This is a genomic window from Paraburkholderia metrosideri (assembly GCF_904848625.1).
Classification (GTDB): Bacteria; Pseudomonadota; Gammaproteobacteria; order Burkholderiales; family Burkholderiaceae; genus Paraburkholderia; species Paraburkholderia metrosideri.
The window spans coordinates 1-230,686 of sequence record NZ_CAJHCP010000009.1 but is presented as its reverse complement, the minus strand read 5'-3'; the positions used below and the strand labels follow the sequence as shown (position 1 = coordinate 230,686).

The 230,686-nt window shown below is 59.8% G+C and carries 202 protein-coding genes, 1 tRNA gene, 5 pseudogenes and 1 riboswitch (1 of these 209 cut by a window edge); of the genes and pseudogenes, 83 read left to right on the top strand and 125 right to left on the bottom strand.

Annotated elements, in window-relative coordinates:
- Both LMG28727_RS21530 and LMG28727_RS21525 read right to left on the bottom strand, forming a co-directional pair.
- A protein-coding gene (locus tag LMG28727_RS21530) for a S9 family peptidase (protein ID WP_201644326.1) crosses the window boundary here: on the bottom strand, positions 1 to 876 show its start. It extends 1,029 nt beyond the left edge of the window; the window shows 876 of its 1,905 coding nt (coding positions 1-876); it begins with the start codon at positions 874 to 876; its stop codon lies beyond the left edge, outside the window.
- 59 nt (positions 877 to 935) lie between these two features.
- Complete coding sequence (locus LMG28727_RS21525) at positions 936 to 1,457, bottom strand: hypothetical protein (protein WP_201644325.1); 522 nt, start codon at positions 1,455 to 1,457, stop codon at positions 936 to 938.
- Positions 1,458 to 1,785: 328 nt separating this feature from the next.
- Here LMG28727_RS21525 and LMG28727_RS21520 point away from each other — a divergent pair, with 328 nt between their 5' ends.
- Together LMG28727_RS21520 and LMG28727_RS21515 are read left to right on the top strand one after the other, a co-directional pair.
- Positions 1,786 to 2,847 carry a catalase family peroxidase gene (locus LMG28727_RS21520; protein ID WP_201644324.1) on the top strand — a complete coding sequence of 354 codons (1,062 nt, stop codon included), beginning with the start codon at positions 1,786 to 1,788 and terminating at the stop codon, positions 2,845 to 2,847.
- Positions 2,844 to 3,395, top strand: coding sequence for a cytochrome b (locus tag LMG28727_RS21515; protein WP_201644323.1), 552 nt, complete (start codon positions 2,844 to 2,846; stop codon positions 3,393 to 3,395). The genes LMG28727_RS21520 and LMG28727_RS21515 overlap by 4 nt, the downstream gene beginning before the upstream one ends.
- Before the next feature lie 126 nt (positions 3,396 to 3,521).
- Here LMG28727_RS21515 and LMG28727_RS21510 read toward each other — a convergent pair whose 3' ends face one another.
- The 6 genes from LMG28727_RS21510 to LMG28727_RS21485 form a co-directional block, all read right to left on the bottom strand.
- Positions 3,522 to 4,820: an L-fuconate dehydratase gene (locus tag LMG28727_RS21510; RefSeq protein ID WP_201644322.1), complete on the bottom strand. Its 1,299-nt coding sequence runs from the start codon at positions 4,818 to 4,820 to the stop codon at positions 3,522 to 3,524.
- 197 nt (positions 4,821 to 5,017) lie between these two features.
- Positions 5,018 to 5,959 carry an ABC transporter substrate-binding protein gene (locus LMG28727_RS21505; RefSeq protein ID WP_201644321.1) on the bottom strand — a complete coding sequence of 314 codons (942 nt, stop codon included), beginning with the start codon at positions 5,957 to 5,959 and terminating at the stop codon, positions 5,018 to 5,020.
- A gap of 101 nt (positions 5,960 to 6,060) precedes the next feature.
- Complete coding sequence (locus LMG28727_RS21500; RefSeq protein WP_201644320.1) at positions 6,061 to 7,086, bottom strand: ABC transporter permease; 1,026 nt, start codon at positions 7,084 to 7,086, stop codon at positions 6,061 to 6,063.
- A 12-nt stretch (positions 7,087 to 7,098) separates the two neighbouring features.
- On the bottom strand, positions 7,099 to 8,613 hold the full coding sequence (locus LMG28727_RS21495) for a sugar ABC transporter ATP-binding protein (RefSeq protein ID WP_201644319.1): 1,515 nt from the start codon (positions 8,611 to 8,613) through the stop codon (positions 7,099 to 7,101).
- A 429-nt stretch (positions 8,614 to 9,042) separates the two neighbouring features.
- Positions 9,043 to 9,762 carry a Crp/Fnr family transcriptional regulator gene (locus LMG28727_RS21490; RefSeq protein ID WP_201644318.1) on the bottom strand — a complete coding sequence of 240 codons (720 nt, stop codon included), beginning with the start codon at positions 9,760 to 9,762 and terminating at the stop codon, positions 9,043 to 9,045.
- A 291-nt stretch (positions 9,763 to 10,053) separates the two neighbouring features.
- Positions 10,054 to 10,953, bottom strand: a complete 900-nt coding sequence (locus LMG28727_RS21485) for a sensor histidine kinase (protein WP_201644317.1) — start codon at positions 10,951 to 10,953, stop codon at positions 10,054 to 10,056.
- A gap of 587 nt (positions 10,954 to 11,540) precedes the next feature.
- Here LMG28727_RS21485 and LMG28727_RS21480 point away from each other — a divergent pair.
- From LMG28727_RS21480 to LMG28727_RS21470, 3 genes are all read left to right on the top strand, one after another.
- On the top strand, positions 11,541 to 12,362 hold the full coding sequence (locus LMG28727_RS21480; protein ID WP_201644466.1) for a PRC-barrel domain-containing protein: 822 nt from the start codon (positions 11,541 to 11,543) through the stop codon (positions 12,360 to 12,362).
- Positions 12,316 to 12,615 carry a hypothetical protein gene (locus tag LMG28727_RS21475; protein ID WP_201644477.1) on the top strand — a complete coding sequence of 100 codons (300 nt, stop codon included), beginning with the start codon at positions 12,316 to 12,318 and terminating at the stop codon, positions 12,613 to 12,615. Before LMG28727_RS21480 ends, LMG28727_RS21475 begins: the two co-directional genes overlap by 47 nt.
- Positions 12,616 to 12,874: 259 nt before the next feature.
- Positions 12,875 to 14,164, top strand: coding sequence for an NRAMP family divalent metal transporter (locus tag LMG28727_RS21470; RefSeq protein ID WP_201644316.1), 1,290 nt, complete (start codon positions 12,875 to 12,877; stop codon positions 14,162 to 14,164).
- Between the two features lie 18 nt (positions 14,165 to 14,182).
- Here the strand turns inward: LMG28727_RS21470 and LMG28727_RS21465 are convergent, their stop codons facing one another.
- Both LMG28727_RS21465 and LMG28727_RS21460 read right to left on the bottom strand, forming a co-directional pair.
- Positions 14,183 to 15,712 carry an amino acid permease gene (locus tag LMG28727_RS21465; protein ID WP_201644315.1) on the bottom strand — a complete coding sequence of 510 codons (1,530 nt, stop codon included), beginning with the start codon at positions 15,710 to 15,712 and terminating at the stop codon, positions 14,183 to 14,185.
- Positions 15,713 to 15,739: 27 nt separating this feature from the next.
- A complete protein-coding gene (locus LMG28727_RS21460) occupies positions 15,740 to 17,125 on the bottom strand; it encodes a glutamate decarboxylase (protein WP_201644314.1) in 1,386 nt (461 codons plus the stop codon).
- A 297-nt stretch (positions 17,126 to 17,422) separates the two neighbouring features.
- On the opposite strand from LMG28727_RS21460, the gene LMG28727_RS21455 reads away from it, so the two are divergent.
- The 3 genes from LMG28727_RS21455 to LMG28727_RS21445 all read left to right on the top strand — a co-directional run bounded on the left by LMG28727_RS21455 (position 17,423) and on the right by LMG28727_RS21445 (position 19,420).
- Positions 17,423 to 17,695: a hypothetical protein gene (locus LMG28727_RS21455; protein WP_201644313.1), complete on the top strand. Its 273-nt coding sequence runs from the start codon at positions 17,423 to 17,425 to the stop codon at positions 17,693 to 17,695.
- 59 nt (positions 17,696 to 17,754) lie between these two features.
- On the top strand, positions 17,755 to 18,279 hold the full coding sequence (locus LMG28727_RS21450; protein WP_201644312.1) for a universal stress protein: 525 nt from the start codon (positions 17,755 to 17,757) through the stop codon (positions 18,277 to 18,279).
- A gap of 127 nt (positions 18,280 to 18,406) precedes the next feature.
- Positions 18,407 to 19,420 carry a lysylphosphatidylglycerol synthase transmembrane domain-containing protein gene (locus LMG28727_RS21445; protein ID WP_236592179.1) on the top strand — a complete coding sequence of 338 codons (1,014 nt, stop codon included), beginning with the start codon at positions 18,407 to 18,409 and terminating at the stop codon, positions 19,418 to 19,420.
- Between the two features lie 85 nt (positions 19,421 to 19,505).
- On the opposite strand, the gene LMG28727_RS21440 is transcribed toward LMG28727_RS21445, so the two are convergent.
- Positions 19,506 to 20,105 (bottom strand): acetate uptake transporter, encoded by a 600-nt coding sequence (locus tag LMG28727_RS21440; RefSeq protein WP_201644310.1) that lies wholly within the window; start codon positions 20,103 to 20,105, stop codon positions 19,506 to 19,508.
- A 55-nt stretch (positions 20,106 to 20,160) separates the two neighbouring features.
- The gene (gene acs / locus LMG28727_RS21435; protein ID WP_201644309.1) at positions 20,161 to 22,134 is read right to left on the bottom strand and encodes an acetate--CoA ligase; all 1,974 of its coding nucleotides are present in this window, start codon (positions 22,132 to 22,134) and stop codon (positions 20,161 to 20,163) included.
- A gap of 495 nt (positions 22,135 to 22,629) precedes the next feature.
- Between acs and LMG28727_RS21430 the strand changes: the two genes are divergently transcribed.
- Positions 22,630 to 22,863, top strand: a complete 234-nt coding sequence (locus LMG28727_RS21430; protein ID WP_201644476.1) for a hypothetical protein — start codon at positions 22,630 to 22,632, stop codon at positions 22,861 to 22,863.
- Positions 22,864 to 23,230: 367 nt separating this feature from the next.
- Entirely contained in the window at positions 23,231 to 23,512 is a 282-nt protein-coding gene (locus LMG28727_RS34565; protein WP_201644308.1) for an FCD domain-containing protein, read from the top strand.
- Positions 23,513 to 23,904: 392 nt separating this feature from the next.
- Here the strand turns inward: LMG28727_RS34565 and LMG28727_RS21420 are convergent, their stop codons facing one another.
- From LMG28727_RS21420 to LMG28727_RS21410, 3 genes are all read right to left on the bottom strand, one after another.
- Complete coding sequence (locus tag LMG28727_RS21420; protein WP_201644307.1) at positions 23,905 to 29,841, bottom strand: DUF3320 domain-containing protein; 5,937 nt, start codon at positions 29,839 to 29,841, stop codon at positions 23,905 to 23,907.
- 667 nt (positions 29,842 to 30,508) lie between these two features.
- Positions 30,509 to 31,300, bottom strand: a complete 792-nt coding sequence (locus tag LMG28727_RS21415; protein ID WP_201644306.1) for an SDR family NAD(P)-dependent oxidoreductase — start codon at positions 31,298 to 31,300, stop codon at positions 30,509 to 30,511.
- Positions 31,301 to 31,375: 75 nt separating this feature from the next.
- Positions 31,376 to 32,140, bottom strand: coding sequence for an SDR family oxidoreductase (locus LMG28727_RS21410; protein ID WP_201644305.1), 765 nt, complete (start codon positions 32,138 to 32,140; stop codon positions 31,376 to 31,378).
- Between the two features lie 138 nt (positions 32,141 to 32,278).
- On the opposite strand from LMG28727_RS21410, the gene LMG28727_RS21405 reads away from it, so the two are divergent.
- Positions 32,279 to 33,223: a LysR family transcriptional regulator gene (locus LMG28727_RS21405; protein ID WP_201644304.1), complete on the top strand. Its 945-nt coding sequence runs from the start codon at positions 32,279 to 32,281 to the stop codon at positions 33,221 to 33,223.
- Positions 33,224 to 33,314: 91 nt separating this feature from the next.
- On the opposite strand, the pseudogene LMG28727_RS34665 reads toward LMG28727_RS21405, so the two are convergent.
- Positions 33,315 to 33,550, bottom strand: a pseudogene (locus LMG28727_RS34665) (LysR family transcriptional regulator); the annotation flags it as partial.
- A gap of 236 nt (positions 33,551 to 33,786) precedes the next feature.
- Between LMG28727_RS34665 and LMG28727_RS34240 the strand changes: the two are divergent.
- The 7 genes and pseudogenes from LMG28727_RS34240 to LMG28727_RS21370 form a co-directional block, all read left to right on the top strand.
- Positions 33,787 to 33,973, top strand: a pseudogene (locus tag LMG28727_RS34240) (MFS transporter); the annotation flags it as partial.
- Positions 33,974 to 34,324: 351 nt separating this feature from the next.
- Positions 34,325 to 35,221 carry an oxidoreductase gene (locus tag LMG28727_RS21395; protein ID WP_201644303.1) on the top strand — a complete coding sequence of 299 codons (897 nt, stop codon included), beginning with the start codon at positions 34,325 to 34,327 and terminating at the stop codon, positions 35,219 to 35,221.
- Between the two features lie 631 nt (positions 35,222 to 35,852).
- Positions 35,853 to 37,157: an MFS transporter gene (locus tag LMG28727_RS21390; protein ID WP_201644302.1), complete on the top strand. Its 1,305-nt coding sequence runs from the start codon at positions 35,853 to 35,855 to the stop codon at positions 37,155 to 37,157.
- Positions 37,158 to 37,308: 151 nt separating this feature from the next.
- A complete protein-coding gene (locus tag LMG28727_RS21385) occupies positions 37,309 to 38,523 on the top strand; it encodes a porin (RefSeq protein WP_201644301.1) in 1,215 nt (404 codons plus the stop codon).
- Between the two features lie 59 nt (positions 38,524 to 38,582).
- Positions 38,583 to 40,010, top strand: a complete 1,428-nt coding sequence (locus LMG28727_RS21380; protein WP_201644300.1) for a M20 family metallopeptidase — start codon at positions 38,583 to 38,585, stop codon at positions 40,008 to 40,010.
- Positions 40,011 to 40,040: 30 nt separating this feature from the next.
- Positions 40,041 to 40,241, top strand: a pseudogene (locus LMG28727_RS34805) (M81 family metallopeptidase); the annotation flags it as partial.
- Between the two features lie 150 nt (positions 40,242 to 40,391).
- Positions 40,392 to 41,351, top strand: a complete 960-nt coding sequence (locus LMG28727_RS21370; protein WP_201644299.1) for a LysR family transcriptional regulator — start codon at positions 40,392 to 40,394, stop codon at positions 41,349 to 41,351.
- 251 nt (positions 41,352 to 41,602) lie between these two features.
- On the opposite strand, the gene LMG28727_RS21365 is transcribed toward LMG28727_RS21370, so the two are convergent.
- The 5 genes from LMG28727_RS21365 to LMG28727_RS21345 form a co-directional block, all read right to left on the bottom strand.
- Complete coding sequence (locus LMG28727_RS21365) at positions 41,603 to 42,811, bottom strand: D-amino acid dehydrogenase (RefSeq protein ID WP_201644298.1); 1,209 nt, start codon at positions 42,809 to 42,811, stop codon at positions 41,603 to 41,605.
- Positions 42,812 to 42,989: 178 nt separating this feature from the next.
- Positions 42,990 to 43,082, bottom strand: a riboswitch (glycine riboswitch).
- 150 nt (positions 43,083 to 43,232) lie between these two features.
- On the bottom strand, positions 43,233 to 44,042 hold the full coding sequence (locus LMG28727_RS21360; RefSeq protein ID WP_201644297.1) for an SDR family oxidoreductase: 810 nt from the start codon (positions 44,040 to 44,042) through the stop codon (positions 43,233 to 43,235).
- Positions 44,043 to 44,067: 25 nt separating this feature from the next.
- Positions 44,068 to 44,868, bottom strand: a complete 801-nt coding sequence (locus LMG28727_RS21355; protein ID WP_201644296.1) for an ATP-binding cassette domain-containing protein — start codon at positions 44,866 to 44,868, stop codon at positions 44,068 to 44,070.
- Complete coding sequence (locus LMG28727_RS21350; protein WP_201644295.1) at positions 44,865 to 45,845, bottom strand: ABC transporter permease; 981 nt, start codon at positions 45,843 to 45,845, stop codon at positions 44,865 to 44,867. Before LMG28727_RS21350 ends, LMG28727_RS21355 begins: the two co-directional genes overlap by 4 nt.
- Positions 45,846 to 45,854: 9 nt before the next feature.
- On the bottom strand, positions 45,855 to 46,874 hold the full coding sequence (locus tag LMG28727_RS21345) for a sugar ABC transporter substrate-binding protein (protein ID WP_201644294.1): 1,020 nt from the start codon (positions 46,872 to 46,874) through the stop codon (positions 45,855 to 45,857).
- Positions 46,875 to 47,010: 136 nt separating this feature from the next.
- Here LMG28727_RS21345 and LMG28727_RS21340 point away from each other — a divergent pair, with 136 nt between their 5' ends.
- The gene (locus LMG28727_RS21340; RefSeq protein ID WP_201644293.1) at positions 47,011 to 48,069 is read left to right on the top strand and encodes a LacI family DNA-binding transcriptional regulator; all 1,059 of its coding nucleotides are present in this window, start codon (positions 47,011 to 47,013) and stop codon (positions 48,067 to 48,069) included.
- A gap of 1 nt (position 48,070) precedes the next feature.
- Here the strand turns inward: LMG28727_RS21340 and LMG28727_RS21335 are convergent, their stop codons facing one another.
- The 4 genes from LMG28727_RS21335 to LMG28727_RS21320 are packed head-to-tail and all read right to left on the bottom strand — an operon-like array spanning position 48,071 to position 51,631.
- On the bottom strand, positions 48,071 to 48,934 hold the full coding sequence (locus tag LMG28727_RS21335; protein WP_201644292.1) for a sugar phosphate isomerase/epimerase family protein: 864 nt from the start codon (positions 48,932 to 48,934) through the stop codon (positions 48,071 to 48,073).
- Complete coding sequence (locus tag LMG28727_RS21330; protein WP_201644291.1) at positions 48,934 to 50,178, bottom strand: NAD(P)/FAD-dependent oxidoreductase; 1,245 nt, start codon at positions 50,176 to 50,178, stop codon at positions 48,934 to 48,936. Before LMG28727_RS21330 ends, LMG28727_RS21335 begins: the two co-directional genes overlap by 1 nt.
- Complete coding sequence (locus tag LMG28727_RS21325) at positions 50,175 to 50,519, bottom strand: non-heme iron oxygenase ferredoxin subunit (RefSeq protein WP_201644290.1); 345 nt, start codon at positions 50,517 to 50,519, stop codon at positions 50,175 to 50,177. The genes LMG28727_RS21330 and LMG28727_RS21325 overlap by 4 nt, the downstream gene beginning before the upstream one ends.
- Before the next feature lie 41 nt (positions 50,520 to 50,560).
- Positions 50,561 to 51,631 carry a fatty acid desaturase family protein gene (locus LMG28727_RS21320; protein ID WP_201644289.1) on the bottom strand — a complete coding sequence of 357 codons (1,071 nt, stop codon included), beginning with the start codon at positions 51,629 to 51,631 and terminating at the stop codon, positions 50,561 to 50,563.
- 249 nt (positions 51,632 to 51,880) lie between these two features.
- Here LMG28727_RS21320 and LMG28727_RS21315 point away from each other — a divergent pair, with 249 nt between their 5' ends.
- Positions 51,881 to 52,264, top strand: a complete 384-nt coding sequence (locus LMG28727_RS21315) for a hypothetical protein (protein ID WP_201644288.1) — start codon at positions 51,881 to 51,883, stop codon at positions 52,262 to 52,264.
- A gap of 28 nt (positions 52,265 to 52,292) precedes the next feature.
- A complete protein-coding gene (locus LMG28727_RS21310; protein WP_201644287.1) occupies positions 52,293 to 52,709 on the top strand; it encodes a DUF1801 domain-containing protein in 417 nt (138 codons plus the stop codon).
- Between the two features lie 49 nt (positions 52,710 to 52,758).
- On the opposite strand, the gene LMG28727_RS21305 is transcribed toward LMG28727_RS21310, so the two are convergent.
- On the bottom strand, positions 52,759 to 53,139 hold the full coding sequence (locus LMG28727_RS21305; RefSeq protein WP_201644286.1) for a DUF1090 domain-containing protein: 381 nt from the start codon (positions 53,137 to 53,139) through the stop codon (positions 52,759 to 52,761).
- 125 nt (positions 53,140 to 53,264) lie between these two features.
- The gene (locus tag LMG28727_RS21300; RefSeq protein WP_201644285.1) at positions 53,265 to 54,047 is read right to left on the bottom strand and encodes an ABC transporter substrate-binding protein; all 783 of its coding nucleotides are present in this window, start codon (positions 54,045 to 54,047) and stop codon (positions 53,265 to 53,267) included.
- A gap of 352 nt (positions 54,048 to 54,399) precedes the next feature.
- On the opposite strand from LMG28727_RS21300, the gene LMG28727_RS21295 reads away from it, so the two are divergent.
- Positions 54,400 to 55,869, top strand: a complete 1,470-nt coding sequence (locus LMG28727_RS21295) for an MFS transporter (RefSeq protein ID WP_201644284.1) — start codon at positions 54,400 to 54,402, stop codon at positions 55,867 to 55,869.
- Positions 55,870 to 55,981: 112 nt separating this feature from the next.
- Here LMG28727_RS21295 and LMG28727_RS21290 read toward each other — a convergent pair whose 3' ends face one another.
- The 4 genes from LMG28727_RS21290 to LMG28727_RS21275 all read right to left on the bottom strand — a co-directional run bounded on the left by LMG28727_RS21290 (position 55,982) and on the right by LMG28727_RS21275 (position 60,356).
- Positions 55,982 to 57,265, bottom strand: coding sequence for an MFS transporter (locus LMG28727_RS21290; RefSeq protein ID WP_201644283.1), 1,284 nt, complete (start codon positions 57,263 to 57,265; stop codon positions 55,982 to 55,984).
- A 134-nt stretch (positions 57,266 to 57,399) separates the two neighbouring features.
- Positions 57,400 to 57,780 (bottom strand): BON domain-containing protein, encoded by a 381-nt coding sequence (locus tag LMG28727_RS21285; protein WP_201644282.1) that lies wholly within the window; start codon positions 57,778 to 57,780, stop codon positions 57,400 to 57,402.
- A gap of 45 nt (positions 57,781 to 57,825) precedes the next feature.
- On the bottom strand, positions 57,826 to 59,082 hold the full coding sequence (locus LMG28727_RS21280; RefSeq protein WP_201644281.1) for a porin: 1,257 nt from the start codon (positions 59,080 to 59,082) through the stop codon (positions 57,826 to 57,828).
- A gap of 86 nt (positions 59,083 to 59,168) precedes the next feature.
- A complete protein-coding gene (locus LMG28727_RS21275; protein ID WP_201644280.1) occupies positions 59,169 to 60,356 on the bottom strand; it encodes a M20 aminoacylase family protein in 1,188 nt (395 codons plus the stop codon).
- 116 nt (positions 60,357 to 60,472) lie between these two features.
- Here LMG28727_RS21275 and LMG28727_RS21270 point away from each other — a divergent pair, with 116 nt between their 5' ends.
- Positions 60,473 to 61,399: a LysR family transcriptional regulator gene (locus tag LMG28727_RS21270; protein WP_201644279.1), complete on the top strand. Its 927-nt coding sequence runs from the start codon at positions 60,473 to 60,475 to the stop codon at positions 61,397 to 61,399.
- Positions 61,400 to 61,422: 23 nt separating this feature from the next.
- Here the strand turns inward: LMG28727_RS21270 and LMG28727_RS21265 are convergent, their stop codons facing one another.
- Genes LMG28727_RS21265 through LMG28727_RS21255 form a run of 3 tightly spaced genes read right to left on the bottom strand, consistent with a single transcriptional unit; the run spans position 61,423 to position 65,685 of the window.
- A complete protein-coding gene (locus LMG28727_RS21265; protein WP_236592171.1) occupies positions 61,423 to 62,937 on the bottom strand; it encodes an efflux transporter outer membrane subunit in 1,515 nt (504 codons plus the stop codon).
- Positions 62,937 to 64,550 carry an MDR family MFS transporter gene (locus LMG28727_RS21260; RefSeq protein WP_236592169.1) on the bottom strand — a complete coding sequence of 538 codons (1,614 nt, stop codon included), beginning with the start codon at positions 64,548 to 64,550 and terminating at the stop codon, positions 62,937 to 62,939. Before LMG28727_RS21260 ends, LMG28727_RS21265 begins: the two co-directional genes overlap by 1 nt.
- The gene (locus tag LMG28727_RS21255) at positions 64,543 to 65,685 is read right to left on the bottom strand and encodes an HlyD family secretion protein (RefSeq protein ID WP_236592167.1); all 1,143 of its coding nucleotides are present in this window, start codon (positions 65,683 to 65,685) and stop codon (positions 64,543 to 64,545) included. Before LMG28727_RS21255 ends, LMG28727_RS21260 begins: the two co-directional genes overlap by 8 nt.
- Before the next feature lie 132 nt (positions 65,686 to 65,817).
- Here LMG28727_RS21255 and LMG28727_RS21250 point away from each other — a divergent pair, with 132 nt between their 5' ends.
- Positions 65,818 to 66,570: a CerR family C-terminal domain-containing protein gene (locus LMG28727_RS21250; RefSeq protein WP_201644278.1), complete on the top strand. Its 753-nt coding sequence runs from the start codon at positions 65,818 to 65,820 to the stop codon at positions 66,568 to 66,570.
- Between the two features lie 68 nt (positions 66,571 to 66,638).
- Here the strand turns inward: LMG28727_RS21250 and LMG28727_RS21245 are convergent, their stop codons facing one another.
- A complete protein-coding gene (locus tag LMG28727_RS21245; protein ID WP_201644277.1) occupies positions 66,639 to 67,538 on the bottom strand; it encodes a LysR family transcriptional regulator in 900 nt (299 codons plus the stop codon).
- A 116-nt stretch (positions 67,539 to 67,654) separates the two neighbouring features.
- Between LMG28727_RS21245 and LMG28727_RS21240 the strand changes: the two genes are divergently transcribed.
- Positions 67,655 to 68,494: an SDR family oxidoreductase gene (locus tag LMG28727_RS21240; protein ID WP_201644276.1), complete on the top strand. Its 840-nt coding sequence runs from the start codon at positions 67,655 to 67,657 to the stop codon at positions 68,492 to 68,494.
- A 159-nt stretch (positions 68,495 to 68,653) separates the two neighbouring features.
- Here LMG28727_RS21240 and LMG28727_RS21235 read toward each other — a convergent pair whose 3' ends face one another.
- Positions 68,654 to 69,583 (bottom strand): LysR family transcriptional regulator, encoded by a 930-nt coding sequence (locus LMG28727_RS21235; RefSeq protein WP_201644275.1) that lies wholly within the window; start codon positions 69,581 to 69,583, stop codon positions 68,654 to 68,656.
- A gap of 122 nt (positions 69,584 to 69,705) precedes the next feature.
- Here LMG28727_RS21235 and LMG28727_RS21230 point away from each other — a divergent pair, with 122 nt between their 5' ends.
- Positions 69,706 to 70,431 (top strand): SDR family oxidoreductase, encoded by a 726-nt coding sequence (locus LMG28727_RS21230; RefSeq protein ID WP_201644274.1) that lies wholly within the window; start codon positions 69,706 to 69,708, stop codon positions 70,429 to 70,431.
- 315 nt (positions 70,432 to 70,746) lie between these two features.
- Here the strand turns inward: LMG28727_RS21230 and LMG28727_RS21225 are convergent, their stop codons facing one another.
- The 4 genes from LMG28727_RS21225 to LMG28727_RS21210 all read right to left on the bottom strand — a co-directional run bounded on the left by LMG28727_RS21225 (position 70,747) and on the right by LMG28727_RS21210 (position 74,851).
- Positions 70,747 to 71,139 carry a hypothetical protein gene (locus tag LMG28727_RS21225; protein ID WP_201644273.1) on the bottom strand — a complete coding sequence of 131 codons (393 nt, stop codon included), beginning with the start codon at positions 71,137 to 71,139 and terminating at the stop codon, positions 70,747 to 70,749.
- Positions 71,140 to 71,683: 544 nt separating this feature from the next.
- Complete coding sequence (locus tag LMG28727_RS21220) at positions 71,684 to 72,058, bottom strand: hypothetical protein (protein ID WP_201644272.1); 375 nt, start codon at positions 72,056 to 72,058, stop codon at positions 71,684 to 71,686.
- Between the two features lie 123 nt (positions 72,059 to 72,181).
- Complete coding sequence (locus tag LMG28727_RS21215) at positions 72,182 to 73,201, bottom strand: D-cysteine desulfhydrase family protein (protein ID WP_201644271.1); 1,020 nt, start codon at positions 73,199 to 73,201, stop codon at positions 72,182 to 72,184.
- Between the two features lie 219 nt (positions 73,202 to 73,420).
- Positions 73,421 to 74,851, bottom strand: a complete 1,431-nt coding sequence (locus LMG28727_RS21210; RefSeq protein WP_201644270.1) for an MFS transporter — start codon at positions 74,849 to 74,851, stop codon at positions 73,421 to 73,423.
- A 260-nt stretch (positions 74,852 to 75,111) separates the two neighbouring features.
- Between LMG28727_RS21210 and LMG28727_RS21205 the strand changes: the two genes are divergently transcribed.
- Complete coding sequence (locus tag LMG28727_RS21205; RefSeq protein WP_201644269.1) at positions 75,112 to 76,530, top strand: inorganic phosphate transporter; 1,419 nt, start codon at positions 75,112 to 75,114, stop codon at positions 76,528 to 76,530.
- Positions 76,531 to 76,756: 226 nt separating this feature from the next.
- Here the strand turns inward: LMG28727_RS21205 and LMG28727_RS21200 are convergent, their stop codons facing one another.
- Together LMG28727_RS21200 and LMG28727_RS21195 are read right to left on the bottom strand one after the other, a co-directional pair.
- Entirely contained in the window at positions 76,757 to 78,079 is a 1,323-nt protein-coding gene (locus tag LMG28727_RS21200; protein ID WP_236592165.1) for an MFS transporter, read from the bottom strand.
- A gap of 592 nt (positions 78,080 to 78,671) precedes the next feature.
- Entirely contained in the window at positions 78,672 to 79,586 is a 915-nt protein-coding gene (locus LMG28727_RS21195; protein WP_201644268.1) for an AraC family transcriptional regulator, read from the bottom strand.
- A 101-nt stretch (positions 79,587 to 79,687) separates the two neighbouring features.
- Here LMG28727_RS21195 and LMG28727_RS21190 point away from each other — a divergent pair, with 101 nt between their 5' ends.
- The gene (locus LMG28727_RS21190; protein ID WP_201644267.1) at positions 79,688 to 80,437 is read left to right on the top strand and encodes an SDR family oxidoreductase; all 750 of its coding nucleotides are present in this window, start codon (positions 79,688 to 79,690) and stop codon (positions 80,435 to 80,437) included.
- A gap of 62 nt (positions 80,438 to 80,499) precedes the next feature.
- Entirely contained in the window at positions 80,500 to 81,258 is a 759-nt protein-coding gene (locus LMG28727_RS21185; protein ID WP_201644266.1) for an SDR family oxidoreductase, read from the top strand.
- A gap of 158 nt (positions 81,259 to 81,416) precedes the next feature.
- Here LMG28727_RS21185 and LMG28727_RS21180 read toward each other — a convergent pair whose 3' ends face one another.
- The gene (locus LMG28727_RS21180) at positions 81,417 to 81,683 is read right to left on the bottom strand and encodes a hypothetical protein (protein WP_201644265.1); all 267 of its coding nucleotides are present in this window, start codon (positions 81,681 to 81,683) and stop codon (positions 81,417 to 81,419) included.
- Between the two features lie 360 nt (positions 81,684 to 82,043).
- Between LMG28727_RS21180 and LMG28727_RS34560 the strand changes: the two genes are divergently transcribed.
- From LMG28727_RS34560 to LMG28727_RS21165, 3 genes are all read left to right on the top strand, one after another.
- Positions 82,044 to 82,169 carry a hypothetical protein gene (locus LMG28727_RS34560; protein WP_268960518.1) on the top strand — a complete coding sequence of 42 codons (126 nt, stop codon included), beginning with the start codon at positions 82,044 to 82,046 and terminating at the stop codon, positions 82,167 to 82,169.
- A 56-nt stretch (positions 82,170 to 82,225) separates the two neighbouring features.
- A complete protein-coding gene (locus tag LMG28727_RS21170) occupies positions 82,226 to 82,684 on the top strand; it encodes an SRPBCC family protein (protein WP_201644264.1) in 459 nt (152 codons plus the stop codon).
- Positions 82,685 to 82,880: 196 nt separating this feature from the next.
- Positions 82,881 to 83,039, top strand: coding sequence for a hypothetical protein (locus LMG28727_RS21165; RefSeq protein WP_201644263.1), 159 nt, complete (start codon positions 82,881 to 82,883; stop codon positions 83,037 to 83,039).
- A gap of 98 nt (positions 83,040 to 83,137) precedes the next feature.
- Here LMG28727_RS21165 and LMG28727_RS21160 read toward each other — a convergent pair whose 3' ends face one another.
- Together LMG28727_RS21160 and LMG28727_RS21155 are read right to left on the bottom strand one after the other, a co-directional pair.
- Positions 83,138 to 83,812 (bottom strand): hypothetical protein, encoded by a 675-nt coding sequence (locus tag LMG28727_RS21160; protein WP_201644461.1) that lies wholly within the window; start codon positions 83,810 to 83,812, stop codon positions 83,138 to 83,140.
- Entirely contained in the window at positions 83,809 to 85,215 is a 1,407-nt protein-coding gene (locus LMG28727_RS21155) for a selenium-binding protein SBP56-related protein (RefSeq protein ID WP_201644262.1), read from the bottom strand. Before LMG28727_RS21155 ends, LMG28727_RS21160 begins: the two co-directional genes overlap by 4 nt.
- 313 nt (positions 85,216 to 85,528) lie before the next feature.
- Between LMG28727_RS21155 and tauA the strand changes: the two genes are divergently transcribed.
- Genes tauA through LMG28727_RS21140 form a run of 3 tightly spaced genes read left to right on the top strand, consistent with a single transcriptional unit; the run spans position 85,529 to position 88,196 of the window.
- The gene (gene tauA, locus LMG28727_RS21150; RefSeq protein WP_201644261.1) at positions 85,529 to 86,554 is read left to right on the top strand and encodes a taurine ABC transporter substrate-binding protein; all 1,026 of its coding nucleotides are present in this window, start codon (positions 85,529 to 85,531) and stop codon (positions 86,552 to 86,554) included.
- A complete protein-coding gene (locus tag LMG28727_RS21145; RefSeq protein ID WP_201644260.1) occupies positions 86,551 to 87,345 on the top strand; it encodes a taurine ABC transporter ATP-binding protein in 795 nt (264 codons plus the stop codon). Before tauA ends, LMG28727_RS21145 begins: the two co-directional genes overlap by 4 nt.
- Positions 87,342 to 88,196 (top strand): ABC transporter permease subunit, encoded by an 855-nt coding sequence (locus LMG28727_RS21140; protein ID WP_201644259.1) that lies wholly within the window; start codon positions 87,342 to 87,344, stop codon positions 88,194 to 88,196. Before LMG28727_RS21145 ends, LMG28727_RS21140 begins: the two co-directional genes overlap by 4 nt.
- A 70-nt stretch (positions 88,197 to 88,266) precedes the next feature.
- On the opposite strand, the gene LMG28727_RS21135 is transcribed toward LMG28727_RS21140, so the two are convergent.
- A complete protein-coding gene (locus LMG28727_RS21135) occupies positions 88,267 to 90,552 on the bottom strand; it encodes an NADP-dependent malic enzyme (protein ID WP_201644258.1) in 2,286 nt (761 codons plus the stop codon).
- A 135-nt stretch (positions 90,553 to 90,687) separates the two neighbouring features.
- Between LMG28727_RS21135 and LMG28727_RS21130 the strand changes: the two genes are divergently transcribed.
- Positions 90,688 to 91,665 (top strand): LysR substrate-binding domain-containing protein, encoded by a 978-nt coding sequence (locus LMG28727_RS21130; protein ID WP_201644257.1) that lies wholly within the window; start codon positions 90,688 to 90,690, stop codon positions 91,663 to 91,665.
- Between the two features lie 319 nt (positions 91,666 to 91,984).
- Here the strand turns inward: LMG28727_RS21130 and LMG28727_RS21125 are convergent, their stop codons facing one another.
- Entirely contained in the window at positions 91,985 to 92,923 is a 939-nt protein-coding gene (locus tag LMG28727_RS21125) for a hypothetical protein (RefSeq protein ID WP_201644256.1), read from the bottom strand.
- A 124-nt stretch (positions 92,924 to 93,047) separates the two neighbouring features.
- On the opposite strand from LMG28727_RS21125, the gene LMG28727_RS21120 reads away from it, so the two are divergent.
- From LMG28727_RS21120 to LMG28727_RS21105, 4 genes are all read left to right on the top strand, one after another.
- Positions 93,048 to 93,893 (top strand): M15 family metallopeptidase, encoded by an 846-nt coding sequence (locus tag LMG28727_RS21120; protein WP_201644255.1) that lies wholly within the window; start codon positions 93,048 to 93,050, stop codon positions 93,891 to 93,893.
- 96 nt (positions 93,894 to 93,989) lie between these two features.
- Entirely contained in the window at positions 93,990 to 97,850 is a 3,861-nt protein-coding gene (gene tssM, locus LMG28727_RS21115; protein ID WP_201644254.1) for a type VI secretion system membrane subunit TssM, read from the top strand.
- On the top strand, positions 97,847 to 98,836 hold the full coding sequence (gene tagF / locus LMG28727_RS21110; protein ID WP_201644253.1) for a type VI secretion system-associated protein TagF: 990 nt from the start codon (positions 97,847 to 97,849) through the stop codon (positions 98,834 to 98,836). The genes tssM and tagF overlap by 4 nt, the downstream gene beginning before the upstream one ends.
- A 4-nt stretch (positions 98,837 to 98,840) precedes the next feature.
- Entirely contained in the window at positions 98,841 to 99,779 is a 939-nt protein-coding gene (locus LMG28727_RS21105; protein WP_201644252.1) for an OmpA family protein, read from the top strand.
- Between the two features lie 78 nt (positions 99,780 to 99,857).
- Here the strand turns inward: LMG28727_RS21105 and tssA are convergent, their stop codons facing one another.
- The 9 genes from tssA to LMG28727_RS21060 form a co-directional block, all read right to left on the bottom strand.
- The gene (tssA, locus tag LMG28727_RS21100; RefSeq protein WP_201644251.1) at positions 99,858 to 100,973 is read right to left on the bottom strand and encodes a type VI secretion system protein TssA; all 1,116 of its coding nucleotides are present in this window, start codon (positions 100,971 to 100,973) and stop codon (positions 99,858 to 99,860) included.
- Position 100,974: 1 nt separating this feature from the next.
- Positions 100,975 to 103,641 carry a type VI secretion system ATPase TssH gene (gene tssH, locus LMG28727_RS21095; protein ID WP_201644250.1) on the bottom strand — a complete coding sequence of 889 codons (2,667 nt, stop codon included), beginning with the start codon at positions 103,639 to 103,641 and terminating at the stop codon, positions 100,975 to 100,977.
- A 58-nt stretch (positions 103,642 to 103,699) separates the two neighbouring features.
- Entirely contained in the window at positions 103,700 to 104,785 is a 1,086-nt protein-coding gene (gene tssG / locus LMG28727_RS21090) for a type VI secretion system baseplate subunit TssG (protein WP_201644249.1), read from the bottom strand.
- Complete coding sequence (tssF, locus tag LMG28727_RS21085; protein ID WP_201644248.1) at positions 104,749 to 106,587, bottom strand: type VI secretion system baseplate subunit TssF; 1,839 nt, start codon at positions 106,585 to 106,587, stop codon at positions 104,749 to 104,751. The genes tssG and tssF overlap by 37 nt, the downstream gene beginning before the upstream one ends.
- Positions 106,588 to 106,647: 60 nt before the next feature.
- The gene (gene tssE / locus LMG28727_RS21080; protein ID WP_201644247.1) at positions 106,648 to 107,127 is read right to left on the bottom strand and encodes a type VI secretion system baseplate subunit TssE; all 480 of its coding nucleotides are present in this window, start codon (positions 107,125 to 107,127) and stop codon (positions 106,648 to 106,650) included.
- 69 nt (positions 107,128 to 107,196) lie between these two features.
- On the bottom strand, positions 107,197 to 107,700 hold the full coding sequence (locus LMG28727_RS21075; protein ID WP_074771760.1) for an Hcp family type VI secretion system effector: 504 nt from the start codon (positions 107,698 to 107,700) through the stop codon (positions 107,197 to 107,199).
- 73 nt (positions 107,701 to 107,773) lie between these two features.
- The gene (gene tssC / locus LMG28727_RS21070; protein ID WP_201644246.1) at positions 107,774 to 109,264 is read right to left on the bottom strand and encodes a type VI secretion system contractile sheath large subunit; all 1,491 of its coding nucleotides are present in this window, start codon (positions 109,262 to 109,264) and stop codon (positions 107,774 to 107,776) included.
- Positions 109,265 to 109,275: 11 nt separating this feature from the next.
- Positions 109,276 to 109,824, bottom strand: coding sequence for a type VI secretion system contractile sheath small subunit (gene tssB / locus LMG28727_RS21065; RefSeq protein ID WP_201644245.1), 549 nt, complete (start codon positions 109,822 to 109,824; stop codon positions 109,276 to 109,278).
- A gap of 34 nt (positions 109,825 to 109,858) precedes the next feature.
- On the bottom strand, positions 109,859 to 110,545 hold the full coding sequence (locus LMG28727_RS21060; RefSeq protein WP_201644244.1) for a tetratricopeptide repeat protein: 687 nt from the start codon (positions 110,543 to 110,545) through the stop codon (positions 109,859 to 109,861).
- A 338-nt stretch (positions 110,546 to 110,883) separates the two neighbouring features.
- On the opposite strand from LMG28727_RS21060, the gene tssJ reads away from it, so the two are divergent.
- The 3 genes from tssJ (at position 110,884) to icmH (ending at position 113,752) form a co-directional block, all read left to right on the top strand.
- Positions 110,884 to 111,522 (top strand): type VI secretion system lipoprotein TssJ, encoded by a 639-nt coding sequence (gene tssJ / locus LMG28727_RS21055; RefSeq protein WP_201644243.1) that lies wholly within the window; start codon positions 110,884 to 110,886, stop codon positions 111,520 to 111,522.
- Positions 111,523 to 111,629: 107 nt separating this feature from the next.
- The gene (gene tssK / locus LMG28727_RS21050) at positions 111,630 to 112,976 is read left to right on the top strand and encodes a type VI secretion system baseplate subunit TssK (protein ID WP_201644242.1); all 1,347 of its coding nucleotides are present in this window, start codon (positions 111,630 to 111,632) and stop codon (positions 112,974 to 112,976) included.
- Positions 112,973 to 113,752 (top strand): type IVB secretion system protein IcmH/DotU, encoded by a 780-nt coding sequence (gene icmH, locus LMG28727_RS21045; protein WP_201644241.1) that lies wholly within the window; start codon positions 112,973 to 112,975, stop codon positions 113,750 to 113,752. Before tssK ends, icmH begins: the two co-directional genes overlap by 4 nt.
- Positions 113,753 to 113,837: 85 nt before the next feature.
- Here icmH and LMG28727_RS21040 read toward each other — a convergent pair whose 3' ends face one another.
- Entirely contained in the window at positions 113,838 to 114,722 is an 885-nt protein-coding gene (locus tag LMG28727_RS21040) for a LysR family transcriptional regulator (protein WP_201644240.1), read from the bottom strand.
- Positions 114,723 to 114,800: 78 nt separating this feature from the next.
- Between LMG28727_RS21040 and LMG28727_RS21035 the strand changes: the two genes are divergently transcribed.
- The 3 genes from LMG28727_RS21035 (at position 114,801) to LMG28727_RS21025 (ending at position 118,471) form a co-directional block, all read left to right on the top strand.
- The gene (locus LMG28727_RS21035; RefSeq protein WP_201644239.1) at positions 114,801 to 116,102 is read left to right on the top strand and encodes an aspartate aminotransferase family protein; all 1,302 of its coding nucleotides are present in this window, start codon (positions 114,801 to 114,803) and stop codon (positions 116,100 to 116,102) included.
- Between the two features lie 474 nt (positions 116,103 to 116,576).
- On the top strand, positions 116,577 to 117,845 hold the full coding sequence (locus LMG28727_RS21030) for a M20 family metallopeptidase (protein ID WP_201644238.1): 1,269 nt from the start codon (positions 116,577 to 116,579) through the stop codon (positions 117,843 to 117,845).
- On the top strand, positions 117,842 to 118,471 hold the full coding sequence (locus tag LMG28727_RS21025; RefSeq protein ID WP_201644237.1) for a trimeric intracellular cation channel family protein: 630 nt from the start codon (positions 117,842 to 117,844) through the stop codon (positions 118,469 to 118,471). Before LMG28727_RS21030 ends, LMG28727_RS21025 begins: the two co-directional genes overlap by 4 nt.
- A gap of 63 nt (positions 118,472 to 118,534) precedes the next feature.
- Here the strand turns inward: LMG28727_RS21025 and LMG28727_RS21020 are convergent, their stop codons facing one another.
- Positions 118,535 to 118,744, bottom strand: a complete 210-nt coding sequence (locus tag LMG28727_RS21020) for a hypervirulence associated TUDOR domain-containing protein (RefSeq protein ID WP_201644236.1) — start codon at positions 118,742 to 118,744, stop codon at positions 118,535 to 118,537.
- A 349-nt stretch (positions 118,745 to 119,093) separates the two neighbouring features.
- Between LMG28727_RS21020 and LMG28727_RS21015 the strand changes: the two genes are divergently transcribed.
- On the top strand, positions 119,094 to 119,711 hold the full coding sequence (locus LMG28727_RS21015; RefSeq protein ID WP_201644235.1) for a flavin reductase family protein: 618 nt from the start codon (positions 119,094 to 119,096) through the stop codon (positions 119,709 to 119,711).
- Positions 119,712 to 119,791: 80 nt separating this feature from the next.
- Here the strand turns inward: LMG28727_RS21015 and LMG28727_RS21010 are convergent, their stop codons facing one another.
- A complete protein-coding gene (locus LMG28727_RS21010) occupies positions 119,792 to 120,430 on the bottom strand; it encodes a hypothetical protein (RefSeq protein ID WP_201644234.1) in 639 nt (212 codons plus the stop codon).
- A gap of 572 nt (positions 120,431 to 121,002) precedes the next feature.
- Here LMG28727_RS21010 and LMG28727_RS21005 point away from each other — a divergent pair.
- Positions 121,003 to 121,087: transfer RNA gene (locus tag LMG28727_RS21005), tRNA-Leu, on the top strand.
- A gap of 265 nt (positions 121,088 to 121,352) precedes the next feature.
- Here LMG28727_RS21005 and LMG28727_RS21000 read toward each other — a convergent pair.
- The 5 genes from LMG28727_RS21000 to cyoA form a co-directional block, all read right to left on the bottom strand.
- Entirely contained in the window at positions 121,353 to 122,228 is an 876-nt protein-coding gene (locus LMG28727_RS21000) for a VOC family protein (protein WP_201644233.1), read from the bottom strand.
- 197 nt (positions 122,229 to 122,425) lie between these two features.
- Positions 122,426 to 122,758 (bottom strand): cytochrome o ubiquinol oxidase subunit IV, encoded by a 333-nt coding sequence (gene cyoD / locus LMG28727_RS20995; RefSeq protein ID WP_201644232.1) that lies wholly within the window; start codon positions 122,756 to 122,758, stop codon positions 122,426 to 122,428.
- Positions 122,759 to 123,367, bottom strand: coding sequence for a cytochrome o ubiquinol oxidase subunit III (gene cyoC / locus LMG28727_RS20990; protein ID WP_201644460.1), 609 nt, complete (start codon positions 123,365 to 123,367; stop codon positions 122,759 to 122,761).
- On the bottom strand, positions 123,367 to 125,352 hold the full coding sequence (gene cyoB, locus LMG28727_RS20985; protein ID WP_201644231.1) for a cytochrome o ubiquinol oxidase subunit I: 1,986 nt from the start codon (positions 125,350 to 125,352) through the stop codon (positions 123,367 to 123,369). Before cyoB ends, cyoC begins: the two co-directional genes overlap by 1 nt.
- Positions 125,353 to 125,355: 3 nt before the next feature.
- On the bottom strand, positions 125,356 to 126,189 hold the full coding sequence (gene cyoA / locus LMG28727_RS20980) for a ubiquinol oxidase subunit II (RefSeq protein WP_201644459.1): 834 nt from the start codon (positions 126,187 to 126,189) through the stop codon (positions 125,356 to 125,358).
- A 503-nt stretch (positions 126,190 to 126,692) separates the two neighbouring features.
- On the opposite strand from cyoA, the gene LMG28727_RS20975 reads away from it, so the two are divergent.
- Complete coding sequence (locus LMG28727_RS20975) at positions 126,693 to 127,793, top strand: lactonase family protein (protein WP_201644230.1); 1,101 nt, start codon at positions 126,693 to 126,695, stop codon at positions 127,791 to 127,793.
- Between the two features lie 375 nt (positions 127,794 to 128,168).
- A complete protein-coding gene (locus LMG28727_RS20970) occupies positions 128,169 to 128,537 on the top strand; it encodes a hypothetical protein (RefSeq protein ID WP_201644229.1) in 369 nt (122 codons plus the stop codon).
- Between the two features lie 139 nt (positions 128,538 to 128,676).
- Here LMG28727_RS20970 and LMG28727_RS20965 read toward each other — a convergent pair whose 3' ends face one another.
- Entirely contained in the window at positions 128,677 to 129,024 is a 348-nt protein-coding gene (locus LMG28727_RS20965; RefSeq protein ID WP_201644228.1) for a DUF4148 domain-containing protein, read from the bottom strand.
- A gap of 199 nt (positions 129,025 to 129,223) precedes the next feature.
- On the opposite strand from LMG28727_RS20965, the gene LMG28727_RS20960 reads away from it, so the two are divergent.
- Positions 129,224 to 129,499: a GlsB/YeaQ/YmgE family stress response membrane protein gene (locus LMG28727_RS20960; RefSeq protein ID WP_201644227.1), complete on the top strand. Its 276-nt coding sequence runs from the start codon at positions 129,224 to 129,226 to the stop codon at positions 129,497 to 129,499.
- 107 nt (positions 129,500 to 129,606) lie between these two features.
- On the opposite strand, the gene LMG28727_RS20955 is transcribed toward LMG28727_RS20960, so the two are convergent.
- Positions 129,607 to 130,635, bottom strand: coding sequence for a helix-turn-helix transcriptional regulator (locus LMG28727_RS20955; RefSeq protein WP_201644226.1), 1,029 nt, complete (start codon positions 130,633 to 130,635; stop codon positions 129,607 to 129,609).
- Positions 130,636 to 130,870: 235 nt separating this feature from the next.
- Here LMG28727_RS20955 and LMG28727_RS20950 point away from each other — a divergent pair, with 235 nt between their 5' ends.
- Positions 130,871 to 133,123, top strand: coding sequence for a beta-glucosidase family protein (locus tag LMG28727_RS20950; protein WP_201644225.1), 2,253 nt, complete (start codon positions 130,871 to 130,873; stop codon positions 133,121 to 133,123).
- 159 nt (positions 133,124 to 133,282) lie between these two features.
- Here the strand turns inward: LMG28727_RS20950 and argE are convergent, their stop codons facing one another.
- From argE to LMG28727_RS20930, 4 genes are read right to left on the bottom strand one after another with little or no spacing between them, the layout of a single operon-like run.
- Positions 133,283 to 134,458: an acetylornithine deacetylase gene (argE, locus tag LMG28727_RS20945; protein ID WP_201644224.1), complete on the bottom strand. Its 1,176-nt coding sequence runs from the start codon at positions 134,456 to 134,458 to the stop codon at positions 133,283 to 133,285.
- Positions 134,451 to 135,128 carry a DUF1028 domain-containing protein gene (locus LMG28727_RS20940; protein ID WP_201644223.1) on the bottom strand — a complete coding sequence of 226 codons (678 nt, stop codon included), beginning with the start codon at positions 135,126 to 135,128 and terminating at the stop codon, positions 134,451 to 134,453. Before LMG28727_RS20940 ends, argE begins: the two co-directional genes overlap by 8 nt.
- Positions 135,129 to 135,138: 10 nt before the next feature.
- The gene (locus LMG28727_RS20935; RefSeq protein WP_201644222.1) at positions 135,139 to 135,570 is read right to left on the bottom strand and encodes a RidA family protein; all 432 of its coding nucleotides are present in this window, start codon (positions 135,568 to 135,570) and stop codon (positions 135,139 to 135,141) included.
- Positions 135,570 to 136,925: a flavin-containing monooxygenase gene (locus LMG28727_RS20930; RefSeq protein ID WP_201644221.1), complete on the bottom strand. Its 1,356-nt coding sequence runs from the start codon at positions 136,923 to 136,925 to the stop codon at positions 135,570 to 135,572. Before LMG28727_RS20930 ends, LMG28727_RS20935 begins: the two co-directional genes overlap by 1 nt.
- A gap of 256 nt (positions 136,926 to 137,181) precedes the next feature.
- On the opposite strand from LMG28727_RS20930, the gene LMG28727_RS20925 reads away from it, so the two are divergent.
- Positions 137,182 to 138,105, top strand: coding sequence for a LysR family transcriptional regulator (locus LMG28727_RS20925; RefSeq protein ID WP_201644220.1), 924 nt, complete (start codon positions 137,182 to 137,184; stop codon positions 138,103 to 138,105).
- A gap of 91 nt (positions 138,106 to 138,196) precedes the next feature.
- Here the strand turns inward: LMG28727_RS20925 and LMG28727_RS20920 are convergent, their stop codons facing one another.
- The 3 genes from LMG28727_RS20920 to LMG28727_RS20910 all read right to left on the bottom strand — a co-directional run bounded on the left by LMG28727_RS20920 (position 138,197) and on the right by LMG28727_RS20910 (position 141,277).
- Complete coding sequence (locus LMG28727_RS20920; protein ID WP_201644219.1) at positions 138,197 to 139,606, bottom strand: purine-cytosine permease family protein; 1,410 nt, start codon at positions 139,604 to 139,606, stop codon at positions 138,197 to 138,199.
- A 244-nt stretch (positions 139,607 to 139,850) separates the two neighbouring features.
- A complete protein-coding gene (locus LMG28727_RS20915; protein WP_201644218.1) occupies positions 139,851 to 140,654 on the bottom strand; it encodes a hypothetical protein in 804 nt (267 codons plus the stop codon).
- Between the two features lie 86 nt (positions 140,655 to 140,740).
- Complete coding sequence (locus tag LMG28727_RS20910; protein WP_201644217.1) at positions 140,741 to 141,277, bottom strand: hypothetical protein; 537 nt, start codon at positions 141,275 to 141,277, stop codon at positions 140,741 to 140,743.
- Between the two features lie 132 nt (positions 141,278 to 141,409).
- Between LMG28727_RS20910 and LMG28727_RS20905 the strand changes: the two genes are divergently transcribed.
- A complete protein-coding gene (locus LMG28727_RS20905; RefSeq protein WP_201644216.1) occupies positions 141,410 to 142,339 on the top strand; it encodes a LysR family transcriptional regulator in 930 nt (309 codons plus the stop codon).
- Between the two features lie 88 nt (positions 142,340 to 142,427).
- On the opposite strand, the gene bfr is transcribed toward LMG28727_RS20905, so the two are convergent.
- The gene (bfr, locus tag LMG28727_RS20900; protein ID WP_201644215.1) at positions 142,428 to 142,904 is read right to left on the bottom strand and encodes a bacterioferritin; all 477 of its coding nucleotides are present in this window, start codon (positions 142,902 to 142,904) and stop codon (positions 142,428 to 142,430) included.
- Between the two features lie 532 nt (positions 142,905 to 143,436).
- Here bfr and LMG28727_RS20895 point away from each other — a divergent pair.
- Complete coding sequence (locus LMG28727_RS20895) at positions 143,437 to 144,036, top strand: nitroreductase family protein (RefSeq protein ID WP_201644214.1); 600 nt, start codon at positions 143,437 to 143,439, stop codon at positions 144,034 to 144,036.
- Between the two features lie 134 nt (positions 144,037 to 144,170).
- On the opposite strand, the gene LMG28727_RS20890 is transcribed toward LMG28727_RS20895, so the two are convergent.
- Both LMG28727_RS20890 and LMG28727_RS20885 read right to left on the bottom strand, forming a co-directional pair.
- The gene (locus LMG28727_RS20890; protein ID WP_407945859.1) at positions 144,171 to 145,157 is read right to left on the bottom strand and encodes an aliphatic sulfonate ABC transporter substrate-binding protein; all 987 of its coding nucleotides are present in this window, start codon (positions 145,155 to 145,157) and stop codon (positions 144,171 to 144,173) included.
- 385 nt (positions 145,158 to 145,542) lie between these two features.
- A complete protein-coding gene (locus tag LMG28727_RS20885; RefSeq protein ID WP_201644213.1) occupies positions 145,543 to 146,304 on the bottom strand; it encodes an SDR family NAD(P)-dependent oxidoreductase in 762 nt (253 codons plus the stop codon).
- Between the two features lie 329 nt (positions 146,305 to 146,633).
- Here LMG28727_RS20885 and LMG28727_RS20880 point away from each other — a divergent pair, with 329 nt between their 5' ends.
- Genes LMG28727_RS20880 through LMG28727_RS20865 form a run of 4 tightly spaced genes read left to right on the top strand, consistent with a single transcriptional unit; the run spans position 146,634 to position 150,742 of the window.
- The gene (locus tag LMG28727_RS20880) at positions 146,634 to 147,710 is read left to right on the top strand and encodes an LLM class flavin-dependent oxidoreductase (protein ID WP_201644212.1); all 1,077 of its coding nucleotides are present in this window, start codon (positions 146,634 to 146,636) and stop codon (positions 147,708 to 147,710) included.
- A 19-nt stretch (positions 147,711 to 147,729) separates the two neighbouring features.
- Complete coding sequence (locus LMG28727_RS20875) at positions 147,730 to 148,542, top strand: class II aldolase/adducin family protein (RefSeq protein ID WP_201644211.1); 813 nt, start codon at positions 147,730 to 147,732, stop codon at positions 148,540 to 148,542.
- Positions 148,542 to 149,138: a cysteine dioxygenase family protein gene (locus LMG28727_RS20870; protein ID WP_201644210.1), complete on the top strand. Its 597-nt coding sequence runs from the start codon at positions 148,542 to 148,544 to the stop codon at positions 149,136 to 149,138. The genes LMG28727_RS20875 and LMG28727_RS20870 overlap by 1 nt, the downstream gene beginning before the upstream one ends.
- The gene (locus tag LMG28727_RS20865; RefSeq protein WP_201644209.1) at positions 149,135 to 150,742 is read left to right on the top strand and encodes a rhodanese-related sulfurtransferase; all 1,608 of its coding nucleotides are present in this window, start codon (positions 149,135 to 149,137) and stop codon (positions 150,740 to 150,742) included. Before LMG28727_RS20870 ends, LMG28727_RS20865 begins: the two co-directional genes overlap by 4 nt.
- Before the next feature lie 64 nt (positions 150,743 to 150,806).
- Here the strand turns inward: LMG28727_RS20865 and LMG28727_RS20860 are convergent, their stop codons facing one another.
- Positions 150,807 to 151,718: a LysR family transcriptional regulator gene (locus LMG28727_RS20860; RefSeq protein WP_201644208.1), complete on the bottom strand. Its 912-nt coding sequence runs from the start codon at positions 151,716 to 151,718 to the stop codon at positions 150,807 to 150,809.
- A 207-nt stretch (positions 151,719 to 151,925) separates the two neighbouring features.
- Here LMG28727_RS20860 and LMG28727_RS20855 point away from each other — a divergent pair, with 207 nt between their 5' ends.
- From LMG28727_RS20855 to LMG28727_RS20845, 3 genes are read left to right on the top strand one after another with little or no spacing between them, the layout of a single operon-like run.
- On the top strand, positions 151,926 to 152,858 hold the full coding sequence (locus LMG28727_RS20855) for an ABC transporter substrate-binding protein (protein WP_201644207.1): 933 nt from the start codon (positions 151,926 to 151,928) through the stop codon (positions 152,856 to 152,858).
- A 42-nt stretch (positions 152,859 to 152,900) separates the two neighbouring features.
- Complete coding sequence (locus LMG28727_RS20850; protein WP_201644206.1) at positions 152,901 to 154,151, top strand: acyl-CoA dehydrogenase family protein; 1,251 nt, start codon at positions 152,901 to 152,903, stop codon at positions 154,149 to 154,151.
- The gene (locus LMG28727_RS20845) at positions 154,148 to 155,290 is read left to right on the top strand and encodes an LLM class flavin-dependent oxidoreductase (protein WP_236592154.1); all 1,143 of its coding nucleotides are present in this window, start codon (positions 154,148 to 154,150) and stop codon (positions 155,288 to 155,290) included. The genes LMG28727_RS20850 and LMG28727_RS20845 overlap by 4 nt, the downstream gene beginning before the upstream one ends.
- Positions 155,291 to 155,394: 104 nt before the next feature.
- Here LMG28727_RS20845 and LMG28727_RS20840 read toward each other — a convergent pair whose 3' ends face one another.
- From LMG28727_RS20840 to LMG28727_RS20825, 4 genes are read right to left on the bottom strand one after another with little or no spacing between them, the layout of a single operon-like run.
- Positions 155,395 to 156,429, bottom strand: a complete 1,035-nt coding sequence (locus LMG28727_RS20840) for an ABC transporter substrate-binding protein (protein WP_201644205.1) — start codon at positions 156,427 to 156,429, stop codon at positions 155,395 to 155,397.
- A 57-nt stretch (positions 156,430 to 156,486) separates the two neighbouring features.
- The gene (locus LMG28727_RS20835; protein ID WP_236592152.1) at positions 156,487 to 157,326 is read right to left on the bottom strand and encodes an ABC transporter ATP-binding protein; all 840 of its coding nucleotides are present in this window, start codon (positions 157,324 to 157,326) and stop codon (positions 156,487 to 156,489) included.
- The gene (locus tag LMG28727_RS20830) at positions 157,320 to 158,354 is read right to left on the bottom strand and encodes an ABC transporter permease (RefSeq protein WP_201644204.1); all 1,035 of its coding nucleotides are present in this window, start codon (positions 158,352 to 158,354) and stop codon (positions 157,320 to 157,322) included. The genes LMG28727_RS20835 and LMG28727_RS20830 overlap by 7 nt, the downstream gene beginning before the upstream one ends.
- A gap of 24 nt (positions 158,355 to 158,378) precedes the next feature.
- Positions 158,379 to 159,374, bottom strand: a complete 996-nt coding sequence (locus LMG28727_RS20825; RefSeq protein ID WP_201644203.1) for an ABC transporter substrate-binding protein — start codon at positions 159,372 to 159,374, stop codon at positions 158,379 to 158,381.
- Positions 159,375 to 159,980: 606 nt separating this feature from the next.
- Between LMG28727_RS20825 and LMG28727_RS34800 the strand changes: the two are divergent.
- Together LMG28727_RS34800 and LMG28727_RS20820 are read left to right on the top strand one after the other, a co-directional pair.
- A pseudogene (locus LMG28727_RS34800) lies at positions 159,981 to 160,347 on the top strand (STM2901 family protein).
- Positions 160,347 to 160,703: a DUF1493 family protein gene (locus tag LMG28727_RS20820; RefSeq protein ID WP_201644202.1), complete on the top strand. Its 357-nt coding sequence runs from the start codon at positions 160,347 to 160,349 to the stop codon at positions 160,701 to 160,703. The pseudogene LMG28727_RS34800 and the gene LMG28727_RS20820 overlap by 1 nt, the downstream one beginning before the upstream one ends.
- A 130-nt stretch (positions 160,704 to 160,833) precedes the next feature.
- Here the strand turns inward: LMG28727_RS20820 and LMG28727_RS20815 are convergent, their stop codons facing one another.
- From LMG28727_RS20815 to LMG28727_RS20800, 4 genes are read right to left on the bottom strand one after another with little or no spacing between them, the layout of a single operon-like run.
- Positions 160,834 to 161,658: an amidohydrolase family protein gene (locus LMG28727_RS20815; RefSeq protein WP_201644201.1), complete on the bottom strand. Its 825-nt coding sequence runs from the start codon at positions 161,656 to 161,658 to the stop codon at positions 160,834 to 160,836.
- Positions 161,655 to 162,503 (bottom strand): sugar phosphate isomerase/epimerase family protein, encoded by an 849-nt coding sequence (locus LMG28727_RS20810; protein ID WP_201644200.1) that lies wholly within the window; start codon positions 162,501 to 162,503, stop codon positions 161,655 to 161,657. Before LMG28727_RS20810 ends, LMG28727_RS20815 begins: the two co-directional genes overlap by 4 nt.
- A complete protein-coding gene (locus LMG28727_RS20805) occupies positions 162,500 to 163,240 on the bottom strand; it encodes an SDR family NAD(P)-dependent oxidoreductase (RefSeq protein WP_201644199.1) in 741 nt (246 codons plus the stop codon). The genes LMG28727_RS20810 and LMG28727_RS20805 overlap by 4 nt, the downstream gene beginning before the upstream one ends.
- Before the next feature lie 15 nt (positions 163,241 to 163,255).
- Positions 163,256 to 164,587, bottom strand: a complete 1,332-nt coding sequence (locus LMG28727_RS20800) for an MFS transporter (RefSeq protein ID WP_201644198.1) — start codon at positions 164,585 to 164,587, stop codon at positions 163,256 to 163,258.
- A 218-nt stretch (positions 164,588 to 164,805) separates the two neighbouring features.
- Here LMG28727_RS20800 and LMG28727_RS20795 point away from each other — a divergent pair, with 218 nt between their 5' ends.
- The 3 genes from LMG28727_RS20795 to LMG28727_RS20785 all read left to right on the top strand — a co-directional run bounded on the left by LMG28727_RS20795 (position 164,806) and on the right by LMG28727_RS20785 (position 169,195).
- A complete protein-coding gene (locus LMG28727_RS20795) occupies positions 164,806 to 165,720 on the top strand; it encodes a LysR family transcriptional regulator (RefSeq protein WP_201644197.1) in 915 nt (304 codons plus the stop codon).
- A gap of 489 nt (positions 165,721 to 166,209) precedes the next feature.
- Complete coding sequence (locus LMG28727_RS20790) at positions 166,210 to 167,622, top strand: DUF2252 domain-containing protein (protein ID WP_201644456.1); 1,413 nt, start codon at positions 166,210 to 166,212, stop codon at positions 167,620 to 167,622.
- Between the two features lie 22 nt (positions 167,623 to 167,644).
- A complete protein-coding gene (locus LMG28727_RS20785; RefSeq protein ID WP_201644196.1) occupies positions 167,645 to 169,195 on the top strand; it encodes a phospholipase D family protein in 1,551 nt (516 codons plus the stop codon).
- A gap of 13 nt (positions 169,196 to 169,208) precedes the next feature.
- Here the strand turns inward: LMG28727_RS20785 and LMG28727_RS20780 are convergent, their stop codons facing one another.
- The 3 genes from LMG28727_RS20780 to LMG28727_RS20770 form a co-directional block, all read right to left on the bottom strand.
- A complete protein-coding gene (locus LMG28727_RS20780) occupies positions 169,209 to 170,348 on the bottom strand; it encodes an FUSC family protein (protein ID WP_201644195.1) in 1,140 nt (379 codons plus the stop codon).
- 142 nt (positions 170,349 to 170,490) lie between these two features.
- Positions 170,491 to 171,249 carry a hypothetical protein gene (locus tag LMG28727_RS20775; RefSeq protein ID WP_201644194.1) on the bottom strand — a complete coding sequence of 253 codons (759 nt, stop codon included), beginning with the start codon at positions 171,247 to 171,249 and terminating at the stop codon, positions 170,491 to 170,493.
- Between the two features lie 118 nt (positions 171,250 to 171,367).
- Complete coding sequence (locus LMG28727_RS20770) at positions 171,368 to 172,438, bottom strand: MBL fold metallo-hydrolase (protein WP_201644455.1); 1,071 nt, start codon at positions 172,436 to 172,438, stop codon at positions 171,368 to 171,370.
- Positions 172,439 to 172,751: 313 nt separating this feature from the next.
- Here LMG28727_RS20770 and LMG28727_RS20765 point away from each other — a divergent pair, with 313 nt between their 5' ends.
- From LMG28727_RS20765 to LMG28727_RS20750, 4 genes are all read left to right on the top strand, one after another.
- Positions 172,752 to 173,219, top strand: a complete 468-nt coding sequence (locus tag LMG28727_RS20765) for a FecR family protein (protein ID WP_201644193.1) — start codon at positions 172,752 to 172,754, stop codon at positions 173,217 to 173,219.
- On the top strand, positions 173,216 to 173,833 hold the full coding sequence (locus LMG28727_RS20760) for an OmpA family protein (RefSeq protein WP_201644192.1): 618 nt from the start codon (positions 173,216 to 173,218) through the stop codon (positions 173,831 to 173,833). The genes LMG28727_RS20765 and LMG28727_RS20760 overlap by 4 nt, the downstream gene beginning before the upstream one ends.
- A gap of 79 nt (positions 173,834 to 173,912) precedes the next feature.
- Positions 173,913 to 175,364, top strand: coding sequence for a CHASE2 domain-containing protein (locus LMG28727_RS20755; RefSeq protein WP_236592150.1), 1,452 nt, complete (start codon positions 173,913 to 173,915; stop codon positions 175,362 to 175,364).
- Positions 175,365 to 175,722: 358 nt separating this feature from the next.
- Positions 175,723 to 177,975 (top strand): multicopper oxidase family protein, encoded by a 2,253-nt coding sequence (locus LMG28727_RS20750; protein ID WP_201644190.1) that lies wholly within the window; start codon positions 175,723 to 175,725, stop codon positions 177,973 to 177,975.
- A 199-nt stretch (positions 177,976 to 178,174) separates the two neighbouring features.
- On the opposite strand, the gene LMG28727_RS20745 is transcribed toward LMG28727_RS20750, so the two are convergent.
- The 14 genes from LMG28727_RS20745 to LMG28727_RS20680 form a co-directional block, all read right to left on the bottom strand.
- The gene (locus LMG28727_RS20745; RefSeq protein WP_268960516.1) at positions 178,175 to 178,633 is read right to left on the bottom strand and encodes a Fur family transcriptional regulator; all 459 of its coding nucleotides are present in this window, start codon (positions 178,631 to 178,633) and stop codon (positions 178,175 to 178,177) included.
- A gap of 243 nt (positions 178,634 to 178,876) precedes the next feature.
- Positions 178,877 to 179,185, bottom strand: coding sequence for a hypothetical protein (locus LMG28727_RS20740; protein WP_201644188.1), 309 nt, complete (start codon positions 179,183 to 179,185; stop codon positions 178,877 to 178,879).
- 230 nt (positions 179,186 to 179,415) lie between these two features.
- Entirely contained in the window at positions 179,416 to 179,928 is a 513-nt protein-coding gene (locus LMG28727_RS20735) for a hypothetical protein (RefSeq protein ID WP_201644187.1), read from the bottom strand.
- A 157-nt stretch (positions 179,929 to 180,085) separates the two neighbouring features.
- Complete coding sequence (gene phaP, locus LMG28727_RS20730; RefSeq protein WP_201644186.1) at positions 180,086 to 180,577, bottom strand: TIGR01841 family phasin; 492 nt, start codon at positions 180,575 to 180,577, stop codon at positions 180,086 to 180,088.
- Positions 180,578 to 180,957: 380 nt separating this feature from the next.
- Complete coding sequence (gene ggt / locus LMG28727_RS20725) at positions 180,958 to 182,550, bottom strand: gamma-glutamyltransferase (RefSeq protein WP_201644185.1); 1,593 nt, start codon at positions 182,548 to 182,550, stop codon at positions 180,958 to 180,960.
- 137 nt (positions 182,551 to 182,687) lie between these two features.
- Positions 182,688 to 183,500, bottom strand: coding sequence for an amino acid ABC transporter ATP-binding protein (locus LMG28727_RS20720; RefSeq protein ID WP_328811069.1), 813 nt, complete (start codon positions 183,498 to 183,500; stop codon positions 182,688 to 182,690).
- A gap of 1 nt (position 183,501) precedes the next feature.
- Positions 183,502 to 184,233 carry an amino acid ABC transporter permease gene (locus LMG28727_RS20715; RefSeq protein WP_201644184.1) on the bottom strand — a complete coding sequence of 244 codons (732 nt, stop codon included), beginning with the start codon at positions 184,231 to 184,233 and terminating at the stop codon, positions 183,502 to 183,504.
- Between the two features lie 49 nt (positions 184,234 to 184,282).
- Positions 184,283 to 185,104 carry an ABC transporter substrate-binding protein gene (locus tag LMG28727_RS20710; protein WP_201644183.1) on the bottom strand — a complete coding sequence of 274 codons (822 nt, stop codon included), beginning with the start codon at positions 185,102 to 185,104 and terminating at the stop codon, positions 184,283 to 184,285.
- A gap of 88 nt (positions 185,105 to 185,192) precedes the next feature.
- Positions 185,193 to 185,978: a GntR family transcriptional regulator gene (locus LMG28727_RS20705; protein WP_236592148.1), complete on the bottom strand. Its 786-nt coding sequence runs from the start codon at positions 185,976 to 185,978 to the stop codon at positions 185,193 to 185,195.
- A gap of 288 nt (positions 185,979 to 186,266) precedes the next feature.
- Positions 186,267 to 187,034, bottom strand: coding sequence for a carbonic anhydrase family protein (locus LMG28727_RS20700; RefSeq protein ID WP_236592146.1), 768 nt, complete (start codon positions 187,032 to 187,034; stop codon positions 186,267 to 186,269).
- 205 nt (positions 187,035 to 187,239) lie between these two features.
- Positions 187,240 to 187,776, bottom strand: a complete 537-nt coding sequence (locus LMG28727_RS20695) for a chromate transporter (RefSeq protein WP_201644182.1) — start codon at positions 187,774 to 187,776, stop codon at positions 187,240 to 187,242.
- Positions 187,777 to 187,810: 34 nt separating this feature from the next.
- Positions 187,811 to 188,338, bottom strand: a complete 528-nt coding sequence (locus tag LMG28727_RS20690) for a chromate transporter (protein ID WP_236592222.1) — start codon at positions 188,336 to 188,338, stop codon at positions 187,811 to 187,813.
- A 472-nt stretch (positions 188,339 to 188,810) separates the two neighbouring features.
- Positions 188,811 to 189,173, bottom strand: a complete 363-nt coding sequence (locus LMG28727_RS20685) for a hypothetical protein (RefSeq protein WP_236592145.1) — start codon at positions 189,171 to 189,173, stop codon at positions 188,811 to 188,813.
- The gene (locus LMG28727_RS20680) at positions 189,157 to 189,549 is read right to left on the bottom strand and encodes a Rieske 2Fe-2S domain-containing protein (protein WP_201644180.1); all 393 of its coding nucleotides are present in this window, start codon (positions 189,547 to 189,549) and stop codon (positions 189,157 to 189,159) included. Before LMG28727_RS20680 ends, LMG28727_RS20685 begins: the two co-directional genes overlap by 17 nt.
- A 108-nt stretch (positions 189,550 to 189,657) precedes the next feature.
- On the opposite strand from LMG28727_RS20680, the gene LMG28727_RS20675 reads away from it, so the two are divergent.
- Positions 189,658 to 190,560: a LysR family transcriptional regulator gene (locus LMG28727_RS20675; RefSeq protein ID WP_201644179.1), complete on the top strand. Its 903-nt coding sequence runs from the start codon at positions 189,658 to 189,660 to the stop codon at positions 190,558 to 190,560.
- 203 nt (positions 190,561 to 190,763) lie between these two features.
- On the opposite strand, the gene LMG28727_RS20670 is transcribed toward LMG28727_RS20675, so the two are convergent.
- The 9 genes from LMG28727_RS20670 to LMG28727_RS20630 all read right to left on the bottom strand — a co-directional run bounded on the left by LMG28727_RS20670 (position 190,764) and on the right by LMG28727_RS20630 (position 199,399).
- Positions 190,764 to 191,489, bottom strand: a complete 726-nt coding sequence (locus LMG28727_RS20670; protein ID WP_201644178.1) for an autoinducer binding domain-containing protein — start codon at positions 191,487 to 191,489, stop codon at positions 190,764 to 190,766.
- A gap of 40 nt (positions 191,490 to 191,529) precedes the next feature.
- Complete coding sequence (locus LMG28727_RS20665; RefSeq protein WP_201644177.1) at positions 191,530 to 191,799, bottom strand: hypothetical protein; 270 nt, start codon at positions 191,797 to 191,799, stop codon at positions 191,530 to 191,532.
- A 44-nt stretch (positions 191,800 to 191,843) separates the two neighbouring features.
- A complete protein-coding gene (locus LMG28727_RS20660; protein ID WP_201644176.1) occupies positions 191,844 to 194,048 on the bottom strand; it encodes a diguanylate cyclase domain-containing protein in 2,205 nt (734 codons plus the stop codon).
- A 110-nt stretch (positions 194,049 to 194,158) separates the two neighbouring features.
- Positions 194,159 to 194,461, bottom strand: a complete 303-nt coding sequence (locus LMG28727_RS20655; RefSeq protein ID WP_201644173.1) for a YciI family protein — start codon at positions 194,459 to 194,461, stop codon at positions 194,159 to 194,161.
- Positions 194,462 to 194,463: 2 nt separating this feature from the next.
- Entirely contained in the window at positions 194,464 to 195,660 is a 1,197-nt protein-coding gene (locus LMG28727_RS20650; protein WP_201644171.1) for an MFS transporter, read from the bottom strand.
- Between the two features lie 83 nt (positions 195,661 to 195,743).
- Positions 195,744 to 196,157, bottom strand: coding sequence for a cupin domain-containing protein (locus LMG28727_RS20645; protein WP_201644169.1), 414 nt, complete (start codon positions 196,155 to 196,157; stop codon positions 195,744 to 195,746).
- Between the two features lie 207 nt (positions 196,158 to 196,364).
- Positions 196,365 to 197,513: a methionine aminotransferase gene (locus LMG28727_RS20640; RefSeq protein ID WP_201644167.1), complete on the bottom strand. Its 1,149-nt coding sequence runs from the start codon at positions 197,511 to 197,513 to the stop codon at positions 196,365 to 196,367.
- A gap of 23 nt (positions 197,514 to 197,536) precedes the next feature.
- Positions 197,537 to 198,355, bottom strand: a complete 819-nt coding sequence (locus tag LMG28727_RS20635) for a type 2 periplasmic-binding domain-containing protein (RefSeq protein ID WP_201644164.1) — start codon at positions 198,353 to 198,355, stop codon at positions 197,537 to 197,539.
- Positions 198,356 to 198,589: 234 nt separating this feature from the next.
- The gene (locus LMG28727_RS20630; RefSeq protein WP_201644162.1) at positions 198,590 to 199,399 is read right to left on the bottom strand and encodes a type 2 periplasmic-binding domain-containing protein; all 810 of its coding nucleotides are present in this window, start codon (positions 199,397 to 199,399) and stop codon (positions 198,590 to 198,592) included.
- Between the two features lie 255 nt (positions 199,400 to 199,654).
- On the opposite strand from LMG28727_RS20630, the pseudogene LMG28727_RS34925 reads away from it, so the two are divergent.
- Positions 199,655 to 200,085, top strand: a pseudogene (locus LMG28727_RS34925) (IS6 family transposase); the annotation flags it as partial.
- Position 200,086: 1 nt separating this feature from the next.
- On the opposite strand, the gene LMG28727_RS20620 reads toward LMG28727_RS34925, so the two are convergent.
- The 9 genes from LMG28727_RS20620 to LMG28727_RS20580 all read right to left on the bottom strand — a co-directional run bounded on the left by LMG28727_RS20620 (position 200,087) and on the right by LMG28727_RS20580 (position 209,990).
- Positions 200,087 to 201,493: a cytochrome c gene (locus LMG28727_RS20620; protein ID WP_201644160.1), complete on the bottom strand. Its 1,407-nt coding sequence runs from the start codon at positions 201,491 to 201,493 to the stop codon at positions 200,087 to 200,089.
- Positions 201,494 to 201,495: 2 nt separating this feature from the next.
- Positions 201,496 to 203,094: a GMC family oxidoreductase gene (locus LMG28727_RS20615; protein ID WP_201644158.1), complete on the bottom strand. Its 1,599-nt coding sequence runs from the start codon at positions 203,092 to 203,094 to the stop codon at positions 201,496 to 201,498.
- Positions 203,095 to 203,123: 29 nt separating this feature from the next.
- A complete protein-coding gene (locus LMG28727_RS20610) occupies positions 203,124 to 203,669 on the bottom strand; it encodes a sugar dehydrogenase complex small subunit (RefSeq protein WP_201644157.1) in 546 nt (181 codons plus the stop codon).
- A gap of 222 nt (positions 203,670 to 203,891) precedes the next feature.
- Positions 203,892 to 204,329 (bottom strand): PRC-barrel domain containing protein, encoded by a 438-nt coding sequence (locus tag LMG28727_RS20605; protein WP_201644156.1) that lies wholly within the window; start codon positions 204,327 to 204,329, stop codon positions 203,892 to 203,894.
- A 417-nt stretch (positions 204,330 to 204,746) separates the two neighbouring features.
- Entirely contained in the window at positions 204,747 to 205,541 is a 795-nt protein-coding gene (locus tag LMG28727_RS20600) for a hypothetical protein (protein WP_201644155.1), read from the bottom strand.
- A 108-nt stretch (positions 205,542 to 205,649) separates the two neighbouring features.
- Positions 205,650 to 207,098, bottom strand: coding sequence for an amino acid permease (locus tag LMG28727_RS20595; protein WP_201644154.1), 1,449 nt, complete (start codon positions 207,096 to 207,098; stop codon positions 205,650 to 205,652).
- A 113-nt stretch (positions 207,099 to 207,211) separates the two neighbouring features.
- Entirely contained in the window at positions 207,212 to 208,285 is a 1,074-nt protein-coding gene (locus tag LMG28727_RS20590; RefSeq protein WP_201644153.1) for a porin, read from the bottom strand.
- Between the two features lie 73 nt (positions 208,286 to 208,358).
- On the bottom strand, positions 208,359 to 208,751 hold the full coding sequence (locus tag LMG28727_RS20585; protein ID WP_201644152.1) for a RidA family protein: 393 nt from the start codon (positions 208,749 to 208,751) through the stop codon (positions 208,359 to 208,361).
- Positions 208,752 to 208,766: 15 nt separating this feature from the next.
- Complete coding sequence (locus LMG28727_RS20580) at positions 208,767 to 209,990, bottom strand: amino acid aminotransferase (protein ID WP_201644151.1); 1,224 nt, start codon at positions 209,988 to 209,990, stop codon at positions 208,767 to 208,769.
- A gap of 133 nt (positions 209,991 to 210,123) precedes the next feature.
- Between LMG28727_RS20580 and LMG28727_RS20575 the strand changes: the two genes are divergently transcribed.
- The gene (locus LMG28727_RS20575; protein ID WP_201644150.1) at positions 210,124 to 210,600 is read left to right on the top strand and encodes an Lrp/AsnC family transcriptional regulator; all 477 of its coding nucleotides are present in this window, start codon (positions 210,124 to 210,126) and stop codon (positions 210,598 to 210,600) included.
- Between the two features lie 21 nt (positions 210,601 to 210,621).
- Here the strand turns inward: LMG28727_RS20575 and LMG28727_RS20570 are convergent, their stop codons facing one another.
- Positions 210,622 to 211,374 carry a hypothetical protein gene (locus LMG28727_RS20570; protein WP_201644149.1) on the bottom strand — a complete coding sequence of 251 codons (753 nt, stop codon included), beginning with the start codon at positions 211,372 to 211,374 and terminating at the stop codon, positions 210,622 to 210,624.
- A 384-nt stretch (positions 211,375 to 211,758) separates the two neighbouring features.
- Here LMG28727_RS20570 and LMG28727_RS20565 point away from each other — a divergent pair, with 384 nt between their 5' ends.
- From LMG28727_RS20565 to LMG28727_RS20530, 8 genes are all read left to right on the top strand, one after another.
- Positions 211,759 to 213,351, top strand: a complete 1,593-nt coding sequence (locus LMG28727_RS20565) for a phospholipase D family protein (protein WP_201644451.1) — start codon at positions 211,759 to 211,761, stop codon at positions 213,349 to 213,351.
- A 474-nt stretch (positions 213,352 to 213,825) separates the two neighbouring features.
- Complete coding sequence (locus tag LMG28727_RS20560) at positions 213,826 to 214,329, top strand: Na+/H+ antiporter subunit E (protein WP_236592143.1); 504 nt, start codon at positions 213,826 to 213,828, stop codon at positions 214,327 to 214,329.
- Positions 214,322 to 214,582, top strand: coding sequence for a monovalent cation/H+ antiporter complex subunit F (locus LMG28727_RS20555; protein WP_074771899.1), 261 nt, complete (start codon positions 214,322 to 214,324; stop codon positions 214,580 to 214,582). Before LMG28727_RS20560 ends, LMG28727_RS20555 begins: the two co-directional genes overlap by 8 nt.
- A gap of 2 nt (positions 214,583 to 214,584) precedes the next feature.
- Positions 214,585 to 214,827: a hydrogenase subunit MbhD domain-containing protein gene (locus tag LMG28727_RS20550; protein ID WP_201644148.1), complete on the top strand. Its 243-nt coding sequence runs from the start codon at positions 214,585 to 214,587 to the stop codon at positions 214,825 to 214,827.
- A gap of 3 nt (positions 214,828 to 214,830) precedes the next feature.
- On the top strand, positions 214,831 to 215,175 hold the full coding sequence (gene mnhG / locus LMG28727_RS20545) for a monovalent cation/H(+) antiporter subunit G (RefSeq protein ID WP_201644147.1): 345 nt from the start codon (positions 214,831 to 214,833) through the stop codon (positions 215,173 to 215,175).
- The gene (locus tag LMG28727_RS20540; protein ID WP_201644146.1) at positions 215,172 to 215,867 is read left to right on the top strand and encodes a Na(+)/H(+) antiporter subunit B; all 696 of its coding nucleotides are present in this window, start codon (positions 215,172 to 215,174) and stop codon (positions 215,865 to 215,867) included. Before mnhG ends, LMG28727_RS20540 begins: the two co-directional genes overlap by 4 nt.
- A 16-nt stretch (positions 215,868 to 215,883) precedes the next feature.
- Positions 215,884 to 216,258, top strand: coding sequence for a sodium:proton antiporter (locus LMG28727_RS20535; RefSeq protein WP_201644145.1), 375 nt, complete (start codon positions 215,884 to 215,886; stop codon positions 216,256 to 216,258).
- Positions 216,252 to 219,344 (top strand): complex I subunit 5 family protein, encoded by a 3,093-nt coding sequence (locus LMG28727_RS20530; protein WP_201644144.1) that lies wholly within the window; start codon positions 216,252 to 216,254, stop codon positions 219,342 to 219,344. Before LMG28727_RS20535 ends, LMG28727_RS20530 begins: the two co-directional genes overlap by 7 nt.
- Positions 219,345 to 219,358: 14 nt before the next feature.
- On the opposite strand, the gene LMG28727_RS20525 is transcribed toward LMG28727_RS20530, so the two are convergent.
- The 4 genes from LMG28727_RS20525 to LMG28727_RS20510 all read right to left on the bottom strand — a co-directional run bounded on the left by LMG28727_RS20525 (position 219,359) and on the right by LMG28727_RS20510 (position 226,911).
- Positions 219,359 to 220,795 carry a basic amino acid/polyamine antiporter gene (locus LMG28727_RS20525; RefSeq protein WP_201644143.1) on the bottom strand — a complete coding sequence of 479 codons (1,437 nt, stop codon included), beginning with the start codon at positions 220,793 to 220,795 and terminating at the stop codon, positions 219,359 to 219,361.
- A gap of 398 nt (positions 220,796 to 221,193) precedes the next feature.
- Positions 221,194 to 222,735 (bottom strand): efflux transporter outer membrane subunit, encoded by a 1,542-nt coding sequence (locus tag LMG28727_RS20520; protein WP_236592136.1) that lies wholly within the window; start codon positions 222,733 to 222,735, stop codon positions 221,194 to 221,196.
- A complete protein-coding gene (locus tag LMG28727_RS20515; protein ID WP_201644142.1) occupies positions 222,722 to 225,793 on the bottom strand; it encodes an efflux RND transporter permease subunit in 3,072 nt (1,023 codons plus the stop codon). The genes LMG28727_RS20520 and LMG28727_RS20515 overlap by 14 nt, the downstream gene beginning before the upstream one ends.
- Complete coding sequence (locus LMG28727_RS20510; RefSeq protein ID WP_201644141.1) at positions 225,790 to 226,911, bottom strand: efflux RND transporter periplasmic adaptor subunit; 1,122 nt, start codon at positions 226,909 to 226,911, stop codon at positions 225,790 to 225,792. Before LMG28727_RS20510 ends, LMG28727_RS20515 begins: the two co-directional genes overlap by 4 nt.
- Positions 226,912 to 228,657: 1,746 nt before the next feature.
- Here LMG28727_RS20510 and LMG28727_RS20505 point away from each other — a divergent pair.
- Positions 228,658 to 230,625, top strand: coding sequence for an esterase/lipase family protein (locus tag LMG28727_RS20505; RefSeq protein ID WP_236592134.1), 1,968 nt, complete (start codon positions 228,658 to 228,660; stop codon positions 230,623 to 230,625).
- Positions 230,626 to 230,686: the final 61 nt, after the last annotated feature.

The following is a 230,686-nucleotide window of genomic DNA, read 5'->3' as shown; positions in this document are numbered from 1 at the left end:
GAAATGGCGATGCACGCGGTCATCGATATAAGTCGCGGCAGTCAGCACGCGCCGATGTTCCGAGTACGCAAGGCCGCCCACATCGACATGCGATGTCTCGAACAACAACGCGCCTTCTTGGCCGGTCTGCGGATCGAATTCGAACAGTGCGGCTTTGTCGCGGTTCCGGTTCGACAGAACGTATAGCCGCTTGTTGTCGAACGTGAAGAACATCGGCGAAACGGACTCGCGGAAATTGGTGGTCAGAATGGCGCGGAAAGGCTCGGTTTCCACGTCGCGATAGAGCAACGTCGTGTTCACCCCATCCGAAGCGACCGCGACGCGCAAGTGCCCTTCGTGGTCCGTCATCCAGCCCATCACATTGCCAGGATTCTCGGCGATTGGCGTCAGGTCGCCGGTCACGACATCGACACGAAACACGTCGAAGACCTGGGGATCGCGCCGGTTCATCTGGATCAGCACATGGCGGTCATCGTCCCTGAGGTCGTCGACAATGCTGGCCTTTACGCCGTCGAACGGCGTCAGGTCGCGCGGCTCGCCGCCTGCCAGCGGCACCGACAGCACATGGAAGTTCTCATCCCCGCCGAAGTCTTTGACAAACAGAATGTGGTCGTTGCCCTTCCATGCATGACCGGGTACATCGCGTTCTGTTTCATCGGTCAAAGGACGCGCCTCGCCGAGCGGCGTGCCGCTGGCGTCGATTCCCTGCACGAAGATGTTCTGGCGACCGGAGCGCCGTGCGAGAAACGACAGATGCCGTCCGTCGGGCGCGAGGGTGAACCCATGCTTGTCCGGCCGGCGAAAGAAGTCTCGCGCCGCGTACTGTTTGACTATGCCGCCGTTGCCGTTACCCTTTTGCTGACCGTCAGTCGCCATGCATGCCTCCGTAAAAACTGCATTTGAACACGGGAGGCGATTTCTTGGGGCGTGAGGGATCAGAAGCCGTGCCGGACGGAAACCGTCGCGCCCGTACTGTGTGAGTGGAGTACCGCAATACGCGCAGTCGCGGAAAAGACCCAGCTATCGATGGACACGGACAGCCTTCGCTGCGGTTGCGCCCCGAGCGTCAAGGTCGTGTTCGGCAGATCGATCATCGAGATCAGCGGTGCCGACGAAGGACCCATACGAAGATAACCCTGCGCCGTGTGCGCAGCAGCGTCATTTGATCCCACGGTGCTTCCGGACGGGAGCTGGAAGTCATGGGTCACCTGTGCGCTGTAGAAGCCACCGATCTGCGCATAGAGTGGGTCCGCGTGAACGTCGGGTTGATACTCCATTGAATAACGCTGCAAATAGCGCTGCGGGTCCGGGATGGGCGGAATCACCTCCATCGGAGCAGGCGCAATGTTCGCGACCGTCATCGTGTCAGACGAGTCGACCACCAAGCCGTCCGCGAATGCAGAGCCGCTCAGCATCAGGAATATTGCGCCGACAACCTTTTCGTTCAGGCACGTCATACACATGCCTCCAATGAAAAAATTGGAACGTCCCACTACTGACCGTCGCGTCCAGACCGAACGCGCCTGACCAAACCGCGTTGCCCGCCTCCCTGCCACTTACTCATTGTAGTCAGTCATTTGCGTCCTGCTACTTGAATGTGACGGGCGCCGCCCATGCGAAGATGCTGGACGCATAGTGCTCGCGGGCCGCACAAGCGAAGCGGGACGGTCGACTTCGCGCGTTGCGTCATCTCGTGGCAATCGAGCGCAGGGCGTCGATCAATGGCACTATTGTCGGCACCCTGCTAGATTTCTACTCAGCCGAATCATTGATCGGGAGAGATCGATGGCCGACAGACCGACTTCCAGTACGTCCACAGTCCGCTCGCTGGTCCTGATTGCAGTCGTCGTGGTCGCACTGGTCGCGGCCTTCGCCTATACGGCCGGATGGCTTTCGCCCGGGCGCTTGACGCCGACACGGATCGTCAATGGTCTGGCGCCGCCCGGAGGCGCCGTGCCTGGCTTCCGGCGCAACCACGCCAAGGGCATCTGCTTTACTGGGAGCTTCGAGTCGAATGGCGCGGCGGCGGCCTTAACCACGGCGCCGATGCTCGCCGCTGGCTCGTTCCCGGTCACAGGGCGCTTCAATCTCGCCACCGCAAGCCCCCGTGCGCCAGACGCCACGGTCCGGGTACGCGGCCTCAGTCTGCGGATCGTCGCGCCAGGCGGCAGCGAATGGCGCACGGCGATGATCGACGCGCCGTTCTTCGCGGTCTCCACGCCTCAGGCGTTTTACGGTCTGCTCCAGGCCTCGGCCAACAAGAGCGACCCGGACGCGATGAAAAATTTTGCCGCTGCGCATCCGGAGTTCGGTAATTTTGTCGCGTGGGCAGGCAGTGCGCCGTGGATGAGTTCGTATGCGCAGGAGCGCTTCAACAGCCTGAACAGCTTCATCTTCACCAATGCGGCAGGCGAGGACCAGGCGGTGCGCTGGTCCTTCGTGCCGGCCGCACAGCCCGAACCCGTTCCCGTCGATCAGTTGAAGGCGCGCGGCGCCGACTTCCTCGCCACCGAGATCACGCAGCGGGTGCAAAGCGCGCCGCAGAAATGGACCCTGGTCGTCACGGTCGCCAATCCCGGCGACCCGACCGCGGACCCCAGCAAAGCGTGGCCAGACGATCGGCGCAAGGTCGAAGCGGGCACGCTGGTGGTCAACACGATCGAACCCGAAGCGGATGGTCCGTGCCGCGATATCAACTTCGATCCGACCGTGCTGCCAACAGGCATGCGCGTATCGGACGATCCGTTTCCCGCTGCGCGCTCGGCCGCGTACGCCGTCTCGTTCAACCGGCGGACCGCCGAGGACAAGGACTATCCGCGCCACCCGGCGGGAGGAGCCACGCCATGACCACGCCGATCCACGACCGCTTCACTCCGCTCCAGCGCGCGCTGCACTGGCTCATGGCGATCTGCATTCTGGCGATGCTGTTCATCGGTGTGGGCATGGTGTCGACGATTCGCCCGGACTATCTGACGCCGGTGTCGATTCACAAGCCGTTGGGGATCGTGATCCTCGTGCTGGCGCTGATCCGTCTGGTGGTCAGATTGACGCGCGGCGCGCCGCCATTGCCGGCATCGATGCCCGCGCCGATGAAGCTCGCCGCCTACCTGTCGCATCTCGCGTTCTATGCGCTGATGATCGCGCTGCCGTTGCTCGGCTGGGGGATGCTGTCGGCGGCAGACTATCCGGTCGTGGTGTTCGGCGTGCGGCTGCCGGCTATCCTGCCGCATAGCAACGGTTTGCACACGCTGCTGTGGAACGCGCATCGCACCCTTGCGCTGTGCTTCTTCGCGCTGATCGTGCTGCATCTGGCGGCGGCGCTGCTGCACGCGCTGGTCAGGCGTGACGGCGTGTTTCAGGCAATGGCCCCGTGGCGGGGCAATGCGAAACCTTGAAGTGCGATCAACTTAGATCGCGATGGTCGCCCGTTATATGCACAGGCAACCATCGCTACAACGGACATGAACGCCCAGGTCAGATCTCAGTGACGGCCTCGACGCTGCCTCACTGAGTACCGCCCGTCACGAACGCCAGGCAGGTCCATCCGGAAAGTCATACTGATCGAGCGACGCCGCATGCATTTCAATGCTGTACCCGGGCCGGTCAGGCGGCATATAGCGACCGTTGCGAATCACGACTGGATCGACAAAATGCTCATGCAGATGATCCACATATTCCAACACCCGGTTCTCCAGCGACGCCGACACGCAGATATAGTCGAACAGCGAAATATGCTGCACGTACTCACATAAACCCACACCACCCGCATGCGGGCAAACCGGCACACCGAATTTAGCGGCCATCAGCAGAACGACGATCACTTCATTCAAACCGCCGAGTCGACAGCTATCTATCTGACAGAAGTCGATTGCATTTGCCTGCAGCAACTGCTTGAACATCACGCGATTCTGGCAATGCTCGCCCGTCGCCACGCCGATCGGTTTGAGCCGCTGACGAATCGCCGCGTGGCCGAGAATGTCGTCGGGGCTGGTCGGCTCCTCGATCCACCACGGGTCGAATTCCGCCAGACGCCGCATATTCGTGACCGCTTCGTCGACATCCCACACCTGATTGGCGTCCATCATCAGCTTCAGGTTTTCGCCGATTTCCTCACGCAAAATGCGGGCGCGGCGCATATCTTCGTCGATATTGCCGCCCACCTTCTGCTTGAAATGCGTCCAGCCCTGCGCGACACCTTCACGCGCGAGCCGGCGAATCTTGTCGTCGTCGTAACCCAGCCAGCCGGCTGACGTCGTGTACGCCGGATAACCTTGCGCGCGCATTTCCTTCTCGCGTTCGCCGCGCGTTTTTGCATGCCGATGCAGCAGTGCAATCGCTTCTTGCGGCGTAATGGCATCGGTCACGTAACGGAAATCGAGGCAACGCACGAGTTCTTCCGGGCTCATGTCGACGAGCAGTTTCCACACCGGCTTGCCCACCGATTTCGCCCACAGGTCCCACGTCGCATTCACGACCGCAGCCGTCGCCAGATGAATCGCGCCTTTATCCGGGCCAATCCAGCGCAACTGGCTATCCGATGTGATCGTGCGCCAGAACGCGCCCATGTTGGCGGCGATATCCTCAAGCGTCATGCCGACGATCAGCGGAGCCAGTGCCTCTACCGCACTCACGCAAATCTCGTTGCCCCGTCCGATCGTGAACGTCAGGCCGTGGCCTGTGAGCGGGTGAGGCGAATCCGTTTCGAGCGTGACATAGGTCGCCGAGTAATCCGGCGCGGCGTTCATCGCATCGGAGCCGTCGAGTGAACGTGAAGTTGGAAAGCGGATGTCCCTGACGGACAGCTTGGTGATCGTGGTCATCTGCGCAGGCTCCTGGGCGATAACTATCGATTTCCGCCTGTCGGACCTGCAAAAGGCGGAGCGAATGGATGCACGGCAATTTCAATGTAAAGCTTGTTCGCCGTGAAACGAACGATAAAAAGAAAGAGGAAAGGCCGCGCCCGTCCTCTTTCGTCACGTCGTCACGCCGTCACGCCGTCACGCGTGAATGGCGAAAATCAGTCGTAGAGCACGGCCGCAATTTTCGGGTCGGTCATATTGGTCTTGTCGTACCAGAAGAAGCCCGTATCGATTTTCGGCGGCAACTTCTCGCCCTTCAACGCCTTGACCGCCGAGTCGACGGTGCACTTGCCGATACCGACCGGATTCTGCGTAATCGCGCCTAGCATCAACCCCGACGTGATGTCGGCTTTTTGCTCCTTGCCGGAGTCGAAGCCGATCAGCACGAGTTTCTTGCCCGACTCCTTCAAGCCGATCGCCGCGCCTTCCGCCGACCCTTCATTCGCGCCAAAAATGCCCTTCAGGTTGGGATTGGCCTGAATCATCGCCTTGGCAATTTCCGCCGACTTCAAATGGTCGCCCGCGCCGTACTGCACCGACACGATCTTGATGTTCGGATGCTTCGCCTTCATCTGATTCAGGAAGCCGTCGCGGCGATCCACGCCCGTACGGCTCGTCTGGTCATGCACGATCACGGCGACTTCACCAGAATTGCCGATTGCCTCGGCCATCTTGTCGGCAGCAAGTGCGGCGGCGGCAAGGTTATCCGTCGAGCAGGTGGTCAGCGGAATGTCGCTGTCCACCCCCGAGTCAAAAGCGATAACCGGGATTTTGGACGCCTGCGCACGCTTCAGAAGTGGAATAGCCGCCTTGCTGTCGAGCGCGGCAATGCCAAGCGCCTGCGGCTTCTTCGCGAGCGCCGCCGACAGCATGTCGATCTGCTTGTCGACCATCGCTTCGGTTTCGGGGCCCTCGAATGTGATCCTGACGTTGTGCTCCTTCGCCGACTGTTCCGCACCGGCTTTGACGGCCTGCCAGAACTGATGCTGGAAGCCTTTCGAGATCAGCGGAATATAGACATCGTCCGCGTGTGCAACATTCGCCCCGCCAACCAGCGCGCTAAAGCCGACCACGACACCGAATATTCTTCGATTCAACATGGGATTTCTCCTCCTAAGGTGGACCAGCAACCTTCAGTCGTTGTGGGAGCCTTTTCCTTTTCGTGTTTCTGCTCCCTTCTTTGAAATTGTCCGGCGCGACGTCAGCTCCTTCTGCGTCGCAAGATATCGGCGTAGACCGCGAGAATGATGATGAGACCCGTCACGACGATCTGCCATTCCTGCGCGACCGACATGATGCGCAGCCCGTTGGTCAGCACGCTCATGATGAACGCGCCGATGATCGTGCCCAGAATCGTGCCCGAACCGCCGCTCAGCGAAGTGCCGCCAATGACCACGGCAGCGATCGCTTCAAGCTCATAGCCCTGGCCAAGCGCTGGTTGGGCCGAGTTCAGCCGCGATGCGATCAGCAAACCGGCGATCCCGCAAATCGCGCCGCTCAGCCCGTAAATCGCGATCTTCCATCTATCGACATTCACGCCGGACAGACGCACCGCTTCTTCATTGCTGCCGAGTGCGAACGTATAGCGGCCAAGTGCCGTGCGATTGAGCGTGATCGAACTGACCACGGCGAGGAAGAACAGGATCAGTACCGCGTTCGGAATAGGCAGGCTCGGCAACACATAGCCGATCAACGAATCCTGCGAAATGCGGTAGAAGTTCTCGGTGTCGGTGAAATAGATCGGCTTGTCGGCTGAGACCACGAGCGAAAGACCTTTCAGCAACATCATCATGCCCAGTGTGGCGATGAACGGCGGTATTTTCATTTTCGCCGTGAGCGTGCCCGAAATGGTCCCGCAGATGCCGCCAGTGCCAATCGCCGCGAGCACGCCGATCCACATTGGCAGATGCCAGAACGTGAGGAATACACCGCAAATCACCGCGGTAAAAGTCATCAACGTACCGACCGACAAGTCGATACCCCCAGTGATGATCACGAACGTACAGGCAATCGCCAGCACGCCATTCACTGCGGTTGCTTGCAGAATGCCGAGCATGTTGTCCATCTGCATGAATGCAGGCGACGCGAAACTGAAAAAGATCAGCAGCAGGATCAGACTCGCGAACGCAAGCAGCTTTTGCAGAGCCGTCGGCGAGAAGACGCGGGCTCTGAAACCCGATACCCGTCCTTCCTTGCCAAGCGCCGAAGTATCCGAAGGCAGTGTCATATTGATCCTTTATTACGCTGCGGCTTTTAAGGTCTCGCGCTGCGTCGCCAGATGCATGATGCGCTCCTGCGTCGCCTCGAGCGCTGAGAGTTCGCCGGTAATACGGCCTTCGCACATGACCACGACGCGGTCGCTCATGCGCAGAATTTCCGGCAGTTCGGACGAGATCATCACGATCGCCTTACCTTCTCCGGCAAGCGAGCGCAGCAGCTTGTAGATTTCATTCTTTGCACCGACATCGATGCCGCGCGTCGGCTCATCGAAAAAGAGCACGTCGCAGTTGCGCTCGAGCCATTTGGCAATGACGATTTTCTGCTGATTGCCGCCGGAAAGAAGCCGTACTTCCTGGGTCGCGGACGGCGTGCGAATCGCGAGCAGATTGATGAAATGACGGGCAGTCCGGCGTATTTGCGTGCGGCGCAGAAAAAAATTGAACCTGAGGAACCGGCTCAGATTGGACATGACGATGTTCGATTCGACGTCCATTCCAGTCGCGAGCCCGAAGCGCTTGCGGTCTTCCGACAGATAACCGATTCCGCGCGCGACTGCGTCACTCGGTGTATTGATCGTTGCTTTGACGCCCTTCACGAAAATCTCGCCGGATTCGATTGGATCGGCACCGAACACCGCGCGGGCGACTTCGGTACGCCCAGCGCCCATCAAACCCGCGAAGCCCAGAATCTCGCCTTTGCGCAACGTAAAGCTCACGTCCCGGACCAGCGGGCCGGCGTTCAGATTTTTCACGTCGAGCGCGACCTCGCCTTTTTCTGCTGCGCCGCGCGACCGCTCGATATCGATCAAGGTCCGGCCGACCATCATGCCGATGATCGCTTCGACGCTAGTATCTTTCGCGGTGACGGTGGCCACATATTCGCCGTCCCGCATCACGGTGACGCGATCGGAAATCTGCTTCAGCTCATCCATCTTGTGCGAGATATAGACGATGCCCACGCCGCGCCCCTTCAACTCCCGGATGATGCGGAATAGCTCGGCAATCTCGGCATCGTTCAGCGCGGAAGTGGGCTCGTCCATGATCAGCACGCGCGAGTCGAACGATAAAGCTTTGGCGATTTCGACCATCTGCTGTTTGGCGACCGTCAGGCTGCCAACCATCGCGCGCGGATCGAGCTTCACATGCATGCGCTCGAGAATCTCGCGGGCCTGCGCATTGAGGCGGTCTTCGTCGAGGAACAGCCCCAGGCGTCCACGCGGCTCGCGGCCAATGAACATGTTCTGGGCGACGCTCAGATGGTTCATCAACTGGAGTTCTTGATGAATGATGCCGATGCCCACGGCCTGCGCATCACGCGGATGCTGGAACTCGACCGGCTGGCCGTCGTAGAGGATTTCGCCTGAGTCGCGCGTGTACACGCCAGCGAGGATTTTCATCAGCGTCGACTTGCCGGCGCCGTTCTCGCCCATTAGCGTGTGGACTTCTCCCGCCATGAGCTCGAACTGAATCTCATGAAGCGCTCTCACGCCGGGAAAGCTCTTGTTGAGCCGTTTGACGGAAATGAGCGGAGTCACAGCGCGGATCGCGTGACAAGTCCGCGACAGACATTGATCTCACCGCGAAAAAGCGGCGGCAGAGGCGTCGGGCGCCCCACGGTTTTCCGACAGATGTCGCAAAGAGAAACCAGACACATTGCTGGGCCCCGAAACCGATGTGCGACGATTTTACGACGCTGTCCAGCGGCGGCTCAAGCCTAGGCATTCCCCAGTGTCGCGGGTGTTTTCAGAGATCCCAACTTCCCACATAGTAGGATTTTCACGCAATCTTGTCTGTGCACACGAGATGCCGACGATCATTACCGTGGCATGCTGGCCAATGTTTTCTGAACACAAGCGAATTCGAGCGGTCTCTGGCGCAAAGTTGATTCGATGCAACCAGCTCATCGAGGAAGTCCAATGGCGCAGTCACACCCTGATCGAAGCGCCTTCAGACCCGCGTTACTTCTAAACCGCTTTCAACGCAGGTAACAGCCGGTCGAATTCGCGCTTCACGACGCCATAACATTCGCACACGCGCGTTTCGAGCCCGGGCCTGTTCAATACCTCGATGTGGCCATGGCTGTAGCGAATCAGACCCGCGTCTTGCAATTTCAGAGCGGCCTCCGTTACACCGGACCGGCGCACGCCCAGCATATTAGCGATCAATTCCTGGGTCATCTTCAGCTCGTTAGACGAGAGGCGGTCAATGCTGAGCAGCAGCCATCTGCACAACTGCTGGTCGATCGAATGGTGCCGGTTACACACGGCCGTTTGTGCCATCTGGGTGATTAGCGCCTGCGTATAGCGCAGCAAAAGACGCTGGACAGGCCCTGCACGGTGAAATTCCTCTTTCAGTATTTGAGCATCCAGGCGATACGCGTTGCCCGCGCTCTGCACGACCGCCCGGCTGGGGGTAGTCTCGCCCCCCATAAAAAGCGCGATGCCGATAAGCCCTTCATTGCCGACGATCGCGATTTCGGCCGACGCGCCGTCCTCCATCACATAGAGAAGTGACACGATGGACGTAGTTGGGAAATAAACGTAATTGAGGCGGTCCCCGGATTCGTAGACCACGTTTCCGAGCGGCATATCCACAAGCAGCAGATGAGGTGCCAACCGCCCCCACTCCAGGTCAGGCAACACCGCCAGCAGATGATTCTCGTTTTGATGATGATCTTGAGACATGGCGCACGCTCCGCAACTCGCCCGGAACCGCGCCGCTTTCGCCGACGATTTCCAGACGGGTAAATATCGATAGAAGGAGGGAATGCTCCAACGCCATCGCGGCCTGTGCCGCTGCGTATCGCGTACGCACAATCGTTGCGCCACTCAAATCTGGGGGACACTTTTTAGATTATAAGTCGCGTCGACGATTGTGACGCCGCTCCGCATGCTGGTACGACTTCGCGTTGCGCTATACCGGTCCGTGTGGATCACTCGAACTTCGAAAATCATTGCGCGATGCGTCTTTCCGACTCAGCGCAATGACTCGGCGGCAACTGCCCGTTTTACTACGCTGCCGCAAGGAACGTTGGTGGACGTGACGATCGGCAGCTTGAGCGTGAACTCGCTGCCCTTCCCGGGCCCGGCGCTGGCCCCCGAAACCGTGCCCCCATGCGATTCAGCAATGGCCTTCACAACGGCCAGACCAATGCCGAGGCCACCTGCACTGGCAGAAATCGCTCTGCTGGATTGCGCGAACAAGTCGAATATATGCGGGAGCAGGCTGGATGAAATCCCCGCACCGTCGTCATCGATTTTAATGACGAGTTCATTGCCTTCGACAAAAACACCCAGACGGATATTGCCGTGCGCCTGCGTGTATTTCACCGCATTGTGCAGCAGGTTGCTGACAGCCTGTGTCAAACGGGAGGGATCTCCGTCAACGCGCAACATCCCGTCCGGCATCGACGCAATAAAAGTTTGATGTTTGGCGGCGGCAGCTGCTACCGTCACCTCGCAGGTGTCGGCCAGCAGGGCATTGATCTCGATGTTGGCCCGGTTGAGGCGAAGTGCTTCCTGCTCGACACGGGTCGCATCCATCAGGTCTTGCGCCAGTCGTTCGAGCCCGTTCACCTGCCGGTCGATCATCTCGGTCAACCTGACGATTTCGGGGCATTCGGCCGACGCGCCGCGGATCAACTGACTCGCCATACGCAACGGGGTCAACGGGCCGCGTAACTCGTGCGCCACGACCGCCAGGATCCGGCTGCTGATGGGTGGCGCTTCGGCGCGTTGAATCTTCGTGCGCGCTTCGTCCAAAGAATCATCCGGAGCGGCCCGGCAACTACGCTCCATCATTGCTTCCGTCACGACGACAAAACTCACGGCGGAGCCGACCGGAAGGGACTCGGCGGACGCGAGATACGCAGGCATTCTTGAGCCCCATTTCATACCGCGTTGGGTAGCGAAGGGTCGGTGGGTGGCGCTTGCTGGACGGGCACTTGAAGGCAGCAGGGCTGCTCGCGTTATAACCAGCATCGCGCGATTACCCCTTCCCGCCTCGCAAGCAAGACAGGAAGTGGCGAACGAGGCGGGCCGGACGCTACAACATCGCAGTTGTCGCCCCGGCAAGTCCGTACGGTAGCGTTCGGACCAGAAAAAAAGACCGAACTCACGCAGACGCCTTTCAAATCGTGAAGCATTTCATTGATTTGGGCAAAGCGTCGCCGGCCTGACGGGCACCTTTCAAAAAGTCCCGCTGGCGACCAGTACGGATTGTGTCTTTGAAGATAAAGGGACGTCTGTACGTTGTCGTACCGCATCCTCCCGCGCGTGCGCGTAACGTGGTTTCTACCGCCGGGCAGCGGCGAGGCAATCATGCGCGGATAAACCTTCGCCTGAGCACGCCCGGATCGCTACTGGCACCCGGCGCGGCACCCTGAGGTTGCGCTGCTCCTCTTCCAGAACGAGCCGCAATGCCGCGTGCTGCGCGCTTCATCGGCACCCAGTTTGGAGAAATCATGTTGCGAAGCGTACGAGATTTGCGCGGAAGCACGGTTCGCGCGGTAGACGGCGACATCGGCACAGTCAGTCAGGCCTATTTCGATGATGAGTCCTGGGGCGTGCGCTATCTGGTGGTCGAAACAGGCACTTGGCTCAACGACAGGCGAGTGTTGGTCTCACCGTATTCGGTGAAACACACCGATCCCGGGTCGAGTGTCGTGCATGTCGACCTTTCCCGGCAGCAAGTGAGGAATAGCCCCCTGCTGGACGCACACAAGCCCGTATCGCGACAGCACGAGGTCGAATATCTGCGCTACTACAACTATCCGACGTACTGGGGCGGTCCTAACCTTTGGGGCATGGGGGCCTATCCGGCCTATGACCCGACGGGCATGCCGGCGGACCTGCTGCCAGAAGAGCCGTCGATGCCAACCCTCGATATGGATGAACCGCAACCCGACGTTCATCTACGCAGCACCAACGAGGTCAAGGGCTACCACCTCAAAACATCCGATGGCAGCATTGGCCACGTATCAGATTTCATTTACGACGATACCAACTGGGCGATTCGCTACCTGGTCGTGGAGACGCACAACTGGTGGCCCGGCGGCAAAACTGTGCTGATCGCGATTCACTGGATTAACGAAGTCGACTGGTTTGATTCGAAGGTATCGACGACATTGACTCGCGACGTGATCAAGAACAGCCCCGCTTATGACGACTCGATGCCGATCGAGCGGGGTTATGAAGAGGCATTGCAGCGGTTTTACGACAAACACGGGACTGGCCCGGATGCCCATGCCTCCGGGCGAGTCGGCGCTGACCGAGGCGGCGCGTGAAGCCGCGTGGATGTGGTTCAAACTGACAGGTGACGCCATGGTGGACAGAATCGTCTCAAGCAGTACGCACGACGCTCATATGAGCGTCAAAAGTCATATTGCCGATGGTTGGGTGGCGAGCGTGTACATCGTCGCCAAGGGCGCGTCAAAAGGTACCGATCTCGTCAAAGTTGATACGTTATTCGAGCGCGAAGACGTCGCATGGGAGTACGTTGAGACGCTTGCGCGTGCTGAACTCAGCAATCTGAAATAGCACGCGGCCACAGTTTCAAATTTCACCGTGAAGGCACACAGGTTCGCGCGCCTTTCATCTTTTCAAGGACCACTCGCACGACTCCTTATAACGTTGTAATTACGGTCTTCGATGATCACCACAAGACCGATGCCGCCGTGCGCAAGCTGACAGACAGTGGTTTCGACATGAAGAATTTCAGTGTAGTCACGCCGACCGAACCCGCCACACCAGAAACTGCGTAATACGGCGCTCGCCAGCCACGAGGAACGTCCCGCTCATGAACACGCTCAGCCACGATCCGGTCCAGCTGCCACCTCGTCCAAAACTCCTGCAGGTGATGGGGCCTGGCCTCATCACCGGTGCATCGGACGACGATCCAAGCGGTATCGCAACGTACTCCCAGGTCGGCGCGCAGTTTGGGTATGGCCTTGCCTGGACACTGTTATTTAGCTACCCATTGATGGCCGCGATCCAGGAGATCAGCGCACGCATCGGACGCGTCACCGGCAGCGGCATCGCAGGCAACCTGCGTGAGTACTATCCGCGCTGGTTGTCGACCAGCATAGTGGGGCTGCTACTGATCGCGAACATTATCAACCTGGGTGCAGACCTCGGCGCCATGGGCGCAGCCCTCAAGCTGTTGATTTCAGGTCCGGCGTTACTCTATGTGTGCGGTTTTGGCCTGCTGTCGGTGGTACTGGAAGTGTTCACCCGCTATGCGCGCTATGTGTCGGTTCTGAAATGGCTATGCCTGTCGCTGTTCAGCTACGTGATCTGCGCATTTGTCGTTAAAGTGCCGTGGGCTCAAGTCGGCTGGGCAGTAGTTTGGCCGGCGCTATCCGTCAAACCTGATTATCTCGTCGCAATCGTCGCGGTCATGGGTACGACCATCAGCCCTTATCTGTTTTTCTGGCAGGCAGAGCAGGAAGTCGAAGACGAACAGGAGAGGCCTGGCGCACATCCGTTGACCCACGCGCCGTGGGAAGCGCCCGCGGAATTCACGCGAATCCGCATTGATACCTACCTTGGCATGGCGCTCTCGAATGTCATCGCGTTCTTCATCGTGGTGACAACAGCGACGACCTTGCACGCGCACGGACTCGTCAATATCCAGACCTCGGCACAGGCCGCGGAAGCACTGCGCGCCATCGCGGGTCCATTTACGTTCCTTGTGTTCGCCTCCGGCATCATCGGCACCGGCTTGCTGACATTGCCCGTGCTGGCCGGTTCGGCGGCGTATGCGGTGGGCGAACTGTTCGCGTGGCGGGTAGGTCTCGCGCGGCTGCCATTGCAGGCAAAGGCGTTCTACGCGGTGATCGCCGTGGCGACGGCAGTTGGCGTCGGCCTGAATTTCACGTCAATCGATCCGGTCAAGGCGCTCTATTGGAGTGCTGTTCTCAACGGTGTCGTCGCGGTCCCCGTGATGATCGTCATGATGCACCTCTCGATGCGTACGCGCATCATGGCGGGTTTCACGCTGCCGCCGGTGCTACGCATTCTCGGTTGGGTAGCGACCGGTGTGATGGCCGCTACCGTCGTCGCGATGGGGGTCAGCTGGTTCACATGAGGGTTACTGTGCGCGCTGTTACTTCACCGGCAGCACCTTTGGATGAACGAGCGGCGCATCATGCACAGTTGCCCAGTCGGCGCGGCGAACATGGTGGATGATCAACGGAATGCCCGCGAACACGACGATGCCGAAAACGACCAGTCCCGTATAAAGCCAGGGCGAACCGACCGGTAACTGGTCTGGCGGGAAGAACGAAACGGCAAAGCTAAATAGCACCCCCGCAAAGCCGATTCCGGCAGTCAGCCACATGCCAGCCATACCACCCGGCACTTTAAAGGGGCGCGTCAAAGTCCGTGCGGAGTAGCGCAAGCGGATCGCCGCCGCGTACATCAGCATGTATGCGATCAGATAAAGCGCGATCGTCATCGCAGAGATCAGAAAGAACGCGACCGATACATCCTTGATCACGAAGTAGAAGCATGAAATCACGGTCACGATCAGACCTTGAACCAGCAGAATATGCGTGGGCATCCCTTTGCTGTTCTTAGCCTGAAGGATTGGCGGCAACTCGCCCTCATAGGCAGTCTCGAGCAAGCCGCGCGATGGACTGCCGAGCCACGCCAGCACGCCACTGATTGCGCCAACGCCGACCAGCAGCGACAACGCAGACACAGCCCAGCCCATCTGCCAGATGCCCACAAGCACGGCAGCAAACGCGTCGAACACACCGGATTGCAGCGAGATCTTCTCGTAGGGCAAGATCGCGGCAATCGGCAACGCGCCGAGTGCGAAGATCAGCACCGAAATCAGCGCGCCCAGTCCAATGGCCGCCGGATAACCCCGGCTCGGGCTACGCATGTCGATCACGTGAACCGCCTGTACCTCCACGCCGGCAAACAGCAATACGATTCCGGCAAGAAACGAGATCGTGCCGAAACCGTGAATCGCCGGCCAGTAGCGGGCATGTCCATCCTGGGACAGCGCAGCATCGTTCAGATGCTGCCAGCCAAGCGGATGGCCACTGCTGATCCAATAGCCCAGCAGCGCCAGCAAAACAACGCCCGGCACAATGGTGCCGATCACAAAGGTCCAGTTGGCGATCTTCGCGAATACTTCAACACCTTGCAGCACGACCCACGTCGCGAGCCAGTATCCGACGATGCAGAAGATCCCAACGTAGGTGCCGTTCTTCGCCAGCTCGGGCCGGCCAACCGTGTAGGCGAGCGCCGCCGCCCCGAAGGTCAACGCGACCGGAAACCAGACAACGTTCTGAATCCACTGCAGCCAGATTGCGAGAAAGCCCCAGCGTGTGCCGAACGCATGCGCGACCCACGTATAGATACCGCCGCGGCGGTCGGCAAAAGCACCGCCCAGTTCTGCGGATATCAGCGACGCTGGGATCAGATAGAAAACGACCGTAAACGCGAGATAGGCAAACATCGTCATCTCTTCCTTAGCCAGCAAAGGAAGTCCACGCAGGCTTGTGACTACCGCTGCGGCCGTCATCAGGCCGATCGATGTGACGCTCAGATACTTGCCGCGCCTGGCGGCATTGACGATATTCGCGGCCGGTAAAGCTGTCGCGGTAGTAACAGTGTCGTTCATTTTGTGCGCTCCAGTGCAGAGGCGGCATCAATCGTGATGGAAGGTCGGGCCGGCGGTCGAGTGCGGCACTGGATTCTTCGTCAGATGCGCGATGGCGTGCTTGATGTCCTCAAGGAGCATCGCCGCCATGTCGCGGGTCACGCCACGTCGGATCAACACCCGTTGCACGATGGTGTCCTCTCGCCCCGCCGGCAGTTCATACGAGGCAATCTGCCAACCGCGCATGCGGACCCGATCGGATAGATCGAATAACGTGAAGCCTGCGGTTTGCGGATGCTTTAGTTTGTAGCAGACAGCCGGCAACGCGCCGCGTCCGTCATAGATCATCTCGAGTGCGTCGATCTTCGCCAGACCATCGGCCAGCGCCTGTGCCGTGTCGGCACACTCCTGCTGGATATGCCGATAGCCTTCACGGCCCAAACGCAGCAGCATGTAGTACTGCGCGATAATCTGCCCGGCCGGTCTTGAGAAATTCAGTGCAAACGTCGGCATGTCGCCGCCCAGATAATCGACCCGGAAAATCAGCTCATCAGGCAGGTCCTGCGTGCTGCGCCACACTACCCAGCCAACCCCGAGCGGTGCGAGCCCGTATTTATGACCCGAAGCGTTGATCGACTTCACGCGCGACACGCTGAAGTCCCATTCAAGCTCGGGTTGGATGAACGGCGCGACGAAGCCGCCGCTGGCCGCATCGACGTGAATCGGAATATCAAGTCCGACATTGGCTTGCAACGCGTCCAGCGCGCCCGCCAGCGCTTTCACAGGCTCATAGACGCACGTGAACGTGATGCCAAGCGTGGCTACAACGCCGATGGTGTTCTCGTCGCAGTATTGGGCAAGATCTTCCGGGCGCAGTCCGGTCGCGTCACCACTCAGCGGCACCTGGCGCATCTCGACGTCGAAGTACCGGGCGAACTTGGCCCAGCACACCTGCACCGGTCCGCAAACGAAGTTCGGCTTGTCGGTCGGCTTGCCTAGCGCCTCCCTGCGCTTCTTCCATTGCCACTTCAGGGCGAGACCGCCGAGCATGCAGGCTTCGCTCGAACCCGTGGTCGAACAACCGGTCGTCTTCCACGACTTCGGGGCATGCCACAGATCCGCGAGCATGTGCACGCAGCGCATTTCTACCTCTGCGGTTTGCGGATACTCATCCTTGTCGATCATGTTCTTGTCGATCGACAGATCCATCAGCCGGCGAACTTCGTCGTCGGCATAGGTGGTGCAGAACGTCGCGACGTTCTGCCGCGAATTGCCGTCCATGAACAATTCATCGCGCACCAGATCGAATACGGCCCGGCGATCAGATGATGCCTCCGGAATCCGGTATTTAGGCAGCGAAGAACCCGAGATCGTCGCGGCGTATTCGTCGGCGACGGCATCGGGCGAGGATGGTGGTGACTTGAGAAATGTCATAGCGTGATACTCCGAATGTGAAATAGCGAGGCGTATTCGCGAGCGAACACCTGAGCGAGTGGAGTGGCGAGATTGCGCAGACGGGAGAACTTCCATCGCCACGATGCACGACGGGTCAAACGAAGTCGGTACGGTGCCGTACCGCACTGCGGCAATTGAAGCAATCTGTTGATTGCATTACACCGCTATTGAGCGCAAGGTGGTGTCACTCACTACGCTGCTTTGCATTGGCCGTTATGCCATCGTTATCCGGTCCGGGAACAGCGGAACATATCGTTTATGAAGGAGTACGTCATCATGATCATCCCCACCGCGACATACAACGGACACGAGTTACGTGCCTACGCCCGCCAGCAATTTCCGCCCTTCGGCGATCCGTATGCGAAGGGCGCGCGGCGCTTTTCTTCGGTGGTGCGAATCGACACCGTTCCGCCGAACGACGCAGACGCGCGGCGCTACGCGACAGTCTTCGAGACGGTGAGTCCCGCCAGCTTCGATGACGCGATAGATCTTGCGATGAAGTTTGGCAAAGACATCATCGACGGCAAGGTGCAGGCTACGGCGCTATAAAGGCCAGCCGTCCGCCACGGAACGGTAAGCGCCGTTCGAACAAATACCTCGAGGCCAATATGTACAAACGCATTCTGGTAGCGATCGATGGCAGCGAGACGTCTGAACACGCGTTCGACACCGCGCTGCAACTCGCACACGATAACGACGCGCAACTGCAGCCGCTCTATGTCATCGACAACCCGTTGATGGCATACGACGCGTCCGGCTACGATCCGACCATCCTGCGCGATGCCTTTGTCGAAGAAGGTCAACGACTGCTGGCAGATGCTCTGGCGCAGATGAAGCACGAGAACGTGGCCGGCGTGCCGCGGATAGTCGATGTCGCGCCAATCGGCGAAGACATCTCGGAGCGCATCCGCATCTCGGCTAACGAATTCAATGCGGACTTGCTAGTGCTCGGCACGCACGGGCGGCGGGGGTTCAAGCGTCTGTTTCTAGGCAGTGTGGCCGAACGCGTCGTGCGCAGCGCAAGCCTGCCGGTGTTGCTGGTGCCGAGCCGGCAAGCGCAAACTACGGCCGCGGATGCTGCCAGACCTGCCCAAACCGAGGCCGCCGCGGCGCCGCACGAACTATCCCGCTAAACGGTGAAGTACGCGTCGCGAGTTGCCACGGCTGTGCTCACATTCTTGCAGCACCTACTATGGCGTTCGTCCCATGAGTACTTCGCCACTCCCCGCCGCCCGCGCTCCACTCGTACAGCCGAAGCCCATGCCGGTTGCCGAGACCGGCCTCGTTCACATCGCGCCCGGGTTGCTCGGCAAAACATCGCGACTGCGCCTGCTCATGTTCTGGATCGTTGGACTGATGGGTTTTCTTGCCGTCATTCTGGTGGTCTTGCATCTCGGCTCGCTGCAAAAGATGGCCGAACTGATACGCTCGGCTCGTCCCGGCTGGATGCTGGTTGCGCTCCTGGTTCAATCCGGCACCTATGTCAGCGCGGCATTCGTATGGCGTGAGGCGTTAAGCCAGGCTGGCCATCCGCTGGCTCTGCGCACCCTGATTCCCCTTGGCATCGCCAAGGTCTTTACCGATCAGGTACTGCCAAGCGGCGGCATCAGCGGCACGATGCTGGTGGTACGCGGCTTGACAGGCCGACGGGTGCCTGCCGGGATTGCGATGGCCGCCATGCTGGTGGGCATGGTGTCATACGACATCGCCTACCTGTTCGTCGTGCTCGCAAGCGCCAGCACGCTGTGGCTTCAGCATCGCCTGAACGTAGCGCTGAGCGCGGGTGTGGCAATCTTTGTGGTGGTAACCGTGGCAGTGCCGGCCGCAGTACTGGGACTTAAACGATGGGGCCGACGCGCGCCGATCGCATGGCTCAGCAAGTGGCTGGGGGTCACCGCCCTGCTTCAGGAGTTGACCGACGCGCCTACCCGTCTGCTCCGCAGTCCCTCTCTGCTGTTGCAGACAGTGGGATTGCAACTTGCCATTTTCGTATTCGATGCCTTTACGCTCTGGCTCGCTTTCAAAGCAATCGGCGAGATACCGCCGCTTTGGGTCGTGTTCGTGAGCTTCATTATCGCGTCAATGGTGGCCACCATTGGTCCCATTCCGGTGGGGCTGGGCACCTTCGAAGCCACTTCCGTTGGAATGCTAAGTTTGCTTGGCGTGCCGGTGGAAGCGGCGCTCGCCGCCACGCTTCTGTTGCGAGCGCTGACCTTCTGGCTGCCCATGCTCCCCGGCATCTGGCTGGCACGCCTGGAAATACGCCGGCATTAGGCGGCGCTACGGGGCGCCAATCGTATTCGTTGTCGCAAGGTCCGCCTACGACATGCCTGCGCTCAAGTTTCGCCTCGCGCATAGATCAGAGCGCGACAGCATGCAGGCTGAACACCCGTGGCTCGCCAACCGGTAGAACCACTCGCCCATGCACTTCGTTAATCACTTCGGCTGCAGACAGATAGAACGCGAGTGCGGCCGTGACCAGTCCCATATAGCCGCCTGCCATCCGCATCAGACTGAGCCCTGTCCACTCTCCCAAGGCCAGCAGGGCAAACGTGATCCACAGCGCCAGAAAGATGAATTGCAAGGCGCGAGGCGAGCGAAAGGTGGCTAGCCACATATAGAACGTGAAGACACCCCAAAGGAACAGATACCAGCCAACGAATGCGGCCGGCACCTGGCCGTGCAGAAACAGCACGAACAGCGCGAACGACCACCAGAACGCGCCATAACTCAGAAAGGCGGTGGCGCCAAAACTATTTCCGCGCGGCAGTTCCATGATGCCGGCAATGGCCTGAGCACTGCCGCCATAGGCCAGCGCGCAGGCAAGTACCAATCCCATCGAATCCGCCGAAAACCAGCCGGCGTTGATCATGCTTAACAGCCACGTCGTTAATGCGAAAGCCGCAAGACCCAGTGGCGCAGGGTTCGCTAGCGTGCTTCGGATCGGTGCGCTGGCCATGGCCTGCTCCTGAGGATAGATAGCAACCGGGTGATCTCACGGGGTGCGCAACGCGTCATCCGAGCTGATCGAGAATCGCCGGGTTTTCCAGCGTGGAGACGTCCTGTGTGATCTCTTCTCCAGCCGCAAGCGAACGCAGTAAGCGGCGCATGATCTTGCCGGAACGGGTTTTCGGCAGATTCTCGCCGAAGCGGATTTCCTTGGGCTTCGCAATCGGTCCGATCTCCTTGCCCACCCACGCACGTAGTTCATTCGCGATTTTGCTTGCGTCGTCACCGATTGGCCGCGTGCCCTTCAACACCACGAATGCGACGACCACTTCGCCGGTCGTATCATCAGCGCGGCCGACAACGGCAGCCTCGGCAACCAGCGGATTGGCGACGAGTGCGGACTCGATCTCCATCGTGCCTAACCGGTGGCCCGATACGTTGAGTACGTCATCGATGCGTCCGGTAATCGTGAAAAACCCAGTGTCCTCGTCACGCACCGCGCCGTCGCCGGCGAGATACAGGTGTCCACCCAACTCATCAGGGAAGTAGCTCTTCGTGTAGCGGTCGGGATCGCCCCATACGTTGCGTAGCATGGATGGCCACGGCCGTTTGATCACGAGAATACCGCCCTGACCGTTCGGCACATCGTGTCCGGTTTCATCGACCACGGCGGCCATGATGCCAGGCAGCGGCAGCGTGCATGAGCCCGGCACAAGTGGCGTAGCGCCGGGCATTGGCGCGATCATGTGACCGCCGGTTTCGGTTTGCCACCAGGTGTCGATGACGGGACAATGGCTGTGGCCGACGTGCTCGTAAAACCATGCCCATGCGGCCGGATTGATCGGTTCGCCGACGGTCCCTAGCAGGCGCAGCGACGACAGATCGAAACGGTCCGGATGAACCTTAGGATCAGATTCAGCCAGCTTGATTAGCGAGCGGATTGCGGTCGGCGCCGTGTAGAACACCGTCACCTGGTGTTTTTCGATCATCTCCCAGAAGCGGCCCGCGTTCGGCCAGGTCGGCACCCCTTCGAACACCACCTGGGTTGCGCCGATCGCCAACGGACCATAGGCAATATAACTGTGACCGGTGATCCAGCCGATGTCGGCAGTACACCAGAACACGTCGCTGCGCTTGGCGTCGAACGTCCACTTCATGGTCTGTGCTGCCCACATCAGAAAACCACCCGTGCTGTGCTGGACGCCCTTGGGTATGCCGGTCGAACCGGACGTATAGAGGATAAAGAGCGGATGTTCCGCTCCCACCCACTCCGGCTCGCAAGTGTCCGCCTCGGCCTGTGTCAGTTCGTGCATCCAGAGGTCACGTCCTTCGTGCCACGCGACCTTGCCGCCAGTGCGCCGATAAACGATCACGCTCTTCACAGCTTCGCACCCGCCCAGCGCGAGGGCTTCATCAGCAAGGTTCTTCAGGGGCAACGCCTTGCCGCCGCGCATCTGTTCGTCGCAGGTGATCAGCGCAGTTGCACCCACATTAACCATCCGCTCGTTGAGCGACTTCGACGAAAAGCCACCGAAGACGACGGAATGCGTCGCGCCGATTCGGGCGCACGCCTGCATGGCCACAATGCCTTCAATCGACATCGGCATATAGATCACCACGCGATCCCCACTTTTTATACCGCGGGTGTGTAGCGCGTTAGCAAAGCGGCATACCCGCTCGAGCAACGCGCGATACGTGATACGCGTGACGGATCCGTCATCGGCTTCGAAGACCACAGCGACGTGTTCGCCGTTGCCCGCGTTGACGTGGCGGTCGAGACAGTTATATGACGCATTCAGCGTGCCGTCCTTGAACCATTCGTAGAACGGCGCGCGTGACTCGTCGAGAACCGAAGAAAACGGCTTTTCCCATTGCAGTGTTTGGCGCGCGAGACGAGCCCAGAATCCTGTGTAATCGCGCTCGGCCTCGGCGACAAGCGCACGATAGGCATCCATACCGGAAATCGCAGCGTGCGCCGCCACGCTGGCGTGTGGGAGGAACGCCTGTGGCTCCTCCAGAATCGAATCGTTCGTTGACATTTGTCTTCCTCGCATGCTCCGCGCTTGCTTGATAAGCGCCTTCTGGCTGGCCGCTGCGTCACCGCAGCCTTCAATTGACGGTGCACGTACGGTGCGCCGAAGTCGGTACGGTAGCGTACCGGTTCAGAAATCGGCTTCTGCTTGTCACCCGGGTTGCACATGACAAAGTTTCAGCAAACGGGCTTAACTGTTCCGGGTTCGGGGAGGACGGGATCTGGTCGTTCTGGCACGGGCCGTTATAAAGGAAACCGTACTTGCGCCCTGCGATGGGTATACAGTCGGTACATGGGTCGCGCCCTGCGCCCCTCGTTCTGGAACGATCATGCATTGATTCCAGCGCAAGCAAATGGCGCCATTCAGCGGCGCTCGCGCAAAGCTGATTGCGCACCGTGCCATTCATCCTTTGATATCCGAAATGTCGGTTGGCGCGGCGAAGATCGACCCCTCTGAATCGGGCCGGCGAACGACAGTAGCTTTTCACTGTGGGAGAGAATCATGATCGATGATCAAGTTAATCTTGAAGAACTGGAAGAGAGCAGGAGACGAAGAGAAGCTGCGGAAAATGCGACGGATGACGGCATGCCAGTGCTTCCGGAAGATAAAGAGCGCGACCCCGGGTTGACTCAAACCGTCCCGGCAACGCGATGGATCAGGCGCATTGGGGACGGCCGCAAGAACTGGCTATTTATTCGCCGACCGCGGATTGCCAACTCGATGCGGCACATATGAGTGTTATTCAAAACGTCGCGGCAATCTTCTGCCGGGACTTTCTCACTCGCTGCGATTAGCGACGCCCAATGCAGCACGATGCGTTACCAATAGGCTTGGGTATGCCGAATAGGCTGCACAGCATGGCGACGCTGTCGCAGGGGTGCGCGACAGAAACAGACCAGGAGGAAATATGACTAGTGCGATGTGGGGCATTCTTGTCGGAATGACGATGATATTCACGGTTGGCATCTACCGGTATCGGCAAGCAGTCGTGCGAACTTAGTCGATCCGCTGTCTGATGTAGGGCCATTTTTCCAGCGTACGGCTGCTTTCCGGCGAGCAACGGTATATCTGCGTCACTTCGCGCTCAAGCGACATCTGCTGAGTGCCGTGCTCTAACGCAAACAGTTCGCCGCCCGTTTCGACACATGGCGTCGCTTCAGGAGATCGCCCACGAGACCCGAGGAAACGGCTGCAGCCTTATCGCCGGCTGCCTTTCCAGCGCGCGGGCGGCATGAAGCGGTCATTCGACGGCCATGACCGTATCGTGCAGGCCATCCTCGCAGGCGACTCGCGTGCTGCAGCCGAAGAGATGCGCAGCCACGTTACTGGCGGCTTGACGTTCCTCGACTTCATCGCCGAGATGCCGGACGATTTCGAAGTTTGACGTCGTGAACCATGGCCGTTCGTGAGACCGACACACCAGGCCTCAGGCGCAGAGCGAGCGGTTCCCGCACCGCATGAATTGCCGCTCCATTGCTTGCTGGGGTTGAAGATTGCCCGACAGACGTGGAAAAACATCGGCAAACGTCGGCAAGCTCGAAGAGAACGCGAACACGCAGAAAGTGGGGGAGTCCGCAGCAGGTTGGTGCCACGACGACGTTGACACCGGTCCTGCCTGCCGTCTATCGCGGTCGCAGCCAGCGAATCGCAGCATCCACTCCGACGCAGAAGCTTGAACTCGCGAGCAGTTTCCATAGCGGTGTACATCTCTGTCCAGCACGTCGCATTCGACTCGCTGTCAGAACCGCCTCATCGAGGAACAGTCCGAGCACTCGATCACCGAAGCCTTAGCAACCCTCCGCTCGTCGCAATACTCCCTTGTTCCACGAGACCCGATATTGCAAGGCCAACCCTTGCTTCTGCATCTGCCGGCGTGCGGGCCATACCAATCAGCTGGCACACGGACCTGGAAACGTCGGTGCTCGGTGCACTGCCCACCTCTCCAAGCACGTGCAGCACCCCGTTTGCCAGTTCCTCAACGCAGACATCATCGACCTTCCGGCGTGATGCATCCTCATCCGAAGCCGCTCGAAATACCTTCCACTCGAGCGGATTCAAGTTTGCTGGCCAGTAGAAAACGGCGTCCCCGTCTGTCGTTCTGCCTAGTTCACGCGGCGTAAGGATCCGAAGCCGCTCGACGATGCGCGTGCCTGTACGCTCCAGTCCCCAAGCTCTCGAGATCCGGCGATGAAGCACATTTTCATGGATCGGCCCCTCACCCTCGACTATTTCGATCAACTGCTGTGTGAGTTGATGTGCATGCGCAAGATCGTAGAAGTCCTCGGGCTTGCCCCCTGCAGGGCTAACGGACCGGTACTGGCGCAGGGCAGCTTTCTCGAAGGCAACATTCTCGACCGCAGTCTCTGTTTCGGCATGGAACTCCGCCTCGACCTCAGGTTGGACCGCTTGCGGGTCAGGTACGTCTACCGACGACGTATTGACACCGTCCGCGTCCAATTCTGCATTCAAACGAGCAAGTAGCTTTTGTACTTCGACTTGTGGATTTAGCCACCAGTCGGTCGACCAGATTCGATGAAGATGCCAGCCGAGACCCTCCAGCACCGCCTGGCGTAGCCGGTCGCGGTCGCGCGCCGTAGCGCCAGAGTGATAAGCCCTACCATCGCACTCAATGCCGATCAGGTAGCGGCCTGGAGCGCGAGGATCAACAACGCCCATGTCGATACGATATCCCGAGCATCCCACCTGTGGGTGCACGACCCAGTTGTGGTCGCGCAGTACCTTGATTACCTGCGATTCGAACTGACTGTCTGGCTCCATTCCTGTGGGCAGCGACTGCTCCAGCAACGCACGAGGCCCCTTCAGGGCAAACTCGAGATAGTGTTTGAGGTCGCGCACGCCGGCCGCCCTCACGCGCGACAGGTCTATCTGTTCAGGCTTGAGCGTACTAAAGATAACGACCCTTTCACGCGCTCTGGATATGGCGACATTCAGTCGTCGCTGACCTCCCTCGCTGTTGAGAGGGCCGAAGTTCATGGTAACTTTGCCCGCCGCGTCCGGACCATAGGTAATCGAAAAGAAGATGATGTCACGCTCATCTCCTTGAACATTCTCCAGATTTTTGATGAACAACGGCTCTCGGGATTGCGCCGAAATGGCTTTATCCAGTTGAGCGCTCTGGCGACGCCGTGCATCCAGCAACGATTCAATCAGCGCCTGTTGCGACTGGTTGAACGTCACAACTCCCAACGTTAATTGTTGCAAGTCAGCGTCCAGATAGTGCTGCTCAATCCCAAGCACTACCGCCTCGGCCTCTGCCCGGTTCGTCCGGCTTCCACCTCGGTCGTAGACTCCTGCCACGCGTTCAAGACGTACCGCTACGTCATCCGTAACTGGAGACGGGAAAGTAATTAGCTGCGAGTCGTAATAGGTCACATTGCTGAAAGTGATGAGGCTCTCATGCCGGCTTCGGTAGTGCCACTGCAGCCGCTGACGATTCATCCCTGCGCCCAGGCATTCATCCAGAATGCTCTCGAGATCTTCTATCTGTGCGTCATCGCCGACGCCGTCGTCTGTATCGGTCGACTTACTGAAGAAGCTGGTAGGTGGTAGTTGCTTTGTGTCACCGACAACAACCAACTGTTTGCCGCGAGCGATTGCACCTACTGCATCCCAGACTGGAATCTGGGAGGCTTCATCGAAGATAACCACATCGAACTGCGCATGGCCTGCGTCAAGATACTGAGCCACGGAGAGCGGCGACATCAGCAGGCAAGGCTTCAACCTCGCAAGGAGACTCGGAAGGCCCTGCATGAGCTGGCGCACCGGCGTATGGCGAGTCTTCTTTTGCAGTTCCCGACGCAGCAGCCCCAATTCGCTGTCGCTACTCACTACCATGCCTGTCGCCGCAGGGACCTTCCCAGCGAGCATCGCTGCGACATAGTCGGCGGTCAGAACCTGAAAGCGTTCATCCGCTCGCCGGAATTCACGAATCTTGCGTTCATGGTCAGCGCTGGAGAATGTGCGGAGCGTGAGATCTTTGTCGATAACCTTTTTCACCCACCAGTTCTGATAGCTGAACTCAAAGTGCTGCTCAACGCGATCCAGCGGCACACGGCCATCTTCCAGAGCACTCACTTCGCCCTGCAGCCCGCGGTGAATAGCTTGCTCCCGAACATGACGCCACAAGCACCAGGACATGAACTGACTCCTGGAGCGATGCCAGGCGGCAGTAACGACCAACATGCGTTCTAGCGCGCCGTCGGCGTCAACTGGTCCTTGCAACGGCGTTGTCGGGTCCGCAAGCGCTTCAAGTGCCGAAAGCGCGGCGCGCAGTTCGCGCCATGTGTCGCGATAGGCAAGCAACGACTTGCTCAATGCGGCTCCTGGCAGAAGCAAAACACGGTCATCGATTACAAGGCGACGGAAACGGGCACGCAACTCCGCCGCGGAAGCAGGATCGTTGGCGATCAACGTGACAGCGTCCGCGAAGCGCTGGGCCCATTGTTCATGTCGTAACACCTGGTCCCAGTCGGTCTGCAGGTCGTTGAACGTGTCTTGAAGCAAGCGCTGTGCGTCGCTCTTCAGCGCCTGCAGTTGCTCGTCTTCAGCATTGACGCTTGTAAGATGAGGCAACATGGCCATGACAGCCGCGTCTGCCGGACGTTTGCCGTCAGAGCGGTAGCTCGCCAGCCTTGAGCGAATGGCGCGCTTACCCAGTACAGATTTGGGCCACCATGTATTCGACGCTTGCGCCCACTCCTCGTTGATAGATTTCGCACCCAACTCTGAAAGCTGCTCTGTCCAGCCCGCCTCGAGCTTGTTCCAGTATTCGTTGCGGGCTTTGCCATGGCGGGCGAGTACCAGAAGTTGAGTTCTGACATTGACGTCGTGTGCATGGGCGGCAATACCCAACGGCACTTGAGGAGCGCCAAGCAAGACATCTGCGAGAAAGTCTATCTTCCCGTAACCTTCCAGGCTCAATCCTGCTGCAGTGATATTCAGGCTGGTTTGCACCGCTGACACGCTGCCCTTGAATGCCTCTACAGCTTGCTCAAACGATCGGGCTGCCGCGAGCAATTCATCTTGCCAGGTTGGACTCCACTCAGTTCTGCCGACATGCTCTAAAGGGTGGCCATGAAGGGCAACGAGCGAGCCCGAGAGGGTCGCCATCCGCCTTGCAGTTTCGCGAAGCCTTTCGAGCGCGTCGAAGTCGTGCGTTAGCGGGTCCGACCAGGGCATCGGCGCGGCATCCCACCCTGAATGCTCTATGCAGGTTCCGATAGCCTGATAGACCGTTAGGCCGTTGGGATGAACATGATGCAATGCGTCCACAAGGCCATTCAGATCCTCGCGGAGCTCTCCGAGACGCTCCGCCTCGCGGTTCCAATCTGAATTCGTTCGTTGACCATTGAAATCCAACGCCTTACCGAGTTGCTGCAAGACTTCCGACTTTCGTGCTTTGGATGAGTGGAGTTCGAGACAAAACGGTCCGAGCCCGACGGCATCCAGTCGACGATGCACCACTTCAAGGGCAGCCATCTTTTCAGACACGAAAAGCACCGTCTTGCCTTTAGCCAACAGGTGAGCGATAAGGTTTGTGATAGTTTGGCTCTTACCTGTTCCCGGCGGTCCTTCAAGCACCAGGTCGCGGCCGGCGTCGACGACGCAGATGGCTTTTAACTGCGACGAGTCTGCGAGCATCGGTGTGAAGAGGTCTTGAGGCTGATGAGTCTCATCGAGTCTTTCGAAACGCTCGTCGAACTCTTCCTTTTCAAACGCCAAGCCGGGATTGTCTATGAGGTGCCTGACCACCCGGTTCGCTTTGAGTTGCTCGGTCCGGTCCTGCAGGTCCTTCCACATCAGATACTTCGTGAACGAAAAAATGCCCAAGTGGGCCTGCTCAACGACCTCCCACTTGGGGATCTCGCGAACGGCGAGCCGGAATGCCTGCAGCACCCTTCCCACATCGACGCCCTTTTCGTCCATCGGCAAAACATCCAACCCTGGGATGCGCAATTCAAAACTCGTGCGCAACATCTGCAACAAAGTCGGGTTAATGATGGTCTCGTCGTCGTGGCGGCTTAGCCTGAAGCCGCTTCGTACCGACTGGCGCTGCAGCGACACGGGCACGAGGATGATGGGAGCCTGATGTACGCTCTCCGCACTCTCCGTTTCGGTCCAGCGAAGGATGCCCAACGCAAGGTAAAGCGTATTGGCACCGCCCTCTTCCAGACCAGTCCGCGCACCGCTGAAGATGGTCAGCAGATTGCCGTCTAACCCTTCCTGCGGAATTCGCGCGATCAACTCCTTGTTATCCAGAGCATCGAGCGCCATGTCGTCGAGAGGCGCGCGCCCGCTTCGACCGGTGTGCACCTCGGCCATCCGCGGATCGGCACCTTCCATGAGGTTTGGCATGGAACGCACGCGAAATTCGATGCCTTCTGCAATCGCATCCTCAAGCCTGCCAAGGTCTGGGGCGATCAGTGCCAGGGTCGACTTTGTCGTCTTGAAGTTGAGCAACCTGTTGCGCAACGTCAAATCCAGCAAACGGGATTTCCATTTCGACAGCCGGCCCTCCGGCGTCTCGTCGGCGCCGAAATCAAGCGGAGTCAGAAATTCAGGATCGAGTGGTGGCAGGTCGGGAGTCGGCTCGATCGACACGGGTGACTCGACTTCATCGACCGATGATTGGCTGACACTTACCACCCTCGAAGGCAAAGGCCTGATCTGCAGCTCACGAGCCCGGTGAATGTCTATTGCGTAGCGGAATGTGCCTTCCTCCAGAAGATGAGCGGCCCCTTGTTCCAAGGCAATCCGCAACGAAGGGCGACGGCTCGCATGTTGGGCGATTGCCGTCGTTTCGAACGCCAGAAATTCGCCGCTATCTACCCGCTTTCGAACCGCCTGGATGTCATCGGTAAGCGGATCAGGAAAGCAGGCCTGATGAAGCCATACGCCTATCCATGCGTGACCATCCTTCATCAGGACTACAGGCCGCAGTCCAGCCTGCTCCATACATGAAGAAAACAGCATCGCCAGGTCAAGGCACGTAGCGATCCGGCCTTCAAGAATGCGATCCGGCGTTCGGATTTTCTGTCCATCGACGCCGAAGGACGCTGGCGGCTCCGCATACTGGAGGTTTTCCGCGGCCAAGGTGCTGTAAATCGCGGACACCTGCTTCCACACAACATCCCGACTCTTCGACTGATAGCCGTTCATCGACAGGTCGCTGTATTGCTCACGGAGCAATTTCGACGCCTTTCCAATGAGAATGTCGATCGCAGGATTGTTCGGCATTGAGAAGGACGCGAGCAACTCCGGCATGGCGTGCGTACCCGCCCATTGATCATAGGCCAGCACCTCGATGGGGTGGACCACTCGGGAGAGCTCAACGTCAGCCACCTGTGCGACGACCGTGATTGATGCTGTCACTGCCTCCTGGAGATCGGCCAGATAGCCGTGGTCTGCCGCGAGGTCCAAAGGGGAAATACGCCTGATTTCATCGGGACCGAGCTTCGCGAAACGAAGCTTCGTACCTTGAGCAAAGCGTGGGTTGCAAGTGATCGAGATCTCAACATTTTCAACGGACGACTTGAATCCGTTGGTTACGCGCAACGCACGCACGACCGGCACAGAGTTCTGAATCGACGCATAGCCCAGCGTCGGATCAGCTTCAATCTCCAAAAGGAACGCGTCAGTTACTTCTGACTCGGTCGCGTCCGTATATTGGGTCGGATTTTCTTGGTTGTGCATCTTTCCTCTACTTTGGAGGTCTTTCACTCTCAGGCCTTTGCCCGTGATTTAGACGTAGAGAATACGCCATGGGAACCTAGTCTGGAAATGTTGAACTTTGCTCCACGGGATCTATGCATTTGGCATGCATTCACGCAAAAAAAGACGGTATGCGAATGTTCGCAGACGATCTTAGTCAAAAGGCCTAAAAATTGGCCTATTGCCGATCCAAGTGAGATTGATTGCGACGTTAGTCGACGAGCGCACGGACTCCGACTCGCGTCGCCGCTCCGCCATGGGTGATCCGAGTCAAGGAGTGAGTGCAAGAATCAGTGCATCTTCTGCGCGCATATGCAGGTTTGCCCGGCTTGCGGATCGACGGTAGAAGCGATCGTTCAGCGGCCATCATCCTGTCGATTATTTTGAAACTCCGTCACGTTGATACGAAGTCCAAAATATGAGTTCTCACCAGTACGTAATGGCCGTTCTCAATAGCGCGTTTCTGCTTTCTTTGCACTCGTCGGAGCCCCCCGTCCGACGCTAAGCGCTCTGCCGGAGGTTGACAAAATTGCGTCGCGCGCCCTAGAACACCTCATCCCCGGCACAGCTTTCACGCCGCGCCAGTTCAAAGCCTGACACGGATGACGCGCCCCACCGCCGGACGACGACTATCAGCGATGGCGCAGGTCTAGAAGGCGCTCTTTATAACGCCTCCGTCAGCCCGCAACGCAGCGCCCGTCGTGGCCGACGAAAGCGGACTGGCGATATAGGCCACGAGTGACGCGACTTCCTGCGGCGAACCAAAGCGCTTGGTGAGCGACGTGGGACGGACCTTCTCGAAGAATTCCTTTTCGAACGCTTCAAACGATTTGCCGTCGGCCTTTGCGAGGGTCTCGACGAATTCCCCCACTCCCCGCGATTTCGTCGGCCCCGGTAGCACGCTATTGACTGTGATGCCCGTGCCGGCAACGGCTTCGGCGAGCCCACGCGCGACCGCCAGCTGCGCGGTTTTGGTCATCCCGTAGTGGATCATTTCAGCGGGAATCTGCACCCCGCTTTCGCTCGAAATGAAAATGATGCGCCCCCAGTTGGCCCGCCTCATCGCAGGCAAAAACAGGCGAGCGAGACGTACCCCACTCAACACATTGACGTCGAAGAACCGCTGCCAGTCCGCGTCGGGGATCTCTTCAAACGGCTTGGGCTCGAAGATGCCCAGGTTGTTGACCAGAATTTCCACCTCCGGATAGCGTCGCGCGAGCTCGTCTGCTGATGCGGCCAAACTGAGATCGCCCGCAAATCCCTGTACGTCGCTGCCCGTCTCCGCTTTCAACTGCGCGACCACGTCATCCACAGATGACTGGGAGCGTCCGTTCACGATCACGCGAGCGCCTTCCTGTGCCAACGTGCTGGCGATAGCGAAACCGATGCCAGCCGTGCTGCCGCTCACCAGTGCGAGTTTGCCTGTCAAATTCAGGTCCATGATTGATGTCCGTCCACAATGGGTGAAGTAAAAATCGCGGCATCGGCTCTTGAAATTCAGATGCCGCCAGGAGGTTCACGTGCGTGTAATCGATGCGCCACCATCGACCAGTGACGCGGTGCCGGTCACGAAAGACGAATCGTCCGACGCGAGATACAGCACCGAACGCGCCAGTTCTTCTGGCTTGGCGACGCGCTTGAGCGCATGCAGCCCGGTGACGAACGCCTGCGATTCATCGCTGTCGTTCATATCGCGATACATCTCCGTGTCCACCGCGCCCGGCAACACCGCGTTGACGCGCACGCCTTGCGCGCCGTACTCGGCGGCGAGGGCCTGCGTCAAGCCGATCAGTCCGGCCTTGCTCGCCGCATAGGCCGCGGTGCCGGGGAACGCGAACGAGTAACCGACGAACGTCGACGTGAAGATGATCGATCCACCACCTTGTTTCAGCATTTCGGGAATCTGATGCTTCGCTCCCAGGAAGGCACTCGTCAGATTGGTCGCCAGTGCGGCGCTCCAGCCAGCCTCGGAAATGCCGGTGGTCAGGCCCATCTCGCCCAGCGTACCGGCGTTGTTGTACGCGATGTCCAGATGGCCGAAGCGGCTCACGGCGAGTGCGACCAGCGCCTTCGCGAAGTCCTCCGACTGCACGTCGCCGGCCAGATACGCGGCTTCGCCGCCTTCGCTGACGATCTCCGCCGCGAGCGTTTCGAGCTCTGCCGCGCGGCGCGCCGCAATGACCACCTTGGCGCCTTCCTTCGCGAACAGCTTTGCAGTCGCGCGGCCAATACCTGCGCTGGCACCCGTCACGATGGCGACTTTTCCTGTCAAGCGTTGCATGTTTAATCTCCTGATGCTTCTGGTTGGTCAGTGCCCTATGCCCTGGCCCGTGAAAGCAATATAGGCTTCAGTTCTGATGGCAGAAAGGTCTAAAACATGGTCTTATCATTTAGTTTTTGTGAATGATCGGAGGGTTGCATGGACCGCTTGCGCGCTTTTGAGGTTTTCGTCACGGTGGTGAGCCGGGGTGGCTTTGCGCGCGCAGCGGAGGCGCTCGACACGTCGCCCGCCAACGTGACCCGTTATGTGAATGAACTGGAAGCGCACCTGGGCACGCGCCTGCTGAATCGCACGTCTCGCACGCTGTCGCTGACGGACGGCGGCGAGACGCTTTACGCCCGCTGCAAATCCATCCTCGACGAGGTCGCTGAAACAGAGGGGCTCGTGTCATCCGCTTCGGTCGAGCCACGCGGACGCCTGCGCATCAATGCGCCCGTGAGCTTTGGCATCGTGTATCTGGCGCCGCTATGGCCTGAGTTCATGCGCAAATATCCTGGCATCGAACTCGACGTTGGGCTGATTGACCGTGTCGTCGATATCGTCGATGAAGGCTACGATCTCGCCATTCGCATCTCGCGCGCGGGCTCGACTAGCCACGCAGCCCGCAAGCTGGCGACATCGCAAAACGTCCTGTGCGCGTCGCCGGCCTACCTGGCTCGCGCCGGAGTTCCGGCAGCGCCAGCGGACCTTATCGGCCATCGCTGCATCGGCTACACCTATGCGGTCACCGGCGATGAGTGGCAATTGATCGACGGTAGCGGCAAGATTCACGCGGTGAAGGTCGACTGTCACATGCATACGAATAACGGCGATACGGCGCGCGCGGCAGCGCTCGCCGGGCAAGGAGTGATCTGGCAACCCACCTTCCTGATCGGCAACGATCTACGGGCCGGCAGGCTCGTTCAGGTGTTGCCTGAGTATTACCTGCCTGAGATCGACATACTCGCCATGTACCCGAGCCGTCGACACCTGAGCGCCCGAGTGCGCGTCATGATCGATTTCCTGATCGATGCGTTCGGTGGGGTGCCACCTTGGGATCGGGATGACGGAAATCGGACAGGTGTCACGCCGGGGACAAGTTGAAGGGGCCTTTGGATTGATTCCATCCGGCCATTCGCGGCGGCCGAAATATGCCGAGAATGGCCCCTCACTGCGTTGCAACCTGCATCGGATCGAATGCACCTTTGACATCATTGAGGAGCGCCACGCTTCGTCCGTTAGGACAACGCGCCGAGCGCGCTGCTCGACGGGTGGAACGCCGAATCAGTCTTCCAATAATCGCATCGGTTTGCCAACGGCCCAATGCGTCACGAGCAGTTCAACTGCCGCAGCCGCGAAACTTCCCAGACGTGCGACTGCCTCGAGGTGCCGCAATGCATTTAGATGGGGGCAACGGTCTACCTCCTTCACAGCACGCTAGTCTGTATCTATACGTGAATTTTTCTCCCGTCTGACCCAATTTTTCGTCAGTAGTGGCGGGTTGTGGTCGAAGCTAGACTTCGACTGTTCTGCACAACTCCTTCGAACTTGTCGCGATGGCTTCGGCTTTAGCGATGCGGTTGAAACATGAGACTCTTTTCTTTCTCCGCCCGGCGACGGAAGTTGCCGAGGGCCCCGGCCGCCAGCACTCCGTTTCGCGCACCCGCGTGTCATGGCGCCGCTGCCCGGCGCACGCGCCGCACGACGGTTACATCGACATGATTTATGCCCTTCTTCCTCTGTGGCAGGCGGACTTTGGGCTCGGCTACGGCACCTTGGCGATTTTGCGCGGTGTCTATGCTGGCACGCATGGTGACGTTTCAGTTGCCCGATGCGTGGCGCAATGCTCAACGGCACATCGTCCGCTCTCTATGGAACGGTGCCGGAACTGACCTCGATTCGATCGAATCGGCGACACGGCGCTATAGTTGCGACAGTGGCCACGGCACTAGCCATCGCTGACTCTTGCGCTTCATCCGCATCTGCGCACGACATAATTTTGTCCGGGACGTGCGCCCCTGTTGTTCGACCGGGACGCAACACATTCTAGACACGGGTGATCGATCGCCTTCGCCGCGCATAGGGTTTAACGCTGGCCGCGGATAGTGTCGATCCAGAACAGCCCGGTCAGCAAACTAATACGAAAGGTAGGGCAGCGCGTCATTGCTGCCATGCCAACGAAACACCATTGAGAACAGGACGAAAATGACAACGCCTGACAATCCGACGGTCGCCGTCGTTGGTCCGGGAGCAATCGGCACGACGGTCGCGGCAGCACTCCACGAGGTCGGACGCTCGCCGACGATTTTCGGCCGCACTGCGCACGAGCAGCTGGAACTACGCTTCGACGGCGGTCGTATTGTGGTACCTGGACCGGTGCGAACTGACCCGCGCGAGGTCGGAGCCACGTTCGACCTGGTTTTCGTCGCGGTTAAGTCAACCCAGGTGGAAGCAGCAGCGCCATGGCTTTCAGCCCTATGCAGCGAGAAGACTATCGTCTGCGTGTTGCAAAACGGCGTTGAACAGAAGAAGATTTTCGCACCGTACCTGCCCGGCAGTCCGGTAGTTCCCTCGGTAGTATGGTTTCCTGCTCAACGCGAACCTGATGCCTCGGTGTGGCTACGAGGAAAAGCACGCCTGACCTTGCCGGATACGCCGGAGACCCACGCGGTCGTTAGGGCGTTGAGCGGCACACGCTGCTCGGTCGAAGTAGCGGCGGACTTCACATCGGTCGCGTGGCGAAAGCTTCTACAGAACGCGGTCGCCGGTTTGATGGTCTTAGCGGGTCGCCGTGCCGGCATGTTCACGCGATCCGACATCACCAGGCTGTCGCTCGCCTATCTGCAGGAATGTCTTGAGGTTGCTCGCGCGGAGGGTGCGAAACTGTCCGACGAAGTGCCGCAAGAGATCGTCAATGGGTTTCATTCTTCCCCGCCCGACCTGGGTACCTCGATCCTCGCCGACCGGCAAGCCGGCCGCCCCCTTGAATGGGACATCCGGAACGGGGTCGTGCAACGATACGGTCGGCTTCACGGCGTCCCCACACCAATCAGCGATCTCGTCGTGCCACTTCTGGCGGCCGCCAGCGATGGACCCGGCTAGTCTTGTTGGCGCGACCGTTTCCCGAGCAGCAGAAGGTCGGGCACCGATAACAGTTGACGATCTTGCTCGCACGCGTGACCGGCCGCTTTTGGCCGATCACGCTCCAATGCTTATTGCATGATGGGCGCACAAAAGGTTCGTTTCACGTCAGACCGCTGTCGATAGTAAGCCGTCACCCGTTATCCCGAAGCAACGGGTTTGGATCGCACGGGTCCACCTTCGCGGCGCGCGTCGATTTGAGGCAGCTAAACTTGACCACTGGCGTTTTCAGCCATTCCTCGCTTTTTGCCTCATGTCCGTCGCCAGGGACAGCCTCTCCGACGAGCGCGAACGCCATTGATGCCTTCCGGTTGTTTGTAGGCCGATGCTAGTTTCACGTAACGCTAATAGCGCGTTTCCTTGGTTTCTCTTGGCTTCTCCTACTTTCTCTCGGCTTCTGTGCAGACCACAAACCGATACGTAGGCCACGTCTCACGGCTGCATACAAAAATCTATCGGCCTAAAAAAAAGTGAATAGCCTTAGCTTTTTGTCGCGGAAATACTGGCTCTAACTCAAGCCGATGCCGGTTCCGCTTCGTTGTGAATCGCTGCTGTGCTTGCCATCAAACCGTCGCCTCCTCCCGGGATTTCGATGAGCAATGTCACCCTGCAATCAGCCGACACGTCGCTCGACGTTCGCCGTAGCCAGCCAAGTTCCCAGCTGCGCACCATCGCCGCGTGTTCGATCGGCAATGCGCTTGAAATGTATGACTTCACGGTCTACAGCTTCTTCGCGATGCTGATCGGCAAGCTGTTCTTCCCCGTCCATAGCGCGTACGGCTCGCTGCTGCTGGCGGTCGGCACCTTCGGCATCGGCTTCGTGATGCGGCCGCTCGGCGCGATGGTGATCGGCAGTTTCGCCGACCGGCGCGGCCGCAAGGCCGCGATGACGCTGACGATCTCGCTGATGGTGTGCGGCACGCTGTGCATCGCGTTTGCGCCGACCTACGCGACGGCCGGAACCTTGGGTACCCTCGCGATCGTATTTGGCCGCGTACTGCAGGGCTTTTCGCTCGGCGGAGAAATCGGCGCATCGACCGCAATGTTGATGGAGTCCGGCAGTTTCGGCAGCCGTGGCTTCCGGATCGGCTGGCAGGGAGCGAGCCAGGGCTTTGCCGCCCTGCTGGGCGCGCTGAGCGGCGCCGTGCTGTATGCGAGCCTGTCGCAAGAGGCGCTCGAATCGTGGGGCTGGCGTCTGCCGTTCCTGTTTGGATTGCTGATCGCCCCCGTCGGTCTTTATATCCGCGCTCATCTCGACGAAACGCTGGACAGCAACGCCACGGAGGCTCATCCACTCACAACCCTGTTCACCGAGCATGGCAGCAAGATCGTGCGTGGCATGCTGTCTATCGTCGCCGCAACGGTTGGCATGTACCTGGTGGTTTTCTTTATGCCGACCTACCTGGTGCGCGTGCTGCACCTGCCCACCTCGCTCTCGCTGATGGCGGGCTGCGTGTCGGGTGCGACGATGGCAGTGATGTGCCTCGTGTCGGGGCTGATCGCTGATCGGACCGTTGCGCGCAAACCCATTGCGCTTGCATCCGTCGTGCTGACGACGCTGCTCATCTACCCCGCGATCTGGACCATGAACATGTACCCCAGCGTTCCCGTGGCGCTGGCCATCATCGCTCTTATCACTGCAGTGAGCAGCTTCGGCAGCGCATCCATGTTGCTGTTGCTGATGGAAATGTTTCCGGCCAGCGTGCGTGCCAGCGGCCTTTCGGTGATCTACAGCATCGGGGTTGCGCTGTTTGGCGGATCAGCTCAATTCATCGTGACCTGGCTTCTCGCCAGGACGGGTAATCCGATGTCGCTGGCGCTCTACATGATCGCCTGCGGAATCGTCACGGTCTGCGCGATGTCCAGCCTGCCCGAGCCGCGCAAGCGCACTGCATAGCAAACTGCCCGAGCGGCCCGCTTCTGGACCGCCGGCGGCCTCCCGAAATTCATCACCTGGACCGAATCAATTTCGCGCTCGAAAGAGACGCGAGGGAGCGGCTCGCCCGTTTACCAGCGCATTTATCAAAACACGCAAGTGGGGATCTGCAATGAGAAAGACTTTGAGTGCGCTCGTCGCTTCGATTGGCTCGCTGGCTTGTACCGGAGCGTTCGCGGAAGTGTCGCCGGGTGCGCCGCCAGACGCGGCGGCTGCCGCCTACGCGACCACCTCGCAAATGCAGTCGATCTTCCAGTACTGGGGATCGGGCCTCGGGCCGCAAACGCTGGGCGTTGCGACGGAACGGACCTTTGTGACGCTCTACGGCACGGTCGATATGGGCGTCAACTATACGAAGGATGGCCCGTACAGCATCACGCGGTTGCAGTCGGGCGGCGCATTGACATCGAAGTTCGGCATCTATGGCCAGGAGTATCTGGGCGATCAATGGACCGCGTTCTTCCGGCTGGAAAACGGCTTCCTCGGTAACACCGGCGCGGTTCAGGACTCGACGTCGCTGTTCAATCGCGCGTCCTATATCGGGATCCAGAACCGTATGTACGGGCAACTGACAATGGGCCGTCAATATACGTCCGGCGGCGCAGCGGCGCTCGGTGCGGATCCGTTCCTCGGCGTCGCGCACGAATCGGTCTACACGTACCTTCTCGGCACCTCGGATCTGGGAGTCGGTGCGAACAGCGACGCGCTGGGACGTCTGCCCAACACGTTGCGCTATATCTCACCGCGATTCGGGCCATTCGGCTTCGACCTGAGCTACTCGCTCAAAGGGGACCAGACGATCGGCCCCGCCGTCAGTCAACGCTCCGCAATGGTGTCTTACGTCGACAAACGGGCCGTGCTGTCGATCGCGTTCGGGCAAAGCTGGTGTGATCCGTCGATAACCGGCAGTTGTGTCGGCGACGCGACGATCGCGCCGGGCAAACGCACGGACACCTATCTCGCCTCCCTGCTCTACGACGTCGGTCCATTCATCGCCCAGGGCGCCTACATCCGCTACGTGCCACAGGCAGCGGACAGCGCTATCGCGAGTCTGTATCTGCTGGGGCTGCAGAAGTGGTGGGGCGGCAACTTGCTGCGGGCCTCGGTTGCGTATCGCGACACGACGAAATCGCAGGATTACGCGTACGGCTCGACTCTCGGCATCGACCACTTTCTGTCGAAAAGAACGTCTGTCTATGCACGGGTCGGCCTGATGCGCAATGGCCCGAATTCCAGCGTCACTTACAACTACGACAGCGGCTCGCCGACGCCCGCGGCGGGACGCACGGTATCGAGCGTCACGCTGGGTATCAATCATCAATTCTGACCTGGTGCGCGGTGTCGCCGCGTCACCACTTTTTGTTCCCTCCCATTAAGGAGACATCCGTGTCGATCGAACTGGTTCAAGACTTTATCGAAAGCAGCAAAGACAAATACATCCAGCTGTCGGACGAAATCTGGCAGTACGCGGAGTTGGGCTACACCGAACAGAAGTCCGCCGCCGCGCATATCGCCTTTCTGAAAGCTGCGGGCTTTACGGTCCGTGAGGGAGTGGCCGGCATTCCGACGGCGTTCATCGCGGAAGCCGGCTCCGGTGGCCCGGTGATCGGCATCCTCGGCGAGTTCGATGCACTGTCCGGGTTGAGTCAGGAAAGTCTCGCGCTCAATTGCTGTCCGTCGACCGAAATCTCGAACGGCAACGGCCACGGTTGCGGCCACCACCTGCTCGGCACCAGCGCTCATCTGGCGGCAGTTGCCGTCAAGAATGCGCTGGAACGCAACGACATTGAAGGCACGGTGCGCTTCTACGGTTGTCCTGCCGAAGAAGGCGGCTGGGGTAAAACCTTCATGACCCGCGCGGGCCTGTTCGACGATGTGTCGGCCGCGATCACCTGGCATCCCGGCGTCGCGAACTCGATCATGAATCTGGAGAGCCTCGCGGTTAAACAGGCGTACTTCCGCTTCAAGGGCGTGGCGGCACATGCAGGCGCATCCCCGCATCTCGGACGCAGCGCGCTCGACGCGCTCGAACTGATGAATATCGGCACCAACTTTTTGCGCGAACACATGATCCCGGATGCGCGCGTGCACTACGCCATTACCGACGCTGGTGGCGTTGCGCCGAATGTCGTGCAACCGAATGCGGCGGCGCTCTACATGATCCGTGCGCCGCGCAATCGCGACGCGAGCGAGCTGTACGAACGGATCTGCAATATTGCGCGCGGCGCGGCGCTAATGACCGATTGCGAACTGGAGATCGAGGTTCACTCGGCGTGTTCGAACCTGCTGCGCAACACCACGCTGAACGAATTGATGCAGGCGAAACTCAAGCAGTTCGGCGCGCCGCAATATGACAGCGAGGAGCTGCAATTCGCCGAGTCGATGCATCGTACGACCCGCCCCGAAGAAGTCGAGATGGCCGGCCGGATGCTGGCCTCAGCGTGGCGCCAGCCGAAGGCGTTGTTCGACGGCGTCGATGAACTCTACAACGATCGTCCTTCGAAGATGCACGGTTCGACGGATGTCGGCGATGTGAGCTGGGTCACGCCGACCGTGCAATGCATGACGGCGTGCTTTGCTTTTGGTACGTCACCGCATTCGTGGCAGTGGGTCTCGCAAGGCAAAAGCGCGCTGGCGCACAAGGGGATGACGCTGGCCGCGAAAACAATGGCCGCCACCGCACTCGAGCTATACACGAACCCTCTGCTGCTCGCAGCAGCGCGCACCGAACTGATGGAGCGTCTGGCCGAAGATCCGTATGTGTGCCCGATTCCGGCAGATGTGCAACCGCCGATTCCCGGACGCACTGCCTGATTTTGTCCGCCTGTCCAAACCTCACCCGAGGCGGAAAGGAATCCATCCATTCTGTCCGCAAGCATCGGACATGAGTTTCCGTGGGCCGACATGGAGGATGTCGGCCCACGCGTTCTCGTTCATGCCGACGATGACGCAGCTGAGGGCGCCTGGATGGCCGCCGAAATTGCGGAACGGCTCTACGAAGTCAGGGTCGAATTGCGTCCGCACTATCCGTCGATCTCGGCGTCGCTGGATCGAGCGAGCGCGACGAGGGGGCGCATGCCTGCCGCCATTCTGTTCGGACGTAAGACGACGATGGCGACCCAACCGTTGTGCCGGTGCACAGATCGTATTTTGTCTCGCTATGATGGTGTCCTTACAATGAGATTCGAGGGTGCTGTGAAGTTGAGACAACTCGATTCGCTACGTGCAGTCGCCGAGGCCGGCAGCCTTCATGAAGCCGCCCGGCGCCTGTTCCTGACACAACCGGCAATCAGCCGCTCGATTCGCGAGCTGGAAGTCGAGCTGGGCATGCAGTTGCTGACCCGATCGGCGAATGGCGCCACTTTGACGCCCTTCGCCCACCAGGTGCTGAAACGCGCACTCGTCGTTCAGCGGGAAATCGGACGTATCGTGGAAGACGCGCAAACAGCGCGCGGAGAACTCGGCGGCCGGCTGACGCTCGCGATCACACCGCCTGCCTCGACCCTCGCGCTCGCCGACTCCCTGATCGAACTGACAGCCGCGCGCCCGGGCGTCAAACTCGATGTGATCGAATGGCGCGGCGAGAACATCGCGAGCGGACTGCAAAACGGCACGATCGACGTCGCGATTTTCACGCAATATGGCGAGCCAAAAAGCACAGCCTTCGAATGGACCAGACTGTACGAACTCGATGTGCAGTTGACGATTGCGTCGTCGTACCAGGGCAGCGAGTCGTTAACTATCGAGCAGATTCACGCGCTGCCATGGCTGCTGCTGGATTCCCCGACCGATGAATCGAGCTTTGTCGCAACGCTGTTCGGCGAGCACGGCATGCCGCTGCCGGCGCAGATAACACGATGTTCCGCGATGAGCCTGTACCTGGAGCTCGCGACGCAAATGCAGGCGGTCGCGGTATTTACGTCGCTGGCGACGCCGCTGCTATCGCAGCGTGCGGACGAGGGCTTGCTCAAATTGCTGAGTCTCACCGAGCCGACGCCGAAGGTCGGGATGTACCTCGCCTATTCCAGCGAGGAACTGCTGACCGCGACGGCCGAGGATTTCATCCGGCGCCTGCGCGCAAAACTCGATGGCCGCGACACAGGCCGCCTGCCCGCTGGCATGCCGTACAACGACAGCCGGGCTAGCGTTCGCTAGTCACGAGATCGCCGTCATTCGCAGCAGCGGCCGGCGATCTCATTGATGTGCAAACGAGGTGCAAACGAGGTTGCTCGTGCCTGGCATCGCTCGCTTTCCGGCGCCTTTTCTGCGCCACAAGACATTCGCAGCAGCGATGATGCCGCCGCGCGTCGCACAGCCATCGCACAACAAGCAGTCACGCCGTTGGATCATGAGGCCACGCCGAACACCTTGCTGGCCCACACAACTCAACGGCGCGGCCCAACCCTCTATATAGCGCTTGCGACAACCTGTGCCGTAGCGGCCGACAATGTCCAGCCCAGATGCCCGTGCCCGGTGTTATAGAACACCCCTGCCCGTTTGCCTCGTCCCACTTTGGGCAACATGCTCGGCATCATCGGCCGCAGACCTGCCCACGGGATGACCCGCGAGGTCGATACCTCGGGAAAATGTCGCCGCGTCCAATCTACTAGCGGAGCGATTCGGTCCGAGCGAATGTCGCGGTTAAAGCCGTTGATTTCAGCCGTGCCGGCCACGCGAAAACGATCCGCGCCTAGCCGGCTCGTGACAATCTTCGCGCTGTCGTCCAGAAGACTCACCCACGGCGCGCGCTGCTGGCTGGTTTCGTCGTCGAGACAGACGGTGATCGAATAGCCTTTCACCGGGTAGATGTTCACGTGGTCGCCCAGCATCGACGCAAAATCGCGGCTCTTCACACCCGCGCATACCACGATCCGTTCGAATGTGAAGCGCTGTGACTCGCCTTCCAGATTGACCATCAGCGAGAAGCGTCCGTCGGCGGGTTGCTCGATCGACGTGATCTCCGCGTCGTAATGAAATTCGACGCCGTCCCTCGCACATGCCTGAGCGAGACCGCGCGTGAACTTGTGAATATCGCCGGTCGAATCGGACGGGGTGAAAAAGCCGCCGAAGAAGTCGCCCTGCAGCGTGGGTTCGATGCGCTGCAGTTCACTCGCGCTCACCGCGCTGCGGTCGAGTCCGCCTTCACGCAACATTTCGTTCACCTTGCTCGCGCCGTCGAATTCCTTTTGCGTCTTGTAGATATGCAAAATACCGCGCCGCTCCAGATCGAAGTCGATGCCTTCTCGTTCAGCGATGGAAAACAGATGCTCGCGTGCGGCGATGGCGAGCCGCACCGTCTCGACGGTGTTGGCGCGGTAACGCGGAATCTGCCGTAGGAACTCGCCCATCCACGAATACTTGTGCCACGTCGGCATGGGGTTGAGCAGCAGCGGAGCGTCGCGCGTGAGCATCCAGCGCAAGCCTTTCAGCACGGTAGCCGCGCTGTTCCACACTTCGGCGTTGCTCGCGGAAAGCTGGCCGCCATTGGCGAACGAGGTCTCCATTGCCGCATACCGGTGGCGTTCGAATACGGTGACGTGGTGGCCGCGTTGTGCGAGGGCGTGAGCAGTGGTGACGCCGGTAATGCCGGCGCCGATAATGGCGATTCGTGACATGACATGGTCCAGAGTAGTTGAGCATCACCGGTGTCGATTTCATGTCGAAACCGGCGCTGATGCCCCATCTGTCCATGTACCTGAGAGTTTCTTCCCAGCGGCTTTTTCCAACGGCATGCGATCCGTTGAAGCCGGGAATCCCCTTCGGTGGGCGCGCGCAGCGCCGCTCTCCAGATGTTCTCGCGGTGCGGTCCTTTTGCCTGAGAGTTTCCGGGGCGGTTGCTCCGTCGGCGTCGTCACGAACTCTGACGATCTCTCCCGCACTGCATGACTGAACGGATTAACGATACCGGGCCAAATTTTTTACCGCAAGTCTTTCGTGTAATTTCGGCATCCCGGTGAATAAGATCGAGGACAGCATCGTCAGACGGTTACTGTCGCGGAAAGCATGCGGCGTGATGCACGGCTGCCGGTCGCCTGACTAAAGCGGCTTCTGCGGATGCGGTGTCTCATCAAAAGCGCCCCACACTGACTGATCAAAGTTCACCATCGACCCGGTCATCAGGCCTGACTCCTCGCTCGCGAGAAACGCAACTGCGCGCGCCGCTTCGGCAGGGTCGATCAGACGGCCGAACGGTTGCGCAACCATCGCGCGTTCAAGCCAGTCGTCCGGCGCGCCATGATAGGTGCGCTGAATCTGGTCTTCTCCGTCAGACGACATCCAGCCGAGATTGAGTCCGTTCACGCGGATCCGGTTGCGCAACAGCGCGTACGCGGTGTTCTGCGTCAGCGTCGCCAACGCGCCCTTCGACGCGCAGTACGCCGCAATAAACGGCTGTCCTGCCATAGCAGACATCGAGCAAATATTGACGATCGTGCCTTCGGTGCGTTCGCGTCGCATCACCTTGACGGCTTCCTGTATCAGGAAGAACGGCGCACGCACATTGGTCGCGAAGATGCGGTCAAAGAGGTCGGGACTGGTATCGAGAATGGTCCCACGATCCGTCATCGCCGCCGCATTCACCAGCACGTCTACGCGGCCGAAGTGTTTATCGGCCGCGGCGATGACCGCACAGCAGTCATCCACACGGGTCAGATCGGCCTCGACGAAGTGGACCTCGGCGCGGCCCGACTCGCTGAGTTCAGCGGCCTTCGCGATACCTTTCTCCTTCGAGCGGCCGCAGATCACCACGCCCCGCGCGCCGCGCTCGACGAGCAACTTCGCGATTGCCGCGCCGAGCCCCTGCGTGCCGCCAGTAACGACGGCTACTTTTGCATCGAACTGTCCCATACGGTTTTTTCCTTTTAAAGATCCATCACAGAAGCTCAGTCACTTCCTCGATCGAAGTCTGCCCAACCGGCCGGTCGAGCACGACCTCGCCGCGCGCCATCGCGACGATTCGATCGCACGAATGAAACACGTGCTGCAGGTTATGGCTGATAAACACGCCGGTGATACCTTGCTCCGACAAGCCACGCACAAAGCCGATCACCTTTTGCGTCTCCTTGACCGACAGATGATTGGTCGGCTCATCGAGTATCAGCAGCTTCGACTTGAAGTGCATCGCGCGTGCAATGGCCACACCCTGGCGTTGACCGCCTGATAGCTCGCCGAGCAATGCCTCAGCAGAACGCAGATGCAGATCGACATCGGCGATCGCCTTGACGGCCTCGCTTCGCATGCGGCGATGGTCCATGGGCCCGATGCCGAATAGGGAAAAAAGCAGCGGTTCGCGGCCAATGAACAGATTCCGCGCGATCGAGAGATTCGGCACCAGCGAGTTGTGTTGATGAATCGTCTCGATACCCAGATGCATGGCGGCCTTCGGCGACTTGATCCTTACCGGTTGGCCCTGGAACAGGATCTCGCCGTCGTCGGGCCGGTGCACTCCGGACAGAATCTTGATCAGCGTCGACTTGCCCGCACCGTTGTCGCCCAGCAAACCCACCACCTCGCCACGCTTGAATTCGAGACTCACGCCATTGAGCGCATGGACACCCGAATACCACTTGTGCAGATTGCGCACGGCCATCAGCGGAGCTGTAGCACGACTGGCATCGACACTCTCTGGCGGATAGGACAGCAGATCCCGGGCATCGGTTGACATCGTATTCATAGCTGCACCTTCAGGTGACGAGCCGTGCGGCGCATCCAGGCGTTCGCGACCACGGCAAAGATGGTGAGGCTGCCGACCGCGAATTTGAACCAGTTCGCGTCGACCTGGGTAAGCACGAGGCCGTTGTCGATCACGCGGATCAGCAGCGCGCCGACCACGGCGCCGAGCACGTTGCCGATCCCGCCGGACAGCGCGGTTCCGCCGATCACCGCCGCCGCAACGGCCTGGAGTTCGAGCCCGTCGCCGATCGATGGCAGTGCCGCGCCGAGCCGAAACACCTGGATCATCCCGGCGAATCCCGCGAGCACTGCACACAACACGAAAGAAAACAGCTTCACACGCCGCGCGGGGACACCGCTCGATATCGACGCTTCGAGAAAGCCTCCCGTCGCCTTCATCCAGTTACCCAGATTGGTCGCGGACAACAACACCGCGGCCGCCGCGCCAATACCGATGAACCACAGAAACGACGCCCGGAACAGGCCATCCGGCCCGATGAAACTCACGAACAGGTGCGTAGGCATCTGCTCGACGGGCAGGTTAGGTGGAAAGCCGCCCGACAGAACGACCGTCAGCGAGCGCACGATGAACAGCATGCCGAGCGTCGTGATGAAACTCGGTATGTTGAAGACGAGCGTGATCAGACCGTTCATCAGGCCGATGGCCGCCGCGACGAGCAGACCGATCAGGAATGCCGGCCAGAACGGCACACCCGCATTCACCAGCAGCGTGATCGACATCGGCGTGAGCGCGAAGACCGAGCCCACCGACAGGTCGAACTCGCCGCAAATCATCAGCAACGTGACGCCGATGGCAACAAGCCCAACCTCCGGTAACACCCCGAGAATACCCCGCACGTTTTCCGCGCTGAGAAACACCATTTCGGAACGGAACTGAAACAGAGCAATCAACGCGGCAAGCAGGACAATGCCCGCGAGCTCCGGCTTCTGCAGATAAATCTTGAGCAGCTTTTTCATCGCCGTCTCCTAGCGAAGGCCCTTTTGGGCGAGTGCAATGACCGAATCAGCCTGAGCCGGCATCACCAGCGAGTCGCCAGTATTGATATCGGCAGGCGCAAGACCAAACGACTTCGCGAGGTACACCTGCATCACCGGCATGAAACCTTGTGTGTACGGCTGCTGATCGACCTCGGCCTGGATATAGCCGGCCTTCATCATCTGCAACACCTGGGGCACGATGTCGAATCCTGCGAGCAACACCTTGCCCGGCGGCACGCCACGATCCTTCAGCGTCTGGGCAACGGCGGCGTGAAAGAAGCCCATGTCGAAGTACGCGGTGGTATCGGGATGCGCGGTGAGATACGCTCCGACCCGCTCACCCGTCACCGACAGATCCGTGCCCGAGTCCAGCCGGTCGATCACGATCTTGCGAGTCGGGTTCGCACGCTTCCAGTCGTCGAGCCCCTGCATCACGCCCTTTGCTCTTTGCTCCGCCCAGTTCTGTCCGGGCGCACTGACGCCGACGAGCACGCGGATCGGACCATCTTTGGGAAACTGTCGGGAGAGTTGCTGCGCGAGGCTGCGCCCCGCAGGCACGAAGTTTTGTCCGATGAACGCCTGCCGCTTCGCCGCGCCTGATGCGCCGCCGCTCTGGTCCACGTTATAGGCGATCACCATCACGTTCTTTGCCCGCGCCTCGTTGATCATCGAAGTCAGTGCCGAATCGTCGACGATCGTTGTCAGGATCGCATCCGGTTTGCGCGCAAGCGCGGCCTGAAAGTTTGAACTTTGCTGCTCGATCGAGCCGTCGGTCTGCGTGAAGACCATCTGGCAATGGGCCTGCACGCGCGCACAAGCGTCGTCGAAGCCTTTCTTTACGGCCTGCCAGAATGCGTTGGTTGCGGCGCCGTGTGTCAGCATGACAATGTTCAGCGGCTCGGCGCTGCGCGCCGGGTTCGCGCCGAATAGCGAACACGCTACACAGGCGGCGACCACAAACCGGCTGGCAAGCGGCCGAAGTTCGACTGACGGGATTTTGGGGTTCATCTTTGTCTCCTGATGAGTCCCGCTACTGAGGCGGGCTCTATAGGTGCTTCAGGTAACCGGCTTGATGAGCCGGCGCGGTGATGCGATGATCGCGTCATCGTCGGTTCTTCTTTCTGCGAGACTTCCGATCCAACCCATGGCTAGCCGCACGTCTGTCCGTCCCGGTACTTCCCGTCGCAAGACGAGCATGGCCGACATTGCGAAGGCCGCCGGCGTCAGCGAGGCAACAGTCGACCGCGTGTTGAACGGCCGCGGCGGCGTATCGCGTGAGAAAGAGACGAGCGTCCTCCAGTGGGCGCGCAAGCTCGAGATCGATCGCGCGCTCAAATCGGTCTCGGTGCGCTGGCTGCGCATTGCGATCCTGTTGCAGCAGCCGGTGGTGCCGTATTACGTGTCGCTCAAACAGGGCTTTGAAGTGGCGCAGAAAGCGTTCGAAAGCCAGCGCGTGATCTGCGCTGTCACTTACTTCGACAACCTCGATCCCGCGCACGTGGTCGATACGATCCGCCGGACAACGCAGAAAGCCGACGCGCTCGTGATCGTCGCGTATGAACATCCCGACATCACCACTGCATTGCGTCAGGTGAGCCACACCATGCCGGTCGTCACACTCGCGAGCGATCTCCCGGGCACCGGCCGCCTGGCCTACGTCGGCATCGATAACCGGGCCGCAGGACGCGTCGCGGGCGAGCTGATGGGGCGCTTTCTCGGCGACGCTGGAGGCAAGGTGCTCGTGTTGACGGGCATGCATGATTTCCTCGGTCATGAAGAACGCGAAAGCGGATTCCGCTCAGTACTTCGACACCGCTTTCCGAACTGCGACATCGTGGAGACAATAGAAAGCCGCGAGCAGTCCGCGGTGACGGGGAGACTCACTCGCAACGCTTTCCGCCGCTATCCCGACCTGCGCGGGATTTACAACATTTCAGTCGGTGACGAAGGCGTCGGCGCGACACTCGTCGCACTCGATCGCGCCCGTTCGACGGTCTTCATCGGTCACGAACTCAACGAGACGTCGCGGCGCCTGCTGATCGAGGGCACGCTCGACGCCGTGCTGGACCAGAACCCTGCCGGCGAAGCGATGCGTTCGATCGAAATCGTGCTGCGGCACTACCACCGCGACCCCGGCGTCGCGCCAGCGCGACAGATTCCTGTCACTGTGCTGTTGCGTGAAAACCTTCCGTTAAGCGATTGACTCAGCGACTGCCCGCCAACGCCACGTCTTCCTGAACTACCTCGTCCCACAGCTGACGAATCCAGTCTCGCATCAGCAACGACTCAGTCCAGCGATCGGTCGTGTCGTTGCCGTCGGCGCCAATGATCGCGTACGGCTTGGGTCCGAGTTCGCAGGTGAAGGTGAGTGACTCGTCGGGACCTGCGCGCCGCCGCCATGACGCGAACCCATAACGCCACCAGTCGAGAAACAGGTCGACCCACATGCGGTGCGGCTCGAACGAGATTTCGATCTGCACCTGCTCGCGGCTCGCCACGCGGCCATGAAAAGCCCATGAGTGATCGAGAATGCGGTGCATCATCGCGTGGTTTTCATCGGAGACGGGCCACGCGAACTCGCGCCCGACGAGGTAGTGCGAGATGTCGCCCAGCAGCTTGAGATCAGGACGCTCATCGAGCAGATCGAGCGTGAAGTGCAGATCGGTCGTCATCCGGTCACGGTGCGTTTCGATGTACACGGGAAAATCGACCTGTTCCGCGAGCCGCGTCCAGCCATCGATCAGCGTCAGGCATTCAGCGATGCGGCGCGGCCGCACGTCAGGCTGCAGATCGATATGGTGAACCCCGAATTCGGTCGCGAGTTCAAGCACCGGTTGCAGGTCGTCGACCGTACGCGGAAAGCACTGCGCTTCCGCATGAAGACCAGTGGCCGCGAGCAGACTGGCGATCTCCCGGACTCCTTCACGCGACGCGTAACCTACGCTTATGCCGTCGAATCCGGCCCGCGCAATCATCTCGATGTTCTTTTCGAGCGTGCGCTCGTGGCCGTCGGTATGGCGTCGTTCCATCGCCCACATCGACTGGTATATTTCGAGGCGCTGACTCATCACGCCTCCACAGCCAGTAGCGGTTTCAGTTTGACACTGCGGTCTGCGAGCAACGCGGGATCGATGTTGGCGCGTCTGGCAATCAGTTCCTGCGCGATGCGCACGTCGCGCGCAATCTCGCTTATATTGCCCACGCCACTGGCGCCAACCAGCACGCCTTCGCGGTCGAGTCCGAAGAAGATACGCGACGCTGCGCCCACCTCGCGCACAGTGGTCGTCACAGCAAAGGCCGGAATGCCTGCGATCTGGATCGTCATGTCGTACTGATCGGACCAGAACCATGGCACTTCCGAATACGTCTCACCGCGATCAACCATATTGCGCGCGACGATGCGCGCGTGATCCTCGGCATTCTTCCAGCATTCGAGACGGATTCGCCGGCGGAACAGTCGATGGGGAAACGAACATACGTCACCGGCCGCAAAGATGGTCGGGTCGTTGGTGCGCAGCGTGTCGTCGACCGCGATGCCATCGGCAACGTCGATGCCGGCCGCTTCCGCAAGTTCGGTGCGCGGCTTGACGCCGATACCCGCGATCACGCAATCGCACGCGACGGTGCTGCCGTCTGACAGCTTGATGCCGCTCACACGCTGCTCGCCGAGAATCCGCTCCACCTGAACCGCAAAGCGGATATCGACGCCCATCTGCCGATGACGTGCGACCAGGTACCCCGCTACGACTTCCGGTACCGCGCGCATCAACGCACGAGCAGCAGTCTCGATCACCACCACTTCGCAGCCGCGCGCCACTGCAGTCGCGGCGATCTCGAGTCCGATGAACCCCGCCCCGACAATCGCGATCCGGCGACCCGGTTGCAGTTCATCCACGATCTGCGCGGCGTCGGCGACCGTGCGCAGACAATGCACCCCGGCGAGCGTCGAGCCGGGTACCGTAAGTTTTCGCGGCGCGGCGCCGGTAGCGATCAGCAAACGGTGGTACTGAACCGTCAAGCCGCCTTTCACCACCACATGCCGCGCGGCACGGTCGATGCGTTCAACAGCGGCATCCATGCACAGATCGATCCGCTGCTCGCGATAGAACGCTTCATCGTAAAGTGCGCATTGCGCTGTGGACTTCTCGCCAAGCAAGACCGCTTTGGAAAGCGGCGGGCGGTCGTACGGGGCAACGCTCTCATTGCCGAGCAGCGTGATGCCACCCTCCCAGCCGTTGTCGCGCAGCGCGTGCGCGGTGCGTGCGCCGCTCTGGCCGGCACCGATGATGACCATCGTAGGCCGCGCTCTCATGATGCGTCCTGCGCGGGAACGCCGAGCAGCACCTGGCCGTTTTCTACGCGTACCGGATGAGTTTTCAACTGCACGCACACGGGCGGGCTCTTCGGCTTACCGCTTGGGATGTCGAAGCGCCCCTGATGCAGCGGACATTCGATCTCGCGATTGACTACGAAGCCATCGGCGAGATGCGCTCGCTCGTGCGTACACCAGCCGTCCGACGCGAAGAAGCCATCGTCAATCCGATAGACCGCGTAGCTCGCGCCTTCATGATCGAAGCGAATCACGTCTTCTTCATCAATGTCGTCAGTCGCGCAGGCGACGATCCACTTCAAGCTGCTGGTTTCGATGGCCACGGCAGTCTCCGCTTTATCTGATGTTTTATTCAGCTGTCATTTCACACGTTAGGCTGTGCGGTAAAGCTGCCCTGCTCCGCGCGCTTGCCCGGCAACGTGCGCTCGATCACATGCTGCGGGTCGGAGCGCTGTTTCCACAGCGCCGGCAGCATTTCCCGATACGCGGCGTAAAGACTCGGATAGGCGGCCGGCAATTGATCCTTGATTGCCTCATGCAGGCGCGGTAGTGCGTGAAACGGCACCATCGGCAGCAAATGATGCTCGAGGTGGTAGTTCATGTTGAGGTACAGAAAACGGAACACCGGGTTCATATAGACGGTGCGTGTGTTCAGCCGGTGATCCTTCACGTTGACCGCGAGGCCGGCGTGCTGTGTCAGGCCGAGCAACTGATGGAGCCAGCCGCCGTAGAACCGCGGCGTCCACACGAACATGAGCGGCAGGAAGCTGCGCATCGCGATCGCCAATGTAATCGTGCAGACCACCACCGCCAGATAGATGCGGCACGACCAGATCATCTTGGGCTTTTCAGAGGCAGGCAGGAAGGCATCGGTCGCGGCATCGACACGGCCGAACGCGTGACGCACGACCTTACCAATTTCAAGCGTGCAACCCATGAGACCGAAGAAATCAATCACGATCGGCCAGACCTTCGTCGGGCGGGCGACCTGGATCTCCGGGTCGCGGCTCTGGAAATAGGTGTGCGTGTGATGGCGCGCGTGGCTCCAGCGCCACCAGTAGCCTTCGCGAATCGTCATGAACGACGACAGGTGATAGAAGAAGTCGTTGGCCCACCGGCTCTTGAACGGTGTGCCGTGCGCGAGTTCGTGCCAGCGGGCATCGCTTGACGAATAGATCGTTCCGTAGACGAAGAACGCGGGCACTGCCCACCACGTGCCCCACGTGATTGCTGCAACCGCGCCGGACGCGAGCAGCAGCACGAGCCAGAGACCGAAATTGCGCCATCCTTCGGCGTCGCTGCGCTTCATCAGTTCCTTGAGCACGGCGCGCGGAATGACAGGCTGATACCACTGCTGACTGAGGGTGTCGTCGAAAGCCTTGTCGTCAAAGCCGGGCGTAGGGGTGCCGCCGGCGACGCCAGAAGTCGCGGACATGAAGTGTCTCCTGCTGGATAGTGTGTTCTGCGAGCTTTGCGCTGAAACCGTTTGACGGTCACGCTTCTCGTTGAACCAAGATAGATGATGGGAACAGCTTGTTCAGCAGGAAAAATGATGGGTTCCCATCAAACGCCGCGCTAAGCCGCGCCGGGCAACGGGTTTGATCGGAACCGCTTCTGGCACCGCTGCCAGGCCCGGCGAATTTCTGTAAGCTGAGCGTTGCCACAGCCGCCACGGATTCCCCTGATGCCCGCCACCATCCGCAACTCGCTCGCCTGGATCTTCGACGCATTCGAGCGCGATTCGACCTACATCACCAAGCGGATGTTCGGCTCCGATGCCGCCTATATCGACGGTCTGTTGTGCCTCGTCGCCGCCGCTCGAGGCGAACCCTGGAACGGCCTGCTGGTATGCACGTCGCAGGAACGCCACGCGGCGCTCATTGCCGACATGCCTGCTTTGCAACCGCATCCTGTGCTTGGAAAATGGCTGTATGTTTCGCAAGATAATCCGGCATTCGAGACGATTGCCGGACGAATGGCGGCGCTGGTACTCGCACGCGATCCGCGCGTCGGTGTCGAGCCGAAGCCGCGCCGGCGTAGCAGCAAGTCCAGGCTGCCAAACGCATGAGCCCATTGCGATCCATCAAGGAGGAGCCATGAAGAAACCGGAGTCAACCGACGAGCGCCCGGCATCGGAACTGATCGATCAGAGAATTGCCGACCTCGGTGACTGGCGTGGAAAAGCGCTGAGCAGAATGCGCAAGCTGATCCACGAAGAAGATACGGAAGTCGTCGAGGAATGGAAGTGGATGGGTACGCCAGTGTGGTCGCACGATGGCATCATCTGCACGGGCGAGTCATATAAGGCGGCGGTCAAACTGACCTTCGCGAAGGGTGCGTCGCTAGCGGATCCGGCCGGGCTTTTCAACGCGAGCCTCGACGGCAACACGAGGCGCGCGATCGACATTCATGAAGGGGAAGAAGTCGATGCGAAAGCGTTCAAGGCGCTGATTCGTTCCGCGATCGACCTGAATTCATCCAAAGTGAAAGCGCGCAAGAAGTCGGTGAAATAGAGACGGCAGGAGACGCTCGCGGAACCGGCTGGCCACGCCGCCCTTTCTCTCAGTTGTGAGTTCCGATTAGCGCGCGCTCCAGATCGGCGTGCGCTTCATCCACCTTGCGTTGACGATCGGCAATTTTCTTCGCGCTCTTGCCCTGAGCTTTAGCTTCCTGCAGATCCCTTTCGCGTTCGTCCAGGTGTTTCTGCGCAGACGCGATTTTGCGCTCGCTGTCGCGGCGCAGCGAAGCCTCTGTACAGTGCGCGTTCATCTGCTTGAGCGCAGTCTCAAGACCGTCGACACGCTTCGCATTGCCGTGCGCGCGAGCGTACGCAATCTCCTTTTCCAGCGATTCACGTTTCGCGTCACAGCCACCGGTTTGCGCCGACGCGAGCATCGGCGCCATTAGCGCGCACAACAACACAGCCTTGAGGGGGGTTTTCATCGGCAATCCTGGGAGTCTCTGAACGATGGGCCTGACCGGATAGTCAGGCCCTCACGAAGCAACACCATATTACCGATCTGCAAGCGACCCGGCCCGCCACTCACTAGCACGGCCCAGTGCCGGCATCATTGACCGTAGACGTCGAAGTCGAAATACTTTTTCGCGATCCTGTCATACGTGCCGTCGGCGCGCGTGTCGGCGATAGCCTTGTCGATCTTCGCCTTCAGGTCGGTATCTTCCTTGCGCAAACCGATTGCCGTGCCGCTGCCCAGCGTTTTTGCGTCATACAGCGGACTGCCGGCGAACGCGAAGTCCTTGCCGCGCGGCGCGCGCAAAAACCCGACGTCGGCCTGCACTGCGTTTTGCAACGATGCATCGATACGGCCTGCAATCAGATCCGAGTAGACCTGATCCTGATCCTGGTACGACACGACGGTTGCGCCGACCGGCTCCCAGTACGTCTTCGCATACGTCTCCTGAATCGAGCCCTGCTCGACGCCGATCCGCTTGCCCTTCAGCGATTCCGGCGTCGGCACGATCGTCGAGCCCTTCTTTGCGACGAGGCGCGTGGGAATACGAAATACCTTCGACGAGAACGCGATCTGCGCCTGACGCGCGGGCGTCATCGACATGGTGGACAGCACGCCGTCGAACTTGCGGCCCTTCAACGCCGGAATCATTCCGTCGAACGAATTTTCGACCCACACGCATTTCGCGTTCAGCCGGCGGCAAATTTCGTTGCCCAGATCGATGTCGAAGCCGACGAGTTTGCCGTCGGCGGCTTTGGATTCGAACGGCGGATAGCTCGGGTCGACACCGAACTTCACGGTCGACCAGTCCTTCGCCATCGCACTGCCGGACGACACGGCGAGAAGCGCCATCGTCAGGCTTGCAAGCATGGTTTTCATGGGTTCCTTTTCACTCTTTTTAAAATCGGTGTGCGGCGTCAAATCGACGGCTGCGCGGCCTCGCGGGTCACGTCCGGCGCGCAAAACCTGACATTCGACCGTAATCTCACGGTTCGCACAAATTCATTAAAAAAATCAATTTATGCGTGTGACGCATATCAACCGCCGGTTGCGCGCCTGGTTCCGCACCATGACTGATTCTCGCCACGCCCGCAAAACGCTGCATTTAGCCATTACGTCTGATGAAACCGACGTGTTTCTCTGCCGCGACATCCATTAGCAAATAACCAATGTGGATTTGTGCGGGCCCTGCTGCGAGGTTACGATTGCGCTTTTTTTCGGCTGTCTACGCATGTCCACCACCTTTGCGCCCTCTTCGCCCGCTGTTTCGCCTACCGGGCCCGCAAAGCCTGTCATCCGTCGCGCGTCTGACGTGTCAGATCTCGTCAATCGGGGAGCGGCGGCCGGCAGCAATGCGCGCATCGTCGTTGCCATCGCGCTCGGCGGTGTTTTTCTCGATGCATACGATCTCGGCGCGCTTGCGTTTGGCCTCAAAGACGTCGCCCGCGAATTTTCGCTAACGCCGGCCGGTACGGGGCTAGTCGCATCGGCGATCACCTTTGGCGCCATCTTCGGCGCGTTCTTCGGCGGATTTCTCACCGACAAGATCGGCCGTTATCGCGTTTTCATGGCCGACATGTTCTTCTTCGTGGTCGCGGCGCTCGCCTGTGCTTTCGCGCCGAACGCGTGGGTGCTCGGCGGCGCGCGCTTCGTGATGGGTCTCGGCGTCGGTATCGACCTGCCTGTCGCGATGGCTTTTCTCGCTGAGTTCTCCCGACTGTCGGGGCGCGGCAACAAGGCCTCGCGTATCGCGACCTGGTGTCCGGTCTGGTATGCCGCGATCAGCATTTCGTATCTGCTGGTGCTGGGTTTCTATTCGACGCTGCCGGCTAGCCATTCGGGTTTGCTGTGGCGCCTGATTCTCGGTTTCGGCGCCGTGCCCGCGCTCATCATCATTGCGGTTCGTAGCCGCTATATCAGCGAATCACCGGTTTGGGCCGCGAATCAGGGTGACCTCGAAGGGGCCGCGCGCATTCTGAAGCGTTCGTATGGGATCGACGCGGACGTCGTGCAGGATGCAGACGCTGCCGATCGCGCGCCGGCTCGCACGGCCTCGTGGCGCAACTACGGCGCGCTGCTGCGCGGTGTTTATCTGAAGCGAACGGTGCTGGCAACGGTCACCGGCATTGCGTCGGCCTTCGCGTACAACGCGGTCGCGTTCGGATTGCCGGTCATCATTTCCAGCTTTCTCGCCCAGTCGATGTTGACCACGATCCTCGCGTCCCTCGCGCTAAATCTTGGTTTCGCGTTCGTCGGCGGTCTGATTGCGGTTCGGATCGTGCCGACGGTCGGCGCGTGGAAGTTGACCGTGCTGGGCTACACGCTCCAGTTGATCGCACTGGTGGGTCTGGCGATCGTGGGACGCCCGGCGTCGACGCCGGAGGTGGTCGCGGCCGTCGCGTTGCTCGCGACGTTCCTGCTGGGTCAGGGCGTCGGACCGGGTTCGCACACCATGACCTTCGCGTCGTTGAGCTATCCGACCTCGCTGCGCGGCGTCGGCGTCGGTTTCAATCAGACGTTGATGCGCGCGAGTTCCGCGGCATCGCTCTTTCTGTTTCCCGTGCTGGCCGCCGCGCTGAACACGCGGGTTTTCTGGATCATCGCGTTTGCGCCGTTGTGCGGCTTGCTGGCCTTGCTGGCAGTTCGCTGGGAACCGTCGGGTTATGACGTCGATGCCGAGGACTTTCCGGTCAACGCATAACCCCGGTAGACGCATTTAATCCGCAGGGCTGGCCCAGGGCGCCGGATCTTCCGTTGTTTCGCGAGCAACCGGGCAGATCCGGCGCCCTTGCATCAAACCTCGCAAGCGGCGCTTATTGCTTCGCTTCGCCAAACATCGTCAGGCCCGCCAGACTCACCACCCCGCAGCCCAGCACATACCACGCGGGCGCATAGAAGCTTCCGCTGATCCGCCACAGGTAACTGACGATCAACTGCGCGAAGCCACCGAACACCGTCACACCAAGCGCATAGATGATGCCGAGCGAGGTCGCCCGCACTTCGGGACGCAACGCTTCCAGAATCATCACGAACCCTGCCGGACCCGACAGCGTCATCAGCCCGATCAGCACGAACACGACGGCCAGCACGGTGCCGATCGAAGGCCACGTCCGGATGACGTGGAACGCCGGCAACAGCAACAGCAGCGACACAATCGACACCGCGTAGAGCAGCTTCTTGCGACTGGGCACACGATCCGCCAGCCGTCCCGCGAACGGCGAGCCGACCAGCAGCACGATACCCGCCATACATCCGGCGAGCGCCGATACAGCGGACGGCATCCCAAGCGTCAACGTCAGGAACGAAGGCAGAAAAAACGCGATGGTGTACATCGACGCAGTGCCGCCGATCACCAGCATCGTCCCGGCGACAATCTGCCTGAGCGGCAGACGCACCCGCTGCTTCGGACTTGCCGTATTGCGCTCGACGGGCAGCGTATCGTCGAGATGCCGCCGCAGATAAAAACCAATCGGTCCGATCAGCAAGCCGATCAGGAAAGGCACGCGCCATCCCCACGACAACAGCGCTTCATGCGAGAGGCTCTTCGACAGCGTCACGGCCACGAGCGCGCCCACGAGCAGCGCGCCGCCCTGACTCGCCATCTGCCAGCTAACCAGCGAACTGCGCTGCCCGGTGCCGGCGGACTCCATTAGCAGCGTCGTCGCCGCGCCCACTTCGCCGCCCGCCGAGAATCCTTGCAGCAAACGCCCACAGACGATCAGCACGGGTGCCGCATAGCCAATGCTGGCAAAGGTCGGCGCGAAGCCGATCACGCCGGTGCCGAGCGCCATCATCAGCACGGTCAGCACGAGCGCCGGTTTGCGTCCCGCGCGATCGGCATACGCACCAATCACGATCCCGCCGAGCGGACGCACGACAAAGCCGACGCCGAACGTCGCCAGTGACAACATCAGCGAGCCGAGTTCGCTATCGACGGGAAAGAACAGCTTGCCGATCAGCGCGGCGAAGAAGCTATAGACCGTGAAGTCGAAAAATTCGAGCCCATTGCCGAGCGCGGCCGCGACGATCGTCGAGCGGATCGAGCGGCGGGATGACGTCGCGTGCGCGACGGTGCCGGACTGGTTTGCTGCGTTCATAACGTGACACGCCCAAAGATGAATTAAAAAACGCGCCTGCCAACGACTAACAACGCGCGCCGCAGGCCCGCTGTCGTGGTCCGCCGCCGCGGAATACAGCGGCGTGGTTGCAGACCTGCGGCATCGATCGGCGCTTATTCGCTGCCTTTCACACCTGCCACCACGCGCAGTTTCAGCTTGTTGACGACCGAACTGACGCCGGGCACGCGCTGCGCAACACTGGTAGCGAGACCGATCTGACTGTCGTCGGCCACGACGCCAGTCAGCGTCACGACACCGCCGTTGGCGCGCACGCGAATATAGCTGGACTTCAGGCCATGACGGTGCGCACTGCGTAACGCACTGCGCACCGACGCGGCCAGTTGCCGGTTCGATACGGCACCGCTTGCAGCATTGGCCGGCGCTGACGCGGAAGCCTCGACCGAAGCCGAATCCGCGGCGCTCGCACCCTGCGCATAGCCGTTGATGCAACCTGCCATCAACAGCACTGCGCCCGCTATCCTGATTGCTTTCATGCTTTATCTCCTCATGCAGGGATGACGCCGGTGGCGCCGCGTTCTCTAGAACTTGTGGTACATGCCGACCAGCACGACGCGCGGCGACTGATAGTTTTCAAGCGCGCCGTTGGACCCGGTGTAGGTCGTGTTGATGTTGTCGACGATCGGCTGTTCGCCTGGGTACCGGCCATAGGGTGGCGTCGAACCGGTGTTGGTGATCATCGAGCCACGCACATAGAGCGCCGTGCGCTGCGACAGGTTGTAGTCGTAGCCCAGCGTCACGCCATACGAGTGATCGCTGAAGCCGCCCACCGTGCGATACGCGAGTTCCGCGCGAAAATCGTTGCGCTGATACCGGTACAGGCCACCCGCTGTGTAAAGCGAGGCCACGCGGTCGCCAGCAAGACGCGGCGCGAGAAAGCTGTATCCCGCCGACAGCACGTAGTGGCCGGTGTCGTACACCGCGCCTGCTGCGAAGTTGTCGGTGCGGACATAGGACGAAGTCGTCAGCGCATTGAGGCCGTAGTTACCCAGATAGCTGAGCGTGCCGAACACGCGTCCGTCGTAGTAGTTAAGCGCGACGGCTCGTGTGGTCACGGTCGGCGCCGTGCTTCCCTGGCTCGCCAGCGACACCGCAAGCTGCGCATTGAACGGCCCGAACCACGGTGTCGAATAACTGATCGCGTTCGGCAAACGCGCCGGCTGGTAGCTTGCGCCCGGACCGAGGTCATACACCCACGCGGTCAGAAACGCGACGGCTGACACCGTGCCGACCTGCCCGAAGATATCGACGAACAACGGCACGCCGACATCGTCCTGCAAGCCGAATTTCAGTTCACCGGTATTGCGCGAACCAATCGACACCCACGCCTCCCGATTGAACAGTGTATTGGCCGTGCCGAGTTCGCCGTTCGACGCGTTGAAGCCGCTTTCGAGATTGAAACGCGCGCGGTAGCCGCCGCCCAGATCTTCGACCCCGTAAAAGCCGAACTTCGACGTCCATTCGCCACCGCTTTGCTGCACGAATGCGGTTTGCGCGCCTTTGGTAAAGCCCACCGCCTCGTCGACCGCGCCGTACAGGGTGATGCCCGGCTTGTATGCATTCAGGCCGGCGTACGGAATGCCCACGAAATAATCGTTGAAGAACGAGTCCGACGCCCACGCGCCCTGACCGGCGACGCCCAGCGTGGCAAGCACCGCTGTGTGTAACGCGGCCCGCACTAGCGTGCGGCCGGGGCGCTTCGATGCTGTCGTGGAACACCAGGAGAACACAGACTGCGGGTTGGTCTTGTTGAAAATCCGAAGGCTTCTTGTGGCCATTGATGAACTCATTTCTGGTTGGTCGGAAAACGCGCGCTCCAGTGAAACGCGTGGTGTCTCGTGGTGTCGCGTAAAAAATCGGCGGATTAGCCTGCGTGCAGGTAGCGCTCGCCAAGCGCGGCGAAATACGCCGCTCCCCAGCTCAGCGCGGCATCGTTGAAGTCATACGACGGGTTGTGAACCATGCATCCGCCCGTCGAGCCAATGCCGTTGCCCAGCAGCACATAGCAGCCGGGTAGCTGCTCGGTCATCCACGAGAAGTCCTCGCTGCCCATCACCGCGTCCGGCATCATCGTCAGCGACTGCGGGCCGGCCAGTGCTTCGATGGTCTCGATCGCGAGTCCGGCGGCGTGACGGTCGTTGATCAGCGGTCGAGAAATCGCCTTGTAGTCGACCTCGGCGGTCGCGCCGTAGGTTTGCGCCTGCCGGTCCGCGATCTCGCGGATGCGCTGTTCGAGCATCGAGCGCGTCTCGCTGTCGAGTGCGCGAACCGACAGTTTCAGTGTGGCCGTTTGCGGAATCACGTTGCCCGCCGAGCCGGCATTGAACGCGCCCACCGTCACCACGGCCGCGCGGGTCGGCTCGATATTGCGCGAGACGATGGATTGCAGCGCCAGCACGATGTTCGACGCGGCGACAATCGGGTCGCACCCAAACTGCGGCGTCGCGCCGTGGGTGCCCTTGCCGGTCACGGTGATCGTCGCCGTGTCCGACGAAGCCATCATGCAGCCGTGACGCAGCGCGAAATGGCCGATCGGCAAACCGGGGGCGTTGTGCAGCGCGAACACCATGTCGCACGGAAAGCGCGTGAAGAGACCGTCGTCGATCATTCGCGTCGCGCCACCCAGCCCTTCTTCGGCCGGCTGGAAGATCACGTTCAGCGTGCCGTCGAACCTGCCGCGCGTCGCGAGGTGGTGCGCTGCGGACAGCAGGATGGCCGTATGTCCGTCGTGGCCGCACGCGTGCATCGTGCTTCCGACCGTGCTCGCATAGGGCAAACCGGTTTCTTCGTGGATCGGCAGCGCGTCCATGTCGGCGCGCAAGCCGATCTTGCGCCCGGATGTTCCGCGGCGGATTTGCCCCACCACTCCCGTCCCGCCGATGCCCACCGTGACGTCATAACCCCAGTCGCGCAGCTTGCTGGCGACGAGGTCAGCGGTACGCGTTTCCGCGAAACCGAGTTCCGGGTGCGCGTGGATATCGCGCCGGACTGAGACGAACTGTTGTTCCGACTCGCGAATCTCCGCGAGTAATTGTGCGTATTCCTGCGTCATGAGTGGCTCCGTAGCTGGCTGTCATCAAGCCGTCAGGACAGAGCGTAGAGAGACGCGATGAAAATAAAAAAGCACAAATTGTGATGCGCATAACCAATGGTAATATATCCCGCATTATGAAAATTCATCATTTGCGGGCACTGGTTGCCGTGTCGGCCACGGGAAGCATCAAGGGCGCGGCCGTGTCGCTGCACGTCAGCCAGCCGGCCATTACCAAAGCCATCCGGGAGTTGGAAGACGAATTCGGCGTGCAGTTACTCGAACGCAATCAGTGGGGCGTCGTGCCGACCGCGGAAGGCACGGCCTTGCTGAATCGGGCACGCACCGTGGTCCGCGAGATGGAGCGCGCCGAAGAAGATATGGCGCATCTGAAAGGGCTGCGCGACGGCAACCTGGTGATCGGTGTGACGCCGATCACCGGCACGGCGGGCTTGACCGAAGCGTTCGTCGAGTTTCGCAAACGCTGGCCCAGGGTCACGCTGGAGTTTCGCGAACTGGGCTTTAATCAGCTCAGCGAGCAACTGCAAAACCGCACGCTCGATCTCGCCTTTACCGCGTTCGCCAAACCGCTCCCCGCTTCAGGCGATGCGAAAGAACTGTTCTCGTTCGATACGGTTTTCGTGACCCGGTCCGCCGGAATCTACGCAGGTGCGAATTCGTTAGAAGCTTTGCGCGAAGCCGAATGGATTCATACCGACGTCACCGAGAACTACGCGAGCTTTATTCGCGAGATGTATGGAAGGGCCGGTCTCGCGCCGCCGCATTGCATTACGCGTTGCACGTCGTATGCGCTGTTTTATAGCCTGACGGTGAACACCGATTCGGTGTTCGTATGGACCCAGCATTCGCTCGATGAAACGGAGCTTGGCAGAATGTTCGTCAGGTTGTCGTTGGCAGAAACGCCGCCGCCGTTGCGGCTTTATCTGCTGACACCGCCAGGCTTGCAACTGACGCGGCCCGCCGAATATTTCCTCGACTGCATTTTGAGCGGGACCGCCGCGAAGAAGCGGGATGCTTCACGCGCGGCGGCAAACAAGCCGTAGTGGATGGGTGAGAGCGATGCGCGTTAGCCCTGCTGCGCCTGCCAACCCATGCCGAGGCTCTTCTGCAGCGACACAAAGTCTTTCAGCAACTCGGCCCGCCCGGCGACAACGTTCTGTTGCGCGGTGAATTCTTCGCGCTGCGTGTCGAGCAGATCGATCAGCGTCGATACGCCAGCGGAATAACGTTGCCGCATCAACGTAGCCGAATGCGTCGCGGACGCCTCCACCTTCTGCAACGTGACGACGTGCTCCCGCTGATGCCCATAACGCGACAGCGATGAATTCGCGTCCTGAAGCGCGCCAAGCACGGTCTTCGTATAACGGGCTTCCGCTTCATCGCGCGAAGCTTCAGCCGCGTGCACGCTGCCCAGCGTGCGGCCGAAATCGAACGCGTTCCATTGCAGATACGGCGCGCCAATCCAGCTGAAATTGTTCTTGCGGATCAGATGCCCAGGATCGCTTGCACTGAAGCTGATATCGCCCAGCAGCGTCACCTTCGGGAAAAAGTCGGCCACGTGCTCGCCGATCTGCGCATTGCTCGATGCAAGCCGCCGCTCCGCTGCGCGAATGTCGGGGCGCTGCTGCAACATCGCCGACGGATCGCCCACTGCCACCGTCGCGGGCATCGCCGGTAACGGCCGCGTGCCGGCGAGTTGTTCGTCCAGCGCGCCAGGCTCGCGGCCGGTCAGCACGGCGAGGCGGTCGAGCGAATCGGTGACTTGCGCGTCGAGCGGAATCAGCGTGGCGCGCGTGTTCTGAACCTGTGTGTTCAGGCGCTCGACATCGACGTCCGCTGCGGTGCCGCGCTCGCGGCGTTGCTGCGTGAGCGTCAACATTTTCTGTTCGGTCTCGGCCTGACGCTGCGCGAGTTCGAGCCGGGTCTGCTGATCGCGCAGGTCGATGTAGGTCTGTGCGACCTCGGCCGCGAGCGATACCTGGGTGTCCGCGAGATCGGCGTCGACGGCTTCCGCATCGGCTGAAGCCGCTTCGATTGCGCGCCGCGTACCGCCGAACAGATCGATTTCCCATGACGCGTCGAAACCTGCGGTGTAAAGCTGCAACGGCCCTCTTCCCGACGATGCGGCGCTGCTGCCCGACGAACCCGACGAGCTTGACGAACTGCCTGAACTCAGCGAACTCAGATCCGGCTCGCGCATACGAATGGCGGCGGCATCGCCGGATATTTTTGGCAAAGCGTCAGCGCGTTGCGTCTGCAACTGTGAACGCGATTCGCGCAAACGCGCCTGGGCGATATGGACATCAGGACTGTTTGCCAACGCAGCGGCGATCAGATCGTTCAACTGCGCGTCGTTGAATGCCAGCCACCACTGCTTCGGCGCGGGTGTAGCGTTGGTGCCGGAGGCCGGCGTGCGCACAAACGTTGCGCTGCTGTGCGCGTCCCGCGCAACCTGCGGTGCACCGTGATAATCAGGACCGACCGTGCAGCCCGACAACACGGTCAGGCCAGACAGAAGCGCCGCAGCGGCCAGAGCAATACACGAAGGACGGTTGAACATCATGTTGAGATGAGAAGGCATTAGTGTCCGGCAGACGAAGGCGGCGGCGCATTGCGGCGCGGTGTTTTCAGAAGCAGCGCAAGCGGAATGCACGCGAGCAGCGCAATGCCGAGCAGATAGAAGGTTTCCGAATAGGTCATCACGATGGCCTGAACCTGGATTTGCGCGCCGAGTTGACCAAGTGCGTGCAGATGCGAGTACGCCATGTCGCCGGTCTGCGCGAACCAGTTCGCTGCGTTCGCGGCGATGCTGTCCTGACCGATCGTCGAATTCGCGCTGACCGATTCGCGGATCATCGCGGTATGGAACGTGGTGCGCCGGTCGATCACGGTGCCGATGATCGCGAGGCCAATCGAGCCGCCGAGGTTCCGCGCCATGTTGTAGAGACCGGCGGCGTCGCCGGAATCTTCACGCGACACTGCCGCCATCGACGCCTGATTCAGCGGCATCATCGCGAGCATCTGCGCGGTGCCGCGTATCAGTTGCGACCAGACGAAATCGTGTCCGACGCTCTGCGCGGTCAGGCTGATATCGATCATGCAACTGATCGCGTACAGCACCAGCCCGGTAATCACCAGAATACGGAAATCGACTTTGCCCAGCAGCCTTGGCAGCACCGGCATGATCATGAAAGCAGGCAAGCCGGACAGCAGCATGATCGCGCCGGACTGTTCCGCGTTGTAACCCGCGACCACGCCGAGAAACTGCGGCACCAGATACGACACGCCATAGAGCGCCGCGCCGACTGCCGACACAATCACGATCACGCTTGCGTAATTCGGGTTGCGCATCAGGCTCAGACGCAGGATCGGCTTCTTCGCGGTCATCTGCGACGCGGCGATCAGGCACATGCCGAACAGCGACAGGCAGGTGAGCCCGACGATCATCGGCGATTCGAACCAGCGTTCGCGCTGGCCTTCTTCGAGCACCACGGTCAGCGAGCTAAGGCCGATCGCGAGGCCGGCGATGCCGAGCCAGTCCGCCTTCAGAAACGCCTCCCAGTGCGGCTTATCCGACGGCAGGCCGACGATCAGCAGCGTCATCAGCGCGAGACAGATGGGCAGATTCATGAAGAAGCACCAGCTCCAGCTGATGTTCTCCGCGAGCCAGCCCCCCACGACCGGACCAAGCAGCGGCCCGAGCAGCACGATCAGGCCGAACATGGTCATTCCGACTGGCAACTGCGACATGGGCAGCCGGGTACGGATGATGGTCTGTGCGGTCGGAATCAGCGCGCCGCCGGTGAAGCCCTGGCCGATCCGGCCGGCGATCATCATGGGCAACGTGTGCGACCAGCCGCACATCATCGAGAACGCGATGAACAGCGCGGAATTGGTCAACAGGAAATTACGCAGGCCGAAGACGCGCGTGAGCCACGCGGCGAGCGGAATCATCACGATTTCCGACATCAGATAGCCGGTCGAAATCCACGTGCCTTCGGTGCCGGTGGCGCCGATTTCACCCTGGATCTGCGGCAGAGCCGAATTCGTGATCGAGATATCGAGCGTTGCCATCAACGCGCCGAGCGCGCCCGCGGCGACGGCGATCCAGTCGCTGACACTGGCCCGCTCTTCAGCGTGGGGCACGGCAGGTGCGTTGGGCGCGGCAGGTGCCACGGCGGTTGAATCAGCCACGATGATTCTCGGCGTCGATACGCGCGTCGCGGTCACGCGCGGAACGCGTGTCGACATCCACGGTCACCGACAGCCCCGGCAACAGCACGCTACGCGTTTCCGCCCCCGTGTCGATGCGAATTCGCACGGGCACACGTTGCACGATCTTCGTGAAGTTGCCGGTTGCATTCTCCGGCGGCAGCAGCGCGAACTGCGAGCCCGTGCCCGGCGAGAAACTGTCGATCACGCCATGCAGCGTATGACCGGGCAACGCATCGACATGCATCTCCACCGGCTGACCCACGCGCATGTTGCCCACCTGGGTTTCCTTGAAATTGGCGAGCAGATAGGTGTTCTGCACCGGCACGACCGTCAGCATCCGCGTGCCGGGTTGCACATACTGACCGACCCGCACGCTGCGATCGCCGACCTTGCCGCCGAGCGCGCTTCGCACCACGGTGTTGTCCAGATCGAGTTGCGATTGCTGCGCGCTGGCCTGCGCTGCTTCGAGTTGTGCGCGAGCTTGCGCAAGCTGGGCGGTGGCCGAGCCGATCTGCGAGCGTGCGGCTTCGACAGCAGCGGCGTTCGCCGCGAGCGTGGCCTTCGCCTGATCGCGCGTGCTGGTCAATTCGGCCATCTTTTCACTGCTTTCCGCGCCGGTCGCGATGAGCGGAGCGTAGCGCTGCACTTCGTCGCTCGCATGCTGCGCGCTCACGCGCGCCACCTGCTGCTGCGCCTGAGTCTGCGCGATATTCGATTGCTGCTGCTTGATGTCGGCTTCGGCTCGCGCGATGTCGGCTTTGCGCGCATCGATCGTGGCGAGCGCCTGGTCGAGTGCGACCTGATACTGACGGGCGTCGAGATGCACGAGAGGATCGCCCGGCTTAACAATCTGATTGTCTGCGACGTAAACTTCGGTGATGTAGCCCGAGACTTTGGGTGCGACTGTGACGCTGTCGGCTTGCAGATACGCGTCGTCGGTGCTTTCGATAAAACGCCCCACTGTCCACCAGCGCGCGAGCCAGACCGCGCCGACGATCAGCGCGACGACTCCGAGCACGATCAGCACCGTGCGCCGGGTGGGACGCCGCGTGCCGGATGCAGGTGCATCTGCGGCGGGGATCGGGCGGGAGGGTGAGCCTGCGGTGGTTGACATCTCAATGGTCCAATTATTTCCAGGTGGCACAATTATTCCAGTCGGAAAAATTGTGTCAAGTGATATATTTCTGACGGTTCCTTTCCGGGTGCGCGTCATTCGGAGGTCTTTGAGAGAAAGGCGGAGAAAAGTATGAACACCGCAAAGAAGCTGCGCCGCGCGCCCGAGGGCGGCTATGCACGTGGTGATGAAACGCGGCACCGGATCATCGAGGCGGCGGTCGAGCTATTCGGTGAACATGGTTTCGACGGCGCGTCGACGCGCGATATCGCGACCCGCGCCGGCGTCAATGCGCCCGCGCTGCAGTATTACTTTGAGAACAAGGAAGGCCTGTATCGGGCATGTGTCGAAACGCTCGCCGACGACACCATGAAGACCGTCGGCCCGACAATCGACCGCGCGCATCAGGTGCTCAGCGCCAACGCCGACACCGCGACGTTGATCGATGCGTTTATCGGCATTCAGGAAGTGATCGCAGACCGCGCGTTCGAGAAAGTGAACCGGCCTGGCCAGCGGCTATTCTTCGCACGCGAGCAGGCCGGGTATGAGCCGGAAAGCGCGACGCAAATTCTCACGAACAAGATCCGCCAGCCGCTCAACGATGCGAGCGCGGCACTCGTCGCGCGAATTTCCGGGCGTGCCGCCGACGATCCCGTCACGCTGATCCGTACGTTCAGCCTGCATGGACAACTGGTGGTTTTTCACGTCGCGCATCGCTCGACGCTGTCGATGCTCGGCTGGAAAAACATCGATGCGAAGAATGCCGAGCAACTCAAATCGACTGTACGCGAACAGACACGCACGCTGCTTGAGCACTGGAGCCGCGAGCGCGACGAAGCGGCCGCGCAGACCACTGCTGATAAGGAAAAGTCGCGCAAGCGGTAGCGCCTAAGGCACGAATGGCATGATTGCTGCCGTTATTTCATTGCATATGCCGAGTACCTCGACCTCACTCAAAGCTCGCGCCCAATCTCTTTCAGCACGTCGATGAATGCCCGCAATCCCGCGGGCACATGGCGATGCCCCGGATAGTACAGATAGAGCCCAGGAATAAACGGGCACCAGTCGTCTAGCACAGTCACGAGGCGGCCATCGTCCAACCTGTCGCGAGCCGTCGACTCAGGCACGTAGGCAAGGCCCAGCCCATCGGCCGCTGCTTCGGCCATCAGCCCGTTGTGATCCAGCGTGAGTGCGCCCGGAACATCGATCGTCACTTCCTGCCCGTGCTTGCTGAACTCCCAACGGTAGCGCTTGCCGCTCGGTAGCCGTTGACGAATGCAGATGTGATCGCGCAGGTCGTCGGGCGCGACAGGCGGCGTTCGTCCCGCGAGATACGACGGCGCCGCCACGACGACAAAGCGCAGATCATCGCTAATTCGCACCGCAATCATGTCACGCGGAATCGACTCGCCGAGCCGCACGCCGGCATCGAAGCCCTGCTCGACGATGTCGACCAGTCGCCCCTCGGAAACGAGGTCGAGCGCCATACCCGGAAAACGCGTCAGAAAGCGCGGCACCGCAGCCCGCAATAACAGACGCGCCGCGCTCTCGTTGGCATTGATCCGCAGCGTGCCGCTTGGGTTGCCGCGTGCATCGGCGACCGCGTCCAACGCTTCGTCGAGGTCGCGAAGCACGGGCGCAAGCCGCGTGAGCAACGCTTCGCCCGCTTCGGTCGGCGCTACGCTGCGCGTCGTACGGTTGAGCAGGCGCACACCCAGATCGCGCTCCAGGGCAAGCATCGCGTGACTCAACGACGAACGGGAGACGCCGAGCGAATCGGCGGCGCGGCGAAAACTGCGATGCGCCGCGACGGCGGAAAACGCAGTGAGATCGGCAAGTGTCGGCTTGGTCATTGGTGAAGAATTTTCACGAGGTCATGCCAACTATAGCGGCTTCCCGAACCAATGACGTGGTTCTAGACTTTGAATCAGGCAACTCTTTTCCATCAGACTGACGAGAGAAATCCATCATGATGAAAACCTGGTTTATTACTGGCACGTCGTCGGGCCTCGGTCGTGTGCTCGCGGAGCAACTGCTGCAACGTGGCGACCGCGTTGTCGCCACGTTACGACGGGACGGCCCACTCGACGAACTGAAGAAGCAGCACGGCAACCGTTTGCGCGTCGTAACGCTCGATGTCACGGACACTCGCGCCATACGCACCTGCGTCGCCGACGCATTCGACGCGATGGGCCGAATCGACGTAATCGTGAACAACGCGGGGTATGGTTTATTCGGTGCGGCCGAGGAGCTAACCGATGCGCAGATAGACCGGCAGATCGCCACCAATCTCACCGGCTCGATCCAGGTGATCCGCGCGGCGCTGCCCTTGCTGCGGCGCCAGGGCGGCGGCCGGATCGTTCAGGTCTCCTCCGAAGGCGGACAGATTGCGTATCCGAACTTCAGCCTTTATCACGCGACCAAATGGGGCATTGAAGGCTTCGTCGAGTCTGTGGCAAAAGAGGTCGCGCCGTTCGGCATCGACTTTGTGATCGTGGAACCAGGGCCGACGAGTACGCAGTTCGGCGCCGGCCTCGATCATGCTGCGTCCATGCCGGAGTATGACGACACGCCGGCGGGTGAGGTCAGGCGCGCGGTTGCCTCAAATAGCTTTGCGATTCGCGGAGATGCGGGCAAGACAGTGGCGGCAATGATCGTCGCGGCGGACTCAACTCATCCGCCATTACGCTTGACGCTCGGGGGCGGCGCTTACGGGTCGATTAGCGCAGCACTGGCCGAACGCCTGAAAACGCTGCAGGCGCAGAAGGAGATTGCGTTTTCGGCGGATTATGCGGACTCTGCCGATTAGATAAGGCACAAAATGGAACGGCTTGAACGTCTTGCCCGGTTGATCGTGTAGAGCACCGCGCGGTGTTCTCTTGAACCGGGCCAGAACCATCTGATTTTTAACGCAGGGTTCAAGCGGATGTTAACCGCCGCAATCCTGCGAGCTATTTAGCCACGTCCATCAGGCGCCGCCCTCAAACGCGCCCGCAAACTCTTCTGCCAGCCACGCAAGCCCCGGGTCCTGGTCGCGGGATGCCGCCCACATTAGCGAAACCTCGTAGCCCGGCACATCGAACGGCAGCGGACTCATCGCCAGGTCCAGTGCATCGCGCCAAACACGACCGATGAAGTCCGGCACCGTGGCAATCGCCGGCGTGCGCCGCACGATGAAAGGACTCGTGGCGAAATTCGCGCTGGAGAACACCACATTGCGCTTGAGCCCCTGCATTTCCAGCCGTTCGTCGACAAAGCCGTGCAAGCCGGCGCTAAACGACGTCAGCACGTGCCGATAACGCAGAAACTCCTCCATCGACAGACGCTTGCGCCGCGTTTTGACAAGGCGCGGGTTGTAGACGCTCACGAAGCGCCACTGAAATAACGACCGACGCCGATGCCACTGCACGCATTCAGGGAACACGCCGACTGCGAGTTCAATCTCGCCCTCGTCGAGCATCGCCGCCGCGCGCGTCGAATCGGTCGGACGCACGATCAGCTTCACGCCAGGGGCGCTGAGTGTCAGGCGGTCCATGATTTCCGGTGTCATCAGAACCTCCAGCGAATCGCTCAAGCCCACGCGGAACACGCGCTGCGCGCTCGCCGGATCGAATACGGACGGCTGTGTCAGTACCTGATGCAGCGACTGGAGGAAGGGCTCGATTTGTCGCGCCAGTTCGAGCGCACGTGAAGTCGGCACGATGCCGCGAGACGTGCGTACGAACAGTTCGTCGCCGAACGCCTCGCGCAACCGTTTGAGCGCGCCGCTCACCGCCGGCTGGCCGAGGAACAGGCGTTGCGCGGCGCGCGTGACGCTGCGCTCTTCCAGCAGCGCACGAAAGGTCAGAAGCAGATTCAGGTCGAAACGCCTGAAATCATTTTCAATGATGTTGCTCATCGCAATGAACGATTTGAATGATAGATGCCAGAGTCGCATTCTATCCCCAAGGAGAGCGCTACAACGTGCGATGTGATGGCCCGTCGGACAGCGCCCCTCTCTTTCATCGACAGGAGAACGGCATGGATTGGCAATCGCAGAAAGTCATTGTGTTGGGTGGTTCGTCGGGCCTGGGGCTCGCGACAGTGTCGCGGCTATTCGCGGCTGGCGCCGATGTCGTCGCGGTCGGGCGCGACCAGGACAAACTCGACAAAGCGCTAGCCGGCCTCGACGGGCGTGGCAGCGTGGTCGGCGAAGCGCTCGACTGCACCGACCGGGCCGCGCTCGACCGATTCTTTGGCCGCACAGGCCCCATCGACCATCTGGTGCTGACGCTCTCGGGCGGCGAAGGCGCTGGCCGGTTTGGCGAACTCGATCTGGCTGCGTTGCGCCGTGGCTTCGAGGCCAAGTTCTGGCCGCAGCTCGAAGCGGCGCAAGCCGGCCTGCCGGCGCTGCGCCGCGACGGCAGTCTGACATTCGTCACCGCCATTTCCGCGCGCATTGCCAATCCTGGCACGGCCGGGCTGGGCGCGATCAATGGCGCGCTCGAAAGTATGATCGGCACCTTCGCGCGCGAACTGGCGCCGCTGCGCGTCAATGCGGTGTCGCCCGGCGTGATCGATACCGCCTGGTGGGACAGATTCCCCGCTGATGTCAGAGCAGATCTGTTCCGTCAGCAGGCTGAGACCTTGCCGGTGGGACGCGTCGGCCACGCAGACGATATCGCTCACGCGCTGCTGTTTCTGATGGAGAACACGTTCATGACAGGAGCCGTGATCGAATGCGACGGGGGGTTGCGGTTGCTCTGATCGCGGTTGGCGAAGCCCGCGTGAGTGATGGTTGCTACTCGCGGACCGCTGTCTGACGGTAACAGACAGCGGTCGATCTGCTGTAGCCTTTCCGATGAACAACAGATTTTCGACGCCACCACAGGCTTTATTTTGCGCAAAGCCGAGTGGCGCGAAGACAGTTTGTTTCGACTTATCGACTCAATGAGCGCGCCGCCCGGATACCCCGCTCCAGACCGGCTCACTCTGCAGCCACCGCCCAACCCTCGCGGCCCACTATGTGGATGGACAGGCTTGACGTCGATTGGCGACGATGGCGGCTGACTAGCTGATCAATTAATTAAAGATGCCCGTCTTTTGCGAAACGGCGGATTCGCTCATCGAATAGCGCTTAACGACATTATGCGAATCGAACAGTACGACGAGCTCTTTCTTTTGACCGCTGGCGCTGGTGCCGAACAGGTTGACGACCGGAATAAAATTGACCGCATCGCTGTGCAGCTTGGTCAACTCGTAATGCCAGATTTCGAGACCGCCGTCCGTAAACTCCGTCTTCATCGGCGAGCCAAACATCGTCCGTACGTCGTCTTTCGTCGTTTTGCCCTCAGCGATCTTGGTCGAAACAGTGGCTTCGGTTTCGGAGCGCAAGGAGTCGTTACCCGTTCCCGCACAACCCGCCAACGTGGCGAAGCTAACTGCGACGATAGCGGCAAGAGCGATTTTTTTCATGGTCCCTCGAAAGTTAGTGATTTATAAGCACAATGGATACTGGCCGCTGTCGAAAAGCGGTCCCTTCCATTAACGGTTGCAGAATGAATACCTTTAGGGTCATCGTTCGCCGCTAAAGAAGGAAGCAATCCATCAGTGTCTTTTCTTTTCGAGGAGAGGATTACAACGCGTTTCCCCGGTCGAAGATCACCTTATGTGATCCGGTCGGAGAACGATTGCTGTCTCACTCTAACCAATTGTTTTCGATGACCGCACGGGGAGGTGAGCCGAAGACCGTCACCGGCTGAACGCGGTCGAGGAATGAACGTCTCTAATCGTTGAGCGTTGGACTACGCATAACAACGCCAGTCGCGTATTCGAAGAAGGCTGCCTTCACTATGAAGTACTGCCTGAACCAGGCATCTGTGACGGCGCGGCGTCACATCGCGGGCGAGCGGCGCGGCGCAGCGAAGGCGCCGCGCCGCCAAGCCATTTGAGCAAGACAATGTGTAGACGCCTGCAGAACCCATGGCCGGTCCGTAGGTCCAGTTCGTGAGAGCGACTTCTACCCTAGTCGATCCATCGCAACGGACTTTGCGTGCTCTATCGCCTCCTGGGGGTTAGAGAACGTACCGAGCTGATCCCAACGCTCCTCGACCGCGTACGTCCCCTTTGTGCGCAAAGCGCGTTGTATTAGCAACTGCGCGGCGTACTGGCCGTCTTCCAGAGGTCGAGCCGTCGCAATGACTTTGTGCGGCAAAGTCGGACTCTCTGGTTGCGTCAACTCGACCGGACCACCCGGAACGCCGATGTCCTTCAACTCATTGCGTGCTTTGCAGTCCGGGCAGTAGAAGCACCACCCTTGTTCTTCGTGAATGGTCTTGAGTTGCCCGCGGGCAAGAACGGCACGGCATTCAACGTTTTCGCAGACGAACGGCATAGCAGTCTCCGTGGTGGTTTGCAAAAATCCTAGCACGATCACAAGCGGTCAGCTATTGGCATTGTCGCGGTGCGTGGGGTCAATTTAAAAGCAACCACCCCACCCTTGTTGCGGCGCCAGAAATTAGAACTCGCTTCGATAAGCAAAGAGGCCTGGCAGACCACCCGTCATGACAAACAGAATATTGTGCCCCGCCCGATAGTTGCCCGAACGGACGCTTTCCAGAAGACCCGCGAACGCCTTCCCGCCATACACAGGATCAATCAGCAGGCCCTCCGTCGACGCGAGCAGGCGAACGGCCGCGCGCATAGCGTCGGTCGGGATTCCATAGCCCTGCCCAAGTTGAGATTCATCAATTGAAATTGCGCTACTGTCGACGCGTAGATTCGGATCGATGAGTTGGGCTGTCTGATTTGCCTTATCAAGCGTGATAGAGCGAGCCTGCCCAGCCGGCCCATACACGGCGAACCCGGCGACAAGCGACGGCTCCAGGCCTGACGAGACCAAGCCGGCAACCAGCCCGCCCTGCATTCCGCCGCTGCCGTTGGGCACTACGATGCGATCGAAGGAAACACCCATCGCCTTCGATTGAGCGATGATTTCCACCGCACAATCTGCATATCCCAGACAACCCACAGGACTTGAGCCACCGAGCGGACATACATAGACATTCCGCCCCTGGGTACGCAGCTCGACCGCACGATCTTCAGCGAATTGCAGTGCGTTCGCCGAGCCCGGCAAATCATGCACGTGCGCATCGAACAAACCATCAAGCAGAATGTTTCCGTTGTCGACATAGTCGGCGTCGAAACGAGGCACCGCTCTCGTCAGAACCAGTTCGCATTTGAGACCAACACGCGCGGCCGCTGCGGCCGTCAGCCGCGCGTGGTTCGACTGCCTGGCGCCGACGGTGATGATCGTGTCCGCGCCGCCGGCCAATGCTTCGCCGATCAGAAACTCAAGCTTTCGCAACTTGTTACCGCCCCCACCCAGCCCGTTCAGATCATCTCGCTTGACGAAAACGTTCACGCCGCGGAGTCCGGCACTCAAGCGAGGAAGATGCTGGATCGGAGTGGGCCCTTCGAGAAGTACCCGACGCGGAAACCTGGAAAAATCGAGCTTGGGTGATGGTTCGATAGTCATTGGCGTGAGAGATGGGATGGATTCGGCAGCGAGAAGGTTCGCTGTCGTGGTCTTACCAACTCCAATGATATCGAAAGTGGCACAGGTGCCTGAATGCGGACGTTCGACGAGAGGTTGTGCGTGCGCTCGCTGCCTGAAGTCGCCGGCAGCAACGCTCGCAGGTATTCAAAAATTCATAACGCATCGCGCGGGTACGCCGATAACGAATCATGCCGATCACTACGTCCCTCTTCGCCGATGCCCACTCACATGATTGCCCGCATCGGGTGACAACGAAAATACATCGGCGATGGCAATCACGCTAAACAACGTCACAATCAGAAATGCAATGCTGAAATCGGAAGGCGTCAATGACTGGCCATCGTGACCGTGCCACCACGCGGCGATCCGCAATGCAATCGCGCCGGCGGCGACACCCATCCCCATTGTCATCTGGCTCACCGTACTCGATAACGTCGACGCACCGCTCATCTGCGGCTTGGGGACGTCGGAGAAACCGAGGGTGTTGATCGCGGTGAATTGCAGCGACCGCGCGACCCCGCTGATGAACAATGCAAACAGAATCCAGCCGGAAGCCGTCGACGGTCTCAGCAGACTCATGCTCGCCAGCGTCAGCGCCGCAAAAGCACCGTTGAATACGAGCACTGTTCTAAAGCCGTATCGACGAAGGATTTGCGTCGTGACGAGTTTTGTCGACAGATTGCCCGCAAATACCGCAAGCGTCAGCAGGCCCGACTGAAACGGATTCATGCCAAAGCCCACCTGAAACATCAACGGCAACAGGAACGGCACTGCGCCAATCGAGATCCTGAACAGCGACCCGCCGCAGATCGACACCAAGAATGTCTTGATCCGGAACGCCGACAAATCGATCATGGGATGCGCGCTGCGTTGCAGATGGAACCACGCCGCCACGCAGGCCGCGAGACCGATCGCCAGAAACACGAGCGACGTATGCCACGACGTGCCGGCGCGGCCAATCGCTTCCATCGCGTACATGACGCAAGTGCCCGCGACACCGGTCAGCACGAACCCCAACACATCGAACGGACGACAGTCCACGTCGCGCTCCGTGCTGATGAACCGCCACGCCAGCACGATTCCCGCCAGTCCGAGCGGCACGTTCAGATAGAAAATCCAGCGCCATGACGAGTAAGTCGTGATGAATCCGCCCAGCGGAGGTCCGAGCACAGGCGCGATCAATCCGGGCCACGTAATGATCGAAATCGCGCGCATCAACTCTTCTTTAGGCGTGGCGCGCAATACGGCGAGCCGCCCGACCGGCACCATCATTGCGCCGCCGATGCCCTGCAAAATCCGCGCACCGGTAAATTCGACGAGATTGTCGGTCATCCCGCAGAGCATCGACGCGCCCGTGAAAATCGCCAGCGCCGTGGCGAACACCGTGCGGACACCGACGCGATCGGCAATCCATCCGCTGATCGGAATAAATACGGCGAGCGTCAACAGATACGACGTGATGCCGATACTCAACTCCACCGGCCTGATGTGGAACGACTGCGCCATCTGCGGCAAGGCGGTCGCGATGATCGAGCCGTCGAGGTTCTCCATGAATAAGGCGGCCGCGACCAGCGACGTGATTAGCGCGGAACTTCGTTGGCGTTCGGTGGCGGATGACGAAACCGACATCGGCAAATACTCCTGAATTGCGGGCTGAACTGGCAAAAAAAATGAAGCATGAACCGGCCACGACAGCGACCCGATCCAGCACGCAAGCGTGGGCGCCCCCGTTGTTGAACAGACGCGCCGCGTCGTTCGCCGCAATTTTAAGGCTAACCCCACGTGTAATAAAAACTTCACGGAAGCAATTTACGATCGACTGTTCGCATTCACGGAGCAGTATCGGCCGACATCCGCGAGGTTTCCCCTTCACCCCTAAGGGAGCGCGAATGCTCGTTCACTTCACCCCGTCCTCGGGCATCGTCGTCGGCATGCTGGTGGTGTGCCTTGTCATGGTGCTCGTATTCGAAGCGACAAACGGCTTTCATGACACGTCGAACGCCGTCGCAACCGTTATCTACACGCAATCGCTCAAGCCCGTGCAGGCGGTCATCTGGTCGGGCCTTCTGAATTTTATCGGTGTGATGGTAGGCGGCATTGCCGTCGCCTATGCGCTGGTCGAGATCCTTCCTCCCGATGTGCTGACGCCACCCGACGGCGCGCCTGCCGTTCCCATGCTGGTGTCGATATTCGCGGCGGCGTTGTTCTGGAACATCCTCACGTGGGCATTCGGCATTCCCAATAGCAGTTCTCATTGCATCATCGGCGCATTGATCGGCGTCGCCGTTGCCGATGCGCTTCTGAAATCGCGCAGTGTGGTTCAAGGCGTGGACTGGAAGCAGATCATCACGGTTCTCGAAGGACTCGCGCTATCGCCCGTACTCGGCTTTCTGCTAGCGGGGGGTCTCTATGGTCTGCTGAGACTCATCGTGCGTCGTGGACACCTGTTCGAACCGCCCAAAGAAGGACAACCGCCTGTCTGGTGGCTGCGGGGTCTGCTGATTCTCACGTGCACATCGGTCAGTTTTTCTCACGGCACCAATGACGGCCAGAAAAGTATTGGTCTGATCATGCTGACAATCATCGGGCTTTTGCCGGCAGCCTACGCGCTCAATCCAGATGCGACTGCTCAACTGACGCAATTGAGCGCGCATGCCACCGCAGCGATTCCGCTGATCGAGAAGTATGGCGATGACGTCAAGCCTCACGCGTTGCAGGCCGCGAAAATGCTGCGCGACGCGCAGCCGTCGCTGCAAAAGCAGGCTTCGGAATTGCAGTCAACGGACCCGCCTGCAGACGGCGAGCGTGCAACACGTGCACAAATGCGCGGTGCGATTTACGAGGTCGTGTCGCAGATGAAGCATGTCGGCGAGGTCAAATCGGCTACCACGATTGACAAGAAAGAGGCCGCCGATCTTCTCAAACAGATGAGCTTGCCGGTTCAATATGCACCGCTCTGGGTCCGCATGTTGAGTGCGTTCTGTCTGGGGATCGGCACGATGGTCGGCTATAAACGCGTCGTCCGCACGCTTGGGGAGCGGATCGGTAAACAACACATGACACCGGGCCAGGGTGCGAGCGCGGAGTTGATCGGCTCCGTGCTAATCGGCACAGCAGGATTCACCGGGCTGCCGGTGAGCACCACGCACATCATCACGTCTGGGATTGCCGGGACCATGGCGGTCGGTGGACAGGGTCTGCAGCGCGGCATGATGGTCCGCATTGTGCTCACCTGGCTGGTGACGCTGCCGGTCACGATCGGCCTTTCCGCTGGACTGTTTTACGTACTGGCGAATCCGCGCTTTTAATGGCGGCGTTCTGACTCTGCGCAACCTGCCGAAGTTGTGAGGAACAGGTGCAAGCAGTAGCCTGCTTTGCCGCGCTTCGGGCTGGACAAACTCAGTATTATTCGCGGAAAGGGCGCGGTCATTCGTGCGCAGCAAAGCTCACGAATGACCGATTCCAGCGACGTTAATAACCAATGCACTCTCGAACCAGCGTCGCGGCTATTGTCGATCAATCGACCTGCATCAATCAGCCTCTCGCCACCTCGACGTCTTCCAAGATCGGCTTGCGGGCCATGAACCAGTAGAACGGCGCCGCACATGCCGCAATAATCCCGCCCGAAATGAATGCGAGTGCATACGAGCCCGTATGGTCGACAATGAAGCCCGCAACAAGAGGTGAAAACGCACCGCCGAAATAGCCGCCAAAGTTCTGAATTGCACTCACGGATGCCACCATCGATGTAGGCGCGATATCTGCCGCAAGCGCCCATGCCGAGCCGATCATCGCTGCAAGAAACGCGAGACCAATAGTGAACAAAACGAGTGTCGCGTTTAACGAATCGACAAACGGTAATGCGACTGCACAAATACCGGCACCGGTCGCACAGCACGCAATCAATAAGCGCTTCGCGCCGATCGCCGATGCGAGATGACGATCGACCAGCTTCTTGGCCAGATAGCCGACTGCGATTTCACCCAATGCGCCACCCACCCACGGAATACCCGCGACGGCGCCGAGTTGAGCAAACGAGATATGAAAGCGGTCGAGCAGATACAGCGGCAAAAACACCAGGAAAATATTCCAGAGCCAGATCGTGCAGAAGTACCCCAGAATCATGCCCCACACGCTGCGGCGAACGAAAAGCCAGCGCCACTTGAGTAAAGACGTCGCCAGCGAGCGCTCATGACCTCCGCCTCCCGCTTCGATGTAGTCGAGTTCATCTTTCGATAATCGCTGGCTGTCGCGTGGATTGCGATACAGCATCAGGAATAGCAGCGCGAATGCAATGCCGAATGCGCCCGTCACGTGAAAGAGCGAGCGCCAGCCAAATGCAATCATCAGCGCGACGAGTAACGCGGGAGCAAGCGCCGGTCCCCATTTCGACGACGAGTCCCAGATGCCTGTTGCGAAGCCACGCTCTTTCGCAGGAAACCACGCCGCGGTTATTTTTGCGGCCGTCGGCCAGCACGGCGCTTCACCGACGGCGAGCAATGCACGCATTGCCACCAGCGCAGCGATCGATCCCACCACGCCCGTCAACCAGGTTGCGATGCTCCACCAGATCATGCCGATCGCGTACGCACGCTTCGCGCCGAATCGATCGATCAGCCATCCGGCGGGCAATTGCATCATCGCGTAAGTCCATGCGAATACACTGCCCAGCAGGCCAATCTGCGTGCGGGTCAAACCAAGTTCCTGAATCATTCCGGGCGCGGCAATCGACAGGCTTGCACGGTCCAGATAATTGATGATGCCACCGACCATCAGCCAGATCAGCACATGCCAGCGGTAACTCATGCGAGTGGTTTGACTCGCGGTGGGCGATACGGGAATGGTGGGCTTGTCCAACTCGTGTCTCCGTCCAGATGGCCGTGTTGGCCATTCATCGTTGTTGTTTGCGTGTCGCCGGGTGATGTACGAATCGAAGTACTTTTACTTCGATCGCGATTAATCACCCATGGACGCGCAAGCACCAATACTACTCCATGGACATCCTGAAGCGGGAGGCACTTCTGCTGGCCGAGGTCGCGTGGACTGGTATTTCCAGAATCGAAAGATCACCGCCTTTGTTCAAACAATAGAGGACGATGCGTCTGGAACACACAACGGGTCACTGGTTGTGTTGTCATCCTTCAAACTCGCACGTCGGTGACGGCCGTTCGCAAGTTCAACAACATGAGCTAACGTCTACCCAATTCGTGGGTAGGCGTCCTTTTCCGCATGGCAATGGGATTTGGACTTTCGCGCTTTTTCTCGTGAGCATTTGGAATAGATTGCGTGCTGCCAATCGCGGCCGTTCGAGGTTCAGCACATGAATGCCGATAGCATAAGTCATCGACCTGCAGTCATGGGTTCAAGGCCCCCGCACCATCGCGCAAGCCTCTCGTCCACTCAGGCAAACGTCGTTAGTGAGTTGCATCGAGGCAGGCGCGCATCGGCGTTAGCCATCAGCGTGCAACTGTTCCTCGCGCGCATATTGCGTCGGTGGCCGGCCAACGTGTCGCGTGAAGGCGACGCTGAAGGTGCTGGCAGAGCTGTAGCCGACGCGCTGCGCAATCTCGGCGACACGGCCTCCGTTGCGGCGCAGGAGATCCTTCGCGAGTGCCATGCGCCAGGCGAGCAGATATTCCATCGGCGCGACGCCGACCGCACGGTTGAAGCGCTCGAAAAAGGTCGAACGCGACAGCGCCGCTTCCTTGGCGAGTTCAGCAACTGTCCACGCGCGCGTCGGATTTTCGTGCATTCCGCGGATCGCGATCGCAAGGCGGTCATCGGACAGTCCGCGCACCAGCCCCGGCGACGCATTCGTTCCCGCCATGGACCGCAGCGCCTCGATGAGCAGCACTTCCAGTAGTCGCGCGAGTACGACCTCGCGCGCGGGCCGCTGCTCGCGTGATTCCTCTCGTACCAGCTCCACGAGCGTGGCCAGCCGCTGTTCGCCGCGCACATGCACGATTTGCGGCAGTAGCGAGACCAGCAGGGATGCATCCGGCGAGCCGAAGCTGCAATGGCCGGCCAACATGCGCGCGTCGACCGGACTGTCCAGCGCGCCGATTCTGTATTCGCCGTTGCCCAGCGCGATGGGGTCCGACGTTGTGACGCCCGGCGCAGGCGGCTCGAGACTGCACATCGCGACGCCGTAGGCCGCAGGAATCAGCACGAAATCGCCCGACAGGAGCTCAATGGGTTCATATCCGTCGATCGCGATGCGGCACCCGCCTTCGAGGACCGCGCAATAGAACGGCTGACCGGCTTCCGAGCGATTGATGCTCCATGGGCTCGCGCCCTGGACGATTTTGGAAAGCCGGGCAGCCGGCTGCAGCAGCGTGACGACTTCAGCCAGCGGATCGATCATCGCCGGACTCCTGCAAATGAAATTCGGATCTTTGATTGTAGCAAGTACGGTTCCGGCGATCTATCGTATGGGCACACATCCACCACTCCACAGGAGTTTCCATGAAAACCGTGCTGATCACCGGCTGCTCTTCCGGATTCGGCCTCGAGATTGCGCGCTTCTTCCTGGCCCGTGACTGGCAGGTCATCGCCACGATGCGAACCCCGCGCGCCGACGTGCTGCCGCCTTCGGAGCGCCTGCGCGTGCTGGCGCTCGACGTCACGAATCCCGAAAGTATTCGCGAGGCCGTCGAGACGGCAGGCCCAATCGACGTGCTCGTGAACAACGCGGGCTTCGGCGCGGGATCCCCGGCTGAACTCGTCCCGCTCGCGACGGTGCGCGAACTTTTCGAGACCAACACCTTCGGCACGATTGCATTGACGCAAGCGGTGTTGCCGCAGTTTCGGCAGCGCAAGGCCGGCGTTGTCGTGAACGTCACGTCGAGCGTGACGCTCAAGGCACTGCCGCTGCTTGCCGCGTACCGTGCGAGCAAGGCGGCGGTGAACGCATTCACCGAATCGATGGCGCTGGAACTCCAGCAGTTCGGCGTGCGGGCACACCTGGTGCTGCCGGGCCGTGCGCCCGACACCCGCTTCGGCGAGAACGCGCGCGAGCACATATACGGCTTCGACCACGAGGCCTATGCCGATCTCGCCAGGCACGTCATCGCGCAACTTGGGGATACGTCTTCCCCGATTACCCACGCACAGGACGTCGCCGAAGCCGTGTGGCGCGCGGCAACCGATCGATCATCGCCGATGCACATCCCGGCTGGCGCCGATGCCGAAGCATGGGCAGCCGAGGTTCGCTGATTGACTGCCGCGGCCCTGAATGTCAGGGCCGCGCTACACCGCAATACAACAAGGAGATTGCCATGCAGGACAAACCCGTCGCCCTGGTCACTGGGGCTAATCAGGGAATCGGTCTTCAGATTGCCAGGGATCTCGCGGCCCGCGGCCTCACCGTGCTGGTCGGGTCGCGCAATCTCGAGCGCGGCGAGGCTGCGGCCACGGAGATTGGGCCGGACGCACACGCGCTTGAACTCGACGTGACGAATCAGGCTTCGATCACAGCGGCGGCGGAGCGCGTGCGCAACGAGTTTGGCCGCCTCGATCTGCTCATCAACAACGCGGCGATCTCGAATACGAACAGGCGGCCTGGCCAGTCCGTCGAGGAGTACGGGAAGACGACCCGCCCGAGCAACGTGTCGCTCGATGAAATGCGCGCGGTGTGGGACACCAACGTGTTTGGCGTCCTCGCCATTTATCAGGCGATGCTGCCACTCCTGCGCAAGGCGCCGGCAGCCCGAATCGTCAATGTGTCGAGCGGGGTTGGGTCGCTGACGAGCAACTCAGACCCGGCCTTCGCCTACCGTGCGATCTTCGGTCCTGTCTACCCGGCGTCCAAAACGGCGCTCAACGCTTTGACGGTTGCCATGGCAATCGAGCTCGAACCGGAAGGTATCAAGGTCAACGCCGTCTCTCCTGGCTTTACCAGCACAAACCTCAACGGCTACGCGGGGACAGAGACTGTCGAGGAAGGCGCTCGCGAGGCGGTGCGTGTCGCGCTGTCAGGTCCGGACAGCCCCACAGGAACGTTCACGCGCTGGGAAAATGAAACGATCCCGTGGTGACGTAGTCTTGGGCGCGAGATCAATTTGATGAGATGACCGGCTGTTGTACTTCGGGAAGCGGCCGTTGTTGTTGTTTGCGCAAGATCGAATGGCCGCTATTTCCGCCGCTGGCTTCATCGCGTCACGTGCGGATTCAACGCCGCCCCAACGTTGCCGCATTACCGGCGCTCTTTCGCTCGACCGTTTTTACTCTGGAATACGCGTGGTACCTGGTGACGCAGCACCTGTCGTGCGTCGAGCAGTGACGGTGCTTTCGCGCTGCCGCCTACCGGACACGCGGTGTAGGTGGATGTCTGTTCGCGGTCTGCCTCGTCGATGCGGGCATCCCACCACATGAACGTCTGAATCGGCGCGCTGTTTGATGGCGCGTCGGGCTCACCGCACCGAAGCTTTTCCTCTCCTACCACCAGACCACGCCAGCTCATGAACAACGGGTTCTCGAGCGCGAAGCGTCTTACCAAAGATCGACATACGCTCCGGCGGACTGAGTGACCACTATGCGCTCCTGCGGTCGTCTACCTATCGGACGGTGGCGCTCCGTGGACTGACCAGAAAAGCCGCGAGCCATCATTAATCAGAACGCCGCGAAACGGCTCTAGCCGCGCACATCAAAAACTTGACTCGGCCCGTCGAGCGCCCTATAGTTTGCTATATGGTGAAGTATAAAGTCAGTCACCGTGATCGTACGTTTTTCGCTCTCGCGGGCTCCACGCGGCGGCTCGCCCTCGCACGACTCGCGCGTGAAACTGATCTGTCTGTAGCGGAAGTCTCGTCCGCCAGCGGTCATGAAGCGTCTCGACGTGTTCGTGGATACCGGTCTGAGCCCGCGCACGAAGAGCGGCCGAACCGTATCGGTCGAACGTGTCGCCGCTCCGATGGACGAGGCGTTGGCGTGGCTGTCGCACTACTAGCGTTTCTGATCCGCGAGTCTCGACCGGCTTGCCAATTTAGTCGAAGGGGAAGATGAATGAGTGAGGAGAAGCCCAGCTTGACGATCGTGCGGCACCTGAAGGCACCGCCGGCACGAGTCTATGCGGCATGGACGCGTCCTGAATTGATGGCGCGTTGGTGGGGGCCCGACGCCGGGCCGGTGTTGAGCGCCGAAGCCGATCCGCGGGTAGGCGGCGGGTTCCGCGTGCTGTTCCAGACATTGGATGGCGAAACCCACGACTGCCGCGGCGAATACCGACAGGTCGAGGTAGATCGCAAGCTCGTCTTCACATGGGAGTGGGTCACGTTGCCGGAGCGGCGCTCCCTCGTGACGATCCAGTTGCGGCCGGTCGACGCGGGTACCGAGATGACGTTCACTCACGCGCAATTTATCGATGAAGCCGCGCGTGACGGTCATCGCGAAGGTTGGAACGGAGCGTTCGACAAGCTGGGCCGTTTCATCGCCGAACTGGAAAACACGGATGTTGGCGATTGAATAAGCCATTCGCAACACACGCTCTGTGGTGTTTATTTGGGTACATCCACGTGAGCGTTCTTCTACGAAAAATAGTTAGATATACGAATTTCGTAAAGGCTAGACAGACATCTAATCGACGCGTCTTTTCGGCGGTCTCGCCTCGTCAATTCTGAGGGGAAGCGCTGTCAAACGCGGTAATCAATCGGGAGTCGATATGAGTTTCATTCTTGCACTGCTGGAAAAGATCAGCGACCTCTTTGCGTCGCCCCATCTGCCGATGGATTCGGACTACTCGTTCGAGGCGCGTACCCGCGAATCGAAGCGCATTCGTAAAGCACTTGCGACGTTGTTTGGTATCGAGCAGAGCGATTAAAACCCGTTGAGCTGGCCTACGCGCAGCCTCCCCGCATTGTCGCCGTCGGACGAGAAATAGGCAGCCGGCGGAAAGCGGGCTCACATCTCGCAGGCCGCTCAGCTGCTGCTCAACGTCGCGCTCAAAAGCGAGAGCATGCCGATCATAATCAGGCTCAACGCCCAGACCCGATCCAGATTGAACCAGCTTCGCGACACGAACTTAAGCCCGAGATAGCGATACACCAGCCACGCCAGAAGTCCACCGCCAGCCATCATCGCGGCGCCATGAACGGCGGACACCAGCAACGCCATCCCCAAGTTGTCCGCGATCAGCACCTGGGCGGCCCGATGCGCGTGATCCATGCCGTACGACCGGCAGAGCCCAAGATAGATCGGGACCAGCATCAGCCCGGCACCGTGGGCAATCGCAATGGCGAACGACCAGAGCGCGAGGCGGGTCGGCGGGATTCGCGCCAGCATACGAGGATGGCGCCGCCAGATCAGCAGGCCGACGCCAAAGCCGATGACCAGCACGCTCGCGCCGCCCTGTATCACACGTTGCCAGTCGAGCAGGATGGCGAGCAACGCGAATGGCAACATCACCGAGAACATCGCGAGCACGTGCCCGGCGGCGAGATAGGCAAGCGCGGAAAACAACGCCCGCGTACGTCGTTGGAATAACCCGTTCGAAACGGCAAGCGGCCATCCCATCGCCGGGTTGATCCCGTGATAGACACCGCTTGCGAGAATAGCCAGCCAGAGGCCCGTGCGCGACCAGTCGCCGACGATCAAACGCCCACCGACGGATAGCAAAACGAATCGGTCGAGCAATCCCCGCCTTCCAGCCGCATCTGGTGCGCACGGTAGCCATCGGGAAAGGTCACCCAGTAATCGTCAGCCAGCTTGAGACCGCCGCCGGGTTCGGCGTACGCCATCACCTGCGCAGCAGGCACACCTTCCGGATAGAACTGGTTGTCCCACGTCGAATAGAGCGAGTTGGTCCAGTACACCCGCTTGCCATCGCGACTGATCTCGACCATCTGCGGGCCCCCCGCGAAGGTTTTGCCGTTCGGATGAGGCGTGCGCCGCGCGGTTCCGCCGATATGAACCGAGCCGGTCAGCTTCGGCTTGCGCGGGTCCGTCACGTCGTATTGACGCATTTCGCCGGTGCCCCAGCACGCGACATACAGGAATTTGTCGTCGAGAGAGAGATCGATATCCGTGACAAGCGGCGGTACCGCGCCGAATCCCTGAAGCAGCGGCGGAAGCTGTTCGGCGGCCGCGGGTTCGGGCGGAATGGTCGCGGTCTTCTCGATATGAAACTGGCCGTCTTCGCGCCACCAGGTCCAGATCGATCCCTCCAGATTCGTTGTATCGACCACCACGCCGACGAATCCGTACTCGCGGCTCGGATCGTGCGCGGGCCGCACTTCGAGCGCCATCTGATGATTGGCGCCGAGATCGAGTGTCTGCACGTTGCGTCTTGCGCGCAGATCCCAGAAGTGGAGACGGTGGCCGTATTTGTTCGAGAGCAGGTCTTCGGGCACGACGCCGTTCTCGAACTGCGGCGGCAGCGCCCATTCGCTCGACACCATATAGTCGCGTGGCAGATTCCACCAGAAATCGTAGTGCTTCTCCTGCGAACCCCGGTCTATTTCCCATCGACCGAGTACATCGAATGTCTCGCAGTCCATGATGAAGATTCCCGGCGGCCCATCTGTGCCATCGGGCCCTCCACCACCTAACGTGCTGATGTAAATCCCCTCCGGTCCGCAATGCACCGTATGCGGACGCGAGTAGCCCGTTTTGCGAAAGATCTCCTCGGGTTCGATGATCTTGTGAATTCGCGCCTGCGTCGGATGAGGCTTGGTATCCACAATATAGATGCGCGACGAGCGCATCCCCGGAATGATCAGATAGCGGCGTTCGAGAAACGCGTGACCCGTGAGCGGCGACAGTGCCGACGAGCACGCATTCCAGCCGAAATGATGGAATTCGTCGCCCTTGTTCGGCACCGGCACCGTGTGGACCACCTGGCTATAAGTCGGCGAACCAGGCTTCACATCGACGACGGCGAGTGCGTCGGGCTGCGAGAAATCCGGACTCAGCAATAACGTGTACGCGTAGTCTTCCGCGGGCGCATCCATCGCGAGCCGGGGAGAGGCGTGGAAAGTGGGATCGGGGCGCATACCCATGGCTGGGCACTCCTTTGTCTATCTGGCTTTGGCTTGGCCGCAAAGACGCGGCGGTAGTGAGTCGTTAATTAACGTTCTGGATACCGCTCGTCTGGCTGCTAGATTTGTAGTCCACGCGCACGGGGAGATCAACCGAAAGTTGGCCGGCGCGGCTGGGCGTCTTCCTTTCGTCGTATCTTCACTCCCTCCCGAAACGCCAGCGCCGTCGTTCGCGAAGAACGTGATTTGCAATGCATGAATGGTTAGAACTGGCGGCGTGGCGATTGCTTATAGTTGAACGCCTAACCAAATCTCACCAGGATCGGGATCTTTGATGAAACCATTGCTTTCTTCGCTGCGCAATGCCGCCGCCAGTATCGCCCTTTTTGCCGTGGCCGCGGGCGTTGCGCACGCCGCCGAGCCACGCGAAGTCGTGATCGGCTATCAGGACATGGTCGTGCCGTGGCGATACGCACAGGTCAGCGGCGCAGTCGAAAAAGCGACAGGCTACAAAGTGACCTACCGCAAGCTCGCGAGCGGCGCGGACGTGATACGCGCATTGGCATCGGGCTCGATCCAGCTCGGCGAGGCGGGTTCCAGCCCGATCGCAGCGGGGCTTTCGCAAGGCGTGGATATTTCGCTGTTCTGGATTCTCGACAATATCAACGACGCGGAGGCGCTGGTGGCGCGAGACGGCTCCGGCGTGACGAAGCTCACCGACCTCAAGGGCCACAAGATCGGCCTGCCGTTTGTGTCGACCTCGCATTTTCATGCACTTGTCGCGCTGCAAGATGCCGGCGTGGATCCCTCAACGGTCAAGATTCTGAACCTGCGTCCGCCTGAAGTCGCGGCAGCGTGGGAACGCGGCGATATCGACGCAACCTATATCTGGGACCCGGTGCTCGCGAAGGTAAAGAAGAACGGCAAGGTACTGATTACGTCAGGGGAAGTGGCGCGCGAATCGGGCAAAGCGACCTTCGACGGCTTCGCGGTGAATCGCAAGTTCGCGCAGGATAACGACGCGTTCCTCGTCGGCCTCGTCAAGGTGCTGGCCGACACCGACGCGCAGTATCGTGATCACAAAACCGCGTGGACGGCGGGGTCGAAAGAGGTCGAGGGCGTAGCGAAGGAATCGGGTGCGAACGCCGCCGACGTCCCCGCCAGCCTCGCGCTCTACGCATTCCCGACGCTGACGGATCAGGCATCGCCCACGTGGCTCGGCGGCGGAGCGCAAAGCGGCGCGGCGAAGTCTCTCGCGGCGACAGCCGCGTTCCTCAAGACGCAGGGCACGATTCAGAACGTGCTGCCTGACTACTCGGCTGGCGTCGATCCCCGCTTCGTGCAGCAAGCGGCCAAATGAGCGCATTGGAGATACGCGGCCTGGGCGTCACCTACGAAGGTGCGTCGACGGCTGCGCTCGAAGGCGTCGACTTGCAGATCGAGAGCGGCGAATTCGTCGTCGCGCTCGGCGCATCGGGATGCGGCAAGACAACGCTGCTCAACTGTCTTGCCGGGTTTATCGACCCAACATCGGGGTTCGCCAAACTGAACAGCGAGCCGATTGACGGACCCGGTGCGGAGCGAGGCGTCGTGTTCCAGAAGTACGCGCTGATGCCCTGGCTCAATGTGCTCGATAACGTTGCGCTCGGCTTGCGCTTTCAGGGCGTCGACCGGAAACGCCGACACGAGATCGCGCGCGAAACGCTAGCGTTGGTCGGCCTCGACAAACACGCCGATGCGCGCGTCTACGCGCTTTCTGGCGGCATGCAGCAGCGCGTGGGCATTGCTCGCGCGCTCGCGAGCGATCCACAGGTTCTGCTGATGGACGAACCGATGGGCGCACTCGACGCGCTCACACGCGAAACGATGCAGGAACTCGTGCTCGACGTTTGGGGCCGTACTCGCAAGACCATTTTCTTCATCACTCATAGTGTGGAAGAAGCGCTCTTTCTCGCTACCCGGCTGGTCCTGATGACACCGGGTCCAGGTCGAATCGCCGAGAGTCACGAATTGCCCTTCGCGCGCCAGTTTCTCGCTTCGCGCGATGCGCGCGCAGTGAAATCGTCACCCGAATTCATTCAGTGGCGCGAGCGTCTGGTGCGACGCCTGCACGGCGAGCCAGACGTTGCGCGCGAGGCGGCTTTGTCATGAGTAGCGTCGATTCGTTACCTTCGTCGGCCACGACCGTCAAACGTGTGGCACCGCGCCGCAAACCCCGGCGCGGGCTGCCTGGCGAAGGGCCGACGGTGGCGCTAAGCGTCGTGTCGGTCGCCGCCATTGCCGCGCTCTGGTGGACCGCAACCTTCTTTCATTGGGTCCCGCCACTCTTTCTGCCGTCGCCACAAGCGGTGTGGTCTGCTTTCGTCGATGCATGGAACGGCCGCATCCAGGGCGGCCTGCCGCTCTCAGAACACTTGATGTGGAGTGCCATCCGCGTATTCGGCGCGTTTGCTTTAGCGAGTCTGACCGCGGTCCCGATCGGCATCCTGATGGGCGTGAGCCGGATTGCACGCGGTCTGCTTGATCCGCCGCTCGAATTCTATCGACCGTTGCCGCCGCTCGCGTATTTGCCGCTGGTCGTCATCTGGTTCGGTATCGATGAAACAGCGAAGCTGATCGTGATTTATCTCGCGTGCTTTGCGCCAATCGCGATGGCTGCGCGCGCGGGAGCACGCAGTGCCACGGCGGAACAGGTCAATGCCGCCTATTCGCTCGGCGCCAGCTTCGTTCAGGTCGTTCGGCATGTCGTGTTGCCGGCGGCGCTGCCCGAAATTCTGACGGGCCTGCGGATTGCGATTGGCTTTGGCTGGACCACGTTGGTCGCCGCCGAGATGGTCGCGGCGACAGCAGGACTGGGACAGATGGTGCTCAACGCGTCCAGTTTTCTGCGCACTGACGTGGTGGTGATGGGGATTGTGCTGATCGGCCTGATTGCATGGACGTTCGACCTCGGCATGCGTGCGCTGGAGCGGCGACTCGTTCCGTGGCGTGGCAAGTCGTAACGCTCGTTGTATACCGGCGGCGACTGCGGTCAATGAAAACCGCCGCAGCCGTCGCCAGAAACTCAGCGCATTACTTCAGGTTTGCCTGCAACACGGTCAACGCGGTCATGTTGACAATCCGCCTGACCGTCGAGCTCGACGTGAGAATGTTCACAGGCGCATTGACGCCGAGCAGGAACGGACCCACCGCAACGTTACTGCCCGCACCTGTTTTCAGCAGGTTGTACGCAATGTTGCCGGAATCCACGTTTGGACAGACCAGCAGGTTCGCCGCGCCCTTGAGCGGCGAGTTGGGCAGGATGCGTGAGCGCAATGTTTCGTCGAGCGCGCAATCGCCATGCATTTCACCATCCACTTCAAGCTCGGGCGCCTGCTCCCTCACCAGTTCCAGCGCGCGGCGCATCTTCGCGCCGGACGCCGCGCTGCCCGAGCCAAAATTGGAGCGCGACAACAATGCGGCCTTCGGCGTCAGATTCAGCCAATCCATCTGCTTCGCGGCCGCAATCGTGAATTCGGCGATCTGCTCCGCCGTCGGATCGTCATTGATGTGCGTATCCACCAGTGCCACGGTACGCTGGTCGAGCAGCAGAATGTTCATCGCCGCGTAGGTTCGCGCGCCGGGCTTCTTGCCGATCACCTGATCGACATAACGCAGATGATCGTGATACGCACCGACCGTGCCGCACACCATGCCGTCCGCGTCGCCGAGCCGCACCATCATCGCGCCGATCAATGTCAGGCGCCGGCGCGTTTCCACGCGAGCCATTTCTTTCGTAATACCGTCGCGGCACATCAATTCCCAGTAGGTGCTCCAGTACTGCGTGAATCGCTCGTCATATTCGGGGTTGGTGACTTCGACGTCCTGCCCGAGTCGCAAACGCAAACCGAATTTCTCGATACGGGCGAGCAGCACTTCCGGACGCCCAACTAGAATCGGCCGCGCCAGTTTTTCATCGACCACCACCTGTACTGCGCGCAACACACGCTCGTCCTCACCTTCGGTAAACACGATGCGTGCCTTGCCGCCGTCGCGCACAAATTGCCGTGCGTTCGAAAAAAGCGGCTTCATGAATGCGCCCGAGTGATAGACGAACTGCTGCAACTGTTCGACGTATGCGTCCAGATCGGGCAACGGCCGGGTTGCGACACCGCCTTCCATCGCCGCTTTCGCAACGGCCGGCGCGATGCGCACAATGAGACGGGGATCGAAAGGCTTGGGGATCAGGTATTGCGGCCCGAACGACACGTCGTACGAACCGTAAGCGGCGGCGACCACTTCGTTCTGTTCTTCCTCCGCGAGGCCTGCAATTGCGTGCACGGCAGCGATTTCCATCGCACGGGTGATGGTGGTCGCGCCGACGTCGAGCGCGCCCCGAAAGATGTACGGAAAGCACAAGACGTTGTTCACCTGGTTCGGATAATCCGAGCGGCCCGTTGCGATCACGACGTCGTCGCGAGTTGCGTGAGCCAGCTCCGGGAAAATCTCCGGCGTCGGATTGGCGAGCGCGAGGATCAATGGACGTGCGGCCATTTTCTTCAACATGTCCGCGCTCAGAATGCCGCCCACCGACAACCCCAGGAATACATCCGCTCCTTCGATCACATCCGCAAGCGTGCGCGCCGAGGTTTCCTGCGCGAAACGCGCCTTGTCCGGGTCCATCAGCGCTTGACGGCCACGATAGACCACGCCTTCGATGTCGGTCGCCCAGATGTTCTCGACCGGCAGACCCAGATCCACCAGCAGGTCGAGACAGGCCAACGCCGCGGCGCCCGCGCCGGACGTGACGACCTTCACCTCGGCGATGGATTTGCCCACCACCTTCAGCCCGTTGATGAACGCCGCCGATACGGTGATGGCGGTCCCATGCTGATCGTCGTGAAAAACAGGAATCTTCATCCGCTCACGCAATTTCCGCTCGACGATGAAGCACTCCGGCGCCTTGATATCTTCCAGATTGATGCCACCGAACGTTGGCTCGAGCCCCGCGATGATCTCGACCAGTTTGTCCGGATCGGTTTCGTTGATTTCAATATCGAACACGTCGACACCGGCAAACTTCTTGAACAGCACAGCCTTGCCTTCCATCACCGGCTTGGAGGCTAGCGCGCCGATGTTGCCGAGGCCCAGAACCGCTGTCCCGTTGCTGATCACACCGACCAGATTGCCGCGGCTGGTGAAGCGGTAAGCCTTTTGCGGATCTTCCGCAATCGCTTCGCACACGCTGGCCACGCCCGGCGTGTAAGCCAGCGCGAGATCGCGCTGCGTGACGAGCGGCTTGCTGGCCACGACGGAAATCTTTCCAGGTGTCGGGAATTCGTGATAGTCGAATGCGGCCTGTGTGTCTGTCTGTTTCATGTTCGATGTCCCCATGTGTGCGCCGGGCCGGTCCCGGCGCGAATCGTGAGGCAATTCTAGGCAGCCGCCATAAGCCGATGATTCTGTTTTAATATCGACCCATCACTTTTTTCTAATGGCCCCGCTGGCAAACCCATGACCCTCGAATCGAACGACATGGTCAGGCGACTCAGCACGCGTCTGAAGATTCGGCATCTTGTGCTGTTGCTGCATATCCAGCAGCACGGCTCGCTCACGCGCGTCGCGGAGCATATGGCCAGCAGTCAGCCGGCCGTGACCAATGCGCTGGCCGAACTGGAAAGCATGTTCGGCACACCGTTATTCGAGCGTTCGCCACGTGGCATGCTGCCCACCGCGTTAGGCGCGGTCGTTCTCGAACGCGCGCAGGCCATGCTCCACGATCTCGACCATCTCGCGCGCGACATGGAGGCCGTCGCGACCGGCCACGCGGCGCACACGCATATCGGCGTGGTGCCGTTTATCTCCGGGCAGATGCTGTCGGCAACGTTAAAGCGCCTGAAGGCCGGCATGGAGCGCCGCCTGACTGTCACGATTCACGAAGGCACCAGCGACCAGTTGCTGTCCCAGCTTAACGACCATACCGTCGATCTGGTCATTGGCAGAGCGTCGGCCGCGATCGATCTGTCGCAGATCGGCTTCGAAGTGCTGTACCGCCAACAACCACGGCTGATTGCCAACCGGCGGCTGGCCGCTCGTCTCTCGCGCGTGAAACTCGACTGGAACAAACTGCAGGAACTCGACTGGATTCTCGGCGCGCCGCACACGCCCATGCGAGAGCAGGTTTCCGATCTGTTTCTGGCGGCGGGCACGGTCCCTCCCATTGCGATCGTGGAAAGTTATTCGTCGAAGCTCATTGGCGAACTGATTGCTTCCAGTGAGAATGCCGTGTCGATTGTCCCCGCCGATATCGCGGAAGAACTGGTGCGAATTGCAGGCGTGGCGATCGTGCCTTATTCGTTTCAATGGACATTACCGCCGATTGCCGTATTCACCCGCTCTCGAGGGCGGCGCTCAGACGTGCAAACGCTGTTTATCGACGCATTACGCGCGGTATGCCGGGAGACTTACTCAGGACTATCCGGACCGGAGTAAAACGGGCGGTTTTCGGCCTGCAAATTCCGGGCTATCCAATCAGCGATTGCTTTCGTTTAAAAGGGAAGTTTCAAATCGCCGGCATGCCGCGAAAACGCGATCTTCAATTCTGATATCCGGGACAATTTACACTGCCTGCTGGAGCAGGCGTGTTTAATACGGTGTCGTCGGTGGAGTTGGGCGTCCGCAATCGGGTGGAAAAGAATTACACGAAAAAAGAATCGCGCATTGGGCCGCCGATCATTAAACGCGGATCGATCAGGCCAGGCAGTTTGAACGAATTATGCGGCGCGACGGGAAGCCAATCGTTTTAAACGGGTTACGGACGCCGCGAATCCGCTTGCGGACATGATGGATCTTTACCCCAATGCCCGTCGCAAATACGCCAGCGGCATAATTGCTCTTCGAAAAAGCCATTCTTTCCACAAGCGGCCACCTGTTCTGCAAGATGCGAATCCGCAGGACGAGTCGACGCACTGACTTTCGATGTCCTCGCGCCAACCGGCGATTTAGGATCGTAGGGTTCAGTGCGTGCCACCAAAGCCGCCAGCAGATCGGCGTCGGCATCTTCGCGCTTGCGGGTGCCGGGTTCCTGCTTTTTCGACTGTGCAAGTGCCTTGGTATTCGCCGGATGCGCGCTGGATTTCGCCAGCTCATGCTTTTCGTGCACCGGCACGGATTCATGGTGGCTCTTGCCTGAACTTGCACTTCCGGCCACGGTGGACTTCTTCGACTTGTGGTCCCCGTTCTCCGCGTCGGCAGCGCCGGCAACGGCCACCGGCTTCGCGGAAGAAGCGTGATTTGCATCATCGGCGCCATCGGCAAGCGCACGCGACAGCCGGTTGTCGTCAGCGACTGCCGGAGTCGACGCGCCGTCTTTATCGGCGGAATCGTCGGAAATGATCGTTGCCGCCTGCGGCGCCGACGCCTGCGATGCGGCGGCGAGCGTGGTGGATGCCGCTGCGCTCGCAGCCGTTGCGGCCGGCGCTTTCACCACCACGTTTCCGCTGGCAACAGCCTCGGCGGGCTTGGCCGCCACATGACGCTGCACCCGCCACGCTCCCCACGAGCCCACGCATAACACCAGCAAGGCGACGAGGATCAGCGGCGCTCTGGAACCGCGCGGCGCATCGGCCTGCGGCTCGACCCGCCCTTCCAGATTGGCCAGAATGCGCGAGCCATTCGCATCGGTGCCATTGCCTGCATTTGAAAGCAGACTCGGCGGAGCTTTAGAATTTGATTTGTCCGGCGCGCTCATTCAGTATCTCGTTGAATCCTGGTTTATTTCGCCGCAATAATAGATGCCTGCCCAACTGGGGCAGGCCTGATTCTATGTTCAAGCATCACAAAATACAATTGCTTCCACTCAACGGGGTTCCGCATTGATTGCCGCCGCACTTACCGCTTATTTCGCAATTGCGGTTGCCATTGCCGCATTGCTGCTGTTACCCGCGGCACGTGCCATATTTTTTGGCGCTCTATCCACTTTGCATAACCGGCTTATGCAAATTGCTTCAAATGGCAGTACTCGCATTTTCGACAATATTTCTCAATCGGCAAGAACTTCTCAGTCGGTATTAGTCAATACGAAAAATTTACTGGCGCGTCGTCGCTTGCTGATTTTTACTGCCGCAGGTATTCTTGCGGCGCCGCCATTAGTGGCTATTGCGTTTCGTAGTCGGCTTTTATTTCAGTACGATGATGACGTACGCATTCCTGACGAGAAGATTTCAGCATTATTGAATGGCGAACAGCTGGTTCCGCCGCCGCCGCTTCCGCCTGAGGTATTCGCCACTCAGGAAGTCGAGCAAATCCGGCCAGCACTAAAAGACGCAAGCCGCGATTGGAACCTGCTCGATCCCGACTTCAGAACGCGTTTGCTGCTCGTCTACAAGATCATGCGTGAGCAATACGGTTATGAAATGGCGTTGCTTGAGGGGTACCGGAGTCCGGATCGGCAAAACCGGCTCGCGCAAATGGGGGGCAACGTCACCAATGCGGCGGCGTTCCAGAGCTATCACCAATACGGCCTTGCTTCCGACAACGCGTTTCTGCGCGACGGCAAGCTAGTCATCAGCGAAAAAGATCCTTGGGCCATGCGGGGCTATCAGTTGTACGGCATGGTCGCCGAACAGGTCGGACTGGTCTGGGGGGGCCGCTGGAAAATGATGGATCTCGGCCACGTCGAATATCACAAACCCGGCTTCGTACTCGGGCGCGGTCGCTGACCAGACCGGCTCAATACGATGCACCTGTAGCGCTCGAATACGCATTACCCGTCGTCGAACCGCACGTCACGAATAACTCCAAGACCTGAACGGCTTATGCAACGCATTCTCAACGTGTTGACCCATCCGCGCACGCTATCGATCGTCGGTCTGCTCGCGCTCGCGGCGGCTCTGTTCATCGGCGCCGACGCGCTGCAGATCGATCCAATCTGGCCCGCCGTCGTACTCGGCGCGGTGATCGTGCTGTGGCTGCTGGTATGGCTCGTGCGCAAGCTGCGTGCGCGGCGCGGCAATCGCAAGCTCGGCGAGATGCTCGAACAGCAGGCCGAAACCGGCAAGGTGTCCGCGCCCGTCAAACCAGCCGAACTCGACACGCTGCGCACGCGCCTCGCCGATGCGGTCAAGACGATCAAGACTTCGAAAATCGGCCAGGTGTCGGGCGGCTCCGCGCTGTATGAGTTGCCCTGGTACATCGTGATCGGCAATCCGGCTGCGGGCAAAAGCAGCGCCGTGCTGAATTCGGGGCTGCAATTCCCCTTCGCGGAAAAGAACGACGCGGTGATTCACGGCATTGGCGGCACGCGCAATTGCGACTGGTTCTTCACGACTGAAGGCATCCTGCTGGACACCGCCGGCCGCTACGCGGTGCATGAAGAGGACCGCACCGAATGGCTGGGCTTTCTCGGTCTGCTCAAACGTTATCGTCCGAAAGCGCCGATCAACGGCATCATCGTGACGGCCAGCATCGCGGAGTTGACCGGCAATCGCCCGGAATTCGCGATCAATCTCGCGAAGAACCTGCGTCAACGGGTGCAGGAACTCACTGAAAAGCTCGAAGTATTCGCGCCGGTCTACGTGATGTTCACCAAGACCGATCTGATTACTGGTTTCGCCGAATTCTTCAGCGACAACGACCGCGCCGAATACGACCGCGTGTGGGGCGCCACCCTGCCCTACTCGCCCGATGAAAAGCGCGATGTCGTCGCGCAGTTCGACGAGCATTTCGAAGAACTGTACGACGGCCTGAAGGAGATCAGCGTCGCGCAGATGTCGATCAATCGCGGCCATCGCCTTGCGCCGGGGCAGCTCAGTTTTCCGCTTGAATTCTCGACGATCAAGCCTGCGTTGCGCTCGTTTCTCGCCACGCTGTTCGAAGCGAATCCATTCCAGTACAAACCCATTTTTCGCGGCTTCTATTTCACTAGCGCATTGCAGGAAGGCGAAACGAATAGCGCGGCGACGCAGCGTATCGCATCGCGCTTCGGCCTGAATGCGGACAACGTGCCGAAGGCGGTCGGGGCGGTGACAAAGAACGGTTTCTTCCTGCGCGACCTGTTTTCGAAAGTTATTTTCGCGGACCGTCAGACAGTCAGGCAATTCGCAAGTCCAGCGAAAACGCGCATGCGTTACGCCACCTTCTTCGGCTTCGTTACCGTGCTTGCGCTGGCGCTAGGCGGCTGGACCTGGTCGACGATCGGCAACCAGCAGTTGGTGGCGAACGTGCAGGCCGACCTCGACAATGTGGTGCGTCTGCAGCAGAACCGTAACGACCTGCAATCGCGTTTGCAGGCCATGGACATTCTCGAAGACCGCATCGATCAGCTCGAACAGTTCCGCCGCGACAAACCGCTGGCGGTGTCGCTCGGTCTGTATCAGGGCGACCGTCTCGAAGAGCATCTGCTAACCGAGTACTACAACGGTGTGCGGCAGATCATGCTCGCGCCGGTCGCGGACAATCTGCAATCGTTCCTGAAGGACGTCAACGCCCACCCCGAGCAGCTATCGCCAATGACGCACACGCCGGACTCCGGCGCGATCCCGGTGTCGGCGCACTCGGCGATGTCGTCAAACAGTCAGGGCGGCTTGTATAGCGATGCATCGCCGGCGAACGTCGAAGACGCGTATAACGCGCTGAAAACCTACCTGATGCTATCGGACAAGCGTCACGTGGAAACCGCGCATCTGACCGATCAGATTGCGCGCTTCTGGCGCGGCTGGCTCGAAACGAATCGCGGCAAGATGCCTCGCGACGAAATGATTCGCAGCGCCGAACGGATGATTACGTTCTACCTGTCGCGCGTGTCGGACGACGACTGGCCGATGGTCGACGAAAACCTCGCCCTGGTCGATCAGACGCGTGAAAACCTGCGGCATGTCGTGCGTGGCATGCCGGCCCGTCAGCGGGTCTACGAAGAAATCAAGGCACGTGCCTCGACCCGCTTTGCGCCGATGACGATCAACCGCATTGTCGGCGACAGCAATTCGAGCCTGATCGCAGGCAGCTACGCGATTCCGGGCACCTTCACGCGTGAAGCGTGGTTCCAGTACGTGCAGCCGGCTATCCGCGATGCCGCGACCAAGGAATTGCAGGCGAAGGATTGGGTGCTGAACACCTCTGCCCATGACGACCTGACGCTCGAAGGCAGTCCGGAGCAGATCCAGAAAGCGCTCGTCACGATGTACAAAACCGAATATGCGCAGCACTGGCAAAAGTTCATGCAAGGCATTGCCGTGCAGAGTTTCGGCAACTTCAATCAGGCAGTGGACGCGATGAACCGCCTCGGCGATCCGCAAGACTCGCCGATCCGCAAAGTACTCGAAACCGCGTACGACCAGACCTCGTGGGATAACCCGTCGCTCGCGAACGTCACGTTGAAAGCGGCGCAAAGTGGCGTGACAGGCTGGTTCAAACAGTGGTTCTCGCGCGCGCCGACCGCTCAGGTCACCGCGAATATCGACATCAACGGCAATCCGGTCGAACTGCCGATGGGTCCGATCGGCCAGGAATTCGCCGGCCTCGGACGCATCGTGACGACCCACGACAATACGTCGATGCTGCGCGCGTATATGGATTCGTTGTCGAAGGTGCGCACCCGCTTTAACGTGCTGAAGAATCAGGGCGATCCGGGCCCGGGCGCGCGTCAGCTGATGCAGCAGACGCTCGACGGCAGCGGTTCGGAACTCGCGGATTCACTGAAGCTCGTCGACGAACAGATGCTCACCGGCCTCAGCGATTCGCAGCGTAAAGCCCTGCGTCCGCTGCTGGTGCGTCCGCTGATTCAGGCGTATGCGGTGGTGATCCAGCCCGCCAGCGTCGAGGTCAACAAGGTGTGGAACGCGCAGGTGTATCAGCCGTTCCAGACCTCGCTCGCCGCCAAGTATCCGTTTGCATCCGATGCGAAGGTCGAAGCCGGCGCCGTTGAAATCGCGCAGGTATTCGGACCGGACGGTGCGGTTGCGAAGTTCGTCGGTACCACGCTCGGACCGCTTGCTGTGCGTCGCGGCGATACGCTGACGCCGCGCACGTGGGGCGACATGGGTCTCGCGCTGACGCCCGACTTCACGTCAGGTTTCGCGCGTTGGGTGGCACCGCTTGCGGGCGGTGCGTCGGGTGCCGCGCAAGGGTCGACCGAACCGCAGACCGTGTTCCAGTTATTGCCGCAACCGAGCACAGGCACGACCGAGTACACGATTGCGATCGACGGTCAGCAACTGCGTTATCGCAACACGCCGCCGCAATGGACCAACTTCGTGTGGCCGAACCCGGCGGGTTCGCCTGGCGCAGTTCTGACCGCGACGACGTTCGACGGCCGCACGCTGCAACTGGTCAACGAGCCGGGCCGCTACGGCCTCGAAAAGCTGATCAACTCGGCACAACGCAAGCGCCAGCCTGACGGCACGTTCGATCTGACGTGGACCCAGGGCAGCGTCAGCGTGTCGATGAGCATGCGCATCATCAGCACGTCGCAGCCGTCTTCGGGCAGCGGCGATGCACCGCAACAACAAAGCCTGCGTGGCCTGACGCTGCCGTCGTCGGTCGCCGACGTCAGTGCAGGGGCCGCAGTCAACGCGACGGCGGTGGGCCTGCCCGCAGCGCCGGGCGCCGCGCCAGCGACGTCGACGGTAGCGGGTTCCGCCGCCGCACAGGCCACCTCGAACCCAGGGAGCGCGCAATGACGCAGACCGTGCAGGCGCAGATCGCCTATTTCGGCAAAATCCCGTCGCGCGGCGACTTCGTGAAAAGCGCGCACAATCCGCAGTTGCTGCAAACGCTCGACCGCTGGGTCGCGCAGGCGATGGAACTGCTGGCGGAAGATCCACGCTGGAAGATCGTCTACGAAGCCGCCAAACCACTGCATTTCGCGTTTCTCGGCTCGCGCAGCAAGCTCGCGATTGCCGGGCATATGGTGGTGAGCCATGATGTGTCGTCGCGACGCTTTCCGTTTCTCGCCGCGACCGCGCTCGAAGTGGACCGCCCGCTCGCTTTTCTCGCGCGCAGCCCGCTGGCGTTCGCGCGGCTCTGGTCCAGGATCTCGGCACAAATGACGCCGTTGCAGAACGCTACGGAGCCGTCTGGCGCGCTGCAGGCACTCGGCGATACCCAAGTGCCCATCGAGGTCGCCGGACCCGGTAATCCGCACGATGGCACGTTCAATGATTTCGTCGAGCATCAGACGCTGTCCGGTCTCGAACAGATGCTGCTCGCGAGCGGCCATCCGGTGCGCCTGCGCGGTGCGATGCTCGCGCTCGGCTCGCTGCTCAAGCCGGTGATGAGCAGCGGCTCGTCGCATCTCGAACGCGGTTTGACGCTGCCGCTGCCGGTCGATCCGTTTTATCGCAGCCTGGTCGCCGCGTTCTGGCTCGAACTGATCGCGCCATTCGTCTCCCAAGCGGATTTCGAACTGGCGATTTTTATCGGCACAATCGCCGAGCGCGAGCGTCTGGTGATCGGCTTTAACGGCGCGTCGGCGAAAACGCTGCACAGCGTCATCGATCCGCAGGCGTATGCGGCGCACAACATCGATATCGACGATCCCGAGTGGATCGACGAACACGCACAGAACGATCATGGCATCAGCAAGCTCGTCAGTTACCTCGATCAACCGCAATTGTCGCTGCGCGTCAGCATCGACACGTTCCGCGAAGCTTTTACAGGGGTTTGACACGATGAAAGCCCCCACTCGCGCGCAGATGAAGCGCCGCGTCTTAGCCATTGCGGTGGCGCTCGTTGCCGCGCTATCCGCAAGCGGCCCCGCGCTGGCCGATGACGGTCCTGCACGGGTGACGCCAGTCGACAACAGCGGCGTGCAGATTCATACGACGGCGCTGCCCGCTCAGGGCAACACGGCTTCTTCCGCAGCTTATGGCAGCAATGCGCCGGCCACGTCCACGCCGCCTGCGGCGAACGCATCGCCCGGTCAGGTCGTGGTCGGCGGCAAGGTGCCTGACGAGGCGACGAAATCGGCGGTGCTCACGCGTTTGCGCGACACCTACGGTGCAACGAACGTAGTTGATCAGATCGAAGTGGGCGACGTCGCGACCCCGCCGAACTGGAGTGCGAATGTTGAAAAGCTGATCGGGCCGCAACTGAAGCAGATTAGTAAAGGCCAGCTGAAAATTGACGGCACGCAGGTCGATGTGAAGGGCGAAGTGCGCAATGAAGCGCAACGTCAACAACTCGCCAGCAATATGGCGGACGCGCTCAATCCGACCTATACGATCAAGAACGGCCTGCGCGTCAGCGCATCCGAACAAGGCCTGCTCGATCAGACGCTGGCCAACCGCACGATCGAATTCGAAACGGGCAGTGCCACGTTGACGCCGCAAGGGCGCACGATTCTGGATCAGATGGCGGCGGTTCTCGTGAAGATGACGACCAGGACGGTCGAGATCATCGGTCACACCGACAACGCCGGGAATCGTCAATCGAACATCGCGCTGAGCCAGGCGCGAGCCGATGCGGTGAAGGGCTATCTGGTCAGCAAGGGTATCGCGCCGACGCAGTTGACAACGACCGGCGTCGGACCCGATCAGCCCATCGCACCGAACGAGACGAACGACGGCCGCGCGCGAAATCGCCGGATTGAATTCCGCGCGGGCGCTTGAAGTCCTCGCACGGCGTCTTTCGAATTTGCAAAAGCGGCCCTTTTTAAGGGCCGTTTGTCATTTCTCCGGTATCAAGCCTCAACTATTCTCGTCGGGCTTCACGCCCAATATCTCGCGAATATGCGACAGCGAGCCATCGTCCTTCACGACCGTGGCGAGCCATTGATGCAAAGGCATATTGGCCCACTCGGCGGCTTTGTCCGCGAGATACGCGGCGGGACTGTGCGGTTCGGTATGACGCAGGAACTTCGCCACCGCGCGCAATTGCGCAATGGCGTCCGAGCGGCTGCGAATGCCGGCGTGAGTCGGTGGGAGCGTCGTCATGGCGGCTGGCTCGAGATGAGGTTCGGTTTTGAAGGCCGGCTCAGCCCGTTCCACGTGTGCTGCGCCGTCTGCGCGCTCTGCCAGCGCAGGTTTGGCCGCGGCTTCAGGAACGGCACCGACTTCGCGTGCGAAGCGTTCGGCCAGCAGATAAACCGACTCGTATGCCGATTTAGTCTGCCGGAAGCTCGGTGCGGAATCCGCCGCGCGCCGGTCGAGTTCCTGTTCGAGCGCATTCATCGCCGCCTGGAATGCCTTCAAGTCGGCAAGCAGCGCCGTGTAGAACGCGGGCGGCGTGGAACGCTTCGCCGCTTCGATCTGATCGATGGAAGGCTTGCCGCGCGCAATATCGTCGGCATGATCGGGATCCCGCTTGACGGCTTGGGCGACGTGCGTGGCGACTTCCCAATCGAGCGCGCTATACACCATGCCCGACGTTTGCGTTAGCGGCACCGCGCGTAATAACTCGGCCGTGCGTGACGCCAGCCACGCAATGTTGCCGAGACGATATTCCGCATCGTCGCCATCAGGCAGCGGATGCAAATGCTCCCAATAGTGCTCCGACAAAGCGCTCAGCAATGCATACCCTTGCGTCAGACCTTTGAGGCCTTCTTCCAGCGCGAGCGCTTCGGTCAGCCACGCGGCAAGGCGCAGGTCTTTCGTTTGCGTCGCGATCAGCGCCACGCTGCGTTCAACGACAAAGCTCCAGTCTGCTTCCTTGATTTCCGTGACCCATTCGCCCTGGTCCAGAGACGGGTCATCGAAACGGCGCGCGTGCTGGATCGCGTCGAACTCCGACGAAAACAGCATATCGTCGCCGCACGGCGATGCGTCGGAGACGGGTGCAATCAGTGTAGTGAGATCAATCGGCATATCAGGCCAGGGTGTAGTCAAATTCGCCGGCATCATTGGCGCGCACCGCAATGCTCGCAATCGGCACGCCGTCCGCGATCCGTTCGAGCACTTCCTGCGCCACTTCCGGCAGCAACGTGCCATTCAGGATGTGGTCGACATTGCGTGCACCCGAATCGACTTCCGTGCATCGCGCGAGTACCGCGTCGATCAGCGACTCGTCCCACGAGAACACGGCTTTGTGATTCGCTTCGATCCGCCGACGAATTCGTTCGAGTTTCAGTTCGATGATTTCCGCCAGCACGTCGTCGGAAATCGGATAGTACGGAATGACTTTCATGCGCCCAAGGAAGGCGGGTTTGAACGTCTTGTAGAGCTGCGGCCGCAAGGTTTCGGCGAGCGCATCGGCATCGGGCAGCTCTTCTGCTGTCTTGTTCAGACAGGCCTGCATGACCGCCGTCGAGCCGACATTCGAAGTCAGGATGATCAGCGTATTACGAAAATCGATTGTGCGACCTTCGGCGTCGTCCATCGCGCCTTTATCGAAAACCTGGAAGAACATTTCCAGCACATCGGGGTGCGCCTTTTCGACTTCGTCCAGCAATACCACCGAATACGGATTGCGCCGCACGGCTTCGGTCAGCACGCCGCCTTCGCCGTATCCGACGTAACCGGGCGGCGACCCTTTGAGGCCGGACACGCTATGCGCCTCCTGATACTCGCTCATGTTGATCGTGATCATCTTCCGCTCGCCGCCATACAGGATGTCGGCCAGCGCCAGCGCTGTCTCCGTCTTGCCGACACCGGAAGGTCCGACGAACATGAACACGCCGCGCGGCTTGTCCGGGTCTTCGAGATTCGCACTGGCGGTTCTGACACGCTGCGCGATCGCTTCGAGTGCATGATCCTGGCCGATGACTCTTGCGGCAAGCATCGGCTGAAGATTCAGCACGGTCTGGATTTCATCCTTGATCATCCGGCCGAGCGGAATGCCAGTCCACGCTGCAACGATCTCCGCGACGACGTGTGCGTCGACCTGCAGCGGGACCATCGGATGATCGCCTTGTAATGCGCGTAGCTTTTCGAGTTGCGTGGTTAAAATTTCGCGCGCGTTGCCAAGTTCTCCTGCATGCGCCGCTGCATCGCCGTTGCGACGAATCTCTTCGATTTGCGTATGCAATGCATCGATCTCTTTGACGAGTGTCTGTTCTTCTTCATAGCGCGCTTCTGCCGTGCGCAACGATTGGCGGTCGTCATCGCGTTGAGTGCGCAATTCAACAAGACGCTCGTCATGCGCTGCACCGCTCGCCGATTCGCGCTCCAGCGCGGCGATTTCCGCATCGATACGCTCGATACGCTTGCGCGTGTCGTCGATGAGCGCGGGTGTCGAGCTATGCGCAAGCGCGACTTTTGCACAGGCGGTGTCCAGCACACTGATGGCCTTATCCGGCAACTGCCGCCCCGTGATGTACCGATGCGATAGCCGTACCGCTTCGGTGATCGCGCTATCGACCACGCGCACATTGAAATGCCGTTCCATCAGTCCCGACATGCCGCGCAGCATCGCGGCTGCTAGTGCTTCACCCGGCTCTTCGATCTTGACTACCTGAAAACGGCGCGCAAGCGCCGCGTCCTTCTCGAAGTACTTTTTGTACTCACTCCAGGTCGTCGCGGCAATCGTTCTTAGTTCGCCACGCGCAAGTGCGGGCTTCAGCAGATTGGCCGCATCGTTCTGACCCGCCTGTCCGCCTGCGCCGATGATCGTGTGTGCTTCGTCGATAAACAGGATCACCGGATGCGGACTTTTTTTCACCTCGTCAATCACATTCTTCAGGCGGTTTTCAAATTCGCCCTTCACGCTCGCTCCTGCCTGCAGCAAGCCCATGTCGAGTACATGCAATGCGACGCCACGCAATGGCGCGGGGACATCATCGGCGGCAATCCGTAACGCGAGTCCTTCGACGACGGCCGTTTTCCCTACGCCAGCCTCGCCGGTCATGATCGGATTGTTCTGCCGCCTACGCATCAGGACATCGATCGCCTGGCGAATCTCGCCTTCGCGGCCAATTACCGGATCAATTTTGCCGTCGCGGGCACGTTGCGTCAGGTTGCTCGTGTACGTATCCAGCGCCGGTGTTTTCGACGCGGTCACGCGTGCAGGATCGGCAATGTCCTCCTGAGCGAGATCATTTGAAGAATCTGCTGAACGCTCGGTCTCTACCGAACCCGATGTCAACTCGTCAAAACGGTGTTTGAGATCCGTTACGCGCACATTCGCAAACAACGGCGACATACGCTGCGCAAATTGCGCGAGATCTGGCGCGCTCAATAACGCGAGCAGCAAATGGCCGGTGCGGATGCGCCCGATCTGCGAATCCAGTGAAGCAATCAGCCACGCTTGTTCAAACAGCGCGATCAGATGCACCGAGAAAACCGGAGTACGTGTGTTGCCGGTCTTCAACCGCGCCAATTCGCGCTCCAGATCCGCGCGCAGCGCATGCACGTCAATGTCGCTCGCGCGCAGCACCAGCGGCACGTCGCCAGCGGTTTGTTCGAACATCGCCAAAAACAGATGTTCGAGATCGACCTCGTAATGACCCCGCGACAGGCAAGTGCTTGCAGCGCGTTCGGTCGCCTGACGGCAGGTCGAATTCAATTTCGCGATCAGCGTTTTTAGCGGCGTGCTCATGTCGGGCGGTCCAGTTCAGGTCGGTTGATGCGATTGTTGTGACGGCTGTTTGTCGTGGTCAATGAATGACGTGCAGTTCGTAGCGTGCGTCTGCGCGATCGCGGTCGGCATCATGCGTGCAGAGGAACGCATCCCAGCCCAGACGCGCGCCGCCCCCTAAATGGCTCGGCCCCACATCGTCGCGACGAAGTACCAGCGACACCTCATATTCAAGCGTGACGCCAGCCAGCAAGGTCAGCATCCGTTCAAGCGCCGCCGCCAGTTCCGCGCCAGGCAGAAACGCTTCATAGTCTTTCTTCGCCAGCGGTCCGATGACGAGACGCGCTCGCATATCGCGCTGCCAGACACGCTCACCGGCGAGCGCGGTTGCGCCCAGCGTCGCATTGACGCCGCCAAGCACGGTCAACTGATCTTTCGGCACGGTGTACCACTTGCCGACAAATTGCTCGACACGTACTGGCACGCGAAAATATTCAGTCAGAGAGCGCTCCAGATAAGCCGCCGACATCGGACGATGACGCGCGGCCATCGCGTACCCGGCAATGCCCTCGTCGAACAACGCCCCGCTACCTTGCTGCAGGCTCTCACGGGTGTCCTCATTGACGACCCCTGCGAGCGCCAGCAACAACGGCAGGTAGCGTTCGTCGCGATCAAGTTCATAGTGAAGCGGCAAACGGTACTTCTTCCACGCCGCGTAGAACAGCGCAGTCGCGCGATTCGAAAACACGTCGAAGAATTCGCGCGCAGCACGATCGCGGTTGATCTGCTCGCGCGCGATGATCTGCTCGGTGTAGTGCATCGGCAACGCGCCCTGCGTACCCAGCAAACCAAAGAACGCTGGCGTGATATCCACGCGCCCGACCTGACTGTCTTCGATGGCCGCGACCTGTTCTGTCTTGTCCTTCAAGGCGGCGCCGTCATGCCCGAATGAAGTCGTGCGCTCGATTTCACTCGGCGGAAACGACATCGAAATCGAATTGCGAAAGCCGATTCGCTCCGTCAGGACCTTTCCGGCCCGATCGGGTGCCTGGTCCGCGAACCACTTCTCCAGAATTCGCACCGCCTGAAAAAACTGGAAGCGATGCGGTTCATCGAGAAGCTGCTCGACTACACCAGGATCGATTCGCCGCTGCGGGGCTTGCATCGAAGGATCTCCTCGCCGGTGCGTTTTGACAGCACGACCAGTTGTACAAAGCTGTTCAGATGAACATACAGCCCAAAGAATGTATCGATTACCCGGACGAACGACGCAAGGCTGGTACCGACGAAATGCTCTTCGTCGATCGTCAGACGGATTTCGATACCGCGCACAAACGTAGCAAATGGTTTGCCTTGCAACCACTGCACGGCAGCACGTTGTTCGATGCCCGCAATGCCGTCGATATGACGCGACGACACCGCCGTGCGGCGCAAGTCGTACAACACCAGCATTTCCTTGAGCGCCGACAGGCCGTTATTCGCGAGCGAAACGTGGTTTAACGCGAGGTGTGAGATCAGCCGCCAATGCGAAGAACGGCCTCGCTCAAAGCGCACACTCGGCGTCGGGCGGCGGAGCATCGAAATGCTGCCGGTCAACGAGCCGCCTTCGAGAAACAGGTCGCCGCCTTCAAGTCCAACCGCCAGTGCGGCAGGCAGATCGCGATTGGTACAGGTCAAATCGAGACTGAGCGTATCGGTCTGCGGCGCGGCCGGCTCGAAATCGATATCGACGATCGAGATTTCGGTTTCGTAGCCGGGACTCTTTTGTGCGACCCATTCGTCGCGCCGTGCAAACCAGTAGTGCCCGGCACGTTGCGGCTCGCCGTGATGCAGCGAGTAGAACGGGCGAAATTCGATCACCGTTTCATTCTGCGCGGTCTGTTTGACCAGACGCACCGAATCGATTGAATACACTTCGTACGCGAACGCGCGCCGCGCCTCGGCAATCACGGGATACGAAATCGACTGATGGCTAACGCGTATCGGTTCGCCGTGCTGCTTGAACAGATTGACGATCGGCGTACAGAAAAGCCGGAAATGCGCAGCCGTTAGCGATTCCATCAGGCGCGCGACATGCGAGTCGCTACGCAGCTCCTTCAGAACGATGTGCAACGTCAGACGTTGACAACGACCCGTCGCTCGCGTCATCGCACCAAGGTCGAAGTCCACGAAATTGAATTTCTCGGGAAACGCGAAATACTCGGTTAGGAGCCGGTACGCGGGGTGCGCTTTGGCCGGATAGTCGATCAGCGAATCAGCCTCGTCGAAACCTGCCTGCGCAACTGGCGATGTGTGCAATGTTTTCCATCGCCCGCTACGGTCCATTTCTACGTAGGCCGCCATCTGATTGATGAACAGGCAATCGAGCAGTGCGGCGATAAACGATTGCTCTCCGTGCAGATGCGTGCGCAGCGTATTGAGTTTGAACGCACCGAGATCGAATTGCGGTGCGGTGGACTCGAACGTAATCGACACGACAGCCGCCGCATTGTTCGGCAGAACGGTTGCCGCGGGCGCCATCGCAACCGGCGAAAATTTCGCTTCGGAGATGCGGATGGGCGCAACTTTCACGTCATACGCGGTTCGAAAGCGACATTGCACGCCATTGACCGGCCGACTTTTCAGTTCCGTGCCACGTTCTATGACCGCTGCCTCGGTCAACTGGCTGATCGCCGCCGAAGTACCGAATTGCGCAATCGAACATGAAGGAAACGGCCGCAAATAATGCGGATAAAGCACTTCGAGGAGTGCTTCGGTGAATTCAGGGTAGTCGTCGTCGAGCTTCTTGTTGATGCGTGCACCCAGCAGCGCGAACGATTCAATCATTCGCTCGACGTGGGGATCCTCACAATGCTCGCCCGAGATCGCGAGTCGCGCGGCGATCTTCGGATAACGCTCGGCAAAATCACGCGAGTAGCGGCGCAGAAAGGCCAGCTCGCGCTCGTAAAACGGCAGTAGTTCTTCCATCTTTCTATCCCCGGACTTCCAGCACTTCCTGCCGAATCAAACCGCTGCGTCACGCATCCCTCAAAGTCTGGCCCGCGCGCGCGTAACCGAATACTGCAAGGTCGATGGTTGCAGCATCGCGTCGAAACTCACCGGTTCTTCAGCCGGGTGCACGACGAGCAACGCCTGAATGGCAAAGTACAGCGCATTCGTGGACTGTTCGTTCAATTCGAGCGTCACCGAAACGCGCTGGAGGCGCGGCTCATGCCGCGCAATGGCCTGCTGAATGGACTTGCAGATAAAAGTCCGATCGTAGTGACTCGCCAGGCTCAAACCGGCGAAGTCGTTCAATCCATACGTCAGCACCGATTGACGGCATTCGGGCAGTGCTTCGAGTTCATGTTCGGTCAACGCAATCCGGGTGTTCAGGATCGCTTCGACGTCGCGTGCCACCGTGCTTTTCAGTTCATCCAGCGACAACTGCCGCATCGCCGGGGAAGCCGGCAGATGCGGTTCGTCGTCGAACAACTTGTCGAGAAAGCTCGGCTCGAATCGTTTCATCAGACGCTACTGGATTCTTTCAACGTCAAGCCGGAACGCGCCACGCGAGCGGCGCATTCCCCAAGTGCATCAAACTGCATACGTCTTGTCGTTCTTCGTGAGACTCCATGCGCCTTGCGCATTGCCGCCCTGATTGCCGCCAATTTTCTGCTGCGTGTACTTCCATTGGACAGCGGCATACTTCAGCGAGAACTCTTCGGTCGGCAATCCTTCGCCGACAACCGCCGGCGTGATGCTCGAAATGATCACGTACTTCAGTTTCACTTCAAGGTATTTCACGCGATTGCCTTCGCCGTCCGAACGCATGAAGTCGATCGTCACCTCGTCGAAGGTCGTGCCACCCGAAGCGTGTTGATACATCAACGGGCTGACGACGTCGATATCTTTTGTGAAGCGCATATCGGCGTGCTCGCAGCGCTCGGCCGTATGGCCGCCCGCCGTCGAAGCGGTTGCCGAACGCGGTTGCAGAATCGAGTGACTCCATGAATCGATCTCGACCCAACCCTGGTGATCTTTATCGGCGGACTCGCCTTTGATCGCCGGATTTCCGAATTTTAAATAGATATCCTTCATAATTCATCGACTCCCCAAAGAGGTGGTTTCTCCGTGTATTGCAGACTCACCGGCCTGCATACACGAATTTCGTTTAAGAATTTGCCGGCTTCGGCAGATCAGCGACAAGGCGCAAGGAGATAGAGAGTTCGTCAAGCTGGAAGTGCGGACGCAGGAACGCGACCGAACGATACGAGCCTGGCTTGCCCGGAATCTCCGAGACCTGTATGGATGCCTCGCGCAATGGGAATTGCGCTTTCTGTTCCTGCGTGGCGTTGTCATCCAGCAGCACGTACTGCGAGATCCAGCGATTCAGGAACACTTCGACATTCTGTGCGGATGCAAAGCTGCCGATCTTGTCACGCATCATCGCCTTCAGATAATGGGCGACGCGCGATACCGAGAAAATGTACTGCAATTGCGCGGACAGAACCGCGTTCGCGTTCGCGCTATCGGTGCTGTACTTCTTCGGCTTCTGCACCGACTGCGCTGCAAAAAATGCTGCGTAGTCGGAATTCTTGCAGTGGACGAGCGGAATGAAACCGAGGTCGCTCAATTCTTTTTCGCGACGGTCGGTAATCGCAATTTCGGTCGGGCACTTCAATGCGACTTCGCCGTCGTCGGTCTTGAACGTATGCGTCGGCAGATCCTCCACCAACCCACCGCCTTCCACGCCGCGAATGGCTGCGCACCAGCCAAAATCGTCGAACGCCGCAGTCAAACGCGCGGCAAAGGCCCACGCCGCGTTGCACCACAGATACTTGCTGTGATCCGTACCGTCGACATCTTCAACGAAGTTGAAACCTTCCGCCGTGGCACCGTCTTTGGGATTGAACGGCAAGCGGCCAAGGAAACGCGGGAGCGTCAGGCCAACATAGCGTGAATCTTCAGAATCGCGGAACGACTTCCACTTGGTGTATTCGACGGTATCGAAGACCTTGCCCAGATCACGCGGCCTGCCGAGATCGGCAAACGTTTCAAGACCAAGCAGTTCAGGCGCAGCCGATGCGATAAAAGGTGCATGCGCCGCCGCAGCGACGTGTGCCATCTGGTCGATGAAGTAAACGTCTTCCGGTTGACGCGTGATTTCGAAGTCGCCGATCAGCGCGCCAAACGGTGAACCGCCGAACGTGCCGAACTCTTCTTCATACACTTTCTTGAACAATGCGCTTTGATCGAACTCGATCGCCGCCTTGAAATCGCGCACGAGTTCGCGTTTCGGCGCATGAATTGCCTTGATCTTGACGGTCGCGCCGGTGTTGCTTTCCTTGCACAGATAGTCCAGGCCGCGCCATGTCCCTTCCAGACGCTGAAACTCCGGAGCGTGCATCACCGCGCTGAGTTGCGCGGAAATCAGCCGATCTAGCTCCGCCACGCGTGCGTCGATCGTCGCCGACAGGTTGTCGGACACGATCACCGTGCCGTCGAGCACCTGATTGACGAGTTCGCCGATCAGGTCTTTCGCGCGCGCGTGTTCGGAATCGGATTTCGCAACCTTGCTTTTCTCGACGATCTGATCGATCAACGAGGTGCCTTCGGTGGTATCCGCACCGGCGAATTGGGCCGCAGCCGCTTGCTGGTTCATCTCGATCCGCCTTATTCGCCGTCGCGTTGTTGATCCGGCGTATCGCCGTGCGAGTCTGCCGCGCCGCCTTCAGCTTTGGCGAGCGCCTCGAGTTGCTGCGTGTTCTTCAACACTTCGCTTAGCAGGTCTTCCAACTTGTCGTTTCCAGCAAGCTTGTTGCGCAGATCCGCGAGCTTTGAGCGAGCGTCGAGCAAACGGCGCAGCGGATCGATTTGCGACACGACTTCGTCCGGATTGAAATCGGTCATCGAACGGAAACGCAGATCCACCGCAAACTTGCCGCCCGCATCGCTCAGGCGGTTTTCGACCTGAAACGCGGCGCGCGGCTCGATCGCCTTCATCACGTCGTCGATATTGTCCCGATCGATGTTGACGAATTTGCGGTCACGCATTTTCGGCTGTTCGATTTCCGACTGCCCGGCGAGATCCGCAACCACGCCGACCACGAACGGCAATTCCTTGATTTCGATCGCATCGCCACGCTCGACCTCATAGGTCAACTGGACGCGCGGCGGCCGCACCTTCTGCAGGCGCTTCTGGATACTTTCTTTTTTCGCCATCGACGGCTCCCGGTAGCAGTGGTTCAGGCTTGGATCAGCGTAACGCGCTGAAGGGGTCGGACGCACCGCGGCTTTGCGCAGCCTTGGTCGGTGCGGCGGGGGCAGCGGGCACAGCAGGCGCAGCCGGTGCCGTCGGCGTGGCAGGCGCAGCACTGCTGGTCGCGGTGGATTCTTCAGCGGCCGGTGCTTTCGCTACCTTGCGGATATAGCGGCGCTTCTTGGGTACCGGTTTCGCGTCGACTTCGGGCGGGAACAACGTGGCTTCGCCCAGCGTGTCGCGCAATTCTTTCGCCAGTGCCTGTGCGTCGGATTTCGCATCGCCCGCGAGCGACGCATCCTGGCGCAACTCGCCCAGCGACTGCGTAGCGACGCGCAAACCGGCTACCGCCAGCACACTCTTGGCGCGGCGGTCGGATTGATCGCGCTGCAACGCTTCCTGCGCGGCGACGATAGCCTGACCGTAATGGCCCTGCGTGAACTGGATTTGCGCAATCCGCGACCAGGGCTCTTCGCGCGTTGGATTCTGCTGAGCGAGTTGCTGATAAAGCGCAATAGCGTGGTCCTGATCGTCGCCCTTTGCAGCCGTCGCATCGGCGTCGGCTAAAGCCTTATCAAAGGCCTCCGGCGTCGACGCAGTGTTATTGCTTTGTGTCGCGCATCCGGCTATCAGCCCGCATGCCAACACCACCCCAGATATTTGTGCGAAGAGCCGTTGTTTCATCGTTATCACCGACGTACGAATTTTTTTAATTCAAGGAATAAACCGGAGTTTTGCCTTGCCCCAATTGCGCGGGTATAGTACAGGCCAATTTTCGATATTTCAACTTTCATGTGAGGAAACGTCAAGCAAAAGAATTTAATCGCCTTCGTCAATACAGAGGCATTGGCAATTATTTCTTGTTGAATAGTTGATAAAGACAAAATCAGGAAATTTTTTCCTGACACAAATTATTCAAATTGGGTAAAAGAATGGTTCATGCGGGGCGCATATAAATCCGTTTTCATGCCTGATTTCATTGATGATTTTTCCGGGGCGACGGCGAGATCCGATCGACATAAATGATTCCGCGCATAACTCGACTTACCTCGTGGGAATGGCTTGCGTGCGTGTCCATTTTCACCGGCGTGACACTGCTCGGAGGCTGTGCGGCGGCAGTGCCGCTGCTTGGTTCTGCGGCCAGTGCGGCATTGCAGGCCACCGGCCTCACCAAGCCGGATGTGCCTGATGCGCAGAAGCCGCCTCGCAACGTCGGTATAACGCTTTATGCGGCGCCCAATCTGAACGCGGCCAACGACAAACGCCCGCTAGCATTGGTTGTGCGCCTCTATACGCTGAAAGATCCCACCTCTTTCCAGCAAGCGCCGTTCAATACCTTTATTGACCCGGCATTGGAAAAAACGACACTGGGATCCGATCTATTAAGCGTCAGGGAAGTAACCCTTGTGCCGGGCCAACGTTACAACGTCACGGAAAAAGTTTCTCGTGAAGCGCAGGCATTCGGCATTGTTGCCCTGTTCCGTGATCCGGCGATGCAAAGATGGAAGTTCGCATTCGATCCGGCAAAATCGGAGAAAGCAGGCATAATGATTGGCCTGCATAATTGCGCAATGACCGTGACAAGCGGCACCGTCATTCCAGCACAACAGGGAATGCCGACCCAACCACTGAATATGCTCTCGTCGGTGAGTTGCGGCTAACAAGAAAGCTAATTGTAATGAAATGGCTTCGGTTTATCTGGTCCGTCTGCGCGCATTAAGTGCCGGACTAAAGCGCTTTGCGCGATTGTTTAAAACAGGTTTAAAAAATGAGTTATTCGGCAAAGGTACTCTGGGGGGAAGGCCTTTTTCTGAGGCCTCAGCACTTTCAGCGACAGGACGCTTATCATGAGGCGCGTCTGTTTGAATCGATACAGGCTATTCAGCCTTATAACTGGGGCGTGCGTTCCGTGCGCGTGGACCGCGATGCGCTCGGCAGCAATGTATTGCGTCTGAGCGAACTGTCGCTGGTGTTTCCGGATGGCGCGCTCTATTCCGCGCCACAGGCGGATGATCTTCCAGCCCCGGTTGCGCTCGACACCCTGCCCGACGGCATCAACGAATTCACGTTTTATCTGGCACTGCATCCGTTACGCGATGCAGGCTCGAACTACGCCGCAGACCGCGACGCGGGTTTCGTCTCGCGCTACGTCAGCGAACATCTGCCAGTGGCCGATCAGTTCACCGACGCAGCCGAGGCTGACATCACCTTCCTCAAAACGAGTGTGAAGCTGGTCGCACACAGCGAGCCACGCGACCAGTTGTTGTCCGTGCCGCTCGTGCGTGTACGCCGTACCGCCACGTCGGGCTTCGAACTCGACGACAGTTTCGTGCCACCGTGTATCGCGATCGACGCATCGCCCATTCTCCATCAGCGTCTGCGTCAACTGATCGACGCGTTGCAGGCCAAGGTCAACGCGTTGTATGGCTTTCATCGCGAACCGACCAAGAACATCATCGAATTCCGTTCGGGCGATATCGCGTCGTTCTGGCTGCTGCATACCGCGAATGCCGCGTTCGCCGCACTCGCGCATCTGTACCAGCATTCAGCGCTGCATCCCGAGCGGCTGTTCCAGGAACTGCTGCGGCTTGCCGGTCAGTTGATGACGTTTTCAAAAGGCTATGCGCTCGCTGATCTACCCGCCTATCGTCACGACGATCCGGGACCTGGGTTTGCCCATCTCGACACGATGCTGCGCGACCTGCTCGAAACGGTGATCTCCACGCGTTACTTTGCGATCTCGCTCGATGAAGTGCGGCCGTCGTTCCATGTGGGCCGTCTCGATTCGGGAAAGATCGACGACAAGACGCAGTTCTACATCTCGGTGTCCGCCGACCTGCCGACTGCCGAACTGGTCGAAGCGGTGCCTGCGCGTTTCAAGGTCGGCGCACCCGACGACGTCGACAAGCTGGTGTTGTCCGCCATGCCGGGCGTGCGACTGGTTTACACGCCTCAGGTACCGCCCGCGATTCCAGTCCGGCCTGGCGCCTGCTATTTCTCGTTCGAGCCGCGTGGGGCGCTTTATGACCGCATGCTGCAGTCGCAATCGGCAATGATCTACGCGCCGTCCGGTCTTCATAACCTTCAATTCGAACTGATCGCGGTCACCTCATGAGCTACGCGCCTTCACTCCTCGACGGCGGCAAGCCGTCCGCCGCTCCGGCGCCCGCGCAGGAACCCACCTATCAGGTGCGCTCGCTGCTCGATCTGTTGTACGACGGTTTTTTCATGTTGTTCCTGTTGAAAAACGGCCGTGAGCCCGGTTCCGCCGACGAATTCCGTCAGCGCGTGCAGCAGTTCCTGCAGGACTTCGAACGTGGCGCGAAGAAACTCAACGCGTCGGCAGATGACACGTATGCGGCGAAATTTGCGTTTTGCGCGGCCGTCGACGAATCGGTGCTGTCGTCGCAATTCGCGATACGTGCGGAGTGGGAACGTCATCCGTTGCAACTGGTGTTATTCGGAGAACAACTCGCGGGCGAGAAGTTCTATCAGTTGCTCGAAGAAGGACGCGCGCTCGGCGCAGTGCGTCTGCAATCGCTCGAAGTGTTCCACATGTGCCTGCTGCTTGGATTTCAGGGCAAGTATCTGCTGGAAGGCCCGGAAAAACTCGCGTATCTGACCGCGCGTCTCGGCGATGAAATCGCCCATATGAAGGGCAAACGCGCTGGCTTCGCGCCGCACTGGCCGCTGCCCGATCAGGTGGCGCACCGGTTGAAGCGCGAGGTTCCGCTGTGGAGCATCGGTGCTGTTTTCGCGCTGGTTGCACTGCTCGGTTATCTGGGGCTGAATACGTGGCTGCGTGATTCGACGTTACGCACGCTCGCGCCGTACTCGCAGATCGTCAAGTTGGGACCGCAGTCGGCGAATCTGACTATTTCGTTGCCTTAACAAACGCCCATTGTTTATGGCGCGATCCGCTCTGTGGGTCGACAGTCCCGGCGAATAGTGCGCGGGCGCGCAGATTTGCATTCGATCATAACAACGGCAGCGTCAGCCTGATGTGCTCTGCAAACGCCTGAGTCAAATGCGACGGACGCGCCCGCTCGAACTTCAGCGTAATGCCAATGCCCGGCAGCGGCGGCAGCGCCGGATCGCCATTGAGTATGTGAAGATCTGGCGCGACCGCTGTCTGCGTGATAACGGCGAACGCCTGGCCTGAACGGACCAGAGCCGTCAGACCCGCCAGACTGCTGCTTGCATAAGCAACACGATAAGCCCTGCCAGCGCGCCGCAACGCATCGCAAGCCGCGACGTGATCTAGCGTATCCGGATCGGAAAGCGCCAGCGGCAACGGGTCGAAATGCGTTGAATCCAACCCGGGGTAACCGACCCAGACCAGTTGTTCACGACGAATGATGTCGTCGCTCGCGGCCCCCTCCGGCAACGAAATCATCGCCAGATCCAATGCGTGCATCTCCAATTGTTCGAGCAATCTCGGCGTAGGCGCGCACATGACCTCCACCAGCGCATGCGGATGCTGGCTCGCGAACTGCCGCAGCAAATGCGGCAGGAAAACGGCGGCATAGTCGTCCGGGCAACCGAAACGGATCGTTCCCGACAAGCCTTTGCCGGAAAGATCGGCCATCGCCTCGTCGTGCACGCGAAGAATGCGTTGAGCGTGGATCAGCAAACGCTCGCCAGGATTGGTCAGCACCACTCCTCGCCCCGTCCGCTGGAATAGCGGCTGATCGACAATTTCTTCGAGACGCTTCATCTGCTGACTCAGCGCGGATTGCGTCCGGCCGACCCGGCTTGCGGCACGACTCAGCGCCCGGCTTTCGGAGACGGCAATAAACGAGCGCAGCAGATCGATATCAAGAGAAAGACTCAAGGTATAAGCCCCGTTTCTAGCTTCCATTAGAACTATTCGATTCTATGAAAGCAGAGAGCCCTCTAGACTGCAAGTTATTCCCGTCACGGCCCAAGGAGAAGCAACGTGTCCCGGAACAACGATGCAACTTTCTGGCGTAACGCCAGGCAGCACCTCATTCGCTATGGGGGCACCTTCGAGCCGCTGATCATCGAGCGCGCCCAGGGCAGCTTCGTCTATGACGCGGACGGCCGTGCGATTCTGGATTTCACGTCGGGCCAGATGAGCGCGGTACTCGGACACAGTCATCCGGAAATCGTGTCGGTCATTAACGAATACGCGGGCAAGCTCGATCACCTATTCAGCGGGATGCTGTCACGACCGGTCGTCGATCTCGCGACACGCCTCGCCGACATCACGCCCAATGGGCTCGACCGCGCACTGCTGCTGAGTACGGGCGCGGAGTCGAACGAGGCCGCGATCCGCATGGCGAAGCTGGTGACTGGTAAATACGAAATCGTCGGTTTTGCACAGTCCTGGCACGGCATGACCGGCGCCGCGGCATCCGCAACCTATAGCGCTGGTCGCAAGGGAGTGGGTCCGGCAGCCGTCGGCTCATTCGCGATTCCCGCTCCATTCATGTACCGGCCGCGATTCGAGCGCAATGGCGAATACGATTACCTGGCGGAACTGGACTACGCGTTCGATCTCATCGATCGGCAGTCCAGCGGCAATCTCGCGGCCTTCATTGCGGAACCGATCCTCAGTTCCGGCGGCATTATCGAATTGCCAGAAGGCTACATGGCAGCGTTAAAACGCAAATGCGAAGAGCGCGGCATGCTGCTGATCCTCGATGAAGCGCAAACAGGAGTCGGACGCACAGGCACGATGTTCGCCTGCCAGCGCGACGGCGTCACGCCCGACATTCTCACGCTATCCAAGACGCTGGGCGCCGGTTTGCCGCTCGCGGCGGTGGTGACCTCCGCGCAAATCGAAGAACGTGCGCACGAACTCGGCTATCTGTTTTATACGACTCACGTGTCCGACCCGCTTCCCGCTGCTGTCGGCCTGCGAGTGCTCGACGTGGTCGAGCGCGAGGGGCTGGTCGAACGTGCCAACGTGATGGGTGAACGGCTCAGGCGCGGGCTGCACGATCTGATGGAACGCTTTGAATGCATCGGCGACATTCGCGGCCGAGGATTGCTTCTGGGAATGGAAATCGTCAAGGACCGTCGCACGAAGGAACCGGCGGATGGGCTTGGTGCAAAGATCACGCGCGAGTGCATGAACTTGGGACTCAGCATGAACATCGTGCAATTACCCGGCATGGGAGGCGTTTTCCGGATCGCGCCTCCGCTCACCGTTCGCGACGACGAAATCGATTTGGGCCTGCAGTTACTGGGGCAGGCGATTGAACGTTCGTTGTAGTTGTCATTGTGATACCTGGCTGGCCCGCGACGGAATGCGCCATGGCGCCTTCACGGGTCACACGCAATTCACACTACGACTGAAAGCATTGTGTAATACTGACAACTCGCCAGCTGACCCCGGCGAGTGCGTTTCAAGAGCCGCGGCCCATGCCGCGGCTTCTTTTTATGCCGCTTCTTCCCATTCTTCCTACCTCCGTCAGACGCCCTCTTTAACGCAAAGTGCGCCCATATAGTTGCAAGTTTCAACTATATGAACCGGGGACTAGTGCTACGCTTCTTCCTTCTGCAACAGTGCCTCTGTTCTCGCCAAGCCCATTTCGTCAGAAAATATTTGATCTGATCATTCGCGCCTGCCCGTCGATGGAGAGCACGCTGCTATCCTGACTCACGCCAGGCAACGCCTTAAATTTCATCGCGTCGGCGGCCGATCGTCACACTATGCGTAGTTTCTCTCGCCGTTACAGGAGGATCCATGAAGCAACTGATCAGCGCACTCATACCCGACACGGACGCCCTGCTGCCCGAACTCGAAGCCATCTACAAAGACCTGCATCAGCATCCCGAGCTTTCCATGCAGGAAATCCGCACTGCAAAAATCGCGGCTGATTATCTGGTCGCTCAGGGCTTCGAGGTCACACGCGAAGTCGGCATCACCGGCGTGGTCGGCGTGCTGCGCAACGGCAACGGTCCGACGGTCATGCTTCGCGCCGACATGGACGCGCTGCCGGTCGCCGAGGCAACCGGCCTGCCCTATGCCAGCACGGTCACCGCGAAAGACGAGGACGGCGTTCAGGTGGGCGTCTCCCACGCATGCGGACATGACCTTCACGTCACCTGGTTGATGGGCGCAGCGCGCCTTCTCGCGCAACACCGCGACACGTGGAGCGGAACGGTGCTCGCAGTCTTTCAGCCCGGCGAAGAAGTCGGCCGTGGCGCTCAAAGCATGATCGACGACGGCATGATGGATCGCTTCCCGAAGCCCGACATCATTCTGGGCCAGCACGTGATGGTCGGCGAGGCGGGTACTGTCGGTTATCGCAGCGGCCCTATCCTGTCCGCTGGCGACAGCCTCAAGGTCAAGCTCTTCGGGCGCGGTTCCCACGGCTCGCAACCGCAAACGTCGGTCGATCCGGTGATCATGGCAGCCTCCACCACGTTGCGACTGCAAACCATCGTGTCGCGCGAAATTGCGCCCAGCGAGAGCGCGGTGCTGACAATCGGATCGCTGCAAGCCGGCACGAAAGAAAACATCATCCCCGACGATGCGACGCTCAAGCTCAACATGCGTACTTACGATGAGGATGTACGCGAGTACATGTTGTCGGCAATCAGGCGGATCTGTTGCGCGGAGTGTGTTGCATCCAACGCGCCGAGAGAGCCTGAATTCACCACGCTGAGCAGTTACCCGCTGACCGAGAACGACAAGGAGGCGACGGCGCGCGTCGCGCAGGCATTCGCCGCGCAGTTCGGCGAACGCGCGTATGAAGCACCACCTGCAGCGGCAAGCGAGGACTTCAGCATCTTCGGGCGGTCCTGGCATGTACCGTATGTTTTCTGGTTCGTCGGCGGAACCGATCCAGAACAATATGCCGATGCAAAGGCGAAGAAGCAGCTTAACCAGCTGCCCAGCAACCACTCGCCGAAATTCGCGCCCACGCTGCATCCCACGTTGAAAACCGGCTTGCTCGCGATGCTGGGCGCAGCCGCAGAGTGGCTTGGCGAGGAGAACGCCGCGTCATGAGCGCACACGCTCTTTTTCTGCTGCTCGACCTGGTCGGCACATTCGCCTTTGCGATCAGCGGCGCGGTGGCGGCGAAGCAGCGCAATCTGGACCTGTTTGGCGTGCTGGCCATCGCGTTTGTGGTGGCCTGCGGCGGCGGTATCGTGCGCGATGTGTGCGTCGGGGCGATACCGCCCGCCGGTCTGTCGAACTGGCGCTATCTGACCACATCGGTCGGTGCTGCACTGATGGTGATCGTCGCGTACCCGCAGGTCACGAAGTTGCGCCACTCCGTGCTTTTCTTCGATGCCATCGGGCTCGGGCTGTTTGCCGTTTCAGGGGCGCAAAAAGCACTGACGTATGGACATAATGCCGAGGCGGCGGTATTGCTTGGGGTGGTCACAGCGGTCGGCGGCGGCACGTTGCGCGACATTCTGCTCGCGCGAGTACCCGTTATTCTGCAAAGAGAGATTTACGCATCGGCCGCGCTGCTTGGCTCGACGTTGATGGTAGCGTGCGAACACTTTGGTGTAGCCCGACCCTGGACGCCATGGGTCGCCACGCTTGCGTGCGTCGGCTTGCGCCTCGCTTCGCTGCGGCTCAGATGGCATCTGCCCAGATTTGCCAACCGCAATCCGGAAGCCTGAGCACGCCAGGTTTTGTATGTGAGTCGTGGTGACGCACATGCTTTCGCCACGCTCGTTTCCTCATCAGCGAACTTTCTTCAGGGCGCCGGCTTTGTGAATGGCCGCCTTGCCGCTCTTCGCGCTTTCCACTTCGAATTGGGGATCTTGAGGTGACGCCTTCGCAACGTGGCCACCCGCCTTTGCAGTACCGGTCACCTTACGCGTGACCGTCCCTTCAGTGCGGCCCTGTGACGTTTGCCATTGCACCTTGTCGCCTTTGGATAAAGTCGGCATAGCGAACTCCTTTAAATAGCCTTCTCGTTTTCGTTGCCCGCTACATAGTGGCATCCCGTTGCGATTTCGCGCGAGGGACTGCAGGCGCGGATTGCAAGGGGGCGGGTTGCGTCAAGTTGCGCAACGACCGTGCCCGTGGCCGCGATCCTCGCCGCATGGCATGCAATCGTCACGAGTGAACACACGCAGGAATAGGCCTTGCTCCGTGCACATCGGGAGGAATCTCAGGCACCCAGCTTTCGCCCGCATGCACATTTCAGCGCGACCTGAAACGTCAAGAGGCTGAGACCATTCAGAATGGAAAACAGGAAGCCGGTGGTCACCGTCCCCATCTGAAAGGATTTTCAAAATGGCTAAAGACGCATTCCGTACGATCGAACCGAAGATCCTCTATTTCGGCACACCTGTCGCGCTAATCAGTTCTCTCAATGAAGATGGCACGACCAATCTCGCGCCAATATCGTCATTCTGGGCGCTCGGCTGGACCTTTATGCTCGGTCTGCTCGATGAAACGAAAACTGCTGAGAACCTTGCGCGGCATCCCGAATGCGTGATCAACCTGCCATCCCCCGATATGTGGAAGGGTGTCGAAAAACTGGCGCCGTTGACTGGCAAAGATCCGGTGCCGGATATCAAGGCAGATCAGTTCCACTTCGAGAAGTGCAAGTTCGACAAAGCCGGCTTTAGTCAACTGGCGAGCGAGCGAGTGAAGCCATTCCGCGTGACCGAGTGCCCGGTGCAAATGGAGGCGCGCGTGCGTCACATTCATACGATGGGCGGAGAGAAGCTAGAAGAGCTTGGTGGCGGCGTAGCAGCAGAAGTGGAGATTCTTTGCGTGCATGCGAGCGAAGCCTTTATCAAAGGCGGAGATCATATCGACGCTGAAAAATGGTCGCCGCTTATTTATAACTTCCGGCATTATTTCCGGCTTGCAGACCAGGAACTGGGGAAGACTTTCCGGGCTTAGTGGAAGTCGCCAGGCTTCATTTCCGGTCGAGCACTGGCACCGCCAACAGATTGCTCACTAGCTGCGCCCGGTTTCAGTTGTCACTGGCCTTCAAGAAGCGTCCGCGCCAGTCGCCGATATAGCCAGCACGCACATGTGGCACCGATCACCAGCCCGGCGCAAGTGAACAGCGACAGAACCATCGCAGCAAGATACGGAGGTGTCAGTTTGACACTCGTTCCTAACGTCAGATGGATGAGAACGAACACCCCGACCAGACCGACCTCAACCGGCAACGCAGCAAGCACATGTGAAACGATGATTCGCCAGAAGCGGCCGCGCGTATCGTTCCACGCCGCCCGCCAGCGCAGCGAGCGCCCGATTGCGACATGACAGAACAGCAGACTGAGGCGAGTAGCGACGAAGCTGATAACGCATAGCGCAATCGCACTCCACATGACGAGTTGCAATCCGGCCCCGCCAAAGTAGCCTTTGAATGAGCGGGTCAGAAGAAAGCCGACGCCTACCAGCAGCACGGCTATCACAATACAGCCCACGCCAATGGCAAACGATAACCCGAGATAGCGCCAGAACTCCCGGCCAAACACGCGACGAGGAGTTAATTCACGCTCCCCGAGCATCACGTCCCGCATAACCTGTATCGACAGCGACAGCATGACCACCAGCCTCACAGATGTGGTGATCCATTGCAGGAGCTTCGATGCGGTACCTGCCGACATCGGGCCATACAGGCCACTCAACGCGATTGAAATAGCATTGCAGGCAACCAGTATTGCAAATGCAGCAGCGATAGTGAGGGGCCTCTTCCTGATGAATCTGGCAGCGTCCGTCCATGCGTCCCGGACGCATTCCCAAAATGCTGTCGCTCCCATGCTTACCCCGCTCTCTGTTGTTAGAAGTATGGTTCGCTATTATTGTCCGGCGGTCGTCAGGCTTTAATCTCACGGGTTCACTTCACCTGAGACAACGCGATCGTCACAATAGCACTGTGTCGCAAGCCCTGGAACACGGGGTCCCAAGCCTTGGAGGGGGTGCAACTATCAAAGAAGAACCCCGGCCCTTTCCGCACCACATATCGCCCGTCACGCAATATTCACAAAAACGAATTTTGCCGTTACAATGGCGCCCCGTTGCTCAGGAAGCGAAATTAGTCGACGCATCATCTTGAGGGAATAGCGCCGAACGGCGTGCAGGTTATCCCTTTCGTAAGCGTTACAGAGCACGGTCTAAGCCCTGGAAGAATGGGGCTAGGCGAGACGAAGCGTCCGGGCGCATCCGGAATGAAGGCAATGCCGACGTGGTGAAATTGGTAGACACGCTATCTTGAGGGGGTAGTGGCGAAAGCTGTGCGAGTTCGAGTCTCGCCGTCGGCACCAGAATGTATCAATCAGTTCTCAACTTAGAACTGAGACGTGACTAGTTCACGCCGCAGCAAGACATATCTTCTTACCGTCTTTGACAATAGACGAGATCAGAGCGTGAAGCATGCTTCTCATTGCACAGCTCCCCTGATTTCGAATCACGCATCTATTGGTCAATCAATCTCCCGGCTGCACTCAATCTCGCGATTCGCGGTCGATCGACCGGTCGGTCGTCCTGGCACACGCCGACTAGCCGCACGAAGATTTGCTCACGGTTCGCCTAAAACAGTCCATAGCGCGAGTCTCCGCCCGCTTTGTAGTTCTGGTTGCTTTGGTCCGGATTCCGGTTCACTAACGGGCGCGCATAAAGCGGATGGCGCAAACTCCGCACTTCATGTTCAAGCTTGAAACACACATCGCCCGTTTCAACATCGACAATGTCGGCAAACCGGTATTGATAGGGTTCTCGCCCGTACACCAACCCCCGCTCGGATAACCAATCATGGGGCTGCGAGAAGTTCGACACGTAGACTTGAATGTGATGACCGTCGTATTGCGCGTCCGCATGAGGCGACTCGGCAAAAATAATCTGTTGGCGCGTCCCGACCGCGACTACGGCTTGTCGCGAGCCATCGACATCTCGCACGTCGACTGACGCATTGAACGCCTGTTGATAAAACGCGGCAATCCTGTGAGCGCAACCCGGCGGTATTTGAAGTTGAACGTAGGCGATACCAAGGTCGAGGCCGGCCCACGGCGCGCCGGCATCCAACGCATGTGGAAGCAGGCAGTCGTATCTGTTCCCCCAGGGACAGGTGACTTCCACGCGGTCCTGGTGCTCTGTCCAGCCGAATGCGGTGCCGTCGAGCGTAGCCCGAGCGGCGCTCAGGCGAGCCACCAGAGCGTCTCTCTCGCCCACAATCACCCCGACCCGGCCGCGTAGCAGTTGCGCGTCGCCGTGTGGCAAATGAATCTGCGAACGACCCACGTTAATCCACATATTGGTCACGCCGGTCATCATATAGGGGTCGCGGGTCAGCCCGAGAGCTGTGACGTAGAAGGCAGTGGCAAGCCGCTGATCCGGTATCGTCAGATTGACATGCTCAAGCAATACCAGATTGCCAACGTCTTGCTTCGCGTAATCGGAACGCAGCATCTGCTCACCCCGTTTTGATGGGTGCGCCGGACCGCACACCCTAGTCTTCAACTATACGCTCAGAACATCGTCAGATTCCAGGGGACGCATTAAAGCGGTCTTTCGATAACTCTGCCGCGTTGCAGGATGGCGTCCCGGACTCGCAACGCCTGCCACACCAGTTCCAGACGAAAAGCCGTTGCCGCAAAACAGCAGCACTAGCGCGACATCATGTTCATCGCGACGTTGTGCATGACCCACAGCGATCCGCCGACGAGGATCACCATTGTCATGACCGTGAAGCCAAAGGCCATCACATTCCAGCGTTGCGCCGACGACGTGCTCATGTGCAGGAAGAACACCAGATGCACCACGATCTGCACGACGGCCAAAGCGGAGATTGCCAGCAGTGCATGCTGACCGGTCAGCATGCCCGTCATGACAAAGCCAAACGCCGCTGCCGTCAGGATGACCGACAGCACAAAGCCCACCATATAACTGCCGGCTGTACCGTGACTCTCGCCTGCATGAGAAGAATGATGAAGGTCCATTTAAATCACACTCGCCAGATAGACAAACGTAAAGACACCGATCCATACGATGTCGAGAAAGTGCCAGAAGAGACTCAGGCACGTCAGCCGGCGAAGTTCGCGCTCGCCCAGTTCCGGTGCGCGGATCGCCTGAACGACGAGCACCGCCATCCAAACCAGACCCAGTGTGACGTGCAGCCCGTGCGTGCCGACTAGCGTAAAGAACGACGACAGGAACGCACTACGGTTAGGGCCTGCGCCAGCGGCAATCAGGTGCGAAAACTCCTGCATTTCCATCATGAGGAACGCCGCGCCGAGCACGAACGTCACCGCGAGCCAGCCAATCAGCACGCCTTTCTTGCGCCGGTTTGCACCGATCATAGCGAAACCGTATGTGATGCTGCTCAGCAGCAGCACTGCCGTTTCCATCGCGACACCGGGGATATCGAACAGCTCTTTGCCTGACGGCCCACCCGCGAACTGATGACTCATCACCGCGAATACGGCGAACAGCGACGCAAACACAATGCAGTCGGTCATCAGGTACAGCCAGAATCCAAACACCGAATGTGACGGGACATGGTCCGAGTCGCGCTGGTGCGCGCTAGCCCTCGCAGTTTTCTGCAACATCATTCAGTCTCCATCGCGAGGGTCCGCGCTGCGTGTCGCTCTTCGATCCGTTGGACGGTATCGGCCGAAATGTAATAGCCTTCGTTCTTGCCGAAGCTGTAGCCGATCACGGTCGCGAACACGCCGACCAGTCCGGCGATAGCGAGCCACCAGATGTGCCAGACCGCAGAGAAACCCACGATCAGGCTGAACACGCCGATGAAAAAACCGGCACTCGTATTCGACGGCATATGGATATCGCGATAGACCGGCGGCGGCACTTCGAGGTCGGGATGCGCCTTCATATCGGCGAATGCATCCAGCTCCCGCACGTGGGGAATGACGGCGAAGTTGTAGGCGGGCGGCGGCGAGCTGATCGACCATTCAAGCGTACGTCCATCCCATGGGTCGCCGGTCAGATCGCGGTTTTCCGGCAAATTGCGATCGCGAATACTCACGATCAGTTGCAACACCTGATGCACGACGCCAATCGCGATCAATACTGCACCGAATGCGGCGACGATCATGTAGGGCTGCCATGCAGGATTGCTGTAGTGATTCAAGCGGCGCGTCGCGCCCATGAAGCCAAGTACATAGAGCGGCATGAACGCAAAGTAAAAGCCCACCAGCCAGAACCAGAATGCGCGCTTGCCGAGCGTCTCATTCAGTTTGAAGCCGAATGCCTTCGGAAACCAGAACGTGAGCCCTGCCAGATAACCAAACACCACACCGCCAATAATCACGTTGTGAAAGTGGGCGATCAGGAAAAGACTGTTGTGCAGCACGAAGTCCGCGCCAGGAATGGCCATCATCACTCCGGTCATCCCTCCAATGACGAAGGTGATCATGAAGCCGATCGTCCACAGCACAGGCGAGGTGAACTCGAGACGCCCTTTGTAAATGGTGAATAGCCAGTTGAACACCTTCACACCGGTCGGAATCGCAATGACCATCGTCGCGATACCGAAAAACGCGTTGACGTCGGCACCGGAACCCATCGTAAAGAAATGGTGCAGCCAGACGAGAAGTGACAGAACCATGATCACGCACGATGCGTAGACCATTGTCCTGTAGCCAAACAAAGGCTTTTTCGCGAACGTCGCAATGATCTCTGAATAGATACCGAACGCGGGCAGCACCAGGATGTACACCTCGGGATGGCCCCATGCCCAGATCAGATTCAGATACAGCATCGCATTACCGCCGGCATCGTTCGTGAAGAAGTGCATGCCGAGATAACGATCGAGAGCAAGCAAGGCCAGCGTGGCTGCGAGAATCGGGAACGTTGCCAGGATCAGCACGTTGGAACACAGCGCGGTCCACGTGAACACCGGCATCTTCATCCATATCATGCCAGGCGCGCGCATCTTGACGATAGTGACGAAAAAATTCACCGCGGTGAGCAATGTGCCGATACCGGAGAGTTGCAAGCTCCACAGGTAATAGTCGACACCTACGCCGGGGCTGAACTGCAATTCGGACAGCGGCGGATACGCGAGCCAACCCACCTGCGCGAATTCCCCAATCACGAGAGAGAGGTTGATCAGGATCGCACTGATCGCGGTCATCCAGAAGCTCAACGAATTCAGGAAAGGGAATGCCAGGTCGCGCGAACCGATCTGCAATGGGACGATCAGGTTGAACAATCCGACCATGAATGCCATCGCCATGAAGAAGATCATGATGACGCCATGCGCGGTAAAGATCTGGTCGTAATGATGTGGCGGGAGATAGCCCGGGCTGTTCAATGCGACGGCGAGTTGCGCACGCATCATCACGGCATCGGCAAAGCCACGCACCAACATGATGAACGCAACGACAAGGTACATCACGCCAATCCGTTTGTGATCGACGGAAGTGAGCCACTCGGTCCACAAGTAGCGCCATTTGCCGAAATACGTAATCAGCCCGAGCACAGCGGCTGCAATCAAACCGATCACGCCGGCCGTCACCATGATGATCGGCTCGTGATACGGAATCGCGTCTAACGTGAGTTTTCCAAACATACGTTACCCCTTCACCGTACAGTTGGCGTTGCTGGGATCCATGAATTGACCATTGTTGTAGCGGGCGATGATGTTGTGAAACAGCTTCGGATCGACGGTCGAGAAATAGCCGACCGGTGCCTTCTGTTCAGGTTTCGACACGACGTTGTAGCGATTCATATCGAGGCGGTCTTTCGAAGCACGTACCTGCGCAACCCAGGCATCGAACTCCGCTGGCGACTTCGCCAGTGCGCGGAACTTCATATCCGAAAAGCCCTTGCCGCTGAAGTTCGCCGACATGCCGGCGAAGTCGCCAGACTCATTGGCAATCAGATGCAATTGCGTTTGCATGCCAGCCATCGCATAGACCTGACTGCCGAGTTGCGGAACGAAAAAGGAGTTCATCACCGAGTCGGATGTGATGACGAAATTGACTGGCGTTCCAACGGGGAATGCAATCTGGTTGACCGTCGCAATGCCGAGGTCCGGGTAAATGAACAGCCACTTCCAGTCGAGCGCGACAACCTCGATGTTGATGGGCTTCACCTCCGATTCGAGCGGCTTGTACGGATCCAGTTCGTGGGTCGTTTTCCACGTCAGCACCGCCAGGAACAGGATAATCAGACTCGGAATAGTCCAGATCACGACTTCAATCGCAGTCGAGTGCGCCCACCGTGGCCGGTACTCCGCTTGTGTATTGCTCGCCCGATATCGCCATGCGAACAGCAGGGTGAGCGCTATCACAGGTACGACGACAACCAGCATCGCCCACGTCGAGGTGGCGATCAACTGCTTCTCCGCCATACCAATACTGCCTTTAGGATCCAGCAGTTCCAGCTTGCATCCGGAAACAAGCATTAACGGTACAAGGTGAATCAGGCTCGATGTCCTGCGAAGAATTCGATTCTTCCAATCCCCGGACTTCACATCACTCTCCTTCACGAAATCAGTCGGCCATGCGTCAGACAACGTCCGAATGTTATGGGGTACGAGTACCCGCCTCCCTTGACGGACGTCAAAGGAGGCGGCGTGGGATGAGGACATGCGACGCTGGGTCGCGCTAGCAGCGCGAGCGTCTTCGAAGGCTTGTTCCTGGTCAATGTCCGACGTCCCCCGTCGATTCGCTCGCCACGCTTATTCTTTTCCCGATTTCGTGTAATCTGCCGTCAAACTGGCCGTCGTATAACAGTGGTTCAACGTGGCACGCGAAACGTATCGGTTCGACCTAGTCTCCTGACTGTCTCTCTGATCTTTGCCGCGACGATCTTGCTGGGAGGCGCGATCGGTGCCGCCACGCCACGCGGTGCCCGATCGGGTACACGGACCAGACAAATAAAACTATGTCTAACAGGAGAACGAATATGAACGCTAAACGCGTCGTGGGCGCAATCGCCATACTGTTCGCCAGTGTTTCGGTGACGAGTGCCTCGCAGGCTGCGACTTACGCATACGTATCGAATGCGGATAGCCAGGACATCTCTGTCTTCCAACTCGACAAGTCGAACGGCTCGCTGGCACCGGTGGAAACTGTCAATGTCGGCGGAACGGTCATGCCGATGGCACTTTCACCGGACCATCTGCGGCTTTATGCTGGCGTGCGCTCGAAGCCTTATCGCGTGGTGAGCTTTGCCGTCAATCCGCTCGACGGCCGCTTGATCGAACTGGGCAACGCCCCGCTCGCGGAGAGCATGGCGTATATCTCGACGGATGCAACCGGCCACTATCTCTTTTCCGCGTCGTACGGCGGCAATATGCTGGCAGTGAACCGGATCGGCGGCAATGGTGTGGTCGGCGACGTGCAGCAGACGATCAAGACTGGCCCAATGGCGCACGCGATCCGCACGGCGCCCGATAACCGCTACGTATTTGCGTCGGTACTCGGCTCGGACGCCTGGCTTCGCCTGAAGCTCGACGCATCGAATGGACAGTTGACCGAAGACGCCGCGCCCGCCTATTCATTGCCGCCGAAATCGGGACCGCGCCACTTCGTCTTTTCACCCGATCGTCGCTTTACCTACCTGATCGATGAACTCGACGGCAAACTGCACGTGCTCGCTTTCGACAGCACTCACGACACCGTCAAGCCGATCGATACGGTCTCCGTCCTGCCAGCCAATTTCGGCGCGGGCACGCCGTGGGGAGCCGACCTTCATCTGACTCCGGACGGCCACTTCCTGTATGTGTCGGAACGCACGTCGAGCACGCTCGCGGCGTATAAGGTCAACCCGTCGTCGGGCAAGCTGACGCGTATCGGCACCTACGAAACGGAAAAACAGCCGCGCGGCTTCAACATCGATCCGTCGGGCAAGTACCTGCTGGCGGTGGGCCAGTTGTCGACGAACCTGAGCGCTTATCGCATCGACGGTAAAACCGGCAAGCTGAGCGCGATCGGACAGTACCCGGTCGGCAAGGGGGCTAACTGGGTTGAAATCGTCGAGTTCAATGGGACCAACGGTAATTGAAGTTGGGCGCTGGGACAGCGTAGTAAGCCGACGAACCGGTCGCGCGGCATAAGGGCTCACGACATAAGGGCTCACGGCAAGAAGTCGTGCCGTGAGCCGGTAGCAATCAGGCAGCAATCAGGCAGCAATCAGGCGTTAGCAGGCAGTCCCGGCGGCTGGCCTCCCGCACCGCAGCACCGCTTGCGATGAGACGTCACTGTGCGCCAGGCCACATAACCCCTCTGGATCGCGACGTATATTTTGAAAACATCATAAAAAAGCGGCTACGTCAGGCAAATCATGACCGCCCCGCCGCGACCCGGTCGTCGCTCCTGGCGGACGAGTTCCGTCGCCTCACGAGCGAAGCGCTTGACACTGTTTCAGTGAAGGCTCGACATGAACCAACTCCTCGTCACCCTGCTTCTGATACCTGCCGCAACTGCGTTTGCGCAGGCAGCGGGATTCCCCGACGGCGCGACGACACCCAGCGCGGCCGACATCCAGCAACACATCACGGGCAAGGCATTCGATATCAAACTTGCTGACGGCAGCATGTGGCACGTGCAGTACGGCAGTGGCAGCGATTACGACTTCAAATCCAGCAAGGGATTCGCGGACCACGGTGACTGGAAAGCAGAGGACGGCAAGATCTGCAGTAAAGGCAGCAAGATTCCGTACTCATGCAGTGAGGTGCGCATGAAGGGAGACGATATGTATCTGAAGCGCGATAGCGGCGAAATCGTGCAATTCGTCGAAACGCATTGACGCAATCGCCTGTCAATTGGTCGTCGACGCGACCACCACGTGTCACACGTTGCGCTGCGACGAGCGCCTTGAGCGGCGGGTCTGTGTCGACAGCTCCATTGAAGTCAGATAGTCACTCCGAGTCCGCCGCAGCCGGCTTTTACTGTCCGCTGGCCTTCTTCTCGGCGTTCTGAATGTTGTCTGGATAATTACTCTGATTAGCGGTTGGCTTGTAGCCATTTTTTTCCAGCTTGTCCAATTCAGCGTTCTTCTGCGCTCGGTTCGCTGTCCGCCCCGCTTTACGCGTATCGCTCTGAGCCTGCTTGGTGGTTTGCGACGACTTGCCATTCGCCATTGAAGCTTCGGGTTGCGTGCTAGTCGGCGAAGTCAGCGCCGATGCGCCCGTGGGAGGACTGGCAGTCGATTGGCTAAAAGCCGAAGTCGCAAAACCCAGGCTGATAGCAGCAACGATGGCTAATGCATGAACCCGTCGATTGGCTTGGGCCATTTTTCTTCTCCCTTTGATGAACTGGATGCAACCAGAGGCCGCAAGGCGCGTGCCACTGCATCCGGTACGTAAGGGATAGGCATCTAACGACAATGACGCGCTTGCGAGGCCGGGAACAGCGCTTGCGTCTGTCCCCCGCACGCAGCGGCACTAGCATTCTTTTAAGCCGCTTATGTAATCAAAACCCAGGAGTAATGACATGGACCCGGTCTCGCACGGAATCATTTTTTGGCTGATCATTGGTGGCATTGCCGGCGCTTTGGCCGGGCGGATCGTTGATGGCGGCGGCTTCGGCATCCTTGTCGATATTATCGTCGGCATCGTCGGCGCCTTCATAGGCGGATGGCTGGGTGGGGTACTCGGACTCCACCTGGGCAGCGGCATTATCGGCTCGCTAATTACGGCTCTTATCGGCGCCATCATATTGCTGGCTATCGTGCGCCTCTTTAGCGGCGGTCGTGCTCGCTCGCTTTGACGCAAAGTAAGTCGTAACGTTTGATGGGGCGCGGTCTACAAGACGCGCCCTATCTCATCCAACCTTGGCCGAGCTGCCATGTATTTCGAGTCGGGACCGCACGCTGGTTAACCCATTCCAACCTGATGCTGATCGCGATAGCGAGCAGGCGGCACGCCGCAAGCCCGCGAGAAAAAGCGCGTAAATGCCGGCGTCGACCCGAAGCCCACGCGTTCACTCACTTCGGAAATCGGCATATGCGTGTGTGTGAGCAGATCGCGCGCCCGCTGCACTCGCGCCTGCATCAGTACCTCACTGAATGTAAGCTGTTCAGCCGCGAGTTTGCGCTGCAATGTCCAGCGTGTCATTGATAGCCGCTCACAGACGATTGCCTGAAGACTTTTCGGCTGGATATCCCCGGCATCGCCGCCCATGATGTCGCTCAAACACCGCTGGACGCTTGGCGAAAACAGCCCGAGTGCTCGTATCCGGTTGAGATCGTCGAGCGCTGCCGGATGATGAATGGCGGCAAGCGCCGCATTGTATCTGTCGAAAGGGCGATCGAGCGCCGACGACTGCAGCACCATCCTGTTACGCGGTTGATCGGTGCGCAACCCGACCCGTAACGAATCGGCCAGCCACTTTGCGCGAACCCCTTTTGAATCGGTCAACGTCACGTCGCGAATCCGCACCGACGGATCGTAAATGCGTGCCACCGCCGCGATAGTCGCAAAGTTTCCTAGCGCGCACACCGACGATCGTCCGTCACCTTCGAGTACATAGTCGAAGGCGATTGCATCGTCCTGCCCGCTCGGCAGCAACCAGTCGACGTTGCCAATCAGATCGCGATACTCGACGAACTGAAGCAGGGCTTCTCGCAAGGTCGCGCAATTGAACACCACGCCGGCCAGCTCGGGAAAAGGCATCAGGCAGAGGGACATATCGGCGATCGGCTCGGGCGGGTCAAAACACGTCGTGACCAGTTTCAGCATGCGTACATGCTTGTCGCCAGCGACCCGCGCATCGCTTGCGCAAATGGCGGCCTCATCAATATCCAGACTCGCACCGATCGTGCGCCAGTCGAGCCCGTTCTTCTCCGCTTCTGCAAACAGCAGCTTATAGAGGCGCGCCGAGACGGACTTATTCCGCAGATCCACGTTGCACTCCTCCCGTCTCCATCATCCTCGGGTTTTCCTGAGAAGCAGACGATCAAGTTCTGCTCCCGTTGGTCAATCGTCCCCGAAACGACAACCTTAGAATTTTCGCTTGTAAGAAATAGTTTGAAATAAATAGTACAGCAGGCGGTAAGCGGCGGGCAATCCGCAGTTTGCCGGGCTGATGCAATCGATCATTCCAAAAGCAGCACAAACACAGACAGGACGGAGCGAGACAATGAAAAGACTCACACTCATCAGTGCGTCGACCGCTATTGCATGCGGCGTTGGCGTGTTGATCGCCGCATGCGGCGGTCACGATGACAGCATTACGCTCACCGATCCGGACGCCATCGCCGACACGCGAGCGGCGGCGCTCGTGGGTCAACTGACGACCGACGAGAAGGTCCAGTTAGTTCACGGCACTGGCATCCCGAATGCGGGATTTGGCGGTCCGTTCCCGTCGGGCGTCAATGGGGCCGGTTATATCCCCGGCATTTCACGCCTGGGCATTCCCGCGCTGTCGATGGCCGACTCGGCCGGCGGTGTGAACGTCGCGAACTCCAATGCGACGGCGTTGCCGGCTCCTGTCGCGCTGGCCGCGAGCTGGGACCCGCTGCTCGCGAATGCTTATGGGGCGCGCATTGCAACCGAGTTGCGCGTGCTCGGGTATGGCGAAGGGTTGGGTGGTGGCGTGAACCTTACCCGCGAGCCGCGCGATGGCCGCACCTTCGAATACATGGGCGAGGACCCGGTGCTGAGCGGCACGCTAAGCGCGGCGCGCACGACCGGCACGCAGGCGCAGAAGGTGATCGCCACCATCAAGCACTATGCGATGAACGATCAGGAAACCAATCGCATGACGAGCAACTCGGTCGTCGACGAGCGCACGATGCGCGAGACCGAGCTGCTCGCGTTCGAACTCGGTGTCAAGCAAGGCCAGCCGGGCAACGTCATGTGCTCGTACAACCTGGTGAACGGCATCTACGCATGCGAAGACCCGTATCTGCTGACGTCGGTGCTCAAGACCGAATGGGGCTTCAAGGGTGTCGTCCAGTCGGACTGGACCGCAACGCATAGCACGGTCGCAGCAGCGCTGGCCGGTCTGGATGAGGAAGAACCCGGCGATGTCGGCGATACCTCTGCGCTCGGCTTTTCGCTTCCGTCGTATTTCAGCACTGGACTGAAGGCGGCTGTGACGGCGGGCAGCGTACCTATGTCGCGTCTGAACGACATGGTCCAGCGCAAGCTGCGCACGATGATCCGCTACGGTGTGTTCGATTCGCCACCCACGCCGGGCGGCGCCGTCGACCAGGCCGCAGGCAATGCGTTCGCGCTGCAGACCGCGCAACAGTCAGCCGTGTTGCTGAAGAACGCAACGCCCGCCAATGCCTCTGCGCCTGTGCTTCCGCTGAGCGCGGCGTCGCTGTCGTCGATCGTGGTGATCGGTGGGCATGCGGACGTCGGCGTGATATCGGGCGGCGGCTCGGGTGCCGTGCCGGCTGCTGCAGGCAACGCGGTGTCGGGCTGCACGAGCAGTTCACCGCTACTCTCGACCTGCGCGACCTGGTACAAGTCGTCGCCTCTGACGGCGATCAAGGCGAAGGCGCCGTCCGCGACAGTCAGTTACGTCGACGGCACCGATGCCAATGCCGCTGCGACCGCAGCCGCGCAAGCCGATGTCGCGATCGTGTTCGCCACGCAATGGGAAACCGAAGGAGCCGACCTCACGACGCTGGGCCTGCCGAGCAATACAACCGATACGTTCAATCAGACTTACGACCAGAATGCGCTGATTACCGCCGTGGCTGCCAAGGCGAAGCGCGTGATCGTCGTGCTCGAAAACGGCAGTCCGGTGCTGATGCCGTGGCTCGGCAATGTGCACGGCGTACTCGAAAGCTGGTACCCCGGCGTGCAAGGCGGTCAGGCGATTGCCGACCTGCTGTTCGGCGATATCAATCCGTCCGGGAAATTGCCGATCACGTTCCCGCAGCAGGATTCGGACTTGCCGCAAGCAACCATCTCGCCGTCCGATACGACGGTCAACTATAGCGAAGGCCTGATGATGGGCTACCGCTGGTACGACGCGAAGCAGATTCAGCCGCTGTTCCCATTCGGCTTCGGGCTGTCGTACACGACGTATGCGTATTCCGGCATCAGCGCCCACGCTGACGGATCGGGCAACGTGACGGTGACCTTTACGGTGAAGAATACGGGCTCGCGTGCAGGCGCCGAGGCCGCGCAGGTCTATGCCAAATTGCCGTCGGGACTTGGCGAGCCGCCGCAACGCCTGGTCGGCTGGCAAAAGGTCTCGCTGCAGCCGGGGCAGTCGCAACAGGTCAGCGTCTCGGTGCCGGCCAAGCTGCTGTCCACGTGGGACGCGGCGAACCATAAGTGGAAACTTAACGCCGGCGCTTATGGGCTGGTGGCTGGCGCGTCGTCGCGTGACGCGAATGCGCTGACCACGTCGGTATCGCTCGCGGGGCAATAAAGCAACCGTGCGGCGCGATGATCACACGCGATCATCGCGCCGCCTCTGCCGTTGTTTGACAGGCGGCGCAACCGGGTGGCGCAAGCGACGCTAACGGTGCTTTCCGCGCCCCCTCAGCGTTGATGCAGGTGCCGACAATGTCGGCTCACCGCGACCGGTTCAACGCACAGTTGAACCTTCATTGCCCAGGTAGTCAGCCAGACCAATCAGCATCGCGTCGCATCGATTCAGTTGATCGACGGTGATGAACTCATCAGGCTTATGACCCTGATCCATGCTGCCGGGCCCACATACAACGGTGGGAATACCCGCTTGAGTGAACAACCCGCCTTCAGTACCGAACGCCACGGTGCCGAAATCGTCAGATTTGCTCAGCAATGCGAGCAACCTCGCCGCATCGCTATCCGGCGAGGTTGCAAGACCCGGGTACGCGTTCAGCGGCTGCATGCGGATATCCGTTTCGGCATGCACCGAGCGCATTTTTGGCAGCAATTCTGAATCGGCAAAAGCTTGCAGCCGGTCCGCAACGCTAGCGGCATCGAAGCCCGGCACCGAGCGCACCTCGAAATCGAATTCGCATTCAGCCGGCACGATGTTCAATGCACGTCCTCCTTTGATAACGCCCGTTTGCACCGTCGAGAATGGCGGGTCGAAACGCTTGTCGTGATGCTCCGGCCGCGCGAGCTCGTCGCCGATCGCTTCGAGCTGGTTGATGAGCCGCGCCGCATACTGAATCGCATTGACGCCAGACGGCGCATACGCAGAGTGACACGCTGCCCCTTTTACATGGCAGCGCATTGCAAGCTTGCCTTTGTGACCGAGCACAGGCTTGAGTTCGGTGGGCTCGCCAATCACGCACAGTCGCGGCTTGTGTGCGCGTTCCTGCAGATCGGCCAGCATGGAGCGCACGCCGAGGCACCCCACTTCCTCGTCATAGGAAAACGCGAGATGCACCGGCAGTTGCAATTTGCGCTCGACGAAAAGCGGCACAGCCGCCAGCACCGACGCCAGATACCCTTTCATGTCCGCGGTGCCGCGCCCATAGAGCCGTCCGTCCTTTTCGGTGAGGCGGAACGGGTCGACGGTCCACGCCTGGCCGTCCACCGGCACGACGTCGGTATGGCCCGACAGCACGACGCCGCCTCGATCGCGTGGTCCGATCGTCGCAAAGAGATTCGCCTTGGTGCGCTCGGCGTTGTGAAACAACTCGCTCTCGACGCCAAGATCCGCGAGGTACTGCTGCACGAACGTAATAAGTTCGAGATTGGAATCGCGGCTGACGGTCGCGAAACCAATCAGCCGGTCAAGCAGATCACGGCTCGACAATTCACTCATCACCGGGCACTCCGTAGCTGGGCGCGGCAGTCGGATTCAGCGCGCGAGTCACATAGTCGTTCATTTGCGGGCGGTACGCCTGCCAAAGCGCGTCCAGACGGCCGATCGGATCGTCGTCGGCCCAATCGACGCGCAGGTCGACAATCGGCCATACCGTTGTGTCGACAATCTTGAGCGCCGCCGAGTGCACCGGCCCCGCTTCGCCGCCGGCCTTCATCGCAGCGTGCATCGCCGCGAGAAGCCGGTCCGCCAGAATGCCTTCCGATGCCTCGAACGCTTTTGCCATCGCGTCGATCACCTGTTTCCCCGCCAGCATATTGCCTGCTGCAACGCACTGACTTCCTGCGACGGCGTTGTGCAGGCCAAGCGCCTGATCGCCGGTGAACATCGCCGTACGCCCCTGACTATCGATCACTGTCACCTGACGATAGGCGCTCCATTCGTCCGACTCCAGCGCCGCGTGGAGCGCCGCCTCGCACGCATGCTGGCGCGCGTCGAGCAGATCCAGAATCTGCGGGCCGAGCGCGGGCAGCGTGACGTTTTGCGTGGCGACTGCGCCGACGCCCGCGCGCACCCACGGACAGCGCGCGCCCACCGAAATGCTCGACGAACTGATGGCGATACCCAACTGCCCGGTCTGCTGGCAACGTCCGACGATCGAGAATGTCATGAGCTTTCCTTTAAGCGTTGGGCGGCGTCCAGCCGTCGGGAATCACGGCGATCACATCGATCTCCATCAACCACTGCGGCTGGCCGAGCGCGCTGATGCAGAGCCCGGTCGAAATCGGAAACACGCCCTTCAGCCATTTGCCGACCACCTGATACACCGGCTCACGATAACGCGGATCGATGATGTACGTGGTCGTCTTGACGATATGCGACAGGTCGCTGCCCGCTTCTTCGAGCAGCTGCTTGACGTTTTTCATCGCCTGATCGGCCTGTGCGGCCGGGTCCCCCAGTCCGACGAGATTGCCGTCGAAGTCCGTGCCGATCTGGCCGCGCACATACACGGTATTGCCGGCGCGTACCGCCTGGCACAGGTCGTTATCGAGAGACTGGTTCGGATACGTGTCCTTCGTATTGAACATGCGGATGCGGGTATGGGTCGGCATCAGTTCACTCCTACTTCGTTGTCGTGGTCGGCTTGCGTCGTGTTTCGCGCAAGATGGGTGTCTTTGGCCTGCGCGCGTGGCGCATCGTCGGCGCGCTGCGATGCGTCGCGATAGTCGAGATATTTGCGCTGCGTGACGATGTGGTCGGCGACGTGTTTCGCGTCATGCCACACGCCCCAGATGAACGACGAACCGCGTCGCGACAACCATGGCAGCCCGAGAAAATAGATGCCGGGTTCTGTCGATACGCCGCGCTGATGCCTGGGCTTGCCCTTCTCGTCGAATGCATCGACGTGCAGCCAGCTGTAGTCGACGGCATAGCCGGTCGCCCAGATAATGGTGCTGACGTTCGCTTCTTTCAGATCGAGTTCGTGCAGCGGACGGGTGACGCATTCAGGATCGGCGGGAATGAAGCGTGCGGTGGGATCGTCAGGCAAATCGAGCCCATTGCGTTCGACATACGCATCGGCCGCATCGAGCAGCGCGAACAGGTTGTGATCCCCGCGCTTCAGGTTGTCGACCAGATCCTGTTCGAACGTCACGACGCCCTGGTCGAACGCCCTGGTCAGGCCAACCAGCGTGATCCCTTCATGCGCCAGCCGGCGAAAGTCGATCGTCTGCCCACCGTAGGCGCCGCTCACTGCGATCGTCACGTGCTCGCGTCCCGGGCCGGCAACCTCTTTGTCCCATTCACCGAGCACGCCGAGCCACCAGCAGAAGTCGCGGTTGCGATACGCGCGCGGCGGCCGGTCGTGTGCGCCAACCGACAGGTAGACGGTGCGGCCCGCGCGGTTCAGTTCGTCGGCGATCTGCGTGCCCGACGAACCTGCGCCCACGACCAGCACCGCGCCTGCGGGCAGTTGATCCGGGTTCCGGTAATCGGCCGAATGCAGTTGTGTGATCGCTGCATCGTCCGGGGCGATCGGCGGAATCACCGGGCGCTGGAAAGGTCCGGTTGCAACCACGACACGATTGGCGTCGAATGTACCGTTCGACGTTTCAACGACAAAGCCCGGACGCCCCGTTTGACGCGCCACGCTTTTGACTTCCACTCCGGTACGGATCGGTGCGTTGAATTTCCTTGCATAGGCGACGAAGTAGTCCGCCACCTGTTCCTTGCCGGCGAATGCATCTGCGTCGAGCCCTTCGAATTCCATGCCGGGAAACCGGTCATGCCAGGCAGGGCCGTTAGCAACCAGCGAATCCCAGCGACCTGTGCGCCACCGCTCCGCGATGCGGTCGCGTTCAAGCACGAGATGCGGGACGCCGAGTTTGCCGAGATGTTCGCTTATCGCTACGCCAGCCTGACCGGCGCCTACAACAAGCGTATCGATCGAGATTGTTTCAGCCTTCATTGGCTGTCTCCTTTTAAAGCAGTCCGATTCGAAACCAATGCTCCGGTGAATGCCAGTCCGGAGCGCGTCGCCACCGCCAGTCAGCGCTCCGGATGGAAGTGCATCACCGTCTTCACGGTCATGACCGAACAAAATGTACGCTTCGCCTGCACCAAACAAAAATACATTCAAAAAATGCCTTGCATTGTTTTTAGCTATGCAATCAGGTCAAACAGGCGCAAAATTCCAGACGGCTCAATCAGCGTCGGGAAATCAGATGGAAGGTCATTCGGTACGATATTCGTTGCGCCAGTTGCGCTACTTCGTCGTGACAGCAGAGACACTGTCATTCACCGCAGCCGCCAAACGGCTGCATATTTCGCAGCCGTCCATCTCGACGGCGCTTGCCGATCTGGAAGATCTGTTCGGCGTGCAGTTGTTCATCCGGCACCATGCAAGCGGTCTGTCGCTCACGCAGTCGGGGCGGGATCTGCTTGGCCATGCACGCAATCTGCTGAAGAACGCGGAAGAACTGCAATTGACGGCTCGGGAACTGGATGGCGGAATGTCCGGCACCATTTCTCTCGGATGCATGGTGTCGCTCGCGCCGCCGTTGTTGCCCGGCATCATCAGCCGCTTCGTTCAGGACCATCCGTCCATCACGTTCCGGACGACCGAAGCTCATCAAGACACGTTGCTGAGCGGTCTGGTGGACGGCTCGCTGGACATCGCGCTCACCTACAGTCTCGACATCATTGAAGGTATTAGCTTCACGCCGTTGCTGTCGCTGCCGCCCTACGCCATTCTTCCCAGCATGCACAAGCTTGCCCGGGCGCGCCGGATCTCGCTGGCAGATCTGCTGCCTGAGCCCTATGTGATGCTCGATCTACCACATAGCCGTGAATACTTCTCCGCACTTTTCGACGCCGTAGGAAGCCGGCCGGTCGCTGCCTTCCGGTCGTCGCAACCGGAGGTCGTGCGTGGCATGGTGGCTAACGGGCTGGGCTACAGCATCCTGAATTTTCCGCTCAAGTCGAACCTCACCGTCGATGGCAAGGATTTCGTCGTCAAACGGTTCAAGGAAGACGTCACCGCGACGACGCTCGGCATTGCGATGTCCAGTGCGATGAAGCCGCGAGAAGTCGTGAAGCGTTTTTCAACGTTCTGCGAGACCTATATCCGGCGGCTGCATATCGAATGACGGTAGCTGGAACGACGAAGCCAGGCTGCAACGGATTGCACGCCCGGCTTCGTTCGAACTCACTTGCGAATTGACTGCGTGGAGTCGCTGCTTACTGCGCAGTGGTAGCCGCCGGACTCTGGCGACGGCGATACGCGGTGTCGCGACTCGCCAGCCACAAATAGAGCGGCGTAGTCACGATAATGCCGACGAGCCATGAAAGATCGGCGCCATCCAGATGCGATGAGAACGATCCGACGTAGATCGGCGTGTTCATGAACGGGATCTGCACCACAATGCCGACGGCATACGCAATGAGCGCCTGCGGATTGAAGCGGCCATAGATGCCGCCGTCAACGCGGAAAATCGAATCCACATCGTATTGGCCCTTGTGGATCACATAAAAGTCGATCAGATTGATTGCGGTCCACGGCACCAGCACGACGAGCAGGGCGAGGACGAGATCGACGAAATGTCCGATAAAGTCTTTGGACGCACCGACCGCCGCGAATGAACAGGCAACGAGAATAATGATGGACAGAACTGCGCGCGCTCTCGCGGTCGGAATCCAGCGGTACGCGAAGGTCTGCAGCGACGTGATCACCGCGAGCACCGCGCCGTACAGGTTGAGTGCGTTGTGACTGATCACGCTCAACAGAAACAGCACCAGCATGACGGGACCGATCGTACCGGTCGACGCTTTGACCGCGTCCATCGTATCCATGCCTGCGGGCACAGCAAGCACCGCCACTGCCCCGAATACGAACGCAAGCGTCGAGCCCAGCGTGCAGCCCAGATAGGTGGCCCAGAAGGTCCGTGCGACGCCCACATCCGCCGGCAGATAACGCGAATAGTCCGACACATAGGGAGCAAACGCGATTTGCCACAATGCCGACAGCGATACCGTTGCGAGCCAGCCTGCGAAATTAAAGCCGCCGCGCGTCAGGAAGTCCGGTGATTGCACGTGCGTCGCGATATAGCCGAAGCCGATCACGAGACCAATGCCGAGTACCCAGGTCCCTATACGGTTGAGAATGTGGATGAACCGATAGCCAATAATTCCGATCAGCCCTGAGCCCACCGCACCGATCACGATTCCGACTGGAACAGGAATGGAAGATTCGACGCCATGCAGGGATTTACCGGCCAGCACGATGTTCGACGCAAAGAACCCCACATACATGATGCCCGCGATCACGGTCACGAGAAGCGCACCCCACGAACCGAACTGGGCACGGCTTTGAATCATCTGCGGAATACCCATCTGCGGACCTTGCGCCGAATGCAAAGCCATCAGAATGCCGCCGAGGGCCTGTCCCACGACAATCGCAACAATGCCCCAGAACAGGTTCAGATGATAGATCTGAACGCCAAGCGCTCCCGTGACGATAGGTAGCGGAGCGATATTGCCGCCGAACCAAAGCGTGAACAGGTCGCGCACCTTGCCATGCCGTTCGTTCCTCGGCACATAGCCGATCGTATGCTTTTCGATCAGAGGAACCGCACTGCGGTCGTTAGTCATGCCTGTCTCCAGTGTCCGTATCGCTCTGCGTACGTCAGAGGTTGATCAACTGGGCGAAGACAGACTCGGATGACTATCTTGCACCCCCTAGCGATCCGAATTTACTGAGGTCAATTTTTCTTAGCCAACACTGTTTACCGATTCTTTGCATAAGAAAAAACTATCCTGAGGAAGATGACTGAAGATCCAGTCGCGCTCCGGAACCGGACAAGGATCACTGAAGGGAGGTGTCACGAAGCCCAGCTCAGGTTCCCGCACCCTCTGGTTTGGGGCTTCTCACTTCGGCAAAACGGCCTTGTACCGAGGCGAGTTGGTCGTCGGTGGTCGCCACAAGCCACGAGCGCGCGTGTTCCGCGATCTGGCGATTGTGGTCTTTCAGTGGGCCCATTGCGGCAGCGGATTTCCAGACCACGGGTCCGGCCCGGCTGCTTCTGCCGGACGGCGCACCCACCAGCAGGCAGTACGGCCCAAGAGGAAGCGAGACAAACGGAAGCGCAGGACTAGCGCGTACGCGCCAGTCGATAAACGGCGCCTCGCTGATGAGCAGCGGCGCAGGCAGGCCGTAAAGCACACTGAAATCGTACAGCGCCAATTGCTCGCGCATACCCACGTAGATTCGCCGGATATCGTCGACAACCGCGGCGCGGATTTCATCCTCGAACATGGGTTCCTGCGCATAGCGTGCGAGCGCCTGCTGCGCGGTCAACTGATACGCGCTGAACAGACCCAGTTCCACGCAGTCCAACACCGCGCGCTGAACCTCCGCCAGCGTGCCGGCTTCGTCGGGTTTGCCCAACTGCGCTGCCCTCAAGAATCGCGCGAGTCCTGCCTCCTGAATCGCGGGACCTTCTACTGACGGATCGTCGTCAGCATCCTTGTCGAGCGGCACATAAATGTATTCTTCGGCTGCGAAGCGAGATTTCTTGCCTTCGTCGAATTTGATTTCGCCGTCGGTGCAATCCAGATAGCGAGTGCCAATCCGTCCATGCTCCCAAATCCAGTTCTTCAGAAGCGGACGAAGCGGATGCAGTTTGTCGTGCGTTGTCATTGAAGCCTCCAGGTGTCCCAGTATAGATCGACCCGTGGCTTCTTCTGCTGGAGTGGGACATGGCATCGAAAACAGCAGGATGCCAGCTACATTTTGCTCATGTCATGACTGACGGAAAGGCCAACCCGCCGGGCGACCCACGGCTGCGCGCGTAGCAGCAGGTAGAAGGCGGCAACATGGGTAATCGCCAGCAAAGGCACGTAGATAACTGGGATCGCGTACGCAGCGCCCAATTCTCCCGCGCGCGCTGGAAGGCCGGCCTGGATCGCGTGGTAGTAGTCGGCGATGAGGTCGGTCGCTCCCACCACGTTGAAGGCTACGACGAACAACCAGAACAGCGGACGTATCCGCGCAGAGAGGAGCGCGAGCAGCGCCAGAACTCCCGTTGTGAAGTCACCGTACGCGGCAGGCCCGGCAAAGCTCGCAGGCAGGTGTGTGCCGACCACGCCAGGCAGAATGAAGACCAGGCCGAAGAAACGGAAGCTGTGAAACGTAGCGATCGCGCGGTGTGCTTCGAATGAATCCATCGATTTGAGTCGGGGCCAGACGTATGCGCGAAAGCAAAGCAGCCACGCGACGTACCCCAGAGCGAGATGCAATGGGAAGAGAACTTCCGGTGGCATGTTGCCTCCTGTCACGTGTGATTCCGCTTACTGAAGAGAAGAAAGATGATCGGCCGGTGCGACCATTCGTCGGTAGGCGTAGGTGTACCATGGCCTCTCGCGACAGACTATTCACCACAATGTTGACGGGCTATGAAGCAGAACTTCACAGTCAGACAAGGCGCGCTCGATGGGGTGGAGGTGTTCCTGAGCGTGGCCCAGCATCGCAGCTTTCGCCGGGCTGCAGCAGACCTCGGTGTGACACCGTCGGCCATCAGCCAGACAGTGCGCCTGCTTGAAGCGCGCATTGGCGCAGCGCTTTTCATCCGCACGACGCGCAGTGTCGGGCTGACCGAAGCGGGCGAACGGTTTCTTTCGCACGCAAAGCCGGCCTTCGAAGAGCTTGTCGCCGCGAGTGAAATTGCGCGCGGATTCGGTGCGCGGCCCACCGGCTTGTTACGCCTGTCCGTGCCGCGCGCGGTGTTGCCCATTCTGCTTGAACCGCTGATTGCGTCCTTCTGCCAGGCGTATCCCGAAGTCGAAGTGGAGATCGCCGCGAGCAAGGAGTTGATCGATCTTGCAGCCGAGGGGTTCGACGCGGGCATACGACTCGGGCAGTTCGTCGAGGCCGATATGGTCGCGGTGCCGCTGACGCCGCCGCTGCGTCTCATTGTCGTCGGTAGTCCCGCTTATTTGACAGCGCATAACCGACCCACGCACACGGACGATCTGCGCCTGCACGCATGCCTGAGATGGCGCAGATCCGGTGGCGCGCTCGCATTATGGTCGTTCAACGACAACGGTCATGCGATCGAGATCGCTGTATCCGGGCCCCTCATCGCGAATGATTTTTCCACCATGCTGGGTGGCGCACTCGAAGGCATGGGCCTCGCCCAACTACCCGAGCCGATGGCCGCCGAAGGATTGAGAACGGAAAAGCTGGTACAGGTGCTGGAGCCGTTCGCACCTGTGATACCGGGCGTATTTCTCTACTATCCAGACCGTCGGCAAACCACGCCGAAGTTGCGCGCGTTCATCGACCATGTGAAAAGGCGTCCGGCAGAATCACACCAGAAAACCTGACTGCATGGCCTGCTGCGCGGCCGCGTCCGACAATGCCAACACCGCATTGTCCGATCGCGGCTTTTCACCCGTGCGCCGAACGATGAAATCAGCTCGGCGAATCCATACCGGATTGCTGGTAGTTCTGTATTCCGACCTTGTCGATCAACGCCAGGTTGGTCTCGAGCCAATCTATGTGCTCTTCGGTCTCATCGAGAATATGCGTGAGAATATCCCGCGAAATGAAATCGCGAACCGACTCGCAGTAGACAATGCCTTCCTTGCAGGTGGCCTGCGATATCTGTTCGAGCTTCAGGTCACACTCGAGAATCTCTTGTGTCTCTTCCCCAATCAGCAGCTTGTGCAGGTCTTGCAGGTTAGGGAGACCGTCGAGCATGAAAATACGTTCGATCAGCAGATCAGCGTGTTTCATCTCGCCAATCGATTCGTCATATTCGTGTTTGCCGAGCTTATCCAGACCCCAGTGCCGATACATTCGCGCATGCAGAAAATACTGGTTGATCGCAGTGAGCTCGTTCTTCAATTGGGAGTTCAGATACTCAAGAACTTTGGGGTCTCCTTGCATATAGCCTCCTTGGTTGCATCGGTGAGAACCCGCAACGCAGGGAACGTGCTCCATGCCTTTGCGTCAGGTGTCAGCTACGCCTCACTCATCCATGCGCTTCACGCGCGAGGCCCAGTCAGTCCAGCATAGGGCATCGCACAGGGAATGCTTAAAATGAGAATTGAAATCGTTACGAATGCCCTTCAGATCTAGCTCTTTCCCGCCGCGTCAACGGACACATCAGCACGTGCTCGGTTTTTTTGGACCCACCGCAAAATATGGGCCATGTCATCGGATTTCCCTCCCGCCCGATTGCACGAGGAAATAACGTTGTTGGACCGCGTCGAAGCCGGGTGCACCGTTTGTATCGGCGAAGGACATATGAAAAGCGCTAACGCGATGCCGACGTGACTGGCACCGCATACGTGGAATATCGATGCGAGAATTAATCGGTTCTATCGTCGTGTTCCGACCGATACAGTGATCCGGCATCGCCACGGGCTCGATTGCCCTTCGGCATGAGCGTCTCACTATTTCCTTGCAGGAGCATCCAATGACAACCTCGTCCAACTTGCGAACCGCCGAACACGCCATCCATCCACAGTTTCTCGAGCGCTGGTCACCGCGCGCGTTCAACCCCGAAACGATCCCGGAAGCGACCCTGCTGACACTTCTCGAAGCGGCTCGCTGGGCGCCGTCCTCGTATAACTCACAGCCGTGGCGGTTCGCGTATGCACGGCGCGATACACCGCACTGGGAGCAGTTTCTGAGCTTCCTGAACGAATTCAATCGCAGCTGGGCGAGCCACGCGGCGGCTATCGTCATTGTGTTGTCGAAGAGCACGTTCACACCGCCTGGCGCCGCCGCTGAAGTCCCCGCGCCGACCCATTCGTTCGACACCGGCGCGGCATGGGCCTATCTGGCATTGCAGGCGAGCCTGTCGGGATGGCATGCGCACGGCCTCGCGGGCATTGAACGCGAGACGATCCGCCAAGGGCTAGCGGTTCCGGACGGGTACTCGATCGAAGCCGGCATTGCGATCGGTCGCGCAGGCGACAAAGCAAGCTTGCCGGAAGCGCTGCAGGCGCGTGAAGTGCAGAGCCAGCGTAAGCCACTTGACAGCATCGCCGCCGAAGGGCGCCTCGTTCTCTGAGCCGCTGGCTGCCAGGGCGCGCGAGCCAGTAGTTCGCGGGATCACAGCGTGGCCGGCAGCCGGTCACTTTTTACGACCCCAGCCGGTCCCACGCCGCATTGCCATCGCCACTACCGGGGTGGCGTATCGCGTGCCTACCCACCCGAAACCATCGTCGACGAGGCCGCCGCCTCGGCACGCTTCGTCGTGAAATTCCAGCGCAGCGCGGTGCCCGTATCGACCGGTGCCGGTAAAAGACCCGCACGATAAAACGTGTCGGCGATCTTTTGTTGCTCGCCGAAATTCTGCGCATCCACCGCGCGAACAGCGTAACTGCGGCGTGCGTTCGCACGTTCGATTGTCGTCGCGTCCAGTCCCCAGATCGGCGCGAGCAGTTTGGCGGCATCGTCCGGATGAGCGCGCACCCATGTACCCGTCGAAGTCAGTTGCGTGAACAGCGTGTTGATCACGTCCGGATGCGCCGCCGCGAATTTGCCCGACGCAAGGTAGTACCGCTGATAAGACGCGAGACCTTCGCCGTTGGCGAGGATACGCACGTCGGGGGCTTGATCGACTGCCGCGACATACGGATCCCACGTGATCCACGCATCGACGCTGCCGCGTTCGAACGCGGCGCGTCCATCGGCGGGCGTCAAATAGCTGATATGCACGTCAGCCGGCGTTAGCCCCGCTTTGGCGAGCGCGGCGAGAAGCAGGTAGTGGCTGCCAGCGGCCTTGGTCACCGCGATGCGCTGTCCCTTCAGATCGGCCAGCGAATGCAGCGGCCCGTCACGCTTGACGATAATCGCCTGCGCGCCCGGCGACGGCGCTTCCTGCGCGACGTAGACGAACTGCGCATGAGCCGCCTGCGCAAACACCGGCACGGTGTCGGCGACGTCGGCGCTGAAATCGACGGCCTCGGCATTGAGCGCCTCGGTCAACGGCAGGCCGCTGGCAAACTCGTTCCACGTAATGGTTACGCCCAATGGCGCGAGTGCCTTCTCAAGCGAGCCGCGCGCTTTCAGAATCGTGATCAGCGTTGAAGACTTCTGATAGCCGATGCGCAGTTTCAACGGCGCCGGCGGATTGGCACTAGCGGCACTAGCGGCACTAGCGGCACTTTGCGCGTGAGCGACGCTCACGAAAAACACGGATGCCAGCGTCGCACGCGCGAACCAACGGAAAAGAGAGAAAGTCACGACTCGATATCCAATGATGTGATGACGAAGAAACTGCGATCGTAGCAACGCCAGATCGCGTGGATAAACGAGCGTTTTATCTATGCTTAGCAGGCTTATGCATATTGAAGCCGTACGGCGCTATGACCACCGGTTAGGCGGTCATCCGGAATGGGCGCTTACTTGTGAAGATAAGTGCGATACCTGCAGCTTCGAGTCGCCACGAATGGCCGGTGCGTCCCGCGCAAATCGCACAAGGTCGGCAGCCACGATGACACGCTGTCGACTACCGGTCACCACCGTTGGCGATCACCGCACGGCTGCCTTGCGAGAACCGTCCCGGCTGACGTTAAAACGCCTCATTGAACGGCCGCAAATCGATCTCCTGCGACCAGGCGCTTCGACCTTGCTGATGCAGATGCCAGTAGGCGTGGGCGATATCGGCAGGATTCAGCAGGCCGTCCGCTCCGCGCTCGGCCACCCGTTGCGGCGACGCGGTGCGAAGACGCTCGCCGTCGATACCACCGTCGACCACCACATGCGCCACATGGATATTGCGCGGACCGAATTCGCGCGCGAGACTTTGCGTGAGCGACCGCAAACCGGCCTTGGCCGACGCGAACGCCGCAAACGGCGGACGCCCGCGCAGCGACGCAGTCGCGCCAGTGAAAAGCAGCGAGCCGTGTCCGCTTTCGAGCAGCAATTGCAGCGCGGCCCGGGCAAACAGGAAGCCGCCGAACGTGGTCACGCGCCAGGCCGCTTCGAACTGGTCGGCCGTCAGTTCGAGTGTCGGCGCGCGGGTCGCGCCCGCGGCATTGAAGATCGCCGCTTCGAGCGTGCCGGTTTCAGCGAGTTGCCGCGCCACGGCAGCCAGATCGCTTTCACTGGTGACATCGCCCGCCAATGCAATTGCATGGCCACCAGCCGAGCGAATTTCATCGACCAGCGCGGCGAGCCGGTCGCGCGAGCGGCCGGTCACGGCGACTGTCAAGCCTTCGCTTGAGAAGCGTCGGGCGAGCGCGGCGCCAAGTCCGGCGCTCGCGCCTACACCCGCTATCCACGCCACTCGCGGGCGATCGTTTTGCTGCTTGTGCTCAATAGGAGCGACCATCGACATCTCCATCGTATGTAGCCGTGGCACGCGCCGCGTGTCAGCAACAGACATGCAGCGCCAGATCCTTCAGCCTAGGCGATTGCCACGCAGGATGGAAATAACGAATCGCGAAAAGTTATGCGTTGGAATCGTGCGCGATACCTTGCCCTTCCCCCAGTGATCGAAATCCGGCCCCCTAACATGCACATTCGATATGTTTATCTGAATTTACTATTTAACGCGCGCATAACCCGGTGATAGCCTGCATTGATCATGCAGGCGCGGACTCTCCGTTGCCCTGCCCCAACACCGTCCCGCCTGACGGAACCGAAAGCAAAGGAGCCAACGTGAGCGTCGAATTCATCGGTATGATCCAGCAGCACAAAGTATCCGAAACGCACCGTCCAGATGGTCCGGCAATCGACGTCGACTACGTACGCGCGTTCGCTCAGGCACACGAACAAGCGGGCTTCAACCGCATTCTGGTCCCCCATAGTTCGACCGGCCCGGACGCCACGCTGACGATCGCCTATGCGGCCAGCGTCACGTCGCGCGTGCACTTCATGCTGGCCCATCGCCCGGGTTTCGTTTCGCCGACACTCGCCGCGCGCCAGATCGCCACGCTCGATCATTTTTCCGGCGGCCGCCTCGCTGTCCATTTCATTTCTGGCGGCAGTGACGACGAGCAACGTCGCGATGGCGATTACCTCAATCACGATGAGCGCTACGCCCGCACCGACGAATACCTGCAGATCCTTCGCAGAGTGTGGACAGAGGACCAACCGTTCGACTTCGACGGTCGTTTCTATCGCTTCGAGCGGGCATTCTCAGAGGTCAAGCCGAAGCAGACGCCGCACGTCCCGATCTATTTCGGTGGCGCATCGGCGCCCGCGCTGGAAGTCGCCGGCAAGCATGCCGACGTCTATGCGCTGTGGGGCGAATCGAAACAGCAGGTGCTCGAGCAGATCACGCGGGTGCGCGCCGAGGCCGCGAAGCATGGCAGAAGCGTGCGCTTCTCGGTGTCGTTTCGACCGATTCTCGCTGCGACCGAAAAGGCCGCATGGGAGCGCGCCGAGCATATTCTGGAAGAAACCCGCCGTCTGCGGGTCGAGCAGGGCTTTTCGCGCGGCGGTCCGCAGCAAAGCGAAGGCGCACGCCGCCTGCTGGCCGCTGCGGGCGACGGAGTCCGTGCCGACGATCGTCTGTGGACGGCGATCGCCAAGGAAATTGGCGGCCGATCGAATTCGACCGCACTGGTGGGCACGCCAGAGCAGGTCGCACAAACGCTCGCCGAATATTACGAACTCGGCGTCACGACCTTCCTGGTCCGCGGCTTCGATCCACTCGAAGATGCTATCGACTATGGCAAGGAGTTGATCCCCGCCACGCGCGAACTCACGTCGCGTGCGCGCCGCGCCGCCTAGGAACGGGAGAATACCGACCATGAGCACCCTACTCGCCCGCGCTTCCACGCCGTCGTTTCACGACACACCGGTCCGCAAATTCTGGTTCGACGAAAATGCACCCGAACGAACCGTGGCCGAGGAACGTCGTCATCGCCAGGAGCGACTGGCGGGGGCATTCCGCCTGTTCTCGCGCTATGGTTTCGCGCGTGGCCTCGCCGGCCATATCACCGCGCGCGATCCCGAATGGACCGATCATTTCTGGGTCAATCCGCTGGGCCGCGACTTCGGGCGCATTCGCGTGTCCGATCTTCTTCTCGTCAATAGTCACGGCGAAATCGTGGTCGGAAACGGTCCGGTCAATCAGGCGGCGTTTGCGATCCACGCAGCGATTCACGAAGCGCGTCCCGATGTCGTCGCGGCGGCGCACACGCATTCGCTGTACGGCAAGGCATGGTCGACGCTGGGCCGCAAGCTGGATCCGCTCACTCAGGATGCGTGCTCGTTCTACGAAGATCACGCGCTCTTCGACGACTTCAGAGGCGTGGTTCTGGATACCGACGAAGGTGCGCGCATTGCCGACGCCCTCGGCAGCCACAAAGCGATCATCCTGAAGAACCACGGCATTCTGACGGCAGGGCCGAGCGTCGAGGCGGCTGCGTGGTGGTACATCGCCCTCGACAATGCGTGTCATACGCAATTGCTCGCGCAAGCCGCCGGCCAACCGCAACCGATTCCTCACGAGATGGCCGCGTTGACGCACGCGCAGGTTGGACGGCCGGGCGGTGCCCAGCATGCGTTCGAAAGCCTCTATGAAGGCCTGCTCGAGGCCGAGCCGGAGTTACTCGACTGATGGCTCTTCACAAACTCCGTCACTTTGTCAGCGCGATAGCCGATCTGGTCGACACCGAGAGCAACGAAGCGGTGCTGATCGAACGTGGCTCTGCCGCGCTGCGCGAGTTGATCAGCGTCGATGACTGGCTGCCCGATGCCTATGCGCAACCTTCGTTGGACCGCTACCAGCAGTTCCTGCTTTACGCCGACGCCCGCCAGCGCTTCTCGGTCGTCAGCTTCGTCTGGGGACCGGGCCAGCAAACGCCGATTCACGACCACACGGTGTGGGGTTTGATCGGCGTACTTCGCGGCGCAGAGCTTGCGGCACCGTTCGCGCGCAATCACGACGGCACATTGCGGCAGTCCGGTAACGAAGTGCGACTCGAACGCGGCGCAGTCGAAGCCGTGTCGCCGGTCATCGGCGACATTCATCGCGTGCGCAATGCTTATGACGACCGGGTGTCGATCAGCATTCACGTGTATGGCGCGAACATTGGTGCCGTGCATCGCTCGACGTATCCGCCCGATGCACGCCCCAAGCCTTTCATTTCAGGGTATTCGAACGACACCATCCCGAATCTGTGGGATCTCAGCAAGGAAAGCCGCCTTTCATGAAGTCATATCCCGTGCGCACCTACAAAGACGTTCACGACGCGTTACTCGCCAAACGCGAAATCGCCTTGCTCGACGTGCGCGAGGAAGATCCGCACGCACAATCCCATCCGCTGTTCGCGGCGAACTTCTCGCTGTCGAAAATCGAACTTGAAGCCTATACGCGCTTGCCGCGCCGCGACGTTCCCATCGTGTTGCTCGACGCAGGTGAAGGATTCGCGCAACGCGCCGCCGAACGGCTTTCGGCACTCGGCTATACCGATGTAGCGTTGCTCTCAGGCGGCCTGCAAGGCTGGATCGATGCCGGTGGCGAAGTGTTCCGCGACGTCAACGTGCCCAGCAAGGCATTCGGCGAATTCGTCGAGGCGCAGCGACACACGCCGTCGTTGGCGGCGGAAACCGTAGAAGCGCTGTTGAAGAGCGACGAAGATGTCGTCGTACTCGACGCGCGCCGCTTCGACGAATATCAGACGATGAACATCCCCGGAAGTATCAGCGTTCCGGGTGCCGAACTGGTGCTGCGTGCCCGTGCGCTCGCGCCGGACCCGAACACGCGTGTGATCGTCAATTGTGCGGGGCGCACGCGCAGCATCATCGGCGCACAGTCGCTGGTCAACGCAGGCTTGCCCAATCCCGTCGCCGCGCTGCGTAACGGCACGATTGGCTGGACGCTGGCTGGGCAAACATTGCAACACGGCAGCGCACGGACCTTCGATCCGCAAACGGGGCGCGAGTCCGCCACACTCGACGAGTCCCGACGCGCCGCTCATGCGCTGGCCAATCGCGCCGGAGTCGGCAGAACATCACTCGACGAAGCCGCCACGTGGGCCGCCGACACATCACGCACAACCTATCGCTTCGACGTTCGAACTCCCGCTGAGTATGAGAGCGCGCACGCGCCCGGCTTCCAGGGCGCGCCCGGCGGCCAGCTCGTGCAGGAAACGGAGATGTTCGCACCCGTGCGTGGTGCCCGCGTCGTGCTGTTCGACGACGACGGCGTGCGAGCCAACATGACTGCGTCGTGGCTCGCGCAGATGAATATCGATGTCTACGTGATCGACGACTCAACGCCCGGCCAGTTGACCGAAACAGGCACATGGCAAGCGCCGAAGCCGCCAGCATCGACCACGCCTTCGCTGGCTCCGCACGAACTCGCAGCGCTGCTCGCGGACGCGACTAGCCACACCGTCGTGCTCGATTTCACGTCGAGTGCGAATCATGTCAAAGGGCACATTCCCGGCGCGAACTGGACACTGCGCTCGCGCCTGACCAGCGAATTCGACGACCTGCGCAACTTGCCGGACGCGAAGCGTTATGTCGTGACGTGTGCAACCAATGCCCTTGCGCCGTTCGCCGCGCCAGAGGTCGCCGCATTGACCGGCAAGCCCGTGCATTTGCTCGAAGGCGGAACGTCGGCATGGATTCGCGCAGGACTGCCTGTCGAGGCAGGCGATGCCAGTTTGGCTTCGCCTCGTATCGACCGCTACCGTCGCCCTTATGAAGGCACCGACAGTGCCCGCGAGGCCATGAACGCCTATCTGGAATGGGAGTACGGGCTCGTCGCACAACTCGAACGCGACGGCACGCATGGCTTCTTCGTGATCTGAACGGCAATGCCCACGGTTCGTGCGCCGGCAGGCGCTGACCGTTGGCACGCTACGCGCCGCCGGCTTATGCGGCGCGTGCGGGCCGCGCGGCTTTGAAACTTTCTTCGATGCTCTGCGCGAGCACCGCAAGCGCCGACTGCATTTTTCCGGGCGCGCGCGAGTGCACCAGCCATACCCCGATTTCAGGCTTGAAGTCGCTTACCGGAACGACATCGAGTTGCGATGCGTGCGCACTGTTGTTCAGTAACGGCATAGGAACAAGCCCGAGGCCCACGCCATCCGCGACGAGACCTAACTGCAACTCCATGCCGAGCGTCTCCACATTCAGCTTCAACGGATAGCCCTGCGCCGCCAGCGCATGCTGAAGTCCCGCCCGGAAACCGCAGCCGTCCGGGTTGAGCACCCAACCCAACGGCTGACATTCCGCGAGCCAATGAGCGCGCTTTTTCATACTACCTTTACGCGCGACAACCGCGAGTTTGAGCGAGCCGAGTGATTCACCGACCAGCGTGTCCGGCAGCGAACGATTCGCGGGTAGTAACACGATGGCGGCATCCAGTTGGCCGTCTTCGACCTTTTGCAACAACGGGTTACCCCATCCTGTCGATACCCTCGGCTGAAGCTCGGGATGCGCGCCTCTCAGCGCATGCAGCGCGGGCAGCATCGCGACATCTGCAACGGTCTGCGCAACGCCGAGCCTGAGTACTCCGGCGAGCGGCGCATCGTCCGCGACGAGATGGCGAAGCATGTCGACTTCGCGAATGATCGCGCGACACTGCTCGTAAACCGCGCGTCCCATTGCCGTGGTTTTCAATGGCTTGGTATTCCGGTCCAGCAGTTCAACGCCGAGTGCTTCTTCGAAATTCTGTATGCGTCGGGTAACGGCTGGCTGTGTCAGCGCCAGCGATTCAGCCGCCTGACTCAGGGATTCACTGTGCACGACTGCGACAAATGCCTCGATCTCATCGAGTTTCATTGATTTTTTCCGCTTCTGGAGAGGTTGCCAGATTGATTGGCTGAATTCGATGCCCCTGAGCTTAGCGTCTTCAACCTGCGCGCTCAAGTCTGTCTGCGCATTTCGTTCTCGCATATTAGTAAAGCAGAACAATGCGTTTGCGTAATAAAAGCCCCGTGCGTATCGTGTGTTTGTCATTTTCAATGTACTGCTACAGCGAGTCTATTCATGCGTCGATCACTTGCCGGTTTGCTGCTTGTCGCTTTGTCGACGGCTCCTTTTGTTGCGTCGGCCGAAACGGCTTTGAAAGTCGGCGATCAGCAACTTCAGACTCGCGGCGTTCTTGAAGCGTCCGGACAACTGAAGGACGTCCCGTACAAGATCGAGTGGTTCAATTTCCCTGCCGCGCAACCTCTCGGCGAAGCATTGAATGCAGGCGCGATCGACGTCGGCGGTCTCGGCGATGCGCCGTTGATCTTCGCTTATGCGGCTGGGGCGAAAGTGCGCGCAGTGGCGGCGACCCGCTCGCAACCGGTGGATCTGGCGATCATCGTTCCGGACAACTCGCCGATCAAAACCGTGGCGGACCTGAAGGGCAAACGCATCGCGACAACACGTGGTTCGATTGGCCACTACCTGGCCATCGCGACACTCGAACGCGCGAACATCAAACAGTCCGATGTATCGTTGCGCTTCATGCAGCCGGCTGACGCCAAGGCCGCGCTTGCGTCCGGCAATGTCGATGCGTGGTCGACATGGGACCCCTACGTGGCACTCGCCGAACAGCGCGATCATGACCGGAGCATCGCGAACGGCGTCAATCTGTCTTCTGGCTTGAGCTTCCAGGCTGCCACCGACGACTCCATCAAAAGCAAACGCGCCGAGATCGCCGACTTTCTGAAACGCGTCGCTGCCGGGCAGCGCTGGGCGCTATCGCATCCCGATGAAGTCGCGGCGATTCAATCACGCGTGACGGGCCTGCCACCCGATGTGCTGAAGGTCGTCTATCAGCGTGCGCAACTGCATCCGGTCGCCATCGACGACAGCCTGATCGCCGAACAGCAAAAAACCGCGGATCTGTATCACCGCGCGGACGTGATCAAAACCCCGCTCAATATCACGCCAAGCTTCGACAAACAGTTCCCGCTCGCCGCACCTTGAAACACCAAGGGGCTCCGGCCCCGCACCGGACATCAATCCAGTATGACCAGCCGACATCCCGACACCGCCCTGAGCGACATTGAACGCGACGCCGAACGTGACGCCGATGCCCTCTCCGCACTCGCCGACCTGGACAGTGCGCAAGCCGAGCGCTGGCTGTCGTCGTTGACCGCGGAGTTTGCCAGCGGCGCAGCCGCGCTCGACGAAGGCCCGCATTTTCCCCACGAAAACCTCGCACGTCTGCGACGCGCGGGATTGCTGTCGCTCACTGTGCCTCGCGCGCTCGGCGGCCACGAAGCCACGCTCGCGCAGACTTTGAAGGTGATCCGGGCGGTAGCGCGTGGTGAGCCTTCCACGGCGTTGATCCTCGTGATGCAGTGTCTTTATCATCTGCGCCTGCAGGCCAATCCGAACTGGCCGGTCTCATTGAAACAGCAGATTGCGCGTGATGCGGTAGAGCGTGGCGCGCTGATCAATTCGCTTCGCGTCGAGCCGGAACTCGGGTCGCCGTCACGTGGCGGCTTACCCGCCACAGTCGGCACGCGCGTCGACGATCACTGGAGTCTGAACGGACGCAAGCTGTATTCGACGGGCAGCCCCGGACTCACATGGTTCGCCGTATGGGGACGCACCGACGAAGCCGAGCCACGCGTGGGCACATGGCTGGTCCATCGCGACACACCCGGCATTCGCTTTGGCGAACCCTGGAATCATCTCGGCATGCGCGCGACCGGCAGCCATGAAGTGATTTTCGACAATGTGCGCGTCCCGCTTGATCACGCGGTCGACCTCCAGGCACCGGCTCCGTCGAACGGCATGGACCCGGTGACAGCGCAGTGGATGAGCGTGCTGCTTCCCGCCATCTACGACGGTGTCGCGCGCGCCGCGCGAGACTGGTTCGTGCAATGGGCCGCGCAACGTGTTCCGTCCGGGCTGAATGCTCCGCTATCGAGTCTTGACTCCTTTCAGCAAACCACCGGGCGTATCGACGCGCTTCTCTTCAACAATCGCGTGTTGCTCGACTCGGGTGCGGCAGGCCAGGTTGCAGTGAACGAGGCGCCAGTCATCAAGTATCTCGTGAGCAGGAACGCCATCGATGCAGTCGAACTCGCGCTCGAAGCCAGCAGCAATCCGGGCCTGAGTCGCAGTAACCCACTTGAGCGTCACTACCGCGATGTGCTGTGCGCACGCATTCACACACCACAAAACGACACCGTGCTCGGCAATCTTGGACGTGCCGCGTTCGCTGCGCGGCAAGCCGCCCTATCATCGACAGAGGAGCAAACGCAATGAGCGTTGAATTCATCGGATACGTCAGTCATCAGGAATCAAGCGAAATTCATTTGCCGCAGGGGCCCGCGGTTAATCCGCCGTATATCGCGGCTGTCGCCCAGGCGCATGAATACGGTGGCTTCGACCGCGTGTTGATCGCTCATTCAAGCGCATCACCCGACGGTTTTCAGATCGCGTCGTTCGTCGCGCAGCAGACCAGGCGACTCGGTATCCTGCTGGCCCATCGCCCCGGCTTCGTCGCGCCGACACTCGCCGCACGCCAACTGGCCACGCTCGATCATTTCAGCGCAGGACGTGCCGCGGTGCATATCATCTCCGGCGGCGACGATGCGGAGCAACAGCGCGATGGCGACTTTCTGAACCATGCCGAACGTTATCGACGTACCGACGAATATCTCGACGTCGTCAAACGCTCATGGACCAGCGATACGCCGTTCGATCATCAAGGCGAGTTCTACCGTGTAAAGGGCCACAAATCGCAGATCCGTCCGCTTCAAAAGCCGCATCTGCCAGTGTACTTTGGCGGCTCGTCGGAGGCGGCGATTGAAGTGGCCGGCAAACACGCCGACGTCTTTGCGCTTTGGGGCGAATCGCTTGCAGCAGTCGAAGAGACCATTGCAAAAGTTCGCGCATCGGCTGCGAATCACGGTCGTGCAGACCAGATCCGCTTCAGCCTGTCGCTGCGCCCGATTATCGCGTCGACAGAAGACGCTGCGTGGGCACGCGCCGAATCGATTCTGCAACGTGCGAAGGACGTCGTGTCCGCGTCGCCCAATTTCACGCGCCGTCCTAAAGATCCGCAGAACGTCGGCGCGCAACGTCTGCTGGCCGAGGCCGACAAGGGTAGCGTCGTCGACCGGCGACTGTGGACCGGCATCACCGCGTTGACACGCGCCGCCGGCAACTCGACGTCGCTCGTCGGCACGCCACAACAGGTGACGGACGCGTTGCTCGAATATCACAAACTCGGCATTTCGACGTTCCTGATTCGCGGCTTCGATCCTCTGGAAGATGCGCTTGCGTACGGCCGCGATCTGTTGCCGCTGGTGCGGGCGGCGGTGGCCGACGCGCACGCTGGCGATGCCGGCGATGTTGATGAGAACGCTTTGCGGGATCAACGGCAGCGCATTCCCGCCTGACACGCATGGGCACCTGCAGGCACCTGCGCCCGGTAAATCACATCGGGCGCAGGCGGCTGCCGTAGGCGGGAAGAACCGGCACCGCCTCCTCGCATCATGGTCCGCTACGCCAACACGTCCGAGAACACGCGCGTCGCGAATCGATCCGAGTTCGTATCCGCATTGATCACACCGACCGACTTCAGATCATCGGCATAGAGCGCAATCTCTTTTCTGAACGCGTTGCCCACGGGATGATCATGATCGGTGTGACTCTTCAGCATCGCAGTCAACTGTCCGACATCCGCGCCCGGCGCATAGGCCGAGAAAATGGCGGCGGCATCGGCCGGATGGTTGGCGGTCCACTCGGTCGCTTCCAGTAACGCCTGCGTCAGGCCTTGTGCAGTCGCGCGGTCCTTGCGAATCAGCGAGCCGCGCACGCCCAGCACGCAGCAGACGCGGTTCTGATACTCGCCACACAGGTTGTTCGACACTTCCAGCAAATGATCCGATTCGCGCAGCGTCCAGATCGTGGGGTCGCCGTCCGCAATAGCCTGCACTTCGCCTTTCTTCAATGCTTCGCCAAGCAGTGTCGCCGGATACTGGCGCCACCGCACGTCATTATCGGGATCGATACCGATCTTCTTCAGCGTGATGGCGAAGAAGTTCTTCGCCGGACTTGCCATGTCGCTCACACCGACCGTGCGGCCCTTCAAGCCTTGCAGGTCGACAATCCCCGACGCTCGGGTCGCGAGGAGCCGCATACAGCCGCCGTGAATGCCCGCCGTCAGCTTGACGTCGAAGCCCTGTTCCAGAGGTTTGATCCAGCGCAGCGCCATGCCGACGCCGGCGTCCGATTTGCCGGTCGCAATTGCTTCGAGCAGCTGGTCGGTCGAACCCGCGAAGTTGACCAGTTCGACCTGCAGGCCGTGCTTCTGAAAGAAGCCCTGCTTGAGCGCAACCGGCACCGGCGCCGTGCAGATCGCATTGGCGTTCCACGACAGCTTTAACGGCTTGAGGTTGCTTTGAGCGCCAGCGCGAAGACTGGTCAGGCCTAAGGAAGCGCCGCCGAGCGCGGCTGCGCCCGCCGCCCAGCCAGTCTTGCGCAGCCACGCGCGGCGTGCGAGGCTTTCAGGCGCGGTATCGTCAGTGATAGTCATATCGTTGCTTACGGGTTCAGGTTGAAATGGCTGGTATGTCAATCGGCAACAGGCGGCTCAGACTTCCAGTCCAAGTTGCGCCAGCACTTCTCGCCGCAGCGCGACCAGTTTGGGATCGTCGCGATGTCGCGGATACGGTGCGTCGTTACGTATTTCCGCAACGATTCGCGCGGGACGTTCGCTCAATACGATCACGCGATTCGCGAGATACAGCGCTTCTTCGACGTCATGTGTGACGAGTAGTACCGAGAAGCGGGCGGCCTGCCATAGACGCACAAGTTCACCCTGCATGCGGATACGCGTGAGCGAATCGAGCTTGCCGAACGGTTCGTCGAGCACCAGCAGTTGCGGATCGTTGACGAGCGCTCGCGCCAACGCCGCACGCTGCGCCATACCGCCCGAGAGTTGGTGCGGAAAAACATCCGCGAAGGTCGACAGGCCGACGAGTTCGAGCGCCGCATCGATCCGTGCACCGACATCGCGCGCGGCAGCGCTTCGGCGCGCCGCACGGCTGTTACGTTGCGCTTCCGGGCCAAGTCCCACGTTGTCGCGCACGGTGCGCCACGGAAACAGCGTCGGGTCCTGAAACACCACGACGCGCGACGGATCGGGACCGTCGATCGGCGTGCCATTCGCGTGCAGACTGCCGAGCGCAGGCTTATCGAGCCCGGCGACCAGCCGCAGCAACGTCGACTTGCCGCATCCGCTCGGGCCGAGCAGCGCGACGAATTCACCGGGTTCGACCGAAAGGCTGACGTCATCGAGTACGGGCAGTGCTTCGCCTTTGATCGCGAAGCGATGGCTGACATGACGCACATCGATCCGGGCGCCCACGCTAGATGCGTGCGAAATCGGCGTCGCTTGCGACGCTGCGGCGAATGAAGACGTGGCTACCATTTGAGCATCCCTTTTTGCCAGGCGAGCAGGCGGTCGCGAAACCGGAATAGAAGCGAAATGAGACCCGAGCACATCAACGCCATCACGAACAGTGCGGCATACATGTTCGAATAGGCGGCCCAGCCTTGTGCCCATTGCAGATACCAGCCAAGTCCCGCTTTCACGCCCATCATTTCAGCGACGATCAGCACCGAGAACGATGCGCCGAGGCCCATGAACAGACCGACGAAAACCGACGGCAACGCGGCGGGAATCGCCACCTTCAGAATGAGAAACGACGGCCGTGCGCCGAGCGTCCGCGCGACGTCGTAGTAAGCCGAATTGACCGCGGCAATACCCGACCATGTCAGCACCGCAACCGGAAACGCCGTAGCGAGTGCGATCAGGAATACGCTCGCGCTGAAACTCGACGGAAAGAAAAAGAACGCGAGCGGCAGCCATGCGGTAGGAGGCAACGGTCCCACCAGGCGCAGGATAGGATGCAACCAGTAGCCAACCGCGCGGGACCAGCCGATACTCACGCCGATCACGAAGCCGGTCAGCGCGCCAAGCACATAGCCGTACGCAAGCAGACCGAGCGAATGGAACACGCTCGACGACAGACGCGGGAAATCGTCGAAGTAGACGGCAATCAGCGCTTGTGGCGGTGCGAAGAACGGCCGCGGCAGCCATTCGAGCTTGGCCGTGACGATTTCCCATCCGCTGATAGCCAGGGCGAGCGCGAGCAACCACGGTGCCACGGCAAGCCAGCGATTCACGCGTGGCTCACTGCTTTGCGCCGATGCAATTGCACGCCAGCCGCGCAGTGCAATCAGCGCCGAGAGCGTGGCAAACGCAAGCTTGAGAATCAACAACGTCCGGGTGTAGGGCCAATCGTCGAGATCGGGCCACCATTGCGTGATGGCTGCGCTACCGAACCAGGCGATGGCGGCGAGCGTTGCGACGACCGGTTTGCGGAGATCGCGACGCGTCGGCTCGCCCGCTTCGTCCAGCGCGGATAGGTCGAGTGTTTGCGAATGTGAGGACATGTCGGTGCTTCCGTATAAGCGCGCTTACGCGCCGGAAATGTGTGTGTCGCTGATGGCGCGGACGTCGATACGGTGCGGCAGAATGGCGTCGTGAAACGCGCTGTCGGCAACTTTCTGCAACGAGGTGATATCGGCGTCCAGGACGAAGTGCTGCTTCAGCGCGGAGCGTCTCGTGATCTGATTAGCCGCCGCGAGGGGCGAACGGGTCAGCGACGCATAAACCTGTGCATAGGCATCCGGGTTGGCCACTGCCCAATCGCCCGCTCGCTGCAATCGCAGCAGAACGTCGGCGATTGCAATCCGTTTGCGAGCATCGGCAACAGCTGAACCCGACGCCGTGATAAAGCCGAGCCCGCTATTAATGCCCGTGCCGTCGCGCAGAATCCGCGCGCCTCGTTGAACGGCGATGCCGTAATACGGATCGAAAGTCGCCCAGACATCGATCGCCCCTGACGCAAAGGCGGCAAACGCATCGACTGGAAGAATGAAACGGACCGATACATCGTCTTTCGTGAGACCGGCTTCGGCCAGTGCACCGTAAAGCTGGAATTGGGAAATGCTGCCGCGCGCGGACGACACGAACACCGTGCGGCCCTTAAGATCCGCGACGCTGCGGATCGGCGAGGTCGACGGTACGAGAATGCCGAGTTGCGAACCCGAGCCGACGCGCGTGGCGACAATTTTCAGCGTAGGGTCGCCGACGGCGGCCGCGAGCACGGGCAGATCGCCTGCCGGTGCAAGATCGACCGCCCCGGCGCGCTGCGCTTCGAATAGCGGCGCGGCACCCTGAAAATTAGCCCAGCGGTAGGCGTAAGGCGTGCCGTCGAGTACTTTCGCCGCTTCAGCAAGTGCTCGCGTACCGCCTGCCTGATCACCCAGTACTAACGTGATCGACGTGAGATCTGCTGCATCGACCTCGCGGCTTTGCATTGCACCGAATGCCGCAGCAACCGGCGCAGCGGCTATGAGACCGAGTGCGCGTCGCCGCGCTGAAAAAGACGTTGGAACAGATGCGGTCATAAGTCCTCGCTTGCGATTTATAGGCAAGCGTAGCGACGAACCGCGAGTGTGTGAATTATTCTATTTCGATATGTTTATATCGATCTAATATTTATCGTTCGCATGTTTTGAGACGTCGATTCACGACGCCCCTACCGGCTACGATTTATCGCGCTCCAAGTCATCCGGCAGCGATAACGGTGGTGGCCGATCTGGCCGCACGTGACACGCACTGCGGATTGACTCGGGCTGCTGCGCGGGTCGTTCCTGTGGTAGTTTTCCCCGCGCTTCCCACGCCGCTTTTGCCGCCATATAGGCGGACTGGGTCGGGTCGAAATTGTCGACCGCCCATTCTTCGAAAGTCATCCCGGTCCTTGCGTTTTCTTTTGATTAGTCGATTTTAGCAGTGGAGCGACCATCGTCAACTTTCCGGCTTAAGCACCTAAATCTGAAAATTCCGAATCCAAATGCCTTCATGATCTGTCGCAAATATAAAGATCATTGGCGTCCCGTCGAACATGCCGAAGATCAACTTCACCGATACATGGGAGGAGCGCAAATCGAATGGGCAACGCGTACAACTAAGGGCGTCATAGACACCTCACACCCTCAGAACTATTCTTATTCATCGCAGTAGGTGAAACATGCGATCAGCTCGGGATTGATGACGTCGAGGCGGTCATATTAATTTTGTCTGGTCTTCCGTTTCTACCCACCAGAGCCAAACCAGCGGGAGCTACAAAAGGCACATCCGTCGCCTCCGCCATGTCCAGGTCATTGATCAGGTACGAACTCAACAACAAAGTGTTGCCAACATTACACTGAATAGCATCAAACGATTCAGGTGGATTCTGACACACCGATTGAGCGTTTTTGTCGGCAGAACCATACCGGGCGTTGGTGGGTATTGTTGGCAAGTGACGTTTGCCACATCACGTACCATACGGTCAGGAAATACAATCTAAGCGTCACGCCTGAAGACAGAGTGTTTTGATGGAAAATCGATCATGGGAAAGTCTGGCGTCGTTCATTAGACACGAGGCTCGCCTATCGCCAAAAGAAGCGATCGCGCCGGGCATGTCCGTTGAAGACGATCTAGGCCAGCACGGCGACGACGCCGATCATTTCATGCAACGGTTCTTTGAATTTTTCTGCATAGATAGAGGAGATTACGACTTCCATCGGTACTTTTTGATGGAGGGAGAAGGCCTCCTGTATCACTTCTTCTCCAAATACATGATGAGAAGAAAGCACTCTTTGAAAAGAGAACCGCTAACAGTCGAGATGCTTCATCAGGCGTTGCTCAACGGCAAATGGGACTCTGGCGCACTATCGCCACGCGACGGGTAAGAAGCCTGCAAACTACTTGAGTACCGAAACTACAGCAGGAGGCGTCGGCGATGCATAAAGCTACTCCGTCCGCGTCAGACTCTTTCGTCGCGAGACACAGGTGTTCGATCACACCTGCAACACATCCCGCCTAAAAACCGAACAGGCTGCGAGGCGTGTCCCATAAAACACGCCGCCGCGCGTCCGAGTCGGGAATCAGCCGCTGGATGAGTGTGAGCAACGGCGCATAGTCCATCCGTACCGGTGAGCGCAGGAAAGGCCAGTCAGAACCCCACACACAACGATCCGGCCCAAAAGTGCGCAGAAGCTGCAACGCAAACGGCTGCGCATCCTCGTACGGATAATCGAGTTGCGAAATCTTTTGCAGCCCCGAGAGCTTGACGACCGTGCGCCCCGCATCGGCAAGATGAAGCAACGTCTGAAAGCCTGGCTGGTTCATCCCCGCGGCGACGTCAGGGCGGCCGCAATGGTCGATCAGCACGCGTGTCGCCGTCCGCGCGATCAGCGGTTCAAGCGCGACCAACTGGTCGCCCGTGACCTGGATCTGCGCGAACATATCGAGGTCGGCGAGCGTGTCGAAGAGCAAGCCGGCGTCGCTCATCACGTCGACGCCTTCCATCGCCGGATTGAAAGCGACACCCACGACGCCGGCGCGCTTCATCCCGATCAGTTCGTTGCGGCTCACGTCGTTGTCCACGACCGCGATGCCTTTGAAGCGATTGCGGCCTCGTTCAATCGCGTCGAGCATGCAGCGGTTATCGGTCCGGTAACCACTCGTCGGTCCGACCAGCAACGCATGTTGTACGCCGCACGCATCCATCACGCGAGCGAATTGCGCCGCGGTGCCGATCTCCTGCATCGACGGACGATACGCCGTGTCGTCGCGATACGGGAAGCGCGCGGGGTCGAAGATATGGTTGTGACAGTCGATCTTGTTTTCGTCGAAGAGGGTCATTGACGAGATGCTCCAGACAATTCATGGCAACGGCGCGCAGACTGAAGCATATCGCGCGTGCTTCGGTAGGCAAGTTCGAGCCGCTCGTCGGCGGGTAGTGACGGCAATGGCATTTCCACAGCGAGCGTGGTTCCGGCGGGCAGCACGTCCAGTAGCTCGCGCAGAGGCAACGCGCCCTGGCCGGGCGGCAAACGTCCGGTGCGGGCTTCGAGAATCGTTGCCTCGTCTCCGACCGGGTCGTCCCGCGACGCATCGCAAAGCTGTACGGCATGCACCATGCCGTCAGGCAGCGCCTGGACATCGGCCGGACTGCCGCCCGAGCGCGCCAGATGCAATGCGTCGACGAGAATGGCGAGATTCGAACTGCCCACACGCTCGACGAGCGATCGAGCCTGGTTCAGCGTGCCGACATGACGCCAGCGCATGAATTCCAGGTCGACGCGCAAACCGGATCGCCCGGCCAGTTCACACAACGCCGCAAGATTGGCGGCGAGCCGCGCGGCGTCGGGGTCGTCGCCGGAAACCGTCACGCAGCGCGCGCCCAGATCGGCGGCTGCGTCGAACATCGGCGCATAAGAGGCGACGTCGATCTCAGGCAGGATCGGAATAAACTCGACGTCATGCACGGTGACGCCCTCGTCCGCCAGAACACGCCGCAACGCGATATGCGCGCCGCTACCCACCAGCGACGGATACGCAATCGCGCCAACGGCAGTCGGGCTCAGCCTTAGCCCTACCGCATCGAACCCTGCGCGAGCCGCTTGCCGCACCAACGCGCGCGGGGCCAGTTCCAACGCCGTGAGATGCGCGACCGCCAGCTTCGGTGCTACGGTCGGCGCGTTCAATATGTGGCCCTCCCCCCGGTCAGGTCGAATGTGAAGCCGCTGGTAAAGCTGCATTCCGGACTCGCGATCCAGCTCACCATCGCTCCCACTTCTTCGATCTGAAGGAAGCGGCCCATCGGAATTTTTGCCTTGCTCGCTTCGATGTGCGCGTCGGACATCTCGCTGAACAATTCCGTTTCGACCATTGCCGGTGCCACGCAGTTGATCAGCACGTTGTCTTTGGCGAGCTCCTTCGCCGCCGCTTTCGTGAACGCGATCACGCCCGCTTTCGCCGCCGAGTACCCGGAGATGAACTGCACGCCTTCCTTGCCCGCGATCGACGCAACGTTGACGATCCGTCCACCGCCACGCGCACGCATATGCGGAATCGCGACGCGGCAGCAGTAAAACACACTGTTCAGATCGACAGCGATCACACGTTGCCACGCATCCACCGGATACTCCCAGCACGGCGACACCGGCCCATTGATCCCGGCATTGTTGACGAGAATATCGACGTGCCGCATCTGGTCGACGGTGGCCGCAAAAGCCTGTTCAACCGATTCGATCGAGGCCACATCGACCTGCTGCACATGGTCGGGCTCGAAGCCCAACTGCTGCGCATTGCACTCGCTCACATTCAGATCCCACACCACCACGCGCGCGCCGTCCGCCTTCAGTTTTTTAGCAATGCCCAGACCGATGCCGCGCGCGGCGCCCGTGACAATTGCGACCTTCCCTTCGTGAGAACGAGTCATATCCAGCCTCTTCCTTTAAATGATGTTGTTCCGCAGTTCGATGCGCTTGATATCGCCGACTACGAAAATGTATGAGAGTGCACCGACCAGTGTGACGGCTGAAATAAAGGCCAATGCATAGACGAACGAGCCCGTCGCGTTGACGATCAATCCGATCACCAGCGGCGTGACGATTCCCGCGGCATTGGCGAACAGATTGAAAAGACCGCCGCTCAAGCCCAGCAAACCTTTTGGCGCAATATCGGAAACGATCATCCATGCAAGCGCCGACATCCCCTGGGCGAAGTAGGCAATGCACAGAATCGCAATCACCGTTGCCGTGGACTCGACATAGTTGGCGAGAACGATGCTCGACGCAGCGAGCAGGCCCGCGATGACCGGCAGCTTGCGTGACCAGTTCAGCGACACGCCCCGGCGCAGCATCGCGTCGGAAATCCAGCCGCCCGCGAGCGTGCCGATCGAGGCGGCGATAAACGGCAGCACGGCGATCAGCCCGACCCTCAACCACGGCATATGGCGCTCGGTCACGAGATAAGTCGGGAACCAGGTCAGGAAAAATACGTTGGTCGAATTGCAGGCGAACTGGCCGATACAGATCCCGAACATGCTGCGCTGCTTCAACAGTGCGCCGATATCGGACCAGCGGAAGTGCGTCGCCTTCTGGCTTCCGTCGACTACGCCACCGCCTTTCGCGATGTAATCGAGTTCCGCGCGATTCGCACTTTTCGATTGATGCGGCTCATGAAAACGCAGCAGCCAGATCGCGCCGAACACGACGCCGACGGTACCGACTATGCCGAACAGCGTGCGCCATCCATAGCGCTGTTCGAGCCAGAACAGCAGCGGGCTCAGAAAGGCGAGGCCGACGTATTCCGCGAAGGTATAGATGCCGGTTGCGCGGGCGCGCTCGCTCTGTGGAAACCAGATCGCCACGACCCGGCTGTTGGTCGGAAAACACGGGGCTTCGGCGATGCCGATCAGGAGACGCATGATCAGCAGCGAAACGAAGCCGGTCGCCAGTCCCTGCAATCCCGTGAAGAGCGACCAGAGTGTCAGCGCGAAGAAATAGGTCCAGCGGGTGCCCACCCGGTCGAGCATCACGCCGCCGGGAATCTGCGACGCGGTGTAGGTCCATGAAAACGCGGAAAAGATCACGCCCATCAGCGCCGGGTTGAGGCCGAGTTCGTGGCTCATGCTCGGCGCCGCAATGCCGGCGACGCTGCGATCCAGATAGTTGATCATCGTGCCGACCGCCAGCAACGCGAGGATGCCGAACCGGGCGCGGGTTCGCCGTGCGGTTGCCGCAACGTCGAGTGAAGCGACGCCGGACTGGGTTGCGTGATTCATCGTGTCTCCTTCCTGTCTGCTTTTAGCGCGTCCCGCGAGCCGGCTTGTGCCCTCTTGTCGGTGGCCTGAAGCCGTGTGTGCTGGGCGGGTACGCAATAGGGAAGCCGGGCTTCCGTTGAGCAGATACTAGATAGTTGCAGTCAGCTTGTCGTATGCCGAGTTTCAGCTACCCTATAACTTTTGGTTAATATCTCCGGATAACGCGTTCTGGAGGATGCATGCGGTTCAAGCTCAGGCAGATGGAAGTATTTCGCGCGGTCATGCTGACCGGGTCGATCAATGCGGCGGCGAAGATGCTGTACGTATCGCAGCCCGCTGTCAGCAAGCTCGTTTCGCATACTGAGACCACGCTGGGTCTGCGCCTGTTTGAACGCACGAAGGGTCGTCTGATCCCCACAGCGGAAGCGCAGGCGTTATTCAGGGAGGTCGAGCAGGTGTATCAGGCGGCGCTGAGTGTGGATGAGTTTGCCCGCGCGCTGGCGCTGGGGCCGGCGAGTCTGTTGCGGGTGTCGTGCAGCCCGTCGCTGGCGACGTCGATCGTCGCGCCCGCGATTGTCGAGTTGAAACGGCAGTTGCCCGGCTTAAGCGTCGACTGGCACACCACGTTGATGGCCGACATGCCGCTCGAAGTGCTGAGCAAGGCGGTCGATGTGGCCATCACGTCGATGCCGATCGAACATGAGCACCTCGACGTCGTGCCGTTCATGCGCGGCAGGATGGTCTGCGTCGTGCCGCCCGACCACCGTCTCGCGACGCCAGGCCCCGTTGCGCTGGCCCAGTTGATCGGCGAGCCGATGATCCTGTTCCGGCGTGACATTCCGTTCGGCACGATGATCGCGCGCGCTTGCCAGCAGGCCAATGTCGAACTGCAATCGGTGGTGGATGTCACGCGGGCGGACCAGGCGCTGGCGCTGGTCAAAGGCGGCCTGGGCCTGGCGATCGTCGACGAATTCGCCGCCGAAGGTCAGGGCTTTATCATCCGGCCGCTCGTCGAGGAACTCGAACTCGTATCAACCTTCGTCTATTCGAAGTTCTCTCCGCCGTCCCGCAATACGACTCTGCTGATGCACGCGGTCTACAAACAGGCCCAACGGATAAACCGGCATATCCCCAGCGCGTCGTTACCCGTTTGATTCCCCAACCGCAAAGTAAGCTTGTCGACAGCAGAGCAGGAATTGACCCGCGAACGGGCGCGGGACGGGCTCTATGGAAATAATCGGGTAGACGCGCTAAAGTCTGAACAAGCCAGCGGACTCATCCGGCGCGCAGTCTTTATCTGTCGCTTTCCCGTATCACTCGTCAACGTCGCGTTCCGATCCCGCCACATCGATGCTGCGGTAAGGAAGCATCAGGGCCGGGGGAACCATGAATGACAAGAGTCGCGTGCGCCAGCGGATTGCAGACCGCGTCTTTTTCCCCTATCTCCACCAGGCCGGCCAGGCCGGCGCTCAATGCCCAGCAAACTCGCAAACGCATCGTCGATGCGGCTCATCTGCCGTGATCGCGGCATCTGCGCGACGCCGCGGGGCCGGCTAATCTCCTTCATCAGCGCAAACGGCGGCAACATCGACTCGTCACGTTCGAAACGAATCCAATAAAACCGCATTTCCAAGGGGTCCATGATGCCGTTATCCGAGACGCTCGAAGAACGCCGCGAAATCGGCCGCAGCGCCCGCAAGAACACCCCGCGCAGCGCGCACGCCAATATTGGCAACACCGACCGCGATCCGGTCCAGCTATTGCGCGAGAACAGCCAGGGGCGAGTCGAGGCCCTCATTCCGTTGCGCTATGGACGTATGCTCGCGTCGCCGTTCACGTTCTATCGGGGCAGCGCAATCATTCAGGCGCATGACCTCGCGGCAACGGCCAATAGCGGTTTCCACTTCCAGATTTGCGGCGATTGCCACCTGATGAACTTCGGCGGCTTCGCGACGCCGGAGCGGGCACTCGCATTCGACATCAACGATTTCGACGAAACCGCTGTTGGCCCGTGGGAGTGGGACCTCAAACGCCTCGCGGCGAGTCTTTGCATTGCGGTGCGACATCTGGGCCACGGCGACAAACTGGCCGACGAAGTCGTCGCGACCGTCGTACAAAGCTATCAACGGTGGACCTCGACGTATTCAGCACTGAGTCCGCTCGAACTCTGGTACGAGCTCATCACGTTCGATCGCCTCGAACGGACCGCGACCTCCGAAGATGCGCGGCTGCACATTCGCAGCGTGATCGAAAAGGCGTCGCGCCGCACTCATGAAACCATGCTGCCCAAGCTCGCCAGCCACCGCAACGGCGTCTGGCAGATTCGCGACACGCCGCCAGGCGTCTTTCACGTCCACGGTAAAAACACGCTTTTTACCCACGACGACGACTGGTTAGGTCTCGGCGAGTGGCCCAAGCTGATGGCGCCGATCTACAAGCATTACCTGAAATCTCTCGGCCCGGTGCGGTGCAATCTGCTGGCGCATTTTTCGATGCAGGATGTCGCGTTCAAGGTAGTCGGCGTCGGCAGCGTCGGAACGCGTTGCCTTATTCTGCTGATGGTCGATCCGCATGAGAAGCCGCTATTCATCCAGTTCAAGGAAGCGTCGACCTCCGTCGTATCGAGGTACTTTGAAGCACCGGTTTCGAAGCATCAGGGCCAGCGTGTGGTTCATGGCCAGCGGCTCATGCAGGGCGCGAGCGACCCGTTCCTCGGCTGGACGACCGGTCCATTCGGACGAAACATTTACGGGCGTCAACTTCGCGACATGAAAGTCTCGGCCACGCTCGAGCTCTTTTCGAAAGAGACGTTCCGTGAATATGCGGGCCTGTGCGGCTGGGTGCTCGCGCGAGCGCACGCAAAAGCCGGCGGACAGGCAACCGAAGTGGCCGCCTATCTCGGCAACGGTGACCAGATGACCGAAGCGTTGGTCAGCTATTCGCGTGCCTACGCCGACCAGGTGGAGCGGGACTATGAGATATTCCGCAACGCATGCCGCAATGGGCAACTCGAAGCGCGTACCGACGCCGACATGAGCGCCGATTTCGCCGCATAAAACCTGGGTCTGGAGTTCTGTCATGGCAAAGTTTCGCGCCGTCTTCGCGGTCCTGCTTGTCGCCCTGCTGTCGGCCTGCGCAAGCTTGCCGCCGCAGACAGCGCGAGTCGACACACATGCCATCGCGCCGTCCGACAGCACGCGGCTCGGCGCGGTCTTCACCCCGCAGGAGCAGAAGCATCCGGACCAGACCGCGTTTTACCTGCTGCCCGACGGAGTCGACGCATTGCTCGGCCGCATTGTGCTGGCCGAAGCTGCGGATCGCACGCTCGACCTTCAATACTACATCTGGCATGACGACCTGACGGGCAAGCATCTCGCAGATGCGGTGCTGCATGCGGCGGATCGCGGCGTCAGAGTGCGGGTGCTTCTCGACGATCTCGGCACCAACGGAGACGACCAGGTACTGCTTGCGCTCGCGTCGCATCCGAACATTCAGATACGCCTGTTCAACCCGGTGGCGAACCGTCGCTTCAAGACGTTGGGCATGGCAATGGAGTTTCGCCGCGTGAATCGGCGCATGCACAACAAGTCGATGATTGCCGATAACGAGGCGGCGATTATCGGTGGCCGCAATATCGGGGACGAATATTTCGGTGCGTCGAACGATGTGTCATTCGGCGATCTCGATGTGCTGACACATGGCGCCGTGGTACCCAGAATCTCCACCGCGTTCGACGAGTTCTGGAATTCCGACGCAGCTTATCCGATCGAGAGTCTGACGGGTCATTCCGCGGAACCTGGTGCGCTTGCGGTTTATCGCGAGCGTCTGAATGCGTTTGTTGCGTCCCAACGCGATACGCCCTACCTCACCCAGGCCGCGCAGCGCTACACCGACATGATGAAGTTGCGTGACATCGACGTCGCGTGGGGCAAGGCGACCTTGCTTTACGACGATCCCGCGAAAATCACGCGTTCGCCGGACGATTCAAGCGGACATCTGCTCACGCAATTCACTTCATTGAGCGTCGAACCCAGTCACCAGATGCTGATTGTTTCGCCCTACTTTGTGCCCGGCAAAAAGGGCGTGGAGTGGCTGCGCAAAGAGACCGGGCGCGGTGTACGCGTGACCGTTCTTACTAACTCGCTGGCGGCTACGGACGTGGCTGCCGTCCATGCCGGATATCAGCGTTATCGCAAGGATCTGCTCGATGCCGGCGTGCATCTATACGAGCTGAAACCAGCGGCATCGGAGGATTCGAAGGGGAAGAAATCGATGCTGGGCTCGTCGAAAGCATCGTTGCATGCGAAGACTTATGTGTTCGACAAATCCAGCATCTTCATCGGTTCAATGAATCTCGATCCGCGATCGATTACGTTGAATACGGAAATTGGCGTCTATTGCCAAAGCGATGCGCTCGCGTCGGAAGTGGTCGATGGACTGGTGCCGAAGCTCGACCTGATCGCGTGGCGTCTTGAGGAACGTACCGACGCGAACGGCACAAAACATATTGTCTGGATCGATACCGACGCAAGCGGAAAAGAAACGGAGCTCGATGAACCTGACGTATCGGGACTCAAGCGCGTAGGAATATGGTTCCTCGGCTTGCTGCCGATCGAATCGGAGCTATGACGGAGGGTTGTCCTCAGGACCGCAGCGGAAAGATAAACCGCGACGCCGCTAGCCCAAGCGCGCCGCCGAGCAGCGTTTCCCAGGCGCGGGCCGCAAGCAGCGGAACGGAATGCACGCCGCCAATCGCCAGCGTCACGATCAGCGTGAAGGCAAACGCGCCGCAAGCGATGTCGTAACGGTTGGGCAACGCCATCGCGTAGACGATCATCGCCGTTGCGGCGGCGGCCCACGCCAGCAACGGCAAGTGAACCACGAGCGGCAGACACACAAGACCTAGCGGCACGCCTACCAGCGTGCCAATAATTCGCCGCCGGACCCGCTCCGCCGTGCCGCTCGCCGAACCCGCGACAACGTACGTACAGGCGGTGATCGCCCAGGCCGATTCCTTCAGTCCGATCATCCCGTTCAATGCGACAACCACGAGTGCGCCGCTGGCGGCCTGCAATCCCATGATGAGTTCGGGTGACAGTTTCCACCGGTCGGGCATGGAGACGGGAGAAAGCAGCGTCGTAGCGGGATGTTCGGCCGGTCCGCTCAGCATTCGCGGAACGATCGACGCGAGCATCGCAATCAGGCTCGCGATAGCGACTGCCGGTAGATCGGCGGACGTCAGATGCGCACCATACGCCAGCAATTGCCCGATGTAGATCTGCGACCCCGTTCCACCGCCGAGAAGACCGAAGCGCTTCAGGTAGCCGACGAGAAACGCGCCCGTCACGAGCGTCAGTTCGGGACCGGCGTTGACGATGGCCTGCAAGGGCGATGAGAGGACGATGAACATGACCGCGCCGAACGCAGCAGCGGCGCACAGCACGACGAGATCGCGGCTGGAGTCCCGCCGCTCGATGCGCGCTTCCGAAACACTGGCCCAAAGCGCGAAGCTCGCCGCCAGCGAGCCGACCGACGTCGCACCCGGCAGGTTATGCATGATGTCCTGCAACGTCCCCAACGCGGCGGCGAGACCATAGGCGGTAACGAGCCGCAGTCCCTTGATCCGGCGATGCGTGCCGGGATCGACCCGTTCCAGCCATGCAATCGCCGATCCCATCGCGCCACGCGCGCCACCGCGATCCGGTTCTTGTCGAACGAGACCGTGGGTCGCACGTTCCGGTGCGTCGGTGCCGATATCCTCGTCGTTATTCTTGGGGATCATCTTTCGCTGCACGGCTCGCGGCGCGTGTGGGAAATTGGGTATATCCCAGTCTAGGCGATACGAAGGTCGCGTGGAAATACGTTGTTAAGGCTAAGGTAGCGGGCAGTAATCGGGTAGCAGCCGGGCAGCAGAACGCCCTCGTCTACCGACGCGCCGACGCCGCCTGTGCGCGCTGCAACCATTCGCGGTTATGCTCCCTTGCGTGACGCGGCCAGTGCCTCGCGTCCTGAACGATTTCCGCGTACAGACTGTCGGCTCGACGGCGATCCGCATCGTCCGGCTGCTTTGCCAGCCAGTCGGCAAATAGACAGCGAGGCGCAACGTCGCTGGCGCAGGTCAACGCCTGTTCAAAAGCTGCGCGCGTGCCGGGCGCGCCCAGCGCGGCCAACACGCGAGCGTATAGCAGAGCCGGTTCACCCTGATTACGCGCGTGCGGGTTCGCGTCGAACAGTCGCAACAAGGTTGCGTCGGCTGCAGCAGCGTTGCCTACGGCAAACTGCGCTTTCGCCAGGCCAAGCAGTAGCGCGGGATCGCTGGCGAAGGGGCCGTTCGCAGCCGCCTGAAAGTGCTCGAGTGCTTCGCTTGCGTTGCCGGCCGTCAGCAGCGCATCACCCAGCCGCAGCCGATGCTGGACGGTAGGCGAACGGTCGAAATCGGCACGGGCCTCGCGCACCGCCCGATTGGGGTCGACGAATTGTGTGACGGCCTGGGTCGCCACGCGCACACCGCGCGATTGACGCAGGCTCGGCAGGTAAACGGCGAATAGATAGACCACACTTCCCAGCATGGGAAAGGCGAAAAGAATAAAAAGCCAGTAGACGCTCTGCTGATTGCGCACTGCATGCACGGCAAAGCAGATTGCGATGATGACGTGAAGACCAATTCCAAAAAAATAGGGCATGTCGGTTTAACTCTCGAGCCTGAGGAAGCGCCTGCCGCAAAGGCTGCGCTGATTCGCCAGAAGCAAGTTTATTACAGGGGGCGTCTGCGCGGCAGATCGGCGCCAGAGCCGGCATGACCTAAACGCTACCGTTTTCAACGACTCGGCCTTCCGCCCGCCAACGAAGCATGCCGCCGGCGAGATTGGCAACGGCGTCGAATCCACCCTGTCGAAGCAGGACCGTGGCTTGTGCCGACCGGCCGCCCGCGCGGCAGACTGTGACGATAGGCCGTTCTTTATCAAGTTCGCCCGTGCGGCCCGCGAGATCGCCGAGCGGAATAAGCGTTGCTTTGGGGATGCGCCCCAGCGACCCGTCGAATTCGTCAGGCTCGCGCACGTCGACGATCTGCACCGACTGCAGATTTTCTTCGAGCCATTGAGAATTGATTTCCCAGATTCCCGCAAACGTGTAGGTCAAGGGCGCCCATTCTGGTTGACCTATTTGCTTCGGGTCGTTCGCGGCCACGCCACATTTCAGGTTCGCCGGCACCGCCACATCGATTTGCTTTGGATGCGGCAAGCGCAGATTCGACATGTATCCGGCGAAGTCGTCTTCGCACAACTCTCCTCCGAGCCGCGGATTGAAGCGCCGCTCCTCGCCCACGCTCGTCACCGTCAAGCCGCGATAGTCGTGAGCGGGATAAAGCAGGCAGGTGGCAGGCAGAGAAAAAATCTTGCCGTGGATCGCCTGGAACATCGCATGTGCATCACCGCGCTGGAAATCCGTGCGGCCTGTACCCCGAATCAGCAGACAGTCGCCAGTAAAGGCCATGGTTTCGTCGTCGAGTACGAGGCTGATGCAGCCACTCGTGTGACCTGGCGTCGCGCGAACCCGCAGGTGCCGCGTACCGAACTTGATGTGCTCGCCTTCGGCCAGATAGCGGTCGGCGCCCTCAGCCCCGCTCGCGGACGAAATCGCAATCTGGCTACCTGTACAGCGCTTCAGCATCCACGCGCCGGTGACATGATCGGCATGGACATGCGTATCGATCGTATAAAGAAGGCGTAATCCGAGTTCTTCGATCAGCGCCATGTCCCGGCGCGCCTGTTCAAATACCGGATCGATCAACACGGCTTCTGCCGTTGCACTATCGGCAAGAAGATACGTATAAGTTGACGATTGCTGGTCGAATAGTTGCCGGAAGATCAACACAGTCTGGCTCCTCAAAGGGACAAAAAAGCAGTATGCCGCGCTCGCGGCGATCAGCTGGAAAATCCGTCAATCGCCCATTGCAAGCCCATCCGGTGCCGATATGCGGGGAAGCGCACAGAGTCGTTCCGGTCAGCGCCATACCCTTCTGGACGGCAAAAGACATATTTGTCTGGCGTCCAGAGGCAACATTTCTGCATGTCCTTACTCGCACCGTCCGGCGAGCATCGGCAAATATCGATTACAACACGATGCCGATATATCGGGGCCTCGCTACCGCACCAGGTAGCGCTCACACCATCAGGTGCCTGCGATGCGTCTCCAGTCCTTCAAATATGCACTGATTCTGACCTGCGGGTGCGCGGCTGTCATCCCTGCTCGCGCCGAGGATGCCGCCGGCGTCGTCAAGACCGTCAAGGGCACTGTCCAGATCGAGCATGCTGGATCAAGTTTGGGCGCGGCGATCGGCAGCGATGTTTATAGCAGCGATCGCGTGGTGACCGGCCCGGAATCCTCGGTGGGTATTACGCTGCGCGACACGACCCAACTCTCGGCCGGCGCGAACACGATTCTCGAACTCAACAAGTTCGCGTTCGACGCCACGACGCATGACGGCGTGCTCAACGCAACCGTCAAACACGGCTCGCTCGCCGTGATTTCTGGAAAGCTGGCGAAGGCGAGACCGGACGCCGTGCGCTTCAGTACGCCGACAACCACGCTTGGCGTGCGCGGCACCGAATTCATAATCGAAGTCGGCGATAGTAAGGAGAGTGCACGATGACGGACACGATCCGATGCGGCCGGCTGATATCGGCGACGGCATTCGTCATGCTCGCGCTTTTATCCGCCTGCAGCACGCCGCCCGACAGAATCATTCTGCTACCCGATCCGGAAGGCAAAGTCGGCGCGGTCGTTGTGCGTAGCGCCAACGCCGAGCAAACCATCGACAAGGCATACGCGGGCGTCGACGTCGCCAGTAACGGCTCGATGGAAAAGACCATGGATAGCCGGGCGGATGTGCAGACCCGCTACAGCGAACTACTCGCCGCACGCCCGCCTCGCCCGATGACGTTCACATTGTTCTTTCTGTTCGACTCCGCCACCGAATTGGCCCCGGAGTCGCCCGCTACGGTTGAAAAAATGAAGGCCGTTCTGGCTCACTGGCCTGCGCCTCAGGTGGTGGTGACCGGCCACACCGACCTGGCAGGCTCGCAGGAATTCAACGACAAGCTGTCGATGCGGCGAGCGCAGAGCGCCGCCGCCTTTCTGGTCAAGGAGGGCATTCCGGTTCAGCAGATCGAGACCGCTGGCCGAGGTAAGCGCGAGCCACTGGTTCCCACAGCGGATGGCATTCCCAATCGGATGAATCGACGGGTTGTCATCACCATTCAATGACCGCCCCCGTCATCGTCGCCCGACAGCGCTCTCATTGATGAACCGCGATCACGCACAATGGTTTCCCCGGATCAGGAGCGTGCTGAAGGTGATCCAGGGGCGTCCGATGGCGCTCATCATGCTGTTTGGCCTGAGCCTGCTCAACCTGTCGAGCGAATGGCCGAGTAATCTCACACGCCCTGCCTTCGTCACCACGCTCGACGAGACCCTCCCCGACTCATTCAAAACCGCGCGGCAATTGCTGTTCGATCAGTATCAACGACACTATCCGCGAATTCCGACAGCGCAACCGGTCACCATCGTCGAAATCGATGAGGAGACGCTGGCGACCGTTGGGCAATGGCCGTGGCCGCGCAACCGCCTCGCGGGTCTGATCGACGCTATCGCGGCACAGAAGCCACTGGCTATCGGACTCGACATTTACATGCCGGAACCGGACCAGACTTCGCCCGACAAGGTGGCTGACAATCTGCCGACATCGGCTGCACGACTGGCCGCCGAGTTACGTACCCTGCCGAGTCACGATGCCATTCTCGCGCAATCGTTGCGCGCCGCCCCGACCATTCTCGGCGCGGCTGCGCTCGATCACGCCGCCTTCACGACACGCACCGATCTGCGAAGCGCGCCGATCCTCGTGCATGGCACCGATCCGCTGCACAACGTGCCGCGCTATGAATTCGTGCTCGCCAGTCTGCCGCAATTGCAGGATGCGGCGCATGGTCAGGCAATGTTGAGCGTCGCGCTCGAACAGGGCGTGGTCCGTCATATTCCGCTCATCATGGGGCTCGGCGAAAAGGTGGTCCCCAGTCTGCCGATGGAAATGCTCCGCCTTGCTACGGATTCGTCGGCGGTGGAAGTCTTTGCGAATTCGTCCGGCGTGCAGGCGGTGGGTGTCGCGGATGTGCTGGTGCCTACGCAACCCGGTGGAGACATCTGGCTACATTTCGCGTCGATCCGCTCCACCCTGGGTCGCTACGTCTCGGCACGCGATGTCTTGCAGGGCAAGGTCGATCCTGAGCGCATCCGCAACAAGCTGGTGCTGGTCGGACTGACCGGCGCGGGGGTGACGGATATGCGCACCACGCCGCTGGGAGAACTGGTGCCGGGCATCGAGATTCAGGCGCAGGTCATCGAGTCGATTTTTGAAGGGCGTTTTCTGCGTCGACCCACGTGGCTGAAGTGGGCGGAGAGCGCGCTTATCATGGCGTTCGGTTTGCTGATCGTCTGGTATGTGCCGCGTAAAAATTCACGATTTGCTGCGTTCATCAGGGCGGTACCGAAGGGGACCGCTTTCGCCGGCTTGCTACTTCATCTCGCCAACCTTTTGTGCTGCTACTACATCTTCATTCGATTCGGATTGCTCGTCGACGCTGCCGCGATTTTCATTATTCTGTCTGCGGTGATGGGGTGTTTCTTTTCATCCGCATTGCTTCACGCGCAGGAACAGGCAAAAGCCGAGGCGGCGCAAGCAGCGGAACGTGAAGATGAATCGAGTAGAAAAGACAGTCGAGGCAACGCGCCTCTTCCATAAAGGCCTGATTCACTAAAGTGGCTTTAATTAAGGCTTATTTGCTATAAACACCTTGTTTAATCATGGACTGGAATGCACCTGATGGGTGCTTTTCCGATCCCCCGTGCACCAGAATTCGCGTCGCTTGCAGTGTCCTCTCATGCGCGCAACTGCGGGCCCCAGCCGACAACGTTCCCTAACGTTCACAGAACTTTTTTCTTCTTGCTTGGTAGTCCAACGCATTAGATTCAGCGTTCGTCTGCGCTTATGTGTGCTGTCGCACATATCCTTCCCGGTTAAGCCTTTCGGCATCTTTCCGACAGCCTATTGTCGTTCAGGAAGATCAACGTGAAACCGACTGGATTTCGAGGAGCAGACGATGCGATTCTCTCTGATCACGCTCGTCACGGCGGCTATTGTCGCGGTGTCCATTGCACCGGCTCATGCACAAAGTACGACCACGTTGCGATCTTTCTCCGATTTGAGCGATACCACCGACGCGGTTGCCGACAATTCGTCGGTTGCCACGACGAGTGGACTGGCGTCGATTCTCGCTCGTCTTCAATGCCTTGCGGGACTCAATCCGCTGGGCAATTCAGCATCGGTGACATTGACGGTAAAAAAAGGCCTGTACGGTATCTACAACCCTGAAACGAATTCGCTCGACAACGTTTCGATGCGCTCCTATAACGGCTGCCCAACAGGACCGACCATCACGATCAAGCCGGGCGCTACGCTCAAACTGACTCTGAAGAATGCATTGACCGCCACCGACCCGCCGGATTTCTGCCCTGATAGCGTCGACCATTCGACGCCACACTGTTTCAACCACACCAATATCCATACGCACGGCCTGCACGTGTCGCCAGCCGGCACCTCGGACAACGTGTTGCTGACGGTATTGCCTGGGGCCAGCCAAAGCTACACGTACAACATTCCGTCGACGCATCCGTCGGGCACGTTCTGGTATCACGCGCATCTGCATGGCTCGACCGCCATCGACGTGGCGAGCGGCATGGCTGGTGTGCTGATCGTGCGAGGCTCGCGGCCGGCCCGCGCGGGCGTCTCGGACGGCACCGCCGATGTCGACACGATCCTCCATCACAAGCTGCTTAACCTGCCGCTGCGCGAACATGTGATGCTTTTTCAGCAGATCGAATACGGCTGCTTCAGCAGCGCGACATCCGACGTGCCGATCGCTGACCCGACCACTTTCGAATGGCTTTGCCCCAAAGGCAGTACAGGAGAAATTCGCGGCTACACGAACCAGCTCTCATTCGTGAACGACCCGCGGCCAGGCCATGCCGGTCAATTGAATTCGACATGGGAAATCTCGGGCCGCTACACGCAAATCAACGGGGTCGTGCAACCGGTCTTTCCGAGCGCGCTTTCCTTGGTCCCTGCTGGCGATATCCGCCGCCTTCGAATGGTTCATGGCGGCAATCGCGACACGATCAACGTGAAGATCGTCCGCGCGAATCTGTCGGCTCTCGGTCTTGCAGATTCGCAGTCGTTGACGGCCGCGCAGGTCACTACGGCAACGACCACAGCAGCAACGCACCTCGCGAACGCCACCTCGAAGGCAACGCAAGCGACCACCCTCGATGCATTATGCAGCGGCGAAACCGTCAATCAGCTTGAGTTCGCAGAAGACGGAATTACGTTGCCCGAGATGGTTGAAAAGAGCGTCAACACCATGAACCCGGGCTACCGCAGCGACGTGCTGGTTGCGTTTCCATCGCCGGGCCTTTATTGCATTCTCGACGAAGCGGCCGACAGTTCCGCCACAATCAATTTCCGGCCCAACTCCGACAAGGCCAAAGACCGTCGCCTGCTTTCGCTTGCACGGGTTGGCCCCGGAGTGAACATTCCCAATACCACGGTCGGCTCGCATTCGAAATACTGGCAGTACATTCGCGATCAACTGGTTGCCGCCAATTCGACGCTCGCGAGTCCCGCGAAGAATGATCTCGCTTCGTTGACGCTCACCGCATTCTCACCCGTTACGCCAGTCGACGGCACGATCGACAAGGTCGTGCCGGCTCAATTCAACATCAATGTATTCGTCACGCCGGCGACCTTCCTCCTCAATGGACAACAATACAATCCGGACACCATCGCCTACACCGGCACGCTGGGGCACATAGATGAGTGGGACGTGTCAGCGACCGCAATCGCCACGCACGTCTTCCACATCCACACCAACAAGTTCCGGATCATGGATATTAAGGACGCGGCGAACACATCGATTTTCGATCCCACGACGGGCGGATGTACCGCTGCAGAAATTGCAACCGGGGATCAGGAATATTGCAATCTACGCGGCGTGTCGCGCGATACGTTATTCCTCAAGGCGGGTTACACCCTTGTCATGCGTACCAAGTATGAGGACTTCACTGGTGAATTCGTCATGCACTGTCATATTCTGGATCATGAAGATCGCGGCATGATGGAGAACGTCAGCATCGTGTCGCCGACCGCGGCCATGTTGCAGCGGATAGCAACGCCGGTGAGATTGGCATCGGATAAAGCCAGCGCGTGGTACGACAGGATCACCGGCAGAACGCCGGATCCCACGCAATTGGCGCTAACGGCTTCGATGTGTTCGGCGAAGTACTTCGCCGCGAAATAACGTAAAGCGCGATACGGCTAAGTGATGCACGAAACGCGCCGGCGGCAAGGTCGACAAGTTCAACGAACTGCCGTCGCGCAATCGCGACAATGTTGACTTTGCAGACGTTGAACGATGGCCATTCAATGACGGCCGGTGGGCCCAAAGCGCCATAGCGTGATGAGGTGAGTCTGCGCCGCCCGTCAGCGGACTCATCCCGCTAACGCGCGATGCTGCTTGGTATCGCCCTCTTCACATGAGCACCGCGCTCCCTGCATTCCGCGCACAGACCAAACAGTACGAGTTGCCGCCCCGACACGCTGAAATCGAGATCATCCGCGACGGCCTGCTGCCGCGCCTCGATCTGCGGATCGAAAAATTCGCGGATGCTGCCGCACACCGTGCACACGATGTGGTCATGCCGGACGCCGTCATTCAACTCATAGGCCATGTGGCCGTCGCCGAACGTGATGCCGCTTAGCAACTTCGCGTCCGTGAGTTCATTCAGCACCCGGTAGACGGTGGACAAACTCACATTGCGGATCTCTTGGTTCAGCAGGCTATAAACCCGCTCGGCGTTAAGGTGGTCGTGAGCGCGCTGTTGAAAAAACTCCAGCACCAGCACACGCGCGCGCGTGGAGCGCAAACCGGCTCGCTTAAGATTTCGGTGAATGTTCATGGGCTTGAGGAATGGGACGTCAGAAAGCTGTCGTCCTGCGTCAGTCGGGCGAATTGCAATTTGCCGAACTATGTAAGGCGGAGGCTTAAGGGACCCTTAAGGACACGCCTCCCAGCCGATTCGAACTGCCGCACCCGTACCCGCAACCACGACCCGGCAACCCGCACCCCGACGACATTACCCGCATGACGATCTTGATCTCGATCGACGCCTCCGACGTTGCGCACCGCAATGGCGAGCCAATCAGGATCTGGATGTTTGCTCGGTGCTGCCTTGCTTATCCGCAGCGTCTTTTGTCGACGCGGGCAGCGACAGCATATGATCGATAAACGAATGAGCGCGAGCCTCCCCATAGGTCAGTGCGTCAAATTCGGAAATGAAAACGCACTGCTCCGCAAAGCTGATCAGTTCATCGTGCGGCGCGTCCGGCGATGACACCGTCCAGCGAAGCGCGAAGCCAACCACGTTGGCGCCCAACGTCCCTGTTGGATCTGGGCTGACATGGACCTCGATTCCATGTCCACGATACGGTACGCAGGAGTGGCTGGCCATGGCCTTCCTTCTTTAATCAGGCATTGCGCGAAGACCGGTCTGCTTCGCGCTGCGCTAACCTTCGCAGAGTACAGGCCGCTGCAATGCACAATCCGTCCGATGGTAGGATAAATAAGCCACGGACGACGCGCAAACCGCTCGGTGGGGCTGCGACTATAGAGGCTGGTGGCAGTTGGACGCGCTTGCGAAACTAGCGGATAACTGCCGCGGCGTAGCCGCCATCAGGACGCCTAGCCCGCTTCTGGCCAAGGCCAGCCCTTTTTCTCACTGGATAGACCGTGCCCGGTGGGTGACACGCCTTTATCCGTCGATTCGAACGACGTCGGGTTGTCTACGGCGCTCCCCGCCGGCTCGGCAGGCGCGTTCGCTGTCACTTCGGGCAGCCCAACTCCAAACCAGGGCACCTTCTTCTGGACGCCAGCGATATATGCGTTCCAGCCATCACGATTACCGCCAAAGAGATTGAGTTGAACAGATGACGCTAGTGCATCCCGATTCAGTTCTACCTCAAGCAGCTCCGCAGGCCAGCGGGAAAAAGCGCTAACGGCTCCTGCGCAGAACTCAGATACGGTCATCGTTGCAGCCAGCATCGGCAGAAACGAAAACTTCCGCAACGATACGTCTTCGCGAACCCGCCGGACCACCGGAGTATCGCGCGCATCTCCTCTTGCTAAACGGCTTGACGCTTCGAGCATATCGCCAAGATGAAGCAGCAGTTCTCGCCTGTGAAATCGGTCGTCCATGCGGTTTGTCCGTTGATTCGTTCCGTGAGTTGACACGATACTTCAGCCAACACCTTGTCAGGTCGCCACTTCCTGCTACGTCCGGCTCTGAAAAGACAAATGCGAACCGAAGTTCGCATTGATCAAGCCACCAGCGTAACGGACGACCGGAGTCTTATTAAACCGTCGAGACTGTCGCAACAAACTGCTTTGCAGCCTTGTTCGCCGATTCGTAGGTCGCGTTGGCCGCAGAGAAAACCGAATTCCACGCGGCGATAGCTGATTCGCTTCCAACCGGCGCGCTCTTCTTGAGGCTTTCGACGAACCCTTGGGTATCGCGCTGCAATTGCTCGCCCTGCGCCGTCGCAACAGCCGAAATCTCGTGCTGAACGTCGGACACGATTTCGTGAACGCTGCGGCCGTAAGCAATCGCTTTTTCCGCAGCAGGCTGGGAAAGGCTTGCTTGCAATGCGAGCAGCGCACCCGGGTTGCCGGCCGAAATGGCCTTGGTGACGAGGTCCTGGCTTTCAGCGAGAGCCGCCTTGCTAACTTGCAGATTCAACGCGACCAGTTTTTCAAAGCCCGCAAATGCCTTGTTCGCCACGCCAAAAAATGTGTCGAGGTTGGCTTGCTGGGCGGCGATCAATTGCTGAGGGGTAACAGTGCTCATCTTTGCTCCGGAAGGTAAGTGGGCATGGGACTTCGGATGCCACCAGACAACTAGGTGTGACGGCAGTCAAGCGTGAATGTTGCGGTGCAACATGAAGCTCATTGTACGGGCCGCTGCGCAGATGTCAAACGGTTTCGGTGGGGGCATTCGTACGACAAAGGCGCCGTTGCGCCTGCGCCATAACGCACTTAGGCTTTGATTGACGACAGGCGGACGAGCACGGCAGGCCCGCCGCCCGATTGTGCAATCAGGCGCGATCGATTAAAGATGCCGCTCCGTGGTCGATAAGCGCTGACTCGGCAGATACGCCATGTAAATCCGCCCACCGGTCCGCGCGTTTCCATTCAGGCCAATGCGTCCTTGATCGGCGGATCACTCGCTCAATAACCCAGCGCGCAGCCGTCCTTCCGGTGATCCGACGCACCGACGAGAACGCCTTGGTCCCAGTCGATCCATATCGCCTGCGAACCGCCGATTGCGGACGGCGATGGAGAAAGCCTGAAGCCGCGCTCTGTCAGCGCCGCGCAGACCGACGCGGGCATGGTCGCCTCGACCTCGACACCGTCGGTGCCAGGGCGCGGGAAAATGCGCGGCAGGTCCATCGCCGATTGCATATCCAATCCGTAGTGAAGCACCTTCGACAGGAAGTGCGCATGGCCCAGCGCCTGATAGTGGCCGCCCATCACGCCGAAATTCATGCGTACGCGCCCGCCTTGCGTGACCATGCCCGGAATGATCGTATGCATCGGGCGCTTATGCGGACCAATAGCATTCGGGTGCTCAGGCTCGACGACGAAGCTCTGTCCGCGGTTGTGCAGCAGCACGCCGGAATCCGGTGCCATCAAGCCGCTGCCAAAGGGGTGAAACAGAGAATTGATGAAGCTCACACAGTTGCGGTCGCGATCGACCACCGTGATATAAACCGTGTCCTGGTGCTCGGCTGGTGTGAGCGCCGGTGCAGGCGGCAGTGCCCGTTCCAGATCGATGCGGTCGCGTAAGCTGGTGGCAAGTGCATCGGACAACAGCCAGTCAACGTCGACCTTATGCTGTCGCGGATCGCCCAATACCGCGTCCCGCATCGAATAAGCAAGCTTTGCCGCTTCGATTTCCCGATGGACGCGATCGGCGTCGAGCGGATCGCCGTCGGCGGCGAATTTCTCGAGAATCTTGAGGATCATCAGCGCTACGACACCCTGCCCGCTCGGCGGACACTCGACGACTTCGTAGCCGCGAAACGACGCGCGAATCGGCGTCACGTACTCGCCGTGATAGTCCGCAAAATCGTCGAGCGAATGCAGGCCGCCGTGCGTCCGCAAATGCGCGACCATCGCAGAAGCAAGTGGGCCGCGGTAGAACGCGTCGCGTCCTTCCTCGGCAATCGCGCGCAGGGTGTTAGCGAGCAGCGGCTGCCGGTGCACCGCGCCGGGCTTTGGAGCAGCACCGTCAATCAGCATCGCCGCGCGGGCGCTCTTGTCGAGCGACAGCAAATCAACTTCACTCGACCAGTCTGCGGCGACTCTCGGCGTGACCGCGTAGCCCTCCTCCGCATACCGGATCGCGGGCGCGAAAATGTCGCGCAGTGGCAGCCGGCCGTGATCGCGATGCAGTGTGGTCCACGCGTGCACAGCGCCCGGCACCGTCACGGCATGCGCGGAATGCCGCGCAATCGTTTCCACGCCAAGCTGTCGCATCCGTTCGACGGTGGCGTCCGCAGGCGCCCAGCCCGCGCCGTCGTAGGCGACGATATCGTCCGTGCCGCCGCGCGAATACAGTACGAAGCAATCGCCGCCGACCCCGGTCGACCCCGGCTCGACGACGCATTGCACCGCGCAGGCAGCGATCGCCGCATCCATCGCGTTGCCGCCGGCAGCGAGTATGTTGAGCGCCGCAAGCGTTGCGCCAGGGTGCGATGTCGCGGCCATGCCATTGCGGGCGAACGCAAGCGAGCGGCCAGGCATCTCGAAGTTACGCATAAGAACCGTTCTCCAGTCAGTTGAGAAGCGCAAGCTGGATGAGGCCGCATGTCAGCCTTCTCACCCGCGCACGCCTTCAAAAAAAACGCCGCGCCGCAAACGCGGCGCGACGGAATCAGCAAGTGCCCCGCCTAACGTCAGGTTGGCGACAGCGGCGCCAGCACCGGCGCAGGCTTCAGCGTGCGACGCAGGAACGCGCGGGTGCGCGCATGCGCCGGCGCGGTGAATATCTGCTCGGGTGGACCCTCTTCGATCAACTCGCCCTGATCCAGCACGACGACGCGGTGCGCGACTTCCCGAGCAAACTCCATTTCGTGCGTAACGACGACCATCGTCATTCCGTCCTCGGCCAGTTCCTTCATCACCTGCAGCACCTCGCCGACCGTCTCTGGGTCCAGCGCGCTGGTGGGCTCGTCGAACAGCAGAACCTTCGGCTGCATCGCCAATGCGCGAGCAATCGCGACACGCTGTTGCTGACCACCGGATAACTGCGACGGATAGTGATCGGCCCGATCCACGAGGCCGACACGCGCGAGCAGACGCTTCGCCTCCTGAATCGCGTCGCCCTTGGGTGTTTTCAACACGTGGATCGGCGCTTCGACGATGTTTTCGAGCGCGGTCATGTGCGGAAACAGATTGAAGCGCTGGAACACCATGCCGATGTCCCGGCGCTGCCGCGCGAGTTCGCGGGCGGAATCGCGAACCACATCGCCGTTCGCACGTTCAACATAGCCAAGGAGGCGCCCGTTCACGCGCACGCGGCCGGAGTCGAAAGTTTCGAGCAGGTTCAGGCAACGGATGAAGGTGGTCTTCCCGGAACCCGAGGAACCGATCAGCACCACCACCTCGCCTTTCGCCACGCTCAACGATATGCCGTTGAGTACTTTGGTCGCGCCGAACGACTTATGAACGTCCGATGCTTCGATAATGATTTCAGCTGTCTGATTCACCTCAACGCCCTCTCAGAAGCTTCATGGTTTGCGCACCGAACAGGCGGTTGCCCGAGGTCACGCTCAAATCGCCACGGCCGTAGTGCGCTTCGAGACGGCGCTGGACAAAGCCCCACAGCGTCGTCAGCAGCAGGAAATAGATCGCGAGCACGAGGTACAGCTCGAACACCCGGAAATTGACCGACGTGACCATCTGGGTGCTGAGCATCAGCTCCGGCACGCCGATTACGCTAACGAGCGTCGTGTTCTTCAGCATGACGTTGAACTCGTTGCCCATCGGCGGCACGATCACGCGCAGCGCCTGCGGCAGTACGATGCGCCGCATCAGCAGCGCCGACGACATGCCGAGCGAACGCGACGCTTCGTACTGGCCTCGATCGACGGAGCTCAGGCCAGCACGAATGATTTCCGCCATATACGCAGCGGAATTCATTCCGAGCGCGAGCACCGCCGCCTGGATGTTGCCGGGTAGAGTGAATACACCGAAGTCGAGATCGTGGAAGCGGAAAATATCGGCGGCCGCGAATGCGGTGTACAGGAACACGATCTGCACCAGCAACGGCGTGCCGCGCATGACCCAGATGTAGCCGCGCGCGACATACTGCAGCGGACGGCTTGGCGATACTCGCAGCAACGCGACGAAGAACCCGAGCACCGTGCCGACCAGAATCGCCGAGATGCTGATTCCGCAGGTCAACCAGAGTCCGTGCAGATAGGCCGGACTTGGCGTCATTAAGAACCTGCGGAAGATTTCCCAACTGAAGTTCATGGCGTCATCCAGCTTAATAGCGTTCGTTCTCGAGCTTCCACTTCTGGAGCAGGTGCGTGTAACGATCGCTCTTCGTCAGCTCGGCGGTGACCTTCGCGACGGCGCTGCTGAGCGGTTCGTCCTTGCGTGCACCGATGCCCGTCGCATTCCGGCTGAAGCCGGATACCGCTTCCTCGAACATGTTTCCAGACGCTTTCTGAAATTGAGCGGCGCTTTCGGCTGTCGTGCCATAGGCGTCGACCTGCTGCAGCCGGAACGCCTGGAAGGCATCGGCGTCGGTGTTGTAGACAACGATGTTCATCGGCGGCTTATGCGCGCCGGTGAGCTTGTCGTTTTCCTTTTCCAGCAGCGAGCGAATCGTCGAACCGTTGATCACCGCGACCTTCTGGCCCGACAGATCGTCGAGCGAATGTACTTTCCTCGGATTGCCCCGAGGCACCATGATCGATTGGCTCGAGTACATGTAGTTGATGATGTCGATAATTTCGCGCCGCTCCGGCTTGTCGTACAGCTGGCCGATGATCAGGTCGCACTGCCGCGCCTTCAGTGCCGGAATCTGGCCGCTGAACGGAACGGTCCGCCATTCGACTTTCAGGTTACCGAGCGACTTCGCCACGTCGCGTGCGACGTCGACGGAGAATCCCTGCGGTTGCTGCTGCTCGTCGTAGAAAGCGAGCGGTGGCGCATCCATGCTCGAGCAATAGACGAGCGTGCCGCTCTTGAGCAGGCCCGCCGGCTGCGCGTCCCCCGCGAACGTCATACCTGCGTGCAACAGCATGGACACGCCCGCGCAAATGGCGGCGAGACGAGAACGCATGATCATGTTTTCAGACATCGGCTTGTTCCTATTATTGTGAAAAGCGGCCTCTCACCCAGGCATAACGACCGCAGCCCGGACCCGGTTACGGGCACGCGTGCAGCCGTCAGTCGCGAGATTCAGGGGTTTCGAGGATGGTGACCAGACGCGGCACCGTTGACTCAATGTGTTCGCGCATTACGCGCTCCGCGATTTCCGGGTCGCGGGTGCGCAGCGCGTCGATCAGCTCCTGATGAGCGTCACGGGCGCGTTTGCGTTTGAAGGTTGCCTGCTCGATCCACAGTCGCATCGGTCCTTCGATCAACGCGTAGAGCGAGCAGATCTGCTCATAGAGACGCGTGCGGCCACTGATGCTGCATAAGAACTCGTGGAAGGTGCAATGACGCTGGACCCACAACTCGACGTCGCCGACGGAGGCGTCCATGTCGTCCAGTAGACGCTCCAGCGTGAGCAGGTGGTCGTCGGTGCAGCGGGTAGCCGCTACGCGTATTGCCAGGCCTTCGAGCGCGACGCGCATGTCGAAAATATCCTGGACTTCCTCGATGCTCAGCCCTCGGACAATCGCACCTCGATTGGGGCGCAGGATCACGAGGCCCTCGGCATGCAGGCGCCGCAGCGCTTCACGCACCGGCATGCGGCTCATCGAGAGTTCCGCCGCAATGGTCTCCGCAACGATCCGTTGACCCGTGGCGAAGCGGCCGTGGCAAATCGCCTGGAACAGGAAGCGGTAGGCCTCCTGTTCGGCTGTTGTACCGGGTTCGGAGGTTCGCGACGCGGCGGATTTGTGCATGGAGGCGTATCGGTGGGACGAGGACAAGGGAGCAGAATACCCAAACTGGCTTTTTGTATCCAATTTTTCAAAACAAATAAGGGAATACCCCGAGAGAGCCATTTCACGAGCTCACGCGTACCAAGTGACACGCTTGCCTGAAATGCGGATGCCTCGCTCGGGCGTTGTTGTTACGGTAATTGGCCAGCCTGGGAGAGTGATGCGATGAAGGCAACCATGTCGCTCTACCATCGCCATCGATGCGTTGGCGTCATGCGCAACATTGGAAAGTGGCAGTTCGAGCGCGGCGTAATCGGCAGTCAGGAAACTGTCGCGCGCTGATGCGAAAAATTACGGCAAACAGGGCCCCGACGAGAGGGGCCGATAGAGTCAAGCAGCGCGACCGCGATGTCAGGTCAAAAATTCGACTTTGCCGTTGCTCAGGTGATACATCGCACCCACCATCTTTATCTTTCCATCCTTTTCCATTGACGCCAGAATTTCACTGCGCTTGCGTAGGTCGTCTATCGTGTTCTGGACATTGACTCTTGCTACCTTATCCACGAATTCGATGTTGCTGCCGGTACGCTTTCCTTCATATTGGGTCGCATCAATGGCAGGCTTTATCTTCGCAAGCAAGCCCGTCAGATTGCCGAGCTGAACGTTGTCAATGGCGCCCTTGATCGCACCGCAATCCGTATGGCCCATCACTAACACGACCTTGGCCCCGGCTGCGGCGCAAGCGAATTCGAGGCTTCCCGCCAGGTCCTCGTTAGCAACATTGCCCGCTATACGTGCGTTAAAGGTATCGCCGATGCCAGAATCGAGTATGAGTTCCGCCGGGGCGCGGGAGTCGATACAACTGAGAATCACAGCGGCAGGAAACTGCCCTGCGGCGCTTGCCCGCTTCTGCGCAAGATAGTCATGTTGATGCGCGGTTCCCGAGCGAAAGCGCTCGTTGCCTTTCTTCATGCCTTCGATGATCTGATCGGGCGTCAAAGCGTCACGCTCTTTCTTCGTCAGTGCGGCGGCCATCGAGACAGTTGACACGGAAAGCGCGGAGGCGCCGACCGCTCCAGCGAGTGCGATGCCGAGGCCCGCTTTCAGCGCTGTACGCCGGCCGCTTGCGATGGAAGGCGGGGATTCCGGGCAGGTGCAGTGACGAGACTTGCAATCCACGATTGGTTCTCCATCAGGCTGAACGATAAGAATCAAGTCTATGTTGTTTCATACGAATCACAAGCTCTTCTGTTGGGCGGCGTGTCGCGTCGGGTCAGGTTAGCTCCCAATCACCTCCGTCGCGAGTACCTGCGTCATTCAATGTAGCCGTCCACACTTGCAGAGGATATCGGCATGCCAGCTACCGCAGCCTATCAGCCACGCCCTAAAGCAATCCGGCAAAGTGCGCGCCGATAAACACCGTCGCGCCACCCGCAATCAGAATCACTGGATTAATCCGGGTGGTCATCACAAGTACGCTCGCGATCGCCGAAGTGACCCACGCAACCCAGCCGCCGTCGAGTTCCTTGATCAACACATACACGGCGGCGAGAATAAGACCCGCAGCAACAGGCCGCAGCCCTGCCTGCAACGCGTTCAGCCATCGCGCGCCTTCATGACGGTTCCACACATGCGCGGCGCCGTACATCAGGAACGCGGTCGGGCCGAACAATGCCAGCGTTGCCACCACGGCCCCGCCAAAGCCGCCAACCTGCCAACCGATCAACGTTGCGAGCAGCGACCCTGGACCTGGCGCCAGCCGCGCAATCGCGAAGTCGCTCAGGAACTGCGCGTGAGTCATCCAGTGATGGACATCGACGACTTGTCGTTGGACTTCGGCAATGATCCCCTGGCCGCCACCAACGGTCACAATCGACAGTGGCGCAAAAACCGAAAATAGTGCGATGAGGGTTCGGGACACTTGAAGTCGCTCTTCTTGACTTGATCGGCGATCGTCAGCTTTGCTGCGACGAGCGGACGTATTCGTAACCGACGCTCAGCACACCCGCAATCAATACGGTCCACACGAGCGACACCCTGAATAGCGCGACTGCCGCGAAAGTCGCAATCAGCACCAGATAGGGAAAGAAGCGCCGCGGCAGTCTGCGCGCAGCGGTAATTGCCATGGATAACGACAGGCCGATTGCACCGGCGGCTGCTCCAGCTAAAGCGATATGCGTTAGAGGAAGGTAGGCGATCGCGGAGAAGAACACGCCCAACAACACGATGAAGATCGCTGGCGGAAAGATGATGCCGGAAAATCCTGCAACCGCGCCGCGCCAGCCGAGCAAACGATAGCCGATCCAGATAGCCAGATTTTTTATGTTGACGCCCGGCAGTGCTTGCGACAAAGCGAGTCCGTTCAGGAACTCTTCTTCGGTGAGCCAGTGCCGGTCGTGCACGAACTCGCGCATGAACCAGCCGCTCAATCCGCCACCAAAACTAGTAAGACCGATACGCGCAAAGATCAGGAATAGCCCAATTGCGGTGACTTTTCCTGCGAGGCTTCCGCTGTCTCCTCCTGCGTTATCGCGCGTCGATGGAGAGCCTTGGACTTCTCGCGCGTTATTCTCTTTTACCAATGCTCTTCCTCACGAGGTGTATGACTCGGCCCGGCGGATCCCGGCGTTTCGTCGCGGGCGCCGATGGAGTCTTCTGTTTCTGGATGTGTGGCCTTCCCCAGACCACGTGCAATGGCAAAGGCGAAATCATCCTGACTTTCAGTGAGCCTTCAGCATCATGGTTCGCGACACGTACAGAATGATATCCGGAACGTTGACGGTTCGCGATATCGGGCCGCACGAGTCGATTTCTGTGCCCAACGGGCGTCACGTGCTTGAAGAGGAGTACCACGGTGGTCTGCGAAGTCGCGCGACCGGTGAAATGCTGACGAGTGGCGAGTCACAAACGGGGGAAGAGACTTATGTCGCTATCGAATCGGGCCGCCGTACTACATCAAACCAGCAGATCCTCATAGAACGCGCCAAAAGGCCGCGTTGGATGCGCCAGTTGAATTTCCAGTATCCACAAACCAGGATTGGGCGACGCATCGAAATCGCCGAGATTGCCCGCCTTATAGATCGCATGCGGAAAATCACTGACACGATGACCTTTGATGTCCAGATTCAGTCGCCAGCCCAGCACATTAGCGCGTTGCTCCGCGTATTCATATAGCGCCTTGCCGCCGGCTCCCGTTGTGCGCCAGCGATGTTCCACTTCGTCGAAAACGGTTTTCGCTGCGTCAGCGCAGGCGTGCATTTCAGCGTCATCGCCGACGACAAACGTCGCGCCTGCGTCGCCCTCATGGCCTCCCCACACGACACCAAGATCGAGCCGGATAAGTGCGCAAATGCAGCTTGGCCGGAATCGGGATATTCGGGCTGGCAGGAATCCGGTTGCAGCGGCCGCCCTCGCCAAAGCGCAGACCGTGATAGCGGCACACCACGCCCTCTCCATCGTGCTTGCCGATGCTCAAGGGCACACCTCGATGCGGACAGACGTCACGCGCGACGACCAGCTTGCCGTCCACGCGATACACCACGAGTGGCACGTCGAGCAACATCGCAGCGACCGGCGCGGCACGCACGCTGTCGCTCAATGCGATCGGATACCAGTGCATCGCGAGACGCTGCCAGTCGTCGGCGTCAAAGGTGCAATCGGGTGGGGGCGAGACGATGGCCCTGGTCGATGTCATGGGCGTCCTTTTGAATTGGCGAAATTTGATGACTTGTTTTTACGGATGGCGCCGTTCCAATAAACAAGCAAATTGTCGTCACCCCGTTGCAAAAAACTCAACACGGCCATGATCACGTTTTCACGCTTCACCCACTACTTCAGCGCAATCGTCGACTATGGCAGCATCAGGAAGGCAGCACTGCACGTGTCCGCCTCTGCGATCGACCGTCAGGTGCTTCAGGCAGAAAAAGAAATCGGCGCGCCGCTGTTTGAACGCGTGCCAGGAGGCTTGCGTCTGACTGCAGGGGGCGAAGTGTTCGTCAACCTCGTGCGGGGTTGGCAACGCGACTACCGCCGCGCATTGACGCAGATCGATGAGCTGCAGGGACTGAAGCGCGGACATATCGAAGTGGCGATCATCGACGCGCTGACTGAAGGCTTCGTCGCAGAGGTCATTGCAAAGCTGGCCGCCGACCATCCGGGACTGACGGTCGGCGTTCAGGTATTGGACAACGACGAAGTGGCGCGCAAGATCATCGCCGGTGACGTGAATTTCGGTTTGCTGCTGGCATCGGAATCCACCAGGGATCTCCAGATTCGCGCGTCGGCGAGTGCGCCATTGGGTGTGGCGTTTCAATCGGGCCATCCGTTGCAGGATAGCGCGCATGTGCGCGTCAGCCATACGCTCGATTACAAGCCGATTCTTCCCGCGCCGCCACTGGTGATCAGCGAACGCGTGACATCGCTATTCGATCGTCACGATGTCGACGCGCAGCGCTTCATGGCGTGCAACAACACCCAGATGATGCGTTCACTCGTACGTCAAGGTGTAGGCGTCGCTGTGCTGTGCTGGCTCGACGTGGCGGCCGATGTCGCAGCCGGTCAGATGAATTTTCGCCCGCTTAAAGATGCGCATCTGAAGCCGTTGCAACTGCATTTATGCGTGGCCGCGCGTCGGCAGCTTTCGCACGGTGCGCGCGAGGTGATCCGTCATTTCGAAGCCGGCATGGCGGATATCGGGTTGACGTGAATGCTGAATCAGAACTGATGATTCAATCCGGCTGTTACCCCGATCTGATTGCGATTCGAAGACGCACTCTGCTCAGCGGTATTGGCCGTGGCATCGACCACGTCTCCATAGGCGTTCAGGGTCTGGACGGCATCGCAATCTGCTAAATGATTACTACACCGATCGAGCGGGCTAAAGTGGCGGAATAGCAATGCCGCAGCCACTTACAGCAAATCGTACTGTTGCGCTAGACGCGCAGCCTCGTTGATTCGATTTGTGCCCATCTTCTCGTTTATCCGCGAGTACATGGAATAGATACTCGCGACCGAGAGTCCCAAGCTCTTCGCCACTTCCTGTGCTGGTTCCGCTGCCAGCACAAGCCGAAGTGCAGTCAGGTCGCGGTCATCGAGTTCAAACTTTGCGACCATCAAGTTGCGCTGCGCCAACATGCGTACATCCAGAAGCGTCATCGCAATTGCGCGTAAGAGTGCTTGCCATTCAAACAGTCGGGCTTCCCCACCGTCCTCAACTTCGATTTCGCTCGCCACGTGCAAGACGCCGAGCAGCGATGTTGCGCGTGAATGCGCGGGGACGATCAGGTTGCTCCGAAATCCGTATTGACGAGCCATGGAGCGCATATCGCGTTGGCCCGCGCTCGTTATCTGGATGCTACTGCCGGGCGCCGGCACCGCATTGCACCGCGCATACTGGAGATACGGGTCATTGCTGTACCAGTGGCGGTGCTGATAGATCTGAATCCACTCCGGGTTGCATCCAACAAGGAAGCGATAATCGGTCGTGGGTCCGTTCGTGTCCACGCGGAAGGAACTGAAGATAAACGAGGGAACTTGGAGCTGCGAGAAAATGGCTCTGAGCCGCGGATGAAGCTCTATGTCGTGTCCGCACTCGCCGAGCACATTGATTGCGGCCAGTACTCCCCCGATATTCACGTGTATTCCTCCCACAGCTTCTCAGAAATATCAAGTTCGCTCATTCCTCTTGGTTTAAACGCTGGCGAATTTTCTCTTGAATTGCACTATAGTGCCGTTCCAATTGCGCGAAATACGGGTCTGCAGTGAAATAGTCGTACGCGGCGGCGTGAGCACCGGCCGAAACGGAATGGATGAAGGATGTGCCATCCGCCTGAATCAGTTCCCGCTCAACGAGCATCAGTGCTTCTCGTACCACTAGTCGAACGCTTACGCGCTCGCGTCCGACTGCGACTTCAGCCGCGTAAACAACAATTTCCTGATTTTTCACTTACTGAGTCGGCCGTGAGTTTCACTTAAGTAAGCTTACCTTCTTCAAGGACTCGTCGGCTTTCTCAATAATCGAACGGCTGCATTTTTGTCGAGATGGGCGTCGAGAAAATCTATTATGGATACCGACGAGTTGAGAGCCACCTTTGCGGATAGCTCTTCCGACTCCAGCATAACTGTCCGGCCTGAATGTGTTACGCACTCGACCGCCGAAGTCAAAATATCAGCCGAACATGACTGGGGTCCAATTACCACACCTCGGATCAGATTATTCTCGAGTAACTTAAACGCATCAAAGCCGCCCGAGAAAGTGCCAAGCATCAGGCACACCCTTGTGCTGGCAAGTGCAGCGACGCGTTGTGCCGCGAGGACGGGTTCGTCAAAAAACGCTATTTCCGGTACTTCCAGCACGAATGAGTCCGGCACAAATTTAAACGTCCGCACGAGTTCGCGGATAATGAGGGCGCAGTCGACATTGAGAAATTGTTCTTTGTCCAGCGGGTAGGTGAGCCGTGCCGGCGCTGCCCCATCCTCCTTCCAACTCAGGAGCGTGACGCAGATCTGAGCAAAGGCGAACTCAGTCATCGGCCCAAGTAGCCCATTTTCTTCGTTGATTGACAGGGAGGAATTCACGGGCACCAGGTTGCCCTTTTCCTCCAGGACGGCAACTGCAACGCGGAAGCCTTCCACCTGCTTACTTCGCAAATCACGGATAGGGGAGAAGGTAAGCCGGAGGTTACCGTCGCTCAAGGCGATGCGTAGGCGCTGTCCGTTTTCAACCGCGAGACGCCCGCTCTCGCGCATCTCGTTTGAATAGTATCGCCAGTTCGTCTTGTGCGTACTCACCATCTGTGCCTTGGCGGCGTACATCGCCTCGTCGGCCTCGCGAATAAGCGTCGACACGCCATCCTCACTGCGTGCACGTATCGAGACTCCAATGCTTGCCCGGATTTTGAAGACGTTTCCGCGCAGCGTGACCGCCGTCTCAAATATGGCGACAATCGCATCTATCGCCCTGTGTGTCGCAGGATAGACGTCTGCATCGCTATCGTCAGGCGTCACTATCACGAGGAATTCATCACCACCAAACCGGCCGATGGCGTAAGGCGACAGCCCTTGCCGGAGCCGCACGGAAATCTTCTTCAACAACTGGTCGCCGGCTTCGTGGCCGAGTGTGTCGTTCACCTGCTTAAGATTGCCAAGGTCAAGGTAGACGACAGCGAGGCGGTTCAGGCATGGCTGCTTTGCGATTTCCTCGTTTAACCGCGCGAATAAGCCATGGCGGTTCCACAGAGCTGTGAGCGTATCGGTCTCGGAGAGGACTCGAAGCCGTTCGCGACTCTTGAGAAGGCGATGTACGAGTACCGAAATCGCACTCACAAACATTGCGAAAAAGATCGATAGCACGACGGCGCTCGTCAGATACACCGATTTCATATTGTTATAGGCCGCCAGTGTGTCCGAACGACGAAGGGACACCACGACGTGAAGCGGGTAGCTCGGCACGGTACGCCGCGCAGTTATCTGATCGTCAACTTTCGTCGTGGGTTCTCGACCATCGCGACCTTTAGCCTGCCTGCCGGTTGCTTCCTCCCCGATCGCGTCATCAGATAGCTTCGAGCCGTTCTGCAGGAAGACGGCCGCCGAGCCGTTCTCGCCGAGCGCAGCGACGTCCGTAAATCCGCGCGTCAGGTAACGGCGATCCTCGGAGACGACTACCACGCCCGCGAAGTGCCCGTTCTTGGTCTCCAGCCGGCGCGACAGTTGAATGGTCCATTTCCCGGAGACCCTGCCGAGCACTGGTTTGCTGATATAGAGTCCCGATACGTCAGGTCTCCGATGGATCGCAAAGTGCTGGCGATCGGTAATGTACACGCCGCCGGCGTAAGGGATGGTGCTTTGTAGAATACGTCCGCCGGCGTCGACAATCGAGACTTGGGCTGCGGTTTCCCTCGTGAAGAACCCCGCGTCTTGCAGTGCCTTTAGATTCACTGACGCTGGGTTTTTTTCGAACTGAAGTTTCACCACGAGCGCGATGACATCCACATCGTGAATCGTGGTCTCCGTGTGCTGGACCAGAGCATCAGCCAAGACATCTGCCTTGGACTGAGCAACCTGTAACACTTCCGCCCTTTCCGTAGATAGCCGGGTCAGCACACCAATCCAGACGGCGGCGAGTACCAGAGCGCCCACGGCTGGAATCAGGATAAGGCCTCGAAATCGGCGTTTTACAGGAGGGTTTGTGGACATGTCGTCAATCGTTCGGTGCGCGCTCTGGCGGTTGTACGAGAATGTGCCGAGCTTTCTGGTGAGAGGCGCCCCACCGTAAAGGCGCGTCTGCCGGGCACAGGCAAAGTTCATCAACGAGGCTCGGGAAAGCCTTTGTGCTGCTGCCATAGGTTGAGGAACGGCCGGATACTGACACTCGCATAAAGCCCTGCGACCGTGTACGGCTCCCCCTTAATAAAAGCGTTCGCCTCCTCGACTGTCTCAAAATCGAGCACGAGCAAACTACCAACTGGGGTCACCCCGTCCTCGGCCAGCAGCGGCCCCGCGAAGGCAAGCTGTTCCGAGAATTTCGCGAGGTACTCGCGGTGTGCTGGACGTAGCGTCGCTCTCAGGTCTGTGCCTCGCGCGTCGATGTTATAGAACGAGTAAAGCATCGCTATATGGCCCTCTCTACGTAAATGTTTTTTCCTCGCGTTTCGACCAGACACATCCCGGCAAGCAGACCGACTCCGGATACCGCCGCCAGTAGCGCGATGGAATAGGTCATCCCTTGCATACCAAACCGGTCTATCAGAGAACCAATGAGCGGTTGCAGGATCGCCGCAGCCATAAACATGCTGGTATTCGTAACTCCGATAGCCATGCCCGCCGAATTCGGATCGTTCACCTCTTTGGCGATAGCCCAGATGAGGGTGTAACTGGTGGAGGCCATTCCCTGGATTGCGAATACGACATAGCTCTCACCAGAGAACGCGTTCATCGGCCCCAACATGGGCATCCACGAGACGAGATAAACAGCTCCGAGGATCAGCAGCAGCCCCTTGCGGTTACCCAGCCGATCAGACGCCCGCCCCAAGAAGAGCGCCGTGACTGAATGACAGAGAATCATGATCAGGACATGCAGGGATGCCTCGCCCTTGCTCAGACCGATGAATTTCACCAGATACGGTACTGCCCATAAGCTGGTGAATGCGAAGAACGTTCCGCAAATGCCAAATCCCACCCAGAAGCACGGCCACGTACGTGCGTTCGTAACGACATCGCGCAACTGCCAGACCCACGACGGACGGGAATGCGGAGGAACGCTGGGTTGACCGTCCGGATGCGGCAGTCCAATATCGGCGGGCTTGTCCCGCACGAACACCGCGATGAGCGCTCCGGCGACGAGAGTAAGACCGCCGATACCGCCAATCACGACGCGCCAACTAACGATCTGCGACATCATCTGTAGCGGCGCAGTTGACAATATTGATCCCAAGTTACCAAAGAGCAGGGTAAGTCCGCTCAGCGTCGCAAACTGCCGTGCCGAAAACCACGACGCGTTCAATCGCAGCAACGCGACGAACGGGACGGCGGCGCCGAGACCAATGAGCCCACGTCCGACGCACGCGACTTCGACAGTGTGAGCGCTCGCGAAGACAAAAGCGCCGAGTGCCGCCGTCACGCAGCCGACCACAAGTATCCGCCGCGGCCCTAGGGTATCGGCAATAACGCCGGTTGGAATCTGCATGGCCATCACGGCAAAGAAGAAAACTGCCGTGATGGATCCGAGTTCCGTGCTGGTAGCGGAGAATGCCTTTTGTAGCTCAATCGATAGTGCTGCCGGTGCAACTCGATGAAAGAACGACACCATGTATGCCACGATCGTGAGCCAGAATGTTGTCCACTGTGCGAGTCGTAGTCTTCGTTGGACGCTTGCTTCCATAGGGAGCCCTTTCACGCCACCCCCGCGGCCGGTGCCGCCACTGCAATAGCGTGCTCTTTCGCGTAGTAGTGGATTTCGAGGAGCATGCAGCCATTTTCCGACTTAAACGGGCCATGAAACGCCCCAGGTGGGCGGCACGCATATGTGTTCGGACCAAACGGTGTTCCGCCTTCCCCATTCGTGTCGTTACCAACCGTCAGGTCACCCTGCACAAGATAGACTTCTTCCCAGTACGCGTGCACAAACGGTGCAGTCGTGTAAATGCCTGCTGCGAAGCGAAGCAATCGTGTTCTGCAGCCGGTGCTGGATTCCGGGAAAAGGGAGCCACAAATAACTTTTTCCTCGATTCCTTGCGGATAGCCCAAGGGCACACTCCAGCCTTCATTCAGGTCCAGCGAGACAAACTCAAGATGCGGTTTCAGCATTGATGTTCTCCTATCAAAGAACTTTGATTTGATATTCACAGGCAAGAGTGCGGCCCAGTACCGGGTCGCGCGGTTCGACGCGGAAGAAGCCGGCGCCGGTCATGGTGCCCTTGCGGGTACGGTGCCTTCGAAAAGGACGTTGCCGTGGACCAGTCGTATCGAGTAGCTGCGTCCGCCCTGGTCGGCAATTTCGTGTACGTTCATGGTTTAGATTGCGCGGAGAATGTCGGTGGCCGTGTCGAGCGTTTCTTCTTTCTTGGCAAAACAGAACCGTAGGAGCTTCGACGTCGCATACTGAGAACCGAACCCGGACATCGGCAGCCCGGCAACACCGTGGCACTCGATGAGATGGTTGGCAAACTCCGTATCCGGAAGCTCGGATATCGCCGAATAATCGAGCATCTGAAAATAGCCGCCACCGGTTGGCATGAAGCTGAAGCGCGAGCTACCCAGTCCGTCAAGAAAGCGGTTGCGCTTCTGAACAAAGAGCTGCGGCAAATCGCAATACGCGGCGTCATCCAGTACGGCAGCCATAGCTTGCTGCAGCGGCGTGGGCGCAGCGTACGTGTTGAACTGGAGAACCTTGCGGATCTCGTTGGTCAAGGCTGGCGCACCGATTGCGTATCCGATTCTCCAGCCGGTAACGTGCATTGTTTTGCCGAGCGAGCCCACCACAATAGTCCGCCCTCGCAGTCGTGTATCCGAAAATGCCGTGATGTGCTGTTGCGGAGCAAAGACGATGTTGTGATAGACCTCGTCGCTCAGCACGAGAAGGTTGTATTGGTCAGCGATCCGCGCAAGCCTGTCCACATCGACCGCCGTCCAGCACCGGCCCGTCGGGTTGTGGGGGCTGTTCACGACAATCATCCGCGTATGCCTCGTCACGCTCTCTTCGACTTCATCCCAGTCGATGTCGAACGTCGGAGCCCTGAGTTCCACGCACACGGGAACGCCACCGGCGAGAAGAATGGCGGGCTCGTACGATTCGAACGCAGGCGATAGAAAAATTACTTCTTCTCCAGCGTGAACGAGACTGCTGATCGCCGCCGAGATGGCCTGCATCGCTCCTGCAGTGATGGTAATTTGGGTCTCAGCGGAGAACCCGAGTCCGTAGAGATTTTGAAACATGTGCGCGATGGACTGACGCAATGTCTCAGAGCCTTCAGGAAGGCCGTACTGGTTGTGGTTGCCCTGCACCGCTTCGGAAAGCGCATCCAGCAGCCGTTGGTCAGGCGCAAAATCCGGAAACCCCTGCGATAGGTTTACCGCACCGTACTTCTTTGCCGCGCGGGTCATCGTCGCGAAGATGGAACCCTTGATGTGCGGAAGCCTTGAATCAGAAACAATCGGCGACACGGTCGCACTCCTTTTATAGGTTCTCAAGTAATCGGTACGAGTACATCGGCCAAGGCATGCTCCGCAATCAGGCGACGTCGTACTAATTCCATCTTTTTCTCCAGCAATTCCATGACGTCTCCGGGAAGCCGACCCACCCGTATGCCGCGGTCCTGTATCGCCCTGAGATTCCTTTCTTCTCGATCGGATTGACGCGTCCAGTACCGGAACTGGACCTCCCGTCCGGCCCATTTCAGGGTTCGCTGCGCACGCATCGATAGCGCCCGGAAACTCATGTCCTGGACAATGAGAAAGCACAAAGGCGTGCTGTAGGCGATGGGCAAGTAGTGCCCGAAGTGACTGGCCAGAAGGTCACCCGCAGCGCCGTCTCCCGAGGACAGGACCGCGTCAAATTCGCCCGCCTCAAGCGCGGCGCGTAACCGGGAAAACGGCAAATTAGTTGCGGCACAGCCAAACGACGAGAAGACTTCACGCGACAGCGCGTCGTACGCCCTAATCCGCAACCCGACAAGGCTCGTCGCGCTATCGATCTCCCGAGAAGACCACACGCCCGTTGGCGGCATGGGCACGGTAGCAAGGAGGCGAAAGCCTTCGCGATGCAGACAATCGTCGAAGATACGTTGAAAACGCTTTACGTCATGCTCGGACGTATGTCCCTTCTCGCCCCGCGGTATAGCGGCAAGCTCAAACTCTTTTGCATGCTGCAACAAGGATGCGCCGAATACAGTCCCGCCGAGCGCAGGGGCGCCTGCAGCAAAGAGAGCCTGATTTGATTCGTAATGCGATTCGACTGTCAGGTCGGAGCCACTGGCATCCTTGACCAGCTCAGCAAGCGCTGCCATTGCTTCGCCGGGCAAGGCCTGCCGGGGGTACTCCGTTGCAAATATCAAGCGCATATTATTTCCTGAGGATATCGGCGCACATTGCTTCGAGTGCTTCACGGGTTTGCCATATGCCGAAGTTTAGGGACAGGTCTCCAGGAAATCACTGCATCCAATTCCCATTGACAATCGATTGCCGAACTGGAAGGCGGATCGATAGTGAGTAGGCGATTCCCGCTGGCCAATTACTCAGCATCACGCTATGACCAATGGACGGGCGGCAAATGCTGCGCTTAGCTCGGCCGAAGGGCGAGAGTCCACATGCACCCCAAGGTCAGACAGATTCCCGAAAATGATTTTCTCCTGATAGCACGCGACTGCCGCGAGTTGATGTTCGACCGATCTACCCGTCTGACGAACTGCATCTTGTTGCGTTGTCGATAGCTGCGCAAACGTGCGTGCCGAGATCAGCAGCGCGCATGGGGATACGGGGTAACGAACCGCGGAAAAGTAACGGAAATGCGGTGATAGAGAAAGAGAAGCCGCCCCGTCACCGGAACACAGCACCGCGTCTATTTCCATAGCGGCCACGCGCTCTCTTATATGGCACCAATCAGTGGCAACCGGCTCCGCGCCGAACCGCCGCAGCAACACAGCCGACTCAATATCAAACGCGCACACTCGCGCACCCTGAAGGTCGTCAATGCTCGTGATGGTGCGCCTCGTCCAAAGCCCTCCAGCCGGTGCCGCGGCGGTGGCGAGTAAAACTATCGAGTCGCTCGCAACCGACTGGCTTGTAGACTCGCCCAGATTCGACGCATACCGTGACACCGTATCTCCGCCGTCTCCGTGTGCATACTGGCCGTGGTCTGCGAGAACTGCCGCACCGTCCAGTTTCCCGCGGCTCACTTCTTTCAGGATATTCAGAGACGAGGCTTCCCAGTCGTACAAAGGAACAACATTGAAGAGCGGCTCGTCGGGCTCATTGAATAGGCCGGCGAAAATCCGCACGGCTTGAGCCGGTAACGATGCGGGAGAGAACCCGGTCACAAAGGTAAAGTGCATGGTTGACCCTGTCGTGCGGCGATGTCGCCTAGTCCTGGCGCATCGTACACACGGCAGATCACGAAAACACCGGCGTGGTTTGTGATTGACTCTCGGCATCAAACTGGGTAGAACGCGATCCCTCTGACACGGTCGTTCATGACAAGCTGATCGCCTGGATCAGATGACGAAGCCACCGGATCCAGGCAATTCGTTTGAAACGGGAAATCAGGAGGGGACGGCCACGTTGCCGAGATGGTCGAGCAAGATCGCGTGATGAAGAATGCAAAATCGCTTTACCACGGTCATCGATTTCCGGAGGCGGCCATCAGTTGCGCGTGCGGTGGTATTTCAGGTTCCAGCTCAGCCTGCGTGATATCGAAGAGTTGCTGTTCGAGCGCGGGATTATCGTCCGCTACGAAGTGGTCCAACGCTGGTGCGATAAGTTCCGAGGGTATTTTGCACGCCGTGTGAAAGCGGCGCGTCGCAAGCCCGGCAACACATGGCGCCTTGACGAAGTATTTGTGGCGTTGCGCGGCGAGCCTTATCTGTTGTGGCACGCCGTCGATCAGCGCGGTGCCGAACTCGATATCCTGCTATAGACGCGCCGAAACAAGGTGGCGGTGAAGCGGTTTTTCAAGCGCGTGCTTGCCTCATGTGCTGAAGCGCCGCGCAAGATCGTAGCTGGCCAGTTGCGCAGCTATCCAATCACACCACTCGCGTGCGACGCTTGCGCATCAAAAGAAACAGCAATAGCAACACGATCACACCGGCCACGACCAGCCCAACGCGAGCGATCAACACCAGCGGCGAGGCTTCACCCCCTGCCCGCAATGTCTTCACTTGTTCGGCTGTCACATGCGCTTGCGGATTTCCCCACTGCGTCAGCAGATAGTTGCCCAGCGTCGTAATCTGCTGATCCGACAGCAAATGGCCGAACGCAGGCATCAGCACATCTGGCGCGCTAGCTTGCCGATGCACACCTTCGAGCATCACCATCACGAGGTTGTTGGTGTTCGCATGGCCGAGCGCCGTGTTGTGAAAGAGCGAAGGCAGACCCGGCCCGTCGATACCCTGTCCCGCGCCTTCGCCGCGTGCCTGGTGACAGCTTGCGCAGTACGCGTCGTAGAGTTGCGGACCGCTCATCTGGTTTGCGTCGGCGGGCAGTGGGACACCGCGAATTTCGTCGAAGCTGCCCTTTGGACTGCCCCACGTATGCGCAGCCTGAACATCGCCGGCGTCGCGAATGGGCGGCGTCGATTTGAGGTACGCCGCCATCGCGCTCAGATCACCGGGGTTCAGATGGCTCAGGCTGTTATCCACCGCTTCGGCCATCGGCCCCGCTGCCTGCGCGCGGTTGATCACATGGCCTGTACGCAGATAATCAGCAATCTCCGCTCCGCTCCACGAGCCGACTCCGCTGACTGGATCGGATGAAACGTTCGGTGCGTACCACGTGCCGACGACGCTGCCCGCGAGACCCATCGAACTGTTCTCGGCCATCAGCAGGTTGCGCGGCGTGTGGCACGTGCTGCAGTGTGCGAGGCCGCGCACCAGGTACGCGCCGCGATTCCATTCGACGCCCTTCGACGAATCCGGCACGAACGGCCCATGATCGAGGAACAGCAGATTCCACGCCGCCATCGAAAGACGCACGTTGAACGGGAACGGCAACGCAGTTGCCGGTGGCGATTCGTCGACTGGCGTTACGCCTTGCATGAAGTAGGCGTAGAGCGCTTTAACATCGTCGTCCGTAACCTGGGTGTACGACGTGTAGGGCATGGCCGGGTAGAGATGCTGACCGTCCGCGCGAATGCCGCGTCGCAACGCCGCGCTGAACTGTTCGAGCGTGTAGTTGCCGATCCCGTGTGTCTTCGACGGCGTGATGTTGGTCGACACGATATTGCCGAGCGGTGTCGACAGCGACAACCCTCCGGCGAACGGCTTGCCTTGCGGCGCGGTGTGACACGCCACACAATCGCCGGCTTTCGCGAGGTATTCGCCCTGCTTGACGAGATCGTCGTCCGCCGCCTGCGCCGCCAGCGAAAACCCCGCCGACACGATCAGCGCCACGCCAAGACGACGTACCGATTTGATGGTCTGTAAGTGAGTCATCGTCAGGCGTTCGCGTGAATATGTTCGGCTGACCGGAGCGCGAGCGCGACGCCCGTCAGCGTCGAGTTCACCGTGGCGGCAGTAGGCATCACGCCGGTACTCGCGATATACAGGTTCTCGTGATCGTGCGTGCGTCCGAATGCATCGACGACAGAGTCTTTCGGATCGCTGCCCATCGCCATCGTGCCGGTGATGTGCTGATTGTTGCCGTACACGCCGTCCGGGCTGTAACGCAGGTTGGTGCCGCCCATCAATCCCGCGATCTGTGTGTACGCTTCACGCGCCGCTGCCATGCCTTTATCCACGTAATCGTTCATCGCGTAGTGCATTTGCGGTGTCGGAATACCGAGCGCGTCCTTCTTGTCGCTGAGCGTCACGCGATTATTCGGATCGGGCAGGATTTCCAGCACGTTCTTCAGGCTGCACTGCCGCGCCGCGTGATAACGGATTTGCTCCTCCAGTTCCGTGCCGTACACGCCCTTCGCGATCAACGCCTGCGTGACCGATTGCACCTGCGACGAATTCGAAATGTCGATACGAAACGCCGCGTGGTCAGAGCGGAATGCGCCATCGCGAAGCGAGTTGATCGAACTCGGACTCATCGGGCCACGGCCTGGCCAGAGTTCTTCTTCGGCATCGAATACGAGGCCATTGCTCGGGTGGTCCATCAGATAACGGCCCACCGTATCAGAACTATTAGCGAGCCCGTTTCTATATTTGTCGCTCGCAGACAGCAGCAACAGCTTCGGACTTTCGATACCGTTCGCGGCCAGAATAAACGTCTTGCCCGTCACCCGATGCGTGGTCTTGTCCGGATCGTAATAATGGACTGCCGCGATGCGGCCGCGCTCGTCGTGTTCGATCCTGTACACCACCGCGTTGGCAATCAGCTTCGCCCCCGCCTTCTCTGCTGCGTCAACCGCGAGACCGCCGTGATATTGCGCGTCGATCGGGCAAATCGGCATGCAGTTGTTATTGCCGCAGCAAGCCGGACGATTGTCGTAGGTGCGGCTGTTACGGGCGGTCGTATTGGTGACGACTTCGAAGCCGGCCGGCGCGAGCCGTTCGCGAAATCGCTGCTCGAGATACGACTCCGCGACGGGCTCCATCGGGAACGGCTGCGTGCGCGGCGAACCGGTATTCGGCGCACCCGACACGCCCATTTTCACTTCCGCTTCCTGATAGAACGGATCGAGATCCTCGTAAGAGATCGGCCAGTCCCGGCCCACGCCGTAGAGCGTCTTGATACGCAAATCGTTCGGCAATATCCGCCACGCCTGTGCGGCCCAGTGCCATGTCGTGCCGCCCACTATTCGGATGTACTCCGGTTTGTACGGATACGGTCCCGCCTGCACGAGATACCCATTGTCTTCGGGCTGATAAACCGGATGCGGAGCCCACGAAGAAAACGGGTACGGCGACATGAAATCGCTCTTGCGCGGCGAATTGCGGAAGTTCGCGACGATGCGCCCGCGATCCAGCCGCGGCCCCGCTTCGAGAATCAGCACCGAAGCGCCTTGCAACGCAAGCCGCTGGCCCGCGAGTGCGCCGCAGATACCCGAACCAATCACGACGATGTCGGCTGACTGCTGATCAGGCATAGTGGTTCCCTGGATTGGCTGAACGAACTTCAGGCGGCCAGGGGGTTGCGCCCCCAGCTTCCGTACGGACCATACGCGTAGCTCGGTGGCTTCAGGCGGTCCGCTACGACCATGTTCATCAGGCTCGACTCGAAGGTCACGCAACGTGCAGCCGCACCCGAGCCGACCACGCCGATGTACCACGCGGTCGCGATGTCGGCGGGCAGTTTGGCAAACGGTGCTTTGGCGGTGTCGAGTGCGGCTTGCAGATCGTGACCAGCGGGTTTGTTGCTGGCGACGAACGCAGCCAGTGCGCCTAGCTGTTCCGCAAAGGATGGCATCGTCGCAACGAGGCCGTCGTATAGACGCTTCGCTTGTGCCGGATCGAGCGACGTGCGGCCTGTAATGACCTGTGACACGCTTAGGAACGCGTCGGGCGCACTAGCGGATGCTGGTGCCGATGCGGGCGTCTGGGCTCCGGCAAGCGACCATGGAATGAACGAACTGGCATAGCTCGCCAGAATGCTGGTCAGCAGAAGGCGCCGTCCGGGATTGGGCACGGGTGGGGGTGCGCCAGAATCGAGCGGTGTCGTCATGATCTATCCTGGTCTTCGAATGCCGATGAATAGTCAACGGCCAGGCACCGCATCCCCATTCGCACGATGGGTTTTCGCCTGACTGTCCACGCAATATATTTTTTGCTGTCAGTCTTCTCTTGCGACACCCGGCGACCCGCTACTCCGGGTGTACGTCGCGCCTCTCTCTTTGCGCGCCTTTACAGACACTATTGCAGACACAGCCCGCAGCGAAACCAGCGACTAGTGATGCGGGTACTCGGCGCGGGGCGTTGGGGTCGCCTTGACCTTGGTGTACTCGAATACGGGGAGTGCCTTGATTGCGGCTTTCGTCGCGCCCGCCAGAATTAGCTTGCCATCCTGGTAGTCGAGCTGCTCGACAGGAATAGCGACGTCGTGATGTGATACGCCGAGAAACTGATTGGCTGCGATGATCGCGTATGAAACCGAGCGGTCGGGGGCAACAATTATGTCGTGGATCACGCCCACTTTCTCGCCGTTTTCGTTGTAAACAGGCTTATTGAGGATCGACTTCTTGACGCTCCAGCCGAGAATCAGATCGGTCGATTGCGTGACAGTTACCCCAAGAGGCTGAGCGCCGGCGACTTGCGCAAATGAATGGGAAGACAGCATTCCCAACGAAGCAGACATGATCACGAGTGCGGCGACTTTTGATTTCATGACTTCCTTTAGACGTATCGTTCTTCAACAGAGAAGGGGGAAGCGAGACGTACTCATTAAAGTCCACAAGAAAGAAAAAGTAAAGAGTTCGATCTTTGAAAATATCGACCGTTTTTGCCGTCGAAATTTTCCGCATGATGCGTAATGCGAAAAGAACAACAGATCTTTTTTAATAAAGAACGCCACGAAGAAAATGGCGGCAGCGCTCCCATGGGGCGATCCCGCGCCAACATGGTGAATAAGAGCGTTCGCAGAAAGATGAGGTGAAAGCCGTTCGTAAAGGCAAAATTAATGAACGTGAGTTCGCCTGCGGTTTAACACAATAAAATTAAGCTTTGCTATCTGGGCAGAAAAATTATTGGCGAGACGAGTTGTCTTTCGAAAAAAACCGCGAGCGGCATATATCAGAACACCGAATCATTCTGCAGCAGCAACGCCCGGCTCCGCGTTTTTGAAACTCCTTGTTGTGGCCAGTCGTTTGGTGCACCACTGCACGAGCATCGCGACGAATGCTGCCTCGGCGAAAGTGGCCAGCGGACGCTGATGAGGCAACCCAAAGACCAGCACCAGGCAAAACGCGGCAAACGAGAACCTGCCGAGCACCATGCCCCGCAGCAGAGAGATCACGAACGCCGGTCCATGCGCGCGATGAGACGACACCGACAAGACAATGCCGAGCAGCGGAAATACGGCGAGCAAGCCACTCCACGTCGCGCCGGCCCATCCGGATAACGCCGTCACCACGAGAGTAAGTACCGCCCCGGCCACCATCCGGCTGATGAGATCAGTGCGCGAAAGCGGCGCACCCGCGGCTACCGCTGAACTGCGAGGCAGGAACGACTGGCCGAAGCAGACGGCGAAGAACGCCGCGATTGCCGCCCATAACGGTGAGCTCGGCAATAGCGACAAGCCGACCGCCGCCGCCAGCCAGGTGGCAAGTCCGGCAAGCAGTGCGAGCGGCCACGAACGCGAGCGGCACGTCCATGCATAAGCGAAATTGAATGCTTCCGACGCGAGGATCGCGGAGAGAGAAAGCGTAGCGGCATGCGCACCGAATGCCGGGCCATGCGCCAGAACCAGCAGATACAGAATTGGCCCGGCTACCACCGGCAAACCCGCCAACCATCCTGCGATGGATGGCCCCCACCATTTACCCGACATTGAAACGATAAGCAGGAACAGCGGGACCAGCGTGAGTTTGAGCGCGAGCATGCGGTGGTCGAGCGGATTTAAAGCGAAATCATACGCTTGTCGGCGGCAGGAGAGGCGCGCCCCGCGAGCCTTTCTTGCCTGACCATCCAACCCACCACCGCGAGCTACTTAACTCGCCTTCCCGATCACGGTTGCTGCCTGATCCAGCCGCGGACGCCGACGATAGCCAACGAAATAAACTACACTCAGCACCGTCAGGAACGGTACGCCAAAAATCAACGTCATCCGGAACTCGGGGGTGAACAACGTCGTGATCGTCACGGCGAGCGTCAGAGCCGCGCCAAGCAGCGTCAGCGCCGGAAAGCCCACCATACGGAAGCGCAGCGCTGGCCGGCCGCTCGCGGCCCAATGCCGGCGGAAAAAATAGTGGGTGACGAAAATCATCGTCCACGTGAACAGTGCGCCGAACATGGAGATCGCCATCATGATCGTGAACGAGGCGTCCGGATAAACGACGCTCAGAATGGTGGCCAGCGCAATGCCGCTAGTGGACAACAACAGCGCGCCCATCGGCACACCACGGCGGTTCACTTCGCCCAGACGGCGCGGCGCGTGACCGGCGCGCGACAGGCTGAACATCATCCGCGTGGTGATATAGAGCTGACTGTTCATCGCCGACAGCGCCGCGACCAGCACCACGAAGTTGATGACGCCGGCTGCGCCCGGAATGTGCATGGCCTCCATCACCTTGACGAACGGGCTTTGATCCTTGCCCGCTGCGGTCCACGGCACGATGGCGAGCATCAGTGCCAGCGTCACCAGATAAAACAGCACGAGGCGGACGACGGTGGCACGGAAAGCCTTCGTGACTGCACGCTCCGGGTCCTGCGCTTCGCCCGCGGCCACCGCGATCATCTCGATGCTCAGATAGCTGAATATCGCGACGATCACCGCGACCCACGTACCCCAGGCACCCTTGGGAAAGAAACCGCCGTCCGCGAAATAATGATGGAAGCCGGCGGGCGATGCATCATGCCCGGGTTGCGCGACAGCAACCAGTGACGGATTGAAGAACACCACGTACGCGCCCAGCACGATGAACGCCGTAATGGCCGAAATCTTGATGACCGAAAACCAGTACTCCACCGAGCCGAACACGTCGACACTACGTGCATTGACTACCACGAGCACGCTCGAAAAGCCGATGATCCACAACCATCCCGGCACGGCTGGAAACCAGTACTTCATGTACAGCGCGATGGCCGTCACTTCAGTGCCGACCGCGAGTACGATGCACGCCCAGTACGCGTAGCGGACCAGAAAGCCCACCCACGGGCTGATGTAATGCTCGGCATAGGCGCCGAATGATCCGGAGGTCGGATGCGCGACAGTCATCTCCGCGAGACAACCCATGAGCAGCAGTGAAATCAGCGCGCCGATCGCGTAGCTGATCAGCACGCTCGGGCCCGCGAAACTGATCGCAAATCCGCTGCCGAGGAACAGCCCCGTGCCGATCGCACCGCCAATCGCGATCATCGACATTTGTGTGGCGCTCAGGCTGCGGCGCAGTCCATGTTCCCGCTCGACAATCTTCTGGAACTGATCTTCGTGTCTCATCAAATATCCTCCGTGCTGCATTAAACCCGCGTGACTGGATTCTGAATGGCCGGCGCCGCGCACCGCGCACCGTCCGGCCAACTGCCTGATAAAGCTGTTATTGCACGCGGAGATCAGAAAATGTGGCGCAGTCCCACCGCGATACCCGTCTGATTGCTGTTGCCCGGCAATTCGGTCTGCGCGCCGCCCGAGACCTTGTTGTAGTCGACAGTCCCGTACACCTGCGTAGCCTTCGACAGCGCGTACTCCGCCTCGACCACACCCGTATAACGCTTGCCGCTATTGCCGCCGATCCCGTTCACGTTCCTGATGCTGTCGTAGTAAAACGCGCTCGTCAGCGACACGGCCGGATTGATCTGCCAGGTGAAGCCGGTATAGCCGATCGCGTCCTTGCGCGGGTTATCCGCAAACGAACCGTACGTGACGGTCCGGCTGCTGTCGTTGAGATAATCCTGATCGATCATCCCGGTGGCGTCGATACCTCCGATATAGCCGAGAAACAGCGTGGCGGTGCCGATCGCATAGCGGCCCGCCGCGCCCCACATCTGCTGCGACTTGCCGGCGCTGTCGCGGGTGTTCTGATAGACGGCCCCGATCATCAGCGGACCTCGTGCGTAGGACGAGCGCACGCCCCAATACGAGTCGGCGCTGATATTGCCCGGCTGACCGCCGAACCCATAACTGGCCCCGACGGTAAAGCCCGCTGCGGAACCGGCATAGCTGACGGTATTGCTCACGCGCCCTTGCGTCAGGAAATACGGCCACATGTTGGCGGTGTAATTGCCGATGGTCAGCGGATCGAGATCGCCGAACAGATTGAAGCCCTCAGTCGCCTGGCGACCGAGCTTCAACGTGCCGTATCCGCTTTCGAGACCGACATACGCATAGCGGCCAAACAACAGGTTCTGGTCCATCTGTCCGGTCTGCGGCTCGAAGCCGTTTTCCAACTGGAAGATCGCTTTCAGGTCCCCGCCCAATGACTCCGATCCTTTCAACCCCCAACGGCTGTTGGTGATGGCGCCGTTAGTCATCTGCACGCTGCTGTTGTTCGCGGCGTCGGCGTTGGTCGTGTAGCGGACGCTTTGATCGAGAATGCCATATAGCGTCACCGAACTCTGTGCAAAAGTGCTACCGGACGCTGCAATGCCGATAATAGTTGGCAATGCCAATTTTATCGTTTTCTTCATGAGGCTTCCCCTTGTGGTTATCACTACTTTCACTACGTGTCTGATGGACGATCTGCTTTTGCTTCTGGCTTGACTAACGCAATGGCGCATCCGCAGGCAGTGCGACATACGCAACCAGTTCGATCAGCATGTCCGGATGCGCGAAACCCGCCACCGCTATGCTCGTGCGATTCGGATACGGCGCCGCGAAGAACGTGCGGTATTCGGCATCGATCTCGGGCATGTCTTTCGCGTTCGCCATGTAGATCAACACTTGCGCGACGTCCTGCAGCCTCGCGCCCGCCGCCGTCACAGCCTGGGCGAGGTTCTGCAAGGTCAGACGGGTCTGTTCGGCGACATCGCGACCGGCAATGTCGCCGTTTGCGTCAACCGGACCGTGCGCGGTGAACATCAGACCGCTTGCGTGCGTCGCCCATGAAAAAGGCTGGCGAGGTTCGGGAAGGCCCGTTGAAATAAGCTTCGGCATGACGGGAGTCCGCAGTCAGGAAAGGGAGACTGACGCGCTGCTGCGCGCCTTCAGCACGGTGCCGACCGCGTCCGCGACCAGGTCGAGATTCGCATCGTTCAATCCCGCGACACACAGACGTCCCGACCTCAGCAGATAAACGCTGTAGCGTTCGCGCAGCACATCGACCTCATGAGGAAGAATTCCCGTGTAGCTGAACATGCCGCGCTGGGTCGTGAGGTAGTCGAAGCCCATGTCGGGCACCGCCGCTTCAAGACGCTCGCGCAACGCCGTGCGCATCCGCTTGATGCGACTTCGCATGCCGGCCACTTCGGTGTCCCACTGCGCGGTCAGGTCCGCATCGTTCAGCACGGTGGAGATCAGTTGCGTGCCGTGCAGCGGCGGGCTCGAGTACATCCGGCGCACGCCTGCCTGCACCTGGCTCAGCACGCTCGCCGCTTCGCGCTCGCCCGCACACACGAGCGACAATCCGCCACAACGCTCGCCATACAACGAGAAATTCTTCGAGAACGAATTACTGACGAGAAACGCTAGTCCCGCGTCGCACAGCGCGCGAATTGGCCACGCGTCTTCGACGAGTCCGTCGCCGAACCCTTGATAAGCCATATCGACGAACGGGATCAACTGACGTTGCCTCAATCGTGCGATGACGGCTTGCCATTGCTCGCGCGTCATGTCGATGCCCGTGGGGTTATGGCAGCACGGTTGCAGCAACACCACGCTGCGGGCAGGCAAGGTGTCCAGCGTGGCCAGCAGGTCGTCGAAACGGATGCCGTTGGTCTCGCGGTCGTAGTACGGGTACGTGTGAACGTCCAGCCCCGCGCCGACGAACAGCACCCGATGGTTGTCCCACGTCGGGTCACTCACCCAGATCGCGCTATCAGGAAAGTAGCGCTTGATGAATTCCGCACCTAGCCGAAGCGCGCCTGAGCCGCCCAGCGTCTGGATCGTCGCCACGCGTTGCTCGCGAACCGCTGCACAGTCGTCGCCGAAGACGAGGCGTTGCACCGCGGCACGGAACGCCGGCGTGCCTTCCATCGGCAGATAGGTATGCGGCGCAGCGGCAGCGCTGACCCGCGCGGCGGCGCTTCGCACGCTGGAGAGCACGGGAATCGTGCCGTTCTCGTCGTAGTAAAGGCCGATGCTCAGATTGACCTTGCGCGGCTGCGCGTCTTTCTGGAAGTCCTGAAACAGCGAGAGGATGGGGTCGCCGGGATAAGGTGTGACGTGCTCGAACATGTGCGCTCCGTAAAAAATGCTGCGTGCATGTTATCGAGGAAAAAATAGAATTGGCTTCAGTATTCGTGTTTCAGATTAGCTGTGCGTGATAGAGTCTGTTGATTCCCACCCGAAAATTGAATGATCCTTCACCATGGACCTCGATCGCACCGATATGCGTATCCTCCGCGTCCTCGAAAAAGACGGGCGAATCAGCAATCAGGACCTGGCGGACGCGGTCAAGCTGTCGCCGTCAGCGTGTCTGCGGCGCGTGAAGATATTGGAGGAACAAGGCGTGATCGCCGGCTACCGCTGCGTGATTGCGCCGAAATCCATCGGCGTCGAATTCGAGGCGCTAGTCCACGTGTGCATGCGGCAGGAAGCCGACCAGTGGCACGAGCGCTTCATCGAGGCGATCAATGAATGGCCCGAGGTGATCTCCGCGCGGATCGTGAGCGGCACGTCGAATTACGTGCTGGTGGTACGCGCGCGCAACCTCGACCACTATTCGGACTTCGTGATCAACCGGCTGCATCGAATGCCCGGCTTGCTGTCGACCAACTCGAATATCGTTCTGTCGACGCTCAAGCTGGAAGGTTCGATTCTGGATCTCGCGGACAAGCCGCCCTGAGTCGACAGCGCAGGTTGCGGTTCACGCCGGAACACGGCGCGCGGGGTCGGCTCGCGCCCCCTTCGCAATCAGCACGATCGACGCACCGGCAAACCCGCTCGCGATATGTTTAAGCGCGTGGCCCGCGAACAGGTGGCCGGTGAGCGCCCAGATCTGCCAGTCGAGCGTTTCGAATACCTTCGCGAGCGCGTAGAAGCCGATCACCATGCCCCACGCGAGCGGCGCGTCGACCTTGCGGATCAGGGTCATCACCACGATCACCGCGAGTCCGCCGAACTGCAATTCGGCATACGGCCACAGGCTATCGAATAGCAGCCAGTACCCAATAGTGCCCAGCGAGACGATCACGAGTATCGCGAGCGGCACCCAGCCCACCCGCTTTCCGGTGACGGACGTCCAGAGCATGCCCAGGATGCCGGCGAAGACGATTGTCATTGGCAGCCGGTCCCATACGAGGGTCGCGTCCGACGGTGCGAAGTGATAGTAGGCCGAGCCGTACGCGGTGAAGATCAGCCCGAGTGCGACGACCAGCATTCCCGGGAACTGCGGTGGCCGGCGCGCGGCATGACGCACGACCCACCTGAGGTTGAGCAACCCCGCCGCGAGAATAACCACGTTCGACAGCACGTCTGCCGCGTTGCGCAGCAGACCGATTGAACGTTCGTCGGCGAAGTGGTGATAGGACGCCGGTTGCGGCAGCGGCCAGATGAATTGCAACAGCGTGCCAACCGCGAAGATCAGGATACTGGCAATCAGCAAACGGGCAATGTTCACGTTGCTCGACTCCGGAGAAGGCGAAACGCTAATAGACCTGGGGCCGTCGAAATACGCGCGGGGCGCGCCAGGGTTGGTCCTCGTTCGAATTTGCGCGGGCCGCCGCTACCATCGGGCGAACCGGTCATGCGTTGGCAGGGCCGCTCTGCGATTACCGCCGATCCTCCGGCCATAGTATTCTGGGCACGCGTGCAACATAAGGAGCTTTCTTCAACGTCCGCGCGTGTATTGCCCGTGAGTGGTAAAGCGTCGTTGCGATATTGCCATGTTTGCCGGCTTATAGGCAGATTCAAGGCAGCTTCAAGGCCCGTTCACATAACGTCTTTCTGTTTCCATTGTAAAACCGGGCGGGCAACCCAGAGCCCCGAGGATATCTTGGACCGAATGCAAGCGTTGAAAGCCAACTCTTTTTCATTCCTCGCGATACGTCGTTCGCTCGGCTGGCCCCCGGCGTTGCTGCTTTGCGCCAGCGTGCTGTCGGGCTGTGCATTGCCGTCGCTCGAGCATCGCACGGAATCGGTCGCGCTAAGTCCAGCGGAGGCTGCCTCCACCACACTGGGCCGCGCCGTCGCCCCCGAGCTTGCAACCCATGCGGGTCTCGCGGGCATCTATCCGCTGTCGGACGCGCACATGGCGTTTGCCGCGCGCATGGACCTGATCCGTTCGGCGCAACGGACGCTGGATATCCAGTACTACATCTGGCGCAACGATCTGACCGGCACGCTGTTGCTCGAAGAAATTCACGAGGCTGCCGACCGTGGCGTGCGTGTGCGTCTGCTACTCGACGACTTCGGCATCCCCTCTTCTCTGGACCCGACACTGGCGGCACTCGACGCGCATCCGAACATCGAAGTGCGTCTGTTCAATCCGTTCATGGTGCGCAGGCCGAAAGTATTCGGCTTCCTGACCGACTTCTCGCGTGCCAATCGGCGTATGCACAACAAGTCGATGACCGCGGACAGCACGGCCACGATTCTCGGTGGCCGCAACATTGGCGACGAGTACTTCGACGCCACCGACGGTGTTGTCTTCGCGGACCTCGACGTGCTCGCCGTCGGCCCTGCCGCCGCTGATGTCGCACGGGACTTCGATCGCTATTGGGCGAGTGCGTCGTCTTATCCCGTCGACCGGATTCTGCCGCACGTCGGCGCCGACCGGCTCGACGAACTGGAGCGCAAGGCGCAGGCCATCGAGCAGGATCCGGCAGCCGACGCCTATATGGCCGCGCTACGCGGTCCGCATATCGTGCAGCAGATGCTCGATGCTACGTTGCCGCTCGACTGGGCGAAGACGCAAATGATCAGCGACGATCCCGCGAAGGGTTTGAACAATGCGCCGCCGGAAGCAATGATCCCGCATCAATTGCGAGAGGTGCTCGGCGACCCCGAGCATGAAATCGATCTGGTTTCGCCGTACTTCGTGCCGGCCACTTCGGGCACGCAGTATCTGACCGGCCTGGCGGCACGCGGCGTGGACGTGCGCGTGCTGACCAACGCACTCGAAGCCACCGATGTCGCCGCCGTGCATTCCGGCTATATGAAGCGGCGCGTCGAACTGCTGAAGAGCGGTGTGCATCTGTACGAGTTGCGACGCGTGCCGGGTACGCCTCAAAAGAAGGAGCAGTCGCCAGGTCCGTTCGGCAGTTCAGGATCGAGTCTGCATGCCAAGACTTTCGTGGTGGACGAACAACGGGTCTTCGTCGGCTCATTCAACTTCGATCCCCGCTCGGCGCATCTGAATACGGAGCTGGGTCTCGTGATCGACAGCCCGGAACTGGCGACGCAGATCGAGACCAAATTCCTCGCGTTGCTTCCGAAAGTCGCGTACGTCGTGCAGCTTGACGAGAAGGGCAGGCTCTACTGGATCGAACGCAACGGCGATGAAGAGATCCGCCACGACAAGGAACCCAATACGACGTGGTACGGGCGAATGGGTGTCTGGATGCTGTCGATTCTTCCTATTGAATCTCTTTTATAGCAACGGGAAAGCGCATTGGGCACGATAGCTTGATGCGAAAAGCGCTTGTAGAAACAGCCGCCGATCGACCAGAACGGATTGATTTGCTGCGATAAAAAAATCGTTGATTCGATAGGACAAACGCGGAAAGACGCGTAGTGGGAGTACGTTCCCCGAGTTCTTGCTAGCGTGCAGTATCAGGAAGGTAAAGCGTGCCACCGGGCATTCTGATGGTTGGCGACCCGGCCGACTTGACAGTTAGTTGCGTAATATTGAACGATATCGTGGCGGCGATTTGAAAGGGACCGGTGATTTCTTTCATCACAAACGACCAAAGCGCCAGGCGATCCTTATGTTTTCAGTTTCGAAGTCAGCACCTGTCCAAACCGTCCGCATCGCCGTGCGTCAGTTGATTTGCCACGGGTTGTCACCTAGAATTTTTGCTGGCACCCTCTTTTGGAAACTGAAGACGTGGCTTCGCACAACGAAAAACCAGTGTCGTCGTTAGTTCCTCAGGGGATGCTTGGCCTCTGGGTCATTCTGTTCGCGATCTGGATGATCGCGAACGCTTCGCTGGCCATTGCACCGGCGGTGGTGGGTGCCGTCATCACGCTGGTATTGGCCCATGTCTTCGCGTCCACCTGCGACGCATGGCGGCAGGTGCGCTTGACACCCCGCTCGCTCTACCACTTCCTCGCTTATAGCGGCACCTTTATCGTCGAACTGGTGCGCTCCAATCTGAACATGATGGCCTATGTCTACGCGCCGCGGATCGACATCACGCCGGGCATCATCAAGGTACGCACCCGTCTGAAATCGCCGATGGGCCGCCTCGCGCTAGCCAATTCGATCGCGCTCACGCCAGGCTCGCTCGTGATGGATATTCGCGACGACCTGCTGTTCATCCACTGGCTCGACGTCAAGACGACCGACATCGACGAAGCCACCGAGGCGCTCGTCACGCCTTTCGAAAAGCATCTGGAGAAAGTCTTTGGCTGAGATCATGCTTCAGCTCGCCACTGTACTGATCTTTTTCGCCATCCTGTTCGCCGTCATCCGCCTGGTACTCGGCAAGACACTGATCGACAGGGTCGTCGCCATCGACACGCTCACCGTCATCTCGCTTTCGCTGATTGCGCTGTATGCTCAGACGTCGGGACGCATTGTTTATATCGATGTCGCTCTCGTCTACGGGTTACTCAGTTTTCTGGCTGTTCTCGCGATTGCACGCTTTCTCGAAAGAGGACTTTGATCGTGCTCAAACTCCTGCTTCTGCTGATGTGCGCCAGTATTCTCGTCAGTGGAATACTCGCTGTGTGTCTGAAGAACATCATGGCGGCAATGGTCAGTTCGGGATTGGCGAGCCTGTTCGCAGCGGTCGCATTCCTTTTGCTTGCCGCGCCCGACGTGGCCATGGCGGAGGCCGCCATTGGTTCGGGGCTCGCCACCTTCATCTTTCTCTACGCAATTCGTAAAACCGGCTACGAGAGGAGCTAGCGCATGGTCGACCTGATCGGCAGCGTGTTTATCCTGGCGGGCTCGGTCTTTCTGTTCTCTGCCGGTCTCGGTCTGTTGCGCATGCCCGATGCCTATACCCGCATTCAGGCCGGTACCAAGGCATCGACGCTCGGCAACATGCTGGTACTGATCGGCCTCGCGTTCTATCACCCGAACTGGACCTTCCAGTTGATCCTCGTCGTCTATTTTGTGCTGGTGACCAATCCGGTGTCGTCGCATGCGCTATCGCGCGCGGCGTGGTTGATTCGCACGCCGATGGCATCGACCACGATGACCGACGCGTTGATCGACGAGGAAGAGCGCGGCGCCGGGGAGAAAGAAGCATGATGCGCCGCGTATTTGCGCTGCTGATCGTCGTGCTGTTCGCCGTGGTCTTCTGGCGCATTGTCGGCGGCTATCAGGAATTGCAGGCGCTGCGACCGCTGGCCGAGCATTATGTCGTGCAGGGGCCGATCGAACTCGGCGCACCGAACATCGTGACCGGCATTCTGATCACGTATCGTGGTTTCGATACGCTTGGCGAAGTCGCCGTGCTGTTCATGGTCGCGGCGAGCGTCGGCCTGCTGCTGAAAGAAGACAGCACGACTGCGGAATCTGCGGACCAGGACCGCCCGCGCCGCGAGGCAGGTGAAATTGTCAGAACCGGCACACAGGTACTGCTGCCCATGATCCTGACTTTCGGCGCGTATGTGATCGTGAACGGTCACCTGTCAGCGGGCGGCGGCTTTCAGGGCGGTGCGATCGTCGCGTCTGGGGTGATGCTGATGCTACTGGCGCGACCCGGCGCTACGTTGAATGTCGCGCTGCTGAGCGTCGTCGAATCGTTCGCCGGCGTGATCTATGTATTCATCGGCATTCTCGGACTCGTGCTGGCGGGCGGCTTTCTCGACGCGCGCTTTCTGCCGCGCGGCCAGTTCGGCGCGTTTTTCAGCGCGGGTGCTATTCCGTTGATCTCGGCACTGCTCGGCGTCAAGGTCGGCGCGGAGTTGAGTGTGATTCTCGACCGGTTCAGAAGCTGACGAAGGAGAACGGCGCATGACCACGGGCCTACCGGTTTCGACCATCCTTCTGATCACAGGCTTCTGCCTGTCATTGATCGGTCTGTGGGGGATGCTGACCCAGCGCAACATTCTGCGCATCATCATCGGCTTCGCGGTGATCGACACCGGATTGCATATCGTGATGGTCGCGACCGGGTATATCACCGGAGGCACCGCGCCGATCATCGACTCTGCGTTGAGCAAAGCCGACGCCGCACGGCGCGCCATCGATCCGATCCCGTCCGCTCTGGTTGTGACGGCGATTGTGATCGGCCTGTCGGTCACGGCGGTCATGCTGTCATTTGCGATCCGTCTTTACGCCGCCAAGAAGACCTTGTCCATCGACGCCTTCACCGAGTCGAAATGGTAGCCGGGCTGTTTCATCCGCTGAACATCTTCATTCTGGGGCTGGGTGGCGGCTTCGCGATCCCTCTGCTTTACCGGCTCGGCAAGTCGTGGCTGACCGGCGGCTTCTTCGTCGCGCTCGGCGGAATCGTGCTGGTAAGCGGCGTCTCGTTCTTTGGCCTGATCAACGGCGGCGACACGATCGAAGTCCTCACGGCGGGCGCGTTGCCGCCGGTCTCGATCAACCTGCGCTTCGGTATATGGGAAGGCTTCTTCGCGTTCAGCGTCAACCTGGTGGCGCTGCTCGGGGCGCTGCATTTGTGGGATCGTCTGCGCGGCAATTACGCGGCGTTGCTGCTCTATCTGATTCTCGTGATGGGCATCGACGGCATGGTGATGACCCGTGATCTGTTCAATCTGTTCGTGTTTCTCGAGATTGTTTCCATTGCCACGTACGGCCTGCTCGGCCTCGACCGTACGCCCGCCGCGTTGTCGGCGGCATTCAAGTACATCATGGCCACCGTCATTGCGTCGACCTTGTTCCTGCTCGGCGCAGTGTTGCTCTATTACGTGAGCGGCACGCTGAATATCGACGACCTGATCGCGGTCCGCGCCGAGCTCAATGGCCCGATCGCCGTCACTGCCGTTCTGCTCGTATTCGCGTGCCTCGTCATCGAACTCAAGCCGTTTCCGGCGAACGGCTGGGGACTCGATGTGTATGAAACCGCGCCGAGCGGCATTGCTGCAATGGTGTCGGTCGGCGTGTCGGCGGGCGTGTTTTTCGCGTTGCTCAAACTGCTGCCTTTGTTCGAAAGACAGCTCGATCTGATCGCGATTTCCGGTGGCCTCACCTTCCTGTTCTCGAATCTGCTGGCGCTCAAACAGACCAAGCCGCAACGCGTACTCGGGTATTCGTCGATTGGGCAGATGGGACTATTGATGCTGGCGCTTGCGCTGCTGCGGCAAGTGGGAGCGCAAGCGTCGATTCCGCTCGTAGTGGGCGGGCTGTTCATCAATCATCTGTTCGCTAAGGCAGGGCTATTCTGGCTCGTCGGCATTCTGAAGCGGCACGGCGATGACGCTTTCGCGATCCTGTCGCGCAGTCCGCTGCTAATCGGACTGCTTGGTTTGTTTCTCGTAGCCATTGCCGGTTTGCCGCCCTTCCCCGCCTTCTGGGCAAAGTGGGAACTGGTCATGCAATTGACCATTGCCGGCAAGCCCTATTGGATCGTGCTGATCCTCACTGGCTCGTTGCTCGAAGCAGCGTACATGTTCCACTGGTTCGTGCGCGCGCTGCGGTTATCCGAGGACGAGGTCAAAGGCGGCCCCGACCTGGCCACGTTATTCCCGCTGTTCTGCGTGGCAGCCCTGCTGATTGCGGCTGGCTACGCGGCGGCGGCGTTCTCGGGCGCAGGGTCGGCATGGCTGTTTTCACCGCTGATCGCCGGTGCGCTGTTCTATGCGGGCGATCGTCTGCCCGGACGCCTGAAAGGCGTCTTAACGCTGATCGTGCTCGCGCTGGTCGGCACGCGGCTCGCCGCGGACGCGCACGGCATAGCCGGTCTGTTTGCGTGGCTGCTACTCGCGGGCAGCTTCGCGATCGCGGCGGCGAGCCTTTATCGCAGCGACGTCCGTTCAGGTTTCTACCCGATGCTGATAGTCCTGCTGCTTTCGATCCCCGCACTACTGCGCTCGACGACCACACTCGAATTCTTCTATAGCTGGGAAATCATCACGCTGTCTTCCTGCTTCCTGATCGCCAAATGCCGGAATGCCGGACCCCATGTGCTGACCTTCCTGCTGTTCTCGCTGCTATCGGCGTTCTGTCTGCTCGCCGGTTTCGCTGCGGTCGCGGCGCTCGACGGCAGTATCGAACTCGCCGCGCTGATCCGCTCAGGCCCGGATGCCAGCCGCGCGTTCGTGCTGCTGGCAACCGGCTTTCTGATCAAGGCAGGGGCGATTGGTGTACACGTGTGGCTTCCCGGCGCCTACACCGAAGCGGAAGACGACGTGACCGCGATGCTATCCGCCGTTGTCAGCAAGGTGTCGATGTTCGGTCTGCTGATCTGCACCTATCTGACGATACGCTCGGAAGTCGGTCTGGAGCTTGCCCATGTGATGGCGTGGATCGGCATGCTCACGACGATTGCCGGCGCGCTGATGGCGACGAGACAAAACGACTTCAAGCGCCTGCTCGCATTGTCGAGCATGAGCCAGCTCGGCTATATCGTCACCGCGATCGCGTTAATGAGTCATCTCGGCTGGGTCACCGCGCTTTATCTCGTCGCCAATCACATGCTGGTGAAGGGCATTCTGTTTCTCGCGCTGGCAGGCATCATCATGCGTACCGGCACGCGCAATTTCGCCGAAACGGGAGGGCTTGCACGCGCCATGCCGTTCACGTTTGCGATGGTGCTGATCGCGATTGTTTCGATGTCGGGTTTGCCGCCGCTGATGGGCTTTGGTGGAAAGTGGCTACTGTTGAGCGCGATGACGGACAAGGGCTGGTACGGACTCGCGGTGTGCGGCCTGATTGCGACGTTCGTCGGCTTCCTTTATATGGCGCGTCTGGTTAGCGGCCTGTTCTTCGGAGCGCGCCACGCGGGTCAGACCGATGTCAAGGAAGCGCCGCTTCTGTTGCTTCTGCCGCAACTCGCGCTGGTCGTCGGCATTGCGATTCTGTCGTTTTTCCCGAAGCTGCTGATCGAACCCGTGTCGGCCGCTATCGACCCGCAGTTTGCTTCAACGCTGGTATGGGGAGGTATGTCGCTGGAGAGCATTTACGGATTCTGGAATCCGACTCCGGTGGTGCTCATTGTTCTTGCGGTGGTCGTGGTGCTGTTCGCCATCGTCATGCTGTTCTATCGCAGCCGGCATCACCAGGCCGAAAGCGTGTCCGACTTTTTCAGGTTTTACCGGCCTATACTCGGCCGCGCGGTTCCGCCGATCGCGCAGATGTTCTGGCGCGGTGTTTCTCACGGCGCACTCGCTGCTGCTGCGAAAATACGGCTCGTCTACACCGGCAACGCACAGACTTACGCGCTCTATGTGCTCGGTTATTTTCTGGTGCTCTACTTTGCGAGTACCGGGTTCGGCGCCAACCTGCGATAAACCTCGACGTCAGATCAGACCACAATCGCACCGCTGATCAAACCGATCAGTGCCGATAGAGCGCCGCAGACTGCGACCACGAAGATGATCCACTCGACTTTCGTAAAAACGCTCAAGCCGCGCTCGCGCCTTGCCAGAATGAATAACACGCTGCCGGGCGCGTAGAGCAACGCCGACATCATCAGAAATTTGGTTCCACCCGCGAATAGCAAAAACACCGTATAAAGCGTCGCAAACGCAGCAATGAAGTAGTCGCGACGCAATGCGCGTTGCGGCCCGGCGCCCTGCTCGATATCACGGCGCGCTGCCTTGATACCGAATCCGGCCACCAGAAAGTACGGAATCAACGCCATCGAACTGGTGAGATTCAACATCAACGAAAACGCGTCGTTCGACCAATACGTGCTGATGACGAATAACTGCACGACAGTACTGGTTAGCCAGATGGCCGCGACGGGCAGCTTGCGTTCGTTTTGCCGGGAGAACACCTGCGGCATCGTACCGGTACGTGCCGCGGCAAAGAGTACTTCCGCGCAGATGAGCGACCACGCGAGATACGCACCGAGAATGGAAACGATCAGTCCCGCGCCAATAAAGACCGTGCCGAACGGCCCAAGCAATGCACCCAGTACAGCGGCCATGGACGGCTGACGCATCACGGCGATATCCGCACGCGGCAACACTGCATAAGGCAGCAGCGTAACGAGCACCAGCAAGCACAATACGGCGATAAAGCCGGTGATCGTCGCCGCGCCCACGTGTGAACGCTGCTTTGCATAGCGTGAATAGACACTCGCGCCCTCGATACCAACGAACACAAACACGGTGATCAGCATCGTCGCGCGGACCTGCGAAAACAGACCCGCCGAGAGCGCGGTTTCCCCGCTCTCCCAAAAGTTCGCATGAAACATGTCGAAGCGGAACAGCACGATCAATATGGCGATGAACACAATGATCGGAATTACTTTTGCAACGGTCACGATGGTATTGATCAACGTAGCCGATTGCACGCCTCGCAGCATCACAAGATGAAATAGCCAGATGCCGACCGATGATACGGCGATCGCCGTGGCGGTGTTGCCGTCGCCGAACGCGGGAACGAATGCGCCGAGCGTCGATTTGATCAACACCCAATACGATACGTTGCCAAAACATCCGGCCATCCAATAGCCGAACGCAGAGAGGAAACCGGCGTAGTCACCGAAACCTTCTCTCGCGTATGCAAAGACGCCGGCGTCGAGTTCGGGGCGTCGCTCGGCTAACGCCTGAAACACTCTCGCTAACGCATACATGCCGATACCCGCCACGCACCACGCGATGATCGCTCCGAGCGGACCAGTGGCGCGCGCAAAATTGCGCGGCAACGAGAAGATTCCTGCGCCGACCATCGACCCGACGACCATCGACGTCAATGCAGGCAACGACAGCTTTGTCTCGACTTGAGATGCCATTGTTCACCATTCAGAGAAGCTGATTGCTTTCGAAAGCGGACCACCGCAAGTGGGCATCGCGTTGCATCTGACTGGACGCCCGCCTTCAGTCCTCGACAATGACGCGGCCTGCCTGATGAATCGAGGACCGGGTCATCGTATGCCGGCGATGCCGGCTGGACATCTGCATTTTTTATTCGTTAGATGCCGGAGGTAGCTGCGCGGAATCCCGGCATCTAGCGGTGTTTTTCTATTGAGAATGTCCTCGCCGTAGTGATGAAAGAAGCGCCTTTGCAAGAATTCTTTCACTGCTCGCCTGTTGTCATCATAGGACAACCTCGCTATGGGGTCGGGTGAATTGTTCGAACGCCGGTGATTTCATGCTCATGCAAATTCCCGTTTGTCCGCACGTGTGTCGACTACTGACTTGCCGGCGGCAACGGATAAGGCGGCGACGCGCTGACAGCAGAACTTGCTGGCTGCCAGCCACCGCCCATCGCACGGAACAACGCGACCTGGGCCTGCAGTTGCCCGACCTGCTCGCGCACCAGGGTCGCCTGGCTTTCAAGCAATGCGATACGCGCCTGATCGATATCGATCCGCCCCACATCGCCGACCGTGAACTGACGCGTTGTCTTTCTCAGCACTTCATTGCGACGCGCGACTTCTTCGTTACGCGCCTGCTGTAACTGTTCCTGGCGCTTCAATCGGGACAGAGCCTGCTCGACATCGAATAGCGCACCCGACGCGGCTTTTTCATAAGCACGCAACGCCTGTTGCGCTTGCGCGTCCGACGATTCCACCTGCGATTCGCGCGCGCCGAAGTCGATCAACGGCATCGCGGCAGCCGCGCCGAATAGCCAGAACGTACTCGGACCAAGGCCTTGACCGGCAATGTCCCAACCGTTGCGCGCCAGCAGTGCGCTCAATGAAAATGTCGGCCAGTAATTCAGACGCGCGGCATCCGATTGCTTCACGGCGGCGAACAGGCGATCACGCGCGGCGATCAGATCAGGGCGCCGCATCAGCAGATCGACAGGTTGGCCTGGCGTGATATCAGGCAATGGCTTCGGCAAACCGCTGACTGAACTCAACGTCGCGGTGAGGTCACCCGGCTGAACCCCGCACAGATTTTCCAGCGCGAGCTGCGACGCGGAGATGGCGGTCTCGACGTCCTGTTGACGCGCCTCGACTTGCGCGAGGCCGGCGCGAGCTACGTCGATGTCCGTACTCAACAGGACGCCAGCCTTGAAACTTTGCTCGGCAATCATGACGAAGTCGGCGGCGATCTGATGACTTTGCGCGAGCAGTTCCCGCTGCTGCAATAGCCCGCGATAAGTCATATACAAATCGGCCACGCCACCGATGACGGCAAGCCGCACGGCCTCCGCGTCACCCGCAGCGGCAAGCGTCGATGCACGCGCCGCGGCAAGACGCGCACGCCCGCGACCGAACACATCGATCTCCCATTGCGTCTGCAGCCCGACACGCCAGAATTGCGCATCGAGATCGTTGATGCCGAGAAACTCCTGAAACTCCAGCGCCGTTTCGCCACCGTGATATGACGCGGCTTGCGCCCCTACGCCCACTGACGGCAGCAATTGCGAACGCGCGAGACGTATGCCGGCGCGCGACTGATCGACACGCGCGGCGGCAATCGCAATGTCGTAGTTATTCTTGATCGCCGTGTCGATCAACTGGGTCAACGCAGCGTCGTTGAACTGCATCCACCATGTTTCGAGTTGCGCGTCGGTCAGCGATGCGTGCGTGCCAGACGAGTCTGGCGATGCTTCGTTGAAATTCTGCGGCAGCGTCTTTGGCGAATCGAGTCGAAGCGAACCCGTGCAGCCCGATAGCATTACCACCACTAGCGAAGCCAGCGAAAAATGACAGGTGGAGCGCCACATCGAACGAGACGCGGCCAATGACAGTGAGCGGCTCCGGCTCTCAAGGCTTGCCATGTTGATCCCCGGCTTGTTGACCTTCTTCCCACTCGTTGCTCTTGATCGAAAAGAGCAGCACGTAAAGCGCGGGAACGGCAACCATGGTCAGGACCGTCGCAAACGCGAGGCCCGCCATCATCGTAATGGCCATGTCCTTGAAGAACGGGTCCCATAACAGCGGCACCATGCCCAGAATCGTCGTGCCCGCAGCGAGCGCCACCGGACGCAGCCGGCTCATCGAGCCAAAGATCACCGCCTGCATTCGCGGCACGCCCGACGAAATCTGGCCATCGATCTCCTCGACCAGCACTACGCCATTCTTGATCATCATGCCGATGAGGCTGAGCAAACCGAGCAGTGCCATGAAGCCGAACGCCCCACGAAACAGCAGCAAGCCAATGGTCACGCCACAGATCGACATCGGCACGACAAGCAGTACGACTAATGCGGGCTTGAGCCGGCCGAACATGAACAGCACCAGCAGGATCATGCCGATAAAGCCCATCGGCAACTGACGGAACAGACTCTCCTGCGCGATGGTCGACGATTCGTGTTCGCCGCCCCATTCGAAGCTATAACCAGGCGGCAACGGAATCGACTCGATGTCATGCCGTATCCGACTAAATGCGGCCACGCTATTGCTGCCATACGCGACGCCAGCCGACACCGTTAGCGTTCGAATGCGATCGTTACGCGAGATGATGCTTTCTTCGGTTTGCGGCGAGACGCCATCGAGCACGTCGCCTAATGGAACATAACGCCGCTGTCCGACGCTAAAAACCTGCATCGTGAGAAGACGCTCCATGCCCTGTTCATTATCGGGCGCGCGCAGAACGATGGGCAGCAACTGGTCCTGCTCGCGGAATATCCCAGTGGTAATGCCCTCGGTGGCATACGCGAGCACGTCGTTCACCTGACGGCGTGTCACGCCAGCGGAACGCGCGCGCGACTCGTCGAAGATGGGCCGCACCACGTTGACCGGATTTTCCCAATCGTCGCGGATCGATATCATCCCGCCGTCGTTGTGCAGAATCGCCTGCGCCTGCCGGCTCAAACTGCGCAGCACGCCAGGATCGGGGCCCATGAAGCGTGCCTGAATCGGCGTGCCGCCGCCGGGACCGAAACTCGGCCGAATCACCGTCCAGCTAGCATTGGGATAGCGCTTTTCGAGTTGTTCAGTCACGGTCGGAATCATTGCATCGATATCGCGCTGATCCTTTACCGTGACGATAAATTGCGCGTATCTCGGGTCGCGCGTTTCAGGATCGTAGACCAGGAAGAAGCGCGTCGCGCCACCGCCAATATAGGTGCCGACATTCGCCACCCCATTTTGCGCAAGCAGGAATTTCTCCGCGCCACGAGTTTGTTCCTCGACCGCGCGAATGTCAGACCCGAGCGGCAATCGCATGTCGACATAGAAGATTGGCGTCGTCGAATCGGGAAAGAAGCTCTGTTCGACAAAACGGAATCCCCACATGCATACGCCTGTCAGAACCGCGAGGAAGATCACTACAGGTATCCGACGACCCGCAACCCAGTTCAGAAGGCCGCGGTATTGACGATACAGTCGTGAACCGAATGGATCGGGTTGATCGCCTTCGTCGGCTTTGAATAGATAAGAACCAAACAGCGGCGTCAGGCCAATTGCAATCACCCAACTGAATAACAGCGAAATCGCCGCTACAGCGAACAGCGACGCGCAGAATTCTCCGACCGCATCCGGCGAAAGACCAATACCGGAAAACGCGAGAATCCCCACGACAGTCGACGCCAGCAGAATCCACTGGCCCTGTTGCAGTACTTCATTGGCCGCGTCGATGTGCGACATGCCTTTCTGTACGCGTACCAACATGCCTTCGCAAACGACAATCGTATTGTCGGTCAACATGCCCATCACAATGATCAGTGCACCGAGCGATATTCGCTGTAACTCGATCCCCGCGGCGTACATGACGAATAGCGTGCCGAGAATCGTCAGGAACAGTTCGACACCGAGCACAACCCCCGCACGCCAGCCTAGCCCAATGCCGAGTGCGACGCCGACAATCGCCACTGCCAGCATCACGTCGAATACGAAACCTTTAACGGCTGCATCGACGGCTTCCGGCTGATCGTAAAGCACATGCAGTTCCATGCCGAGCGGGCGGCTGCGCTCGAGCTCGCGCATTCGCTCTTTCACTTCCGCGCCGACTTTGACGACGTTCACGCGCGCACGTGCGCTGATGCCGATGGTGAGTGCCGGCTCGCCGTTATAGCGGATCAGGGAAGCCGGAATTTTGGCGTAGCCGTACGACACGGTGCCGAGGTCGCCCAGTAGAATCGGCCCGGAAGTCGAACCGACCGGCAATGAACGAACGGCTTCCAGCGAATCGAGTGTACCGGTGGGCGCTACCCGCATTAGCAGATCGCCGACGCGCTCGCGTCCCGCGGGGCGGATTTCGTTTTGCAGCCCGAGGGTTTGCGCGAGATCGTCGGTGGAAAGATTGTTGGCGACCAGTTTGGCCTGGTCCGCCTCGACCGTGATCTGCTCCTGCTGGTTTCCTGCAATCACGATATCGGCGACATCGGGCAACGTCAGCAATTGCTTGCGCAATTCGCGCGCATATTCAAACAGCTGAGCCTGTGTATAGCCCTTACCCGTAATCGCGTAGAACATCCCGTAGACATCGCCGAACTTGTCGAGAACGATGGTCGGTCCCGCGCCAGGCGGCAAGCGCGGCTGCACGTCGCCCACCTGCCGACGCAATTCGTCCCACACCTGCGGTAAGTCGGCGGACGTATAGCGGTCGCGAATCTGCACGCGCACTTCCGAGTAACCCGGCATCGAGCGCGAACGTAAAAAGTCGACCTGCTCCATTTGCTGGATCGAACTTTCGAGCCGGTCGGTCACTTCGTTCTCGACTTCCTTTGCACTGGCGCCGGGATAGAACGTGACGACGACCGCCGTCTTGATCGTGAACTTCGGATCTTCGAGCCGCCCGATATTGATGTACGCGAACAGTCCGCCGAACAGCGACACGAGCGTGATCACCCACGCGATCAACGGTTTCTCGATAAGGGGGCGCGCGAGTTTCATTGATTCTCATCCAGTGGCCGCACCGCCTGCCCGTCGGCGACGAACTGCGAGCCGCCCCCCACCACCTTATCGCCGACATGCAGATCGCCCGCAACAATCGCCGAGTTGTCGCGAATCTCGCGCAGGTCGACCGGCACCGCGTGGACCTTGTTCGACCCAGGGTCATAGCGCCACAACCGATGCTTGCCGTCGGGCGTGACGGAGAGCGCGGCAATCGGCACCGAGAGTGCGAGGTTCGTCGTGGGCGCCTGGGTTGCGCCGATGCGCACGCGCATCGCCATGCCTGGCAGCAGCGTCAATTGCGTAGGTTGTTTGACGCTGAACAGCAACCGGTACGAACTCGAGGTGGGCGTACTCTGCGTCGAATGCTCGCGATAGACCAGCGGGAACACATTGTCCGGGCGGTCCGGTGTCCACGCCTCGGCGTGCAAAGTGTTATTGAGCGGCAGGCTTTCAGCGATGCTTTGCGGCAACTCCACGCCAATCTCAATGCGCTCCGAGTTCTCCAGATTGAACACGGGCGCGCCGGCCTGCACCATCTGCTGGGTTTCGATGGTGCGCCGTGCAATCCGGCCGTCGAACGGCGCGATGAGCCGGGTATTGCGCAGATCGCGGCGCGCGAGATCGCGCTGCACGCCGGCGACGTCGACCGCGGCCTTCAGCTGATCGAATGCGCCACCCGACAGGATGTTTTCGTTATGAAGCACCGCCTTGCGCTTGAGGTCATCGGCGAGCTGGTTGTATTGCGCCTCGGCGCGGCGCACTTGCAGTTGATAAGGTTCAGGATCGATTTGCGCGATCAGTTGACCCTTGCGTACGCGGCCGCCGTCGAGCACGGCGATCTGGACGACGCGCCCGGACACCTCGAAAGCCAGCGGCGAAATGCTGGTCTGCTCGACGCGGCCGGTGAATTCGCGCAGTTCGTTCGCACCTTCTTGCGTGACCGGCACCAACTGCACCATACGTGGCCCGGTATCGGTCGCGACTTCCTGTTGTCGACCACATGCGCTCAGTGCAGCGAATGCCAGAACGACGACGATGCGCGACCGACGTACCGGTCGCTTTACCCCGTGCAGCACGCAGGACCGCACCGCAGGGCGGCTTTCGTGAGCAGTCATTCAGGCCTCTCGTATGGTTAACCCACTACGCTTATGCGCGATATGACGAAACCTGCCGACACTCCAGCGACACTCCGGTCAGGCATCACCAGAAGCGCAATCTACGCGGACAGCGGCGCCTTTTTTTGGCATCGCTATAAGCCCTGCATTCAGGCAGCAGGCGACACACGGTTGAAGTTCGCCCGTCATTTGAGTGTCCGGCTTCGCGACTGTCAGTACTCTCGAACGTCAAGCGCCCACTGCATCATGCATAACCGGACAGATCACACGATGATCGTGGTACGCCCTCATCCCATTGCCGTCAATGTCCGCACGTGCGATCGTCGCGGCTTCGATCGCTTCATTGCATGGCGGGATGTGTGCGGATGTTGTGTTCGGGCTATCGAGGCCTGCTTTGCGCCGCTGGTTCTTCATGTCCGCACCTCGGGTTCACAATTTGATCCTGCCCGTCTCGACAACGAGAATGGCCGGCGATGCACCGACCATGCGACTGCGACTATTACCTGTTCGGGGTGAAGACGATGACCGGAACCTCAACGTTCCGATCGATGCGCCAGACTGCCCCCGGTAGCGCTTGAGAAAAATGGACGAAGATAACGCGGGCCCATTCCATGTATTGAACTTGCGACCGGTCCGATACGAAGAGTCAACGAAGTCTTTTGCGAATTGTCTGCCATAACGCGGGACACCCGTTCATGAAGATCAGGTTGCCTGAAAAAGTATTTAAGTTCCCAAACAACTCATTGTCAAGTGCTTATCTACTACTGTCATCCCGAAGCGGAGTATTACATTGGCAATCTCGGTATTTATCCAGATTGTCCTGCTTTTTCAACGGTGATCACGTCAGGTATTTCCCTTTGTCTTCGCACAGGTTCTTCATGCTGAAACGTCACGGTCCGCGAGACATCATGAACATGTCATCGCCGCATGCCATGGCAAGACGTACGACGCCTGCCACGATGCATCATGGCCGATCGACGCTGACTCCGTCAATTGCTTCGGGTACAGCACACAGATAATTAGCAATCGGCATGAGAATTAACAATTGGAGGTGGAAAGTTCACACGTCAATTCTCTATCATGATAAGGATACCGATCTTCGCGCCAGCTTCAGTTGAAACGGGAATGACTGCTGTATTTAGCTGTGTAAGGCAAGTCACAACCTTGGGGAAAGTTAATTCCATGGGCCTGTACAGGCAAGCTCAGCGAAATCTACCAGCGTTTCCCATATCGCGGCGAGGACACACATAGCCAGCTAACGGCATTTCGTGCGCCAGACTATGGGGAGCGCACCTTGCCATGTGATCGCCTTTCAATGCTCTTGCGCATCACAACTTGTATAGAACACAACGCTTTCGATGCAAACACTCGGAAGGCCGATAGGCTAGCCATCGCTTTTTGCGGTCAATCTGGTCAACTTCGCGTCGAGCCGCGAAATGGGTCCGGTCTCCTTTTCGCGAGATCGTTAATACAGCGTATCCTCCAGTTGCTTATGTCTGCCCAAATAGCCATCGTGGCTCGACCGGGTAGCGCGAACGGTTCCGTCAACCACGCTGATAAGGTGATCGCCACAATGCGTCGATGCAATCACTCGCGAATCGTTTGTATAGTTAAATCGGCTGGCAGTCTGCAGACATCCGGATGCATTGCGTGGGCGAATTCATAATGACGCGCACTCTGTCACTGCCTATGTCGCGGTGCCTTACGTTCGCCCTACTCATCGCCAGTCTTTTCTCCGGTTGCGCGATGGTGACCGTCAGTTCGCTCGGCCCGGAACAATACATCGCGATGCGACGGGGCGATATTCTGTCCACGGGTCGGCTCAGCGCTGCGACTCGCGACACGCTACGGGTTGCAGCGCTCGATGAAAGCGCGTGTCAGCGAACCCCGCAAGAGTGCATCGATTCGATCGCGACCGTGCCGGGTATCAACATCGACCAACGCCTCGCCAGCCTGGCTGAGCTGTCGCTGCAAATGGCCATGACCCATACGCCGACCAATAACGCAGCCTGGAGCGCCGCACAGTTTGATCTGTGGCTGAGAACAGTCAGGTATGCGTACGCGTATCTCTTCTATGGACAACGCACGGCAGGTGAACGTGCGTTCGAGGATCGGCAGACGCAGGTACGTGACTATTACAACTATGCGGCCCAGGAACTTGCCACCGCCCTATTCCGTCGAGGCGCGCTCGACACGTATGCCGGCAACCGTGACCCGGCAAAGCAGGTGATTGGTAACTGGACCATTCATATCGACCTGAGCCGGGTCCGCTTGCCCGAAGGCGTGCGCGAACCGCGTGAGGTGATTCCCGCTTCAAGGCTTTCGTTTGCGGGACTGCGCAGTATTTATCGCCGTGACGGTCTGGGCGCGGAACTCGTCGCGGTGATGAATGTGCCGACACCGGCCGAGAGTACCGAAGTGACAGACGCGGCCGAAGAAACCTCAGGCGGTACGATCACGCCGACTGTCGCACAGCCGGCATCGTCGACGCCAGTATTCAGGGAAATGCCATCGCCTAACGTCACCGCGCTGTTTTTGTTCAACGCGCAGTCGCTGGCACAACTGCGCGACATGCGTGATGTCGACCTGGCGGTCTACGATCCATATCGTGTAACGAGTGTGCAACGGCACGACCAGACTGTGCCGCTTGCGGCCAACTTCAGTGCGGGATACGGTATCTGGCTCGCCCGCTCGGGTTTCGCGGGACAATCTTTGCGCACACTGTTTGGGCGAGCACGCGGCATCGATACGCCGCGCATTTATATGATGCAGCCGTTCGATCCGGATCGACGCATCATCCTGATGCTGCACGGATTGGCCAGCAGTCCCGAGGCGTGGGTCAATGTCGCCAACGATATTCAAGGCGACGAAAAGCTTCGCGAGCATTTCCAGGTATGGCAAGTTTATTACCCGACTAACGTCCCGATTCTTGTCAGCCTGGCGCGGATTCGCAGGGCGGCGCAACAGACGTTGCAGCACTTCGATCCGGACGGAACATCAATGGCGTCGCGGGGTATGGTGTTGATCGGCCATAGCATGGGCGGCGTTCTGGCAAGACTGCTGGTCTCCACTTCCGACGAAGAACTGTGGACCACGTTTCAGGACAAGTACTTGCCTGAAGGTGCCGAGTTGGATCGCAACGACGAACGCCTTAACCGGCTGCTGCGTTTTACGCCGATGCCGCAAGTCGAGCGGGCGATTTTCATCGCGGCGCCTCATCGCGGCACGCCGTTCGCCAGCAATCGAATTGCCCGCTGGGCGTCGAACCTGGTGCGCTTGCCCCTCACGTTGCTACAGGAATTCGATGAGGTAATGCAGAACGCGACGAATATGGGCAGCGCAGACAAGGAACGGCAGACGTTCCAGGTACCTAACAGCATCGAGCAATTGCGTGAGAGCGATCCGTTGATTCAGGCAACCGCGCGGTTGCCGATCAACTCGGCAGTCTGCTTTCACTCGATTATTGCGCGACGCAGGGCGACCGGTCCGCTCGAAGACTCTGACGATGGTGTGGTGCCCTATCGCAGCGCGCATCTTGCAGGCGCACGATCTGAAATGGTGATTGTATCTGGGCACAGTGTTCAGGAGACGCCGCAAGCCATTCTGGAGATCAGGCGAATTCTGCATGAGGATATCGCGGAGGTTGGGGAAGGCGTGCCGGTGGTGGGTTGTGAGGAACGGGCGGGTGTGGTGCATCCGGATGTCGCGCGGTAGGGAGTGGCGTGGGTGGGGTTGTCGTGGGTGGGGTTGTCGTGGGTGGGGTTGTCGTGGGTGG

Excerpts from the sequence above, each read along its gene's own strand:
- LMG28727_RS21525 (WP_201644325.1), bottom strand. The coding sequence starts at position 1,457 with ATGACGTGCCTGAACGAAAAGGTTGTCGGCGCAATATTCCTGATGCTG.
- LMG28727_RS21520 (WP_201644324.1), top strand. The coding sequence starts at position 1,786 with ATGGCCGACAGACCGACTTCCAGTACGTCCACAGTCCGCTCGCTGGTC.
- LMG28727_RS21515 (WP_201644323.1), top strand. The coding sequence starts at position 2,844 with ATGACCACGCCGATCCACGACCGCTTCACTCCGCTCCAGCGCGCGCTG.
- LMG28727_RS21510 (WP_201644322.1), bottom strand. The coding sequence starts at position 4,820 with ATGACCACGATCACCAAGCTGTCCGTCAGGGACATCCGCTTTCCAACT.
- LMG28727_RS21505 (WP_201644321.1), bottom strand. The coding sequence starts at position 5,959 with ATGTTGAATCGAAGAATATTCGGTGTCGTGGTCGGCTTTAGCGCGCTG.
- LMG28727_RS21500 (WP_201644320.1), bottom strand. The coding sequence starts at position 7,086 with ATGACACTGCCTTCGGATACTTCGGCGCTTGGCAAGGAAGGACGGGTA.
- LMG28727_RS21490 (WP_201644318.1), bottom strand. The coding sequence starts at position 9,762 with ATGTCTCAAGATCATCATCAAAACGAGAATCATCTGCTGGCGGTGTTG.
- LMG28727_RS21485 (WP_201644317.1), bottom strand. The coding sequence starts at position 10,953 with ATGCCTGCGTATCTCGCGTCCGCCGAGTCCCTTCCGGTCGGCTCCGCC.
- LMG28727_RS21480 (WP_201644466.1), top strand. The coding sequence starts at position 11,541 with ATGTTGCGAAGCGTACGAGATTTGCGCGGAAGCACGGTTCGCGCGGTA.
- LMG28727_RS21475 (WP_201644477.1), top strand. The coding sequence starts at position 12,316 with ATGCCCATGCCTCCGGGCGAGTCGGCGCTGACCGAGGCGGCGCGTGAA.
- LMG28727_RS21470 (WP_201644316.1), top strand. The coding sequence starts at position 12,875 with ATGAACACGCTCAGCCACGATCCGGTCCAGCTGCCACCTCGTCCAAAA.
- LMG28727_RS21465 (WP_201644315.1), bottom strand. The coding sequence starts at position 15,712 with ATGAACGACACTGTTACTACCGCGACAGCTTTACCGGCCGCGAATATC.
- LMG28727_RS21460 (WP_201644314.1), bottom strand. The coding sequence starts at position 17,125 with ATGACATTTCTCAAGTCACCACCATCCTCGCCCGATGCCGTCGCCGAC.
- LMG28727_RS21455 (WP_201644313.1), top strand. The coding sequence starts at position 17,423 with ATGATCATCCCCACCGCGACATACAACGGACACGAGTTACGTGCCTAC.
- LMG28727_RS21450 (WP_201644312.1), top strand. The coding sequence starts at position 17,755 with ATGTACAAACGCATTCTGGTAGCGATCGATGGCAGCGAGACGTCTGAA.
- LMG28727_RS21445 (WP_236592179.1), top strand. The coding sequence starts at position 18,407 with ATGCCGGTTGCCGAGACCGGCCTCGTTCACATCGCGCCCGGGTTGCTC.
- LMG28727_RS21440 (WP_201644310.1), bottom strand. The coding sequence starts at position 20,105 with ATGGCCAGCGCACCGATCCGAAGCACGCTAGCGAACCCTGCGCCACTG.
- acs (WP_201644309.1), bottom strand. The coding sequence starts at position 22,134 with ATGTCAACGAACGATTCGATTCTGGAGGAGCCACAGGCGTTCCTCCCA.
- LMG28727_RS21430 (WP_201644476.1), top strand. The coding sequence starts at position 22,630 with ATGATCGATGATCAAGTTAATCTTGAAGAACTGGAAGAGAGCAGGAGA.
- LMG28727_RS21420 (WP_201644307.1), bottom strand. The coding sequence starts at position 29,841 with ATGCACAACCAAGAAAATCCGACCCAATATACGGACGCGACCGAGTCA.
- LMG28727_RS21415 (WP_201644306.1), bottom strand. The coding sequence starts at position 31,300 with ATGGACCTGAATTTGACAGGCAAACTCGCACTGGTGAGCGGCAGCACG.
- LMG28727_RS21410 (WP_201644305.1), bottom strand. The coding sequence starts at position 32,140 with ATGCAACGCTTGACAGGAAAAGTCGCCATCGTGACGGGTGCCAGCGCA.
- LMG28727_RS21405 (WP_201644304.1), top strand. The coding sequence starts at position 32,279 with ATGGACCGCTTGCGCGCTTTTGAGGTTTTCGTCACGGTGGTGAGCCGG.
- LMG28727_RS21395 (WP_201644303.1), top strand. The coding sequence starts at position 34,325 with ATGACAACGCCTGACAATCCGACGGTCGCCGTCGTTGGTCCGGGAGCA.
- LMG28727_RS21390 (WP_201644302.1), top strand. The coding sequence starts at position 35,853 with ATGAGCAATGTCACCCTGCAATCAGCCGACACGTCGCTCGACGTTCGC.
- LMG28727_RS21385 (WP_201644301.1), top strand. The coding sequence starts at position 37,309 with ATGAGAAAGACTTTGAGTGCGCTCGTCGCTTCGATTGGCTCGCTGGCT.
- LMG28727_RS21365 (WP_201644298.1), bottom strand. The coding sequence starts at position 42,811 with ATGTCACGAATCGCCATTATCGGCGCCGGCATTACCGGCGTCACCACT.
- LMG28727_RS21360 (WP_201644297.1), bottom strand. The coding sequence starts at position 44,042 with ATGGGACAGTTCGATGCAAAAGTAGCCGTCGTTACTGGCGGCACGCAG.
- LMG28727_RS21355 (WP_201644296.1), bottom strand. The coding sequence starts at position 44,868 with ATGAATACGATGTCAACCGATGCCCGGGATCTGCTGTCCTATCCGCCA.
- LMG28727_RS21350 (WP_201644295.1), bottom strand. The coding sequence starts at position 45,845 with ATGAAAAAGCTGCTCAAGATTTATCTGCAGAAGCCGGAGCTCGCGGGC.
- LMG28727_RS21345 (WP_201644294.1), bottom strand. The coding sequence starts at position 46,874 with ATGAACCCCAAAATCCCGTCAGTCGAACTTCGGCCGCTTGCCAGCCGG.
- LMG28727_RS21340 (WP_201644293.1), top strand. The coding sequence starts at position 47,011 with ATGGCTAGCCGCACGTCTGTCCGTCCCGGTACTTCCCGTCGCAAGACG.
- LMG28727_RS21335 (WP_201644292.1), bottom strand. The coding sequence starts at position 48,934 with ATGAGTCAGCGCCTCGAAATATACCAGTCGATGTGGGCGATGGAACGA.
- LMG28727_RS21330 (WP_201644291.1), bottom strand. The coding sequence starts at position 50,178 with ATGAGAGCGCGGCCTACGATGGTCATCATCGGTGCCGGCCAGAGCGGC.
- LMG28727_RS21320 (WP_201644289.1), bottom strand. The coding sequence starts at position 51,631 with ATGTCCGCGACTTCTGGCGTCGCCGGCGGCACCCCTACGCCCGGCTTT.
- LMG28727_RS21315 (WP_201644288.1), top strand. The coding sequence starts at position 51,881 with ATGCCCGCCACCATCCGCAACTCGCTCGCCTGGATCTTCGACGCATTC.
- LMG28727_RS21310 (WP_201644287.1), top strand. The coding sequence starts at position 52,293 with ATGAAGAAACCGGAGTCAACCGACGAGCGCCCGGCATCGGAACTGATC.
- LMG28727_RS21305 (WP_201644286.1), bottom strand. The coding sequence starts at position 53,139 with ATGAAAACCCCCCTCAAGGCTGTGTTGTTGTGCGCGCTAATGGCGCCG.
- LMG28727_RS21300 (WP_201644285.1), bottom strand. The coding sequence starts at position 54,047 with ATGAAAACCATGCTTGCAAGCCTGACGATGGCGCTTCTCGCCGTGTCG.
- LMG28727_RS21295 (WP_201644284.1), top strand. The coding sequence starts at position 54,400 with ATGTCCACCACCTTTGCGCCCTCTTCGCCCGCTGTTTCGCCTACCGGG.
- LMG28727_RS21290 (WP_201644283.1), bottom strand. The coding sequence starts at position 57,265 with ATGAACGCAGCAAACCAGTCCGGCACCGTCGCGCACGCGACGTCATCC.
- LMG28727_RS21285 (WP_201644282.1), bottom strand. The coding sequence starts at position 57,780 with ATGAAAGCAATCAGGATAGCGGGCGCAGTGCTGTTGATGGCAGGTTGC.
- LMG28727_RS21280 (WP_201644281.1), bottom strand. The coding sequence starts at position 59,082 with ATGGCCACAAGAAGCCTTCGGATTTTCAACAAGACCAACCCGCAGTCT.
- LMG28727_RS21275 (WP_201644280.1), bottom strand. The coding sequence starts at position 60,356 with ATGACGCAGGAATACGCACAATTACTCGCGGAGATTCGCGAGTCGGAA.
- LMG28727_RS21270 (WP_201644279.1), top strand. The coding sequence starts at position 60,473 with ATGAAAATTCATCATTTGCGGGCACTGGTTGCCGTGTCGGCCACGGGA.
- LMG28727_RS21265 (WP_236592171.1), bottom strand. The coding sequence starts at position 62,937 with ATGCCTTCTCATCTCAACATGATGTTCAACCGTCCTTCGTGTATTGCT.
- LMG28727_RS21255 (WP_236592167.1), bottom strand. The coding sequence starts at position 65,685 with ATGTCAACCACCGCAGGCTCACCCTCCCGCCCGATCCCCGCCGCAGAT.
- LMG28727_RS21250 (WP_201644278.1), top strand. The coding sequence starts at position 65,818 with ATGAACACCGCAAAGAAGCTGCGCCGCGCGCCCGAGGGCGGCTATGCA.
- LMG28727_RS21245 (WP_201644277.1), bottom strand. The coding sequence starts at position 67,538 with ATGACCAAGCCGACACTTGCCGATCTCACTGCGTTTTCCGCCGTCGCG.
- LMG28727_RS21240 (WP_201644276.1), top strand. The coding sequence starts at position 67,655 with ATGATGAAAACCTGGTTTATTACTGGCACGTCGTCGGGCCTCGGTCGT.
- LMG28727_RS21235 (WP_201644275.1), bottom strand. The coding sequence starts at position 69,583 with ATGAGCAACATCATTGAAAATGATTTCAGGCGTTTCGACCTGAATCTG.
- LMG28727_RS21230 (WP_201644274.1), top strand. The coding sequence starts at position 69,706 with ATGGATTGGCAATCGCAGAAAGTCATTGTGTTGGGTGGTTCGTCGGGC.
- LMG28727_RS21225 (WP_201644273.1), bottom strand. The coding sequence starts at position 71,139 with ATGAAAAAAATCGCTCTTGCCGCTATCGTCGCAGTTAGCTTCGCCACG.
- LMG28727_RS21220 (WP_201644272.1), bottom strand. The coding sequence starts at position 72,058 with ATGCCGTTCGTCTGCGAAAACGTTGAATGCCGTGCCGTTCTTGCCCGC.
- LMG28727_RS21215 (WP_201644271.1), bottom strand. The coding sequence starts at position 73,201 with ATGACTATCGAACCATCACCCAAGCTCGATTTTTCCAGGTTTCCGCGT.
- LMG28727_RS21210 (WP_201644270.1), bottom strand. The coding sequence starts at position 74,851 with ATGTCGGTTTCGTCATCCGCCACCGAACGCCAACGAAGTTCCGCGCTA.
- LMG28727_RS21205 (WP_201644269.1), top strand. The coding sequence starts at position 75,112 with ATGCTCGTTCACTTCACCCCGTCCTCGGGCATCGTCGTCGGCATGCTG.
- LMG28727_RS21195 (WP_201644268.1), bottom strand. The coding sequence starts at position 79,586 with ATGATCGATCCGCTGGCTGAAGTCGTCACGCTGCTGCAGCCGGCTGCC.
- LMG28727_RS21190 (WP_201644267.1), top strand. The coding sequence starts at position 79,688 with ATGAAAACCGTGCTGATCACCGGCTGCTCTTCCGGATTCGGCCTCGAG.
- LMG28727_RS21185 (WP_201644266.1), top strand. The coding sequence starts at position 80,500 with ATGCAGGACAAACCCGTCGCCCTGGTCACTGGGGCTAATCAGGGAATC.
- LMG28727_RS21180 (WP_201644265.1), bottom strand. The coding sequence starts at position 81,683 with ATGAGCTGGCGTGGTCTGGTGGTAGGAGAGGAAAAGCTTCGGTGCGGT.
- LMG28727_RS34560 (WP_268960518.1), top strand. The coding sequence starts at position 82,044 with ATGAAGCGTCTCGACGTGTTCGTGGATACCGGTCTGAGCCCGCGCACG.
- LMG28727_RS21170 (WP_201644264.1), top strand. The coding sequence starts at position 82,226 with ATGAGTGAGGAGAAGCCCAGCTTGACGATCGTGCGGCACCTGAAGGCA.
- LMG28727_RS21165 (WP_201644263.1), top strand. The coding sequence starts at position 82,881 with ATGAGTTTCATTCTTGCACTGCTGGAAAAGATCAGCGACCTCTTTGCG.
- LMG28727_RS21155 (WP_201644262.1), bottom strand. The coding sequence starts at position 85,215 with ATGGGTATGCGCCCCGATCCCACTTTCCACGCCTCTCCCCGGCTCGCG.
- tauA (WP_201644261.1), top strand. The coding sequence starts at position 85,529 with ATGAAACCATTGCTTTCTTCGCTGCGCAATGCCGCCGCCAGTATCGCC.
- LMG28727_RS21145 (WP_201644260.1), top strand. The coding sequence starts at position 86,551 with ATGAGCGCATTGGAGATACGCGGCCTGGGCGTCACCTACGAAGGTGCG.
- LMG28727_RS21140 (WP_201644259.1), top strand. The coding sequence starts at position 87,342 with ATGAGTAGCGTCGATTCGTTACCTTCGTCGGCCACGACCGTCAAACGT.
- LMG28727_RS21135 (WP_201644258.1), bottom strand. The coding sequence starts at position 90,552 with ATGAAACAGACAGACACACAGGCCGCATTCGACTATCACGAATTCCCG.
- LMG28727_RS21130 (WP_201644257.1), top strand. The coding sequence starts at position 90,688 with ATGACCCTCGAATCGAACGACATGGTCAGGCGACTCAGCACGCGTCTG.
- LMG28727_RS21125 (WP_201644256.1), bottom strand. The coding sequence starts at position 92,923 with ATGAGCGCGCCGGACAAATCAAATTCTAAAGCTCCGCCGAGTCTGCTT.
- tssM (WP_201644254.1), top strand. The coding sequence starts at position 93,990 with ATGCAACGCATTCTCAACGTGTTGACCCATCCGCGCACGCTATCGATC.
- tagF (WP_201644253.1), top strand. The coding sequence starts at position 97,847 with ATGACGCAGACCGTGCAGGCGCAGATCGCCTATTTCGGCAAAATCCCG.
- LMG28727_RS21105 (WP_201644252.1), top strand. The coding sequence starts at position 98,841 with ATGAAAGCCCCCACTCGCGCGCAGATGAAGCGCCGCGTCTTAGCCATT.
- tssA (WP_201644251.1), bottom strand. The coding sequence starts at position 100,973 with ATGCCGATTGATCTCACTACACTGATTGCACCCGTCTCCGACGCATCG.
- tssH (WP_201644250.1), bottom strand. The coding sequence starts at position 103,641 with ATGAGCACGCCGCTAAAAACGCTGATCGCGAAATTGAATTCGACCTGC.
- tssG (WP_201644249.1), bottom strand. The coding sequence starts at position 104,785 with ATGCAAGCCCCGCAGCGGCGAATCGATCCTGGTGTAGTCGAGCAGCTT.
- tssF (WP_201644248.1), bottom strand. The coding sequence starts at position 106,587 with ATGGAAGAACTACTGCCGTTTTACGAGCGCGAGCTGGCCTTTCTGCGC.
- tssE (WP_201644247.1), bottom strand. The coding sequence starts at position 107,127 with ATGAAACGATTCGAGCCGAGCTTTCTCGACAAGTTGTTCGACGACGAA.
- LMG28727_RS21075 (WP_074771760.1), bottom strand. The coding sequence starts at position 107,700 with ATGAAGGATATCTATTTAAAATTCGGAAATCCGGCGATCAAAGGCGAG.
- tssC (WP_201644246.1), bottom strand. The coding sequence starts at position 109,264 with ATGAACCAGCAAGCGGCTGCGGCCCAATTCGCCGGTGCGGATACCACC.
- tssB (WP_201644245.1), bottom strand. The coding sequence starts at position 109,824 with ATGGCGAAAAAAGAAAGTATCCAGAAGCGCCTGCAGAAGGTGCGGCCG.
- LMG28727_RS21060 (WP_201644244.1), bottom strand. The coding sequence starts at position 110,545 with ATGAAACAACGGCTCTTCGCACAAATATCTGGGGTGGTGTTGGCATGC.
- tssJ (WP_201644243.1), top strand. The coding sequence starts at position 110,884 with ATGATTCCGCGCATAACTCGACTTACCTCGTGGGAATGGCTTGCGTGC.
- tssK (WP_201644242.1), top strand. The coding sequence starts at position 111,630 with ATGAGTTATTCGGCAAAGGTACTCTGGGGGGAAGGCCTTTTTCTGAGG.
- icmH (WP_201644241.1), top strand. The coding sequence starts at position 112,973 with ATGAGCTACGCGCCTTCACTCCTCGACGGCGGCAAGCCGTCCGCCGCT.
- LMG28727_RS21040 (WP_201644240.1), bottom strand. The coding sequence starts at position 114,722 with ATGGAAGCTAGAAACGGGGCTTATACCTTGAGTCTTTCTCTTGATATC.
- LMG28727_RS21030 (WP_201644238.1), top strand. The coding sequence starts at position 116,577 with ATGAAGCAACTGATCAGCGCACTCATACCCGACACGGACGCCCTGCTG.
- LMG28727_RS21025 (WP_201644237.1), top strand. The coding sequence starts at position 117,842 with ATGAGCGCACACGCTCTTTTTCTGCTGCTCGACCTGGTCGGCACATTC.
- LMG28727_RS21020 (WP_201644236.1), bottom strand. The coding sequence starts at position 118,744 with ATGCCGACTTTATCCAAAGGCGACAAGGTGCAATGGCAAACGTCACAG.
- LMG28727_RS21015 (WP_201644235.1), top strand. The coding sequence starts at position 119,094 with ATGGCTAAAGACGCATTCCGTACGATCGAACCGAAGATCCTCTATTTC.
- LMG28727_RS21010 (WP_201644234.1), bottom strand. The coding sequence starts at position 120,430 with ATGTCGGCAGGTACCGCATCGAAGCTCCTGCAATGGATCACCACATCT.
- LMG28727_RS21000 (WP_201644233.1), bottom strand. The coding sequence starts at position 122,228 with ATGCTGCGTTCCGATTACGCGAAGCAAGACGTTGGCAATCTGGTATTG.
- cyoD (WP_201644232.1), bottom strand. The coding sequence starts at position 122,758 with ATGGACCTTCATCATTCTTCTCATGCAGGCGAGAGTCACGGTACAGCC.
- cyoC (WP_201644460.1), bottom strand. The coding sequence starts at position 123,367 with ATGTTGCAGAAAACTGCGAGGGCTAGCGCGCACCAGCGCGACTCGGAC.
- cyoB (WP_201644231.1), bottom strand. The coding sequence starts at position 125,352 with ATGTTTGGAAAACTCACGTTAGACGCGATTCCGTATCACGAGCCGATC.
- cyoA (WP_201644459.1), bottom strand. The coding sequence starts at position 126,189 with ATGCTTGTTTCCGGATGCAAGCTGGAACTGCTGGATCCTAAAGGCAGT.
- LMG28727_RS20975 (WP_201644230.1), top strand. The coding sequence starts at position 126,693 with ATGAACGCTAAACGCGTCGTGGGCGCAATCGCCATACTGTTCGCCAGT.
- LMG28727_RS20970 (WP_201644229.1), top strand. The coding sequence starts at position 128,169 with ATGAACCAACTCCTCGTCACCCTGCTTCTGATACCTGCCGCAACTGCG.
- LMG28727_RS20965 (WP_201644228.1), bottom strand. The coding sequence starts at position 129,024 with ATGGCCCAAGCCAATCGACGGGTTCATGCATTAGCCATCGTTGCTGCT.
- LMG28727_RS20960 (WP_201644227.1), top strand. The coding sequence starts at position 129,224 with ATGGACCCGGTCTCGCACGGAATCATTTTTTGGCTGATCATTGGTGGC.
- LMG28727_RS20950 (WP_201644225.1), top strand. The coding sequence starts at position 130,871 with ATGAAAAGACTCACACTCATCAGTGCGTCGACCGCTATTGCATGCGGC.
- argE (WP_201644224.1), bottom strand. The coding sequence starts at position 134,458 with ATGAGTGAATTGTCGAGCCGTGATCTGCTTGACCGGCTGATTGGTTTC.
- LMG28727_RS20940 (WP_201644223.1), bottom strand. The coding sequence starts at position 135,128 with ATGACATTCTCGATCGTCGGACGTTGCCAGCAGACCGGGCAGTTGGGT.
- LMG28727_RS20935 (WP_201644222.1), bottom strand. The coding sequence starts at position 135,570 with ATGCCGACCCATACCCGCATCCGCATGTTCAATACGAAGGACACGTAT.
- LMG28727_RS20930 (WP_201644221.1), bottom strand. The coding sequence starts at position 136,925 with ATGAAGGCTGAAACAATCTCGATCGATACGCTTGTTGTAGGCGCCGGT.
- LMG28727_RS20925 (WP_201644220.1), top strand. The coding sequence starts at position 137,182 with ATGGAAGGTCATTCGGTACGATATTCGTTGCGCCAGTTGCGCTACTTC.
- LMG28727_RS20920 (WP_201644219.1), bottom strand. The coding sequence starts at position 139,606 with ATGACTAACGACCGCAGTGCGGTTCCTCTGATCGAAAAGCATACGATC.
- LMG28727_RS20915 (WP_201644218.1), bottom strand. The coding sequence starts at position 140,654 with ATGACAACGCACGACAAACTGCATCCGCTTCGTCCGCTTCTGAAGAAC.
- LMG28727_RS20910 (WP_201644217.1), bottom strand. The coding sequence starts at position 141,277 with ATGCCACCGGAAGTTCTCTTCCCATTGCATCTCGCTCTGGGGTACGTC.
- LMG28727_RS20905 (WP_201644216.1), top strand. The coding sequence starts at position 141,410 with ATGAAGCAGAACTTCACAGTCAGACAAGGCGCGCTCGATGGGGTGGAG.
- bfr (WP_201644215.1), bottom strand. The coding sequence starts at position 142,904 with ATGCAAGGAGACCCCAAAGTTCTTGAGTATCTGAACTCCCAATTGAAG.
- LMG28727_RS20895 (WP_201644214.1), top strand. The coding sequence starts at position 143,437 with ATGACAACCTCGTCCAACTTGCGAACCGCCGAACACGCCATCCATCCA.
- LMG28727_RS20885 (WP_201644213.1), bottom strand. The coding sequence starts at position 146,304 with ATGGTCGCTCCTATTGAGCACAAGCAGCAAAACGATCGCCCGCGAGTG.
- LMG28727_RS20875 (WP_201644211.1), top strand. The coding sequence starts at position 147,730 with ATGAGCACCCTACTCGCCCGCGCTTCCACGCCGTCGTTTCACGACACA.
- LMG28727_RS20870 (WP_201644210.1), top strand. The coding sequence starts at position 148,542 with ATGGCTCTTCACAAACTCCGTCACTTTGTCAGCGCGATAGCCGATCTG.
- LMG28727_RS20865 (WP_201644209.1), top strand. The coding sequence starts at position 149,135 with ATGAAGTCATATCCCGTGCGCACCTACAAAGACGTTCACGACGCGTTA.
- LMG28727_RS20860 (WP_201644208.1), bottom strand. The coding sequence starts at position 151,718 with ATGAAACTCGATGAGATCGAGGCATTTGTCGCAGTCGTGCACAGTGAA.
- LMG28727_RS20855 (WP_201644207.1), top strand. The coding sequence starts at position 151,926 with ATGCGTCGATCACTTGCCGGTTTGCTGCTTGTCGCTTTGTCGACGGCT.
- LMG28727_RS20850 (WP_201644206.1), top strand. The coding sequence starts at position 152,901 with ATGACCAGCCGACATCCCGACACCGCCCTGAGCGACATTGAACGCGAC.
- LMG28727_RS20845 (WP_236592154.1), top strand. The coding sequence starts at position 154,148 with ATGAGCGTTGAATTCATCGGATACGTCAGTCATCAGGAATCAAGCGAA.
- LMG28727_RS20840 (WP_201644205.1), bottom strand. The coding sequence starts at position 156,429 with ATGACTATCACTGACGATACCGCGCCTGAAAGCCTCGCACGCCGCGCG.
- LMG28727_RS20835 (WP_236592152.1), bottom strand. The coding sequence starts at position 157,326 with ATGGTAGCCACGTCTTCATTCGCCGCAGCGTCGCAAGCGACGCCGATT.
- LMG28727_RS20830 (WP_201644204.1), bottom strand. The coding sequence starts at position 158,354 with ATGTCCTCACATTCGCAAACACTCGACCTATCCGCGCTGGACGAAGCG.
- LMG28727_RS20825 (WP_201644203.1), bottom strand. The coding sequence starts at position 159,374 with ATGACCGCATCTGTTCCAACGTCTTTTTCAGCGCGGCGACGCGCACTC.
- LMG28727_RS20820 (WP_201644202.1), top strand. The coding sequence starts at position 160,347 with ATGGAAAATCGATCATGGGAAAGTCTGGCGTCGTTCATTAGACACGAG.
- LMG28727_RS20815 (WP_201644201.1), bottom strand. The coding sequence starts at position 161,658 with ATGACCCTCTTCGACGAAAACAAGATCGACTGTCACAACCATATCTTC.
- LMG28727_RS20805 (WP_201644199.1), bottom strand. The coding sequence starts at position 163,240 with ATGACTCGTTCTCACGAAGGGAAGGTCGCAATTGTCACGGGCGCCGCG.
- LMG28727_RS20800 (WP_201644198.1), bottom strand. The coding sequence starts at position 164,587 with ATGAATCACGCAACCCAGTCCGGCGTCGCTTCACTCGACGTTGCGGCA.
- LMG28727_RS20795 (WP_201644197.1), top strand. The coding sequence starts at position 164,806 with ATGCGGTTCAAGCTCAGGCAGATGGAAGTATTTCGCGCGGTCATGCTG.
- LMG28727_RS20790 (WP_201644456.1), top strand. The coding sequence starts at position 166,210 with ATGCCGTTATCCGAGACGCTCGAAGAACGCCGCGAAATCGGCCGCAGC.
- LMG28727_RS20785 (WP_201644196.1), top strand. The coding sequence starts at position 167,645 with ATGGCAAAGTTTCGCGCCGTCTTCGCGGTCCTGCTTGTCGCCCTGCTG.
- LMG28727_RS20780 (WP_201644195.1), bottom strand. The coding sequence starts at position 170,348 with ATGATCCCCAAGAATAACGACGAGGATATCGGCACCGACGCACCGGAA.
- LMG28727_RS20775 (WP_201644194.1), bottom strand. The coding sequence starts at position 171,249 with ATGCCCTATTTTTTTGGAATTGGTCTTCACGTCATCATCGCAATCTGC.
- LMG28727_RS20765 (WP_201644193.1), top strand. The coding sequence starts at position 172,752 with ATGCGTCTCCAGTCCTTCAAATATGCACTGATTCTGACCTGCGGGTGC.
- LMG28727_RS20760 (WP_201644192.1), top strand. The coding sequence starts at position 173,216 with ATGACGGACACGATCCGATGCGGCCGGCTGATATCGGCGACGGCATTC.
- LMG28727_RS20750 (WP_201644190.1), top strand. The coding sequence starts at position 175,723 with ATGCGATTCTCTCTGATCACGCTCGTCACGGCGGCTATTGTCGCGGTG.
- LMG28727_RS20745 (WP_268960516.1), bottom strand. The coding sequence starts at position 178,633 with ATGAACATTCACCGAAATCTTAAGCGAGCCGGTTTGCGCTCCACGCGC.
- LMG28727_RS20740 (WP_201644188.1), bottom strand. The coding sequence starts at position 179,185 with ATGGCCAGCCACTCCTGCGTACCGTATCGTGGACATGGAATCGAGGTC.
- LMG28727_RS20735 (WP_201644187.1), bottom strand. The coding sequence starts at position 179,928 with ATGGACGACCGATTTCACAGGCGAGAACTGCTGCTTCATCTTGGCGAT.
- phaP (WP_201644186.1), bottom strand. The coding sequence starts at position 180,577 with ATGAGCACTGTTACCCCTCAGCAATTGATCGCCGCCCAGCAAGCCAAC.
- ggt (WP_201644185.1), bottom strand. The coding sequence starts at position 182,550 with ATGCGTAACTTCGAGATGCCTGGCCGCTCGCTTGCGTTCGCCCGCAAT.
- LMG28727_RS20715 (WP_201644184.1), bottom strand. The coding sequence starts at position 184,233 with ATGACGCCAAGTCCGGCCTATCTGCACGGACTCTGGTTGACCTGCGGA.
- LMG28727_RS20710 (WP_201644183.1), bottom strand. The coding sequence starts at position 185,104 with ATGTCTGAAAACATGATCATGCGTTCTCGTCTCGCCGCCATTTGCGCG.
- LMG28727_RS20705 (WP_236592148.1), bottom strand. The coding sequence starts at position 185,978 with ATGGCTCTCTCGGGGTATTCCCTTATTTGTTTTGAAAAATTGGATACA.
- LMG28727_RS20680 (WP_201644180.1), bottom strand. The coding sequence starts at position 189,549 with ATGACATCGACCAGGGCCATCGTCTCGCCCCCACCCGATTGCACCTTT.
- LMG28727_RS20675 (WP_201644179.1), top strand. The coding sequence starts at position 189,658 with ATGATCACGTTTTCACGCTTCACCCACTACTTCAGCGCAATCGTCGAC.
- LMG28727_RS20660 (WP_201644176.1), bottom strand. The coding sequence starts at position 194,048 with ATGTCCACAAACCCTCCTGTAAAACGCCGATTTCGAGGCCTTATCCTG.
- LMG28727_RS20655 (WP_201644173.1), bottom strand. The coding sequence starts at position 194,461 with ATGCTTTACTCGTTCTATAACATCGACGCGCGAGGCACAGACCTGAGA.
- LMG28727_RS20650 (WP_201644171.1), bottom strand. The coding sequence starts at position 195,660 with ATGGTGTCGTTCTTTCATCGAGTTGCACCGGCAGCACTATCGATTGAG.
- LMG28727_RS20645 (WP_201644169.1), bottom strand. The coding sequence starts at position 196,157 with ATGCTGAAACCGCATCTTGAGTTTGTCTCGCTGGACCTGAATGAAGGC.
- LMG28727_RS20635 (WP_201644164.1), bottom strand. The coding sequence starts at position 198,355 with ATGGCAGCGCTTGCTGAGCTGGTCAAGGATGCCAGTGGCTCCGACCTG.
- LMG28727_RS20630 (WP_201644162.1), bottom strand. The coding sequence starts at position 199,399 with ATGCACTTTACCTTTGTGACCGGGTTCTCTCCCGCATCGTTACCGGCT.
- LMG28727_RS20620 (WP_201644160.1), bottom strand. The coding sequence starts at position 201,493 with ATGACTCACTTACAGACCATCAAATCGGTACGTCGTCTTGGCGTGGCG.
- LMG28727_RS20615 (WP_201644158.1), bottom strand. The coding sequence starts at position 203,094 with ATGCCTGATCAGCAGTCAGCCGACATCGTCGTGATTGGTTCGGGTATC.
- LMG28727_RS20610 (WP_201644157.1), bottom strand. The coding sequence starts at position 203,669 with ATGACGACACCGCTCGATTCTGGCGCACCCCCACCCGTGCCCAATCCC.
- LMG28727_RS20605 (WP_201644156.1), bottom strand. The coding sequence starts at position 204,329 with ATGAAATCAAAAGTCGCCGCACTCGTGATCATGTCTGCTTCGTTGGGA.
- LMG28727_RS20600 (WP_201644155.1), bottom strand. The coding sequence starts at position 205,541 with ATGCTCGCGCTCAAACTCACGCTGGTCCCGCTGTTCCTGCTTATCGTT.
- LMG28727_RS20595 (WP_201644154.1), bottom strand. The coding sequence starts at position 207,098 with ATGAGACACGAAGATCAGTTCCAGAAGATTGTCGAGCGGGAACATGGA.
- LMG28727_RS20590 (WP_201644153.1), bottom strand. The coding sequence starts at position 208,285 with ATGAAGAAAACGATAAAATTGGCATTGCCAACTATTATCGGCATTGCA.
- LMG28727_RS20585 (WP_201644152.1), bottom strand. The coding sequence starts at position 208,751 with ATGCCGAAGCTTATTTCAACGGGCCTTCCCGAACCTCGCCAGCCTTTT.
- LMG28727_RS20580 (WP_201644151.1), bottom strand. The coding sequence starts at position 209,990 with ATGTTCGAGCACGTCACACCTTATCCCGGCGACCCCATCCTCTCGCTG.
- LMG28727_RS20575 (WP_201644150.1), top strand. The coding sequence starts at position 210,124 with ATGGACCTCGATCGCACCGATATGCGTATCCTCCGCGTCCTCGAAAAA.
- LMG28727_RS20565 (WP_201644451.1), top strand. The coding sequence starts at position 211,759 with ATGCAAGCGTTGAAAGCCAACTCTTTTTCATTCCTCGCGATACGTCGT.
- mnhG (WP_201644147.1), top strand. The coding sequence starts at position 214,831 with ATGGTCGACCTGATCGGCAGCGTGTTTATCCTGGCGGGCTCGGTCTTT.
- LMG28727_RS20540 (WP_201644146.1), top strand. The coding sequence starts at position 215,172 with ATGATGCGCCGCGTATTTGCGCTGCTGATCGTCGTGCTGTTCGCCGTG.
- LMG28727_RS20535 (WP_201644145.1), top strand. The coding sequence starts at position 215,884 with ATGACCACGGGCCTACCGGTTTCGACCATCCTTCTGATCACAGGCTTC.
- LMG28727_RS20530 (WP_201644144.1), top strand. The coding sequence starts at position 216,252 with ATGGTAGCCGGGCTGTTTCATCCGCTGAACATCTTCATTCTGGGGCTG.
- LMG28727_RS20525 (WP_201644143.1), bottom strand. The coding sequence starts at position 220,795 with ATGGCATCTCAAGTCGAGACAAAGCTGTCGTTGCCTGCATTGACGTCG.
- LMG28727_RS20520 (WP_236592136.1), bottom strand. The coding sequence starts at position 222,735 with ATGGCAAGCCTTGAGAGCCGGAGCCGCTCACTGTCATTGGCCGCGTCT.
- LMG28727_RS20515 (WP_201644142.1), bottom strand. The coding sequence starts at position 225,793 with ATGAAACTCGCGCGCCCCCTTATCGAGAAACCGTTGATCGCGTGGGTG.
- LMG28727_RS20510 (WP_201644141.1), bottom strand. The coding sequence starts at position 226,911 with ATGACTGCTCACGAAAGCCGCCCTGCGGTGCGGTCCTGCGTGCTGCAC.
- LMG28727_RS20505 (WP_236592134.1), top strand. The coding sequence starts at position 228,658 with ATGGTGACCGTCAGTTCGCTCGGCCCGGAACAATACATCGCGATGCGA.